General features: G+C 69.7%; 190 protein-coding genes, 7 tRNA genes, 1 other RNA gene and 4 pseudogenes (1 of these 202 only partly in view). 101 read left to right on the forward strand and 101 right to left on the reverse strand.

What is annotated here, in order from left to right; translation table 11 throughout:
- Window positions 1-77: 77 nt before the first annotated feature.
- A complete protein-coding gene (locus tag G6N19_RS10385; RefSeq protein ID WP_193464867.1) occupies window positions 78-473 on the reverse strand; it encodes a PIN domain-containing protein in 396 nt (131 codons plus the stop codon).
- Window positions 470-697 (reverse strand): type II toxin-antitoxin system VapB family antitoxin, encoded by a 228-nt coding sequence (locus G6N19_RS10390; RefSeq protein ID WP_029248879.1) that lies wholly within the window; start codon window positions 695-697, stop codon window positions 470-472. Before G6N19_RS10390 ends, G6N19_RS10385 begins: the two co-directional genes overlap by 4 nt.
- Window positions 698-1,735: 1,038 nt before the next feature.
- Here G6N19_RS10390 and G6N19_RS10395 point away from each other — a divergent pair.
- The 3 genes from G6N19_RS10395 to G6N19_RS21585 all read left to right on the forward strand — a co-directional run bounded on the left by G6N19_RS10395 (window position 1,736) and on the right by G6N19_RS21585 (window position 28,455).
- The gene (locus tag G6N19_RS10395; protein ID WP_193464868.1) at window positions 1,736-6,769 is read left to right on the forward strand and encodes a beta strand repeat-containing protein; all 5,034 of its coding nucleotides are present in this window, start codon (window positions 1,736-1,738) and stop codon (window positions 6,767-6,769) included.
- Between the two features lie 1,093 nt (window positions 6,770-7,862).
- Entirely contained in the window at window positions 7,863-25,076 is a 17,214-nt protein-coding gene (locus G6N19_RS10400) for a beta strand repeat-containing protein (protein WP_193464869.1), read from the forward strand.
- A gap of 526 nt (window positions 25,077-25,602) precedes the next feature.
- Entirely contained in the window at window positions 25,603-28,455 is a 2,853-nt protein-coding gene (locus G6N19_RS21585) for a hypothetical protein (RefSeq protein WP_193464870.1), read from the forward strand.
- Window positions 28,456-28,697: 242 nt separating this feature from the next.
- On the opposite strand, the gene G6N19_RS10410 is transcribed toward G6N19_RS21585, so the two are convergent.
- The 3 genes from G6N19_RS10410 to G6N19_RS10420 all read right to left on the reverse strand — a co-directional run bounded on the left by G6N19_RS10410 (window position 28,698) and on the right by G6N19_RS10420 (window position 29,849).
- Window positions 28,698-29,102, reverse strand: coding sequence for a type II toxin-antitoxin system VapC family toxin (locus tag G6N19_RS10410; protein WP_193464871.1), 405 nt, complete (start codon window positions 29,100-29,102; stop codon window positions 28,698-28,700).
- Window positions 29,087-29,332 carry an antitoxin VapB family protein gene (locus tag G6N19_RS10415; RefSeq protein ID WP_193464872.1) on the reverse strand — a complete coding sequence of 82 codons (246 nt, stop codon included), beginning with the start codon at window positions 29,330-29,332 and terminating at the stop codon, window positions 29,087-29,089. The genes G6N19_RS10410 and G6N19_RS10415 overlap by 16 nt, the downstream gene beginning before the upstream one ends.
- Before the next feature lie 103 nt (window positions 29,333-29,435).
- On the reverse strand, window positions 29,436-29,849 hold the full coding sequence (locus tag G6N19_RS10420; protein WP_013831008.1) for a GtrA family protein: 414 nt from the start codon (window positions 29,847-29,849) through the stop codon (window positions 29,436-29,438).
- A gap of 33 nt (window positions 29,850-29,882) precedes the next feature.
- Here G6N19_RS10420 and G6N19_RS10425 point away from each other — a divergent pair, with 33 nt between their 5' ends.
- Complete coding sequence (locus tag G6N19_RS10425) at window positions 29,883-30,989, forward strand: mandelate racemase/muconate lactonizing enzyme family protein (protein WP_193464873.1); 1,107 nt, start codon at window positions 29,883-29,885, stop codon at window positions 30,987-30,989.
- A 29-nt stretch (window positions 30,990-31,018) separates the two neighbouring features.
- Here G6N19_RS10425 and G6N19_RS10430 read toward each other — a convergent pair whose 3' ends face one another.
- The 7 genes from G6N19_RS10430 to G6N19_RS10460 are packed head-to-tail and all read right to left on the reverse strand — an operon-like array spanning window position 31,019 to window position 36,659.
- Window positions 31,019-31,366, reverse strand: a complete 348-nt coding sequence (locus tag G6N19_RS10430) for a type II toxin-antitoxin system PemK/MazF family toxin (RefSeq protein WP_013831006.1) — start codon at window positions 31,364-31,366, stop codon at window positions 31,019-31,021.
- The gene (locus G6N19_RS10435) at window positions 31,353-31,583 is read right to left on the reverse strand and encodes a ribbon-helix-helix domain-containing protein (RefSeq protein ID WP_193464874.1); all 231 of its coding nucleotides are present in this window, start codon (window positions 31,581-31,583) and stop codon (window positions 31,353-31,355) included. Before G6N19_RS10435 ends, G6N19_RS10430 begins: the two co-directional genes overlap by 14 nt.
- A 30-nt stretch (window positions 31,584-31,613) precedes the next feature.
- Window positions 31,614-32,444 (reverse strand): galactan export ABC transporter permease subunit Wzm/RfbD, encoded by an 831-nt coding sequence (gene wzm, locus G6N19_RS10440; RefSeq protein WP_162112958.1) that lies wholly within the window; start codon window positions 32,442-32,444, stop codon window positions 31,614-31,616.
- Entirely contained in the window at window positions 32,441-33,358 is a 918-nt protein-coding gene (gene glfT1 / locus G6N19_RS10445; RefSeq protein ID WP_193464875.1) for a galactofuranosyltransferase GlfT1, read from the reverse strand. Before glfT1 ends, wzm begins: the two co-directional genes overlap by 4 nt.
- Window positions 33,355-34,158 (reverse strand): galactan export ABC transporter ATP-binding subunit Wzt/RfbE, encoded by an 804-nt coding sequence (gene wzt, locus G6N19_RS10450; RefSeq protein WP_083038002.1) that lies wholly within the window; start codon window positions 34,156-34,158, stop codon window positions 33,355-33,357. Before wzt ends, glfT1 begins: the two co-directional genes overlap by 4 nt.
- Before the next feature lie 6 nt (window positions 34,159-34,164).
- Complete coding sequence (locus G6N19_RS10455; RefSeq protein ID WP_193464876.1) at window positions 34,165-34,734, reverse strand: bacterial proteasome activator family protein; 570 nt, start codon at window positions 34,732-34,734, stop codon at window positions 34,165-34,167.
- The gene (locus G6N19_RS10460; RefSeq protein ID WP_408632497.1) at window positions 34,713-36,659 is read right to left on the reverse strand and encodes a DUF6541 family protein; all 1,947 of its coding nucleotides are present in this window, start codon (window positions 36,657-36,659) and stop codon (window positions 34,713-34,715) included. Before G6N19_RS10460 ends, G6N19_RS10455 begins: the two co-directional genes overlap by 22 nt.
- A gap of 128 nt (window positions 36,660-36,787) precedes the next feature.
- Between G6N19_RS10460 and G6N19_RS10465 the strand changes: the two genes are divergently transcribed.
- The 5 genes from G6N19_RS10465 (at window position 36,788) to G6N19_RS10485 (ending at window position 54,357) form a co-directional block, all read left to right on the forward strand.
- On the forward strand, window positions 36,788-37,984 hold the full coding sequence (locus tag G6N19_RS10465) for a cysteine desulfurase-like protein (protein WP_193464878.1): 1,197 nt from the start codon (window positions 36,788-36,790) through the stop codon (window positions 37,982-37,984).
- Window positions 37,985-38,058: 74 nt separating this feature from the next.
- On the forward strand, window positions 38,059-39,939 hold the full coding sequence (locus G6N19_RS10470) for a fatty acyl-AMP ligase (protein ID WP_232062365.1): 1,881 nt from the start codon (window positions 38,059-38,061) through the stop codon (window positions 39,937-39,939).
- An 853-nt stretch (window positions 39,940-40,792) separates the two neighbouring features.
- Window positions 40,793-43,096, forward strand: a complete 2,304-nt coding sequence (locus G6N19_RS10475; protein WP_193464879.1) for a hypothetical protein — start codon at window positions 40,793-40,795, stop codon at window positions 43,094-43,096.
- Window positions 43,097-43,136: 40 nt separating this feature from the next.
- Complete coding sequence (locus G6N19_RS10480; protein ID WP_193464880.1) at window positions 43,137-45,545, forward strand: hypothetical protein; 2,409 nt, start codon at window positions 43,137-43,139, stop codon at window positions 45,543-45,545.
- An 85-nt stretch (window positions 45,546-45,630) separates the two neighbouring features.
- Entirely contained in the window at window positions 45,631-54,357 is an 8,727-nt protein-coding gene (locus tag G6N19_RS10485; RefSeq protein WP_193464881.1) for a PE family protein, read from the forward strand.
- Between the two features lie 26 nt (window positions 54,358-54,383).
- Here the strand turns inward: G6N19_RS10485 and G6N19_RS10490 are convergent, their stop codons facing one another.
- Window positions 54,384-55,013, reverse strand: a complete 630-nt coding sequence (locus G6N19_RS10490) for a GNAT family N-acetyltransferase (protein WP_193464882.1) — start codon at window positions 55,011-55,013, stop codon at window positions 54,384-54,386.
- 268 nt (window positions 55,014-55,281) lie between these two features.
- On the opposite strand from G6N19_RS10490, the gene G6N19_RS10495 reads away from it, so the two are divergent.
- Complete coding sequence (locus G6N19_RS10495) at window positions 55,282-64,338, forward strand: hypothetical protein (protein ID WP_193464883.1); 9,057 nt, start codon at window positions 55,282-55,284, stop codon at window positions 64,336-64,338.
- A 192-nt stretch (window positions 64,339-64,530) separates the two neighbouring features.
- On the opposite strand, the gene G6N19_RS10500 is transcribed toward G6N19_RS10495, so the two are convergent.
- The 4 genes and pseudogenes from G6N19_RS10500 to G6N19_RS10510 form a co-directional block, all read right to left on the reverse strand.
- On the reverse strand, window positions 64,531-65,151 hold the full coding sequence (locus tag G6N19_RS10500; protein WP_041319097.1) for a GNAT family N-acetyltransferase: 621 nt from the start codon (window positions 65,149-65,151) through the stop codon (window positions 64,531-64,533).
- A gap of 366 nt (window positions 65,152-65,517) precedes the next feature.
- Window positions 65,518-65,883, reverse strand: a complete 366-nt coding sequence (locus G6N19_RS21285; RefSeq protein ID WP_232062366.1) for a nucleotidyl transferase AbiEii/AbiGii toxin family protein — start codon at window positions 65,881-65,883, stop codon at window positions 65,518-65,520.
- A gap of 335 nt (window positions 65,884-66,218) precedes the next feature.
- Window positions 66,219-66,383: pseudogene (locus G6N19_RS21785) on the reverse strand (helix-turn-helix domain-containing protein); the annotation flags it as partial.
- Window positions 66,384-66,421: 38 nt separating this feature from the next.
- Window positions 66,422-67,390 carry an NAD(P)H-quinone oxidoreductase gene (locus tag G6N19_RS10510; RefSeq protein ID WP_193464885.1) on the reverse strand — a complete coding sequence of 323 codons (969 nt, stop codon included), beginning with the start codon at window positions 67,388-67,390 and terminating at the stop codon, window positions 66,422-66,424.
- A gap of 122 nt (window positions 67,391-67,512) precedes the next feature.
- Between G6N19_RS10510 and G6N19_RS10515 the strand changes: the two genes are divergently transcribed.
- Window positions 67,513-67,758, forward strand: coding sequence for a hypothetical protein (locus G6N19_RS10515; protein WP_193464886.1), 246 nt, complete (start codon window positions 67,513-67,515; stop codon window positions 67,756-67,758).
- A 70-nt stretch (window positions 67,759-67,828) separates the two neighbouring features.
- On the opposite strand, the pseudogene G6N19_RS21290 reads toward G6N19_RS10515, so the two are convergent.
- Window positions 67,829-67,936 (reverse strand): annotated as a pseudogene (locus tag G6N19_RS21290) (hypothetical protein); the annotation flags it as partial.
- Between G6N19_RS21290 and G6N19_RS10520 the strand changes: the two are divergent.
- The 10 genes and pseudogenes from G6N19_RS10520 (at window position 67,887) to G6N19_RS10560 (ending at window position 73,871) form a co-directional block, all read left to right on the forward strand.
- Entirely contained in the window at window positions 67,887-68,072 is a 186-nt protein-coding gene (locus G6N19_RS10520) for a DUF433 domain-containing protein (RefSeq protein ID WP_232062683.1), read from the forward strand. The pseudogene G6N19_RS21290 and the gene G6N19_RS10520 sit on opposite strands and share 50 nt — an antisense overlap.
- The gene (locus G6N19_RS10525; protein WP_193464887.1) at window positions 68,069-68,281 is read left to right on the forward strand and encodes a DUF5615 family PIN-like protein; all 213 of its coding nucleotides are present in this window, start codon (window positions 68,069-68,071) and stop codon (window positions 68,279-68,281) included. The genes G6N19_RS10520 and G6N19_RS10525 overlap by 4 nt, the downstream gene beginning before the upstream one ends.
- An 80-nt stretch (window positions 68,282-68,361) precedes the next feature.
- Window positions 68,362-68,601, forward strand: coding sequence for a type II toxin-antitoxin system Phd/YefM family antitoxin (locus G6N19_RS10530; RefSeq protein ID WP_085085406.1), 240 nt, complete (start codon window positions 68,362-68,364; stop codon window positions 68,599-68,601).
- Entirely contained in the window at window positions 68,598-68,969 is a 372-nt protein-coding gene (locus G6N19_RS10535) for a type II toxin-antitoxin system VapC family toxin (protein WP_193464888.1), read from the forward strand. The genes G6N19_RS10530 and G6N19_RS10535 overlap by 4 nt, the downstream gene beginning before the upstream one ends.
- Window positions 68,970-69,005: 36 nt before the next feature.
- Window positions 69,006-69,092: transfer RNA gene (locus G6N19_RS10540), tRNA-Ser, on the forward strand.
- Window positions 69,093-69,407: 315 nt separating this feature from the next.
- Window positions 69,408-71,093, forward strand: coding sequence for a hypothetical protein (locus G6N19_RS21590; protein ID WP_193464889.1), 1,686 nt, complete (start codon window positions 69,408-69,410; stop codon window positions 71,091-71,093).
- Between the two features lie 169 nt (window positions 71,094-71,262).
- Window positions 71,263-71,418, forward strand: a complete 156-nt coding sequence (locus G6N19_RS10550) for a hypothetical protein (RefSeq protein ID WP_193464890.1) — start codon at window positions 71,263-71,265, stop codon at window positions 71,416-71,418.
- 512 nt (window positions 71,419-71,930) lie between these two features.
- Window positions 71,931-72,085 (forward strand): annotated as a pseudogene (locus tag G6N19_RS21685) (alpha-isopropylmalate synthase regulatory domain-containing protein); the annotation flags it as partial.
- A 372-nt stretch (window positions 72,086-72,457) separates the two neighbouring features.
- Entirely contained in the window at window positions 72,458-72,628 is a 171-nt protein-coding gene (locus G6N19_RS10555) for a hypothetical protein (RefSeq protein ID WP_193464891.1), read from the forward strand.
- Between the two features lie 538 nt (window positions 72,629-73,166).
- Window positions 73,167-73,871, forward strand: a complete 705-nt coding sequence (locus G6N19_RS10560; RefSeq protein WP_193464892.1) for a hypothetical protein — start codon at window positions 73,167-73,169, stop codon at window positions 73,869-73,871.
- Window positions 73,872-74,216: 345 nt separating this feature from the next.
- On the opposite strand, the gene G6N19_RS10565 is transcribed toward G6N19_RS10560, so the two are convergent.
- The gene (locus G6N19_RS10565; RefSeq protein ID WP_193464894.1) at window positions 74,217-74,507 is read right to left on the reverse strand and encodes a hypothetical protein; all 291 of its coding nucleotides are present in this window, start codon (window positions 74,505-74,507) and stop codon (window positions 74,217-74,219) included.
- A 309-nt stretch (window positions 74,508-74,816) separates the two neighbouring features.
- Between G6N19_RS10565 and G6N19_RS10570 the strand changes: the two genes are divergently transcribed.
- A complete protein-coding gene (locus tag G6N19_RS10570; protein ID WP_193464895.1) occupies window positions 74,817-75,017 on the forward strand; it encodes a hypothetical protein in 201 nt (66 codons plus the stop codon).
- Between the two features lie 74 nt (window positions 75,018-75,091).
- Window positions 75,092-75,310 (forward strand): GIY-YIG nuclease family protein, encoded by a 219-nt coding sequence (locus G6N19_RS10575; RefSeq protein WP_232062367.1) that lies wholly within the window; start codon window positions 75,092-75,094, stop codon window positions 75,308-75,310.
- Between the two features lie 30 nt (window positions 75,311-75,340).
- Here G6N19_RS10575 and G6N19_RS10580 read toward each other — a convergent pair whose 3' ends face one another.
- Window positions 75,341-75,769 carry a hypothetical protein gene (locus tag G6N19_RS10580; RefSeq protein WP_013830983.1) on the reverse strand — a complete coding sequence of 143 codons (429 nt, stop codon included), beginning with the start codon at window positions 75,767-75,769 and terminating at the stop codon, window positions 75,341-75,343.
- Window positions 75,770-75,893: 124 nt separating this feature from the next.
- Entirely contained in the window at window positions 75,894-76,811 is a 918-nt protein-coding gene (cynR, locus tag G6N19_RS10585) for a transcriptional regulator CynR (RefSeq protein WP_083038927.1), read from the reverse strand.
- Between the two features lie 74 nt (window positions 76,812-76,885).
- On the opposite strand from cynR, the gene G6N19_RS10590 reads away from it, so the two are divergent.
- Window positions 76,886-77,749, forward strand: coding sequence for an alpha/beta fold hydrolase (locus G6N19_RS10590; RefSeq protein WP_083038925.1), 864 nt, complete (start codon window positions 76,886-76,888; stop codon window positions 77,747-77,749).
- Between the two features lie 81 nt (window positions 77,750-77,830).
- On the opposite strand, the gene lipE is transcribed toward G6N19_RS10590, so the two are convergent.
- Genes lipE through G6N19_RS10610 form a run of 4 tightly spaced genes read right to left on the reverse strand, consistent with a single transcriptional unit; the run spans window position 77,831 to window position 81,145 of the window.
- A complete protein-coding gene (gene lipE / locus G6N19_RS10595; protein ID WP_013830980.1) occupies window positions 77,831-79,069 on the reverse strand; it encodes a lipase LipE in 1,239 nt (412 codons plus the stop codon).
- 53 nt (window positions 79,070-79,122) lie between these two features.
- Entirely contained in the window at window positions 79,123-80,001 is an 879-nt protein-coding gene (locus G6N19_RS10600) for an acyl-CoA thioesterase (RefSeq protein ID WP_013830979.1), read from the reverse strand.
- Window positions 79,998-80,321: a DMT family transporter gene (locus G6N19_RS10605; protein WP_013830978.1), complete on the reverse strand. Its 324-nt coding sequence runs from the start codon at window positions 80,319-80,321 to the stop codon at window positions 79,998-80,000. Before G6N19_RS10605 ends, G6N19_RS10600 begins: the two co-directional genes overlap by 4 nt.
- Window positions 80,321-81,145 (reverse strand): crotonase/enoyl-CoA hydratase family protein, encoded by an 825-nt coding sequence (locus tag G6N19_RS10610; protein ID WP_013830977.1) that lies wholly within the window; start codon window positions 81,143-81,145, stop codon window positions 80,321-80,323. The genes G6N19_RS10605 and G6N19_RS10610 overlap by 1 nt, the downstream gene beginning before the upstream one ends.
- A gap of 22 nt (window positions 81,146-81,167) precedes the next feature.
- Here G6N19_RS10610 and G6N19_RS10615 point away from each other — a divergent pair, with 22 nt between their 5' ends.
- Window positions 81,168-81,743: a TIGR03086 family metal-binding protein gene (locus tag G6N19_RS10615; RefSeq protein ID WP_041319090.1), complete on the forward strand. Its 576-nt coding sequence runs from the start codon at window positions 81,168-81,170 to the stop codon at window positions 81,741-81,743.
- Between the two features lie 56 nt (window positions 81,744-81,799).
- The gene (locus G6N19_RS10620) at window positions 81,800-82,783 is read left to right on the forward strand and encodes a TerC family protein (protein WP_193464898.1); all 984 of its coding nucleotides are present in this window, start codon (window positions 81,800-81,802) and stop codon (window positions 82,781-82,783) included.
- A gap of 24 nt (window positions 82,784-82,807) precedes the next feature.
- Here the strand turns inward: G6N19_RS10620 and G6N19_RS10625 are convergent, their stop codons facing one another.
- Genes G6N19_RS10625 through hisC form a run of 4 tightly spaced genes read right to left on the reverse strand, consistent with a single transcriptional unit; the run spans window position 82,808 to window position 84,989 of the window.
- The gene (locus G6N19_RS10625) at window positions 82,808-82,996 is read right to left on the reverse strand and encodes a hypothetical protein (RefSeq protein ID WP_083038914.1); all 189 of its coding nucleotides are present in this window, start codon (window positions 82,994-82,996) and stop codon (window positions 82,808-82,810) included.
- A 42-nt stretch (window positions 82,997-83,038) separates the two neighbouring features.
- The gene (locus tag G6N19_RS10630; RefSeq protein WP_013830973.1) at window positions 83,039-83,506 is read right to left on the reverse strand and encodes a DUF4334 domain-containing protein; all 468 of its coding nucleotides are present in this window, start codon (window positions 83,504-83,506) and stop codon (window positions 83,039-83,041) included.
- A gap of 11 nt (window positions 83,507-83,517) precedes the next feature.
- The gene (locus tag G6N19_RS10635) at window positions 83,518-83,931 is read right to left on the reverse strand and encodes an SRPBCC family protein (protein ID WP_083038912.1); all 414 of its coding nucleotides are present in this window, start codon (window positions 83,929-83,931) and stop codon (window positions 83,518-83,520) included.
- An 11-nt stretch (window positions 83,932-83,942) separates the two neighbouring features.
- Complete coding sequence (gene hisC, locus G6N19_RS10640) at window positions 83,943-84,989, reverse strand: histidinol-phosphate transaminase (protein WP_083038951.1); 1,047 nt, start codon at window positions 84,987-84,989, stop codon at window positions 83,943-83,945.
- A gap of 77 nt (window positions 84,990-85,066) precedes the next feature.
- Here hisC and G6N19_RS10645 point away from each other — a divergent pair.
- Both G6N19_RS10645 and G6N19_RS10650 read left to right on the forward strand, forming a co-directional pair.
- Window positions 85,067-85,158: transfer RNA gene (locus G6N19_RS10645), tRNA-Ser, on the forward strand.
- 34 nt (window positions 85,159-85,192) lie between these two features.
- Window positions 85,193-85,265, forward strand: a tRNA-Arg gene (locus tag G6N19_RS10650).
- A gap of 92 nt (window positions 85,266-85,357) precedes the next feature.
- On the opposite strand, the gene G6N19_RS10655 is transcribed toward G6N19_RS10650, so the two are convergent.
- From G6N19_RS10655 to G6N19_RS10685, 7 genes are all read right to left on the reverse strand, one after another.
- Window positions 85,358-86,086, reverse strand: a complete 729-nt coding sequence (locus G6N19_RS10655) for a hypothetical protein (protein WP_193464900.1) — start codon at window positions 86,084-86,086, stop codon at window positions 85,358-85,360.
- Entirely contained in the window at window positions 86,083-86,823 is a 741-nt protein-coding gene (locus G6N19_RS10660; RefSeq protein WP_013830969.1) for a hypothetical protein, read from the reverse strand. Before G6N19_RS10660 ends, G6N19_RS10655 begins: the two co-directional genes overlap by 4 nt.
- Window positions 86,824-86,829: 6 nt before the next feature.
- Window positions 86,830-87,585, reverse strand: a complete 756-nt coding sequence (locus tag G6N19_RS10665) for a hypothetical protein (protein WP_193464901.1) — start codon at window positions 87,583-87,585, stop codon at window positions 86,830-86,832.
- 28 nt (window positions 87,586-87,613) lie between these two features.
- A complete protein-coding gene (locus tag G6N19_RS10670) occupies window positions 87,614-87,922 on the reverse strand; it encodes a hypothetical protein (RefSeq protein WP_013830967.1) in 309 nt (102 codons plus the stop codon).
- Window positions 87,923-87,999: 77 nt separating this feature from the next.
- On the reverse strand, window positions 88,000-89,238 hold the full coding sequence (locus tag G6N19_RS10675; protein WP_193464902.1) for an amidohydrolase: 1,239 nt from the start codon (window positions 89,236-89,238) through the stop codon (window positions 88,000-88,002).
- Window positions 89,235-90,260, reverse strand: a complete 1,026-nt coding sequence (locus G6N19_RS10680) for a phosphotransferase family protein (RefSeq protein ID WP_041319083.1) — start codon at window positions 90,258-90,260, stop codon at window positions 89,235-89,237. Before G6N19_RS10680 ends, G6N19_RS10675 begins: the two co-directional genes overlap by 4 nt.
- A gap of 7 nt (window positions 90,261-90,267) precedes the next feature.
- Window positions 90,268-90,612 (reverse strand): nuclear transport factor 2 family protein, encoded by a 345-nt coding sequence (locus tag G6N19_RS10685; RefSeq protein ID WP_013830964.1) that lies wholly within the window; start codon window positions 90,610-90,612, stop codon window positions 90,268-90,270.
- A gap of 115 nt (window positions 90,613-90,727) precedes the next feature.
- On the opposite strand from G6N19_RS10685, the gene G6N19_RS10690 reads away from it, so the two are divergent.
- The 5 genes from G6N19_RS10690 (at window position 90,728) to G6N19_RS10705 (ending at window position 94,049) form a co-directional block, all read left to right on the forward strand.
- Window positions 90,728-91,432, forward strand: a complete 705-nt coding sequence (locus tag G6N19_RS10690) for a response regulator transcription factor (RefSeq protein WP_041319080.1) — start codon at window positions 90,728-90,730, stop codon at window positions 91,430-91,432.
- Window positions 91,410-92,930 (forward strand): sensor histidine kinase, encoded by a 1,521-nt coding sequence (locus G6N19_RS10695; RefSeq protein WP_013830962.1) that lies wholly within the window; start codon window positions 91,410-91,412, stop codon window positions 92,928-92,930. Before G6N19_RS10690 ends, G6N19_RS10695 begins: the two co-directional genes overlap by 23 nt.
- A 111-nt stretch (window positions 92,931-93,041) precedes the next feature.
- Window positions 93,042-93,206, forward strand: a complete 165-nt coding sequence (locus G6N19_RS10700) for a hypothetical protein (protein WP_013830961.1) — start codon at window positions 93,042-93,044, stop codon at window positions 93,204-93,206.
- Between the two features lie 5 nt (window positions 93,207-93,211).
- Window positions 93,212-93,346 carry a hypothetical protein gene (locus G6N19_RS21595; RefSeq protein ID WP_269473672.1) on the forward strand — a complete coding sequence of 45 codons (135 nt, stop codon included), beginning with the start codon at window positions 93,212-93,214 and terminating at the stop codon, window positions 93,344-93,346.
- Window positions 93,347-93,407: 61 nt separating this feature from the next.
- Complete coding sequence (locus tag G6N19_RS10705) at window positions 93,408-94,049, forward strand: histidine phosphatase family protein (RefSeq protein WP_013830959.1); 642 nt, start codon at window positions 93,408-93,410, stop codon at window positions 94,047-94,049.
- Between the two features lie 7 nt (window positions 94,050-94,056).
- Here G6N19_RS10705 and G6N19_RS10710 read toward each other — a convergent pair whose 3' ends face one another.
- The gene (locus tag G6N19_RS10710; RefSeq protein ID WP_193464903.1) at window positions 94,057-94,386 is read right to left on the reverse strand and encodes a LapA family protein; all 330 of its coding nucleotides are present in this window, start codon (window positions 94,384-94,386) and stop codon (window positions 94,057-94,059) included.
- Window positions 94,387-94,491: 105 nt separating this feature from the next.
- Between G6N19_RS10710 and G6N19_RS10715 the strand changes: the two genes are divergently transcribed.
- Window positions 94,492-95,082 (forward strand): putative glycolipid-binding domain-containing protein, encoded by a 591-nt coding sequence (locus tag G6N19_RS10715; protein WP_013830957.1) that lies wholly within the window; start codon window positions 94,492-94,494, stop codon window positions 95,080-95,082.
- Here the strand turns inward: G6N19_RS10715 and G6N19_RS10720 are convergent.
- Window positions 95,048-95,989 carry a prephenate dehydrogenase gene (locus G6N19_RS10720; RefSeq protein ID WP_232062685.1) on the reverse strand — a complete coding sequence of 314 codons (942 nt, stop codon included), beginning with the start codon at window positions 95,987-95,989 and terminating at the stop codon, window positions 95,048-95,050. The two genes, G6N19_RS10715 and G6N19_RS10720, sit on opposite strands and share 35 nt — an antisense overlap.
- Window positions 95,990-96,073: 84 nt before the next feature.
- On the opposite strand from G6N19_RS10720, the gene G6N19_RS10725 reads away from it, so the two are divergent.
- From G6N19_RS10725 to G6N19_RS10735, 3 genes are all read left to right on the forward strand, one after another.
- Window positions 96,074-96,595, forward strand: coding sequence for a tRNA adenosine deaminase-associated protein (locus tag G6N19_RS10725; RefSeq protein WP_041319077.1), 522 nt, complete (start codon window positions 96,074-96,076; stop codon window positions 96,593-96,595).
- Window positions 96,592-97,059: a nucleoside deaminase gene (locus tag G6N19_RS10730; protein WP_013830954.1), complete on the forward strand. Its 468-nt coding sequence runs from the start codon at window positions 96,592-96,594 to the stop codon at window positions 97,057-97,059. The genes G6N19_RS10725 and G6N19_RS10730 overlap by 4 nt, the downstream gene beginning before the upstream one ends.
- Before the next feature lie 29 nt (window positions 97,060-97,088).
- Window positions 97,089-97,179, forward strand: a tRNA-Ser gene (locus G6N19_RS10735).
- 92 nt (window positions 97,180-97,271) lie between these two features.
- Here the strand turns inward: G6N19_RS10735 and G6N19_RS10740 are convergent.
- The 4 genes from G6N19_RS10740 to G6N19_RS10755 are packed head-to-tail and all read right to left on the reverse strand — an operon-like array spanning window position 97,272 to window position 100,627.
- Window positions 97,272-97,730, reverse strand: a complete 459-nt coding sequence (locus tag G6N19_RS10740; RefSeq protein ID WP_232062368.1) for a nucleoside deaminase — start codon at window positions 97,728-97,730, stop codon at window positions 97,272-97,274.
- A gap of 47 nt (window positions 97,731-97,777) precedes the next feature.
- Window positions 97,778-98,422, reverse strand: a complete 645-nt coding sequence (locus tag G6N19_RS21300) for a DUF4333 domain-containing protein (RefSeq protein ID WP_232062369.1) — start codon at window positions 98,420-98,422, stop codon at window positions 97,778-97,780.
- Between the two features lie 10 nt (window positions 98,423-98,432).
- Window positions 98,433-99,896 carry a neutral zinc metallopeptidase gene (locus G6N19_RS10750; protein ID WP_408632431.1) on the reverse strand — a complete coding sequence of 488 codons (1,464 nt, stop codon included), beginning with the start codon at window positions 99,894-99,896 and terminating at the stop codon, window positions 98,433-98,435.
- Entirely contained in the window at window positions 99,896-100,627 is a 732-nt protein-coding gene (locus G6N19_RS10755) for an Rv3717 family N-acetylmuramoyl-L-alanine amidase (protein ID WP_193464906.1), read from the reverse strand. The genes G6N19_RS10750 and G6N19_RS10755 overlap by 1 nt, the downstream gene beginning before the upstream one ends.
- A gap of 53 nt (window positions 100,628-100,680) precedes the next feature.
- Between G6N19_RS10755 and G6N19_RS10760 the strand changes: the two genes are divergently transcribed.
- Window positions 100,681-102,039: a WS/DGAT/MGAT family O-acyltransferase gene (locus G6N19_RS10760; RefSeq protein ID WP_083038888.1), complete on the forward strand. Its 1,359-nt coding sequence runs from the start codon at window positions 100,681-100,683 to the stop codon at window positions 102,037-102,039.
- Between the two features lie 3 nt (window positions 102,040-102,042).
- Window positions 102,043-102,513, forward strand: a complete 471-nt coding sequence (locus G6N19_RS10765; RefSeq protein WP_013830949.1) for an NUDIX domain-containing protein — start codon at window positions 102,043-102,045, stop codon at window positions 102,511-102,513.
- Here the strand turns inward: G6N19_RS10765 and G6N19_RS10770 are convergent.
- The 3 genes from G6N19_RS10770 to G6N19_RS10780 are packed head-to-tail and all read right to left on the reverse strand — an operon-like array spanning window position 102,510 to window position 104,970.
- The gene (locus G6N19_RS10770) at window positions 102,510-104,363 is read right to left on the reverse strand and encodes a fatty acyl-AMP ligase (protein WP_232062370.1); all 1,854 of its coding nucleotides are present in this window, start codon (window positions 104,361-104,363) and stop codon (window positions 102,510-102,512) included. The two genes, G6N19_RS10765 and G6N19_RS10770, sit on opposite strands and share 4 nt — an antisense overlap.
- Before the next feature lie 22 nt (window positions 104,364-104,385).
- On the reverse strand, window positions 104,386-104,541 hold the full coding sequence (locus G6N19_RS10775) for a hypothetical protein (protein WP_013830947.1): 156 nt from the start codon (window positions 104,539-104,541) through the stop codon (window positions 104,386-104,388).
- A gap of 12 nt (window positions 104,542-104,553) precedes the next feature.
- Window positions 104,554-104,970, reverse strand: a complete 417-nt coding sequence (locus tag G6N19_RS10780; RefSeq protein WP_013830946.1) for a DUF302 domain-containing protein — start codon at window positions 104,968-104,970, stop codon at window positions 104,554-104,556.
- Between the two features lie 76 nt (window positions 104,971-105,046).
- On the opposite strand from G6N19_RS10780, the gene G6N19_RS10785 reads away from it, so the two are divergent.
- The 3 genes from G6N19_RS10785 (at window position 105,047) to G6N19_RS10795 (ending at window position 108,135) form a co-directional block, all read left to right on the forward strand.
- Window positions 105,047-105,952 carry a haloalkane dehalogenase gene (locus G6N19_RS10785; protein WP_013830945.1) on the forward strand — a complete coding sequence of 302 codons (906 nt, stop codon included), beginning with the start codon at window positions 105,047-105,049 and terminating at the stop codon, window positions 105,950-105,952.
- A 91-nt stretch (window positions 105,953-106,043) separates the two neighbouring features.
- Complete coding sequence (locus tag G6N19_RS10790; RefSeq protein WP_193466375.1) at window positions 106,044-107,078, forward strand: ATP-dependent DNA ligase; 1,035 nt, start codon at window positions 106,044-106,046, stop codon at window positions 107,076-107,078.
- Window position 107,079: 1 nt separating this feature from the next.
- On the forward strand, window positions 107,080-108,135 hold the full coding sequence (locus tag G6N19_RS10795; RefSeq protein ID WP_013830943.1) for a DNA polymerase domain-containing protein: 1,056 nt from the start codon (window positions 107,080-107,082) through the stop codon (window positions 108,133-108,135).
- A 20-nt stretch (window positions 108,136-108,155) separates the two neighbouring features.
- On the opposite strand, the gene G6N19_RS10800 is transcribed toward G6N19_RS10795, so the two are convergent.
- The 3 genes from G6N19_RS10800 to G6N19_RS10810 all read right to left on the reverse strand — a co-directional run bounded on the left by G6N19_RS10800 (window position 108,156) and on the right by G6N19_RS10810 (window position 110,349).
- Window positions 108,156-109,088, reverse strand: a complete 933-nt coding sequence (locus G6N19_RS10800; RefSeq protein ID WP_193464907.1) for a M56 family metallopeptidase — start codon at window positions 109,086-109,088, stop codon at window positions 108,156-108,158.
- Window positions 109,085-109,459: a BlaI/MecI/CopY family transcriptional regulator gene (locus G6N19_RS10805; protein WP_193464908.1), complete on the reverse strand. Its 375-nt coding sequence runs from the start codon at window positions 109,457-109,459 to the stop codon at window positions 109,085-109,087. The genes G6N19_RS10800 and G6N19_RS10805 overlap by 4 nt, the downstream gene beginning before the upstream one ends.
- A 209-nt stretch (window positions 109,460-109,668) precedes the next feature.
- Entirely contained in the window at window positions 109,669-110,349 is a 681-nt protein-coding gene (locus G6N19_RS10810; RefSeq protein ID WP_193464909.1) for a TetR family transcriptional regulator, read from the reverse strand.
- Window positions 110,350-110,458: 109 nt separating this feature from the next.
- On the opposite strand from G6N19_RS10810, the gene G6N19_RS10815 reads away from it, so the two are divergent.
- The 4 genes from G6N19_RS10815 to G6N19_RS10830 all read left to right on the forward strand — a co-directional run bounded on the left by G6N19_RS10815 (window position 110,459) and on the right by G6N19_RS10830 (window position 115,045).
- Window positions 110,459-110,881, forward strand: a complete 423-nt coding sequence (locus tag G6N19_RS10815) for an MmpS family protein (protein WP_041319066.1) — start codon at window positions 110,459-110,461, stop codon at window positions 110,879-110,881.
- The gene (locus G6N19_RS10820) at window positions 110,878-113,787 is read left to right on the forward strand and encodes an MMPL/RND family transporter (protein ID WP_193464910.1); all 2,910 of its coding nucleotides are present in this window, start codon (window positions 110,878-110,880) and stop codon (window positions 113,785-113,787) included. Before G6N19_RS10815 ends, G6N19_RS10820 begins: the two co-directional genes overlap by 4 nt.
- Window positions 113,788-114,013: 226 nt before the next feature.
- Window positions 114,014-114,472 carry a DUF5078 domain-containing protein gene (locus G6N19_RS10825; RefSeq protein WP_041320345.1) on the forward strand — a complete coding sequence of 153 codons (459 nt, stop codon included), beginning with the start codon at window positions 114,014-114,016 and terminating at the stop codon, window positions 114,470-114,472.
- 12 nt (window positions 114,473-114,484) lie between these two features.
- Window positions 114,485-115,045 carry a hypothetical protein gene (locus tag G6N19_RS10830; protein ID WP_013830936.1) on the forward strand — a complete coding sequence of 187 codons (561 nt, stop codon included), beginning with the start codon at window positions 114,485-114,487 and terminating at the stop codon, window positions 115,043-115,045.
- A gap of 22 nt (window positions 115,046-115,067) precedes the next feature.
- Here G6N19_RS10830 and G6N19_RS10835 read toward each other — a convergent pair whose 3' ends face one another.
- The 3 genes from G6N19_RS10835 to G6N19_RS10845 form a co-directional block, all read right to left on the reverse strand.
- Window positions 115,068-116,387 carry a DUF4226 domain-containing protein gene (locus tag G6N19_RS10835; RefSeq protein WP_193464911.1) on the reverse strand — a complete coding sequence of 440 codons (1,320 nt, stop codon included), beginning with the start codon at window positions 116,385-116,387 and terminating at the stop codon, window positions 115,068-115,070.
- A 30-nt stretch (window positions 116,388-116,417) separates the two neighbouring features.
- Window positions 116,418-117,164 carry a hypothetical protein gene (locus tag G6N19_RS10840; RefSeq protein ID WP_193464912.1) on the reverse strand — a complete coding sequence of 249 codons (747 nt, stop codon included), beginning with the start codon at window positions 117,162-117,164 and terminating at the stop codon, window positions 116,418-116,420.
- 78 nt (window positions 117,165-117,242) lie between these two features.
- Window positions 117,243-117,328 (reverse strand) — tRNA-Ser (locus G6N19_RS10845).
- 70 nt (window positions 117,329-117,398) lie between these two features.
- Here G6N19_RS10845 and ffs point away from each other — a divergent pair.
- From ffs to G6N19_RS10865, 4 genes are all read left to right on the forward strand, one after another.
- An RNA gene (gene ffs, locus G6N19_RS10850) (signal recognition particle sRNA small type) lies at window positions 117,399-117,493 on the forward strand.
- Window positions 117,494-117,525: 32 nt separating this feature from the next.
- Window positions 117,526-118,800 carry an aminotransferase class I/II-fold pyridoxal phosphate-dependent enzyme gene (locus tag G6N19_RS10855; protein WP_193464913.1) on the forward strand — a complete coding sequence of 425 codons (1,275 nt, stop codon included), beginning with the start codon at window positions 117,526-117,528 and terminating at the stop codon, window positions 118,798-118,800.
- A 95-nt stretch (window positions 118,801-118,895) separates the two neighbouring features.
- Complete coding sequence (locus G6N19_RS10860) at window positions 118,896-119,525, forward strand: CHAP domain-containing protein (protein ID WP_193464914.1); 630 nt, start codon at window positions 118,896-118,898, stop codon at window positions 119,523-119,525.
- 56 nt (window positions 119,526-119,581) lie between these two features.
- Window positions 119,582-121,483, forward strand: coding sequence for a DNA polymerase III subunits gamma/tau (locus G6N19_RS10865; RefSeq protein ID WP_193464915.1), 1,902 nt, complete (start codon window positions 119,582-119,584; stop codon window positions 121,481-121,483).
- Between the two features lie 4 nt (window positions 121,484-121,487).
- Here G6N19_RS10865 and G6N19_RS10870 read toward each other — a convergent pair whose 3' ends face one another.
- Complete coding sequence (locus tag G6N19_RS10870) at window positions 121,488-122,798, reverse strand: class I SAM-dependent methyltransferase (protein WP_193464916.1); 1,311 nt, start codon at window positions 122,796-122,798, stop codon at window positions 121,488-121,490.
- A 100-nt stretch (window positions 122,799-122,898) separates the two neighbouring features.
- Here G6N19_RS10870 and G6N19_RS10875 point away from each other — a divergent pair, with 100 nt between their 5' ends.
- Window positions 122,899-124,113: an FAD-dependent oxidoreductase gene (locus tag G6N19_RS10875; protein WP_081465685.1), complete on the forward strand. Its 1,215-nt coding sequence runs from the start codon at window positions 122,899-122,901 to the stop codon at window positions 124,111-124,113.
- A 22-nt stretch (window positions 124,114-124,135) separates the two neighbouring features.
- Here the strand turns inward: G6N19_RS10875 and G6N19_RS10880 are convergent, their stop codons facing one another.
- The 3 genes from G6N19_RS10880 to G6N19_RS10890 are packed head-to-tail and all read right to left on the reverse strand — an operon-like array spanning window position 124,136 to window position 127,660.
- A complete protein-coding gene (locus G6N19_RS10880; protein ID WP_013830928.1) occupies window positions 124,136-125,443 on the reverse strand; it encodes a class I SAM-dependent methyltransferase in 1,308 nt (435 codons plus the stop codon).
- Window positions 125,440-126,834 carry an FAD-binding oxidoreductase gene (locus G6N19_RS10885; protein WP_193464917.1) on the reverse strand — a complete coding sequence of 465 codons (1,395 nt, stop codon included), beginning with the start codon at window positions 126,832-126,834 and terminating at the stop codon, window positions 125,440-125,442. The genes G6N19_RS10880 and G6N19_RS10885 overlap by 4 nt, the downstream gene beginning before the upstream one ends.
- A gap of 52 nt (window positions 126,835-126,886) precedes the next feature.
- Window positions 126,887-127,660: an Rv3717 family N-acetylmuramoyl-L-alanine amidase gene (locus tag G6N19_RS10890; protein ID WP_013830926.1), complete on the reverse strand. Its 774-nt coding sequence runs from the start codon at window positions 127,658-127,660 to the stop codon at window positions 126,887-126,889.
- Between the two features lie 116 nt (window positions 127,661-127,776).
- Between G6N19_RS10890 and G6N19_RS10895 the strand changes: the two genes are divergently transcribed.
- From G6N19_RS10895 to G6N19_RS10905, 3 genes are all read left to right on the forward strand, one after another.
- Window positions 127,777-128,112 (forward strand): YbaB/EbfC family nucleoid-associated protein, encoded by a 336-nt coding sequence (locus tag G6N19_RS10895; RefSeq protein ID WP_041319060.1) that lies wholly within the window; start codon window positions 127,777-127,779, stop codon window positions 128,110-128,112.
- Window positions 128,113-128,724 carry a recombination mediator RecR gene (recR, locus tag G6N19_RS10900; RefSeq protein WP_013830924.1) on the forward strand — a complete coding sequence of 204 codons (612 nt, stop codon included), beginning with the start codon at window positions 128,113-128,115 and terminating at the stop codon, window positions 128,722-128,724.
- A 163-nt stretch (window positions 128,725-128,887) separates the two neighbouring features.
- The gene (locus G6N19_RS10905; RefSeq protein WP_193464918.1) at window positions 128,888-129,745 is read left to right on the forward strand and encodes a hypothetical protein; all 858 of its coding nucleotides are present in this window, start codon (window positions 128,888-128,890) and stop codon (window positions 129,743-129,745) included.
- On the opposite strand, the gene G6N19_RS10910 is transcribed toward G6N19_RS10905, so the two are convergent.
- The 7 genes from G6N19_RS10910 to G6N19_RS10940 form a co-directional block, all read right to left on the reverse strand.
- Window positions 129,742-130,899, reverse strand: coding sequence for an NAD(P)/FAD-dependent oxidoreductase (locus G6N19_RS10910; protein WP_193464919.1), 1,158 nt, complete (start codon window positions 130,897-130,899; stop codon window positions 129,742-129,744). The two genes, G6N19_RS10905 and G6N19_RS10910, sit on opposite strands and share 4 nt — an antisense overlap.
- On the reverse strand, window positions 130,896-131,078 hold the full coding sequence (locus G6N19_RS10915) for a rubredoxin (RefSeq protein ID WP_013830921.1): 183 nt from the start codon (window positions 131,076-131,078) through the stop codon (window positions 130,896-130,898). Before G6N19_RS10915 ends, G6N19_RS10910 begins: the two co-directional genes overlap by 4 nt.
- Window positions 131,075-131,248 carry a rubredoxin gene (locus G6N19_RS10920; RefSeq protein WP_013830920.1) on the reverse strand — a complete coding sequence of 58 codons (174 nt, stop codon included), beginning with the start codon at window positions 131,246-131,248 and terminating at the stop codon, window positions 131,075-131,077. Before G6N19_RS10920 ends, G6N19_RS10915 begins: the two co-directional genes overlap by 4 nt.
- Window positions 131,248-132,480 carry an alkane 1-monooxygenase gene (locus G6N19_RS10925; RefSeq protein ID WP_013830919.1) on the reverse strand — a complete coding sequence of 411 codons (1,233 nt, stop codon included), beginning with the start codon at window positions 132,478-132,480 and terminating at the stop codon, window positions 131,248-131,250. Before G6N19_RS10925 ends, G6N19_RS10920 begins: the two co-directional genes overlap by 1 nt.
- Window positions 132,481-132,543: 63 nt before the next feature.
- Complete coding sequence (locus G6N19_RS10930) at window positions 132,544-133,815, reverse strand: PucR family transcriptional regulator (protein ID WP_193464920.1); 1,272 nt, start codon at window positions 133,813-133,815, stop codon at window positions 132,544-132,546.
- A 14-nt stretch (window positions 133,816-133,829) separates the two neighbouring features.
- Complete coding sequence (locus G6N19_RS10935) at window positions 133,830-134,501, reverse strand: type 1 glutamine amidotransferase (RefSeq protein ID WP_232062687.1); 672 nt, start codon at window positions 134,499-134,501, stop codon at window positions 133,830-133,832.
- 118 nt (window positions 134,502-134,619) lie between these two features.
- Window positions 134,620-135,846 (reverse strand): Mur ligase family protein, encoded by a 1,227-nt coding sequence (locus G6N19_RS10940; RefSeq protein ID WP_193464922.1) that lies wholly within the window; start codon window positions 135,844-135,846, stop codon window positions 134,620-134,622.
- 75 nt (window positions 135,847-135,921) lie between these two features.
- On the opposite strand from G6N19_RS10940, the gene G6N19_RS10945 reads away from it, so the two are divergent.
- Window positions 135,922-136,911, forward strand: coding sequence for a DEDDh family exonuclease (locus G6N19_RS10945; protein ID WP_013830915.1), 990 nt, complete (start codon window positions 135,922-135,924; stop codon window positions 136,909-136,911).
- A gap of 10 nt (window positions 136,912-136,921) precedes the next feature.
- Here G6N19_RS10945 and leuA read toward each other — a convergent pair whose 3' ends face one another.
- Window positions 136,922-138,736 (reverse strand): 2-isopropylmalate synthase, encoded by a 1,815-nt coding sequence (gene leuA / locus G6N19_RS10950; RefSeq protein ID WP_013830914.1) that lies wholly within the window; start codon window positions 138,734-138,736, stop codon window positions 136,922-136,924.
- 236 nt (window positions 138,737-138,972) lie between these two features.
- On the opposite strand from leuA, the gene G6N19_RS10955 reads away from it, so the two are divergent.
- The 14 genes from G6N19_RS10955 to G6N19_RS11020 all read left to right on the forward strand — a co-directional run bounded on the left by G6N19_RS10955 (window position 138,973) and on the right by G6N19_RS11020 (window position 152,911).
- The gene (locus G6N19_RS10955; RefSeq protein WP_013830912.1) at window positions 138,973-140,238 is read left to right on the forward strand and encodes an aspartate kinase; all 1,266 of its coding nucleotides are present in this window, start codon (window positions 138,973-138,975) and stop codon (window positions 140,236-140,238) included.
- 3 nt (window positions 140,239-140,241) lie between these two features.
- Window positions 140,242-141,291 carry an aspartate-semialdehyde dehydrogenase gene (locus G6N19_RS10960; RefSeq protein WP_013830911.1) on the forward strand — a complete coding sequence of 350 codons (1,050 nt, stop codon included), beginning with the start codon at window positions 140,242-140,244 and terminating at the stop codon, window positions 141,289-141,291.
- A gap of 83 nt (window positions 141,292-141,374) precedes the next feature.
- Window positions 141,375-142,502, forward strand: coding sequence for a DUF4185 domain-containing protein (locus G6N19_RS10965; RefSeq protein WP_232062688.1), 1,128 nt, complete (start codon window positions 141,375-141,377; stop codon window positions 142,500-142,502).
- Window positions 142,503-142,555: 53 nt separating this feature from the next.
- Window positions 142,556-142,939 (forward strand): hypothetical protein, encoded by a 384-nt coding sequence (locus G6N19_RS10970; protein ID WP_083038834.1) that lies wholly within the window; start codon window positions 142,556-142,558, stop codon window positions 142,937-142,939.
- Window positions 142,940-143,017: 78 nt separating this feature from the next.
- A complete protein-coding gene (locus G6N19_RS10975) occupies window positions 143,018-143,380 on the forward strand; it encodes a hypothetical protein (protein WP_041319055.1) in 363 nt (120 codons plus the stop codon).
- Window positions 143,381-143,500: 120 nt separating this feature from the next.
- Window positions 143,501-144,949, forward strand: coding sequence for a catalase (locus G6N19_RS10980; protein WP_193464924.1), 1,449 nt, complete (start codon window positions 143,501-143,503; stop codon window positions 144,947-144,949).
- Between the two features lie 32 nt (window positions 144,950-144,981).
- Window positions 144,982-145,413: an organic hydroperoxide resistance protein gene (locus G6N19_RS10985; protein WP_013830907.1), complete on the forward strand. Its 432-nt coding sequence runs from the start codon at window positions 144,982-144,984 to the stop codon at window positions 145,411-145,413.
- A gap of 1 nt (window position 145,414) precedes the next feature.
- A complete protein-coding gene (locus G6N19_RS10990; protein WP_013830906.1) occupies window positions 145,415-146,068 on the forward strand; it encodes a sensor domain-containing protein in 654 nt (217 codons plus the stop codon).
- Window positions 146,069-146,134: 66 nt separating this feature from the next.
- Window positions 146,135-147,421 carry an ergothioneine biosynthesis glutamate--cysteine ligase EgtA gene (gene egtA / locus G6N19_RS10995; protein ID WP_193464925.1) on the forward strand — a complete coding sequence of 429 codons (1,287 nt, stop codon included), beginning with the start codon at window positions 146,135-146,137 and terminating at the stop codon, window positions 147,419-147,421.
- Window positions 147,418-148,722: an ergothioneine biosynthesis protein EgtB gene (gene egtB / locus G6N19_RS11000; RefSeq protein ID WP_013830904.1), complete on the forward strand. Its 1,305-nt coding sequence runs from the start codon at window positions 147,418-147,420 to the stop codon at window positions 148,720-148,722. The genes egtA and egtB overlap by 4 nt, the downstream gene beginning before the upstream one ends.
- Window positions 148,722-149,423, forward strand: coding sequence for an ergothioneine biosynthesis protein EgtC (gene egtC / locus G6N19_RS11005; protein ID WP_193464926.1), 702 nt, complete (start codon window positions 148,722-148,724; stop codon window positions 149,421-149,423). The genes egtB and egtC overlap by 1 nt, the downstream gene beginning before the upstream one ends.
- Window positions 149,420-150,400 carry an L-histidine N(alpha)-methyltransferase gene (egtD, locus tag G6N19_RS11010; RefSeq protein ID WP_193464927.1) on the forward strand — a complete coding sequence of 327 codons (981 nt, stop codon included), beginning with the start codon at window positions 149,420-149,422 and terminating at the stop codon, window positions 150,398-150,400. Before egtC ends, egtD begins: the two co-directional genes overlap by 4 nt.
- A complete protein-coding gene (gene egtE, locus G6N19_RS11015) occupies window positions 150,349-151,488 on the forward strand; it encodes an ergothioneine biosynthesis PLP-dependent enzyme EgtE (RefSeq protein WP_408632432.1) in 1,140 nt (379 codons plus the stop codon). The genes egtD and egtE overlap by 52 nt, the downstream gene beginning before the upstream one ends.
- 112 nt (window positions 151,489-151,600) lie before the next feature.
- On the forward strand, window positions 151,601-152,911 hold the full coding sequence (locus G6N19_RS11020; RefSeq protein WP_193464929.1) for a class I SAM-dependent methyltransferase: 1,311 nt from the start codon (window positions 151,601-151,603) through the stop codon (window positions 152,909-152,911).
- A gap of 47 nt (window positions 152,912-152,958) precedes the next feature.
- On the opposite strand, the gene G6N19_RS11025 is transcribed toward G6N19_RS11020, so the two are convergent.
- The gene (locus G6N19_RS11025; RefSeq protein ID WP_193464930.1) at window positions 152,959-155,307 is read right to left on the reverse strand and encodes a hypothetical protein; all 2,349 of its coding nucleotides are present in this window, start codon (window positions 155,305-155,307) and stop codon (window positions 152,959-152,961) included.
- Between the two features lie 247 nt (window positions 155,308-155,554).
- Here G6N19_RS11025 and glpK point away from each other — a divergent pair, with 247 nt between their 5' ends.
- Both glpK and G6N19_RS11035 read left to right on the forward strand, forming a co-directional pair.
- A complete protein-coding gene (gene glpK / locus G6N19_RS11030) occupies window positions 155,555-157,114 on the forward strand; it encodes a glycerol kinase GlpK (protein ID WP_193464931.1) in 1,560 nt (519 codons plus the stop codon).
- Window positions 157,115-157,116: 2 nt separating this feature from the next.
- Window positions 157,117-157,842, forward strand: coding sequence for an HNH endonuclease family protein (locus tag G6N19_RS11035; protein ID WP_193464932.1), 726 nt, complete (start codon window positions 157,117-157,119; stop codon window positions 157,840-157,842).
- A gap of 109 nt (window positions 157,843-157,951) precedes the next feature.
- On the opposite strand, the gene G6N19_RS11040 is transcribed toward G6N19_RS11035, so the two are convergent.
- Entirely contained in the window at window positions 157,952-158,743 is a 792-nt protein-coding gene (locus tag G6N19_RS11040) for a PadR family transcriptional regulator (protein ID WP_013830896.1), read from the reverse strand.
- Between the two features lie 184 nt (window positions 158,744-158,927).
- Complete coding sequence (locus G6N19_RS11045; RefSeq protein ID WP_013830895.1) at window positions 158,928-159,749, reverse strand: RDD family protein; 822 nt, start codon at window positions 159,747-159,749, stop codon at window positions 158,928-158,930.
- An 86-nt stretch (window positions 159,750-159,835) separates the two neighbouring features.
- Here G6N19_RS11045 and G6N19_RS11050 point away from each other — a divergent pair, with 86 nt between their 5' ends.
- Window positions 159,836-160,828 carry a stage II sporulation protein M gene (locus G6N19_RS11050; protein WP_193464933.1) on the forward strand — a complete coding sequence of 331 codons (993 nt, stop codon included), beginning with the start codon at window positions 159,836-159,838 and terminating at the stop codon, window positions 160,826-160,828.
- Window positions 160,829-160,909: 81 nt separating this feature from the next.
- Here G6N19_RS11050 and G6N19_RS11055 read toward each other — a convergent pair whose 3' ends face one another.
- From G6N19_RS11055 to G6N19_RS11075, 5 genes are read right to left on the reverse strand one after another with little or no spacing between them, the layout of a single operon-like run.
- The gene (locus tag G6N19_RS11055) at window positions 160,910-162,229 is read right to left on the reverse strand and encodes a DUF58 domain-containing protein (protein WP_193464934.1); all 1,320 of its coding nucleotides are present in this window, start codon (window positions 162,227-162,229) and stop codon (window positions 160,910-160,912) included.
- Window positions 162,226-163,194, reverse strand: coding sequence for an AAA family ATPase (locus G6N19_RS11060; RefSeq protein ID WP_408632498.1), 969 nt, complete (start codon window positions 163,192-163,194; stop codon window positions 162,226-162,228). Before G6N19_RS11060 ends, G6N19_RS11055 begins: the two co-directional genes overlap by 4 nt.
- A complete protein-coding gene (locus G6N19_RS11065; RefSeq protein ID WP_041319043.1) occupies window positions 163,188-164,297 on the reverse strand; it encodes a DUF4350 domain-containing protein in 1,110 nt (369 codons plus the stop codon). The genes G6N19_RS11060 and G6N19_RS11065 overlap by 7 nt, the downstream gene beginning before the upstream one ends.
- On the reverse strand, window positions 164,294-164,902 hold the full coding sequence (locus G6N19_RS11070; RefSeq protein WP_013830890.1) for a DUF4129 domain-containing protein: 609 nt from the start codon (window positions 164,900-164,902) through the stop codon (window positions 164,294-164,296). Before G6N19_RS11070 ends, G6N19_RS11065 begins: the two co-directional genes overlap by 4 nt.
- A gap of 10 nt (window positions 164,903-164,912) precedes the next feature.
- Window positions 164,913-166,079 carry a hypothetical protein gene (locus G6N19_RS11075; RefSeq protein WP_193466376.1) on the reverse strand — a complete coding sequence of 389 codons (1,167 nt, stop codon included), beginning with the start codon at window positions 166,077-166,079 and terminating at the stop codon, window positions 164,913-164,915.
- Window positions 166,080-166,107: 28 nt separating this feature from the next.
- Here G6N19_RS11075 and G6N19_RS11080 point away from each other — a divergent pair, with 28 nt between their 5' ends.
- The 3 genes from G6N19_RS11080 (at window position 166,108) to G6N19_RS11090 (ending at window position 169,096) form a co-directional block, all read left to right on the forward strand.
- Window positions 166,108-166,572 (forward strand): GatB/YqeY domain-containing protein, encoded by a 465-nt coding sequence (locus G6N19_RS11080; protein ID WP_013830888.1) that lies wholly within the window; start codon window positions 166,108-166,110, stop codon window positions 166,570-166,572.
- Window positions 166,573-166,578: 6 nt separating this feature from the next.
- A complete protein-coding gene (locus G6N19_RS11085) occupies window positions 166,579-168,378 on the forward strand; it encodes a glycoside hydrolase family 15 protein (RefSeq protein ID WP_013830886.1) in 1,800 nt (599 codons plus the stop codon).
- Window positions 168,379-168,466: 88 nt separating this feature from the next.
- Window positions 168,467-169,096 carry a S1 family peptidase gene (locus G6N19_RS11090; RefSeq protein ID WP_013830885.1) on the forward strand — a complete coding sequence of 210 codons (630 nt, stop codon included), beginning with the start codon at window positions 168,467-168,469 and terminating at the stop codon, window positions 169,094-169,096.
- Between the two features lie 284 nt (window positions 169,097-169,380).
- On the opposite strand, the gene G6N19_RS11095 is transcribed toward G6N19_RS11090, so the two are convergent.
- The 4 genes from G6N19_RS11095 to ponA2 form a co-directional block, all read right to left on the reverse strand.
- Window positions 169,381-169,454: transfer RNA gene (locus tag G6N19_RS11095), tRNA-Pro, on the reverse strand.
- Between the two features lie 287 nt (window positions 169,455-169,741).
- Complete coding sequence (gene cds1, locus G6N19_RS11100; protein ID WP_013830884.1) at window positions 169,742-170,857, reverse strand: L-cysteine desulfhydrase Cds1; 1,116 nt, start codon at window positions 170,855-170,857, stop codon at window positions 169,742-169,744.
- Window positions 170,854-171,819, reverse strand: a complete 966-nt coding sequence (locus G6N19_RS11105) for a metallophosphoesterase (RefSeq protein WP_013830883.1) — start codon at window positions 171,817-171,819, stop codon at window positions 170,854-170,856. The genes cds1 and G6N19_RS11105 overlap by 4 nt, the downstream gene beginning before the upstream one ends.
- Before the next feature lie 38 nt (window positions 171,820-171,857).
- Window positions 171,858-174,290: a transglycosylase/D,D-transpeptidase PonA2 gene (ponA2, locus tag G6N19_RS11110; RefSeq protein ID WP_193464936.1), complete on the reverse strand. Its 2,433-nt coding sequence runs from the start codon at window positions 174,288-174,290 to the stop codon at window positions 171,858-171,860.
- Between the two features lie 354 nt (window positions 174,291-174,644).
- Here ponA2 and G6N19_RS11115 point away from each other — a divergent pair, with 354 nt between their 5' ends.
- Entirely contained in the window at window positions 174,645-175,007 is a 363-nt protein-coding gene (locus G6N19_RS11115; protein WP_041319030.1) for a WhiB family transcriptional regulator, read from the forward strand.
- A gap of 38 nt (window positions 175,008-175,045) precedes the next feature.
- On the opposite strand, the gene G6N19_RS11120 is transcribed toward G6N19_RS11115, so the two are convergent.
- Together G6N19_RS11120 and G6N19_RS11125 are read right to left on the reverse strand one after the other, a co-directional pair.
- Window positions 175,046-176,197, reverse strand: coding sequence for an ArsA family ATPase (locus G6N19_RS11120; RefSeq protein WP_013830880.1), 1,152 nt, complete (start codon window positions 176,195-176,197; stop codon window positions 175,046-175,048).
- Window positions 176,194-177,237, reverse strand: a complete 1,044-nt coding sequence (locus G6N19_RS11125; protein ID WP_193464937.1) for an ArsA family ATPase — start codon at window positions 177,235-177,237, stop codon at window positions 176,194-176,196. Before G6N19_RS11125 ends, G6N19_RS11120 begins: the two co-directional genes overlap by 4 nt.
- A gap of 50 nt (window positions 177,238-177,287) precedes the next feature.
- On the opposite strand from G6N19_RS11125, the gene G6N19_RS11130 reads away from it, so the two are divergent.
- Genes G6N19_RS11130 through G6N19_RS11140 form a run of 3 tightly spaced genes read left to right on the forward strand, consistent with a single transcriptional unit; the run spans window position 177,288 to window position 178,683 of the window.
- Window positions 177,288-177,449 (forward strand): hypothetical protein, encoded by a 162-nt coding sequence (locus G6N19_RS11130; RefSeq protein ID WP_013830878.1) that lies wholly within the window; start codon window positions 177,288-177,290, stop codon window positions 177,447-177,449.
- The gene (locus G6N19_RS11135; protein WP_013830877.1) at window positions 177,446-177,901 is read left to right on the forward strand and encodes a RidA family protein; all 456 of its coding nucleotides are present in this window, start codon (window positions 177,446-177,448) and stop codon (window positions 177,899-177,901) included. The genes G6N19_RS11130 and G6N19_RS11135 overlap by 4 nt, the downstream gene beginning before the upstream one ends.
- A 2-nt stretch (window positions 177,902-177,903) precedes the next feature.
- On the forward strand, window positions 177,904-178,683 hold the full coding sequence (locus G6N19_RS11140) for an MBL fold metallo-hydrolase (RefSeq protein ID WP_193464938.1): 780 nt from the start codon (window positions 177,904-177,906) through the stop codon (window positions 178,681-178,683).
- 70 nt (window positions 178,684-178,753) lie between these two features.
- Here G6N19_RS11140 and crp read toward each other — a convergent pair whose 3' ends face one another.
- Complete coding sequence (gene crp, locus G6N19_RS11145) at window positions 178,754-179,428, reverse strand: cAMP-activated global transcriptional regulator CRP (RefSeq protein ID WP_013830875.1); 675 nt, start codon at window positions 179,426-179,428, stop codon at window positions 178,754-178,756.
- Between the two features lie 106 nt (window positions 179,429-179,534).
- Window positions 179,535-179,675, reverse strand: coding sequence for a hypothetical protein (locus tag G6N19_RS11150; RefSeq protein ID WP_013830874.1), 141 nt, complete (start codon window positions 179,673-179,675; stop codon window positions 179,535-179,537).
- A 132-nt stretch (window positions 179,676-179,807) separates the two neighbouring features.
- On the opposite strand from G6N19_RS11150, the gene nth reads away from it, so the two are divergent.
- The 4 genes from nth to marP all read left to right on the forward strand — a co-directional run bounded on the left by nth (window position 179,808) and on the right by marP (window position 183,106).
- Window positions 179,808-180,488, forward strand: coding sequence for an endonuclease III (gene nth, locus G6N19_RS11155; protein WP_193466377.1), 681 nt, complete (start codon window positions 179,808-179,810; stop codon window positions 180,486-180,488).
- 22 nt (window positions 180,489-180,510) lie between these two features.
- The gene (locus G6N19_RS11160; protein WP_041320327.1) at window positions 180,511-181,128 is read left to right on the forward strand and encodes a TlpA family protein disulfide reductase; all 618 of its coding nucleotides are present in this window, start codon (window positions 180,511-180,513) and stop codon (window positions 181,126-181,128) included.
- A 104-nt stretch (window positions 181,129-181,232) separates the two neighbouring features.
- Window positions 181,233-181,916, forward strand: coding sequence for an NUDIX hydrolase (locus G6N19_RS11165; protein ID WP_081465682.1), 684 nt, complete (start codon window positions 181,233-181,235; stop codon window positions 181,914-181,916).
- Window positions 181,913-183,106: an acid resistance serine protease MarP gene (gene marP, locus G6N19_RS11170; protein ID WP_013830870.1), complete on the forward strand. Its 1,194-nt coding sequence runs from the start codon at window positions 181,913-181,915 to the stop codon at window positions 183,104-183,106. The genes G6N19_RS11165 and marP overlap by 4 nt, the downstream gene beginning before the upstream one ends.
- Before the next feature lie 26 nt (window positions 183,107-183,132).
- Here marP and G6N19_RS11175 read toward each other — a convergent pair whose 3' ends face one another.
- Window positions 183,133-184,086 carry an alpha/beta fold hydrolase gene (locus G6N19_RS11175; protein ID WP_193464939.1) on the reverse strand — a complete coding sequence of 318 codons (954 nt, stop codon included), beginning with the start codon at window positions 184,084-184,086 and terminating at the stop codon, window positions 183,133-183,135.
- Entirely contained in the window at window positions 184,086-184,652 is a 567-nt protein-coding gene (locus G6N19_RS11180; RefSeq protein WP_193464940.1) for a phage holin family protein, read from the reverse strand. The genes G6N19_RS11175 and G6N19_RS11180 overlap by 1 nt, the downstream gene beginning before the upstream one ends.
- Window positions 184,653-184,806: 154 nt before the next feature.
- Between G6N19_RS11180 and G6N19_RS11185 the strand changes: the two genes are divergently transcribed.
- Window positions 184,807-185,523 carry a chymotrypsin family serine protease gene (locus G6N19_RS11185; RefSeq protein WP_193464941.1) on the forward strand — a complete coding sequence of 239 codons (717 nt, stop codon included), beginning with the start codon at window positions 184,807-184,809 and terminating at the stop codon, window positions 185,521-185,523.
- Between the two features lie 41 nt (window positions 185,524-185,564).
- Here the strand turns inward: G6N19_RS11185 and acs are convergent, their stop codons facing one another.
- Entirely contained in the window at window positions 185,565-187,538 is a 1,974-nt protein-coding gene (gene acs / locus G6N19_RS11190) for an acetate--CoA ligase (RefSeq protein ID WP_193464942.1), read from the reverse strand.
- A 198-nt stretch (window positions 187,539-187,736) separates the two neighbouring features.
- On the opposite strand from acs, the gene G6N19_RS11195 reads away from it, so the two are divergent.
- On the forward strand, window positions 187,737-188,483 hold the full coding sequence (locus G6N19_RS11195; protein WP_013830865.1) for a Fic family protein: 747 nt from the start codon (window positions 187,737-187,739) through the stop codon (window positions 188,481-188,483).
- A 418-nt stretch (window positions 188,484-188,901) separates the two neighbouring features.
- On the opposite strand, the gene G6N19_RS11200 is transcribed toward G6N19_RS11195, so the two are convergent.
- Window positions 188,902-189,672, reverse strand: a complete 771-nt coding sequence (locus tag G6N19_RS11200; protein ID WP_232062690.1) for an HAD-IB family hydrolase — start codon at window positions 189,670-189,672, stop codon at window positions 188,902-188,904.
- A 550-nt stretch (window positions 189,673-190,222) separates the two neighbouring features.
- On the opposite strand from G6N19_RS11200, the gene ssd reads away from it, so the two are divergent.
- From ssd to G6N19_RS11235, 7 genes are all read left to right on the forward strand, one after another.
- On the forward strand, window positions 190,223-191,254 hold the full coding sequence (gene ssd, locus G6N19_RS11205; RefSeq protein ID WP_081465681.1) for a septum site-determining protein Ssd: 1,032 nt from the start codon (window positions 190,223-190,225) through the stop codon (window positions 191,252-191,254).
- Window positions 191,251-192,426, forward strand: a complete 1,176-nt coding sequence (locus G6N19_RS11210; protein WP_013830862.1) for a TadA family conjugal transfer-associated ATPase — start codon at window positions 191,251-191,253, stop codon at window positions 192,424-192,426. The genes ssd and G6N19_RS11210 overlap by 4 nt, the downstream gene beginning before the upstream one ends.
- Complete coding sequence (locus G6N19_RS11215; RefSeq protein ID WP_193464944.1) at window positions 192,423-193,223, forward strand: type II secretion system F family protein; 801 nt, start codon at window positions 192,423-192,425, stop codon at window positions 193,221-193,223. Before G6N19_RS11210 ends, G6N19_RS11215 begins: the two co-directional genes overlap by 4 nt.
- On the forward strand, window positions 193,220-193,804 hold the full coding sequence (locus G6N19_RS11220) for a type II secretion system F family protein (protein ID WP_085975736.1): 585 nt from the start codon (window positions 193,220-193,222) through the stop codon (window positions 193,802-193,804). Before G6N19_RS11215 ends, G6N19_RS11220 begins: the two co-directional genes overlap by 4 nt.
- Before the next feature lie 119 nt (window positions 193,805-193,923).
- A complete protein-coding gene (locus G6N19_RS11225) occupies window positions 193,924-194,088 on the forward strand; it encodes a DUF4244 domain-containing protein (RefSeq protein WP_081465680.1) in 165 nt (54 codons plus the stop codon).
- A gap of 6 nt (window positions 194,089-194,094) precedes the next feature.
- A complete protein-coding gene (locus tag G6N19_RS11230) occupies window positions 194,095-194,442 on the forward strand; it encodes a TadE family type IV pilus minor pilin (RefSeq protein WP_013830858.1) in 348 nt (115 codons plus the stop codon).
- Window positions 194,443-194,458: 16 nt separating this feature from the next.
- Window positions 194,459-194,791, forward strand: a complete 333-nt coding sequence (locus tag G6N19_RS11235) for an Rv3654c family TadE-like protein (protein WP_232062374.1) — start codon at window positions 194,459-194,461, stop codon at window positions 194,789-194,791.
- On the opposite strand, the gene G6N19_RS11240 is transcribed toward G6N19_RS11235, so the two are convergent.
- Both G6N19_RS11240 and G6N19_RS11245 read right to left on the reverse strand, forming a co-directional pair.
- The gene (locus tag G6N19_RS11240; protein WP_013830856.1) at window positions 194,788-195,819 is read right to left on the reverse strand and encodes a PAS domain-containing protein; all 1,032 of its coding nucleotides are present in this window, start codon (window positions 195,817-195,819) and stop codon (window positions 194,788-194,790) included. The two genes, G6N19_RS11235 and G6N19_RS11240, sit on opposite strands and share 4 nt — an antisense overlap.
- 300 nt (window positions 195,820-196,119) lie before the next feature.
- The gene (locus G6N19_RS11245) at window positions 196,120-198,474 is read right to left on the reverse strand and encodes a DEAD/DEAH box helicase (protein ID WP_193464945.1); all 2,355 of its coding nucleotides are present in this window, start codon (window positions 198,472-198,474) and stop codon (window positions 196,120-196,122) included.
- A 311-nt stretch (window positions 198,475-198,785) separates the two neighbouring features.
- Between G6N19_RS11245 and G6N19_RS11250 the strand changes: the two genes are divergently transcribed.
- The 3 genes from G6N19_RS11250 (at window position 198,786) to topA (ending at window position 202,641) form a co-directional block, all read left to right on the forward strand.
- Complete coding sequence (locus tag G6N19_RS11250) at window positions 198,786-198,989, forward strand: cold-shock protein (protein ID WP_005138711.1); 204 nt, start codon at window positions 198,786-198,788, stop codon at window positions 198,987-198,989.
- 138 nt (window positions 198,990-199,127) lie between these two features.
- Window positions 199,128-199,739: a hypothetical protein gene (locus G6N19_RS11255; protein ID WP_041320315.1), complete on the forward strand. Its 612-nt coding sequence runs from the start codon at window positions 199,128-199,130 to the stop codon at window positions 199,737-199,739.
- A 115-nt stretch (window positions 199,740-199,854) separates the two neighbouring features.
- Window positions 199,855-202,641, forward strand: a complete 2,787-nt coding sequence (topA, locus tag G6N19_RS11260; RefSeq protein WP_049792954.1) for a type I DNA topoisomerase — start codon at window positions 199,855-199,857, stop codon at window positions 202,639-202,641.
- Window position 202,642: 1 nt separating this feature from the next.
- Here the strand turns inward: topA and G6N19_RS11265 are convergent, their stop codons facing one another.
- A complete protein-coding gene (locus G6N19_RS11265) occupies window positions 202,643-204,331 on the reverse strand; it encodes an adenylate/guanylate cyclase domain-containing protein (RefSeq protein WP_193374491.1) in 1,689 nt (562 codons plus the stop codon).
- A 1-nt stretch (window position 204,332) separates the two neighbouring features.
- Here G6N19_RS11265 and G6N19_RS11270 point away from each other — a divergent pair, with 1 nt between their 5' ends.
- Complete coding sequence (locus tag G6N19_RS11270) at window positions 204,333-205,559, forward strand: DNA polymerase III subunit delta' (RefSeq protein WP_013830851.1); 1,227 nt, start codon at window positions 204,333-204,335, stop codon at window positions 205,557-205,559.
- Window positions 205,560-205,590: 31 nt separating this feature from the next.
- Window positions 205,591-205,666: transfer RNA gene (locus tag G6N19_RS11275), tRNA-Thr, on the forward strand.
- Window positions 205,667-205,768: 102 nt separating this feature from the next.
- Here G6N19_RS11275 and G6N19_RS11280 read toward each other — a convergent pair.
- The 10 genes from G6N19_RS11280 to G6N19_RS11325 all read right to left on the reverse strand — a co-directional run bounded on the left by G6N19_RS11280 (window position 205,769) and on the right by G6N19_RS11325 (window position 220,165).
- Window positions 205,769-206,617 carry a hypothetical protein gene (locus tag G6N19_RS11280; protein ID WP_193464946.1) on the reverse strand — a complete coding sequence of 283 codons (849 nt, stop codon included), beginning with the start codon at window positions 206,615-206,617 and terminating at the stop codon, window positions 205,769-205,771.
- A complete protein-coding gene (locus G6N19_RS11285; protein WP_193464947.1) occupies window positions 206,614-207,663 on the reverse strand; it encodes a hypothetical protein in 1,050 nt (349 codons plus the stop codon). The genes G6N19_RS11280 and G6N19_RS11285 overlap by 4 nt, the downstream gene beginning before the upstream one ends.
- 131 nt (window positions 207,664-207,794) lie before the next feature.
- Window positions 207,795-209,357: a sensor histidine kinase gene (locus G6N19_RS11290; RefSeq protein WP_232062375.1), complete on the reverse strand. Its 1,563-nt coding sequence runs from the start codon at window positions 209,355-209,357 to the stop codon at window positions 207,795-207,797.
- The gene (locus G6N19_RS11295) at window positions 209,354-210,115 is read right to left on the reverse strand and encodes a response regulator transcription factor (RefSeq protein ID WP_013830849.1); all 762 of its coding nucleotides are present in this window, start codon (window positions 210,113-210,115) and stop codon (window positions 209,354-209,356) included. The genes G6N19_RS11290 and G6N19_RS11295 overlap by 4 nt, the downstream gene beginning before the upstream one ends.
- A 30-nt stretch (window positions 210,116-210,145) precedes the next feature.
- Window positions 210,146-211,339 carry a PPE family protein, SVP subgroup gene (locus tag G6N19_RS11300; RefSeq protein WP_193464948.1) on the reverse strand — a complete coding sequence of 398 codons (1,194 nt, stop codon included), beginning with the start codon at window positions 211,337-211,339 and terminating at the stop codon, window positions 210,146-210,148.
- Between the two features lie 17 nt (window positions 211,340-211,356).
- Window positions 211,357-211,656: a PE family protein gene (locus G6N19_RS11305; protein WP_013830847.1), complete on the reverse strand. Its 300-nt coding sequence runs from the start codon at window positions 211,654-211,656 to the stop codon at window positions 211,357-211,359.
- A gap of 23 nt (window positions 211,657-211,679) precedes the next feature.
- Window positions 211,680-212,945, reverse strand: coding sequence for a PPE family protein, SVP subgroup (locus G6N19_RS11310; protein ID WP_193464949.1), 1,266 nt, complete (start codon window positions 212,943-212,945; stop codon window positions 211,680-211,682).
- Between the two features lie 113 nt (window positions 212,946-213,058).
- Window positions 213,059-214,414 carry a M1 family metallopeptidase gene (locus G6N19_RS11315; protein ID WP_013830845.1) on the reverse strand — a complete coding sequence of 452 codons (1,356 nt, stop codon included), beginning with the start codon at window positions 214,412-214,414 and terminating at the stop codon, window positions 213,059-213,061.
- Window positions 214,411-218,319: a Pls/PosA family non-ribosomal peptide synthetase gene (locus G6N19_RS11320; protein ID WP_193466379.1), complete on the reverse strand. Its 3,909-nt coding sequence runs from the start codon at window positions 218,317-218,319 to the stop codon at window positions 214,411-214,413. The genes G6N19_RS11315 and G6N19_RS11320 overlap by 4 nt, the downstream gene beginning before the upstream one ends.
- A gap of 58 nt (window positions 218,320-218,377) precedes the next feature.
- Entirely contained in the window at window positions 218,378-220,165 is a 1,788-nt protein-coding gene (locus G6N19_RS11325; RefSeq protein WP_193464950.1) for a hypothetical protein, read from the reverse strand.
- Window positions 220,166-220,197: 32 nt separating this feature from the next.
- Here G6N19_RS11325 and G6N19_RS11330 point away from each other — a divergent pair, with 32 nt between their 5' ends.
- Window positions 220,198-221,142 (forward strand): NAD-dependent epimerase/dehydratase family protein, encoded by a 945-nt coding sequence (locus G6N19_RS11330; RefSeq protein ID WP_193464951.1) that lies wholly within the window; start codon window positions 220,198-220,200, stop codon window positions 221,140-221,142.
- 145 nt (window positions 221,143-221,287) lie between these two features.
- Window positions 221,288-225,805 (forward strand): cation-translocating P-type ATPase, encoded by a 4,518-nt coding sequence (locus G6N19_RS11335; protein ID WP_193464952.1) that lies wholly within the window; start codon window positions 221,288-221,290, stop codon window positions 225,803-225,805.
- 12 nt (window positions 225,806-225,817) lie between these two features.
- Here the strand turns inward: G6N19_RS11335 and G6N19_RS11340 are convergent, their stop codons facing one another.
- The 4 genes and pseudogenes from G6N19_RS11340 to G6N19_RS11355 form a co-directional block, all read right to left on the reverse strand.
- Window positions 225,818-225,988 (reverse strand): Rv1535 domain-containing protein, encoded by a 171-nt coding sequence (locus G6N19_RS11340; protein ID WP_013830840.1) that lies wholly within the window; start codon window positions 225,986-225,988, stop codon window positions 225,818-225,820.
- Between the two features lie 252 nt (window positions 225,989-226,240).
- Window positions 226,241-226,573: pseudogene (locus tag G6N19_RS11345) on the reverse strand (DUF2304 domain-containing protein); the annotation flags it as partial.
- 13 nt (window positions 226,574-226,586) lie between these two features.
- On the reverse strand, window positions 226,587-227,276 hold the full coding sequence (locus tag G6N19_RS11350; protein WP_013830838.1) for a glycosyltransferase family 2 protein: 690 nt from the start codon (window positions 227,274-227,276) through the stop codon (window positions 226,587-226,589).
- Window positions 227,277-227,410: 134 nt separating this feature from the next.
- On the reverse strand, window positions 227,411-228,688 hold the full coding sequence (locus G6N19_RS11355; protein WP_193464954.1) for a polysaccharide biosynthesis protein: 1,278 nt from the start codon (window positions 228,686-228,688) through the stop codon (window positions 227,411-227,413).
- Between the two features lie 80 nt (window positions 228,689-228,768).
- Here G6N19_RS11355 and G6N19_RS11360 point away from each other — a divergent pair, with 80 nt between their 5' ends.
- Window positions 228,769-229,764, forward strand: coding sequence for a TerC/Alx family metal homeostasis membrane protein (locus G6N19_RS11360; protein WP_193464955.1), 996 nt, complete (start codon window positions 228,769-228,771; stop codon window positions 229,762-229,764).
- Here the strand turns inward: G6N19_RS11360 and G6N19_RS11365 are convergent.
- Window positions 229,753-230,190, reverse strand: a complete 438-nt coding sequence (locus G6N19_RS11365; RefSeq protein WP_013830835.1) for a PNPOx family protein — start codon at window positions 230,188-230,190, stop codon at window positions 229,753-229,755. The two genes, G6N19_RS11360 and G6N19_RS11365, sit on opposite strands and share 12 nt — an antisense overlap.
- 108 nt (window positions 230,191-230,298) lie before the next feature.
- Here G6N19_RS11365 and G6N19_RS11370 point away from each other — a divergent pair, with 108 nt between their 5' ends.
- Window positions 230,299-230,686: the 5' portion of a TetR/AcrR family transcriptional regulator gene (locus G6N19_RS11370; RefSeq protein ID WP_193464956.1), read on the forward strand. It continues 299 nt past the right edge of the window; 388 of the gene's 687 nt are visible here — the first part of the coding sequence; its start codon is at window positions 230,299-230,301; the stop codon falls past the right edge of the window.

Consider the following 230,686-nt stretch of genomic DNA (forward strand, 5'->3'; position numbering starts at 1 on the left):
ACCGGTTGCGCCAGCCGCGCAGCCGGTGCTGAGTCGTTTCCGGGGCAGCACGGGTGGTCTTGCCGGCGATGGAAAGCTCAGCGGAGTTCGCGGACCGGAAAGTCGCTCCGCACCTTGCTGATCCGCTGGTAATCGCGGTCGCGATGCAAGACGCCGGCCCCGTGGTACAGCGCTGTCTCCGCGATGAACAAGTCGGGTAACGGCGTTCGATGCCACATCCCGCGATGGTGGGCCAGGTCACGCTGAAGGCGGCGAACCCGGTCGAAGATGTCGGCCGGTGCGGACAGCACCGGGTAGGCGTCACGAACCGCGGCGGACTGGCTGTCGTAGTCGGCGCCGGACCGCGCCGAGTACAGCCACTCGAGTTCGCTCATCTCACAGAGAGCCACGTCGGCCAGGTCGATATCGTCCGGCAACGCCGCACCGCCCACAAGCCGCACGTGCGCGCTCTTGTCGAGCAGCCAGCGGGTCATCGCCACGCCTGGTCAGACAACAGCGCATCGGTGTCGACCTGCTTGCCCGCGCTCGCCAGGTGCTCGGTGATCCGTCGCCGCCGCTCGTCGTCCTCGCCCTGCGCCTCGGCTATCAGCCGGCGCAACGCTGATTCCACCGTGGATCGCAGCGTGCTGCCGGTCACCGACTGGGCCTTGCGCACCAGCTCCTCGTCGAGCTCGATTGTTGTCCGCTTCACTGCCATGCATACATATTAACAATATATGAGTACATAATATCGCTACCGCCCCGGGATGGGCAGTCCGTGGCGGTAGCCGGGAACGGCGACAGCATCTGCTCGACGACGTCGTCAGAAACTTTGCCGTGTCCCAGCGGCAGTGGTGACCAAGGCGACAGCCCGGACGCCCAGGAAGACGCCCGCGGAGGCGCCCGTGATGGTGGATCTCTCGTGTACGTGAGTCCGTCAGCGTCTACCAGCACGAGCTCAGGCTGGACCCCCGCCCCCCGTCGTTTTCTATGACGAGACTGAGTTTGTGTCGCCTACGTAAGCGCGATGGAGGACGTGGGATCGAACGGCCTGGAGCGGGACCGCAGCAACCGTGCCGTCCACGGCGCGGCGGCCCGCGGGGTCGAGCATCAAGGCCGGCGCATGCGTTCGAGCTGCGCTTTCCCGGCTGAAAGCAGTGACACCGTCGAACATGCATCCTGATTGCCGAAAAGAATCATTACCGCAGCTAAGTGAATGGCGAGCTTAGTTTCATGGCGCCGCCTGTCAAGCTGTGGCGTCAGAAAGCCTTTAGTGGGCTGTGCGTCTCGCGCTGTTCGGCTCGACGGAGCTGCAGAGATTTAGTCCACCTGACGTGTACTAAATTGTCGAACACGTCAATTAATTGGGATTGAGGTTGAGGCGGTGTTCAGCATCCGGGGCCGGCCGCCTGGGGCGGCAACGGACAGTGGGGCAGGCGAGTGTCGAAGTGCTAAAAAGCCGTTGACCTGCAGCATCAGCTCGCCAGAAGGTGCATCTGACACCCAGCGGACAAGGGATCTTTTTCTGAGAATTAGGAAAGTTTCTAAGAAAGTTTGGCCGGCACGACAGTGCGGATTCAGGCCTATAAGGCCATGTTAACGCCCATTACCGGCGGGTAACTCGCGCCATTCCGGCTTTGTGCACCGGGGTTGACGCGACGAGAATTAGCGTTAACGTAGCCCCACACAGCGTTTGTTGTGCCGCCGCTATGTGCAAGCTAAGGGGAATCAGGTCATGTCTCGTCAACGTCAAAGTGTGTCCAAAGGTCGTCGTCGTAGCCGGGTGGTTGGTGCCGGCAGCGCCGTCGGTGCGTTCCTCGCGTTCGGGATGGCCCCGACCGCGGTCGCGCCGGCGCACGCCGACTTCGACGACGTGCTCATCGACCTGCTCGGTCAGGATCTGGGCGACGCCGTCGCCGGCTTGGGCGCCAACCTCGGGGATCAGGGCGCCTGGGAGGTGGTGTTGGACCCGGCCAGTTGGTCGGCCTTCTTCGACGGCCTCGGCAGTCAGAGCACCTGGGACGCGGTGCTGGCCGATCTCGACCTGAACGCCGCCGGCTCGGCCGTGGCCGATCTGCCGGGTTCGGCCGCCGCCTTCAACTGGGGCGACATCAACTGGTTGATGCCGTTCGGCAACGGCCAGGACGGCACCGAAGCCCACCCGGATGGCTACGCCGGTGGCTGGATCTGGGGCAATGGTGGCGACGGTTGGACCGCTGACGGGACTGGTGACAGCGACGACGGTGGCGATGGTGGCCAGGCCGGCCTGTTCGGCGGCGACGGCGGTAACGGCGGTAACGGCTTCGAAGCAGGTGACGGCGGTGACGGCGGTGCCGCCGGACCGTTCTCCTGGTTCAGTTCCGGTGGTGACGGTGGCAATGGCGGTGACGCCGGCGGTAACGGTGGCAATGGCGGTGACGCCGCTACGTGGGGCTTCTTCAGCACCGCGGGTAACGGTGGTGACGGTGGCGCTGGTGCTATCGGTGCTGCAGGCCTGGCGGGCAGCACCCCCGGCGCGGACGGCACCAACGGTGGTACCGGTGGCAAGGGCGGCAACGGTGGTGCCGGTGGTAAGGGCTCGACGTTCTTCGGCGCCGGTGGTAAGGGCGGCGCGGCCGGTATCGGTGGTACCGGCGGCGAAGGTGGCGACGGCGCGGCCGGCACCGCCGGTGACGCGGACGACCCGGACGGCACGGCCGCTGGTGACGGTGGCGAAGGTGGTGCCGGTGGTGCCGCTGGTACCGCCGGTGTGGGCGGCGCGGGCGGTTGGTTCGCCAGCAACGGTGCTAGCGGTGCGACCGCTGTTCAGGGCGTCGGTGGTAACGGTGGTGAAGGCGGTGTTGGTGGTGCCGGTTATGACGCCGCCTCCGACGAGGACGCTTTGCCGGGCACCGATGGTGGCAATGGTGGTGCCGGCGGTGCTGGTGGTGCTGGCGGTGAGGGCTCCACGGACGGGGCGCATGGCGTTGGCGGTATCGGTGGTGCTGGTGGTAGCGGCAGTGACGGCGCCAACGGCGACGTGGGCAAGGCGGGCACGGCGACGAGCACGACCGGTGGTGCCGGCGGCAATGGTGGCGATGGCGGCGACGCGGGCAAGGGTGGCGCCGGTGGTGACTCCGGTGGCGGCAACCACGCCGCCGACGGCGCCAACGGCAGTGCCGGTAAGGGCGGCAACGGTGGTACCGGTGGGCAGGGTTACGACGCCGCGACAGACCCCGATGCGGTGGCCGGTGCCAACGGTGGCGACGGCGGTGTCGGTGGCAACGCTGGCAAGGGCGGCCTAGAGGTTGGCGGCGGCCGTGCGGCTGCTGGTGCGGCCGGGGTCGGCGGTAACGGTGGTGACGGCGCGACCGGCAAGGCCGGTGACGTTGGCTCGTTGGCTTCCACCAACGGCTCGGCCGGCGGTACCGGCGGTAACGGCGGTAACGGCGGCCAGGGTGGTCTCGAGGCCGATGGCACCACGCACGGCCAGCAGGGTGACGGCGGTAACGGCGGCACCGGTGGTGTCGGCGGCAACGCGTACAAGGACGTTAACGGCGACTTCGTCGGCAACGGTAAGAGCCCCGCACACGCTGATGCAACGGGTGTGGGGGGTAGCGGTGGCACCGGTGGTAACGGTGGGACTGGTTTCCACGCCGGTACCGGTGGTGACGGTGGTGTCGGTGGCAAGGGCGTCTACGGCGGCACCGGTGGTAACGGCGGTACCGGTGGTGCGGTCGGCGGTGACCACGTCGGTGGTAACGGTGGTACCGGTGGTGCCGGCGGTGAGGGCTCCGGCCACGGCGGCTACGGCGGCCAGGGTGGTGCCGGTGCTGACGCGACGGGAACGGACACCGCCGGTAACGGTGGCGACGGCGGCGTCGGCGGTGACACCACCGGCGAGGGCAACACCGGTCTATACGGCACGCTGGCCGGTGGCCACGGCGGTAACGGTGGCGTCGGCGGTAGCTCCGAGGACGGCCAGGCCGGCGCCGGTGGTGACGGCGGCGACGGTGGGACCGGCGCGCCGGCTGACACCACTAATCTCGGTACCCTCCTCGCCACGTCGAGCACAGGCGGCTCCGGCGGCACCGGTGGTAACGGTGGGGCAACCACCGACGGCACCGCCGGTAACGGTGGTACCGGTGGTGACGGTGGCGCCGGTGCCCTCACCGGTGGTCATGGTGGCGCCGGCGGTAACGGCGGCGCGGTGGCTACCGATGGTGAAGGCACCGCCGGCAACGGCGGCAACGGTGGCGCCGGCGCACAGGGTGGCGCCATCGGCGACGGTGCGACCGGCGGTAACGGCGGCGCCGGTGGTGCCGGCGCGGCTGCTGACGGCACGACCGCAGGACAGGGCGGTGGCGGCGGTGGCGGCGGTGGCGGCGCCGTCATCTACGGCACCAACGGTGGCACCGTGATCGACAACATCGCAACCGGTGGGGACGGCAGCGCTGGTGCTGCCGGTAGCACCAGCGGGGTCGGCAGCAACGGCTCCACCGGCGGCGGCGCGGGCATCGTGGCGAGCGGCACGGGCAGCAGCATCGCCCACAGCAGCGCAACCGGAGGTAACGCCGGGGCCGGTGACGCCAATGGCGGAATCGGCGGTGACGGCGGTGGTGCGTTGATCCTGGCCAACAATGCTGGTGCCGTCGGTTACGCGGACGCCGTCGGTAATACCGGTGGCAGCGGCACCGATGGCGGAACCGGCGGAATCGGCGGTGCCGGCGTGATCCTCGCCGACAATGGCACGGTCACCAGTGACACCGACACGGGTATGAACAGCACCGCCACCGGCGGAGTCGGCGGTGCCGGTATCGATGGCGGCCAGGGTGGTGCCGGTGGTGCAGGCAGCCTTACCGCCGGCGCTGGAGGTGTCTCCTACGGCCAGGCCACCGGTGGTGCCGGCGGCAGCGGCACGGGCATGAATAGCACAGGCGGCGCCGGCGGTACCGGCGACATCATCAGTGACTACACCAACTACGGCTACGGCGGCAGCGGTGGAGGCATCGCCCATGGCGTCGCAACCGGGGGCAACGGCGGCGCTGCCACCAATGCGGGCACCGGCGGTGTCGGTGGTTCCGGCGGTGTTATCGCCGGCGGATCCGGAGCTAACGCTTTCGGGACCGGCACCGGTGGACTCGGTGGAAACGGTGACGGAGGCGCTGGCGGCGGCGGCGGTACTGGGCAAGTTTCGGCGCTGAACGATGGCGCGACTGCCACCGGCGCCGGTAACGGCGGTAATGCCGGTACGGGCTCCGATGGCGGCCAAGGTGGTAACGGCGGCTCCGGCTGGGTCCGGGCCATGGGCGTCAATAGCAGCGCCGACGGCACCGCCAACGCCGGCAACGGCGGCTCGGGTGACGACGCCACCGGTGGGGCTGGCGGTCAGGCGCGGGTCGAGGCCAACTCGACCGACGGCTTGATCATCAACGGCACGGCCAACAGCGGTAACGGCGGTGACGGGGCCGATGGCGTCAACGGGGCGACCGGTGGCCGGGCCAGTGTCGAGACCGGCAATGAAGGCCAGCAGGCCATCAACGTCGGTGGCACCGTGAAGGACAGCACCGCGACCGCCGGCAACAGCGTGGGCGACCAGGCCGGCGGCCTGGCCAAGGTGACCGCCGCCGGCAAGGCCGGTGATGACCCCACCACAGTCACCGGTAGTTCCGCGACCGGCGGCAACGCCGGCGACGGTGGGGCCGGTGGATTCGGCCTGTTGCAGGCCGAGCGTGGCGGCACGATTTCCGATAGCTCCGCGACCGGCGTGGCCGGCAGCGACTCCGCGGCGGGCGGCGCGGCGACGGTCAACGCGACTGGCAGCGACAGCACGATCACCGACACGCACGCGACCGGCGGTGCGGCGGGAACCGGCGACGGCACCGCTGGCGCAGCGGGCGGCAACGGTGGCGCGGCCAGTGCTTTGGCAACCGGCGGCGGTGCCGTTGACAACTCGACTGTGACAGGAGGCGAGGGCGGCGGCGGCACGAATGGCGGCACCGGCGGGACCGGCGGCAACGCCAATGTGGTGGCCACGACTGGCGGCCATGTGACCGCTGACGCCGACAACGGCGGCGCCGCAAGCACAGTGACCGGCGGAGCCGGCGGTAACGGTAGCGTCGGCGGTGCCGGCGGCACCGGCGGCAACGGCCTGATTGAGGCCAACCGTGATGCGACAGCCTACGGCGAGGCAACTGGTGGAGCCGGAGGTAACGCCGGAGGGGCCGGTAGCCAGGGCGGTACGGCCGGTAACGGCAACATCTGGGCTGGCCGCCAGTACGTCGCCTACGACGGTGGCCTGGCACACGGGACCTCGCTGGGCGGTGCCGGTGGTGCCGCGACGGGGGCGGGCTCGAGCGGTGGTAACGGCACGGTCGGGAGCATCGGTGCCACCGGTCCGAATGCCGAGGCCAGCGGATCTGCCACTGGCGGTAGCGGTGGTGCCGGCGTAGACGGTGGTACGGGCGGCAATATTAGCTACAACGCGCCTGCTCAGATCACCGCGTTGGGACCGGATGCCAAGGCCACCGACGTCACTGCTGTCGGCGGCACCGGCGGCAAGGGCATCGGTGCCGGCGGGGTCGGCGGCGACGGCGGGTACGTCCACGTCGGCGCGGACAACAGTGCCAATGACCCTGACGGCAGTTCGTGGACCAACGGGTCCGCGACGGCCGGCAACGGCGGCAGTGGCGACGGCGTCGACAACAGTGGGGGGCCGGGTCGCGGCGGATCCAGCGATCTCATCAGTGGCCCGGGGGTGCACACCAGCGATCAGGACATCACCCTGCCGAGCGGTCAGAACGCGCCGTAATCGCCTCGTCACCGCTACCGCCTCTACCGGTGGTAGCGGTGACGGCGTCGGTAAACCGGGCGGGGCTAGGCGATTCGGGCTTCCCATAGTAGTTGCGCCGTCGATCGATACAACTCTGCGGCTGGGTCGAAAGACCCAGCCGCAGTTGTTGTTTGGCATGCCATGGGTTTGGGTGCTTGAATACGAATCGGAGACCCGAAACACGATGGTGTACAAGCACTTCGCGCCAAGACGCCATCCTGTTGTGCTTGATGCGGAAGGCTAGCGGCTAGCCGACGGTCCTTCCAGTTATGGCCGACTGAAGGCGTCCCTGCGGTGGGTGACCAACAACGGAGCCCTGCGAGGAGCTGACGCAACGACACCTCATGGGCGCGGAAATGCGCATTGAAGGTGTGGCAGCACCGTCGGCACCAACAGCCTAGGCAACCGGCAAGTTCGATGCCCCCACCCAGGCCGCCACGGCGGAACTTCCGGCCGAGCCAGATCGGCTGTCGCTGAGCCGAGCACGAGTTCCCCGATGAAACGGTGCCTTGCGTCTGGCGCACACCGTCCGACGGCCCACCGAGCCAGGTCCTCCCGGAACGCTCCATGAAGACCGGCTCGGCACAGCATCACCAAGATGGGCGACAGCAACTGAGGCTGTGGTGTCGCGATCAGCAACCCGGCGGGCAGCACTCACACGGATCCCGCAGGTGCGGGGCGATTAACGGGGACGACCACGGGCCTCGCGCCGGTCTTGGCGGCAACGACGGCTAACCCAGTTCGAGGGTCACCATCGGCTAAATCCGAAGAGGACGGTTACTGAGAAACATTCATCATCTCATTAATCGACGTAGATTCCCTACCGTGCCCACCAGGCCTTAAAACCGCTGTTCGTGGCCTGATTGCGGGCGATGCGTCCGTACCGGTGAACAACAGTTGACTGTCTCGGAATCGGTGTTAACCTCCTTCCTGAAGATATTGCTATGCCGTCAATACGTGTAGTTAAGGGGATATCGCCGTGTCTCGTCATCGTCAAAGTGGTTCCAAGGGGCGGCGCAGCAGCCGGGTGTTCGGCGCGGGGACGGCGATTGGAGCCTTCCTAGCCTTCGGCATGTCCCCGCTGGGGGCACAACCAGCGCACGCCGACTTCGACGACGTGCTCATCGAGCTGTTCGGCGAAGGCCTGGGTGATGCCCTGACCACCCTGAGCGCCGACTGGGCTGATCAGGATGCTTGGCAGTTGGTGTTGGACCCGGACAGTTGGTCGCCGTTCTTCGACAACATGGGTGACCCGGCCGTCTGGGATCTGATCCTGTCTGATCTGGATCTGAGCGGTGTGGGGGCGACGGGCTTCGACCTGCCCGGTTCTGCGGCGTTCAGCTGGAACGAGATCAACTGGTGGATGCCGTTCGGCAACGGTGCCGATGGCACCGCGGAGAACCCAGACGGCGCGGCCGGCGGGTGGATCTTCGGTACCGGTGGTGCCGGTTGGGACGCCGACGGTACGGGTGGCGTAATCGACGGTGGCGCCGGCGGCCAGGGTGGCCTGTTCGGCGGTAACGGTGGTGCCGGCGGTGACGGCTTCGACGGCGGCGACGGTGGAGCCGGTGGTGCGGCGGGGCTGTTCGCGTGGTTCAGCCACGGCGGCGCGGGCGGCGACGGCGGGGAAGCTGTCACCTTGGGCACCGCGGGCGGTGCCGGTGGTATCGGTGGTGACGCCGCCCTGTGGGGTCTGTTCAGCACCGCTGGCGCCGGCGGCCAAGGCGGTGATGGTTTGGCCGGTGCCGCCGGTCTGGCCGGCACGTTCGCCCTTGGCGGCGACGGCAATGGCGGTACCGGTGAGAACGGTGGCGCCGGCGGTAACGGCGGCGCGGGCGGTAGGGGCTCGTACCTGTTCGGCGCCGGCGGCAAGGGCGGCGCGGCCGGTAACGGTGGTGCGGGCGGTGTCGGCGGTGCCGGCGCCGACGGTGGTGACGGCACATCCGCTGATATCCACGGCACCAGCGGCGGCAACGGTGGTGCCGGTGGTGACGGTGGCGAGGCCGGCAAGGCCGGCGCCGGTGGTGCGGGCGGCTGGTTCGCCAAGGCGGGTGCCACCGGTGCAACCGGTACCCAAGGCGCCGGCGGGGTCGGCGGCAACGGCGGTGAGGGTGGCGACGGCCTCGACGGCACCGATGGCGCCGACGGCACTGCCGCGGACCCCGACGGCACCGCCGGTACCGCCGGTGGAGACGGCGGCAACGCGGGTCAGGCCGGTGCGGGTGGTCAGGGCGCCGGCGGTCAAGCTGACAGCGGTACGGCCGGTGCGGCCGGCAAGGGCGGCAGCGGTGGTGTCGGCGGCAAGGGTTATGACGCGGCCTCCGACGTTGACGCCGCTGCGGGTACGGCGGGCGGCAACGGTGGCGCCGGTGGCGACGCGGGCCGCGGTGGTCTGGAGGCTGATGGCACGACGCGCGGGGCCGCCGGTGAGGCGGGCGTCGGCGGTGCCGGCGGTGATGGGAAGGACGGTGCTGCCGGGGCCGCGGGCACCGCAGCCGACCCGCACGGCACGGACGGCAGTGCCGGCGGCGCCGGCGGCAACGGCGGCCAAGGTGGCTTGCAGGCCAACGGGTCTCGGGCGGCGCAGGGTGTCGGCGGCGATGGCGGTGCCGGCGGTCAGGGCGGCGCCGGCTATGACGCGTTGGCGGCCGGCGCCGGGGCAGGTGTCTCGGGCGGCAACGGTGGTGTCGGCGGCGCCGGTGGTGTCGGTGGCACCGGGTCCACGGCGGGCCAGCATGGCGCTGGTGGTGTCGGCGGCCAGGGCGGTAGCGGCACCGACGGCGCCCACGGTGGCGCCGGTACGGCCGGCACGGCCGCCAACCCCGACGGCGGGGCCGGTCACGCCGGCGGCAACGGCGGCAACGCCGGGGTGGGCGGCGCCGGCGGTGACTCCGGCAACGGCCAGTACGCCGCCAGCGGTGCCAGTGGTGTCGCGGGTAAGGGCGGTAACGGTGGTGTCGGCGGCGCCGGGTATGACGCCGCCTCCGATGCCGGTGCGGTGGCGGGCACGGCCGGCGGCAACGGTGGTGTCGGTGGTGACGCCGGCGTGGGCGGTGTGGAGGCCGACGGCAGCCGGGCGGCGGCCGGTACGGCTGGTGTCGGCGGTAACGGTGGCGACGGTGCCGATGGCGCCGACGGCGACAACGGCACGCAAGCCAACCCGGACGGTCAGGCCGGTCAGGCCGGTGGCGCCGGCGGCAACGGTGGCCTGGGCGGCCTGAACGCCGACAACACCCGTGCGGCCGCTGGTGATGGCGGTGACGGTGGCGCCGGCGGTAAGGGTGGCGCCGGATATGACGGGTTGGCCGGAGTCGACCCCGGCGAGGCTGGCGAGCACGGCGGCAACGGTGGTGCTGGTGGCGCCGGTGGTGTCGGCGGCACGGGCGCCAATGCGGGTAGCCACGGCGCTGGTGGCGAAGGCGGTAACGGTGGCTCGGGTGGTGCCGGCGCTGCGGGTGCCGACGGTGTTGCCGGCACCGCGGCTCACGTGGATGGCACGGCGGGTCAGGCCGGCGGTGCCGGCGGTAACGCCGGTAAGGGTGGTGTCGGTGGCGACAACGGTGACGGCACCACCGCCGCGGCTGGCACCGACGGCTCGGCCGGTGTCGGTGGCAAGGGTGGTGCCGGTGGTCAGGGCTTCGACGGTGTAGACGGCTCCAACAGTGGCGTTGGGCGCATCGACGGCACCAACGGCGGCGCCGGCGGCGCCGGTGGCGATGGTGGCCTGGGCGGCCTGGAGACCGATGGCACCCGCGCGCTTCAGGGCGATGGTGGTGCCGGTGGCGCCGGCGGTAAGGGCGGCAACGGCGGCAACGGTGTCACCGGAGCTACCGCGGGCGCTGCCGGCACCAACGGTGGTGTCGGTGGCGACGGCGGTGTCGGTGGCGTCGGCGGCCAGGGCGCCAACGAGGGCGCAGACGGTTTCGGTGGTGTCGGTGGCAATGGCGGTAACGGTGGCGCCGGTGCGGCAGGCGCTGCCGGTGTTGACGGCACCGCCTCGCATGTGGATGGCACCGCCGGCGGCCACGGTGGCGCCGGTGGTAACGCCGGCAAGGCCGGTACCGGTGGCGCCAACGGCGATGGCCTCGGGAAAGCTGCCGACGGAACCGACGGCTCGGCCGGTGTCGGTGGTGCCGGTGGCCAGGGCGGCAAGGGCTTCCAGGGCGCCGACTCCACCACCGCGGGTGTGGCCGGCGGCAACGGTGGTGCCGGTGGTGCCGGTGGTGACGGTGGCCAGGGCGGCCTAGAGGTCGACAACACGCGTGCTGCTGATGGTGCGGGCGGCAATGGTGGTGCTGGTGGTTCTGGTGGTGACGGTTACGACGGCCAGGACGGTGTCGACGCGGTCGAAGGCGCTGGTGTCGGTGCGGCTGGTGGTGCTGGTGAGTCGGGCACTAATGGTGGTAACGGTGGTGCCGGCGGTGCCGGTGGTTCGGGTTCGACGCAGGGCCAGCAGGGTGCTGGTGGAGCGGGTGGTAACGGTGGCTCCGGTGGTGACGGTGGTGACGGTGCTGATGGTGCTGAGGGCACACAAAGCCATGTCGATGGTTATGACGGTGGTGCTGGTGGTGCCGGTGGTAACGCCGGTAAGGGTGGTGTCGGTGGCCTCGGTGCGGGCGGCCAGGCTGCCAGCGGTGATGACGGCGCGGCTGGTGTCGGTGGTGACGGTGGTGTCGGTGGCGACGGCTTCGAAGGTGCCGACTCCACCACCGCGGGTGTGGCCGGCGGCAACGGCGGCAACGGTGGTACCGGTGGTGACGGCGGCCAGGGCGGCCTGGAGGCCGACAACACGCGTGCCGATGATGGTGTGGGCGGCAATGGTGGTGCCGGTGGTTCCGGTGGTGACGGTTACGACGGCCAGGACGGTGTCGACGCGGTCGAAGGCGCTGGTGTCGGTGCGGCTGGTGGTGCTGGTGAGTCGGGCACTAATGGTGGTAACGGTGGTGCCGGCGGTGCCGGTGGTTCGGGTTCGACGCAGGGCCAGCAGGGTGCTGGTGGAGCGGGTGGTAACGGTGGCTCCGGTGGCGCTGGTGGTGACGGTGCTGATGGTGCTGAGGGCACGGCGTCCCATGTCGATGGTTATGACGGTGGTGCTGGTGGTGCCGGTGGTAACGCCGGTAAGGGTGGTGTCGGTGGCCTCGGTGCGGGCGGCCAGGCTGCCAGCGGTGATGACGGCACGGCCGGTATCGGTGGCGACGGTGGTGTCGGTGGCGACGGCTTCGAAGGTGCTGCCGGTGCGTTGGGTGTCGACGGCGGTAACGGCGGCAACGGCGGTACCGGTGGTGACGGCGGTAAGGGCGGCCTAGAGGTCGACAACACGCGTGCCACCGATGGCGTCGGTGGTAACGGTGGCACCGGTGGTGCCGGTGGTGCGGGCTATGAGGGTCAGTCGGGCACCAACGCTGCCGAAGGTGCCGGTGACGGTGCTGTTGGTGGTGCTGGTGAGTCGGGCACCAATGGTGGTAACGGTGGTTCCGGTGGTGCCGGTGGCTCGGGTTCGACGGCTGGTGAGCAGGGCCTGGGCGGTGTCGGTGGTGCTGGTGGTTCCGGTGGCGCCGGTGGTCGGGGTGCTGATGGTGCTGATGGCACCGACACCCACCTCGACGGCTATGCCGGTGGCGCTGGTGGTGTCGGTGGTGATGCCGGCAAGGGCGGTGCCGGTGGTCTCGGCAAGGGCGGCGCGGCTGCCAGTGGTGATGACGGCACGGCCGGTATCGGTGGCGACGGTGGTGTCGGTGGCGACGGCTTCGAAGGTGCTGCCGGTGCGTTGGGTGTCGACGGCGGTAACGGCGGCAACGGCGGTACCGGTGGTGACGGCGGTAAGGGCGGTCTAGAGGTCGACAACACGCGTGCCACCGATGGCGTCGGTGGTAATGGTGGCACCGGTGGTGCCGGTGGTGCGGGCTATGAGGGTCAGTCGGGCACCGACGCGGTCGAAGGTGCTGGTGACGGTGCTGTTGGTGGTGCTGGTGAGTCGGGCACCAATGGTGGTGCTGGTGGTGCCGGTGGTGCTGGCGGCTCGGGTTCCACGGCTGGTGAGCTGGGCCTGGGCGGTGTCGGTGGTGCTGGTGGTTCCGGTGGTGCTGGTGGTCGGGGTGCTGATGGTGCTGATGGCACCGACACCCACCTCGATGGCTATGCCGGTGGCGCTGGTGGTGCCGGTGGGGATGCCGGCAAGGGCGGTGCCGGTGGGCTCGGTAAGGGCGGTACGGCTGACAGTGGTGATGACGGCACCGCCGGTATCGGTGGCGACGGCGGCCACGGTGGAACCGGCCACATCGGTGAGGCCGGTTCGTTGGGTGTCGACGGCGGTACCGGTGGTGACGGTGGCACCGGTGGTGATGGCGGTAAGGGCGGCCTAGAGATCGATGGGACCACGCGTGCCACCGATGGCGACGGTGGTGACGGTGGCACCGGTGGTGCCGGTGGTGCCGGCTACAACGGCCAAAACGGTGTCAATCCCGGCGATGCCGGTGAAGACGGCAGCGCTGGTGGCACCGGCGGCACCGGTGGTAACGGTGGTAGCAGCGGCACCGGCACCGGTGGTAACGCCGGTGATGGTGGCGCTGGTGGCGCGGCCGGCAATGGTGGCGACGGCGCGAATGGCGATGCCATCAACACAGAAGGCGGCAAGGGCGGCGACGGCGGCAACGTCGGTACCGGCGGCGAGGCCGGCCAGGTCGGCACCGGCGCGACCGCGGGTCAAACAGGTACGGATGGTGCCACGCCGACCACCGGCGGCAACGGCGGCAAGGGCGGCGACGGCTACAACGCAGCCACCGATCCAGGTGCTGTGCCGGGGACCGCGGGCGGTCACGGTGGCGCCGGTGGTAAGGGTGGCGACCACGGTAACGGCGGGGCCGGCGGCCACGGTGGTGACGGCGCCACCGGTCTGGCCGGCGATGCCGGTACCGACAGCAACACCGACGGCACTGAGGGTGGCGTAGGCGGCACCGGTGGTAACGGTGGTGCCGGTGGTGCCGGTGGCTCGATTGCAGGTGCCGGTGGCCACGGCGGTAATGCCGGTAGCGGTGGCACAGGCGGCGACGGTGGTCACGGCTACACCGCCCCGGCTGGCAGTGGTGAATCCGGCAGTGACGGCGGTAACGCTGGTGCCGGCGGCCTGGGAGGCAACGGTGGCGCGGGCGGCGCCAGCGCCAACGGCAACGCCGGTGATGGCGGCAACGCTGGCAACGGCGGCAGCGCGGGCACGGCCGGTGATGGCGGTGACGGCGCCGGTGGCGGCGGCACGAACACCGGTGGTGACGGCGGTGACGGTGGTAACGGCGCCGAAGGCGGTGCGGCCGGCAACGTCGGTCTGGCCGGCGCGGGTGCAGGTGGCAGTGATGGCGACGACGGCACTGCGGGCACCGGTAGCGGCGGCGGTAACGGCGGTCAAGGCGGCGACGGCGAGGGCTTCTACCTGGTCGGTCCTATCCCGGTCGGCCAGGCCGGCGGCAATGGTGGAGATGGCGGTACTGCCAGCTCGGTCGGTGATGGCGGCCGCGGCGGTGATGGCGGTGCGGGTGCTGCCTTTGAACCTGCTGTTGGTGGTGCGGGCGGCAATGGTGGCCGTGGTGGTGACGCCACCACCGGTAACGGTGGTGCCGGTGGTAACGGTGGTGAGGGTGCTGGTGGTTCGGACTCCCAGGCTCTTTTCCCCGCTGGTCCCGGTGGTCTCGGCGGCAATGGTGGTGCCGGCGGTGATGTGTCCGTGGAGGGCACCGGCGGTGCTGGTGGTGTTGGCGGTGCTGGTGGTGACGGCGGCGATGGGTCGGCGGTTGCGGCCGGTAACGCCGGTATCGAGGGTGCTCAAGCTGGTGATGGCGGCCATGGTGGCGCCGGCGGTCAGGGCGCGGGAACCGGCCACGGTGGTGCCGGCGGCCAAGGTGGTGCCGCCGGTAATGGTGGTCACGGTTCGGCCGGCGTGTCGGATGCCGACGGTGTCGGCCAGGACGGTGGCGACGGTGGTCGCGGTGGCAACGGCGGCTTGGGTGGTGGCGGCGGTGACGCGCTCGGCTCCGGTGATGGTGGTGCCGGCGGTGCCGGTGGTGCCGGCGGTAACGCTGGAAACGGCGGTGCGGGTTCGGATTCGACCGCGGCCGACGGTGATGGCGGCAAGGGTGGCAACGGTTCGTCGGGCGGAAACGGTGCCGGCGGTGGCGCCGGTGGCACCGCGTTCGGGACGGGCACCGGTGGCGCAGGTGGCGCCGGCGGCCACGCGGGGCAGAGCGGTTCCGGTGGCAACGGTGGTGACGGCACCGGAACCGGCGACGGTGGTCTCGGCGGCAACGCCGGTGGTACGAACAACCTCGGCGGCGGATCGGGCGGTGCCGGTGGTGATTCAGTCGATGGTGACGGTGGTGTCGGCGGTGCCGGTGGCAATGGCGGTGCCGCGGGTGCGGTGGCCGGCAACGGTGGGGATGCGACCGGTACCGGTAATGGCGGCCACGGTGGCTGGGGCGGCGTAGGCGGCTGGGGTGGTGTCGGCGGTGCCGGCGGTGATGCGTTGGGTGCCACGGGCAATGGTGGTGCCGGCGGTAGCGGCGGTGATGGTGGCAACACCACCGCCGTTGGCGGCAACGGCGGCAACGGCGGCCTGAGCGGCAACGGCGGCCAGGGCGGCGTCGGCGGCTGGGGCGGCGTGGGCCGCGAAGGCGGCGCCGGTGGCAGCGCGGCCGGCTCGGGCAACGGTGGTCAAGGCGGTGACGGTGGTGACGGCGGCACGAACAGTGACGGCGGCCAGGGCGGCAACGGTGGCGATGCGCTGCCGGGTCAGGCCGCGGGTAACGGCGGCGCCGGCGGGCAGGGCTCCGGTGGTGAGCCCGTCACGTGGGCGCCGGGGGGCTACCAGTACGGCCAAGGTGGTGACGGCGGCGCCGGCGGTAGCTCGGCCACCGGCACCGACGGTGTCAGCGGCGATGGTGGCCAGGGCGCTACCGGCAGCAACGGCGGTAACGGCGGTAACGGCGGTACGGGCTGGACCGCCCCGGCCGGCAGCGGCCAGTCCGGCACTGATGGCGGTAACGCCGGTGCCGGTGGCGCCGGTGGTGACGGCGCTGTGGGCGGTGCCAGCGCCACCGGTACCGCGGGCGACGGCGGTGACGCCGGTAACGGTGGTAACGCCGGTACCGCGGGCGACGGTGGTGACGGTGCCGGCGGCGGCGGCGGTGACGTCGCGGGCGATGGCGGTAACGGCGGTAACGGCGCCGAGGGCGGTGCGGCTGGTGCCGTTGGCCTGGCCGGTACGGGTACCGGTGGCAGCGACGGCAACGCCGGCAGCGCGGGCACGTCCAGTGACGGCGGTACCGGCGGCCAGGGTGGTGACGGCGACGGCATTGGCAGCGGCGCGCTGATCGCCCAGTCCGGTGGCACCGGTGGTACCGGCGGCACCGGTGGCGCGGCGGCCGATGGTGGTGCGGCCGGCAACGGCGGTGCCGGCGGTGCCGGCGGTATGGGCGCCGGCATCGGCACCGGCGCGACCGGTGGATCCGGTGGAGCGGGCGGCGGCGGTGCCGTGAGCGACGCCACCGGCCCGGGTTACGGCGGTGGCGGCGGTGGCGGTGGTGGCGGCGCGGCCGTCATCTCCAGCAACGGTGGGGCAGCCAGCGGTATCGCGACCGGTGGCGCCGGCGGCAGCGGCGGCGACGGCTCCACCACCGCTGCGGGCGGTGACGGCGGGACCGGCGGGCAGGGGCTGATCGCCGCTGACGGCGCGGCCAGTACCGCCAACGGCACCGCCACCGGCGGTGCGGGCGGAGATGCTGTCGGCACCGGCACCGGCGGCGACGGTGGCGACGGCGAAATCGACGCCCACGGCGCGGGCGCCCACGCCAGCGGTGAGGGCATCGGCGGTAAGGGCGGCACCGGAACTGACGGTGGCGTCGGCGGCGCTGGTGGCATTGGCTCGGTCAACGCGGCTGCGAGCGGCACCGCGAGCGGTACGGCCACCGGCGGTAATGGCGGCAACGCCACCGGTGACGACAGCATCGGCGGTAGCGGTTCCGACGGCTGGGTCCAGGCCGGCTATCAAGGTGCCTCCGGCGGTGTTTCGGCCGGTACCGCGACCGGTGGTCACGGCGGTAACGCCTCCAATGGAGGTATCGGTGGTGACGGTGATTACGGACTCCTGCTGTCCAGCGGAACGGGTGTGGTCTCTGACAGCCACGCCAGTGGCGGCAACGGTGGCGATGCCAACGTTGCTGGTGCTATGGGCGGCAAGGGCGGCAGCGCCAACATCGCCGGCCTGAACGGCGGACAAATCACGGGCTCCAACGCCACTGCCGGCGACGGCGGTGACGGCCTCGGCGGTGACGGCGGCGACGGTGGGCGTGCCTGGCTCAACGCCAGTGACACAGGCAGCACCATCACGAACGGCACCGTGACCGGCGGAACCGGCGGCAACGGTGGTCTCGACGGTACGGACGGTGCCGAAGGCGGCGACGGCGGCGGCGGCTACTGGGCCAACATCTTTGTTTCCAATGGTGTGACCTCCACCGGCGCCAGCTCTACCGGCGGTAACGGTGGTACCGGCGGTGACGGTGGCGACGGCGTCGGCAGCGACGGTGGCGACGGCGGCCGCGGCGGCATGGGTGGCAACGGAAACGGTGACGGCACCACGGGCTTCGGCGGTAACGGTGGCAACGGTGGTGCCGGCGGCACCAACGGCGGCGCCGGCGGTGCGGGAGCCAACGGCGGCCAGGCGCTAGCCGATCCCGACACTGGTACCGCCACCGGCGGCGATGGCGGCAACGGCGGCGCGGGCGGCGACGGCTTCGACGGCGGCGCGGGTGCCGGTGGTGGCAATGCGACCATCACCACCCTCAACGGTGGTTCCGTCAGCTCCGACAGCACCGCGACCGGCGGCAGCGGTGGTAACGGCGGGGACGGCAACGCCGTGGCCGACGGCGGCAAGGGCGGCAGCGGCGGCAGCGCAACGATGACCGCCGACGGTGGCACCATCACCGACGGTCACGTCAACGGCGGCGATGGCACCGACGGCGAAGCCAACGGCGTCAACGGCGCCAACGGTGCCAACAACTCGATGACGGTCACCGACGGCAGCGTCTCCAACGTCACGGTCGAAAGCGGCCAGAACAGCGACAACGCCGCAGGTGGCCAGGCCTCGCTGGTGATCAACAGCGGTGGCAGTGTCGCCGACAGCACCGTGACCGGCGGCAAAGCCGGTGATGGATTCGACGGCGGCGCGGCGACCCTGACGTCTGTGGGTGCGGACAGCTCGGTTAGCAATGCCACCGTCACCGGTGGTGACGGCGGCTCGGGCGGTGTCGGTGGGAGCGCCGATGTGTCGGCCACTGACGGTGGCGTGATCGACACGGTCTCAGCGACCGGCGGCAACGCCAGTGACAGTGCTGCCGGCGGTGCGGCCACGGTGAGCGCCGATGGCGCAAACAGCGAAGTCACCAACAGCATTGCCAGTGCTGGTAACGGTGGGGTCGGTGACGCTAACGGCGGCACCGGTGGCCAGGGTGGTGACGCGGAGGTCGCGGCGGCCAATGGCGGCAGTATCACCGACGCCACCGCGAGCGGCGGTGAGGGCGGCGCAGGCGTCGCCGGCGGTACCGGTGGCGCGGGCGGTACCGGCCAGGTGGCCACGAGCTTGGGTGACATCGGCGGTTCGGGTGGCAGTGCCACTGGTGAGGCCACCGGTGGTGCCGGTGGTACGGGCACTGGCGACGGCAGCACCGGTGGTGCTGGAGGTATGGGCCAGATTGGTGGCGGTTTCCACGACAGCTACAAGGATGTCGGCGGTGACGGTGGCGCGGCCAGTGGCATTGCGACCGGTGGTATCGGAGGTGATGCCACCGGTGGCGGCACCGGTGGTGCCGGCGGTCTGGGCAGTGTCTTGGCCGGTGGTAACAACGCCACCGCTGACGGCACCGGAGCGGGCGGCGCCGGTGGTAGCGCCGACGGCACGGGCAGTGTGGGCGGTAACGGGGCTACCGGTCAGGTGTCGGCGCTCAACGACGGGGCGACGGCCAGCGGCAGCGGTACTGGTGGTACTGGCGGCAATGCCTCCAACGGTGGTACCGGCGGCAACGGTGGTACCGGGTGGGCGCGTGCCCTGGGAGAGAACAGCCACGTCACCGATGCCACCGCTCACGGTGGTGACGGTGGTGCCGGCACTGACGGCATGAAGGGCGGCAACGGCGGTACCGGCAATCTGCAGGCATATGCCGACGGCAGCACGATTGACGGCAGCCAAGCCCAGGGCGGGCAGGGTGGCGCCGGCGGTAACGGTGTCAACGGTGCCGGTGGCGGCAACGCCAGCATGTCGACGGGCAGTGACAGTGGTCCGACAGCTGGCGGTGACCAGATCACCGACAGTTCGGTGCACGGCGGCGACAGTGTCGGTAACTACGGTGGCAGCGCCGCAACGATGACTGCGACTGGTGGGTCGACCATCGACGACAGCCATGTCGTCGGTGGCGACGCAGCCGTCGGCGGCGGGGCCAGCCCGTATGCGCAGATGACCGCCAGCAATGGTGGTGCCATCAGCGGCAGCACCGTCACCGGTGGTGACGGTGGTGCCGGGGGTGCGCAGTTCGCCACCATGACCGCTGACGGTCCGGGCAGCTCGATCACGGACAGTTCGGTGAAGACCGGTGACGCCGGAAGCAATGACGGTACGGCTGAGGCGGGTCGTGGCGGTGCGGGCAACATGACCGCCACCAACGGGGCGACCATCGAGGACGCGCACGCGATCGGTGGCACCGGCGGTAACGGTGCCGATGGTGGCAAGGGCGGTATCGGTGGTGCGGCCACGGTGACCGCCGATGGTGAACACAGCACCTTGAGCGGCACGGCCAGCGGTGGTGTCGGCGGTAACGGCGGCGACGGACACAACGGCGGGCAGGGTGGTTCGGTCACCCTGAGCGCGACCAACGACAGCACCGCGAACGCTCTGGGCGACGGTGTGGTCGGCGGTGACGGCGGGAACGGTGGTGTCGGCGGTGTCGGCGGCACCGGTGGTGCGGCCTCCCTGTCGGCCGACAGCGGCAGCGCGGCCAGTGGTTCGGCCTCCGGTGGTGACGGCGGTAGCGGCGACTCGGGTGCCGGCAAGGCGGGCAGCACCGGCACGGTGACCGCCACCGACGGTGGCGTGATCACGAACAGCACCGCCACCGCTGCCGACAGTGTCAACGGTGTGGCCGGTGGTGCGGCCAGTGTCAGTGCTGACGGTACAAACAGCTCTGTCACCGACAGTTCCGCTGTTGGTGGTAAGGCCGGTGCCGGTGATGCCAACGGTGGCAAGGGCGGTGCTGGTGGTGCCGCCAGTGTCTGGGCGCAGGAGGGTGGCGCGGTCACCGATGGTCACGCGATCGGTGGTGCTGGTAACACCGGTAGCACTGGTGGTTCCGGTGGTGCTGGTGGTGCGGCTCGGGTGGGGGCTTATGGGGCTGACACCACTGCTGAGGGCACGGCCCAGGGCGGTGACGGTGGTGCTGGTGAGCTCGATGGGCAGGCGGGTGCCGGTGGTGACGCCTTCGTTGATGCCGGTATCACCAATGAGGGTGTGATCGTCGGTAACGGCGAGCACACCTCGGGTAACGCCACCGGCGGCACCGGTGGTGCTGCGGACGGCTCCGGTGCGACCGGTGGTAACGGTGGTGTGGCGATCGTGCGGGCTTCTGATGGCACGATCGGTGTCGCTGGTGACTCGAGTCTGGCTCAGGCCGCCGGCGGTGACGGTGGTGCAGGCCAGAACGGCGGTCAGGGTGGTGCCGGTGGTGCCGGTTACACCTTTGTCACCAACGGTGGCACGGTGACCGACGACGACGGGGCGGCCACTATTGCCCAGGGTGGCACTGGTGGTGCTGGTGTCGATGGCGGCAAGGGTGGTAACGGTAGCTTCGCGCAGGTGACTGCGGGCCAGGACGGGACTGCCTACGGTCAGTCCACAGCTGGTGACGGTGGTGTGGGTACCGGCGTGGGCAGTACGGGCGGCAACGGTGGTAGCGCCAATGTCCAAGGGGCCTGGTCTGGTCCCGGTGGTACTGCGCACGGTGTTGCCACCGGTGGTCACGGCGGCAACGGTGGTGATGCGACCGGTGCGGGTACGGGCGGCAACGGTGGTGGCGGCAGTGTGGTCGCTCGCGGTGCCGGTGCCGAGGCCAGCGGTGCCGGGCACGGCGGCAAGGGTGGTAACGGATACGACGGTGGCAAGGGCGGCAACGGCTTCAGCGGTGCGGTCCAGGCGTTGAGCGACCATGCCACCGCGAATGGCATCGCGACTGCCGGTACTGGTGGTGACGCCACCGGTGCTGGGGCTGTGGGTGGTAATGGTGGCTACACCTACATCCAGGCCAATGGGGAAAATTCGACCATCTCGGGCAGCACCGCTACCGGCGGTGACGGTGGTGCCGGGGTTCCCGGGGCTAACGGCAGGGTGGCCTCGGACACGGTGATCAACGCCAAGGGTGACGGTGACACCATCACCAACAGCCACGTCACGGGTGGTGACAGTGCCGGTACCAAGCAGGGTCCGGGGGCGCGGATCACCACCGATGGTGGTCATGTCGCTGACAGTTCGGTGACGGCGGGGCAGAGCACCGACACCACGCTGGGTGGTTCGGGCAGCCTGACCGTGACCGGCGGCGGCAATGTCACCGATGCTCACCTCACCGGTGGTAACGCCGGTACGGGTACCGGGGCCGGTGGTGGGGCTAACATGACCGTCACCGGCGGCACCGTCAACGGTCTCGAGGTTGATGGTGGCCACGGCGGTGTCAACGGGGCCGGCGGTAGCGCCACCGCGACCGTCGGGACGGACAGCTCCGTGGCCACCAGCTCGGTCACCGGTGGTGACGGCGGTGCCGGCGCTGCCGGTGGTGCGGCCTCACTGACCGCCACCGACGGCTCCCACATCGAGGACACCCACGTGACTGGTGGTGAAGGCTCCGACACGGCCACCGGTGGTGCGGCCAGTGTCAGCGCTAGTGTCGACAGCAGCATCACCGACGTCACGGTGAACGCCGGTGGTGCCGGCGGGACCGATGGCAACGGCGGCGCCGGCGGCGCTGGCGGTGCCGCGTCCGCCACGGCCGCGAGCGGTGGTGTCATCGACGGCGGCATCGTGACCGGTGGTGAGGGCGGCCAGGCTATCAACGGCGGTACCGGCGGCAGCGGCGCTGCGGCCGGAATCGAGGCGACCACCGGCGGCACCGTCACCGGCAGCGACACCGTTGCCACCGGCGGTTCGGGTGGCATGGGCGATGCCGGCATCGGCGGCGGCGGGCAAACGGGTGTCGTTCAGGCCGGCGGTGGTGGCACCGTTACTGATGGCATCGCCAAGGGCGGTGACGGCGGCGCGGGCATCAACACCGGTACGGGAGGCAGCGGTTCTGCGGCCAGCGTCTCCTCGCACGGCATCGGAAGCACCGCCACCGGTACGGCTATCGGAGGTACCGGCGGCAAGGGCATCGACGGCGGCGTCGGCGGTGGCAGCACTGGCTTGGTGAACTACGCCACCATCAACGGCGGCTTCTCCAGCTGGCCTGCCGGCAACGCCCACGCTGCGGGTACGGCCATTGCAGGTAACGGCGGCGACGGTTATGACGGCGCCCGCGGTGGCGATGGTGGCATGGCTTCCATCGGGGCCTTCACCACCGACGGCGGCACTTCACAAGGTACGGCGACCGGCGGTGTCGGCGGCGACAGTGGCAAGGGTGTCGACGCTGGTGACGGCGGCCAGGGCGGCGTCGGCGCTATCTCCAACGCGGTGGGTAACACGATCACCGGAGCGACGGGCACCGGCGGCGCCGGCGGCACCGGCGGCGACGGCGGCATCGACGGCGCCCAGGGTGGCCAGGGCGGTGCCGGCGGTGTTGGTGCGGTCCGAGACGGCGTCGGCAGCACGGCGACCGGTGGCGACGGTGGTGACGGTGGTGCCGGTGGCACCTATGTCGACGCCGCCAACACCGGTAACGGCGGCGCGGGCGGTGCTGGTGCCTCCGGTCAGGTCGGTCTGGGCGGCGAGCTCGGTTCGGTCAGCGGAACCGCGACTGGTGGTGCCGGCGGTGATGGCGGCGACGGTGACGTCAACGGCAACGCCGGCGGTGCGGGTGGCGCTGGTGGCATGGGCACGATCTCTGCCGACACCGCGGACAGCAGCGCCAGCGGCACCGCGACCGGTGGTGCCGGTGGCAAGGCGATCGGCACCGGTATCGGTGGTGTCGGCGGTGTGGGCGAGGTCAGCGCCACGGCGGGTGGCGTGGCTACCGGCACCGGTGACGGTGCGACCGGCGGCGCTGGCGGGGACGGTATCGACGGCGGCCAGGGCGGTGCTGGCGGTATCGGTTCGGTGAACGCCAACGGTGGCAGTGCCACGGGTGACGCGACGGGCGGCGAAGGCGGTAGCGGCACTGGTGCCGACAGCACCGGTGGCGCCGGTGGTGCAGCCTGGGTGCAGTCGAACTACAACGACCTGGGCGGCGGGACTGCTGAAGGCACCGGTATCGGTGGTGCCGGTGGCGACGCGACCAATGGTGGTGACGGCGGCAAGGGTGGCATCGGGATCGTGCTGGCCAACAGTGGGGCCAAGGCCGACGGTGTTGGCACCGGTGGTGACGGCGGTGATGCCACGGCGGCGGGTGCTACCGGCGGTACCGGCGGGATGGGCCAGGTGGTTGCTGGTGGAGACGCCACCAGCACGGCCAGTGGTGCGGCTACGGGCGGTAACGGCGGCGATGCCCACGGCGGCAACGGCGGTAACGGCGAGCGCGCCTTTGTCCAAGGTGTTCGCGGTTCTGCCAGCGGTACGGCGACCGCCGGTAACGGCGGTGACGGCAGTGTTGAGGGTGGCGACGGCGGCGACGGCGGATACGCCAAGGTCGAGGCCATCAACGGCAATGCCGCGGCGACCGCCAGCAGCGCCACCGGCGGCAACGGCGGTGCCGGCGGTGCTGACGGCACGACCGGCGGCAACGGCGGCTACGGCTGGCTCAAAGCCGAGAACGGCGGCTCCGTCACCGGCAGCGACGCGATCGGGACCAACGCCGTCGGAGGTGCTGACGGCGGTAATGCGTCGATCATCGTCGACGGCACGGACAGCTCGGTCACCCATAGCGCTGCTCACGCCGGTGCGGCCGGCGTCGGCGACGCCAACGGCGGCACCGGCGGCGACGGCGGTGATGCGCAGATCGCGGCTGCCTACGGCGGTGCGGTCATAGACAGCACCGCTACCGGCGGAACCGGCGGCAGCGGAGCCGACGGCGGTGCCGGCGGCCACGGTGGCCTGGGTATCGTCCACGCGGCCGGCGCCAACACCTCGCTGTCCGGGGGCACCGCGACCGGCGGCAACGGCGGAAACGGCAGCGATCAGGGCGTCGGCGGTGATGGTGGCCTCGGTGCGGTGACAGCCGGGGTCGATGACAACAACGTTCAACTGCCCGACAACACCGTCAGCAATAGCGCGGCCACCGGTGGTCTTGGTGGAGATGGCACGGGGCCGGGCAGCGAGGCCGGCGACGGTGGTGACGCCGTGATCCAGGGTGGCAACGGTTTCGAGCTCACCGACAGCACCGCTAAAGGTGGGATCGGCGGCGCGGCCACCGACGGCGGCACCGGCGGTAAGGGCGGTGTCGGCCAGATCCTCACCTTGACCCAGGGTGATGTCGAAAACGGTCACGGTACCGGTGGCAACGGCGGTTTGGGCACCGCGGGCGCTACAGGCGGCAACGGCGGTGTCGGCCAGGTCGTCTCGTGGAACCACGCCGACGGCACCGGTGTCGGTACCGGCGGCAACGGCGGTGCCGGCCTCGGCGGTGACGGCGGCAACGGCGGTGTCGGGTCGGTGTATGGCCAGTCCAGTGCCGGGCCCGGTAACAGCGTGGACGGGACCGCCCTAGGTGGCCACGGCGGTGACGGCGGCGAGAACGGCACCGATGGTGCCGTCGGCGGCAAGGGCGGTGACGGTGGCCGTGGCAGCGTCGAGGCAACAGCGTCGACGGGGCCGCATGTCAATGCCGACGCCACCGGCGGCAACGGCGGCAACGGCGGTGCCGGCGGCGCCGGCGCCGACGGTGGCGACGGCGGCAAGGGTGGCATCGGCAACGCGATCGGCACTGACGACGGTGTCGGCGGCGCCGGCGGCCAAGGTGGCGCTGGCGGCACCGATGGCCCGAGCGGGGACGGACACGGAGGTACCGGCGGCAACGGCGGCACCGGCACCGGCGCTACCGGCGGCGACGGCCAAAATGGCGGCGACGGCCAGGCCGACGGCACATCCGGCGACGACGGCGGCCACGGGGCGAACAACCCCTAGACTGCTCGCCGCACCGGCTGCGCGAATTGATACGTGTCCGAGGAGAAGGACCGTATCAATCCGCGCAGCCGGCCGAACAATTCGACTGGCCCGCAGCCTATTTCGTACTTCCATGGCCAATCGCTGTCATATAGAGCACTCGACGCGTGGCTCCGTCGTTCGGCACCTGGTACCGCGGAGGGGCCACCTCGATCTTCGGGAGAATTTTTCGGGCCGCCCGCGGCGGGCGGGCCCCACCGGTATCCCGACGGTGATTCGCGCCGCTCGTGCCGCCTGATCCGGAGGGCACCCACGTGACTCAGTGTGTCGGGCCGTGGGCAAAACCGTTCCATAGCTCGTCGTAGCAACCAGGTGACCGGCGTCCTCGCGTTCGGCCTGGCCCGACTGGACCCCGTTGCCCCGGCGACCTAACCGACGACTTCCTGCGCGACTTCGACGCGTTCCGCACCGGCGCCGGCGGTAACGGCGGCCACCAGTCCTGATCCCGAGAACTTCAACTACGTCACTATCTGAGGGGAAACACACCATGTCAGCTCGTAAGTCGCGGCATTCGCGCAGCCAGAAGTCCCGCCGGGTGTTCGGCGCAACCAGTGCCGCGGCGGCGTTCCTGGCGTTCGGCATGACTCCGGTGGTCGCCGCACCGGCCGCATACGCCGACCTCGACGACCTGTTCGACATCCTCAACACCGACCTGTTCGGGACCGCGACCGGCGACATCAGTTTCCTCAACGGCGACGACGCGATGACCGTCTTCACCAACCTGCATGCCGACCTCGAGGGCTGGCTGGCCGATACCGACAACACTGCGCTGATCGCGCAGATCAACGATCCGTGGATCGACCTGTTCGGCCGCGGCTTGATCGGTAACGGCGATGCCGCCTGGGATGGCACCAACGACTCGATGTTCGGGTGGCTGGGCTTGGGCAACCTGAACGACGGCGGCTTCCTGTTCGGCGACGGGGCCACCGGCGGTATCGACACCGATGGCAACGGGCTGGTCGGCGGAGACGCCGGATTCTTCGGCTTCGGTGGTGCCGCCGGCGCGGGCATCGACGGCGGTGACGGCGGCAGCGGTGGCGTCGGTGGTGACGGCGGCTTCCTGTTCGGCGCGGGTGGCACCGGCGGTGCGGGCGGCGCGGGCAAGATCGGCGCCGACGGCGTCAACCCATCCACCACCGGGCCGGCCGACGCCGGTGACCCGGGCGAAAGCCAGACCGACACCGACCCCGGCGGCGACGCCACCGGCGGCAACGGCGGTGACGGTGCCGACGGTGTGGGCGGGCAGGACGGTGGCGACGGCGGGACCGGTGGTGACGCCACCGCCGACCAGGATGCGATCGCCGGCAATGGCGGTAACGGCGGCACCGGCGGTAACGGCGCCGACGGCCAGACCGGGGGCAACGGCGGTACCGGTGGCGCCGGTGGCCGCGGCGGGCTGTTTGCCGGTGACGGTGGTGCCGGCGGGGCTGGTGGCGCGGGAGCCGACGGTGGAAGCGGCAGTGCCGCGGGCAATGGCGGCAACGGCTCCGACGGCGGTCACGCCGTCAGCGGAATGCACAACCTCACCGGGCCTTCATCCGGATTGATGGTCACCAACGGTGCGGCCGACGGCGGCGGGGCCGGCGGCAACGGTGGCACTGGCGGCAGCGGCGGCGATGGCGGTACCGGCGGCGCGGGCGGTGTCGGTGGCGCCGCGCAGGCATTTGGAGCCCACGCCGGTGCGCACGGCGTCGGCGGCGCTGGCGGCGATGGCGGCAACAGCGGGGCCGGCGGCGACGGCGGCCAAGGTGGCAACGGCGGGCTGGGCGGGGTCCCCACGTCCGGGGCGTTCGCCAGCGTCGGCCAAGGCGGTGACGGCGGCGCCGGCGGGAACGGCGGGGATGCCGGTGCGGTCGGCAAGGGTGGTGCCGGTGGCGACAGCGGAGGCGGCAACCACGGCGCCGACGGCGTCAATGGCCAGTTGCCCGCGGCCAGCGGCAACGGCGGCCAGGGCGGCAACGGCGGTGGGTCGACCGGCAACGCGGCCGATTCCACGGTGGGTGGCGTGACCGGCAGCAAGGGCGGTGACGGCGGCGATGGCGGCAACATCGGCAACGGCGGCGACGGTGGCCAGGGCGGCTACGGTGGCTACGGCGGCTCCGGCCTCAAGGCCGACAGCGGCGACGACGGCGGTAATGGCGGCAACGGCGGCGACGGCGGGGCCGGCGGTAATGGCGGCAACGGCGGATCGATCTCCGGTAATGCCGGTAACGGTGGCAATGGCGGCAACGCCGGTGGTGGCGGTGCCGGCGGTACCTCGTTGGGCAAGGCCGCCGACGGCGACTTCAGCACCGGCGACGGCGACGGCGCCCACGGCGGCAACGGCGGGAACGGTGGTGACGGCGGTACGGGCGGCGACGGCGGCGCGGCCGGCCAGGTGCTGGGCACCGGTGACGCCGGCACCGCCGGTGATGGTGGCCGCGGCGGTTACGGCGGAACCAACGGTGGTGCCGGCGCTGGTGGCACCGGTGCGGCCGGAACAGCCGACCACATCAACGGCGGCAACGGTGGCGACGCCGGCGACGCCGGCGAGGTGGGCCAGGGCGGGGCCGGCGGCAGCGGCGCCCACGAAGGCGCTCCCGGCGCCGATGGCGCGCCTCGCACCGCCAACAACGGCGGCGGCGGTTCCGGCGGGCGCGGCTTTGACGCCACCGCCCCGGGCGCCAACGGCGGTAACGGCGGCAACGGCGGTAACGGCGGGACGTACAACAGCAACGGCGGCAGCGGTGGCGCCGGCGGCAACGGCGGACCGGGTACCGCGGGTGATCCCAACACCGGCGACCCCGGCACGCCCGGCGGTGCCGGCGGCCAGGGCGGCGACGGCGGCAGCGGCGGCACCGTCTCCGGCAACGGTGGCTTGGGCGGTCGGGGTGGCAACGGCGGTGTCGGCGGTGCCGGCGGCACCGGGGTGCCGGGCGAGGACGGCGACGCCACCACCCCGCCGACTCCGGGCGGTACCGGCGGCGCCGGCGCCAACGGCGGAAACGCCGGCGATGGCGGCCAGGGTGGCTCGGCGCTGGGCACCGGCAAGGGCGGCGCCGGCGGTGTCGGCGGTGAGGGCGGCTCCAACTCCGCCGGTCCCGGCGCCAAGGGCGGAGCCGGCGGGCCGAGCGGTATCGGCGGTGACGGCGGTGACGGCGGCGACGGCGGAACCGGTGCGGGCGGCGGCGCGGACGGCGCCGGTGGCGCGGCGGGGACCGGTGGCTCGCGTGCCGGCAGCGTCTCCGGCGGGCAGGGAGGCACCGGAACGCCCAACGGGTCCAAGGGCGCGTCCGGTGATCCCGGCGCTGCCGGCCCCAATGGCGAACCCGGTACCACCGGCGGCGCGACCAACCCCTAGCCCCGGTTCACCGACGGGCCTCGTGGGCTGACGTCAACGGTCCCCTGCGCGGGGGGTGCAGGGGACCGTTGACGTTTCAGCCCACCCCGGCACGAACGCCCCGTAGCAAATCCCGCTCCACCAATCCCTCGGCCCGGTCTCATGACCGGGCCGAGGTGTTTTCAGCGCCGGAAGGATCAGGGTCGAGCGGCAACATGGTGCCGTCGTGGCTCCGACCGACGGCGCAACGGCTGCAACCAGTCCTAGCGATAGGAGATGACGCCGAGTCCGTCGATGCGGCGGAAATCCGCGGGCTTGGCCGTCAGGACCGGGATTCCGAGTTGCAGGCTGGTGCAGCCGATCCACAGGTCGTTGCTGCCGACCAGTTCTCCGCGGCGGCGTAGCTCCCGGGTGACCCTCGCGTACGTCAAAGCGATCTCAGCATCGACCGGGACGAGGGTGTGGCGTTCACGCATGCTGACAACGATCGGATCGTCGGTGCGGTCGAATCCTGCAGCGAATTCACCGAGTACGACAGTCGAGAGAAACAATTCGGTATCGGGCGATTGACTCAGAAATCGGTGGGCGGGCCCGTTGTGCTTGCCGGCGGCCCGTTCGCGCTGCAGGTCGATGAGAAACGTCGTGTCGACGCTTACGCGGGGTGCCACGGATCATCCGGCGGGAGGTCCATGTGCTGTGCCTCATCGAGGCGGTCGAGTGCATCCGCAGTTGCGGTCGGCAGGTCGGCGAGGGCTGCCAGCAACGCGCCCGCGGTGCGGGCTTCGTTGCGCCAGTGTGCCCGCTTGATGACGCGTGAGAACGATTCGCCCGGCGAACTACGCGCCGCCCGGAGTCGCTCGTATGCCTCGATGTCAATCGAGATCGTCTTGGTGGCCATGTATCCATGTATACATGCATGGATACATGTTGCCTAGTCATCGTGCCCGCGTAAGGGCCGACGCTGCCCCCGGCCTGGAACCGCCGTTCGCGCTCGCCTGAGCTCAGCGCACCCGGAAGATCACCGTCCGCTGCACGATGAAGTTGATGACGGTTGCGGTGCCCTGCGCGATCACGAACGCCACCGGCAGCGCCCAATGCTGGTAGTCCAGCAGCCTCAGCACCAGGTGGTTGAGGCCCACCTGCACCCCGAATGTCAACGCGTACAACACCATCACCGCGACGAACCGCCCGGTGTGCGCCGAGGACTGAAACGTCCAGCGTCGGTTGATCAGATACGCGGTGACGGTGCCGGCCACGAAGCTGATCGCTTTGGCCGCATCGACGCCGAGCCCGGCGCCCAGATACAGCAGCAGATAGAGCCCGAAGTCCACCACCGCCGACAGCGCCCCGGTGACCAGGAAGCGCCACACCTGGGTGGACAGGTGCAGATGACTGGGCTGCGTCGTCTCGGCCACCCGGGCAGCTTAATCAGTCCTACCCTGGAAACCATGTCCGCCGTCCTCGCCGACATCGAGGTCATCCCGCTGCGCATCCAGCTCAAACCGGAGCTGCCCGGCGCCGCGCTGTGGGGCGGGGAGCTGACGGCCGCGGACTCGCTGCTGGTCAAAGTCACCACCGACGACGGCATCATCGGCTGGGGTGAGGCGTTCGGGCTCTACGGCACCGCGCTGGCGGCCCGCGCGCTCGATGAGCTCGTCGCTCCGCTGTGCCTGGGCCGCGACGCCGCCGACATCGCGGCGCTGATGGATCATGTGCAGCGCAAGCTGCACGTGTTCGGCCGCGGCGGGGCGATCACCTATGCGCTGTCCGCGGTCGACATCGCGCTGTGGGACATCGCCGGCAAGCGCGCCGGGCTGCCGATCTCGACGCTGCTCGGCGGCGGCGACGTCCGGGCCATGCCCTGCTACGCCAGCCTGGCGTGCTACACCGAGCCGCAGCGGGTCCGCGCTGCGGTGCGCCGCGTCGTCGATGACGGGTTCACCGCGATCAAGCTGCACGAATCCCAGCTGCCGGCGATACAGGCGGCCCGCGACGAGGCCGGGCCGGCCATAGCGCTGATCGTCGACGCCGGCTGTGCTTGGACGCTTGACCACGCCCAGGGGCTGGCCGCCGACCTGCACGCGGTGGACATGTTGTTCCTCGAGGAGCCGCTGTGGCCGCCGGAGAACTTCGACGGGCTGGCCGAACTGCGCCGCAGCACCGGACTGCCGATCGCCTCCGGCGAGAACATAGGCACCACAATGGAATTCGAGCGGCTCCTGGACGCCGGTGCGGTGGACTTCGCACAGCCCAGCCCGGCCAAGCTGGGCGGAATCACCGAGCTGCGCAAGGTCTTTGCGCTCGCCGCGGCCCGCGATGTGGCGGTGATGACGCACTCGTTCTACGACGGCCCCGGCCTGCTCGCCGCGATCCACACCACCGCCGCGCTGGGCGGCGCCGGCGCGATGATCGAGTGGCGCTGGTTCGACCTGGAGGCCTCGATCTACGGCGACGCGCTGACGACGACGGCTGGCCGGGTCACCCTCCCGGACGGGTCCGGGCTGGGCCTCGATCCGGATCCTGACGTCATCGAGACCTACCGGTTCGGAGTGTGAGTAGCAGCTGATTACGCCGGCCGCAGTTATCACAAGTCGAGGTGCAGTCGCAGCGCCTCGTCGAGTTGGGTGAGTTCGATCGCCGGGAGGCGGCCGATTCGCCGTTGCAGACGTTCGACGGCAACCGACCTGATCTGTTCGGCTTGTGCTTTCGAATCGACGGCCAGGCCGGTGGAGGTGGCCGGCAACAGCACCTGGAACGGGTAGACAGTAGCGGTGTTGCTGGTCACCGGGACGACGGTCACCACGCCGCGACCGAGTCGGCCGGCCGTTGCATTGGCCCGGTCGTTGCTGACGACGACGGCCGGGCGGTACTTGTTCGCTTCGCTTCCCCGGGTCGGGTCGAAGTCGACCTGCCAGATGTCACCGCGGCGCATCGCCGGCCCCGTCGTCGGTGGCCCGGTCCCAAACCTGATCCTCACCGTCGGCCGACCACTGCGCCCAAGCGTCGGCGTAGTCGTCTTCGAGGGTGGGGTAGCGCAGCATCCGAATCGCATGCTGGACGGCCGCCGAACGTGACGGCAAACCCGTGCGTTGCGCGTAGGCGTCCAGAGCCTCGACATCCTCGGCGGAAAGACTGATACTCAACTTCATACCACGATGCTACTCCGGTATGACCGCCCGCTACACCCAGTACGCCACCCGCGCCCGGAACTGGCGCAGCACCAGCGCGGCCACCGCCCAGCCGAGCGCCGTCAGCGCCAGCACGATCGCCCAGTGCCGCAGCGGCTGGGCTGCCCCCAGCAGCGGGGCGCGCACGATTTCGAGGTAATGCATCAGCGGGTTGAACTCGATCACCGTCATCCAGCGCGACGCCCCCTGGGCGCGCAGCGTGTCGTAGTTCCAGATGATCGGGGTCATCAGGAACAGCAGCTGCACCACGCTGAACAGCAGCGGGGAGATGTCGCGGTAGCGGGTGGCCAGAATCCCGAAGCACAGCGACACCCACACGCAGTTCAGCGCGATCACTGCCAGCGCCGGGATCACCGAGAGATCCGCCCACGACCAGGGTTTGGGGAAGATCAGTGCGATCGGGATATAGATGACGATGTTGTGGGCGAACAGGATCATCTGCCGCCACACCAGCCGATAGACGTGCACGCTCAACGGCGTCGGCAGCTGTTTGATCAGTCCCTCGTTGGCGACGAACACATCGGCGCCCTCCAGGATGGCGGCGTTGAGCAGGTTCCACACGATCAGCCCCAGCGTCACGTACGGCAGGTGCACCGCCAGGTCGAGATGGAACAGCTTGGAGTACAACCCGCCCATCGCCACCGCGGTGGTGGCGGTGCCGATGGTGATCCAGAACGGGCCCAGCACACTGCGCCGGTAGCGCTGCTTGATGTCCTGCCAGCCCAGGTGCAGCCACAGCTCGTGGCGACGGAATCCGTCGGTCAGATCGGCCCGCGCCCGCGCGAAGGTGCGCGACTCGCCCGCTATATCGGTGAAACTCATTGCTGCCCCTCGGGTTTGGCGAACTGCTCCCGGCGCCCCAGCCGGCGCAGCCGGATCCACTCGGCCAGGCCTGCCGTGTCCCAGCGGCGTGACACCAGGAAGAACCAGCCGAACCGCAGCCACTCCTGGACCAGCAGTCGGCGCATGCCGGGCTGGGCCATCAGGTAGCCGCGGTTGCGGTAGGTGAAATAGCGCTTCACCGCGTTGTCCGGGTACTGGGTGTGCATCCGGCCGCCCAGGATCGGCTTGAACTCTGCCGACCCGCACGGATGCAGGTAGGCCGCGGTCAGGCACGTCCCGAACGCCAGACCGGAGCGCACCAACCGGCGGTGCACCTCCACCTCGTCGCCGCGCATGAACAACCGCAGGTCGGGCACCCCCACCGCGTCCAGCGCATCGGCGGTGAACAACGCCCCGTTGAACAGCGAGGCGATCCCCGGCAGCAGATCGCCGCCGCCACTGCGCAATTCGCTGACCTCGCGTCGCCACACCAGCCCGCGCCGCAGCGGAAACGCCAGCCGGGAGGGGTCATCGATGTTGCACACCATCGGCGACACCTCCGCCAGTCGGTGCTGTGAAGCGCACGCCAGCAGCGCGGCCAGCACACCGGAATCGGCCGGCCGGCCGTCATCGTCGGCCAGCCACACCCAATCCGCGCCGGCCGCCAGCGCGTGCAGGATGCCCAACGCGAAACCGCCTGCGCCCCCGAGGTTTCGCCGTGACCCGAGATATGTGCACGGCACCGGCTGCCGGGCCACCAGGTCGCGCACCGCGGTGTCACCGGAGGCGAAGTCGTTGTCGACGACGATCACGTGGTCCGGTGCCCGGGTCTGGGCCACCAGCGCTTTGAGGGATTCGGCCAGCTGCTCGACGCGGCGGTGGGTGACCACCACGGCGTAGACGGTCTGACTCACGCCTGATCCCGCGTTTCGGCCAACACCTCACGTACGTGCCGGGCCGCGTCGGGGCCCTCGTAGGCGCCGACCACTTCCTCGATTCCGCCGGTCATCTTCACGGTGCCGTGGTCGATCCACATCGCGGTCTTGCACAGCCGGGCCAGGAACTCGTTGGAATGGCTGGCGAACACCAGGATTCCGGAGCGCTCCACCAGCTTCTGCAGCCGGGTCTGGGCCTTCTTCAAGAATTCGGCGTCCACCGCCCCGATGCCCTCATCCAGCAGCAGGATCTCCGGGTCGATGCTGGTGACCACGCCCATCGCCAGCCGCACCCGCATCCCGGTGGAGTAGGTGCGCAGCGGCATCGCCAGATAGTCGCCCAGCTCGGTGAATTCGGCGATCTCGTCGACCTTGGCGGCCATCTGCTTGCGGGTCTGGCCCAAGAACAGGCCGCGGATGATGATGTTCTCGTAGCCGGAGATCTCCGGGTCCATGCCCACGCCCAGGTCGAACACCGGAGCCACCCGGCCGACCACGGTCGCCGAGCCCCGGGTGGGCTCATAGATACCCGAAAGCAGGCGCAGCAGTGTGGATTTGCCGGCGCCGTTGTGTCCGACCAGGCCCACCCGGTCCCCGAGCGACAGCGACATGGTGATGTCGCGCAACGCCTCGACCACCACCACATTGGAGTTGTTGCGCCCGATCGCCCCGCCGGCCTTGCCCAAAAACGCCTTCTTCAACGACCGCGATTTGGCGTCGAAGATGGGGAACTCCACCCACGCGTCACGGGTCTCGATATGAGGGTCGGTGGCAGACAAGGTGCGCTACAGGTACTGGCCGGAACCGGTGTGGCCGTGCCCGCTGTGTCCGCCCGCGGTGGGCCCGGGCGGCAGCGCGCCGTGGCGCATCTGCTCCAGTTGCGCCCGGGCGGCCATCTGCTGGGCGAACAGCGCGGTCTGGATCCCGTGGAACAGCCCCTCCAGCCAGCCCACCAGCTGCGCCTGGGCGATCCGCAGCTCGGCGTCGGACGGCGTGGCGTCCTCGCGCAGCGGCAGTGTCAGCCGGTCCAGCTCCTCCCGCAACTCCGGGGCCAGGCCGTCCTCCAACTCGCGGATGCTGGCCGAGTGGATCTCCCGCAGCCGGGCGCGGCTGGCGTCGTCGAGCGGGGCGGCCCGCACCTCCTCGAGCAACTGTTTGATCATCGTGCCGATCCGCATCACCTTGGCGGGTTGCTCGATCAGGTCGGTCAGCGACGGCTCGTCGTCGTCATCGGCGCCCTCGGCGGGTGCACCGCCGGCGGCCAGCAGCCGCGGGTCGGCGCCGCTGATGACCTCGATGTCGTCTGAGCCGTCTGCCCTGCTACTACCGGTGCTCAACGCGCGCCTCCCTGCCATTCATAGATGCTGGCACCGCCATTGTCGTAGATCTTGGCCCACGACCGCGATTTCTCCAGAGACACTAGTCCGTCGGGCAGCGAGAACCCGCGCACCGTCGGGCTGCTGATCAGCACGTAGCGGATGTTCAGGGCGCGCACGGCGGCCGCCACCCGCGGGTCGGTGTCGGCGTCGTCGGCGTAGGCCCAGAAGACGAACCGGTGCGGGCCGGGGCCCTGCTGCTGCGGGTAGTCGTAGTGCGTCCACAGCGGGTGCAGGTCGGCGACGGCGTACATCCAGGCGCTGCCGTCGACGTTGGCGTTGCCGATCAGGCTGTCGTGGGCCCCGGGCAGCTCCGCCAGGTGGGCGAACGCCGCCAGGTCGCGGGAGTCGACCATCACCGAGTCGTACTTGTCGCCGAACAGAAACGCGTGCCGTGGCAGGTAGTGCCAGGCCAGCCCGACCGTCGCTACACCTACCGCCGAGCAGACGCAAAAGCCCCCAAATCGGGGCCATTTAGCGGGCTTTGGCGTCTGCTCGGCCAAGAAGGTGACCAGCCACGCCAGACCCGCCCCGGCCATCGGGATCAGCAGCAGCGTCATCGCCGCCATGATCCGGCGCGGGTCGCTGTAGAACAGGTCGGTGAAACGGCCGATCACGGCGCCGGCCGGGCCGCCCAGCGGAGCCGAGGACTGCACCACCCCCACCACCAGCACCGCCCACAGCGCCAGCGGCCACCACACCTTCTTATAGAGCAGCAGCCCCGTCCCGACCGCGGTCAGCCCGACCAGTGTGTACTGCACCGGGAAGTCGTTGAGGTGGCGGGTGTGCAACAACAGCGCGTCGCGCAACCCCGACTTGCGGCCCTCATGGGTGAGGAAGGAATGCCCGGCGATGATGTCGGCCTGCTCGCGCACGCTCAGCAGCTGCGGCAACAACAGCAGCCCGGTCGGCACCAGGACAGCGGCCAGCGCCAGGGTGTCGCGCCGCTTGCCCCGCAACGGATTCCACAGCGCCCCGTCGAAGGGGCCAAGCCACCAGGCCGCCAGCAGCAACACCGTCACCACGCCCCCGGTCAGGTGCACCGAGAACACCCCAACCAGCGCCAGCACCGCCACGCCGATCCGATCGCGATGGGTGCGAACCCCTGTGACCAGCGCAAAAGCCGGCACCACCAGCCCGTAGGCCACCAGGTTGGGCATGGCCGCGGTGCCGAACTCGACATAGGGCAGCGCCGTGAACGACGCCGACAACGCGCCGGCGGTAGCCGCCGAAAGCGCAAGCCGGCGCGTGCTCAACACGCGCTGCAGCAGGTTCCAGGTGAGCAGTGCGGCGCTGATCGGGAACAGCCACACCGAGGCGGCCAGCCCGGCCAGCGTGTAGCCGGTGGTGGGTGCCGCGCCGGTCAGTTGGCACAGCACCGCGGTCAGCGCGTGGAACGCTGACGGGTAGTAGAGCGGAGCGTGGGTCTCGACGTTGCGCAGTTCGCCCATGTGGGTGGGCGAGGCCTGCCCGGTGTCGAGGATGAAACGGACGGTGTTGGCGTGCCAGACCGCATCCCAGGTGCTGGGAATGCTCTGCCAATCCGGCAGGCCGCGTACCGCCGCCCAGCCGATCAGCAGCATGCCCAGCAACACCCCGGCGGCCACGGTGAGCATCGGCCCCACGGCGGTCCCCGGCGCTGCCACATGAATGCCGGGCCGGCGGTCCAGCAACCCCCGGACCCCGCGGGCCAGGCCGGCCACCAACGCCCCGACCACCACCAGCGCGGCCAGCGCGGTGCCGGCGTTCCATGGGATCCCGAGCGCACCGAACGGCACGATGGCCAGCCCGACCACCCCGTAGGTCAGCGCCGGGCCGACCGTCACCGCCAGCGGCCACGTCAGTCGCGACCCGGCGGCGATGAGTGCTCCCGGTGCGACCAGCAGCAGTAGCGCGGCAACCATTCCGAACCCCAGAAGCACTGCACTAGTATGGCTGTCAAGGTGACACGGTTCAGCGCTGCGGGGGAGCTATCCCGTTACCCGATACTTTCGCCGATCACCCGATCTTGAGAAGTCTTAAGGTGGCTGACATGGCCTATGACGTCGCCCGGGTGCGTGGACTGCACCCGACGCTCGGTGACGGATGGGTGCATTTCGACGCGCCGACGGGCATGTTGATCCCGGACTCGGTGGCGACCACGGTGTCGACCGCCTTCCGGGGATCGCTGGCCACGTCGACGGGTCCGCATCCGGCCGCCCGACGCAGTGCCGCGGTGCTGGTCGCCGCGCGCCAGGCCGTCGCCGACCTGGTGGGCGCCGATCCCGCCGGGGTGGTGCTGGGGCCGGATCGCGCGGTGCTGCTGAGCGCGCTGGCCGATGCGGCGTCGTCGCGGGTGAGCCTGGGCTACGAGACGCTGGTCAGCCGGCTCGATGACGAGGCCAACATCGCCCCGTGGGTGCGCGCCGCCAACCGCTACGGCGCCAAACTCAAATGGGCCGAGGTGGACATCGAGACCGGGGAGCTGCCGGGCTGGCAGTGGGAGAACCTGATCACCCCGTCGACCCGGCTGGTGGCGGTCAGCTCGGCGTCGGGGGTGCTGGGCACGGTCACCGATCTACGGCCCGTCACCAAGTTGATCCACGACGTCGGCGGGGTCGCCGTGGTCGACCATTGCGCGGCGGCGCCGTACCAGTTGCTCGACATCAACGACGTCGAGGCCGACGTGGTGGCCCTCAACGCGGCCCGCTGGGGCGGCCCGCCCGTGGGGGCGCTGGTCTTCCGCGACCCGGCGCTGATCGACACGTTCGGGTCGGTGTCGTTGAACCCGTACGCCGTCGGCGCGGCGCGGCTGGAGGTCGGGCTGCATCAGTTCGGGCTGCTGGCGGGCCTGGTGGCCAGTGTCGAATACCTGGCCTCGCTCGACGAGTCCGCCCGGGGCAGCCGGCCCGAGCGGCTGGCGGTCTCGATGCAGTCGGCCGGGGCGTATCTGCATCGGCTGTTCGACTATCTGGTCGGCTCGCTGCGGTCGCTGCCACTGGTGATGATGATCGGCCAGCCCGAGGTCCGGATTCCGGTGGTCAGCTTCGCGGTGCGCAACGTGACCGCCGAGCGGGTGGTGCAGCGGTTGGCCGACAACGGCGTGCTGGCGATCGCCAACGCCGGGGCGCGGGTGCTGGACGTGATCGGGGTCAACGACATCGGCGGAGCGGTCACCGTGGGGCTGAGCCACTACTCGACGACCTCGGAAGTCGACCAGTTGGTGCGCGCGCTGGCATCGTTGGGCTGACCGAGGCTCCGGTCCCCTTCGCCCCGCTACGCTGTGGGCCGATACCCCACGCACTTCCTAAGGCAGATCAGACGATGGCAGAACCGACGACTTCCCTGGCCCCCTTGGCGCTGGACACGCTGGTCGACCTGTTGCAGCAGCAGGCTGCGCGTTTGCAGGACACGCCCGCATTCATCTTCTGCCCGGAAGGCGACACCGAAGAAGCCCGCATCACCTACCGGGAACTGGACAGCCGGGCCCGCTCCATCGCGGTGGACCTACAACGCCAGGGTGCCGCCGGCGAGCGGGTGCTGGTGCTCTGCCGGCCAGGGGTGGACAGCGTGGCCGGGCTGTTCGGCTGTTTCTACGCCGGCGCCGTGGCGGTCCCGGTCGACGAGCACTGGCCGATCCGGCGGATCGAGACCGTCGTCCCCGAGGCGGATGCGCGGTTCGCGCTGGCCACGGCCAAGACCCAGGCCAAGATGAAGGCCGCCGTGGACGGCCTCAGCGCCGGGCCGAAGCTGAGCTGGCTGGCCATGGACGAGGTCGAGGACGACGGCCCGGACTGGGAACTGCAGGGCATTGGTGCCGACAGTCTGGCCATGATCCAGTACACGTCGGGCTCCACCGGGATACCGAAGGGTTGCGTGCTGACTCATCGCAACTACGTGAGCAACCTCGAGATCATGCGCTGGGCGCTGAACCCTCCCGACGATGCTCCGGTGCTCAACAGCCCGATCAGCGGGGTGTCCTGGTTGCCGCAGTACCACGACATGGGATTCGTCGGGGGCATCCTCGGCACCATCTACGGCGGCCGCACCACGGTGTTGATGTCGCCGAGTGCGTTCCTGATGCGCCCCATCCGGTGGCTGCAGGCGATCTCGCGCTTCCAGGCCACGATCACGGCCGCACCCAACTTCGCCTACGAGGCCTGCGTCAAACGCAGCACCCCCGAACAGCGCGCCGCACTGGATCTGTCGAGCCTGTCGATCGCGGTGGTCGGCGCCGGGCCGATCAGTTCCGAGACGCTGCGGTCCTTCACCGAGATGTTCGCGCCGGCCGGTTTCCGCTCCGAGGCCTTCATTCCGGCCTACGGTCTGGCCGAGGCGACGCTGGGTGTGACCGGGATGTCCGATTCGCCGGTGCCGGTGATCCGGCACTTCGACCGGACCTCGCTCGGTGAGGACCGGGTCGTGGCGGTGCCCGACGATGCCGCCGGGGCGCTGTCCCTGGTGGCCTGCGGCGCCAAGGCCGAGACGCAGGAAGTGCTGATCGTCGACCCCGAGACGCGCTTGCGCCGCGGCGACGACGAAGTGGGCGAGATCTGGGTCGCCGGACCCAGCGTCGGGGTGGGCTACTGGGGACGCCCCGAGGAGACCGAGTACGCGTTCGACGCGCACCTGGCCGACACCGGGGAAGGCCCCTACCTGCGCAGCGGCGACTTGGGATTCTTCCGGGACGGTGAGCTGTATGTCACCGGGCGGTGCAAGGACCTGATGACGATCGGCGGCTACAGCCACTATCCCAACGACATCGAGCTGACCGTGCAGGATTGCCACCCGGCACTGATGCCCGGCCGCGGTGCGGTGTTCCAGCTACCGACGGAGCGCTACGCCCCCGAGTACCTGGTCGTGGTGCAGGAGGTCCACCACCACGAGGCCGCCGGGGTCGATCTGGACGGCCTGATCGAATCGATCCGCGCCGCGATCCGCGCCCACCACGGGGTCGACGCGCAGGCGGTGGTGCTGCTCAAGCCGATGCGGATCCCGACGACCACCAGCGGCAAGATTCAGCGCGGCGCCTGCCGCGATCAGTACGTTGCCGGTGAGTTGGTGGCGCTGGCCCAGTGGGCCGAGCCCCGGCCGGAGAACAAGGCCCAGGGGGTCAAGGGTGCGCTGATGGCCGGCCTGGGGCGGCTCGTCGCCGCTAATCTGGGGCAGCGGGGCGGGGGCTCGGACCAGCCGGGCCGGTCCTGACGGTCAGTCCTACTGCGGCCGCGACGACGCCCTGCGATTGCTCGTCGATGTTCCCGACGGTGTCCTCGATACCGTTGCGTAATAGTCGGTGTCGCGGAGCGCTACCAGGTGTTCCAGCTGGCTGCCACGAAAAGCTCTCCGGCGCAGCGGAACCCGAGATCGCCGGTGCGCAGGAAGATCGACCGTCACCGATGTTGGCCGCCGCCGCTTTGACGGTGCGTTCGATCTTCTGCGGCTGCATCCAATAGTGCTGCGCGACACCGGAAACCGATGCCCGGATCGCACAGCCTGATCGGCCCGCACGCCAGGCGAGTCTCTGGGCGCCTGCGGAAGACCGCGCTGTCGTGCCAGGGGATTCGGCGGCAGGCCATGACACGTTTGTGGACTTTGCTCGGCCCTGACATGTATCCGATGAGCGCGGTGTCATCCGGGTTGATATCCGGCGCAACCCATTCGGCGGCCTGCGAGTCGGTGACCTGATCGAGGCTGGACGACTGCAGTGACGGGCCTCACCAGCCTGGCGCAGGCGGAAACCGACTTCGTCGTCGGCGTAACGGTGCGCCGGTTGCTTGCGCCGGCCTCAGGTTTGCTGCGCTCAACCCTGGGCCCCGCCTCGGCGGGCTGACGCATCTCCGAATCAGCATTAACTAAACCTAAGAACTCCATTTTCGGCTGGTCGGCTGTATCGTCGCCTCAGACGTACAGGCGTCCCCGCTGACGGACGGTCTATCGCGATACGTGCGATACGGGGCGTTTTTCGGATGATTTTCATTAGAAAACTTCCGCGTCGACAAACCCAAAAACTCATGTAAAGTTCAGCAACGTCCATGATCAGTTCCTGTAGGAGAGCATGATGCAGCTGGCGCTACGCCCGTACGTCACCCCCGGCGTCGCCATTGCGGGTGCCGCCTTGATCGCCGTCAATACGGCGGTCCCCATGGCTGCGATGCAGTCGGCTCCCGCGCCGCGGCAGCAGCTCAACAACGTCGTGCACCATCCCGTGCAGCTCACGGCGGACTTCTTCGGCCCTTATGTCGACCTCTTCAACAACACCGCCGCCAACCTGGTGGCGATGGGGACCGACAACGGCTGGGGCAACCTGCTCGAGCAGATCTTCAGTGACCCCAGCTCGCTGTCGCGGCTGCCCGAGGTGTTCGACTTCCTGACCAGCCTGATGCCTCAGATCAGCGGCGAAGACCCGCTGATGATCCTGCTCTCGCCGATCCTGACCATCGGGATGGGCATCATCGGCCCGCTGGTCACGGTCAACGACGCCTGGCAGGACATCCTCAACCAGATCTTCAACCCGAGCGACCCGCTGGACCCGTTCGCGGCGATCTTCACCGCGGCGCCGCGACTGCTCGACGCCTTCCTCAACGGCACCAGCACCATTGGTGCGCTCGGTATCGACGTCCCGGCCTTCAACGGGATCCTGGTCGCCGGCCAGAACCTGGTCATCGACATGACCGCGGGCGATCTGGTCGACGAGCTGAACATCGGTGATGAGACCATCGCCGGCCTGCTCGACCAGATCGGGATCGGCACCATGCCGGTGGCGGGCATGTTGACCGGCCTGTTGGACAGCCTGGGCATGGGTGACCAGACCCCCGTCGATGTGCTCGACTCGCTCGGTTTGGCTGACCTCGAGGTCGCCGGCGTGTTGACGACCCTCCTCGACGCGGTGGGCATCGGTAACCCGACGATTGCCGAGCTCATGGACCAGTTCGGCATCGGGGACGTGCAGGTCGCTGACCTCGTGATCGACTTGACCCACGCGCTGGGATTCGAGAACCCGACGGTCGTCGACATCGCCGACAGCGTCGGTGTGGCCGACCTCAAGCTGGCCGACCTCGGCATGACCGTGTTCAACGCGCTGGGTATCGGTGACCCGACCGTCAACGAGTTGCTCGGCGACCTCGGCGCCGACGACCTGACGTTGAACGGACTGCTGCACACCGCGGTCGACGCGCTCGGCCTGGGCGGCACCACGACAGGGGGCCTGCTCGACGCCATCGGCATCGGTACTCAGAGCACCCACGAGTTCTTCGGCTCGCTGCTCGACGGCCTGGGCCTGGGCAACCAGACCATCATGGACCTGCTGAGCCAGGCCGGCCTCGCCGACGCCGACGTGGCCCAGTTGGCCGTTGCCGTGCTGGGCGAATCGGGCAACGTAACGGTTGCCGACGTCATGGGCTTCGCGGGCTTCGGCACCGTCACGGTCGGGGACATCACCGACCTGATGGGCATCACCAACATGTCGGTGGGCGACATCGTCGGAAACCTGGAGCCCTACACCGGCGTTCTCACGATCAACGACATGCTCGCCGCCACCGGCATGACCCCGCTGGACAAGGGTGGTGACGCCCTGCTGACCGATTCCCTGGCGAGCATGACCATCGCCTCCGTCATGGGCGACCAGTTGAACGATCCGCTCATTTCGATGCTCGGCGACATGGGCACCGCCACGCTGGCCGACATGATCCAAGAGAACTTCTCGATGACCCTCGGTCAGATGCTCGCCGACTCGGGCATGGCCGACCAGACCCTGCTCGAGCTGTTGCTGGCGGGAATGCCCGACCAGCCACTCTCGGAGCTGCTCGGTCCGCTGGGCGCCACCACGCTTTCCGACCTGATCGACCAGATGGTCCCGGCCGACCAGACCATCGCCGACATGCTCGACCAGGCGGGCATCGGCAACCAGCACATCAGCGAACTCCTCAACCAGTTCCTCGGTGACCAGACCGTGGCCGGCGCGCTCGACGACGGCGGCCTGGGCAGCATGCACCTCGACGACATCATCAGCCAGGCGCTGGGTCCGCAGAGCCTCAACGAGATGCTCAACGAATTCGGCCTCGGCGGGCAGTCGCTGGGCGACCTGTTCGACCAGTTCTTGGGCAGCATGACCATCGGTGACGCGCTCATCGACGCCGGCCTGGGAACGCAGACCCTCAACGAGCTGATCGACTCGATGCTCGGCGATTCGACGGTGAGCTCGCTGCTCGGCGACTTCGGCACTCAGACCGTCGATGAACTACTCGCTTCGATCGGCCTGGGTGACCTCACCCTCATCAATGCGCAGATCGGCGAGTTCTTCGGCTCGATGTCCTACTGGCTCGACGGCCTAGGGGACCAGATCGCGGAGATCCTCGGTGCTTAAGCGACCCCAAGACTCTGGAACTTCCGTCCGGGAGGGCATCATGCAGCAAACACTTCGTCCCTACGTCACCACCGGCTTGGCGATTGTCGGGGTGGGCCTCGTCGCCGCACCGCCGGTGACGTCACAGCTGCCGCAACTGCAGCGTGAGATCGCCGCCGTGCAGCAGCGGTCCGTCGCCCTGACCGCCGACGGCGACTTCTTCTCGCCGTGGACGGACCTGTTCAACAACACCGCGGCCAACCTGCAGGCGTTGAACCAGAACTCGGTCGACATGTGGGGGCTGCTGGTCCACGTCTTCACCAACCCGACGCAGGCGATTTCCGGCATCCCGGATGTCATCAACATCTTCACCAATCCGCTGCCCGGCATCGACGTGCAGGCGTTCCCCTTCCCGGTCGATATCGACCTGCAGCTGCCGCTGTGGTTGAACTCGCTGCTCACCAGCATGGGGCCGATGATGGCCGTCTTCGCCGCGATGCAGCAGCTGATGCAGCAGATCCTCGACTTCACCGACCCGATGGGGGCGCTGTCGGCGCTGGTCGGCGCGCCGGCGACGCTGCTTGACGCGTTCTTGAACGGCCACGAGAGCCTGGACATCGCGGGCTTCAGCCTCCCGTTGTTCAACGGCCTCCTCACCCCGGCGCAGCCCGGACTGAGCCTCGATGTCGGCGGTGTCGTCGACCTGACCGGCCTCGGCGACACCACCATCACCGACCTGCTGAGCCAGGCCGGCATCGGCGACACGCCGCTGGAAACCCTGATCATCGACCTGCTCGACCAGGTCGGTTACGGCCACATGACGCCGGTGGATCTGCTCGACGAGTTCGGGATCGGCACCGAGAAGCTGTCCGACCTGCTGATCGGCCTGTTCAACGAGGCCGGCATCGGCAACCCCACCATCGCCGAACTGCTGACCGACCTCGGCGGCATCAGCCCGGATGACTCGATCGCCAGCCTGCTGATCGCCCTGCTCAACTCCCCGGAAATCGGGATCGGCAACCCCACCCTCTCCGAGTTCATCCTGGACCTCGTCGGCGGCGACAACGCAACCGTGGGCGGCCTGATCAAGGACCTGCTCGGCGCCCAGGGCAGCGAATCCCTCGCCAGCCTGGTCGACCCGTCGTGGACCGTCGGCGGTTTGTTGACCGACTCGCTGGGTGACCCCCCGCTGACCGAGCTCTTCGAGCAGCTGGGCCTCGGCGGCATCACGGTCGGCGAGCTGACCGGCATGTTCGGCGAATACGGCGAGCAAACATTGATCGACCTGCTCAACGACGGTTTCATGCCGGGAATGACGGGCGACTCGGAGCTGATGGACGTGCTGCTCTCGATGTTCCCGCCCGGTGCTACTTTGGCCGATCTGATGGGGGATTACGGCTTCACAACCCTCGGCCAAATGCTGGAGGAAATGCCGATCGGCGAGAACGACATGGGTTACGACCCCACCACTCCGGTGACCGACGTCGGGCTCGTGGACTTGATGTACACACTTCCTAGCCCACAACCGGGCTACCCGAACCTGGCCGAAACGCCGCTGGGCGTCCTCGCCCCCGATCAGGCCTCCCTTCTCGAGAAGGCCGGCAACCCGACCCTGGGAGCGGTGATGGGTCCCAACACCGTCGGCGAAGTCGTGCAGAACATGGGCCTCTACGACGTCAACGTGTTCACTCTGCTCGGCGCCATGAACCTCGACGACTACGAGCTGGCGACGCTGTTCGAGGGCCTGGGCGACCTGACCGGCAATGTCACCGTGGAGGAGTTCTTAACCGCCTGGGATTTCAACCCGACGTTGACCGAGCTCATGACGAACGTCTTCGGCGGCCTCGGCTTGACCGACACCACACTGCTGTCGCTGTTCTCGGACTGGGGGATGGACAGCGTCAGCCTGGGCGGCCTTATCGACAGCCTCGGCTTGAACGATCTCTACATCCAGGCGATGCTCAACAACCTCGGCCTGAACAACATCGACCTGGATATGTTCATCGACCGACTCGGGTTGAGCGACATCTATATCGCCAACCTGCTCAACGGCCTGGGTATGGGCGACCAGCACCTCGACGACTTCATCAACGAACTGCTCGGCACTACGTCGATCGGCAGCATGCTGGGCGGCCTGGGCCTCGACGAGGTCTATCTGGACGACTTCATCACCGACGTGATGACCAGCCTGCTCGGCGACCCGACGCTGAGCACGTTCCTGGGCTGGTTGGGCCTGGACAACTATGACCTGGACACCATCGTCGCCAACCTCGGCCTCGGTGATGTAACGATCAACTCGCTGCTCACCGACCTCGGCTTCGGCGACCTCGACATCAACGGCCTGATCGATGGCATGGGTCTTTCCGACCTGGGCATCCTCAACTTCGACAGCGACTTCTTCGGGATGTTGCCGCTGTGGCTGAACGATATTCCGCAACAGATAGCCGAAGCGTTGGGCTTCTACGGCTGACCCGCGACAACCAATCCCGATGTTCCAGAACCGATAGACAACCAGAGCCAGGACAACTGTGGGCCGCACAGATAGGAAATCCCAAATGACTGACAAGCAGCACCGTGAAGAGCGTCGTGGTTTGACCGGCGCGGTCGGCCGACGGAGCCGCCGGGTGGCGGCCGCCGGTAGTGCGGTGGGGGCGTTTTTGGCGTTTGGGATGGCGCCGTTGGCGGCTGCGCCGGTGGCCAAGGCTGATGAGCTGGATTGGGTTGTTGACCTGTTCGGTGCGGATTTGGCTGGGGCGCTGGAGGATTTGGGTCAGGCGTCGTCGTGGGAGACGTTGTTTGATGCGGATTCGTGGGAGCCGTTGCTGTCCAATGTGGGGTTGAGTTTTGATGCCTCGGTGGCCGGTGTGCCGGGTTCGGCGGCTGCTGATGACTGGTTCGGTTCGTTGTTCTATGCCCCGTTGCATGACTGGGGGCAGGACTTCATTTTGAGTCCGTTTGGGTCTGAAGTTGCGTCGTTTATCAACTTGTTCGGGTTCGGGACGATGTTGATCGGCAATGGTGCCGACGGTGAGGATGGCGGCACGCTGGCTGAGGCTGCTGGTGGTGCTGGTGGGTTGTGGTTCGGTGATGGTGGTGCCGGTGGTACCGCTGCTGATGGCACCGGTGGTGTCGGTGGCGCTGCGGGGATGTTCGGCGATGGTGGTGCCGGTGGTGCGGGCCTGGCCGGTGGTTCTGGTGGCGCCGGCGGTGCTGGTGGCTGGTGGATGGGTGTTGGTGGTGACGGCGGCGCCGGTGGTGAGTTGGGTGGCCATGGTGGTGCCGGTGGTGCCGGGGCCGGGTTCATGTATGGCGTCGGCGGTAATGGTGGTGATGGTGGTGATGGCCTGGCCGGCCTGGCTGGGGCGGCTGGCGCGGCGGGCCTGAATGGTCTGGCTGGTGGCAATGGTGGCGCTGGTGGCAATGGTGGTGCCGGCGGTAAGGGTTCGTGGTTCATCGGTTCGGGTGGCGCTGGTGGCAATGGTGGTGCCGGCGGCAATGGTGGTGCCGGTGGTGATGGTGGCGATGGTGTGGATGCCACCGAGGCCGGTGCTGATGGTGGTGATGCTGGTCATGGTGGCGATGGTGGTGCTGCTGGTGCGGCCGGTAAGGCGGGTGCTGGGGGCTCGGGTGGCTTGATCGGCAGCTCTGGGGCTTCCGGTGTTGGCGGTGCTGCTGGTGTGGGTGGTAATGCCGGTGCTGGTGGCAATGGTGGTGCTGGTGCTGATGGTGACGCCACGACTATTGATGGTGGTGCTGGTGGGCGTGGTGGTGACGCGGGTACCGCTGGTGCCGGTGGTGCGGCGGCGACCAGTGGCGGTAATGGTGGTGCTGGTGGTGACGGGTTCAGTGCGACGACTGCTGGCGCGTCCGGTGGTGCTGGTGGTGCTGGTGGTGATGCCGGGAACCTGGGTAATGGTGGTGCCGGCGGCAACGGCGGTGACGGTGCGGTTGGCCTGGCCGGCACCACGGATGTCGATGGTGAGGGCACCACGGGTCTGGCCGGTGGTAACGGTGGCGCCGGTGGCGCTGGTGGCGCCGGTGGTTCGGATGCCGGTGATGGCGGTGCCGGTGGCGCCGGTGGTAACGCGGGTGCCGGTGGTGTCGGCGGTGCCGGAGCGGATGGGGCGGCGGGTGCCGATGCTGTTGCCGGTAGTGGTGACGACGGTGGCAATGGTGGTGACGCGACCAGCAATGGTGGTGCCGGTGGTGCCGGTGGTATCGGTGGCGATGGTGGTGCCGGTGGCGCTTCGGTGCACGGCAACGCCGGTGCGCACGGTGTCGGCGGCCTCGGTGGTGACGGCGGCGCCGGCGGTGCGGCGGGCAACGGTGGCGATGGTGGTGCCGGTGCCGGTGGTGGCACCGCGGCCGCGGCCGGTGCCGGCGGCAAGGGCGGTACCTCTGATGGCGTGGGCGGTACCGGTGGTGCCGGCGGTGCCGGTGGCTCCAGTGGTGGTGGGGCGCAGGCGGATTCGGGTGCTACCGGTGCTGATGGCGCCGCTGGCAACGGTGGCAACGGCGGTACCGGTGGGCACGGCGAGGTGCTCGGTGACGGCACGGTGCAGGCCGGTGGTGTCGGCGGTGACGGCGGTGACGCCGGCGAGGCCGGTAACGGCGGCAACGGCGGCACCGGCGGCCAGGGTGCGACCGGGGTGGACGGTCTCACCGATATCAGCGGTAACGGCGAGGCAGGCGGCACCGGTGGCGCCGGTGGCGCCGGTGGTACCGGTGGTGCCGGTGGCACCACCTCGGGCAACGGCGGCGCCGGCGGCGCCGGCGGCGTAGGCGGCACCGGCGGTAACGGCGGCGCGGCGGATGACGCGGTGGTGGCCGGTGGCACCGGTGGCATCGGTGGCAACGCCGGTGTTGGTGGTATCGGTGGTGACGGCGGTGCTGGTGGTACGTCGGCAACCGGCGTCGGTGGTGTCGGCGGTGTCGCGGGCAACGGTGGCGACGCGGGCCAGGCTGCGGCCGGTGGCCGGGGCCTCGGTGGCGGCGGCTTCGATGCGGCCGGCAGCGGCGGCCGGGGCGGTGACGGCGCCGATGGCGGCGCGGCAGGTAACGCGGGGGCCGGTGGAGTCGGGGTTGAGAACGGTAGCGCGGGCGCCGAGGGCCAGGTAGGCGCCGGAAGCGACGGCGCGGTCGGCGGCGTCGGCGGTGACGGCGTCGGTCTGGCCGGCGACGGCCTGACCGGTCAGGCCGGCGGTAACGGTGGCGCCGGCGGTGATGCGGCGTCGGTCGGCACCGGTGGCGCCGGTGGGGCCGGCGGTAAGGGTGCTGACGGCACGGACGGAAGCACCGACAGCGGCGGCCATGGCACCACCGGTGGTGTGGCGGGTGCCGGTGGCGACGGTGGTGTCGGCGGCGCGGGCGGCTCGAACTCCGGTGACGGCGGCGCCGGTGGTGCCGGTGGCCAGGGCGGCGTCGGCGGTGACGGTGGCGCGGCGGCCGACGCGGTGGGAGCCGGTGACGCGGGTGGTAACGGCGGTAGCGCCGGTGCCGGTGGCGCGGGCGGTAATGGTGGCGCCGGTGGTACCGCGACCGATGGCGCCGGTGGCGCGGGCGGTGACGCCGGTGACGGTGGCGCCGCGGGTCAGGCCGCCGCGGGCGGCGACGGCCTCGGTGGCGGCGGTGTCGACGTGGCCGGTAGTGGTGGTAGCGGTGGCAACGGCGCCGACGCCGGCGCAGCGGGTAACGCCGGTACCGGTGGTGCGGGCACCAGCCAGGGTGCCGACGGTGGCGCCGGCCAGGCCGGCCTCAGCAGTGACGGTGCCGCGGGCGGTAAGGGCGGCGACGGTGCCGGACTGGCCGGCGACGGCGTGACCGGTCAGGCCGGCGGTAACGGCGGTGCCGGCGGTAACGCCGCAGCGATCGGCAACGGCGGCGCTGGCGGTGCAGGTGGTGTCGGCGCGACGGTGGACGGCAGCACCGGCAGCGACGGTCACGGCACCGATGGCGCGGTCGGCGGTGCCGGCGGCAACGGCGGTAACGGTGGCGCCGGCGGCACCACGTCCGGCAACGGCGGCAACGGCGGTAACGCCGGTAAGGGCGGCAACGGCGGCGCCGGTGGCGCCGGCCAGGACGCCAATGTCGCCGACACCGACGGTGGCAACGGCGGAAATGCCGGGGCCGGCGGTCAAGGTGGTACCGGTGGCCAAGGTGGTGCGGCCAACGACGGCACCGGTGGCAACGGCGGTAACGCCGGCGACGGTGGCGATGCCGGTACCGCGGGCGCGGGCGGAATGGGCCTCGGCGGCGGTGGTGCTGAAAACGCGGGCGCCGGCGGCGCGGGCGGCGCCGGCGCTGACGGCGGTGCGGCCGGCGCCGTGGGCACCGGCGGGAGCGGTGCCGAGACCGGCGGCGATGGCGCAACCGGCGTCGATGGTGCCGGTAGCGACGGCGGTGCCGGCGGTAACGGTGGTGCCGGTGCCGGGCTCATCGCTGGTGTCAACACCGGCCAGGGCGGTGGCGCCGGCGGCGCCGGCGGCGACGCGGCATCGGTGGGCAATGGTGGTGCCGGCGGCCACGGTGGTGCCGGCGCGACGGTCGACGGCATTACCGGCGGTGACGGCAACGGCACCGACGGCGCCGACGGTGGCCTCGGTGGTAACGGCGGCGCGGGCGGTGCCGGTGGTTCGGTCTCCGGCGACGGTGGCGCGGGCGGCAACGGTGGCGCGGCCGGCCACGGTGGAAACGGTGGCCACGGCGCCGACGGAACGGCCGGCATTGACGCGGCCGCCGGCAGCGGCGGCGACGGCACCAACGGCGGCAACGCCGGCAACGGTGGAGCCGGCGGCAACGGCGGCCAGGGCGGCAACGGCGGTGCGGGCGGTTCCGTCACCGACGGTGTGGCCGGTGTCGAAGGGCTCGGTGGAGTCGGCGGCAACGCAGGTGACGCGGGCAACGCCGGCAACGGCGGTCAGGGCGGTCAGGGGGCCGGCGGCGGCGCCGGCGCCAAGGCCGGTCAGGGCGGCGACGGCGGGCAGGGCGGTGTGCGCGGCGAAGCCGGCGGCAACGCCGGTGCGGGCGGCTGGAACGCCAGCGGCACCGAGCAGGCTGCGGGCGGCGCCGCTGGCGCGGCGGCCACCGGCGGCAACGGCGGTGCGGGTGGTGCCGGCGGCATCGGTCTGGTGCAGGGCGACGGCACGCCCCAGGCCGGTGGTGACGGCGGCAACGGTGGCGCGGCCGGTCCGGTCGGTAACGGCGGCGCCGGTGGTAACGGCGGCGTGGGATCGACCGGCTTGCAGGGCATCGACGGCATCGTCGATGGAAACGGCGATGGCACCGACGGCACCGATGGCGGCTTCGGCGGCCTGGGCGGTAACGGCGGTAACGGCGGCGCCGGCGGCAGCGAATCCGGCGACGCCGGAAACGGCGGCGCGGGCGGCGCGGGTGGCGCGGGCGGCCGCGGCGGTCACGGCGCAACCGGCGCCACTGGCGTCAACGCGGCATTCGGCAGCGGCCTGGCCGGCGTCGACGGCGGCGACGGCGGTAGCGGCGGCAGCGGCGGACTGGGCGGTAACGGCGGAACCGGCGGCCAGGGCGGCACTGCCACCGCTGGCCTCGACGGCGCGGTCGGCGCCGGTGGCGCCGGTGGTCAGGGTGGCGCCGCGGGCAACGCGGGCAACGGCGGTAACGGCGCCAACGGCGCAGGCGGCGGCGCGAACGCGATCGCCGGCGCGGGCGGTGACGGCGGTCACGGCGGCGACCGCGGCGAAATCGGCCTCGGCGGTCAGGGCGGCCTGAGCGGCGACGGACAGCAGGCTGTCAACGGCGGCAACGGCGGTGCCGGTACCGGCGGTAACGGCGGCGCCGGTGGCCGCGGTGGTAACGGTCAGGTGCTGGCCGGCGGTAACCCGCAGAGCGGTGGCGCCGGTGGTGCGGGCGGCGACGCCGGAACCTACGGCAACGGTGGCGCCGGTGGTGCGGGCGGTTCCGGCAGCATCGGCGGCAACGGTGCCAACGGCACGACGCTGGGGCAGGTCAACGGTCAGGACGGTCAGTCCGGCGGCTCGGGCGGCGACGGCGGCGCGGGCGGCGCGGGCGGCTCGATCGCCGGTAACGGCGGCGCGGGCGGCGGTGCCGGCGCGGCGGGCACCGGTGGTAACGGTGGCAACGGAGCCCTGGGTAAGGCCGGCCTCGATGCAATGGCCGGCACTGGAGGCGTCGGCAGCAACGGTGGTGCCGGCGGTAATGGCGGTAATGGCGGTAACGGCGGTAACGGCGGTAACGGCGGCGCCGGTGGAACCGCGACCAACGGCAACGCCGGTGCCGACGGTCTGGGCACGGCCGGTGGCAGGGGCGGAAACGCCGGAACCGGTGCCGATGGTGGCCGGGGTGGCCACGGCGCCGGCGGTGGCGTCAACCCCATCGCCGGCTCCGGCGGCAACGGTGGTGCCGGCGGCAACATCGGCCATGCCGGAACCGGTGGCACCGGCGGCTTCAACGGTGACGGCACCCAGCGGGCCGACGGTGTGGACGGCCTCGACGCCGCCCACGGCGGCAACGGCGGTAACGGCGGCAACGGCGGTAACGCGATAGGCGCACAGGCCGGCGGTAACGCCGGCCACGGTGGTGCCGGCGGCGACGTCGGCAACGGTGGTAACGGCGGCAACGGCGGCCACGGTGCCGTCGGCGCCAACGGTGTGACCGGTGGCGACGGCAACGGGACCAACGGCGGTGCGGGCACGGTCGCCGGCAAGGGCGGCAACGGTGGTGCCGGCGGCACCGTCTCCGGTGACGCTGGCAACGGCGGTGACGGCGGCAACGGCGGCAATGCCGGCAACGGCGGCAACGGCGCCGCGGGCGTCAACGGAGCGGCCGGCGGTAGCGGCGGCGACGGTGGCCATGCCGGGGCCGGCGCGGCCGGCGGCCAGGGCGGCAGCGCTGTCAACGGCGCCGCGGGCGCCGGCGGCAACGGCGGCAACGCGGGCAATGCCGGCAACGGCGGTACCGGCGCCAACGGTTCGGGCGGTGGCACGAACGCCATCGCCGGCGCGGGCGGCAACGGCGGAGCCGGCGGCGACCAGGCCGCCGCGGGTGTCGGCGGCGCCGGCGGCACCGGACTGGACGGCCCGGGGGCGGCCGGCACCGACGGTGTCATCGGCACCGGCGGTAACGGCGGTAACGCCGGCCACGGCGGCACCGGCCAGGTGCTCGCCGACGGCTCCTCGCAGTCCGGCGGCAACGGCGGTATCGGCGGCGCTGCCGGAACGATCGGCAACGGCGGTAACGGCGGTCACGGCGGCACCGGTGCGCTCGGCGCGAACGGCGGCATCGATGTCGACGGCAACGGCACCGACGGTGCCGACGGCGGTATGGGTGGCAACGGTGGCGCCGGTGGTGCCGGCGGCAGCATCTCCGGCAACGGCGGCGCCGGCGGCTACGGCGGAACGGGCGGCCAAGGTGGCGTCGGTGGCGTCGCCCAGGGCGTCGACGGGCAGCATGCGGTCGCCGGCAGCGGCGACGACGGCCAGGCCGGCGGTAACGCCGGCGTGAGCGGCAACGGCGGCCTCGGTGGCCACGGTGGCGCGGGTGCGCTCGGCGGTACCGCCACCAACGGAGTCGCGGGTGCCGCAGGCGCCGGTGGCCAGGGCGGTAACGGTGGCGCCGGTGGCGACGCCGGACGCGGCGGTAACGGTGGCGACGGCGCCGGCGGCGGTGCTGACCACGTCGCGGGTACCGGCGGCGACGGCGGTGCCGGCGGTTACGCCGGCCTCGGTGCGGAAGGCGGCCACGGCGGCGTCGGCGGTAACGGGCTGATCGCGGCCAACGGCGGGTCCGGTGCAGACGGCAACGCTGCCACCGGTCACGGCGGTAACGGTGGCAAGGGCGGCGACGGCGTGATGCTCGGTGACGGCTTCGCCCAGCATGGCGGCAACGGCGGTAACGCCGGCGACGCTGGAGCGATCGGCCTCGGTGGCGCGGGCGGCGACGGCGGTGCGGGCGCAGCCGGCGCCCACGGAACCACGCTGGGATCCGGCGACGGCAGCAACGGCGTCCAGGGCGGCAACGGCGGCACCGGCGGGGCCGGCGGCGCCGGTGGCAGCGACGGCGGCAACGGCGGCGCGGGCGGCCGGGGCGGCGCGGCCGGCCACGGCGGTAACGGCGGCGACGCGGCCGACGGCGCGGCGGGCATCGACGCGGCCGCGGGCAGCGGAGGCGACGGCACCGACGGTGGCGACGCCACTGGCACGGCCGGTGATGGCGCGAACGGTGGCATCGGCGGTAACGGCGGTGCGGGCGGCGACTCCGCCCACGGCACCGCTGGTGCCGACGGGGTCGGCGGCACGGGCGGTAACGGTGGCTCCGCGGGTAACGCCGGTGACGGCGGCCGCGGCGGCCACGGCGCCGCCGGTGGCGGCGGTGCCAAGGCCGGGTCCGGCGGTGACGGCGGCGACAGCTCCAGCGTCGCGGGTAACGCCGGCGCCGGCGGGGCCGGCGGCTGGAACGCCGACAACTCCGCGCAGGCCGCCGGCGGAAACGCGGGCGCAGCCGGCGCCACCGGCAACGGCGGCGCGGGCGGTAACGGCGCCACGGGCAGCAATGCCACCAGTGGATCGGCCGCCCAGGCCGGTGGCGACGGTGGCGCCGGCGGCTCGGCCGCGCTCAACGGCAACGGCGGTGCGGGAGGCAAGGGCGGCGCCGGCGGCAACGGTTTGATCGGTACCGCAGGCAACACCGGTGCCACCGGTGGCTCGAAGGCTACCGGCGGCACGGGCACCAACGGCGGTGACGGGACGGCCGGCGCGGCCGGCGGCCAGGGCGGCGCGGGCGGTGCCAGCGGCACCGAGTCCGGCAACTCCGGCGTCGGCGGCACCGGCGGTGCGGGCGGCACCGGCGGCAACGGCGGCAACGGTGGCACCGGCGGTACGGGCGGTGCCGGCTCGAAGGGCAACGCCGCCGGGAACGGCGGGCTCGGCGGTAACGGCGGCACCGGCGGTACCGGTGGCGTCGCCGGCAGCGGCGGGGCCGGCGGCGATCTCCGCAACGGCACCGGCGTGGCCGGTGGCAACGGGGCCGACGGTGCGGACGGTGCCGGCGGCAAGGGTGGCACCGGCGGTAAGGGTGGCATCGGCGGCAACGGCAGCACCGGCAAGAACGGCTGGTCGGCAGGTGCCGGCGGCACCGGCGGCACCGGTGGCACCGGCGGGGCCAGCGGTACGGGTGAGTCCGGTCTGTCCGGTTCTGGCGGTGCGGCGGGCGGCAAGGCCAGCGGTACCGACAGCGCTACCCCCGGTCAGGGCGGTGCTGGCGGTGCCGGCGGCAAGGGCGGCGGATCATGATGATCCGCCGCCCCCGGCGACCGGCGTCAGGCCTCTGCGCTGTAGATCGGAATGTCCTCGGGTGTTCTCGGCCAGGCGAACAGCGCGATTCGCTGGTTCCACTTCGGCACGAAGTGTTCGCCCAGGAACGCCCCGTTGCGCCGCTCCCAGGCGCGGCGCCCGAGGGAGTTCACGTCGGCGTGGGTGTCTCCGATGATCCGTCGGCACTGCGGTTCGACATCGAACACGCCGTCGACGAGCGCTTTGAACAGGATGATCCCGTGTCCGCGCTTGAGCATGTCGAACTCCCCGAAGGCGATATGCAGTCCCACATCGTAGGGATGGGCGTCATAAAGGGTGGCGACGTCATCCTGGGCGGCCCGGAACAGCTCCATGTAGGCCATCGGCCGGCCGTCGATGCTGATGATGTACGGCCGGGAGTAGTTGCCCCGGAACTGGATACCCAGGTGTTGGCGCCACTGATCGGCCGGGTAGTCGTAGTGCCACGTCTCGGCCAGATGCGGGCGGTTCATCCAGTCGGAGATCAGCTCCGCGTCGGCGTCCGGGTCTGCGAAACGCACGCTGTACGGGTCCGGGAATACCGGCAGCGGCGGCGCCGGAACCGCGCGAACCTCGGCGGACACGTCAGCCAGCTGCCGCGCCATCAGCGCACTCATAACGCACCTGAACGCGTTGTCACTGAAGCGGTTTCGATAAACATGAGAAGTGCCTCCTGGAGTTCCGTTGACGGCAGCGCCGTCGTCAATGGGCTCGCCAATGATGCCACGTGCAATTGCGGGTGTCAGCGTCTGAATGGCTATCGGCGTCGACACGACGGACCGCAGCCATTCTCCAGCGATGCTGACACCTCGGCGTCGCCAACAGCCAAACTTGAACCAACGCAACACCACTGACATGGGTTCGTCGCAGAATAGGGAGTCCCACATGACTGACAAGCAGCACGGCACGAAGCGTCGTGGCCTCGCGAGCGCGGCCGGCCGCCGACGTGGCGGGCGTTTGCTGGGCGCCGGTAGTGCGGTGGGGGCGTTTTTGGCGTTTGGGATGGCGCCGTTGGCGGCTGCGCCGGTGGCCAAGGCTGATGAGCTGGATTGGGTTGTTGACCTGTTCGGTGCGGATTTGGCTGGGGCGCTGGAGGATTTGGGTCAGGCGTCGTCGTGGGAGACGTTGTTTGATGCGGATTCGTGGGAGCCGTTGCTGTCCAATGTGGGGTTGAGTTTTGATGCGTCGGTGGCCGGTGTGCCGGGTTCGGCGGCTGCTGATGACTGGTTCGGTTCGTTGTTCTATGCCCCGTTGCATGACTGGGGGCAGGACTTCATTTTGAGTCCGTTTGGGTCTGAAGTCGCGTCGTTTATCAACTTGTTCGGGTTCGGGACGATGTTGATCGGCAATGGTGCCGACGGTGAGGATGGCGGCACGCTGGCTGAGGCTGCTGGTGGTGCTGGTGGGTTGTGGTTCGGTGATGGTGGTGCCGGTGGTACCGCTGCTGATGGCACCGGTGGTGTCGGTGGCGCTGCGGGGATGTTCGGTGATGGTGGCGCCGGTGGTGCGGGCTTGGCCGGTGGTTCTGGTGGTGCCGGCGGTGCTGGTGGCTGGTGGATGGGTGTTGGTGGTGACGGCGGCGCCGGTGGTGAGTTGGGTGGCCATGGTGGTGCCGGTGGTGCCGGGGCCGGGTTTATGTATGGCGTCGGCGGTAATGGTGGTGATGGTGGTGATGGTCTGGCCGGCCTGGCTGGGGCGGCTGGCGCGGCGGGCCTGAATGGTCTGGCTGGTGGCAATGGTGGCGCTGGTGGCAATGGTGGTGCCGGCGGTAAGGGTTCGTGGTTCATCGGTTCGGGTGGCGCTGGTGGCAATGGTGGGGCTGGCGGCAATGGTGGTGCCGGTGGTGATGGTGGCGATGGTGTGGATGCCACCGAGGCCGGTGCTGATGGTGGTGATGCTGGTCATGGTGGCGATGGTGGTGCTGCTGGTGCGGCCGGTAAGGCGGGTGCTGGGGGCTCGGGTGGCTTGATCGGCAGCTCCGGTGCCGCCGGTGTTGGCGGTGCTGCTGGTGTTGGTGGTGATGCCGGTGCTGGTGGCAATGGTGGTGCCGGTGCTGATGGTGACGCCACGACTATTGATGGTGGTGCTGGTGGGCGTGGTGGTGACGCGGGTACCGCTGGTGCCGGTGGTGCGGCGGCGACCAGTGGCGGTAATGGTGGTGCTGGTGGTGACGGGTTCAGTGCTACGACTGCTGGCGCCTCTGGTGGTGCTGGTGGGCGTGGTGGTGATGCTGGAAACCTGGGTAATGGTGGCGCCGGCGGCAACGGCGGTGACGGCGCAGCGGGTACGGATGGCTCGACCGATGCGATCACCGGTGATGGCATCGCAGGCTTGGCCGGCGGCGCGGGTGGTGTCGGTGGCGCCGGTGGCGCGGGTGGCTCGGACGCCGGCAATGGCGGTAATGGCGGTAACGGTGGCGCTGGTGCCGCCGGTGGTGCTGGCGGAGTTGGCGCTGATGGTGCGGCGGGTGCCGATGCTGTTGCCGGTAGTGGTGACGACGGTGGCAATGGTGGTGACGCGACCAGCAATGGTGGTGCCGGTGGTGCCGGTGGTGTCGGTGGCGATGGTGGTGCCGGTGGCGCTTCGGTGCACGGCAACGCCGGTGCGCACGGTATTGGTGGTCTCGGTGGTGACGGTGGCGCCGGCGGTGCGGCGGGCAACGGTGGCGATGGTGGTGCCGGTGCCGGTGGTGGCACCGCGGCCGCGGCCGGTGCCGGCGGCAAGGGCGGTACCTCTGATGGCGTGGGCGGTACCGGTGGTGCCGGTGGTGCCGGTGGCTCCAGTGGTGGTGGGGCGCAGGCGGATTCGGGTGCTACCGGTGCTGATGGCGCCGCTGGCAACGGTGGCAACGGCGGTACCGGTGGGCACGGCGAGGTGCTCGGTGACGGCACGGTGCAGGCCGGTGGTGTCGGCGGTGACGGCGGTGACGCCGGCGAGGCCGGTAACGGCGGCAACGGCGGCACCGGCGGGCAGGGTGCGACCGGTGTCGGCGGCACGACAAACATCAGTGGTGACGGGACGACGGGCGGCACCGGTGGCGCCGGAGGCGCCGGTGGTACCGGTGGTGCCGGTGGCACCACCTCGGGCAACGGCGGCAACGGTGGCGCCGGCGGCGTAGGCGGCACCGGCGGCACCGGTGGAACAGGCTTTGACGGTCAGGCGGGACTCGACGCCGTCGCGGGCAGCGGCGGCAGCGGCACCACCGGTATCGATGGTGGTGACGGCGGTGACGGTGGCGCCGGTGGCGTCGGTGGCCAGGGCGGTGCCGGTGGTACCGCCACCGCGGGTGAGGCCGGGGCGCAAGGCGAGGGCGGCCAGGGCGGCACCGGCGGTGCGGCCGGCAGTGCCGGCAACGGTGGCCGCGGCGGTCATGGCGCGGGCGGCGGCAACAACGCCACCGCCGGATCCGGCGGCCAGGGCGGCAACGGTGGTAACCGCGGCACGGCCGGCGCCGGTGGTGCCGGTGGCTGGAACGCAGACAACACCACGCAGGCTGACCAGGGCGCGACCGGAGCCGAGGGGGGCGGTGGCCACGGCGGCGCGGGTGGCCGCGGCGGCGACGGTGAGTTGCTTGCCGGCGACATCGCTCAGGCCGGCGGAACCGGTGGTAACGGTGGCGCGGCGGGCAGCGACGGCGACGGTGGCGTCGGTGGTGCCGGCGGTAGCGGCGCTTCGGGTGTCGACGGGACCACCGTCGGTATCGACGGCACCACCGGTGGGTCCGGTGCGGCCGGCGGTGACGGCGGCCAGGGCGGTGCCGGCGGCACGAACTCCGGTAACGGTGGCGACGGTGGTGCCGGCGGCCAGGGCGGTGCCGGTGGTGACGGCGGCGCGGCAGACGACGCACCCTTCCTTGACAGCGCAGGCGGCAACGGTGGCGGTGCGGGCGCCGGCGGCGCGGGCGGCAATGGCGGGTCCGGCGGCTCGGCAGCCGTTGGGAACGGTGGCACCGGTGGTGCCGCGGGCAACGGCGGCGACGCCGGCACCGCGGCAGTAGGCGGCCAGGGCGGTGGTGGCGGCGGCGGCACCAACGCCGGTAATGGCGGCAACGGTGGCGACGGCGCCGTCGGTGGCGCGGCCGGCAACGCCGGGGCCGGTGGACTCGGCGTCGAAGCGGCCGCCAACGGTGCTGATGGTGCCGAGGGCACAGCGGGCACCCACGCCGACGGCGCGGACGGCGGTCGCGCCGGTGACGGATACGGTTTGATCGCCGGGACCAACACCGGCCAGGGCGGCGGCACCGGTGGTAACGGCGGCAATGCCGGCGCGGTCGGAAACGGCGGCTTCGGCGGCACCGGCGGCGCCGGTGCGACGGTGGATGGCATCACCGGCGGCGACGGTAACGGCACCCATGGTGCCGAAGGCGGCCTCGGCGGCGACGGCGGCCAGGGTGGTGCCGGCGGCACCATCTCCGGCGACGGCGGCCACGGCGGCTTCGGTGGTATCGGCGGCCAGGGTGGTGCCGGCGGAGCGGGTGCGGACGCCACGATCGCAGACACCGACGGTGGTCACGGCGGCAACGCCGGTGCCGGTGGTAACGGTGGTAACGGCGGCCAGGGCGGTACGGCCACCAATGGCACCGGTGGTGTCGGCGGCACTGCCGGGTGGGGCGGCAACGGCGGGGTCGCCGGCAAGGGCGGCCAGGGCCTCGGCGGCGGCTCCGGCGCCACCGCCGGCAACGGCGGTAACGGTGGTAACGGCGCCGATGGCGGCCTGATGGGCAACGTCGGGGCCGGTGGCACCGGCACCACCGACGGCGCCGACGGCAGCCTCGGTCTCGACGGAATCGCCAGCGACGGTGGCGCCGGAGGCAATGGTGGCGCGGGTGAGGGCCTGATCACCGGAACCGAGGTCGGCCAGGGTGGCGGTAACGGTGGCATCGGTGGCAACGCGGCAACCTTCGGCAACGGTGGTGCCGGTGGCACCGGTGGTATCGGCGCGACGGTGGACGGCATTACCGGCGGTGATGGCAACGGCACAAACGGTGCGCTCGGTGGTATCGGTGGCAACGGCGGTGCCGGCGGCGTCGGCGGCTCGACCGCCGGTAACGGTGGCGTCGGTGGCAACGGTGGTGCCGGCGGTAAGGGCGGTAGCGGCGGCGCGGGCGCCGACGCGACGGTCGCCGACACCGATGGCGGCAACGGCGGTAACGCCGGAGCCGGCGGCGCGGGCGGTAACGGCGGTGAGGGCGGTGCAGCCAACGACGGCACGGGTGGCGACGGTGGTAACGCCGGGGCCGGCGGCGATGCCGGCACGGCGGGCGCCGGCGGTACCGGTCTCGGCGGCGGCGGAGCTGCCAACGCGGGCGCAGGCGGTACCGGTGGCAATGGTGCCGACGGTGGCCTGGCGGGCCTCGTCGGTCTTGCCGGATCCGGCACTGCGGAAGGCGCGACCGGCAGCGCCGGTGTTGACGGTGTCGGCAGCGACGGTGGTGCCGGCGGAAATGGTGGTGTCGGCGCAGGGCTGATCGCCGGCACCGACACCGCCCAGGCGGGCGGTGCCGGCGGCAGCGGCGGTAACGCCGCATCGGTCGGCACCGGCGGTGCCGGCGGTAACGGCGGCGCGGGTGCGGCCGGCGATGACGGGATCACCGACATCGACGGTCACGGCACCAATGGCACCAACGGCGGCGCGGGCGGCGTCGGCGGCGTGGGCGGCGAGGGCGGCTCGATCTCCGGCGACGGCGGCGCGGGCGGTCTGGGCGGTGCGGGCGGCGCCGGCGGTAACGCCGGCCACGGCGCCAACGGCATCAATGGCGCCCCGGTCACATCGGGCAGCGGCGCATCCGGTGCCAACGGAACGGATGGCGGTAACGGCGGCGTCGGCGGTAACGGCGGCGTCGGCGGTAACGGCGGCGTCGGCGGCGGTGCCGTCAACGGAAACGTCGGCGCGGAAGGAGCCGGTGGCCTCGGTGGCAACGCCGGTAACGCCGGTAACGCCGGCAACGGCGGGCGCGGCGCCGATGGCAGCGGTGGCGGCACCAACGCCGTCGCGGGCTCCGGTGGTGACGGTGGTCACGGTGGTGAGCGCGGCACTGCGGGCACGGCCGGCGAAGGCGGCTGGAATGCGGGCAACACCACCCAGGCGGCTAGCGGGGCTGCCGGAACCGCGGCCATCGGCGGCAACGGCGGCGCGGGCGGCAAGGGCGGCACCGGTGTGCTCCTCGCCGATGGCACAGCGCAGATCGGCGGCGCCGGCGGTGACGGCGGCGACGCCGGGTCGGTCGGCCACGGTGGCGCCGGTGGTAACGGTGGTGCCGGTGCCCACGGGGCAACCGGATCGACGGCCACCGCCAACGGCGGGACCGGTGGAGACGGTGCGGCCGGTGGTAACGCGGGCAGCGGCGGCAAGGGCGGTTCGATCTCCGGCAACGGCGGCCTGGGCGGCGTCGGCGGCGCGGGTGGTAACGGCGGCACCGGCGGTGCCGGTGTGGCCGGTATTGCGGGCGCCGACGCGGCAGCCGGTAGTGGCGGCAATGGTGGCGACGGCACCGACGGTGGTAACGCCGGCGCCGGTGGTAACGGTGGTAACGGTGGTAACGGCGGCCAGGGCGGCAGCGCGACCAACGGCACCGCGGGCCTCGACGGCGCCGGCGGCATCGGTGGCAACGGTGGTGCGGCCGGCGCTGCGGGTGACGGCGGCCGCGGTGGTCACGGCGCCGGTGGCGGCACCGCGGACACCGCCGGGCACGGCGGCAATGGTGGCGCCGGTGGCGATCGCTCCACCGGGGGCGCTGCCGGCCAGGGCGGCTTGAACGGTGACGGTGTCACCTACCGGGCCGACGGTGTGGCCGGCGGCGACGGTGGCGGCGGCGATGGTGGCGCCGGCGGCAACGGTGGCAGCGGTGGGCTGCTGGCCGACGGTGTGACCGGCCAGGCCGGCGGCTATGGCGGCAACGGCGGTGCGGCCGGCGCGATCGGTACCGGTGGCGCTGGTGGTGCCGGCGGCGACGGTGGTAGCGGCGTGGCCGGTATCACCGACATCGACGGCAACGGCACCGCCGGCGGCAATGGTGGAATCGGTGGCCACGGCGGCAACGGTGGTAGCGGCGGCACCATCTCGGGCGCTGGTGGTGTCGGCGGTGCCGGTGGCACCGGCGGTAGCGGCGGTAACGGTGGCGACGGCGTCTTGGGTGCCGCGGGAAGCACTGGTGGTAACGGCGGCCTGGGAGGCAACGCGGCCGCTGGTGGCGCCGGCGGTCTCGGTGGCGATGCCGCCAACGATGTCGGCGGCGTCGGTGGCGCGGGCGGTAACGCCGGCGCTGCCGGTAACGGTGGCGCGGGCGGCCACGGCGGCGACGGCGGCCTTGGGGCCGCTGCCGGTAACGGTGGTACCGGTGGCGACGGCGGTAACCGTGACCTCGGTGGTGCCGGTGGCGCCGGCGGTGTTGGCCAAGACGGTCAGGCCGCTACCGGTCAGGGCGGTACTGACGGTTCCGGTGGCGACGGTGGCGCCGGCGGTAACGGTGGCGCCGGACAGACCTTGTTGGATGGTTCCGCGCAAGACGGCGGTTCCGGCGGCAAGGGCGGCAACGCGGGCGTGATCGGTACCGGTGGTGCTGGTGGCAACGGCGGCGTCGGCTCGACCGGTGTCGACGGCAGCACTGACAGCAATGGCGACGGCACGGCCGGTACGGCCGGCGGCAACGGCGGTAGCGGCGGCCAGGGTGGTACCGGTGGCACCGAGGCGGGCGACGGCGGCGTCGGCGGAGCAGGCGGAGTCGGCGGAGCGGGCGGCGTCGGCGGTGCCGGCGTAAACGGTGCGACCGGAGCTGATGCGGCAGCGGGCAGCGGCGACAACGGTGGCAACGGTGGCGACGCGACCAGCCGCAACGGTGACGGCGGTGCCGGCGGTAACGGCGGTGCTGGCGGTGCCGGCGGTGAGGCCTACAACGGCAGCGTCGGTGCAACCGGGGCCGGTGGACAAGGCGGTGCCGGTGGTAACACCGGCGACGGCGCCAACGGCGGTAACGGCGGCGCCGGTGCGGGCGGTGGCAGCGAGACGATCGCCGGTGCCGGCGGCAACGGTGGTCAGGGCGGTATCGCGGGCACCGCGGGCCAGGGCGGCACCGGCGGCACCGGCGGCGACGGCACTGCCGCCGCTGATGGTCAGGACGGCCTGATCCTCGGTGGCAACGGCGGCGACGGCGGAGCGGGCGGTAATGCCGCGCTCGGTCAGGCCGGTGGTAATGGCGGTGCCGGTGGTGCGGCCGGAACCGTTGGACGCGGCGGCGACGGCGGTGACGGTGGTGCCGGCGCGAACGGTTTGGCCGGAACCACCGTCGGTGTCGATGGCACCGACGGCGGAGCGGGCACGGCCGGCGGCAACGGTGGCCAGGGCGGCGCCGGCGGCAGCATCTCCGGCGACGGCGGCGCCGGCGGCCACGGTGGTATCGGTGGTGACGGTGGTGCCGGCGGCAACGCGGCCGACGGCACCGCGGGAGCCCACGCCGCGGCCGGCAGCGGAGCCAACGGCGGTACCGGTGGCGACGCCACCGGCGCGGCCGGGGCCGGTGGCGCCGGTGGTGCCGGCGGTAACGGTGGTGCCGGCGGTGTCGCGAACGACGGAACCAACGGTGCCGACGGTGACGGCGCTGTGGGTGGCGACGGCGGCGCGGGCGGCAACGCCGGCGTGGGCGGCACCGGTGGTAACGGCGCGGGCGGCGGAACCAACGCCGTTGCCGGCACCGGCGGCGCGGGCGGCAACAGCAGCAGCACCGCCGGTGCGGGCGGTGCGGCGGGCGCCGGTGGTCTCGGCGGCGACGGCGAGACCCAGGCCGATAGTGGCGCCGACGGCGAAGGCGGCGCGGTCGCCGTCGGTGGTACCGGCGGCAACGGCGGCAACGGCGTGACGTTGGGCAGCGGCCTGGCGCAGGCCGGCGGCCACGGCGGCACCGGCGGTAACGCCACCGGCGAGTTCGGCAACGGCGGTACCGGCGGTCACGGCGGCACCGGTGCCAACGGCACCAACGGAACCAGCGCTGCAAACGGCGCCGGCGCGGCCGGCGGCAACGGCGGCAACGGTGGTTCGGCCGGCCAGCACGGCACCGGCGGCACCGGCGGCACCGCCGGTAACGGCGGGAACGCGGGCAACAACACCTCGGTGGCCGCGAACGGCGCTACGGGCAACATGCCCAAGGACCCGAACGGCAACGCCATGGCCGGTGGGACCGGCGGCGACGGCGCCAAGGGCGCCACCGGATTCACCGGTGGAGCGGGCGGTTTCGGTGGCACCGGCGGTGCCGGCGGCACCATCTCCGGTGACGGCGGTGAGGGCGGCCTCGGCGGCAACGGCGGCATCGGCGGCGGTGGCGGCACCGGCGGCAACGGTGGTACCGGCGGCGCCGGTGGTGCCGGCGGCCTCGGCTTGCCCGGGCGTACCGGTGGTACCGGCGGCGAAGGCGGCCAGGGCGGCGACGGCGGTACCGGCGGCGCCGCCGGTCTGGGCGGCGCCGGCGGTGTCGCGCTGGGCGACGGTCAGGCCGGTGCACACGGTGACGCCGGTGAAGGCGGCCAGGGTGGTACGGGCGGTAAGGCAGGTACCGGTGGCCAAGGTGGTGCCGGCGGTGCCGGCTACAACGGCCTCGTCGGTCAGGGCACCGGGGGCGGCGGCAGGGGCGGCAGCGGCGGCAACGGCGGTGTCGGTGGCACCGGCGGCCAGGGCGGTGCCAACGCCGATGGCACCACCGCGCAGGGCGGTGCTGGTGGCCAGGGCGGCGATGGCGGCAAGGGCGTCAACGGTGCCTCCCGACCTAGTAAGTCCAACTGGGCTGGCGGCGGCGGCAACGGCGGCGACGGCGGCCAGGGCGGTGCGAATGGCGACGGCACCGCCGGTTCATCGGGTCAGTCCGGTGTCGCCGGGACCCCAGCCGGCGCTGGTAAAGGCCCCGCTGGTGTCGGCGGCGCCGGTGGTAAGGGCGGTACGGGCGCCCCGGCCCCGTAGGGACCCGCGCACGCACGCTCGCGCGAGCGACCCCTTGGCTCGCGCGAGCGTGTGCGTCTCGTTCTCTCGCGCGAGAGTGCGTGTCCCCGGTCGACACGCCGGGGCGATTCCCGGTTCTGCGCACGCTCGGTGACGGCACTAAACGAAAGGGGCGGTGACGGATGGTCCGTCACCGCCCTCGCCGCGTTGCGGCTAACTTCGCGCTGTCGGAATGTCCTCCGGGGTTCTCGGCCAGGCGAACAGTGCGATCCGTTGATCCCACTTGGCTATGTAGTGCTCCCCGAGGAACACCCCGCCTCGTCGTTCCCAGAACCGCCGCCCATGCGAGCCGGCGGCATGGGCATCCCCGATGATCCGTCGGCACTGCGGTTCGGCCTCGAAAATGCTGGAGACCAACGGGCCGAAGATATTCTTCCCGTGCCCCTTTTCGACCATGTCGGGGTCGGCCATGGCGCCGTGCAAGCCCACATCGTAGGGAAGGGCGTTGTAAACGGTGGCGAGGTCGTCCTGTGCGACCCGGAACAGCTCCATGTAACCGAGCGGCTCGCCATGGACGTTGTAGACGTAGGGGCGCGAGTAGCCGCCCGAGAACTGGGTATCCAGGTGGCGCTGCCACTGATCGGCCGGATACGCGTAGTCCCAGGTTGCTGCGAGGTGCGGCCGGTTCATCCACTCGGAGATCATTGCGGCGTCGCCGGGCTGGTCCGCGAAACGAATGCTGTACGGCTCGGCCAGTATCGGCAGCGGCGGCGGCGGAACAGCGAGAATCTCGTCCGGCAGATCAACCCGTTGCCGCGGCATGCGTGTACTCATGGCGCACCCGAATCCGTTGTAGCCGACGTGGTTTCGGTCGCCATTACACTTGCCTCCTGGAATTCCGTTGACGGCGGCGCCGTCGCTATTGGGTTCGCAAATGATGCTACGTCGGCCCGCGAGCGTGCGGGTCTGTACGCCGACACGCCGCACAAACTGACATTCCCCGCACGCTCGCCGCCGCCCTGCGTCCCGAGCACGACCAACCGGTCGTCGTTGTCCAGCGCGTCGATACTGCGACCGCGAGGCGCTGAGGCGCCTACCGGCGCAGCCGCTTGATGCGGTCCCACAGGACGGCCTTGGGAGTGTCGTACATCTGCAGCGCGAGCATGCAGTCATCGAGGCGGTGCGGGTGGTCCCTATCGACTACCTGCGACCCGGCGGCTGCAGGCTGATTCGGCCCTCGAAAATGATCTCGAACCTGATCGGTTGGCCGTCAACGTCGAGCAAAGTTCGGATGCCGTACTGATTAGTCACGACCGGCCGGAGCACAGCGATCGGCCGACTGGTCAGCGCGTTGAATCCTTCTGGCCGGCGGACGCTCTCCCGGATGGAGCTGTATCCGGAACTATCGGAGACAAGAAAACCGACGCCCACCGATTCGCGGTACTCGCCGTAGCGCAGCGCGATCGCGGTGCCGCCGCCGAAGTAACAATTCGACGCCGCCAGGAGTTCGGCTTCGAGCGCGTCGAGGACGCAGGCAACCCGAACATGATGTGCGCGTTCAAACAAGAAGTACCCCTGCGCTGTGGGTGTCCGCCAGTTGCTGGACGAAGACGCGTTCTTCGTCGCTCATCGCGGCTTGGTCCACATGGGCGCCAATTGCGTTCGTACAGTTGCAGCGCCTCGATGCCGGTGAGTTCGGTCTCGGGGCGTAGTTGCCAGGCGATCGCGCGTAGTTGCGCGAAGTCCCCCACCCGAACCGTCGTCTGCGCCGTTACGTGCGCAGGCCCTGCTTGCTGCACCGGTTGCCGGCCCGGGCCGTGCGACTCATCGAGTCTCAGCCGCAGGCCCAGGGCCGCGGCCACGTTCAGATAGCCGCCGATCGTCACTGCGGGCGCTCCGGCCTCGATGCGGTGCAACGTAACTCGCGATATCCCGACTGCATCGGAGGTGGTCACGGCGCTGACGCCGAGGGCGAGCCGCCGGCTGCGAAGCTCGTGACCGAGCTCGGCCAGCACATCTTCGGTGTGTTTCGCAACGGCCGGGTTCCGCGCCAGCATGTATCTCATTCCATACACGCTGGGTGGCGCTCCGCCTCGTTGGGCACCTAGACCGTCAGCACGATCTTGCCGGCCACCTCACCCGAGGCCAGCAACCGATGTGCTTCGGCGGCCTGCTCGATCGGCAACCGCGCGCCGATCACCGGCTTGATGCGGCCGTCGGCCAGCATCGGCCAGACCTTCTCGGTCACGGCTGCGACAACGGCGCCCTTGCCGTGCGGGCCCTCCACCGGCCGGCCGCGCAGCGCGGTGCCGATCACCCCGGCGCGTTTGCCGATCAGCTTGCCGATGTTGAGCTCGCCCTTGACCCCACCCTGCATCCCGATGATGATCAGCCGTCCGTCGTTGGCCAGCGCGTCGATATTGCGGTCCAGATAGGCCGCTCCCATGATGTCCAGGATCACATCAGCCCCGCCGGCCTCCCGGATTCGGACGACGAAGTCCTCGTCGTGATAGTTGATGGTGACCTCGGCGCCCAGCTCACGGCAGAGCGCCAGCTTGGCCGCCGAGCCGGCGGTGACGGCCACCCACGCCCCGAGCTGTCGGGCCACCTGAATGGCGTGGCTGCCCACCCCGCTGGCGCCGCCGTGCACCAGCAGCTGCTGGCCCTCGGATAGACCCGCGGTCTGCACCAGGTTCGACCAGACCGTGCAGGCCACCTCCGGCAGGCCGGCAGCGTCCAGCAGGTCCACGCCCGCGGGAACGGGCAGCACCTGTGGTGCCGGCACCGCGACGTACTCGGCGTAGCCGCCGCCGGAAAGCAACGCACAAACGTCTTGCCCGACAGACCAATCGGCGACGTCATCACCCAGCGCGGCAATCACACCGGACACCTCCAGTCCGATGGTGTCGCTGGCGCCCGGCGGAGGCGGATACACGCCCTTGGCCTGCAGCAGGTCGGCCCGGTTCACACCCGCCGCGGCGACCCGGATCAGCACCTCACCGGCGGCGGGGTCGACGTCGGGGACTTCCTGCCAGGACAGTTGCTCGGCGGACTCGGCGACAACGGCACGCATGACGCACACGCTACTACCGGTCGGATAACACCGAGCAACGCTGAGAAGTCCTCAGCTACATCGCCCAACATAACGGCGTGCAGCGCCGCGGTGGTCGGCGGACGGGGAGTGACTTACCGGGGTTGGAGCTCGCCGAACGTCAAGCATGGCAACACTACTTGGATGCCGTGCTGCGCTTCGACGCGGCGATGAACCAGCTGCTCAACGACGAGCACCAGCTGTCGGTGATCGGCCATCGGGTGCTCAACGGCGGCGGCGACGGCCGTATCCAGCTCACGTATCAAGACCCGGACATCCAGGGCGATCGCGGCGCACCTGCAACACCAGGGGCGACCGGCGGCGTTAGCCGTCGGGCGGCGGGCTGGTGAGCAGCGGTCACCCATATGGGTGGGGCCACGAGCCCGCTGAAACCTGGCGACATGGCGAGCCGCGAGCGTCTAACCTTATGGGCATGCGATTCAGCCGCGTAACCATCGATCCGGACGTGATGGGGGGCATGCCGTGTATCCGGGGCTTGCGTATCCCGGTGGCGACCGTGGTCGCGATGGTTGCTGATCAGATGACGCCGCCTGAGATTCTTGCCGAGCTTCCCGATCTTGAGGAAGAAGATGTTGCCGAGGCTCTGCGCTACGCGGCCGAGGCAGTGCGGGAGCGTGAGCTGCCGCTACGTCCGACTGCATGAGGCTGTTACCGGACGAGAATCTTTCGCCGGTGCTATCCAGTTTTCTCACCGAGGCCGGCCACGACGTTGTCCATGTCCGTGATCGTGGGTTGGCAAGTGCGGCCGACGAAGTGGTCCTCACGTTGGCTGCAGACGAAAATCGCGTGTTGATCAGTGCTGATACGGACTTTGGTGGTTTTCTGATCGACGTCGAGAACCGGTTTGGATGAGCCCGCAGAGTGACGTTGCGCCGGTCAGCACCGCACCGACATTTCTGGTCAGGTCTGACCAGACCAGATAACCTGTTGACATGAGTGCCGAAACCGTCAACATCTATGACGCCAAGACGCGCCTGTCCCGGCTGCTGGCCCAGGTGGAGGGCGGCGCGGAGATCGTGATCAGCAGGCACGGTCGGCCTATCGCGCGGCTGGTCCCCTACCGGCCGGATCGGCCGGTGCGCCGGCCCGGTCTCTGGAAGGACCGGGTCGCCATATCGGCTGATTTCGATCAGTTCTCGGACGCGGACGACCGTGACTGGTACGGCGCGTGAGGGGCCTGCTCGATACCCATGTCCTGCTCTGGTGGCTGGCCGACGACAAGAACCTCTCGCTTGCCCATCGTGCGGTGATCGCGGACCCCGACAATGAACTTTTCGTCTCCGCGATCGTCGTCGCGGAAGTGGCGATCAAGGCATCGCTCGGCAAGCTGCAGGCGCCTGCCGGACTTGACGAGGCGGTACGTCAGTCGGGGTTTGGTGAGTTGCCGTTCACCGCGGCACATGCCGAAGTGCTACGCGAGCTGCCTTGGCACCACCGTGACCCGTTCGACCGGATGCTGGTGGCGCAAGCGATCGCTGAGCGTCTGGATCTGCTCACCGCCGACGGGCGGCTGCACGCCTATCCCGTCACGTGCGTGTGAGCGAGCGCGCCGGGGCACCGGGGTACGATTTCCCGCGGTGGCGTGGCAGAGCGGCCTAATGCACTCGCCTTGAAAGCGAGAGACGGCTAACACCGTCCGGGGGTTCAAATCCCTCCGCCACCGCAGTTCAGGGCATGTTTCCGGATCAGAAGTAGCGGCTCGAAAGCCGCTCCAAGGCTCCAGAATGACCCAGGACCCGCAATCCGGGGAATTGACCCACAGCTGGGTCAGCGTGTCGCAGCCTGCGGCTGGTCAGCACCGCGCCAGCACCGGCGACGTCGAGGGTGACGGACGGATCGTCCATCTTCGGTGCTAGGCCCCATGGCAATCCCGGGCAATCCCGCCGCGATGAGCACCAAGGTTAGTGGGCCGAATACTACGCTCACTTCTTGCTAAGGTTCCGATCAGATTAATTCGGGCCGAATGAGGGGGAACGGCATGGGTCGTTGGTTGGGTGCGCGCAAGATGGGCCAGGCGGCCGCTGCGGCCAGCGCGGCGGGGATGTTTACTGCGTTCGGACTGCTGACGCCGGCTGCGCCGGCAGCGCACGCCGACTTCGACGACTTCCTCGACATGTTCAGCCTGGCCGCAGTGGATCCTGGTGCCGCCCTAGGTGCCGTCCCTGATGCGGCGGAGACCTTCGACCTCTTCTGGGTCGGCGCAAACGGGATGGGCGGCCTGCACGCCCATCTGGAGGATTACATCAACGACAACCTGTGGTGGCTCAACCCGATCAACGCGTGGTTCGCGGTCGACAATCACTGCGGTCTGATCTGCGACGGTGCCGACTCCACGCTGATCACCGACGAGATCGGCAACGTCATCGGCGGCACCGTCGCGCAGAACGGAGGTTGGTTCTTCGGCGACGGCGGCGACGGCGTCGCCGGCATGGACGGTGGGTCAGCCGGGATGATGGGCAACGGCGGGGCTGGCGGTGCCGGCTACCTGCAGGTGGTTGACGTTGAAGGCACGACTACGTGGGTAGCGGCCACTGCTGGTGGTGCCGGCGGCGATGGCGGCTGGCTGTTCGGTCACGGCGGCGGCGGCGGCAACGGGGCCGGCGTGGCCTACGCCGTCAGCGCTGGCGGAAGCACCGCGGTGGGTTCCGGCATCGCGGATTTCCCGTTGGAACCGTGGCCATGGCCGCAGCAGGTGGTTGTCGGCGACGGCGGTGCCGGCGGCGCAGGTGGTAGCGCAGGGCTCTTCGGTAACGGCGGCAGTGGTGGCATCGGTGGGGGCGGTGGCCTGCTGGGCGCCGGTCCCGACGTCGACTCCTACGGCGCAAGCGGCGGCCACGGCGGCGACGGCGGAACGATGGCCGGCGACAGCGGCGCCGGCGGCAACGGCGGCAGCGGCGGCAGCGGGCACAGCGGCAACGGGAACACCAGCGGCGGATCGCCCATCCCTGCACCCCCGCCGTGGCCGGCCGGTGACGGTCAAGACGGAGGCAACGGAGGCAGCGGCGGCAACGGCGGCAACGCCGGAACGGCCGACGGACTGCTGGGTGGCGCCGAAGGGCGCCCCGGCGACGGCGGCACGGGCGGCTGGGGCGGCTCGGGCGGCGGCGGCACCACACCCGGAGCCGTCGGAGGCACCGGAGGAAACGGCGGCGCCGGAGGAAACGGCGGCGTCGGCGCCCACGCGGGCGGACGAGGCGGAGACGGCGGCGGCGCGGGCGGTGGCGGCGGAGGCTCGCAGGGAGCTGACGGCGGCGCAGGCGGAACCGGCGGCCGCGGCGGCGATGCTTCGGCCGGCGGGGACGCTGGAAACGGAGGAACCGGCGGCCAGGGTGGGGGGAGCCTCGACGGAGCTGACGCCGGACTCGGTGGGACCGGCGGTGACGGCGGCGACGCCGCGGCAGGCGGGGCCGGAGGAAACGGTGGCAGCGGTGGCAACGGCGGCGGCGTCTACCGGAGCGGTTTCAACCCGTACCCCCCGGACAACAGCGGCACGGAACTCGGCACGCCCGGCGACGGCGGAGCCGGCGGCGACGGCGGCAGTTCTGGCGAACATGCAGGTGAAGCCGGAACCGAAGGCGGCCAGCACAGCGACCCCGCCGACGACGACCAAGGCAACGGCGGCCGCGGCATCGGCGGCGCCGGAGGTGCCGGCGCGCAGCCGTGAATCAGACTGAGGCGGTAGCCAGGCACCGCGGGTCGGCGCCGACTGCTGGTAACCGGTCGGCGCCGGTCCCGGCTCGGCCATCATGAGACTCGCATTGGCGCTCGCCGTCCCTTTCGTCGCCGCCTTGGCGTGCAGTTCTCCCAGCGAACCAGCGAAAGCAGATCCCAGCGTGAACGAGCAACAGGTCATCAACCGTTTGTCCAACGACATCTGGCCGGCCTTGAGTTTGTACGATCTGCAGCCCTCCCAATCGAGCCCCGGCGCCGAGCAAGTCAACGCCGTCATCGACCCCAATCTCCGATCCGGGGATGCCAGCTCTGCCTAGAAGCAACCGTCGGCCTGGTCAGCGTCGACGACGACTGGTACCTCCACAGCTTCACCGACGACCACGTTGTGCCGGGCTGCGGAGGCGTCAACAGCTGAGTGGGGAGGGGAGCGGCTCCTGGTGCTTGACGATCCAGGCGGTGGTGTGGGCATGCGCGTCACGTAGAGATCAGCCGCGTCGTTCGGCCCGCTCGGCGAAGGCGTCGAGTGCGTAGAGGATTTCCGGTGCACGCCAGATCCGGTCGCGTGTGCGCCCGGAGGATTCCACGACAATCCCGGCTTCGGCGAGTGGATCGAGATAGCGGCCGGGATGATCAGTGCGCAACCCGAGTTCGTCGCGCAGCAGAGCACTGTTGACGACCGGCCGGCGAGTCAGAAGATCGGCGACTTTCCACGCCGCCGAGTCGGATCGTGCGTTGATCCGCTCCTTCCAACCGGACCATATCTCGCGCAGCTCGGCGATCAGTTATCGTCCGTTGACGACGGAATGGATGCTCGCCTGGGCGAACTTCTCACGCGATGAGCGCCGGCGAGGAGGCCCACGCCGCGGAATACGTGGAGGCGCAGATCGGCGACCGGACCGTCTGGGGGTCGGGATCGCACCGTCGATCACCACGGCATCGCTGCGAGCGGTGGTCTCCGCGGTGAACCGGGCGGCGGGGCGGTGAGGGGCAGATGCCGTCTAACCGGCACGGGGAAGGAACGGAGACGCTACCGGCGCAGCTTCCGGCGTGGGCCGAGGCCTACTCCCAGTCGGAGCGGAGCGGGTGGCGGGCTGCTGCGATAGACCGGCGAAGTCAGCGATGCCGATGCAGCCGCGGAGCCGCGAACGTGGCTGGGCGGGTAGGGGCGGTGGGACGGTCAAAGCTGAGGTGGGTCGCACGCGAGGTCAGCGGCGCGTATGGCAGAGAACCTGTCGGCGGCTAGCTCTCATACCTGAATCAGGGAGCGGACGTGAATTTGAGCGGCCTCTCGCTTTGGAGGACCTACAGTCGCCCCACCCTCCGATCAATCCGGGGCCATAGAGATGGAGAAAAGAAATGTCCAACAATGCAGTCACCCACGACGGCGCTGAGCTCTACGACTTGGACTTCCTGACCTCGGGCGAGAATCTCGCCGGGTGCAGCGTCTGTCACCAGTCCGTGTGGCTCGATGATCCGGAGCAGTTCGGCTCTGCGTTCGCGCGGATCCACCGGCTGGTGTGCGGCTGACAGAAGCAGCCGATCGTCGAAGCCTCGCGGTGCAGGTTCGCCCTGTGCCGCGGGGCCTCGGGGAGGTGGGTCGTGTGTCGTCAGCCAGTATCGGCTTCGTCGCCGAGGAGCACGACAGGAATCACTGCCAGCTCGACACGGCGTTCGTCGTCTGCTGCGCTGAAGACATAGTCGGCACGCGGTTCTGCATCGGTCGCATTGCCTGTGAGTAGGGTCAGCCAGCTGCGGCCCGCAGATGAAACCAGTCATCTGTAGAGCTCCTTCGTGCCGCGCGTTAGTGGCGAGCAGGGCATATTTTGGACAGATGCCGCTCCGGCTGGATGAACAAGGCGCGGTGACGCCCGTCCGGGTGATCGAATCGGTCCCAACCGAGCGACGCCCAGAATTCGTCCGCGCCTTCGCTATATGCCAGCAGGCGGCGGTCCGGATTCCGTACTGAGAGGGCCTGAACCACTTGAGTGCCGATCTTGCGGCGACGCGCAGCGGTACCTCGATGAACCTGGCGTAGCGGCATGAGCGATCGCCCCACTCGGGGGAGGTGGCCGATCGTAGTTACCGCCCGTCGGCACCCACGCAGGGCGCAGCTAGTCAAACCTGCAAGGATCACGACAGGCTTGCTGCAACGTACGTAGTTAGTGAAGGGCGGGTGCTTTTGCAAGAAACTGTCGAAACATTTCTAGAGACTGTTATAGATGTGCTGACTCCCGTGAATTGGACAGCGGTCACTGCATTCGCCACCATTATCGCGGCTGGCGTGGCTGTTCGCGCGCTCATGGCGCAGATGCGTGGTTTGAAACAAAGTCTAGGTAGTTCAACATATCAGAATTTAGTCCAGCAATTTAACGAGTATCAAAATCTCCTAATGGAGCATCCCGAACTCTACTGGTATATCTACAAGAGTTCGCTGTCCGGTGAAAGGGCTGTTCCGAAAAAGGCTAGGGCTCGATGTTTGCGGAAATTCTGGTGCTACTATGCAGGTTCTAGCGGCATCGCCGATCGAGGGCTGGCGGGATCATATGCCCAAGAAGTCAATTGGCTGCTAGGAATACTTTTCAACTGGTACGAAAACGCTGCTATCCAGACGGATCGGTATGCAGTAATCCCGCAGGATGTTGCCCAGCACTGGCAAAATATGTTGTGCCATGAGTTACGTTCTCCGGTCATTCGTAATTACTGGTCGACTCACGGCGATCATTTCCATCCCCTGTTAGGTGAGTGGGTTCGACGGGCACTCGACAAGTAACCGCCGGAGACGCGCCATAGTGTGGGCTGTTGACTGGCGCTAATCCGAAATGTGCATCGGGCAGCCGCTACTGGACTCTGGGTAGGAATCTGCCTACCGGCCTATCGACGCCCATGACCTTGTGCTCTGTCACCTACCCCCACTCGCCAACCCGCCCACACCACCCGCAGCCTGACCCAGGCGCTGCTGGGCGTGGGTTCTGCCGCGGCGTCGGTGCCGGCCAAGGCGGCGAACTACCGGGCCAGGACCGCGGCGGTGTCGGCTCCGGCGACACGGTGGTGCTGTGTGTCTTGACCGTGCTCAGTTTTGGTACCTGGTGTCCGAGCGGTTACCTGGCGACTGCGATCATTCGTGCGATTTGATGAACGCGCCACCGATCAGCACTGCCGCGCCGAGGCCGGCGACCGCGTAACCGACGAACTCCCAGGTTCTAGCCTTCTCGTAGCAAGCGTCCACTAGGGCTTCATTTTGATAGATCGTGCGCGAGTGGTCTTGGCGAATCTCGTTTGGCTTCTTGGCGAACCCATTGCCGCAGTAGCTGCTAGCTCCCGCGGCCGTCGCGTGAAGTGGGAATGTGCCCGCTGCGATCCCGATTGCGACGATTGCTGCGCCCAGGATCAACACGAACCGTTTCATGGTCATGTGTATACCACAAGGGGCGCGCGTAAATAGCCTATTTCGCTGTTGGAGGTTGATAGGCCGCGTGAATGGCTGCCTTGATTGGTCTTTCACCGGAACATAAGCGCTCTCGGTGCGAATATCACGGGCACCAAGGCTGACCTGCGCCAATGTAGTGTCGCGGGCGCTTCGGCCGCTTCATCTGCTCAAAATGGATGGCGAGAAATCAACGCTTCCTCGGTGTCGCAGCGTGGGTTTGGTTATCACCGGCGGCGACGATGAAGGGACGGCGGCACTATGTAGTCGTTCAACACTGAGGGAAATCACATGAAACAGCTGGACAACAAGTTGCCGAGTGTGTTCGTCGCGGACTTTGCGGGCCTCGTTGCCCCGCGTGAGTTCCGCCAGGCGGCCGCCAATGCCTATCGCACGCTTGACCCCGGGGTGTGCACTTTCGATGAGTTCCTGGATCGGCTCACGGAGAAAGTGCAGGCACGGCGACAATCCTTGGGAATGGAGCCCATCTGATCACCACCGCCGCGGGTCGGTGCCGGCGAGGAGACCAAAGCCCCGAAGTATGTGGAGGCGCAGAACCGGACTGTGTGGGGCGTCGGGATCGGACCGTCGGTGGCAACCGCGCGCTACGCGAACTGGCTGCAGCCAGTATCGGCGCCGGCGGCGCGAAGACCGAGCATGCGCGCAACTTCGTGTTCAGCCTGCTGCGTGTGTTCGGACCCGGCACCCCGGTCTCGGAGATCAACGAGGCCGAGGCCCACTACAAGGCAGCGTTGGTGACCCGTTTCGGGTTGAACCGAAACTGACGGACAGCGGGCTGGCCGGCGGTGCTTCGCTCAGCCCACCAGGCCGGGCTCCGCTTCACCGCTGCGCCGCCGCTGCAGCAGGACCGCCGACCAGCCCGGGTCTATCCGGACGTGTCGTACCGCTTGGACGCCGTACTGGCGCAGCGCCGCGAGAAGCCACTCCCAGCGCAGATCGGTGCCCGGCTGTCCGGGTTCGCAGTAGACCAGCCACGCGGTGCGGCCGGAGCCGGCCGCGTTGTAGGCGGCACGCAGAAACGCCAGTTCCACCCGCCGGGTCGCGAACGCGATCACCGCGTCGGCGTGGCCGGGATTCGCCCGACTGTTCGGCAGCAGCCGCAGCGCGGAGTCGGCCGGTGCGTTGATCACCGCCACTCGGTGGTGGCGTTCGATCTCCAATAGCGGCTCGAGTTGCGACAACCCCGGCGCGCTGGTCGTGTCGTCGTACAGGGCGCTCGTCATCAAGTGGTGACCCTGCCTTTCTCGTACTGAAGAAGTTTTCCGGCTGTTTGAGAATCGTTTACTCAGCCGACATTCAGCATGGGAGGCGGCGAGCGTGCTGTCCAATACGCAAACCCACGCCGAGCTATTGGTTCGACCAATACCTGCCGGTCGACTCCTGCCGCGCGGCCACCACGGTGTCGAGCGTCTCGGTGAACGCCCGAGCCGCCGCGGACCGGTAGACACCGGCCCGCTGCAGCAGTTGCACGGTGCGCGCCGGCAGCGGTGGCTGCAGCGGCACTGGGTGCAGATCAGTGCGTTCGCGGGCGATCGCATCGGGCAACACGGTAGCCACGACATTGCGGCGCACCAGCTCCAGCAACGCGCTGATCGAGTTCGATTCGATCGCGATGTGCTGCTGCACTTGGCATTCGGCGAAATACCCGTCGATGTGCTTGCGGGTGGCGAAGTCCGAACTGAGCAGGCCGAGCGGCTCGTCGGCCAGCGCCGAGATCGGTACCGCCGCGGTCGCAGTCCCCAACGGATGATCCGTGCCAACCACCAGGCACAGCGTCTCGGTGAACAGCGTGCGGGCCTCGATCCCGGCAGCGTGCTGGCCGTCGAAGCCGATTCCGAGGTCGAGCCGATCCGCCAGCAGATCGGCCTCGATCTGATCCTGGTTGGTCTCCAGAACCGTCACCCTGATGCCGGGGTGGGCCACCCGGAAATTGTGGACGAGCACGCCGACCAGATACGCGGTGAAGGTCGGCGTGACCGCGATCCGCAGGTGGCCGCGGGACAGATCCCGGACGTCGTGCACGGCCCGTTCGCCGGCCTGCAGGTCCCGCATGGCCAGCCGGGCATGGTGCACGTAGGCCGCTCCGGCGTCGGTGAGCCGGACGGTGCGCCCCGATCGGTCGAACAACTCCACGCCCAAAGAGTGCTCGAGTTGTTTGATCTGCTGGGACAGCGTCGGCTGGGAGACGTGCAGTGCCTCGGCGGCCCGGGTGAAATTCTGATGGTCGGCCACCGCCAGCAGGTATTTGAGGTGCCGCAGCTCCATCGATCAACTATAGGAAGCACGGCAAATGCCACGCCGTAACTAGGATTGCGAGCCAGGACCGAAAGGATGGCGACATGCCCAGGCTGAGCACCTTTGAGCGGAACGGACTGGTGTTCGACGTTACCGATGCCGGTCCGCAGGATGGGGTTCCGGTCGTGTTGCTGCACGGCTTCCCGCAGACCTCGACGTCGTGGGTGCCGGTGGCCGAATTGCTGAACAGTCAAGGGTTTCGCACGTTGGCGCCGGATCAGCGCGGCTATTCACCCGGTGCCCTGCCATCGCGGCGCCGCGACTACCGGCTCTCGGAGTTGGTCGCCGACGCCGTCGCCTTGATCGACGCCGCCGGCGCGGGTCCGGTGCACCTGGTCGGGCACGACTGGGGGGCTGCAGTCGCCTGGGGTGTGGCGGCTGCGCGCCCCGATCTGGTGCGGACGCTGACCGCGGTCTCGGTGCCGCATCCGCTGGCGTTCGTGATGGCGATGGCGACCAGCTCCCAGGCGCTCAAGTCCTGGTACATGCTGGCCTTCCAGCTCCCTGTGATCCCAGAACTGTTGGTGCGCAACAACACCGGCGTGGCCTATCGCGGCCTGTTGAGCTCGGGTCAGACTCCGGCGAACGCCACCAGGGATCTGGATCAGCTTCATCGGCTCGGCGGCGCCAAGGCCGCGCTGAACTGGTACCGTGGCATGCCGTTTATCCGCCCGGCCGTGCTGCGGCGAAGGATCCCGGTTCCCACCCTGCAGGTGTGGAGTGACGGCGATACCGCCGTCGGCAGGAGGGGCCATGAACTGTCCCGACGATTCGTCACGGGCCCGTGGGAATTGCGGACGCTCGAAGGGGTCAGCCACTGGATTCCAGACGAGGCGCCGACCGAGCTGACCGAACTGCTCACCGAGCATTTCGCCAAGCATGCAACGGACGCGCCCCGCTCGAGTTGACATAACACGACTTGTCGCTCGTAGGCGGGCAACGCACCACATGGTGGAGCGCGGAGGCGGGTGTGACGCCCCGGGCTGCTGTTACGTCTGGGGGATCTCCGCAGCGATCCGGTCCATCAGTGCCCCGTAGCGCTTGGCCTCCGGATCGCGGCCGGGCTTGCCGCTGGAGATCAGCCCGGCGGCCAGGCCGCGGGCCGGGTCCGCCCAGATCGCCACGTTGACCAGACCCAGATGCCCGAACGCCGACGGCGCCCCCCGGCCGAACGGGCCGAACCGCTCCGAGCCGAGCATGTAGCCGGTTCCCCAGCGCAACGGCACCAGCCCGGTCGCCACATCGGGCCGCAGCCGGCGGCACTGAGCCGTCGCCGCGGCCATGGTCGCCGGCGAGACCACCCGCACCCCGTCGAGTTCCCCGCCCCGGCGCCAGATCTCGGCGAACCGGGACAGTTCGAAGGCCGTCGAGATGGTGTTGGACGACGGGATGACGCTGGTCAGATACAGCGGGGTGTTGGTGAACGGGATGATCTCGTGCATGGTGCCGCCGATGGCCCGGCGAAACACCGCGGCCACCGGTCCGGGAAGCGGGCGACCGGTGGCGTGACTCGGCGCCACCAACGGAACATCCTCTTGCGTCACACCGAAATTCGTCCACCGGAATCCCAGCGGGTCGAGGATCTCCTCGGCCAGGATGTCGCGGATGTGCCGCCCGGTGGCCGCCGAGACGATCTCGCGCATCAGCGGACCCCAGGTCAGCGCGTGATACATGTGCGCCCATCCCGGCGGGTAGATGGCCCGCAGCCCAGCCAGTTGCTCGCGGGTGTACTCGCTGTCGTCGACGCGATGCACATCCGGCCGCGGGCCGGTCGCAAACGGCACCCCGGCGCTGTGCGTCAGTACTTGGCGGATCGTGGTGCGGCCCTTGCCATGCCGGCCGTAGCCGGGCAGATAGTCGGCAACCCGATCGTCGAGCGAAAAGCCGCCCCGCTCCACGAGCATGTGCACCACGGTCGACGTGATCGCCTTGGCCGCCGAATACGCGCAGAACGGGGTGTCGATCCCCACCGGCACCTTGTCGGCGTCCGCGGCGTCGGTGGGGGCGTTGCCCCATGCGTGTCCGATCGCCCGATTGAGCACCACCCGGCCGTTGTGACGCAGGCACAGCTGGATCGCCGGGTGCATACCGGCCGCGTACCAGTGCCGCGCCGCCTGCCAGATCCGTTCCACCGCCGCGCGGTCGATACCGGAGTGGTCCTCGTCGCCGATCACCGTGACCGCCTCGAGGTCGGCCGGCATCCGGATCCGGCCGTCGGGGGTGGTCATCGCCGGAATCCGGGGCGTCCCTGGAGTGCCGGAGGTGCCGGAAGTCTCAGAAGTCACCGCCGCTGCTCCTTGCCCCGGCCGAAGTACAGCTCCTGCGTCGCAACGCAGACCAGCTGTCCCGCCCGGTTGTACATGGTCGAGGTTGCCAGCCCGCGTCCGGCGACGCCGCTGGGGGAGAACTGGTCGGACAGCACCCAATCGGACAGCTCCACGGGCCGCTGAAACCACAGTGCGTGATCGATCAGCGCGTTGAACGCGCTGGCTACCGTGGCCCGCCGCATCGTCACCGCCGTCTCGACCATCTTGGTGCCCGACAAGTAGGTCAGCAGTGCGCTGTGCAGTGCTGGGTCGGCCGAAACCGGCTCGGAAGGCTTCCACCACAACCGGATTCGCGGTGACGGCTCGGGAAGTTCCAGGGCCAGCCGCGGCGGTGGGTCGATGTAGCGCTGGTCGAAAGGGTGCGGCTGGACCCAGTAGCCGCCCAGCTCGCCGGCGTAGTCGGACAGCTGTTGCTGCGACGGCGCCAGCGACTCCGGATCGGGAACGTCCGGCATCGACTGCTGATACGAGGGCGCGTCGACGTCGGCGCTGAACGAGGACAGCACCTCCAGCAGGATCTGGCCGTCCTGGCGGGCGGTCACCTGGCGGGTCGACAGCGTGCCTCCGTCGCGGGCCACCTCCACGTGCAGGTCGACCGGGCGGCGGGCGTCCCCTGCCCGCACGTAGTAGGCGTGCATGCTGTGCGGCACACGTCCCGGGGCGGTGCGGGCCGCCGCCATCAGCGCCTGGCCGGCGATGTGCCCGCCGACGATGTGATGCTGGGGATTGTCGAGTTGGGTGGCCAGGAAGTGCTCGTCGTCGATGCGCTCGACGTCGAGCGTGGCGACGATCTCGGCCAGCGCGGGCTGGCGGTGGGTCAGCTCGGAGGTCATGCGTGCGCCCCGTATTCCAGCAGGAACACCCCGGCCCCGATCAGCACCACCCCGCCGGCCATCACCGCGGTGAACGGGTCATCGAACAGAAACCGAGCCAGGACCGCCGTGGCCGCCACCCCGACACCCGACCAGACTCCGTAGGCCACGCCGACCGGGATGCCCCGCTTCAACACCATGGCCAGCAGCGCAAACGACAGCAGGTAGCCGACCGCCACCGGAACGGCCCACCCGAGCCGGCTGAACCCCTCCGAAGCCCGCAACGACAGCGTCCCGGCGACCTCGAATCCGATCGCTCCGAACAGCAGCAGCCAGGCCATCACTCGCCGGTGAACTCGGGCTTGCGTTTGCCCATAATGGCGCCGATGCCCTCCATCAGGTCCTTGGACGCCAAGAACGCCGAGTTCCACGCCGCCACGTAACGCAGGCTGGCGGCCACCCGGTCGGTGCGCTGCTCGTCGAGCACGTCTTTGACACCGGCCACCGTCAGCGGCGGGTTGGCGGCGATCTCGGCCGCGGTGGCATGCGCGGCGGCCAGGCACGCCTCGGCATCCGCATAGACGTCGTTGACCAGGCCGATCTTCTCCGCCCGGGCCGCGTCGATGTCCTTGCCGGTCAGCGCCAGCTCCCGCAGGTGCCCGTCGGACAGGATCAGCGGCAGCCGGGCCAGGCTCCCGACGTCGGCGACGATCGCCAGCTTGACCTCGCGCACGCTGAACTTGGCGTCGGCCGACGCGTAGCGGACGTCGACCGCCGAGATCAGGTCGACTCCACCGCCGATGCACCAGCCCTGCACCGCGGCGATCGTCGGAGTGCGGCAGTCGGCGACCGCGGTGATCGCGCCCTGCATGCGCTGCAGTTCACGGTGGAAATCCGCCCGCGGCCGGGCCAGCGCCCCCTCGGCCAGCATCGGGGTCATGGTGCCGCCCATCGCGGCCAGATCCAGCCCGTAGCTGAAGTTCTTGCCCGACCCGGTCAACACGATCGCCCGCACGTCGCGGTCCTCGTCCAGCCGGCTGAACACCACCGGCAGCTCCGACCAGAACGCCGGACCCATCGCGTTGCCCTTGCCCGGCCCGATCAGCGTGACCTGGGCGACATGGTCCTTGATCTCGAAGGTGACGGATTCATACGACTCGGTCATACCCAGACCGTAACCTGGCCGCATGCCTTCCGATCTGCGACCCGGTCCCGACGCGCCGCCTACCGATGAGCTGGCCGGCGCTGAAGGCGCCCTTGCGGTGCTGGTGCAGGTGCTGCACCACATCAGCAGCGACGAATTGTCCAACCAGACGCCGTGTTCGGAATTCGACGTCGCGCAGTTGACCGAGCACCTGCTGGGCTCCATTTCGATGCTCGGGGCCGCGGCGGGCGCGGAGTTTCCGGACCGCGACGCCACCGAGTCGCCCGAACGGCAGGTCATCGCCGCGGCCCGGCCCGCCCTGGACGCCTGGCATGGCCGTGGCCTGGACGGCACCGTCGCGATCGGCCCCAACCAGCTGCCGGCGACGATGGTGGCAGGCATTCTGGCGGTCGAATTCCTGGTGCACGCGTGGGACTACGCGACGGCGATCGGCCGCACGGTGCAGGTGGCCGAGCCGCTGGCCGAGTACGTGCTGGGCCTGGCGCAGGCGATCATCACGCCGGAGGGCCGGGTCAGGGCTGGATTCGACCAGCCCGTCGAGGTCGCCGGCACCGCACCGGCCCTGCAGCGGCTGATCGCGTTCACCGGGCGGTCATAACCCCGCAACCTGCACGCCCACCCGACTTCGCCCAGGCCGCCTAGGGTGGCTGACACATGGACATTCCCGGTTGGGTATGGGGGCTGACGATCGTCGGCCTCGCCGGATTGCTCACGTTCGACTACGTGTTCCACGTCCGCCGGGCCCATATCCCGACGCTCAGAGAAGCCGCCGGCTGGTCCGCCGGCTACGTCGGCGTGGCGGTGCTGTTCGGGTTCGGCATGCTGATCTTCGGCGGAGTGGACGCGGGTTCGGAGTACTTCGCCGGCTACGTGACCGAGAAGGCGCTGTCGGTCGACAACCTGTTCGTCTTCTTGATCATCATGACGAGCTTCCGGGTGCCCCGCGAGTACCAGCAGAAGGTGCTGCTGTTCGGGATCGCCTTCGCGCTGGCCGCCCGGACCGGCTTCATCTTTCTCGGCGCCGCGCTGATCGACACCTTCGCCTGGGTCTTCTACTTCTTCGGCTTCGCGCTGTTGCTGACGGCCCGCAATATGTTCAGGACGGCCCGCGGCGGCGAGCCCCACCGTGCCCATGACGGTGTCATCCGGCTGGCGAAGAAAATGATTCACACCAGCGAGCACTACGACGGCGACAAGCTGGTCACGACGGTGGGCGGCCGGCGGGCGATGACCCCGATGCTGTTGGTGATGATCGCCATCGCCGGTACCGACGTGCTCTTCGCCGTGGACTCGATCCCGGCGATCTTCGGACTCACGCAGAACACCTACATCGTGTTCACCGCGACGGCGTTTTCCCTGCTGGGCCTGCGGCAGCTTTATTTCCTCATCGACGGCCTGCTCGATCGGCTCGTCTACCTGTCCTACGGACTCTCGGCGATCCTCGGGTTCATCGGCGTGAAGCTGATACTGCACGCCCTGCACCAAGATGGCGTCGGCGTCGCCGAGATCGGTACCGGAATGTCGCTGCTGGTGATTGTCGGCGTGCTCGCGCTCACCGTCGTGGCGTCTTTGCTCAGCCGCCGCAGCGAACCCCAGACCGCGGCGAAAGACGATCGCGAACTGGCGCTACACCGCTGACGGCCTGCTCGGCGCAGGCGGTGCTTACGGGCGGTCGCCTTCGGTGCTGTCGAAGAACCGCCACTGGCCGTCGAGGTCGACCTCCATCCGCCACCCCAGTTCGGTGTTGTCGGCCTTGACGTCGACGAACCAGGCGTGCGCGTCGTCGGCGCTGGCGATGTCCTTGGTGCCCACGACCTCGCCGTGCGGGTTCAGTACTCGGTAGGTAGACATGCCTCGGAGGGTTCCCGCCCGCCGGGGCGACCAATCGTGGCCTTAGACCCGCTCGAGGTAGAAGTAGAAGTAGCGGCCGTCATCGAGCACGCCCTTGCCGTTCATGATGCCGAACACGGTGTCGTCGTCGACGCGCTTGAAGTGGTCGTGGGTGGGCTGGCCGTCATAGACCATGGTGGCCACCACCTCGCCGCGGAACTCCTCGGCCCACAGGCTTGCCTCGCCCTTGCCGAGCTTGGTGTTGGAGAACTTGTTGCCGTCCTCATCCAGGCAGACCAGCGGCTGCACGTCGGTGATCGAGTTGAACGTCTTGCCGAACCAGCGGGCCTTCTCCAGCAACCCGTTCATCTTGTGGCCGGTGACGAACTCGCCGCCGCGCCACTCGCCGATCAGCTGATCGAGGGTGGCCGGGGGCAGTGCCGCCCAGAACTCATCCAGCTCGGCATCCGCGATGGTGTCGGTGCGCTCCTTGAACGCGGTGAACGTCTTCCGGGCCAGGTCGTCATTCATCGTCTAACTCCTCATCCGGCCTTTTTCACGGCCCGCTTGAGACCGAACAGCAAAACGTTGGCCAACACCGAGGCCACCCCGGGCAGCCGGTTATCGGCGCTGACGGTGTAGCTGATCTGGGTGCCCGAACCCGCCGGCGCCAGCACCACGTCGCCGACGTAGTTGCGGAACGGGATGCCCGACACACCCCGGTAGCTCAGCCGGTGGTCGGGATCGAACACGGTGATCTCCTCCACCAGGGGCGCCATCCCGGGCACCGCCTGGATGCGCCGCTGGGCGCCGACTCCGTTGGGCTCGGGGGCCCCGGGCCGGACCACGGTGATCTTCAGACCGGGAGCCCAGGAGGACATGCCCTCGTAGTCGGAGAGCACCTCCCACACCCGGGATGCGGGCGCGGCGACGGTGGCGGTTGCGGTGGCGTGCATAGAACTCCTCGTCAGATCCAGTCCTGAGCGAACCGTAACAGCGCGTCGTTCTCCTCCGGCGCGCCGATGGTCACCCGGACCCCGTCCTGCCCGTAGGGGCGTACCACGATGCGGGCGTCCGCGGCGGCGGCCACGAAGTCCGCGGTGCGCGCCGCCAGCGGCAGCCACACGAAGTTGGCCTGCGAATCCGGCAGCTCGAACCCGGCGTCACGCAGCGCCGCGGCGACTCGGGCCCGCTCGGCGACCACCGCGTCGGTACGGGCCAGCAGTTCGTCACCGGCGTCCATCGACGCGATCCCGGCGACCTGCGCCACGCTGGACACGGTGAACGGCACATAGACCTTGCCCAGTGCGGTGATGATCTCCGGATCGCCGACCGCGTAGCCCAGCCGCAGGCCCGCCAGCCCGTAGGCTTTGGAAAAGGTTCGCAGCACAACCACATTCGGGTAGCGGCGCGCCAACCCCAGACTGTCGGGGGTCATGGGCTCGCGGATGTACTCCACGTACGCCTCGTCGATGGCGACCAGGACGTGCGGCGGCACCGCGGCCACGAACCGCTCCAGCGCGTCGGGGTCGACCACGGTGGAGGTGGGGTTGTTCGGGTTGCAGATGAAGATCAGCCGGGTGCGCTCGGTGACGGCGGCCAGCATCGCGTCCAGGTCGTAGGCGTGATCACGCAGCGGCACCTGCACCGGCACGGCACCGGCGGTGCGCACCTGCAGCGGGTAGATCTCGAAGCTGCGCCAGCCGAACATCACCTCGTCACCGGCGCCGCAGCTGATCTGGATGAGTTGCTGGCACAGGCTCACCGACCCGCAGCCGGCCGCCACCTGCTCGGGGGCGAACCCGACATGGCTGGCCAGCCGGGCCCGCAGCGTCGCGTAGCCGTTGTCCGGGTAGCGGTTGATGCCGGCCAGCGCGGCCTCGACGGCCTTGACCACGCTGGGCAGCGGCTCCAGCACCGTCTCGTTGCTGGCCAGCTTGATCGATCCCGGTACCGTCTTGCCCTCGACGTATGCCGGCAGTGCGGCGATCTCGGGGCGCAGGCGGACGGTCACGGACCACAGCATATGTGGGCGGTATGAACCGCGGTTTCGAAGCTCGGGCATCGATCCGGTACCCTCGACAAGTTCGAGGAGGCGTGCCAGAGCGGCCGAATGGGACTCACTGCTAATGAGTTGTCCCCTTAACGGGGGACCGGAGGTTCAAATCCTCTCGCCTCCGCCACGGCCGGGCTTGCTCGACCGACAATTGAAGACAGGCGCCCGTAGCTCAACGGATAGAGCATCTGACTACGGATCAGAAGGTTGGGGGTTCGAATCCCTTCGGGCGCACTCATTTTCTACCGTTGGCACTGCGGCTACGGCGAGAAAGTGCGGGTAGCCGCCGCCCTGAGCGCAGACTCAACCAAGCGAGCACCACCCGATCACCCTGCTGCGGAGGCGCCCGGCGAGAACCAGGCGGTCTTGGCCTGCCAGGATCGCGCCAGCCCGTAGGCGAAGATCATCACCGACAGGCAGATGCAGCCCCAGATCGCCGGCCCGGCATAGCCGCCGGCCCAGATCGAGACGATCGCGACCAGGCATGCCAGCACCGTGAACGACATCGATGCCAGGTACAGGTTGACCGTGGTCCTCGCGCGGGGATCGTGCCGTAGCGCCAGCATCAGCCGGCCGACGTAGCCGCTCAAGTAGAGCACGATCCAGCACGCGGCCACCTCGTAGGCGGTCAGCCACCAGCCGTTGCCGGTCAGGTTGGCGAACATGTCGGGCTCGTGGCCCCGCTCGAGCTTGACGAAGGTGACCAGCAGCACCGCGACACCCAGCCCCAGCGGCAGCTGCAGGTGTTTGCGCATGAGCGGTCGCACCTGGTCGGGATCGGCGAGTCGCACCATCATGTGGTAAATGTTCGCGATCACCGCCACGATCAGGACAAGGCTGCCGAGCAGGTGCTGGACGTTCCACAACCCCAGCCAGTGGTACAGCCGCGGCCCTAGTTCGGTGCCGGCCCACGGCGACAGCAACACCAGTGCGCACCCCTCCGTCGCGATGGCGAAGGTGGCGGCGGCCTCCCACCGAGACCACCAGGTGTCGCGTCGAACCCACAGGCTGTACAGGATCACCGCCAGTGTGGCGGCGATGAACACCGACGTCATTGCGCGCCGATCGCTGTGCCGCCCCCCGAGGTGAACCATGCGCTTTTGGCCTGCCACGACCGCGCCGACCCGAACGCGAAGGTTCCCACCGACAAGCAGATGCAGGCCCAGATCGCCGGACCGGCATCGGCACGGCCGCCCCATGCCGCACCGACCACGATCAGACAGGCCGCGGTGGCGAAGGTCATCGACACCAGGTAGAGGTCGATGGTGGACTTGGCCCGCGGATCCTTCCGCAGCAACAGCATCAGCCGGCTGACGTAGCCACTGAGGTAGATCACCAGGGCGCAGCCCACCAGTTTGTAGACGGTCAGCCAGGGATCACGGCTTGCGGCGGCGAACATGTCCGGGTGGTACTCCTGGTCGGCCAGTAGGTATGAAGGCGCCATCAACCCGATGCCGAGCAGTACCGGCGGCATCAGGTGGCGGCGCATGATCGAGCGCACCTGATCGGGATCGGCGAGTCGTACCAGCATGTGATACACGTTCGCACTGACGGCCACGATCAAGCAGAAGTGGCCGAGCATCTGCTGGACGTTCCACGCCCCCAGAACGCGGTACAGCAGCGGTCCGAACACGGGGGCGCCCCACGGCGACATCAACAGCAGTGCAGCACCTTCCAGCACCAGCGCGAGCGAGGCGGCAACCTCCCACCGCGACCACCAGGTATCGCGGCGTATCCAAGAGCTGTAAGCGATGAGCGCCAACGTGGCGGCGATGAATCCCGACGTCATCACACGCTCTCACGAAAGCGCTGGCGGCGGGTTGGGCTCCTTGACCGGTCGAGTGCGGGCGGCGAACCACGCCGCCTTCGCCTGCCACGAGCGGGCAGAGCCGTAGGCGAAGATGACCACGGAGATGCATGCGCACGGCCAGACCAGTTGGCTGGCATCGGCGTTGGTCCAGGTGGTGCTCAACTGTGCCACCAGGCCGGCCAGCGCAAACGCCGCCGAGGTGGTGTAGAGCTCCACGGTCTCCCGGGCCCGGGGATCGGATCGCACCAGCAGCAGCAGCCGTGTCGCGTAGCCGGAGAGGTAGATCAGCATTCCGCAGAACAGCAGCCAGTAGATCTCGGCCCAGGCGCCGGTGTCGTTGCCGGTCGACAGACCGTCCGGGCGGTAATCGGCGTCGGCGGTGATGAAAACCGCCACCAACGCCACCAGACCGAGCCGCACGGGCCATTGCACGTGTCGGCGGAACAGCGGCCGGACCCGGCCGAAATCCGCCAGCCGGGGCAGGACGTGATAGATGTTGGCCGCGATCGCCACGATGAAGCAGATGTGACCGACCAACTGCTGGACGTTCCATATCCGGGTGACGCTGTGCATCGTAGGCCCCAGCACTGCGGACGCCCACGGTGACATCAGCACCAATGCGCAGACCTCCAGCGCGATCGCCAGCGTGATGCCGATCTCCCAGCGCGACCACCAGGTTTCGCGGCGCACCCACAGGCTGTAGAGCGCCACCAGCACGGTGGCACCGATGAAGGCCGACGTCATGCGTCGACGGTACTTCCCGTGAGTCCGCTTAGACCGGCGGTTTGTCCAGATCCGCTTTGAGATCACCGAGGCGCAGCGGCCGCGACGACGATTCCAGATATTCGGTGACGGCATCATGCTCGATCAATCCGAACCGGACCTGCAGGTCAACGGGGTTCAACCCGAAGTACCTGGCAACCCGGATCAGATTGTCGGCACTGATAAGCCGGCCCTCATGCGCCGCCTTGTAATAGGCCGACTTGCGATAACCGAATGCCTCGTAGACCTCGGTCGCTCCAAGCGGCCTGCCGACAAGGTAGGGCAGCACCACGGTTGGGTCTTTGTGACGATCGTCCACAGCAATAAACCTTAGCTCGGATTCGTAGACTGCACAACCATTTGATCATAACGGAAGTATGGAAACAGTCTCGTAACCTAACTGGTCGCCAGTAGCTCGAGCATCGCTCGGCTTGCGATCCGGGCGCCCAACGGGATCGCGGCGAGGTCGACGACGTAGTCGGGCGAGTGCGGGGTGTAGGGGAACAGCTGACCGCGGGCGGCTGCCTCGGCGTACACCTGCGGATCGGCGACACCCACCATCAAATAGGCCAGCGGCACGTCGCGGTGCGGCCCCTTGAGCAGGTGGCAGTCTTCGGATGCCGAGACCGCGGGCAGCTCGGTGATGACGTTGTGCTCCCCGAGCGCATCGCGCAGGGTGGCGGCCAGCCGCCCGGTCAGATCCGCGTCGTTGACCAGCGGGGTGGAACCGCCGCCCATGGTGATGACGGGCATCAGCGCATCGGGCAAGCCGAAGCTGTGGGCGATGCCCTCGCTGATCGCTCGGATCCCGGCGAGCAGTTGCTCGCGGACCTCCGGGTTGTACCAGCGCAGGTTGGCCAACAGCCGGGCCTGGTCCGGGATGACGTTATAGGTGGTGCCGGCCTGTACCGAGCCCACGGTGAGCACGGCGCCCTCGCTCGGGGCGATGCTGCGGCTGATGATGCCCTGGAACTGCACGACGGCCTGGGCGGCCATCAGCACTGGGTCCTTGGCCAGTTGCGGCAGCGACCCGTGTCCGCCGACGCCGTGGAACACGATCTCGAGCTGGTCGGTGCCGGCCATCCGCTCACCGCCCGCGGCGGCCACCATGCCCACCGGGACCGGCACGGTGTGCATGGCGATGAAGGAGTCCGGGGGCGGGGCCACGTCATAGAGGCCGTCGTCGACCATGGCCCGGGCACCGGCGATCAGCTCTTCGGCCGGCTGACCGATCAGCACCGCGGTTCCCGACCAGGAGTCGGTGGTCTCGGCGAGCACCTTGGCCATCCCCAGCATCCAGGTCACATGCGCGTCGTGGCCGCACATGTGCCCCAGCGAGGGGTCGCTGCTGGCGTAGTCGAGGCCAGTGGCCTCCGGCACCCGCAGCGCGTCCATGTCCGCGCGATACATCACCACCGGGCCCGGGCCGTTGGCCAACACGGCCACCACACCGGTGCGGCCGATGCCGGTGGTCACCGTGAATCCGAGGTTGCCCAGCGCCTGCGCGACGATCCGCGCGGTGCGCACCTCTTCGAAGCCCAACTCGGGGTTGCGGTGCAGATCCTTGAAGATGTCGACCAGTCGGAAGGTGTCGGCCGCGACGATCCGGTCGATCTCGTCGAGGTGACCGGTCATGTCTTGCTCGCTATCAGGGTCTGCGCCCGCTCGAACAGCCACACCGCGGCCTCGTGCAGTTGGTCACCGACGTCCTGCTGGGCCATGCCCGCCGACGCCCGCGCCAGTGTTCCCTCGATCACGATGGCCAGCTTGAAGCTGGCCATCACCTCATACCAGCCGATGTGCGACAGGTCGCGGGAGCTGCCGTTGGCGTACCGCTGCACCAGATCATCGGTGGAGGCCAGGCCGTCCATCCCGGTCAGGGTGTGGCTGAACACGCTGGACCCGTCGTCCTGGCGCCAGGTGGCCAGCAGCCAGCCCAGGTCCAGCAGCGGATCCCCGATGGTCGACATCTCCCAGTCCACGATCGCCGCGACCTGCGGCCCGGTGGGGGAGAACAGCACGTTGGCCGCGTGGTAGTCGCCGTGCAGGATGCCGGGCTGCCACGACGCCGGCACGTTGCGCTGCAACCAGCCGGCGACCTCGTCCAGGCCGGGCAGCTCGGGCCCGGGGTAGTTCTCGAACTGCCGGTAGGAGTCCAGCTCGGAAAGCCACCGCGGCACTTGGCGTTCCAGGAAGCCGTCCGGCTTTCCGTAGTCGGCCAGCCCCACCGCGACATGGTCGACCGCACCGAGCTTGGCCAGCGCGTCGGCCATCGACAGCCCCATCTCGTAGCGCACCGCGGGATCGTTGGCATGCAACTCGGGCAGCTCACCGCTGGCGTTGAACCCGTCGATCGGCTCCATCAGGTAGAACACCGCGTCTCCGAGCACCGCAGGGTCATCGCAGACCGCGATCAATCCCGGGTGGGGTACGTCGGTGTCGGCCAGCGCGGCCAGCACCCGGGTCTCCCGCAGCATCACGTCATTGCTGCGCGGGCGCAGATGCAGCGGCCCGCGTCGCAGCACATAGCTGCGGCCCGAGCGGGTGAAACGCAGCATCACGTTCTGGGTGCCGCCGGACAGTTCCGTGACGTCGGACAGCGGGCCTTCGCCGAGCTGCCGGTCGGACATCCACTGCGCTACCGGTTCCAGATCCATGCGGTGTTCAGCCCTTGGGGCGTACCAGCTGGGAGATGGTCTGCACCCGGATCGAGTCCTCGCCGAACACGAAGGTGTCCACGCCGTCGACCTGGAACCCCGGCGAGTCCAGCGTCCACTCCAGCAGCAGGATCTCGTCGTGGTAGGTCTTCGACTTGATGTCGAACACCGCGGCGGCCAGCGCATCCGAGAGCTGGCTGAACGCCGCCCTGATGCCGTCGAGGCCTGTTGCGACGCCGGCCGCGGTGATCAGCACCGAGTCGTCGGTGTAGTCGACCAGCAAGTCGTCGACGTCGCGGGCGATCAGTGCGTGGAGGTGGTGGTCGAAGATCTCCTGCGGGGTGCGGGCCATGCACCGACGATATCGGTTCACAGCGCCGCCATAGTGTCGATACAGGGAAGACCCATCGCCGGCGACATACTGGAACGCGATGACTGCGCCACGGGGATCGGTGGAACGTGTCGTGATGGCGCGCGCCGACGGCAAGCCCATCACCGTGCTGGTGGTGGACGACGAGACGGTGCTGGCCGAGATGGTGTCGATGGCACTGCGCTACGAGGGCTGGACCACCGCGACCGCGGGCGACGGCGCCTCGGCGATCGCCGCGGCCAAAGCCGAACGCCCCGACGTGGTGGTGCTCGACGTGATGCTGCCGGACATGAGCGGGCTGGACGTACTGCGCAAACTGCGGGAGATCAACCCGCGGTTGCCGGTGCTGTTCCTGACCGCCAAGGACGCGCTGGAGGACCGCATCGCCGGGCTGACCGCCGGCGGCGACGACTACGTCACCAAGCCGTTCAGCATCGAAGAGGTGGTGTTGCGGTTGCGGGCGCTGCTGCGGCGCACCGGGGTCAGCACCGCCGAGGCCGGGGCGCAGATCGTGGTCGGCGACCTGGTTCTCGACGAGGACTCCCACGAGGTGACGCGCGGCGGGGACCCGATCACCTTGACGTCCACCGAATTCGAGCTGCTGCGCTACCTGATGCACAACGCCAGGCGGGTGCTGTCCAAGGCGCAGATCCTCGATCGGGTGTGGGACTACGATTTCGGCGGCCGGGCCAACATCGTCGAGCTCTACATCTCCTATCTGCGCAAGAAGATCGACAACGGTCGAGAGCCGATGATCCACACGCTGCGCGGCGCCGGGTATGTCCTCAAGCCGGCCGTCTGAATCGCTGCGCGCCGGCACCCGCCGCAGTTGGTCGCTGCGGGCGCGACTGCTCGCCGGCCAGGTCGCGCTGCTCACCGTGGCCTGCCTCGGCATCGGCGCCGTGACCGAGTTGGCGCTTTATCAGTACCTGGTCAGCCAACTCGACCATCAACTGTCTGACGCCGCGCGCCGGTCGGCGCGGCTGCACGGTCAGCCGCCGGCACCGCCCGGGCACCGACCCCGCCATCGGCCGCGGCCGGGACCGGGGCCGGACTTCCTCGACGCTCCCGGCCAGCCGGTCGGCATGGTCGGCGCGGTGGTCGACTCGGTGGACGGTGAGGACCGGATCGCCGACGCCGGCTGTCTGAGCACCTCCGGTTTGCGTGAGGAGCTGAGTGCTTCGGCAACAACGCAATTGGCCGGTATCGTCGCTGAGCCGGCGCCGGTCACCCGGCGGCTCGACGGTGTCGGCCGCTACCGGTTGGTGGCGACGAACGCCCGGCACGGTGGGGAGACGATCATCATCGGGCTGCCGCTGGCGGCCGTGAACGCCACCATGGTGCGCGTGCTGCTGATCTTCGGGTTGGTCACCCTGGTCGCGGTGGCCGCCGCGGCCACGGCCGGCAGTGTCGTCACCCGGCGGGCGCTGGCCCCGCTGCGCCGCGTCGCGCAGACCGCCGGCGAAGTCGCCGACCTGCCGTTGGACCGCGGCGAGGCGACGCTGCCGGTACGGGTCGCCGAGTCCGACACCAACCCGCGCACCGAGGTCGGCCAACTGGGTGCCGCGGTCAACCGGATGCTCGACCACATCGCCGCCGCGTTGGCGAACCGGCAGGCCAGCGAGACCAGGGTGCGCCAGTTCGTCGCGGATGCCAGCCATGAGCTGCGCACCCCGCTGACCGCGATCCGCGGTTACACCGAGTTGGCGCAACGGATCCCGGTGGCCGACGGCGTCGACTCCGAATCGTTGGCGCACGCCCTGAGCCGGGTGCAATCCGAGACCCAGCGGATGACGCAGCTGGTCGAGGATCTGCTGCTGCTGGCCCGACTGGATTCCGGGCGGCCGCTCGAGCATGAGCCGGTGGACCTGTCGCGGCTGGCGGTCGACGCGGTCAGCGACGCCCACGTCGGCGGCCCGGATCACCAGTGGGAACTCGACCTGCCCGACGAGCCGGTGACGGTGCCCGGCGACGCCGCCCGGCTGCACCAGGTGCTGACCAACCTGCTCACCAACGCCCGGGTGCACACCGGCGCCGGGACCGTGGTGACCACCCGACTCGGTGTCGACGGCGCCGAGGCGGTGCTGTGCGTGACCGACGACGGCCCGGGCATTCCGGCGGAATTCCAGCCGGAGATCTTTGAACGGTTCGCCCGGGGTGACACCTCCCGGTCCCGCAAGGGCGGCAGCACCGGGCTCGGGCTGGCGATCGCCTCGGCGGTGGTCCGCGCGCATCGCGGGACCATCGCGGTGACCAGCAGACCCGGCCACACCGAGTTCACCGTCCGCCTCCCGCTGTAGCCCCTTCTGGCGCGAGCGTGCGTGTCCCCGGCCCGACACTCCGTGCCGAGGCCGGAACCACGCACGCTCGCCGGGGGTTTGTCTCCCGGCAACGGCGGGTAGGCGACGCAGATGAATCCCGAGCTGCCCCCCGAACCGGGAACGCCGAAAGAGCCACCGCACCGGCGGGTGCCCGAGGACCCGCCGGAACGGCTGGTGCCCGCGGACCCGCCCGAACGCCTGGCCCCCGAAGAAACACCGGAGCGGCTGGTGCCCGAAGACCCACCGGAGGAGTGAGACCCGTGCGCGCGGAAGAAGGCGACGAATCCATTCAGGATTACGCCCAGGAGGCGCAGGAAACCCAGGATCGTGTCGCCCCTCGCTCCTGGTGGGGCCGGTTGCTTGACGCGCTGAACCCGTTCAAACGGCACCTCTAGACGCATCCGGACGCCCCCACGACGCCGGCGACTCGCGAGCGGCGCCGCCTAGGATGGCAGCGTGCAATTGCTGCTTATCCGTCACGCGCTCCCGCTGCGCAGCGAATACGGCCAGGGGTCGGACCCCGAGCTGTCCGAGACCGGACTCGAGCAGGCGCTGCGCCTGCCCGATGCGCTGCAGCGCTACCCGATCACCAGGCTGGTCAGCAGCCCGCAGCGCAGGGCCGTGCAGACCGCCGAACCGCTGGCCCGTCGGCGCGCCATGGCCGTCGACATCGACGAGCGGTTCGCCGAGTACGACCGGGACATGGCCGGCTATCTGCCCATCGAGCAGTTGCGCACCGAGCGCCCGCAGGACTGGGCCCGGATGTCGCAGGGGCACCTACCCGGCGACGTCGACGAGAGCGCGTTCTGTGCCCGGGTGGCCGCCGCAGTCACCGACGTGGTGGCCGCCGCCGACGCCGACGACACCGTGGCGGTGTTCAGCCACGGCGGCGTGATCAACGTGGTGTTGCACCAGATCCTGGGCACCGCGCGGCTACTGTCGTTCCCGATCGACTACGTGTCGGTGACCCGGCTGTTGTATTCGCGGTCCGGGCAGGCCGCGGTGGCATCGACCAACGGCACCGAGCATGTTTGGGACCTGCTGCCGCGCAACCAATCCCGGCTGCCCGGCAACGACGCCGCCGAAGCAACTGGTTAGTTTCCGGCTACCGTCGGGCGGCGAGCGTCTTCTTGGCGGCGCGCCGCAGCTGGAAGATGCGTGCGGTGCCGGCCAGCGCGGTGACCAGTCCGCCGCAGACCGCCGCCAGCAGGATCGCCACCCCCAGCGGCAGACTCCACTGCCACGCCAGGAATCGCAGGTCGACCGGATCGGTGTTCTGGGTGACGAACACCAACAGCACGATCAGAACCAGGAAGCCGGCGATCAGGGCGCTCCACAGCGCACCGGCGCGGGTGAACGGCATCGCAGACGGTGGCGGCGGTGCACCGGGTTCGCCCTGAGATGGGTCGACTGGCACGGTGTGGTCGCTGCTCATGGTTTCCATCTTGCCGGTTCTGAAACGGTTATGACCGTGTTCTGGGCAGTTTCGGTATCGGGGCATGAAGCTGCGGATCGCCGACCGGTCGCTTACGGTGGTCCGGTGAGCGCAGCCCCGTCCGGCTCGTGGCCGGCGATCCTGACCTGGCGGGCGCCCGACGCCCCGCGGATGGAATCGGTGCGGGTGCAGCTGTCCGGTAACCGCATCAAGGCCAACGGCCGGATCGTGGCCGGCGCCACCGACGCCCACCCGGCGTTCAGCGCCTACTACGACCTGGCGACCGACGAGTCCGGAGCCACCAAACGGCTGGGACTCACCGTCACGGTGGCCGAACGTGACCGCCAGCTGGTGATCGCCCGCGATGAAGAGAACATGTGGCTGATCACCGACTCCCGCGGGCAGTCACGCGCCGCCTACGACGGGGCGTTGGACATCGACGTGGTGTTCAGCCCGTTCTTCAACACCTTGCCGATCCGGCGGGCCCGGCTGCATGAGCGGGCGGCCGCCGTGGCGCTCCCGACGGTCTATCTGTGGCTTCCGGAGATGTCGGTGGTCGCGGCCGAGGCCAGTTACCGCAGCACCGAGGCCGGTATCACGGTCCTGACCCCGGGCACCGACCGCGACGGCACCACCGTCACCGTCGACGATGACGGGTTTGTCATCGACTATCCAGGGTTGGCAGCGCGGATCTGATCATCCCGCCGGCCCGGCCCGCCGCGGCCAGCTCCCGGCGCCAGTCGTTCGCTCCGACGACGACGGTGACGATCTCGTGGCGCGGGAAGTTGTCGTAGCGGGTCCGGGCGGCATGGCCGTGGTTGACCAGCTCGGCCACCGAGTCCGCGGCGGACAGCGAATCCCGCGCGTCCCCCAGCAGTTCGATGACCCGGTCCAGCGCCGGCAGCAGGTGCAGCCAGTTCGCCTCGCACATCGCCCGCACCAGCTCCGGGGCCGTCCCGGCGACCCGGGTGCCGTCCCGGAACGATCCCGCCGCCAGCGCGAACGCCAGCGGCACGTCGGCGGCGGTGACCGCCAGCGCCTCGGCCAGCAGGTGCGGCAGGTGTGAGATCGCTGCCGCCGCCGCGTCGTGCTCTTCGGAGCGGGCCGGCACCGCGATCGAGCCGCAGTCCAGGATCAGGTCGAGCACCGTCGAGAACACCGCCGGGTCGACGTGGTCGTCGACACTGATCACCCACGGCGCGCCCTCGAACAACCCGGCGTGCCCGGCCGGCCAGCCCGAGTGGGCGGTGCCTGCCATCGGGTGTCCGCCGACGAAGCGGTCGGCCAGCCCGGCGGCGGTGACAGCGTCGAGCACCGACGCCTTGACGCTGGTGACGTCGGTCAGCGGGCACTCAGGTGCGAGCCGACGGATGTGGTCGAGCAGCGCCGGCAGCGCCGGCACCGGGACGGCGAGCACGATCAGCGCGCCGGATTCCGCCGCCCGCCTCAGCGCCGTCTCCAGCTCGGTGGTGGCGTCGAAGCCGTCGGCGATCGCGGCGTTCATCCCATCGGCCGACCGGTTGTAACCGAACGCCTCCCGGCCGGCGGCCGCGGCGGCGCGCAGCACCGAGCCGCCGATCAGGCCCAGCCCCAATACGCACACCGGTGTTTTCACTGCACTTGCCACCACCACTCCAGGTTGGCACACGCTGGTCAAGGGCGTGAACGGCGACTACCGTTGGCGGCCATGGGAGCACAGGGCGCGTCCACACAGGGCCGGCCGGCGGACACGCTGGACGGCTTCGGTGTCGCTGTTGTGCGCGAAGACGGCAAGTGGCGTTGCACGTCGATGCGTGCGGTGGCGTTGACCAGCCTCACCAAGGCGGAGACGGAGCTGCGTGAACTACGCAGCGCCGGAGCGGTTTTCGGACTCCTCAACGTCGACGATGAATTCTTCGTGATTATCCGGCCCGGCCCGGCGGGCACCCGGTTGCTGCTGTCGGATGCCACGGCCGCACTCGACTATGACATCGCCGACGAGGTGCTCGAGGAGCTCGACGCCGACATCGACGCCGACGACCTGGAAGATGCCGACCCGTTCGAAGAGGGCGATCTGGGCCTGCTGTCCGACATCGGGCTGCCCGCCGCGGTGCTCGGCGTCATTCTCGACGAATCCGACCTGGCCGTCGACGAGCAACTGCACCGGATCGCCAGCGAGATGGGCTTCGACGAGCAGCTCACCGCGGCGCTGCCGCGACGCGGTCGGTGACCGGCCCGGCCGCAGATGAGGACCTGATCCGCGCGGCATTGGCGGCTGCCGGACAGGCCGGTCCCCGTGACGTCCCGGTGGGCGCGGTGGTCGTCGGTCCCGACGGCATCGTGCTGGCCCGGGCGGCCAACGCCCGTGAAGCCCTCGGGGACCCGACCGCCCACGCCGAACTGCTGGCGATCCGAGAGGCCGCCGCGGTGCTGGGCGACGGCTGGCGGCTGACCGGCGCCACGCTGGCCGTCACCCTGGAGCCGTGCACCATGTGCGCGGGAGCGCTGGTGGCCGCCCGGGTGGCGCGGCTGGTGTTCGGGGCCTTCGAACCCAAGACCGGTGCGGTCGGCTCACTGTGGGACGTGGTGCGCGACCGCCGCCTCAACCACCGCCCGGAAGTGCGCGGCGGCGTGCTGGCGGCCGAGTGCGCCGCACCACTGGAGGCGTTCTTCGCCCGGCAGCGATTGGGCTGACGGGACCGTCGTTCGGTAGGCTGTCCCGCGGTGGCGTGTCCGAGCGGCCTAAGGAGCACGCCTCGAAAGCGTGTGACGGGTAACCCCCGTCCGTGGGTTCAAATCCCACCGCCACCGCCAAGCAAACCCGCGAGCGGGCGTGTCTGTCCGCGACATGCCGGGGCCGGGCGTACAAGCGCGCACGGTCGGGTGCGCATAGTTGACGGCGTCCGTCACGACGGGATTCCGATGTCTTCATTCCAGACATCTGGATGCGTGCCTATAAATTCACGCATCAGTTCAATACACTCGACGGCGTCGAGTACATTTACCTCGACGCCGTTCGCGCGTAGCAGGTCGAGTTCTCCGGGGAATGTTCTGGATTCTCCGACCACTACTCTCGGTATTTTGTACAGCAACAGGGCGCCGGTGCACATGATGCATGGTGCGAGTGTCGTGTACATGGTCAAACTCTGGTAATCGCGACGCCGTCCCGCGTTGCGCAAACATGACATTTCACCGTGTGCGATAGGGTCGCCTGTCTGGACGCGTAAATTGTGGCCACGGCCGACGATTGTGCCTGCTGAATTTACCAGGACGGCCCCGATCGGGATACCGGAATTGGCGAACGACGCTCGCGCCTCTTTGATCGCAGCTGAAAGCATGAGGGCATGGTTGGCGTGGTGGGACACGTAGCGATGGTAGTTCGGATCCGGCGAAGCACTTCGCGGGTCAAAGCTCACCGCGGCCGATCAACCTCGTAGGTCCCCGCGTCGTCGGCGAACTCCGCCAGCACCCGGCGCTGGACTCCGTTGACGATGACCGTGCAGGTGAAACTGCTGCCCTTGCGCACCCTGGGATTGACGCCGTTGTTGCAGCGGACGTCGGTCACGTCGTCGCGCCCGTAGCCGTTGATCGGATCGGTGAGCACCCGCCAGACGCCGTCTTGGGCGTGGCCGACATCGAGTTCGACCGGCCCGGAGTCGGCGACACCGCGCAGCACCAACGTCACCAGCACGGCCAGCACGAGTGTTCCGGTGACGGCCGCCGCGGTCAACAGCATCCGATTCGACGGCTGTTGCGGCTCAGCCTTTTTCGGCGAAGACCGCGGCGAAGGCGACGGCGAGGTCGACGTGGGCGGTATCGGCGGGCGCGAGCCGGGGGCGGGCTGCCGCGGCGGCCGGGCCGGCGATGGAACCCGCGGCGGCTGCGCCGGGGGACGGCGGAACTCCAGATACCAGGGCTGCTGGCCGGGCGGCTGCGCCGGCCGGCGCGGGGGTGGCGGCGCGGGGCGCTGCGGCTGCGCGGGTGGGCGCTGCGGCTGGCGGGGTACCGGCCTGGTCCGCCGCTCCGCCGGATCGCGCGGGTCCTCTCGACGGTTCATCGCGCCACCATCACCGGAACCGCTCGAAACAGCCGTCGACGTCGCCGTGCAGCCCGGAGCGAAACGCCAGGATCCGAGTGAACCCGGCCGGCACGGTGTTGTCGTCGGCGTCGCTGGCAACCACGCCGTTCATCAGCAGACCGGTGATCGCCTCATCGAGGTCGCCGCCGGCCAGCGTCAGACCCGGGCCCGACGGCAACCTCATCGGCTCGGCCATCCGGCGCTGGGCCACCCCGGTCAGGCACGCCGTCCGCAACGCCGCGGCCGCCGACTCCAAACCGACCTCGCGTTCGCGTTGCACCGCAAGCGCATACCGCGACGTGACGGCTGACAACCCGGTGTTGTCGCCCTGCGGCAGACTCAGTGTCGACTGGTCGGTGGGTGCGCTCATCTCTTGCAATCCGGCCAGATCCACGACGACGGTATTGGACTCCGGACAGTAGGCCACCGGGTCGGGCTCATGCCCGCTCGGGCATTTACCGGTCGTCGCCAGCGCGGGCGGGCGGGACAACGCGAAGATCTGGCCCAATTGCTCCATCAGGGTCGACAGCACGTGTTCGTCGATGGTCAGGTCGCTCTGCGGGTTCTCCGAATCGAACAGCGCGTGCGGCAGATTCCCGCGGCGCTTGCGGATCTCATCCATGTCGATCGCGGCGCACATCTCGGCGCCGCCGTCGAAGCCGGTCTGGAAGGCGCCGACTCGATCCAGCGCGGTGCCGTGCTCGTCGGAGATCGACACCGGATTGTCCAGCGTCGAAACCGGATCGCGGATCACGATCAGCCCGGCCAGCACGTGATTGAGGCCGTCGCCGGTGCTCAACGTCGCGCGCGACGACTTTCCGGCGGCCACCCACTGCAGGTACACCCCGGCGAAGCAGTCGGCCTGCTGTTCGCGCACCAGGGTTCGGGTCAGCGGGTTCACGATGTGGGCCATGGCCTGCAGGGCGTGACCGTATTCGTGGGCGAGCGTCCCGTTGATGGCCATGTCGCCGAAGTACTTTCGGGCGGCCGGCATGAACTTGGCCCGATCCCAGGCCATGGTGTCGGCCCGTCGGCAGTACATCGCGTTCGGCAGGTGGTAGACGTCGCCGCCGCACACCTGCGGGCTGTTCGGGTCGGTGGAGGCATACGACATCAACGTCGACACCGGCTCGAAGCGTCCGCGAAGGGAGTCGGCGTAGTGCTGCGTCCAGAACTCCTCGATGTCGTCGATCGCGAACAGCGACAGTCGGTCGATCTCGCCGCCGTCGCTGTTGCCCACCCTGGCGGTGACCGGCGGGACGTCGCCGCGCGGGCCACTGGGTCCCTCGGCGGTCGGTAATCCGCCGACCCGCCCGGGGTTGTACAGCATCGACACCGCGCGGCCGGTCACCACCGTGGGCGTGGTGTCCGCGCAGCCGGTCAATGCCAGCATCACGCAGGCCACGCCGAAAAGCGTTCTGGCGAAACGGCCGGGGCGCTGACTCGACATCATCACCCGCTGAGGAAGGCGACGATCCCGTTGGTGACGGCAGCGGCGTACCGTGCCCGCCCGTCGGCGCTGCCCAGCAGGGCCGCGTCGTCGGCGTTGCGCATGTTGCCCAGTTCGACCAGCACCGCCGGATATTCGGCCAGGTTCAGCCCGGCCAGATCGGCCCGACCGTAGAGGCCGTCGGCGCCCAAGTAGCTGGAGGTGGGGATGCCCGCGGCCGACAGCGAGTCCCGGATGTCACCGGCCAACCGCACCGCCGGGCCGGACTGGGCGTCGTTGAGCGGCGGGCTGGAGTAGTTGACGTGAAACCCGCGGCCCGAGGCCGGCCCACCGTCGGCATGGATGGACACGATGGCGTCCGGGTGTGCGGCGTTGGCCGTGGCGGCCCGCGCGTCAATGCATGGGGCGGGCGAGGCGTCGTCGGCACGCGAGAGTTCGGTGCGCACGCCCATCCCGTCGAGGGCGGCACGGATCCGGTTGGTCACATCCCAGTTCAGGCTGTGCTCGGGATAGCCGTCGTCGGCGGCCGTCCCGCTGGTCTGGCACGGCTTGGTGCCGCCGCGTCCGTTAGGGACCTGCCGGGCGATCGACGAGTCGTTGGCGCCGGCGTGCCCGGGATCCAGAAACACCGTCTTACCGGTGACATCGGGGTCCGCGGGAGCAGCGGGCGCACCGACGCCGGCCGCCACCAAGCACGCGGTGAAGCCGACGTAGACGATGGTCGGGCGACGCACCCGAAAAGACTAGCAAGCAAGCGCCCGCCGGCCGGTCGCGGTGTAATGGATCGATGCAGCTGATGTCACCGACCGATTCGGTCTTCTTGCTGGCCGAAAGCCGCGAGCATCCCATGCATGTCGGTGGCCTGATGCTCTTCGAGCCGCCGGAGGGCGCCGGCCCGGAATTCGTCGGCGAGATCTATCAGGGGCTGCTGGGCGCCCGCGATCTCCAGCCGGCCTTCCGTAAACGACCGGCGACCCTGCTCGGGGGGATCGCGAACGTCGGGTGGGCCTTCGATGACGAGGTCGACATCGAGTACCACGTGCGTCGGTCGGCGCTGCCGGTTCCCGGCCGGGTGCGTGACCTGCTGGAGTTGACGTCGCTGCTGCACGGCAGCCTGCTCGACCGGCACCGGCCGCTGTGGGAGGCGCACCTGGTGGAGGGCCTCAATGACGGCCGGTTCGCGGTGTACGTCAAGATCCACCACAGCTTGATCGACGGGGTGTCGCTGTTGCGGCTGCTGCGCCGCACGCTGTCGGCCGATCCGCGAGAGGCCGAACTGCGCACCCCGTGGTCGATGCGGCCGCCGTCGCGGCCGCGCCCCGATGCTCCGTCCCGGCTTCGTGAGCTGACCGGGATGGTCAAAGGCGTTGCGGCGCTGGGTCCGTCGACGGTGAATCTGGTGCGTGCCGCACTGTTCGAGCAGCAGCTCACGCTGCCGTTCGAAGCCCCGCGCACCATGTTCAACGTCAAGATCGGCGGCGCCCGCCGGTGCGCGGCACAGTCCTGGCCGGTGGAGCGCGTCGTTGCGATCAAACGGGCCGCCGGGGTGACCGTCAACGATGTGGTGCTGGCGATGTGCGCCGGGGCGCTGCGGGCTTACCTCGACGAACGGCAGGCACTGCCGGAGCATCCGTTGGTGGCGATGGTTCCGGTGAGCCTTCGTACCGAAGCCGACGCCGATTCCGGCGGCAACATGGTCGGCACTATTTTGTGCAATCTGGCCACCGATCTGGCCGACCCCGCGGAACGACTGGCCACCATCAGCGAATCGATGCGCCGCAACAAGAAGGTGTTCAGCGAGCTGCCGCGCACGCAGGCGCTGGCACTGTCGGCGGCCAACATGGCGCCGCTGGCGTTGGCGGCCATCCCCGGCTTCGTCTCGACGGCGCCGCCGCCGTTCAACATCGTCATCTCCAACGTGCCCGGTCCGGCCGAACCGATGTACTGGCGGGGCGCCCGCCTGGACGGCAACTATCCGCTGTCGATCGCCCTGGACGGCCAGGCGCTGAACATGACCGTGGTCAGCAACGCCGGCAACCTCGACTTCGGCCTGGTCGGCTGCCGCCGCTCGGTGCCGCACCTGCAGCGCCTGCTCGGCCACCTAGACGCCTCGCTGGAAGACCTGGAACGCGCTGTGGGTGTGTGAGGCGTGGCCAGTCGCAGCGCCGGACTGCTGCTCTACCGGTGGGGCGCCGACGGAATCGAGGTGCTGATCGCCCATCCGGGCGGGCCGTTCTGGGCGCGCAAGGACGACGGCGCGTGGTCGATCCCCAAAGGCGAGCATCCCGACGGTGCAGACCCGTGGGACACCGCGCGACGGGAATTCACCGAGGAGATCGGCCTGGCCCCGCCCGACGGCGAGCGACTGGACCTCGGTGTGGTGCGGCAGGCCGGCGGAAAAGTGGTCACGGTGTTCGCCGTGCACGGCGACCTCGACGTCACCGACGCGCGCAGCAACACCTTCGAGATGGAGTGGCCGCCGCGGTCGGGACAGCTGCGGGAGTTCCCCGAGGTCGACCGGGTCGGGTGGTTCACCGTTGCCCGAGCGCGCACCAAACTGCTGGCCGGTCAGCGGCCCATCCTGGACCGGTTGGTGGCCGGTGCGGGGACCGGGCTCTAACCGCCGGCGCGAGGCGGTATTCCGCGCTGTTGCTGTTGTTTCTGACGCTGCGCCAGACTGTTGGAGATCAGCCGGGCCAGCCCGCCGGCTCCGCCGGCGTTCGGGGTCCGATCGGCCGGCGGCGCCGGGGCATGCCATTCGGCCAGCGCCTCCAGTTCGCCGTCGAGGAACTGCCGCCGGCATTCTGCGCGCCGGATCTTGCCGCTCGAGGTGGTGGGCAACCGCATCGCCGGTACCAGCAGCACGTCGTGCGCCTCAAGGCCGTGCTGCGTGCTGACCGCTGTCCGGATGGCGTCGATGATGCCGGGGAGCTCGTCCGCGGCGACCTGCTGCTGGTGGTCCACCTCCTGCAAGACGACCAGGCGATTGTCGGCGCCCTGGGTGCCTTGCACCGCCAAGACCGCACCGCGGTCGGCGAGCAATGCCGGATGGCAGGCATGCACGGTCGGCTCGATGTTGTTCGGGTAGTAGTTGCCGTCTCGAATGGTGATCAGGTCGTTCCAGCGTCCGGTGACGAAAACCTCGCCCTTACACAGGAAGCCGAGGTCACCGGTGCGTAGGAACGGGCCTTCACCGGTGTCCGCCAGGAAGCCGGCGAAGGTGTGCGCGTTCTCCTCCGGTCGGCCCCAGTAACCCTGCGCGACGCTGGGCCCCGACACCCAGATCTCGCCGACCTCGTCGGGGCCGCGTTGCAGCCGGGTCTCCGGATCGACGATCAGCACCCGCTGGCCGTACACGGGCGGACCGCAGCTGACCACCGGGACGGCCGCGGTGTCGGGAGTGACGTCCACGGCCCGGTTCTCACTCAGTGCGGCGGCGTCGACGTAACGGACGCCGGCGACGCCGTGGCCGGGGCCGGCGGCGACCAGCAGGGTGGCCTCGGCCAGGCCATAGCACGGTAGAAACGCCTCAAGCCGGAAGCCGGCCGGGGCGAACGCGTCGGCGAACTCCTGAATGGTCGACGCGTGGATCGGCTCGGAACTGCTCGCTGCGGTGGTCCAGTGCGACAGATCCAGTGCCGCACGCTGTGCGGGGGTGCTGCTTTTGACACACAACCGGTAGGCGCTGTTGGGTGCCGCGGTCGTGTTGGCGCGAAACCGGGACATGGCTTCCAGCCACGCCATCGGCCGCTGGAAGAAGACGATCGGCGACATCAATACGGTGCTGCAACCGACGTAGATCATCTCCAGGACCCCACCGATCAGGCCCATGTCGTGCTGCTGCGGCAGGAAGTAGACGCTCGTCTCGTGTTCGTCACCGTGGTAGGCCCGCCGAATGGCTTCCAGATTGTCCATGAGGTTGCCGTGCGTCACGACCACGCCCTTGGGCGATCTGGTCGAACCGGAGGTGTATTGGATCAAGGCCGTGGTGCTCGAGTCGACGTCGGGGGTCTCCCAGTCTTCGGGGTCGGCGGTGTACTCGTCGATGGCGCACCACCGCAGCGTCGACAGGCCGGGCACGTCGGCGGCCACCGCCTGCAATTGGTTCCGGGTGCCGGCCGTCGCGACCGCGAAGGCGGCTTGCGTATCGGGGGCGACCAGTTTCAGGCGCGGGAGCGGAGTGTCCACCGGCACCGGGACCGCGCCGGCGTACAAGCAGCCGAAAATGCTGACGATGCTGTCCAGGCCGGGCCGGCAGATCACCAGTGCGCGCTCACCGGCGGCGCCCTCATGTTGCAGGGTGGTCGCGATTGCCCGCGCGTGGACGTCGAGCTCCCGATACGTCAGCCGGGCGGTGATTTGCTTCCCATCGGGGGCGAAGCTGAACGCGACCTTGTCCGCGTGCCGCTCGGCCTGCAACCGCAGCAACTCCACCAGGGTAGGCACGGTCGGCGATGTCTGCTCTGGCATCCCGACACCATAGTCGCTGGGCTCAGCGTCGCCACCAGGAACGCGGTCCGGTCTGCTGTTCGCGATGCCCCTCGCACCACTGCTCGGGCGGCACCTGCGCGCGGACGTCGGCGATGTGCTCGCCGCAGCCGTCCCAGGTGGTCTTGCCGCAGACCCGGCACGGTACGGGGTAGCACATCAGCGGTTCCTCTCAGGCGGTGCGCAATGCACCAGCCAGGGTATCGATGACGGCACGGATTTTCTCGGTCACCTCGTCGGCGATCGGCGCGAGCGCCGGATTGTCGACGACTTGGGCCATCAGCTGCGGGTTCATCGCCTCGACGAGCACCGTCTCGGGCTGTTGCGGGTCCTCGCGCACCACGACATTGCACGGCAGCAGCACCCCGATGCGTTTCTCGGCGGTCACCGCGCGATGCGCCAACGGCGGGTTGCAGGCGCCCAGGATCAGGTAGCGCTCCATGTCCTCGCCGAGCTTGGCCTTGAGCGTCGCCTGCATGTCGATCTCGGTCAACACGCCGAAACCGTTGTCCTTCAGTAGCTCCCGGGTCTTCGCGGCAACAGTGTCAAAATCGGCGCCGGTCACCGCGGTGCTCATCGCGACGGACATGAGACCTCCTTGGTCGTAGTGATCACAGTCCAGTATATACCCCCGAGGGTATATACCGTCACGGTATCGTCGGCTCATGCAGACCCTGCGCACCCCCGATGACAGGTTTGTCGATCTCCCCGATTTCGGTTACCAGCCCCAGTTCTGCGACCTCGACGACGACGACGGCGGCACGCTGCGGGTGGCCTGGGTGGAGGGCGGCCCGGACGATGGCGACCCGATCCTGATGCTGCACGGCGAGCCGTCGTGGTCGTATCTGTACCGCAAGATGATGCCGATTCTGGCCGAAGCGGGGCACCGGGTCATCTGCCCGGACCTGGTCGGGTTCGGGCGCTCGGACAAGCCGACCCAAGCGTCAGACCACACCTATGCCCGCCACGTCGAGTGGATGCGGGCGCTGGCGTTCGACCACCTCGACCTGCAGAACGTGACGCTGGTCGGCCAGGACTGGGGTGGGCTGATCGGGCTGCGGCTGGTCGCGGAGAATCCGGATCGGTTCAGCGGCGTCGTGGTGGCCAACACCGGCCTGCCCACCGGTGATATCCCGATGCCGGAGATCTGGTGGCGTTTTCGGGAGAGCATCCAGGCCGCGCCGAAGATCGACGTCGGCTGGTTCGTGCAGTCCGGCTGTCGTAAGCCGATGACCGACACCGCCCGGGCCGGCTACGACGCGCCGTTCCCCGACGACAGCTACTGCGTCGGGCCGCGGACGATGCCGTCACTGGTCCCGACCAGCCCCGAAGACCCGGCGGCGGCGGCCAACCGGTCGGCGTGGGCGACGCTGTGCGCCTCGGAGACCCCGATGCTGGTGGCTTTCAGTGATGGCGACCCGATCACCGGGGCGATGGGGCCGATCTTCCAGCGCGAGATGCGCGGCGCACGCGGACGCGCACACCCGGTGATCCACGACGCCGGCCATTTCCTGCAGGAGGACGCCGGCGAGGAGTTGGCGCGCCACATCGTGGAGTTTCTGCGCCGCTGAGCGCTTACCGTTCGTCGAGCGTGCGGTTTGTGCGCCGATTCGGCCGTTTCCCGTGCCAAACCGCTCACTCGGCACGGTTCTCATCGACATGATGGACACCATGGACCTGCCCGTAGCGCCGCCGGTGGATCCGATGCTGGCCAAGGCTGCGGTCAAGGTTCCGGCCGACGCGGGGCGCTGGTCCTACGAGCCCAAGTGGGACGGCTTTCGCGCCATCGTGTTCCGCGACGGCGACGAGGTGTTGCTGCAATCGCGCAACGGCAAACCCTTGGGCCGCTACTTCCCGGAACTGCTGGAGGCGTTGCGCGCCGAGGTGGGCCCGCGCTGCGTGCTCGACGGGGAGGTGGTGGTGCCCCGGCAGATCGACGGCCGGACCCGGCTGGACTGGGAGTCGCTGAGCCAGCGGATCCATCCCGCCGACAGCCGGGTGCGGCTGCTGGCCGAGCAGACCCCGGCGCAGTTCATCGGCTTCGACGCGCTGGCCACCGGTTCGGTGTCGCTGCTCGACGAACCGTTCCGGGTGCGACGGCAGGCGCTGGCGGACTCGATCCACGCCGGTCCCAGCTGTCATGTCACCCGCGCCACCGACGATCCCGAGCAGGCCACGGTCTGGCTCACCTCGTTCGAGGGCGCCGGGCTCGACGGGGTGGTCGCCAAGCGGACCGACGGGCCGTATCTGCCCGGCAAGCGCGAGATGGTCAAGGTCAAACACCGCCGGGACGCCGACTGTGTGGTGATGGGATACCGAATCCACAAGAGCGGCAACGGTATCGGTTCGCTGCTGCTGGGGCTGTACCGTCCCGACGGTGAGCTGGCGATGGTCGGCGGCGCGGCGTCGTTCACCGATGCCGACCGGCTGGCGCTGCTGGCCGAGCTGGAGCCGCTGCGGATCGGTGACGTCCGCGAGGGCGAGCCCAGCCGCTGGAACTCCGCGGCCGACAAGCAGTGGGTGCCGATCCGGCCCGAGCGCGTCGCCGAGGTCGCCTACGACCAGATGGAGGGCGATCGCTTCCGGCACACCGTGAAACTGCTGCGGTGGCGCCCCGACCGCGACCCAGCCAGCTGCACCTTCGACCAACTCGACGTCCCGTTGACCTACGATCTCGCCGACGTGCTGGAGACCTGACATGCCCGCTGGGGACAGCGCCGAGGAACTGGACGTCGACGGCACCGCCGTCCGGTTCACCAGCGGGGACAAGGTGTACTTTCCCCGGCTCGGCGCCGGCGGGACCAAGCGGGCACTGGCCGACTACTACCTGACGGTGGCCAATGGCCCGCTGCTGCAGGCGCTGGCCGACCGGCCCACCCACCTGCAGCGGTTCCCGGACGGCATCCAAGGCGCCGAGGTCTATCAGAAGCGGCTGCCGCGCGGGCACCCCGACTATCTGCAGTCCTGCCGGGTGACGTTCCCGTCCGGCCGTACCGCCGACGCGCTCAAGGTCACCCGGCCGGCGGACATCTTGTGGGCGGTGCAGATGAGCACCGTCACCTTCCACCCGTGGCCGGTGCGCTGCGGTGACACCGACCATCCCGACGAGCTGCGCATCGACCTGGACCCCCAGCCCGGCACCGGCTTCGCCGAGGCACGCGCGGTCGCACTGGAGGTGCTGCGCCCGCTACTCGATGAGCTCGGCCTGGTCGGCTACGTCAAGACCTCCGGTGGCCGCGGCCTGCACGTCTTCCTGCGGATCAAGACCGACTGGGACTTCATCGAGGTTCGGCGGGCCGGAATTGCGCTGGCCCGCGAGCTCGAGCGGCGCGCGCCGGAGGCGGTCACCTCGTCGTGGTGGAAAGAAGAGCGCGGTAAGCGGATCTTCATCGACTTCAACCAGAACGCCCGCGACCGCACCATGGCGTCGGCCTACTCGGTGCGTGCCACCCCGATCGCCACCGTCTCCATGCCCTTGACGTGGGATGGGTTGGCCGAGGGGGCCGACCCCGACGACTACACCATCGCCACCGTGCCCGACTTGATCGCGCGGCGCGGCGACGCGTGGGAAACCATCGATGGCCTCGAACAGTCCCTGCAGCCGCTGCTGGAGATGGTGGCCGCCGACGAAGCCCGCGGGCTGGGCGACCTGCCGTACCCGCCGAACTATCCGAAAATGCCGGGCGAGCCGCCACGGGTGCAGCCCAGCAAGCAGGTGGCCGAGCATTGGGATGACAAGGGCAACCGCCGTTAGAGTCACGCCGGCCGCGGTAATCAGAGCGTGCAGAGCCCCAGGGCCAAACCGGGAACGGCGGCGGTGGCCGCGATAACGCCGACCATTGCGAGTGAGCGCGGCTGCCACCACGATCCGCGGTCGGGATTCATCAGCCTTGTCATGCGATCGACGACCGCGGTGCCGGCGGCCGCGAGCGCCCCGTCGGGGGTGCGGTGTCCGGTGCTCAGCGTGAGCAGGCTGGTCAACAGCGGTTCGTTGCCGTGTTCGCGGGCAGCGGCGTCGTCGGCGCACATCTCCAGCAGCACGGGCACTGATTGTGCCGCCGAACGCAGCAGCGGCAGCCGTGGCAGCGCCGCTGACAAGGCGTTAAGGGACGCGATGATCCGATGGTGGCGGCCGCGCAGGTGCGCCCGCTCGTGGGCCAGCACCGCGGCCAAACCGGCCGAGCTCAGCAACTCAAGGGCGGCGGTGGTCACCACGACGGTCTGGCGCCGTCCACCCGAAACGCAGTACGCCGTAGCCTGATCGGCGCTCATGGCGACAACGCCGTCGTGCTCGGTCGGGTAGCCGACGATGCGTACCGCTTCAGCGTGCCGCAGGTTCTGGCGCCGATGACCGAGCAACGAGCTGACCACGCGGCGCACGGTGTGCAGCGCCACCGACATGGTGACCAGCAGTAGCGCCACCACCAGCGCAGTCGCGACGGACGGCGGCAACATCGCCACGGGGGTGATACCGAGTGTCTTCACGCAGAAGGTCATCGCGGTGTGGGTGATCACGCTGTGGGCCGCCCCGACGATCATGACGGCCAGCGCCGAGACCCACGCGGCCATGGTCGTTGCCACCGCGACCAGCCAGCCGGCCACGGCCAGACCCGGCGGTATGCGCGTCATGCCGGGCCGGGTGAGCATCGCCGGCGCGAAGCAGCTCAGTGCAACGGCATAGCCGAGCAGGAGCGTGACCGCATTCAACGGGCTTTGTCTTTCTTGAAGCGCTGCAGTGCTTTTCGAAAAGTCTCCGAGTCTTCATCGCCGATTCTGTCGAGGAAGAAGTTCAGAATCAACTCGCCATCGCCACCGGATTCGAACACCGTCCGCATCAACTGTGCCGAGTGCTCCTCGCGGGTCATCGTGGGCCGGTAGTGGTAAGCCAGCCCGATCTTGTCCCGGAGCAGCCAGCCCTTGCGGAACAGGTTGTCCATCGTCGACATCACCGTGGTGTAGGCAATCTGACGCTTGGCGACGAGTTCGTCGTGCACGTGGCGGACGGTGGCCGGCTCGGAGCGTGACCAGAGCAGATCCATCACGACGGCCTCGAGTTCGCCGAAGCCCTTGATCGTCATTTCGCCTACCGCCCGTTTCCGTGCTGTGCCATCTCAGTCTGTGCTCGCGCCGGACGCACTGTGCCTACGTAGCGTCATAGTAGCTTTCCCGCTCACCTGCGCGACTCCTTGGCGACGGTGTCCGCAGTGGCCGGCGTGGTGGCATCGGGACGTGATAGATCAGGTGATCCGGAGGTCGGGCTCTGGCCTGGATTGGAACTAAACCGGAACTAAACCTGCTCCAGCAGCCCCACACAGGTGGCGGTGAGCAGCCGGGTCAGGGCGGTGGTGAAGTCCAGGTTCCAATCCGGCAACAGCTCCGGTTCGTCGGAGTAGGCGTTGGTCAGCGTCTCCGGCGGGTGCGCCCGCTGCCACAGCACCGAGCCCAGTGAATAGGCGGCCAGCAGCAGATCCAGGGCGCCACGGGGCCCGAGCCCCGGCAGCGCCCGCTCGATGGCGCCGGCACTGGCCATCACCGCCGCGGTGCTGACCCGCCTCACCTCGATCACCCGCTCGGCGTCCACCTCGTGTTCCAGGTGCAGGTGCAGGTTGGACAGCAAGTCGCAGAACAGCGGGTCGGCGGCCAGCCCGCTGACCAGGATCTCGACTACCTGCTCGGGGGACATCGACCCGGGCTGGTCCAATCCGGTGCAGACGGCCGCCGACCACCGTTGCCAGCTCTCGGCCACCAGGCGCAGCAGCACTTCCTTGTAGGAGCTGAAGTAGCGGCGCACGGCCGAGTAGTGCACCCCGGCCCGGGCGGCCACCGCGGTCAGCGTCACCGATGCGACACCGGCCTCCAGGGCCACCGAACGCGCGGCTTCCATCAGGGCTGCTGCGCGTTGGCGCTTCTCTTCTGCGCTGCGAGCGCGCTGAAACGAGACCTGCCGCACGGCGCGAGGATAACGCACATGCTGTGCGTTGCGACGGTTCTGGGCGGTGCTGTAGCGTGCGTTTACGCACGTGGACTTGGGTTAGGGTACCCAAAGGTGCTAGCTGAAGGGGACTCCGATTTTCAAGGTGCTGAGCCGGGTGTGGATACCCCTGGTGATACTGGCCGTGGTCGGTGTCGCCGGGTTCACGGTGACGCGCATCCACGGGTTGTTCGGATCCGAGAAGCGCCCGTCCTACGCCGACGGCCAGATCGACGAGACCAAGCCCTTCAACCCCAAGCGAATGACCTACGAGATCTTCGGCCCGCCCGGGACCGTGGCCGATATCAGCTATTTCGATGTCAACTCCGAGCCGCAACGCGTCCAGGACGTCGCGCTGCCGTGGCAACTCGAGATCGTCACCACCCTCCCGGCGGTGGTGGGAAGCATTATGGCGCAAGGCAACAGCAACAGCATCGGTTGCCGGATCACCGTGGACGGGGAGGTGAAGGCCGAGCGCATCTCCAATGAAGTCAACGCCTACACCTTCTGCCTGCTGAAGGCGGCATGAGCCCGCCGATAACCGGTAGCGCGGGCGGGCATCCGGAGCGGACATTCATCGCGCGTACCATCCGCAGGCTGTCGGTGCCGATCATTCTGGGCTGGTTGGCGCTGATCGTGCTGCTCGGCGCCACCGTGCCGTCACTGGAGCAGATCGGCAAAGAGAACGCCGTGTCGGCCAGCCCGACGACCGCGCCGTCCATGCAGGCCATGACCGAGATGGGCCGGGTCTTTCAGGAGTCGGACTCCGACAGCACCGCGATGATCGTGCTGGAGGCCAACCACGAACTCGGCGACGCCGAGCACGAGTACTACGCCGAGATGGTCGAGCGGCTCAAAGCCGACACCGCTCACGTGCAGCACGTCCAGGACTTCTGGGGCGATCCGCTGACCGCGGTCGGTGCCCAGAGTGCCGATGGCAGAGCGACTTACGTGCAGCTGAACCTGGTCGGCAACATCGGCCAGGCCAAGGCCAATGAGTCCGTCGAGTCGGTCCGCAACATCGTGGACTCGATCGAGAAGCCACCCGGGCTGACGGTTTACGTCACCGGCACCGCGGCGCTGGCCAACGATATGAACCACGCCGGCGACAAGTCCATGCTGCGGATGATGGCCGTCACCATCGCGGTGATCCTGACCATGCTGCTGGCGGTCTATCGCTCGGTCACCACCGTGGTGCTGCTGCTGGCCACGGTCGGCATGGAGCTTTCCGCCGCCCGCGGCGTGGTGGCCTTCCTGGGCCATCATCACCTGGTCGGATTGACGACGTTCTCCGTCAACCTGCTGGTCTCGCTGGCGATCGCCGCCGGCACCGACTATGCGATCTTCCTGATCGGCCGCTATCACGAGGCCCGCCATGACGGCGAAGATCCCGAAACGGCCTACTACACGGCGTTCAACGGCGTGGCGCACGTCATCCTGGGCTCCGGCCTGACCATTGCCGGCGCCGTGTTCTGTCTGCACTTCACCCACATGCCCTACTTCGTCTCGCTCGGCATCCCGTGTGCGGTCGGCATGGTCGTCTCGGTGTTCGCCGCGTTGACGTTGGGTCCGGCGATCATCACGGTCGGCAGCCGGTTCGGACTGTTCGAACCCAAGCGCAAGATGAGCACCCGCGGCTGGCGGCAACTGGCGACCGCGATCGTGCGCTGGCCCGGGCCGATCCTGGTTGCCTCACTGGCGATTGCGGCCGTCGGCCTGCTGGCGTTGCCGGGCTATCAGCCGGCCTACGACGACCGCAAGTACATCCCCAGCGACATCCCGGCCAACGAGGGCTTCAACGCCGCCGACCGGCACTTCTCGCAGTCCCGGATGATGCCGGAGGTGCTGATGATCGAAGCCGATCACGACCTGCGCAACCCGTCGGACTTCCTGGTCATCGACAAGCTGGCCAAGGCGGTGTTCAAGGTGGTCGGGATCTCCCGGGTGCAGGCCATCACCCGGCCGCAGGGCACCCCGCTGGAACACACCTCGATCCCGTTCCAGATGAGCATGCAGAACGCCGGCCAGATGCAGACCATGCAGTTCCAGAAGAAGCGCATGGACGACATGCTCACCCAGGCCGACGCGATGGGGGAGACCATCGCCACCATGCGCGAAATGCTCGGTTACATGAGCCAATTGGCCAACACCACTCACGAGATGGTGGTCGACATGGACGAGCTACAGGCCCAGATCTACGACATCCGCGACCACATCGCCGATTTCGAGGATTTCTGGCGGCCGATCCGCAACTACTTCTACTGGGAACCGCACTGCTACGACATCCCGATCTGCTTCTCGCTGCGCTCGGCGTTCGACATGGTCGACAGTGTCGATCCGATGAGCGAGAGCATGGACAAGATGATCGCGCACATGGCCGACATGGATGCGCTCATGCCGCAGATGCTGACCACCTTCCCGCCCATGATCGACACCATGCAGACCATGCAGACCATGATGCTGACGATGCACAGCACCATGTCGGGGATCTTCGCCCAGATGGAGGAGATGGGCGACAACGCCACCGCGATGGGCAAGGCGTTCGACGAGGCCAAGAACGACGACTCGTTCTATCTGCCGCCGGAGGTCTTCGAGAACCCGGACTTCAAGCGCGCGATGAACATGTTCGTCTCGCCGGACGGCAAGGCCGTGCGGATGATCATCTCGCACCGGGGCAATCCGGCTACGGCAGAAGGCATTGCGCGCATCGACCAGATCCGCACCGCTGCCGAGGAGGCGCTCAAGGGAACGCCGCTCGAAGACGCCAAGATCTATCTGGGCGGAACCGCGGCCCTGTTCAAGGACATGCACGACGGTTCCTACTACGACCTGCTGATCGCCGGAATCGCGTCGCTGTGCCTGATTTTCGTCATCATGCTGCTGATCACCCGTGCGCTGATCGCCGCGCTGGTGATCGTCGGAACCGTCGCACTGTCGCTGGGGGCGTCGTTCGGGCTGTCGGTGCTGGTCTGGCAGTACCTGATCGGCATGCAACTGCACTGGCTGGTGATGGTGATGTCGGTGATCGTCCTGCTGGCGGTGGGATCGGACTACAACCTCATGCTGGTCTCCAGATTCAAAGAGGAGATCCATGCCGGGTTGCATACCGGCATCATCCGGGCGATGGGCGGTACCGGGAAGGTGGTGACCGCAGCCGGGCTGGTGTTCGCCTTCACCATGGCGTCGATGGCCGTCAGCGATCTGCGCATCATCGGCCAGATCGGCACCACCATCGGGCTCGGCCTGCTGTTCGACACCCTGATCGTGCGGGCGTTCATGACGCCGTCGATCGCGGCGTTGCTGGGCCGCTGGTTCTGGTGGCCCATCAACGTGCTGCCGCACGTCGGCGGTAAGGCCGCCCGGCATCGCGAGGCGGCCGCCGCCGCGCGCGGTGCCGACGCCGACGCGGCCGATGCGTTGGCCGACAGGCCCTGATCGACTGTGAGTGATCCCATGCGATCAGGGACTACAACTAATTAGGTAGCAAGGCTAAAGTTATGTAGCATTGTTTTCCGAGTTCGTCATCGCCCGCTGCCGGTTCATCGCGCATCCGGCTCATCCGGATCATCGGTCTGAACAGCGGGGATCGGGCTGAAGAAACTGACATAGGGGAAAGGACCGGGGAATGGCTACAGTGGATTCCATGCCCACGCACCGCCCGATCCGCCGCCGCGGGGCCGCGGTGGCCGCTGCGGCCGGTCTGGCCGCGCTGACCGCCGCCCTGTTGCCGGTGACCGCTTCCGCCGACGCCACCGACGACTTTCCCATCCCGCGCCGGGTAATCCGGACCGACTGCAGCGCCGAGCAGATGCTGGCCGCCAGCCGCGACCTGTCGCCGATCTACTACGAGCGCTACATGATCGACATGCACAACAAGCCGGTACAGGTGCAGCAGGCCACCATCGACAAGATGCACTGGTTCTTCTCGCTCAGCCCCGAGCAGCGCCGGGCCTACTCGGAGGAGTTGGCGACGAACTTCGCCGACCCGCTGACCGTTTCCTGGCCCAACCACGCCAAGATCTTCTTCAACAACAAGGGTGTCGTCGCCAAGTCGACCGAAGCCTGCAGCCAGTACCCGCGTGACGACATGTCGGTGTGGGACTGGTCGCCCAAGCCCTGACCGGAGCCACCGATGACCGGTTTCGTCCGTCAAATCCCGCAGGCGCTGGCCGTCGCCGGCATGGCGGCCGGTCTGCTCGCGACTGCGGGTGCACCGGCGCAGGCGCAGCCGGCGGGCTTCCCCGATCTGGATACCTTCAGCCCGGCCCCGGTCGACGACTACATCACGACCGGCCCCAAGGGACCCGGCCGCTGGGTGAATTTCTCCACGCCCTACAACATCGCCTGCCAGTTCGACGCCACCGAGCCGCCGGCGGGTTCCTCGCAGGCCATCATGTGCGACGGCGACATGCCCGGCATGGCGAACGCGCCGCTCAGTTCGGGCGCTCCGGTGGCCGACGGCTGTGTGATCGGGACGGTGCGTTCTCAGGGCGCGGCGGGTCTGCGCTTGAACCGTGAATCGGCGAGTTGCGGCCGCCAGTTCTCCCATGGAGCGTTCCTGGGGGTCGGGCAGAAGCTGTCCTACGGCAACGTCACGTGTGCGGTGGGCTCCGATCAGCTGGTCGCCTGCCTCGACACCTCGCTGGGCCACCACGGTTTCGTGCTGCGACCGTCCGGCAGTACAGCGTTCTGAGCCTCGGCCGAACCCGTCGCGACTACGGGTTGACGTTGAACGTCGTGGTGTAGGTCCGCGGGTGGTACGGCGGCGGCGGGGCACCCGGCCCGACCGGCCAGCCCTCGGGGGTCGGCCAGGTACTGACCCGCATGGTGACCTGTTCCTGCCCGTTCGGGAGCGTCTCGATGCTGACGACGCTGGGGCCGTAGGGGACGGCCGGTTGATTGCCCGGGCTGGGAATGAAGCCCGGGCCGGTGAGCTCGTGCGACGGCGCGGTGAGTAGCCCTTGTGGGCTGCCCGCGGTCACGCCGACGATCTGGCTGCCGTTGCTCGCGCTGGTCAGCAGGTAGCCGCCCTGGGGTAGCGACACGATCTGGTTCTCCCGGTCGCCGGCGCCCAGATTGTTGAAGGTGCCGACCTGGTGCAGGCTGTCCATCCACGCGTTGGGAGGGGCGCCGGCGGCCACCGGGTCGGATTGCCACATGGCGCGCTGACCGTCCTGGCCGATGTTCCCGACGATGATCATGCGTCCCGACTCCGCGTCGAAGACCCCGCTGGCCTGCGCGATGCCCACCTTGGTGTCCGAGCCGATTGTGGTGCCCATCAGCGGCCCCAGATCCGTTGCGGGATCAGCCAGGTTCTGCACCCGGGACTCCGGCGCGATGAAGTTGTCCGGCGACGTCCCGGGCCCGTAGGGGCGCACACTGTAGAACGCGTACTGCTGACCGTCGGGTCCGACCGCCGTCCCGGTCGGCAGCGCCCGGAATCCCTCGTCGACGGGAAACGGGTTGTCGATGTCGGGCTGTCCGGGGAGGTGCAGCCGCGGATGACCGGTCTCCGGATCTCCGGTGATGACGATTCCGGTCCCCGGGATGGTGGCGCCCAGGTCGTAAGGCGATCCCTCCTGGTTCTCCGGTACCGGTGGGCTGCCCGAGCCGGCGATGCTGGGATCGTGCCGAGTCGGTATTTCATTGTCCACCAAGCGGATATGCGGATCCGTGTCGCCGTCGCCGCCGAGCTTGTAGCGATTGGTCAGGGTCCGTACCAGGCCAGCCCGGTGCTCACTGTCGGCGTGGGCGTCGTTGACGATCTTGTGGATCTCGCGGGCCTTGCCGGTCAGGTACCGCTGGAACTGACGGGAGCCCGCGGGGGTGTCCAACCCGGGCCAGGTGGCCGCTGCCTGCCTGATCTCGGCGGCCATCGCGTCGAGGCGCTGACGCGAAGCCGAGTTGTTGCGGACCGCCTCCCGCAGGATCGCCTCGAAGTCGTGGTCGGCTGCCGCCGAAGCCGCCAGCCGGTTGACCAGCTTGTTCTCCCGCGCCCGCGCCGCGTCGGCGAAAGCACCGCGGTTCTCGGTCATGGGGCAAAGGTTAACCGGGCGGTGTTGGTCCTACTTGCCCTTTTTCGCCCGGCGCTTGCCGGACGGGCGCAACTTCTCCTGCGCTCCGGTCGATGCGAGTTCGGGGGCTTCTTCGCCGGCCGACTCGGTGACCTCCGTGGCCGAGTCGGCCTCGACGGTTTCGAGAGCCTCACCGGACTCGGCGTCCTCGTCGGCGTCGTGACCGTCGTGGTCTTCGTCGGCGTCCTCATCGGTGTCGTCGTCCTCAACACCGTCGGCGGCGCCCGCGTCCGGCTTCTTCGCCTTCTTGGCGCGCCAGCGCCGCAGCGTCGACTGCTTCTCCGACTTGGGCTTGATCGGTTTGGGCGGCGGCGGTGGCATTGCGGCGACAAACGACAGGTAGAACGCGCCGATGCCCAACAGTGCGATCGCGGCGGCGGCCCCGTAGATGCCGAACAGCCATACCCCGGCGGTGTCCAGCGACAGCCAGATCTCGCTGATCGCGGTGCCCGCGATCAGGGTTCCGGCCACCACGTGGCCCACGATCGAACCGGTCAGCAGCGTCAGCGTCAGCTGCGGAGTCCCGTACTCCGGTTTGCGGGCGTGCCTGAGGGTGGCCACCACCGGCAGCGCGGTCCCCGCCACCAGCAGTCCGAGGAAGATCCGCAGCACAGTTCCCAGCACATGCGGGGAGAAGCCGGTCAGCTCCCACCACCGGGGAAGTACGAACAGGAAGTACAAGATGGCGGCGAGGGTCGAGAGTGACGCGTGCCAAACCGTGGCAGCGGTGCGGCTCACGCCACCTCCCGTGTTTCGTCGGTAGTGATTCAGGTGCGACCGGGCCGCGGCGATTGCGGTCCGGTCGCACCTGCGGTGCGGAGGATGCGGGATTTGAACCCGCGAGGGCTATTAACCCAACCCGCGTTCCAGGCGAGCGCCATAGGCCACTAGGCGAATCCTCCGTCGGCAATGGTAGCGGAGACTCCCGCGGGGGCCACGCGCTCCTCGTCCGGCCCGCCGCTAGACTTGGCACTCGGACCCCGCGCGGCGTCTATCCTGTGAACTCCCCCAGGGCCGGAAGGCAGCAAGGGTCAATGGGCTCTGGCGGGTGCGCGGGGTCCCCTTATGTGTTTGGCCTTCGATTGTGAAAGGCGCACCCGTGTCGTTGCAGAACCTCAGCCGTGCCGACTTGGCCGCTCAACACGAGAGCTACCAGCGCGCTTACGCCGAACTACAGGCCAAGAAGCTGTCGCTGGACCTCACCCGCGGTAAGCCGGCGCCCGAGCAGCTCGACCTGGCCAACGGCCTGCTGGCACTGCCGGGGATCGACGACTACCGAGCCGACGACGGCACCGACACCCGCAACTACGGCGGCTTGCACGGTCTGACCGAGCTGCGGGCCGTATTCGGCGAACTCCTCGGCATCGCGGTGCCCAACCTGATCGCGGGCAACAACGCCAGCCTGGAGTTCATGCACGACGTCGTCGTCTACTCGATGCTGCACGGTGGTGTCGACTCGCCGCGTCCCTGGGGTCAGGAAGCCGCCGTCAAATTCCTGTGCCCGGTGCCCGGCTACGACCGGCACTTCGCGATCACCGAGACGCTGGGCATCGAGATGATCCCGATCCCGATGCGCGAGGACGGCCCGGACGTCGACCTCATCGAGGAACTCGTCGCCGCCGACCCTGCGATCAAAGGCATGTGGACGGTGCCGGTGTTCGGCAACCCGACCGGCATCACCTATTCCTGGGAGACGGTGCGCCGGCTGGTGCAGATGGCCACTGCCGCGCCCGACTTCCGGCTGTTCTGGGACAACGCCTACGCGGTGCACACCCTGACCACCGAGTTCCCCCACCAGATCGACGTGCTGGGGCTGGCCGCCGCCGCCGGCAACCCGAACCGGCCGTATGTGTTCGCCTCCACCTCGAAGATCACCTTCGCCGGCGCCGGCGTCAGCTTCTTCGGCGGCTCGCTGGGCAACATCGCCTGGTATCTGCAGTACGCCGGCAAGAAGTCGATCGGCCCGGACAAGGTCAACCAGCTGCGCCACCTGCGGTTCTTCGGTGACGCCGACGGGGTGCGGCTGCACATGCGCCGCCACCAGGAGATCCTGGCGCCGAAGTTCGCGCTGACCGCCGAGATCCTGGCGAACCGGCTCGGCGAGTCCAAGATCGCGTCGTGGACCGATCCCAAGGGCGGCTACTTCGTCAGCCTCGACGTGCTGCCCGGCACCGCGCGGCGCACCGTGGCGCTGGCCAAGGACGCCGGGATCGCCGTCACCGAGGCCGGCGCGTCCTTCCCCTACCGCAAGGACCCCGACGACAAGAACATCCGGATCGCCCCGTCGTTCCCGTCCACCGACGACCTGCGCAACGCTGTCGACGGCCTGGCCACCTGCGCGCTGCTGGCCGCCGCCGAGCACCTGCTGGGCTGACACAGCGTGGAATTCGGCGTAGCTGCGGGCGCCGCCGCCTAACATTTCCCGAAGTTGCGTCGGGAGCCCGTCGAAATGCCGGTGGAGGCCGAGAGATGGCGAACAAGATCGGTGTCGTGGGCTGCGCGGTGGCGGCGATAGCCGCCTTCGGGCTCGGCCAGGTTCCCGCGGCGTACGCCCCCAGCCGGGCGGATCCGGTGGTCGACCACTCGCCCGTCCACGCCGGCGATGCCGGGCCCGGTCCAGCCGAGGCGCTGCCGGCCAAGGTCAACGATGCACTCGACGTCTTCCGGGGAGCGGCCGCCGACGCCGCGCTCGGCCACCCGGTGATGTACGGCGACGGCCAGTGTTACCCGCTGATCCTGCAATACATCCGCGCGCTCGGGTACCCCTGGCGGAATCGCGACCCCAGCGGCAACGCGTTCGATCTCTACGAACACTTCCCCACCAACGGCCTGGGCGAATTCTTCGACCAGGTGCCGACGTCGCGACTCGATGGCGGCACGAACCTGCCGCAGGTCGGCGACATCGTGGTCTACGGACCGGGCGGGTACGTCAGCGAGCACGGGCACGCCGCGGTGGTCACCGCCGTGCGCGGAAACGGCCCGCTGTTCGGCTACGAGACGGCCGACCAGAACTCCGGCGGCCGGTTGTTCGTGACGTTGAACTGGCGTGACCTCAGCCCGATGTGGAACACCCTGGGGTATCTGCGGCCGAGGGTGTAGCGCCGGTGGCCGCCGGGCGGCGCACCGGCGTCGGCCCGAGGAAGTAACCTGCTGGCGTGGCGCTCTACCGCAAGTACCGGCCGGCAACCTTCGCCGAAGTGGTGGGGCAGGAGCACGTCACCGAACCGCTGTGCACCGCGTTGTCGGCGGGCCGGATCAACCACGCCTACCTGTTCTCCGGGCCGCGCGGATGCGGCAAGACATCGTCGGCGCGCATCCTGGCCCGGTCGCTGAACTGTGCGCAGGGGCCCACACCCACCCCGTGCGGAACCTGCGATTCGTGCGTGGCGCTGGCCCCCAACGGTCCGGGCAGCATCGACGTCGTCGAACTCGACGCGGCCAGCCACGGCGGGGTCGACGACACCCGGGACCTGCGCGACCGCGCGTTCTACGCTCCCGCCCAGTCGCGGTACCGGATCTTCATCATCGACGAAGCGCACATGGTGACCCCCGCGGGCTTCAACGCGCTGCTCAAGATTGTCGAGGAGCCGCCCGAGCACCTGATCTTCGTGTTCGCCACCACCGAACCGGAGAAGGTGCTGCCGACCATCCGAAGCCGCACCCACCACTATCCGTTCCGGCTGTTGGCGCCGCGGACCATGCGCGAGCTCATCGGGCGGATCTGCGAGCAGGAGAACGTTGCCGTCGACGACGCCGTCTACCCGCTGGTGATCCGCGCCGGCGGCGGCTCGCCACGCGACACCCTGTCGGTGCTCGACCAGCTGCTGGCCGGCTCGGAGAAAATGCCCGGGGACCCCAATGTCAGTCACGTGCACTACCAGCGGGCACTGGGCCTGCTGGGCGCCACCGACGTCGCCCTGATCGACGAGGCGGTCGATGCGCTGGCCGCCGGCGATGCGGCGTCGGTATTTGCGGCGGTCGAAGCCGTTGTTGATGCCGGCCACGACCCCCGCCGGTTCGCCATCGACTTGCTGGAACGATTCCGCGACCTGATCGTGCTGCAGGCCGTGCCGGACGCGGTGGCCAAAGGTGTGGTCGACGCGCCCGAAGACATCCTGGAACGCATGCATGACCAGGCCACGCGGCTCGGCTCGGCGACCCTGGCCCGCTACGCCGAGGTGGTGCACGCCGGTCTCGGCGAGATGCGTGGCGCGACGGCACCGCGGCTGCTGCTGGAGGTGGTGTGCGCCCGGCTGCTGCTGCCGTCGGCCGCCGACACCGAAGCCGCGCTGCTGCAGCGGGTCGAGCGCATCGAGAGCCGGCTGGACATGTCGATCCCGAGTGCGGCGGCCGCCCAGCCGGCAGCCGGCGCCGCCGCGGCCGCATCCAGGCAGTTCACCCGTCGCTCGCGGGCCGTCGAGCCGGCTGCCCCGCGACCGCCCGCGCCGGACCCCGCGCCCCCGTCGCCGCGTGCCGCCGCGCCGGTGCCCGAGCCGAAGACCGCTCCCGAGCCCGCTTCGCCACCCGAACCGGCACCGGCAGCACCGCCGCCCCCGGCCGCAGCGGACCCGCCGCCCGCTGCGCCGGCACCCGGCTTGGCCGCGCGGGGCGAGCCCGATGCCGCTGCCGTCCGTGCGATGTGGACCACCGTGCGAGAGAAGGTGCGCCAGCGCAGCCGCACCACCGAGGTGATGCTGGCCGGTGCGACGGTGCGTGCCGTCGACGGCGACACTCTGGTGCTGAGCCACGAGTCGGCTCCGCTGGCCAAGCGGCTCTGCGAGCAACGCAACGCCGATGTCATCGTCGAGGCGCTCAAAGACGCCCTCGGCGTGAACTGGCGGGTGCGCTGCGAAGCCGGGACGCCGCCGGCCGAACCCGCATCGGCGGCCGCGCCCGCGCCGGTGGCCGCGGACCTGGCACAGCGCGCCGACGAGGAGGCCATGCTGGCCGAGGCGGAGGCCGAACGCTCCGATCCGGCGCCGCGCCGCGATCCCGAAGAGGCGGCCCTGGAACTGCTGCAAAGCGAGCTGGGCGCCCGCCGCATCGAGGACGGTTGACGGTCTACGGGGTCCACCAGGGCCGCAGTGGCAAATCGTCCCGGCCTTCTTCGTCGACATTGCTGGCCAGCACGTGGTGCAACTGACATTGGTTGCGCTCGAAACCGAGTACTGACGCCGCCATGTACAGACCCCATACCTTGGCACGGCCCAAGCCGACCTCGGCGACGGCCTCGTCCCAGTGGTCGACCAGGTTCTGGCACCAGCCGCGCAGTGTCTTGGCGTAGTGCAGCCGGAAGTCCTCCTCGTGCAGGATCTCGAAACCGGTCTGCTGGATCTCGGCGATAATGCTTCCCACGCCGGTGAGTTCGCCGTCGGGGAAAACGTACCGGTCCGTGAAGGCGTCGCCTTTGTAGACCGAGTTGTCCGACGTCGTGATGCAGTGGTTGAGCAGCAGGCCACCGGTACGCAGCTTCGACTTGAGGAAACCGAAGTACGACGGGTAGTTCTTCACCCCGATGTGCTCGGTGAGTCCGATCGAGGACACCGCGTCGAAGCCGGTCTCGGCCACGTCGCGGTAGTCGCAGTGCCGGACTTCGGCCAGATCGGAGAGCCCCTCGTCGGCGATCGCCCGCTGCGCCCAATCGACCTGTTCGGCCGACAGGGTGGCGCCGACTGCGCGCACCCCGCGGCGGGCGGCGTAGCGCACCATGCCGCCCCAGCCGCAGCCGACGTCGAGCAGCCGGTCGCCCGGTTGTAGCCGCAGCTTGTCGAAGATCAGCCGGTACTTGTTCTCCTGGGCTTGCTCCAGCGTCGCCTCGGCGTTCGGGTAGATCGCGCAGGTGTAGGTCATCGACGGACCCAGCACCCACTCGTAGAAGGTGTTGGACACGTCGTAGTGGTGGTGGATGGCGGCGGCGTCGCGTGCCTTGGAATGCCGCAGGCCCGCCGCGGTGCGGCGCCACTTGGCCGGCGCTTCCTCCGATGGCGGGGCGATCGGCTTCAGGTGCTTCAAACCGATCGAGCGGACGATGTTGACCAACGTCTGCGGTGAGGGCTGTTTGAACTCCAGGTCCGCCAGGGCCTTGAGCATCTCGTAGGGGTTTCCCGGGTGCACGCCGCGCAGCTCCAGGTCACCGGCGATGTAGGACCGGGCGATCCCCAGTTGTCCCAGCGAGGTGGCCAGGTAGGTGGTGGCGCGCGGATTGAGCAGATCGACGGCCAGCGCGGCATCATCAGGCCCGACGCTGCTGCCATCATAGGCGGTGACCTTGACCGGTGGTTGTCCCCCGCCGGAGAGCAGCACCAGAATCTCGGCCAACCCCAGCTTGCCGTTCGTGGTGGTCTGAGTGTCTTTCGCTTGGGTTTTCAACATGGTGGTCTGCCCCCTGGCATCGTGTGCTCCCTGGCCCAGATGCGGATTACCGTGCGGCCGCCACCTCAAACACGCGTAGCCTCGCATCGCAATGGGCGACATGACCGAAACCACCTCCTGCGCGATAGTCGGCGGCGGTCCCGCCGGCATGGTGCTGGCGCTGCTGCTGGCCCGTGCCGGGGTCGACGTGACGCTGCTGGAGAAGCACGCGGACTTCCTGCGCGATTTCCGCGGTGACACCGTGCACCCGACCACGCTGCGACTGCTCGACGAGCTCGGCTTGTGGGACCGCTTCGCGGCGCTGTCACACAGTGAGATCCACCAGGTGGTCCTCGACGTGGCCGGCCGGGGCGTCACGGTGGTGGACTTCGGCCGGCTGCGGGGCCAGCCGCACCCCTACATTGCGATGGTGCCGCAGTGGGATCTGCTCAACCTGCTCGCCGAATCCGCGCAGACCGAGCCGACTTTCACGCTGCGGATGCAAACCGAGGTCACGGGACTGCTGCACGAGAACGGCCGGGTCGCCGGAGTGCGCTACCAAGGCCCCGATGGTCCGGGCGAACTGCGTGCCGGGCTGACGGTGGCCTGCGACGGGAGGTGGTCGATCGCACGGCATGAGGCCGGCCTGCGGTCCCGGGAGTTTCCGGTGAACTTCGACGTGTGGTGGTTTCGCCTGCCCAACGAGGGGGATGCGAAGCCGACCCTGCTGCCGCGGCTCGGCCCGGGCCGAGCCGCGATCATGATCCCGCGCGAGGGCTACTTCCAGGTCGCCTATCTCGGGCTCAAGGGCGGCGATGCGGTGCTGCGGGAGCGCGGCATCGAGGCGTTCCGGCGCGAGGTGGTCGACCTCATTCCAGAGGCTGCCGATGCGGTGGGTGCCCTGCGCAGCCTGGAGGACGTCAAACACCTGGACGTACGGGTGAACCGGCTGCGGCGGTGGAGCGTCGACGGTTTGCTGTGCATCGGCGACGCCGCCCACGCCATGTCCCCGGTGGGAGGGGTCGGCATCAATCTGGCCGTGCAGGACGCGGTCGCCGCCGCGACCATTCTGGCCGAGCCGCTGCGGCGCGGCCAGGTGACCGGGCGTGATCTCGCGGCGGTGCAACGGCGCCGGGTGTTTCCCACCGTCGTCACCCAGTCGGTTCAGCGGGTGCTGCACCGCGCACTCACGCCGATCCTGCGCGGTAAAAACCTCAGCCCGCCGGCGGCTTTCGGCGCCGTGATCGCCAAATTGCCCTGGCTGTCCGCGATTCCGGCGTATCTAGTGGGCGTCGGGGTGCGCCCGGAGCGGGCGCCGTCGTTCGCCCGGCGTTAGCCGATGGGCGGTGACCCGCCGGCTAGGGCTGCCACCACTGCCGTAACGGCAGGCCGTCGTCGCCGCCGCGGTCATCGAGCTTGGCCGCCAACACGTGATGCAGCTGAATCGCGTTGTGCTCGAAGCCCAGTCGCGAACCGGCCATGTACAGGCCCCATACTTTCGCGGTGGCCAGCCCGACCTCGGCGACGGCCTCGTCCCAATGCGCCACCAGATTGGCGCACCAATCCCGCAACGTCAGCTCGTAATGGTGCCGGATGTTCTCGGCGTGGACCACCTCCAGGCCGGCGTCCTGGATCTCGCTGATGATCCGCCCCGACCCGGCCAGTTCGCCGTCCGGGAACACGTAGCGGTCGATGAAGTCGCCGGCGGTCGCACTGGATTTATTGTCCGCTCGGGTGATGCAGTGGTTGAGCAGCAGGCCGCCGCGGCGCAGCTTGGACTTGAGGAATCCGAAGTACGCGGGGTAGTTCGCGACGCCGATGTGCTCGGTCATGCCGATGGAGGAGACCGCATCGAATTCGGTCTCGCGCACATCGCGGTAGTCGCAATGGCGGACCTCGGCCAGTTCGGTGAGACCGTCGTCGGCGATGGCGCGCTGCGCCCACCGGGCCTGCTCGGCCGAGAGCGTCGCACCGATGGCGCACACGCCGTGCCGCGCGGCGTAGCGGACCATGCCGCCCCAGCCGCAGCCCACGTCCAGCAGCAGGTCGCCGCGACGCAACCGCAACTTGTCGAAGATCAACCGGTACTTGTTCTCCTGGGCCTCCTCGAGCGTCGCGTCCGGGCTCGGATAGACCGCGCAGGTGTAGGTCATCGACGGCCCCAGCACGGCTTCGTAGAAGGCGTTGGACACGTCGTAGTGGTGTTGAATCGCGCTGGCGTCTCGATGCTTGCTGTGTCGCAGACCGTCGGCGACGCGCAGCCAGCGGGGGCGGGCCTCCTGCGGCGGCGGCGCGATCGGCACCAGGTGCTCGAACCCGATGGAGCGCACGATGTTGGCCAGCACCCGCGGCGACGGCCGTTTGAAGTGCAGTTCGTCGGCGAGCGCCTTGAGCAGGCGGTACGGGTCGCCGGGGTGCACGCCGTGCGCTGCCAGGTCTCCGGCGACGTAGGCGCGGGCCATGCCCAGGTCGCCCGGCGCGGTGGCCAGATAGGTGGTACCGCGCGGGGTGAGCAGTTCCAGGCCCAGGGGGGCGTCGTCGGGTCCGCTGCTGCTGCCGTCGTAGGCGGTGAACCGCAGCGGCAGGTGACCGTCGGTGGCCAGCGTCTCCAAGACCTCCGCCAGGGTCAGCCTGCCGGTGTGCGTCTGCTCCTTGTAGGTGGTCATCGTCGGCGCACCGCCTTGTCGTAGAGATCCAGCAACCGGGAGTCGGGGTCGTAGGTCCGCTTGACCTGGCGGTAGGTTTCCCCGCCGTAGAGCTCATCGAACTCCGCGGGGGTGTAGTAGGAGTCGGAGTACAGCGACTTGTGGCCGTCGAGTGCGCTCACCTTTGCCTCGATCAGCCGATTGGTGGCGCCCTCGGTGGCGCCCGCCGGGACCGAGGACCAGAAACCGATGTTGACGTAGGTGCGGTTGGGCCGCATCGGGTACAGCGGCCAGTTCTCGTCGGTGCGCAGTCGCAGCGGGCACAGCCACACCGGCTCGATCGGCACGTGCTCGAAGAACCAGTCCAAGAACTCCCGGCAGCGCCCCAACGGCACCTCGATGTCCTGCACCACCCGCTCGCGCGGCGGGGCGGTCTTCGGGCGGAGGACACTGCGTTTCTCGATCCGGTCGGCGATGGCGAACCGCCGGTCGTAGCCGATCAGCTTCGAGTAGAAACTGCTGCGCCGATAGCGCCGCGGCCAGGCGCGCCGCACCAGTGGGTGCTGCGCCCCGAACGCCCGCGAGCACCAGAACCAGTCGGTATCCCAGCGCCACAGGTAGTCGTGGATGGTCAGCCGGTCGTCTTTGATCCCGTGGCCGTGCTGGATCGAGCGGTAGTAGACCCGCTGGCCGGTGTAGTCACTGACAGCACCCGGGGTGTCGGTCTCGATCCCCAGACACAGGTAGCTCTCGGCGGGGGAGAACACCACACCGTCGAGGTAGTCCACCGCAACACCGTCGAACCCGCCGGTGTCGATGATCCGGTCCATCGTCGCGATCAGGTCGTCCAGCGCATCGAACCGGATGTGCCGTAGCGCCACGAACGGTTTGACCGCCTCCAGCTCGATCCGCAGTCGCGTCGAATAGCCCAGCGTGCCATACGAATTGGGAAACGCCCGGAACAGGTCCGCATGCCGGTCGCGGGAAACCGTCAGCAGCTCGCCGGCACCGGTGAGAACATCCATCTCCAGCACCGACTCATGCGGCAGGCCGTTGCGGAACGACGCCGACTCGATGCCCAGACCGGACACCGCCCCGCCGACTGTGATCGTCTTCAACTGCGGAACCACCAGCGGCGCGAACCCGTACGGCAGGGTCGCGGCGACCAGATCCTCGTAGGTGCACATACCGCCGACGTCGGCGGTGCGGTTCGCCACGTCGAGGCCGATGACGTTCACCAGGCCCGAGGTGTCCAGGCCCGGGGCATCGCGTTTGGCGCGCGCCCGGAACAGATTCGAGGTGGGTTTCGCCAGCCGGACCGATGCGCTCGCGGGAATCGCCCGGTAGCTGTCCAGCAGCCGTTGCACCCCCCGCGTGTGGGATGTCGGTGCGTCGGCCGGCCGGACGGACATCACCTCCCACGCTAGCGGCCGATCGTCGGCCGCGCACTCGACGCGGCCGGGCTCACTGGGATTGTTGCGGCATGTTCTGCGTGCTCAGGTAGCCGGCAATGCCACGGGCCACGGCGTCGGCGTAGCGTTGCCGTCCCCCCGGACTCTCCATCAGAGCGGCGTCCGCGGGGTTCTTCATATTGCCCAGCTCGACCAGGATCGACGGATACTCGGCCAGGTTCAGCCCGGCCAGGTCGGCGCGTCCCTTCAGCCCGTCGGTGCCGATGTAGTTGGCCGGCGGAATGCCCGCGGCCTGCAGCTGGCTGCGCATCGCCTGCGCCAACCGCACCGCCGGGCCCTCCTGGGCCGGGTTGAGCGGCGGCGCGGAGTAGTTGACGTGGAATCCGCGGCCGGTGGCCGGTCCGCCGTCGGCGTGAATGGACACGATCGCGTTGGGGTGCAGCGAGTTGGCCATCGCGGCGCGCTGGTCGACGCACGGTCCCGGCCCGTTGTCGTCGCCGCGGGACATCGCGGTGCGCACCCCCGCGGAGTTGAGGGCCTGCCGAATCCGCAGCGTGGTGTCCCAGGCGAAGCTGTGCTCGGGATAGCCGGAGTTGGTGGTGGTGCCGCTGGTCTGGCAGTTCTTGGTGCCGCCCCGGCCATTGGTCACCTGGCGGCCGATGGCCGCGGGATCGGCGGTGCCGCTGTGACCGGGGTCGAGGAACACGATCATGCCGGCGATGTTGCCGGGAGCCGCCCAAGCCGACGGGGCGCTCGGGACCGCGGCGGCCGCCACCAGGCCGGTGACGATCGCGATGCCGACACGCGAAAGAACAGGTACGCGCACGCCGCCAACGTAGGCTCGCGCCGACTACGCTGGAGTTTCAACACGCGCCGGTTCTTGGAGCTGAAACCAAGCCGCAACCAAGTCGAGACCACGCACAACAACGCAAGGGGAGTGTCATGCAACCAGGAGGCCCGCCCGATATGTCGGCGTTGCTGGCCCAGGCCCAGCAGATGCAGCAGCGACTGTTGGCCGCGCAGCAGGAGCTGGCCGCCACCGAGGTGCAAGGCGAGGCCGGCGGCGGCCTGGTCAAGGTCACCTCCAATGGCAGCGGCGAGGTGCTGGCCGTGCAGATCGACCCGAAAGTCGTCGACCCGGCCGATATCGACACGCTGCAGGACCTGATCGTCGGCGCGCTCGCGGATGCGTCGAAGAAGGCGCACACCCTGGCCCAGGAGCGGCTCTCGCCGCTGGCCGGTGGCATGGGCAACGCGCTCGGCATGCCGGGGGCCTAGGTGTTTGAAGGTCCGGTCCAGGACCTCATCGACGAGCTGGGCAAGCTGCCGGGTATCGGCCCCAAGAGTGCCCAGCGGATCGCGTTTCACCTGTTGTCGGTGGAGCCGTCCGAGATCGATCGGCTCACCGCGGTGCTCACCAAGGTCCGCGAGGGGGTCCGGTTCTGCGAGGTGTGCGGCAACGTCTCCGACGCGCAGCGCTGCCGGATCTGCGGGGACTCGCGCCGTGACTTCGCCCAGATCTGTGTGGTCGAGGAACCCAAGGACGTCGCCGCCATCGAGCGCACCCGGGAGTTCCGCGGCCGGTATCACGTTTTGGGTGGCGCGCTGGATCCCTTGTCCGGGATCGGCCCGGAGCAACTGCGGGTGCGTGAGCTGCTGAACCGGGTCGGGGAGCGGGTCGACGGCGTCGACGTCAGTGAGGTCATCATCGCCACCGACCCCAACACCGAGGGCGAGGCGACCGCCACCTACCTGGTGCGGATGCTGCGCGATATCCCCGGGCTCTCCGTGACGCGCCTGGCGTCCGGGCTGCCGATGGGCGGCGACCTGGAGTTCGCCGACGAGCTGACGCTGGGCCGGGCCTTCACCGGCCGCCGTGCCATGGCCTGACCTCTTTTGCGCCCTCCCCCGAGCCCCGCCCCCGCGAGACCCCACCACCGCGAGCCTGTAGTTACCGTGCCCGCTTCTCGCACTTTCTCTCGCCAACTACAGGCTCGCAGACCTGGGGCCCCGGGCTCGCGAGGATGTCGGTCCCCGCTGGCAGGCTCCGTGCATGCGCAACGTCTTCATCGGCAGCGAAGCCTTGGCGCAGGGCCTCCTCACCGAACACGAGCTGCGCCGCTGGTACAGAGCAATCTTCCGCGACGTCTATGTGCCGGCACCTCATCAGGTCACCCTCCGTGGCCGGATCGAGGGGGCGTGGCTGCGCTCTGGGCGTCAAGGCGTGATCGCCGGGGTAGCCGCGTCAGCGATGCACTGGGCTCACTGGGTCGACCGCGATATCCCGATCGAGATGATCTGGCCGAACACCCGCCCGCCGGAAGGCATCATCGCCCGCGACGAAACCCTCGCCGATGACGAGATCACCACGGTCGCCGGGATTCCGGTCACTACAACCGCCCGCACCGCCTACGACCTGGGCCGCCACCTGCCGCGCGACGAGGCGGTGGCCAGGATGGACGCCCTGGCCCGGGCCACCCCGTTCCATGCCGAGGACGTGATTCTGCTGGCCAAACGCCACCGCGGCGCCCGCGGTTTGCGACGGCTGCGGGTGGCCCTTCCGCTGGTGGACCCCGGCGCCGCCTCACCCCGGGAGTCCCGGCTGCGGCTAAGGCTCATCGACGCCGACCTGCCCACCCCGACGACCCAGATCCCGGTGATCGAGCGGGGGTATCGGCCGTTCGCCTGGCTGGACATGGGCTGGAGGGAGTACAAGGTGTCCGCCGAATACGATGGCGAACACCACCAGAGCCAGCGCCCGCAGTACGTCTGGGACCACCAACGTCAGCGCAGGCTGGAACGCCTGGGCTGGATCAACATCCGGGTGATCAACGAGGACGACGCCACCGAGACCGTCCACCGTGTCGCCGACGCCCTGCGCTCCCGTGGCTGGCGACCGCAAGCGGCCTAAGCCGGCTGCAGCACCTCGGTGATCGATGTCCCGGCGGCGATCTTCCCGCGAGCCGTCCGGATCTTCTCCGGGATGCCCGCCCCGACCACGCCGACGAGCACGCCATCCCGTTCGTAATAGGCGACGAACCGTCGGCCGTCATCCTCGGCCAGGTGCACCGTGTCGCCGGTCCGCGGGTGGCCCAGGCACTGGATCTTGACGTCGTACTGGTCGCTCCAGAAGTAGGGCACTCCCGCTCGGGGCACCGCCGAACCCAGCATCGCCGACACCATGGTCTTCGCCTGCTCGGCGACGTTGCTCCAATGCTCGACGCGGTTGCCGTCCCAGCACGCCACGTCGCCGATCGCCCAGACGTCCGGGGCGCTGGTACGGCCGGCCTCGTCGCAGATTATGCCGTCGGCCACCGCGATTTCGCTGCCGGTCAGCCAGTCGCAGGCGGGCCGTGATCCGACCCCGACGACCACCAGATCGGCCGGGATCACCGAACCGTCGGACAGCGTCACCGACTCCACGCCCTCGGACCCGGAGACTGAGTCCACCTTCACACCGGTGCGCACGTCGACGCCCTCGTCGCGGTGCAGCCGGGTGATCAACGCGCCCACCTGCTCGCCCAGCACGGCGGCCAGCGGGGTGGGCTGCGGCTCCACCAGCACCACCTGCACACCGGCGCCGCGCAGGCTGGCCGAGACCTCGCAGCCGATGAAGCCCGCCCCGATCACCACGGCGCGGCGCGCACTGGCCGCCCGCCGGCGCAGCGCCAGAGCGTCGTCGAGCGATCGCAGCACGAAGACGCCGTCCAGGTCGCCGACCGCGATGCGGTTGGGCACCAAGCCGGTGGCGATCACCAGCTGGTCGTAGCCCAGTACATCTCCGTCGGCCAGTGTCACGGTGTGGGCCGCCACGTCGACGGTGCGGGCCGCGCAGCCCAGCCGCAACCCGATGCGGTGCTGTTCGTAGAAACTCGCCGGTTTGAGGGCCACATCATCGACCTCGCCGCGCAGCAGCTGCTTGGACAACGGCGGGCGGTCGTACGGCAGGTGGGTCTCGGCGCCGACGACGGTGATCGGCGCGGCGTAGTCGTTGCGGCGGAGCTGTTCGGCGGTGCGGACCGCGGCCAGCCCGCCACCGATGATGAGCACCCCGTTCGCACTCATGACCGCGCCACCTCCACCATCTCGAAGTCGGCCTTCGCCGCGCCGCAGTCCGGGCAGCTCCAGTCCTCGGGGATGTCGGCCCAGCGGGTGCCGGGCTCGATGCCGTCCTCCGGCCAGCCCAGCGCCTCGTCGTACTCGAAGCCGCACTGCAGGCACCGGAACAGTTTGTAGTCGTTCATGAGTTCACTCCCATCGGTTCGAAATCGAGCTTTTCTCGGACCGCACAGTCCGGGCAGGTCCAGTCGTCGGGGATCTGCGCCCACGCCGTCCCGGCCGGGAAGCCTTCGCGCGGCGCGCCGACACCCTCGTCGTAGACGTAGCCGCAGCCCGGGCAGCCGTAGCCGGCCATCAGGCGTTCACCGCCGCTGCCCCGTAGCGGGCCAGGATCTTCTCCCGGCGGCGCGGCGAGATATTGGCCCGGGTGATGTCGCCGGCGTAGTGCGCCAGCACCCGGTGGTCCATCAGCTTGCGCCACACCGGCGGGAAGTAGGTCACCCCGATGAGCGCCCCGTAGCCGGCCGGCAGGTTCGGCGAGTCGTCGAAGCTGCGCAGCGTCTGGTAACGCCGGGTCGGGTTGGCGTGGTGATCGCTGTGGCGCTGCAGGTGGTACAGGAACAGGTTGGTGACCATGTGATCGGAGTTCCAGCTGTGCTGCGGGGTGCAGCGCTCGTAGCGGCCGCTGGGCTGCTTCTGGCGCACCAGCCCGTAGTGCTCCAGGTAGTTCACCGACTCCAGCAGCGACGAGCCGTAGAAGGCGTTGATCAGCACGTACGGGATCAGTGCGACACCGAACACCGCGATCATCACGCCCCAGAACAGCAGCGACATCGCCAGGGCATTGATCACGTCGTTGCCCGGCCAGGTCCGCGGGTTCCAGGGGTTCTTGCCGGTCCGGCGGACCCGCGCCGCCTCCAGCTCCCACGCCGAGCGGATGCCGCCCCAGGTGCTGCGCGGCAGGAACTCCCAGAACGTCTCGCCGAAGCGGGCCGACGCCGGGTCTTCGGGGGTGGCGACCCGCACGTGGTGGCCGCGGTTGTGCTCGACGTAGAAGTGCCCGTAGCAGACCTGCGCCAGGGTGATCTTGGCCAGCCAACGCTCCAGCGACTCCCGCTTGTGACCCAGTTCGTGGGCGGTGTTGATGCCCACCCCGGCTACCGTCGCCGCCGACATCGCCACACCGATCTTGCCCAGCCAGCCCAGCGACCCGTCGAAGCCGAGCCAGCCCAGGTCCGACGCGGTGAACAGGTAGGCGCCCAGGACTGCGCTGGCGTATTGAAACGGGATATAGGCGTAGGTCGCATACCGGTAGTACTTGTCGTTCTCCAGCGCGGCCATCACCTCATCGGGCGGGTTCTGCCCGTCGGCCCCGACGGCCAGGTCCAGCGCCGGCAGGATCACATAGAGCAGGATCGGCCCGATGTAGAACGGCAGCTGCGACGCGGTCTGCCAGCCGGCTTGGTTCATCGCCCACACCAGCGGCAGCATCAGGAACATCATGGTGGGCACGAACAGGCCCAGCAGCCACAGGTGTCGCTTCTTGTCGTGCCAGATCTTTGGCTTGTCACTCAGTTCGGTATTCATGTCGCCGACGTTAGGTAGCCGCGCCGCCTCGTCGCTCGTCCCGCGAAACCGGAATTCGGCGGGTTATTCGTCTCCGGGAGACAACGGGGACAACACGGCGGCGCCGTACCACTGACAGAGCAGCAGCGCGATCTCGACGTCGAGCCGGTCCTCGGCGATCGGGCGGCCCCGACGTTCGATCGCACGCTGGACGCGGTACTTCATCGTGTTGACGTGGAAGTGCAGCTGCTCGCCGGCCGCCTTGAAGCTGGAACCGGCCCGCAGGAACACCCGCAGGGTGTCGCGGAGTCGCTCGTCGCCGTCGGTGGCACGGGCCAGCGGGCCGAGCACCTCACCGACCCAGGCCCGTGCGGCGGCCACGTTGTCGCCGCCGAGCAGTGCCGCCGCCGACAGCCCCGGATCGGCTGCCGCGCTGACCCGGGTGACACCGGAGGCCACCGCCAGGGTGTGTACCGCCAGCGCCTGCTGGTGAGACCGGCGGAAACCCTCGACGCCGGGCAGCGGATCACCGATCGCCACCCAGGGCTCGCCGGACGCGGTCTGCGCGCAGCCGCGGATCTGTTCCACCGCGTCGTGCCCGGCGCTCGACGCCAACGGAATCCAGGCCCAGCCGGTGGTGCTGTCGGCCGGGATGAACAGCGGTGCGCCTTGTCCGGCAACAGATTCGGCGAGTTGCTTGATGAAACCCTCGGCGGCTGTGAGCTTGTCGCCGGCTGACTCCGGGTACCAGACGATCAGCGCGACATGGGTTCGCCGCAGCGGATAGCGGATCGCGGTGGTCATGGCGTCGACGTCCAGGCCCTCGTCGGCGAGGATCTCACGGACCCGCAACGCGCGCACCGCGTTTCGGCTCTCCAGCCAGCGTTCGCGTTCGGCCTGGTAGACGGCGGACACCTGTTGCGACATCTCGTCGATGTAGCCGAACATCAGTGTCGACATCTCCGAGAGCACGTCTAGGCGAAGGTCGGGATCCAGCTCGGCGGAACGGATCTCCTCGAGCACCACCCGCAACGCCATCGAGTGGCCCAACCGGTAGCCCCGGACCAACGCGTTCATCGGGACCCCGCGTTGCGCCAGCCGCCGTGCGTGCTCGAGCGCGACCGCCGGCGCGGCGATTTCGGCCACCGGGATGTTGTGGCGGATCGCCGAGAAGTACGTGTCGACGTTGGCCGCCACGGTTTCGTGCAACAGCTGCAGCAGCGACGAATCCGTGATGAGGTCCGGCGACTCCTTGGCGATCAGATTCTCGATCACCTGGGTGGTTTCGGTCAGGTGATCGTAGAGCCGCTGCGAGATCCCGATCGCCGCGTCGGCGACGGTGCTCGGATCGGTCATGGTCGCAAACGTAGTCAGACTCGCCGGGGCGCGCCCAGTCTTTCGGCGCGCAGCATCTCCACCTCGGGCAGCTCCAGCGGCGCCAGCTCGCCGACCACCTTCGACAGCAGCAGGTCGGCCAGTTCCGGGTTGCGGGCCAGACACGGCCCGTGCAGGTAGGTGGCCACGACGCTGCCCTGCACCGCACCGTCGAATCCGCCGCCGGCCCGGTTGCCGGCGCCCTTGGTCACCGTGCTCAACGGCGATGCGGCCGGACCCAGCACGGTGCCGCCGCGGTGGTTCTCAAAGCCGGTCAAGGGTTGTGTTAGGCCCGCCAGCAGCGGGTCCCCGACCACCTCGCCGATGGTGCGCGCCTGCTGCGGTGCGGTGGTCACATCCAGCATGCCGACGCCGTCGACGCGTTCGCCGGCCGAGGTCTCATACCAGGCCCCGAGCACCTGGACGGCTGCGCAGATCGCCAGCACCGGTGCGCCGCGTTCGGCGGCGCGCTGCAGGCCCGGATACCGGATCAGGTGCCGGGTGGCCAGCCGCTGCGCGTAGTCCTCGGCGCCGCCGAGGGTGTAGAGGTCGAGTGACTCCGGGACCGGGTCGGCCAGGGTGATCTCGACGATCTCGGCGGCGATACCGCGCAGTGCCAGCCGCTGTCGCAGCACCACCGCGTTGCCGCTGTCGCCGTAGGTGCCCATCACGTCGGGCAGCACCAACCCGATCCGCACGGTGCTAATGGCGCCGCCTCCTCCTCATCGCTGCGTCCCCCTCGCCGCTGCGCGGCTGGGGTGCCCCCACTGCATCGTCGGCGCCGGTCTAGCCACGGTCCAACCTCCGCTGCAGCTGCAGGAACGCGGTGTAGTTGGCGACCACCTCGACCGGCCCGGGCGGGCAGGAGGCGATCGCCGCGAGGGTGTCGTGCACCAGGGTGTGTTGCACACCGGCGTAGCCGAGTCGCACCGCCAGGTCGGTGCCGCGCTCGCCGGCCGCCACCACGTGGACACCTTCGAAGTGTTCGAACCGGACATCCCACAGCCAGGACAGGTCCTCGCCGTCGGGCACCTGCCCGTTGACAGCGATCACCACCCCGGCGGCGCGGTGGTCGACCATCGACAGGGCCTCCTGCCAACCGGCCGGGTTCTTGGCCAGCAGCATGCGCACCGTGTGCTGGCCGACCTGCACCGACTTGTAGCGCCCGGCCACCTCGTCGACCGAGGAGACCGCGGCCACGGCCTTGACGGGGTCGGCGCCCAAGGCGACCGCGGCGGCGACGGCCTGGGCGGCGTTGCCACGGTTGACGGTGCCGGGCAGGGCGAGCCGCATCGGCAGCACCAGTCCGTCGGGCCCGTACAGCGAGTCGTCGTCGAACCACCACTGCGGGGTGGGCCGGGCGAAGTCGCATCCGGTGGAGGACCAGTGGTCGTCGCGTCGGTCGATCACCTCGCCGCTGCGCGGGCAGCTGACCGAGTCGCCCGCCCAGCCGCCGCCGGCGGCGACCCACACCACGTCGGGACAGTCGTAGGCGGCCGAGGTCATCAGGATGTCGTCGCAGTTGGCGACCACGATCGTCTGCGGATGCCGGGCCAGGCCGGTGCGCAGGGCGCGTTCCACCGCGTTGATCTCCCCGACCCGGTCCAGCTGGTCGCGCGACAGGTTCAGCAACACCACCACCGTGGGGGACACCGCGTCGGCCACATGCGGCACATGCATCTCGTCGACCTCGAGTGCGGCCAGCTCGGCGGTGCGGTCGGCGGCCAGCGCCGCCACCAGCCCGGCGTCCATGTTGGCGCCCTCGGCGTTGGTGGCCACCGGGCCCAGGTCGCGCAGCGCGGCCGCGATCATCCGCGTGGTGGTCGACTTGCCGTTGGTGCCGGTGACGACGACGCTGCGCCGCCCGGTGCCGAGCTGACCCAGGATCGAGCGGTCCAGCGTCATCGCGACCAGGCCGCCGATCATCGCGCCGGCGCCGCGGCCGGTGATGCGAGACGCCCACCGGGCGCTCGCTCCGGCGGCCAGCGCGAGGCGTCCACGGGCGGTGATCACCCGGTGAGTCTAAATTGGGACGACACGGGCCCTCGCCGGCCGCTATCGCTCACCCCGGCGTGCCATTCTCATGGCATGAGTGCGCTGTGGGGGCGCCCGGCCCGCGAATCCGGCGACGGCTGGGTGGTCGTCGACGTCGAGACGTCGGGGTTCCGGCCCGGACAGGCCCGGGTGCTCAGCCTCGCGGCCCTGGCACTCGACGCCGACGGGCGAATCGAGAAGTCGGTGTCGCACCTGGTCAATCCGGGCACCGACCCGGGCCCCACCCATGTGCACGGGCTGACCGCCGAGATGCTGGCGGGCCAGCCGCAGTTCGCCGATGTCGTCGACGAGGTCGCCGCGCTGCTGGCCGGCCGCACCCTGGTGGCCCACAACGTGGCCTTCGACTACACGTTCCTGGCCGCCGAGGCCGAGATGGCCGGCGCGGAACTGCCCGTCGACTCGGTGATGTGCACCCTGGAGTTGACCCGGCGGCTCGACCTGGGCCTGGCCAACCTGCGGTTGCAGACACTGGCAGCGCACTGGGGTGTGGTGCAGACGAGGGCGCACGACGCGCTCGATGACGCCCGAGTGCTGGCCGGCGTATTGGAGCCGGCCCTGCAGCGCGCCCGGGAGCGTGACGTGTGGCTGCCGGTGCGGCCGGTGACCCGGCGTCGGTGGCCCAACGGCCGGATCACCCACGAGGAACTGCGGCCGCTGAAGGCGCTGGCCTCGCGGATGCCGTGCGCCTACCTCAACCCGGGACGCTACGTGCGGGGGCGCCCGCTGGTGCAGGGCATGCGGGTGGCGCTGTCGGCGGAATGCCGCCGCACCCACGAGGAACTCGTCGAACGGATCTTGTTCGCCGGGTTGGCCTACAGCGACGTCGTGGACGCCAACACCTCGCTGGTGATCTGCAACGACGACAGCCCGGAGCAGGGCAAGGGCTACCTGGCGCGGGAACTCGGCGTGCCGACGGTCTCCGACGAGCACTTCATGAACGCCGTCACCGGGGTCGTCCACGGCACCGACGTCGAGCAGTTCGCCGACACCGGCCCGGCCGGCGAGCAGATCTCGCTGTTCTGAGCGGGTCGGCTCAGCCGAGCCGGGCCGCCCGGTTCACCGCCGAGACCACCGCGCGCAGCGACGCCGTGGTGATCGACGACGCGATCCCCACACCCCACACCGTGTGGTCACCCAGGGACGCTTCCACATACGCCGCGGCCTGGGCCTCCTCGCCGGCGCTCATCGCGTGCTCGGAGTAGTCCAGCACGTTGACGTGGATCCCGACGTCGCTCAACGCGTCGACGAACGCGGCCAGCGGCCCGTTGCCGGCGCCGGCGATCTCGGTCTCCACCCCGTCGACCAACACCGTGGCCTCGATGCGGTCGGTGCCGTCGTCGGTCTCGGCGGCGATCAACCGCTGGTGCATCCGCTCCAGCGGACGGATCGGGTTCAGGTACTCCTCGGCGAACGCGTCCCACATCTCCTTGGGGGTGACCTCGCCGCCCTCGCCGTCGGTCAACTGCTGGATCACCTTGGAGAACTCGATCTGCAGCCGCCGTGGCAGTACCAGCCCGTGGTCGGTCTTCATCACGTAGGCCACCCCGCCCTTGCCCGACTGCGAGTTGACCCGGATCACCGCCTCATACGTGCGGCCCACGTCGCGCGGATCGATCGGCAGGTAGGGCACCTGCCAGAGCATGTCGTCGACATCCGAGTCGGCGGCATCGGCGTCGACCTTCATCTGGTCCAGGCCCTTGTTGATCGCGTCCTGGTGACTGCCGGAGAACGCGGTGTAGACCAGGTCGCCACCGTAGGGGTGGCGCTCGGGCACGCCCAGCTGGTTGCAGTACTCGACGGTGCGGCGGATCTCGTCGATGTTGGAGAAGTCGATCTGCGGGTCCACCCCACGCGAGAACAGGTTCAGCCCCAGCGTCACCAGGCAGACATTCCCGGTGCGCTCGCCGTTGCCGAACAGGCAGCCCTCGATGCGGTCCGCCCCGGCCTGATAGCCCAGCTCCGCTGCGGCGACAGCGGTGCCGCGGTCGTTGTGCGGGTGCAGGCTCAAGATGACCGAGTCGCGTCGCTTGAGGTTTCGGTGCATCCACTCGATCGAGTCGGCGTAGACATTGGGGGTGGCCATCTCCACGGTGGCCGGCAGGTTGAAGATGATCGGCGAGTCGGGCGATGGCTGGATCACATCGCCCACCGCATCACAGACCGCTTTGGCGTACTCCAGTTCGGTTCCGGTGTAGGACTCCGGGGAGTACTCGTAGCGCCACCGGGTGCCCGGATATTTGGCCGCCTCTTCCAGGCACTTGCGCGCCCCGGCCACCGCGATCTCCTGCACCGCGGCGCGGTCGGCACGGAAGACCACCCGGCGCTGCAGGATCGACGTCGAGTTGTAGAAGTGCACGATCACGTTCGGAGCGCCGTCGCAGGCCTCGAAGGTGCGCTCGATCAGCTCGTCGCGGCACTGCGTGAGCACCTGCAGCGTGACGTCGTCGGGGACGGCGCCGGCTTCGATGATTTCGCGGACGAAGTCGTAGTCGGTCTGGCTGGCCGAGGGGAACCCGACCTCGATCTCCTTGTAGCCCATCGCCACCAACAGGTCGAACATCCGACGCTTGCGGGCCGGGCTCATCGGGTCGATCAGCGCCTGGTTGCCGTCGCGCAGGTCGACCGCGCACCACATCGGGGCGCGCTCGATGACGCGGTCCGGCCAAGTGCGGTCGGGCAGGACGATGTTTTCCACCTCATCGGCGAAACTGCGGTACCGGCTGATCGGCATCGCCGAGCCGCGCTGGGTGTTCCAGCCGGGTTGGCCGGGGTTGGGCGGCCCGACGGGTTTGGTGATGCGGCGTCCCGACGTGAAGGCGTCTGGGGAGGCCTGCGAAAAACTGGTCACGGTGATTGCTCCGGGGTTCTCAGATGGAATTGGAGACCGGCGCATCGCGAAAGGCCCGCGACGGGAAGCCGGTCTGGATCAGACCCCGCCGCGGCGTCCGAGAAGGAGCACCCGCTGCACATCGTGGAGTTTACGCGCTCAGACGGCCGTTGCGGAAAACGGCCCCGGGCGCAGCGTCAGCGCCCAAAGCCGCTTCCCCTATTCTGGGACGAGCCCAGCCGAGGAAGGGACCAATAGTGGCGCTCGTCGTGCAGAAATACGGCGGCTCGTCGGTGGCCGACGCCGATCGGGTCCGCAGCGTCGCCGAGCGCATCGTCGAGACCAAGAACGACGGTGACGACGTCGTCGTGGTGTGCTCGGCGATGGGGGACACCACCGACGACCTGCTGGACCTGGCCCAACAGGTCTCGTCGGCGCCGCCGGCCCGGGAACTGGACATGCTGCTCACCGCAGGCGAGCGGATCTCCAACGCGCTGGTGGCGATGGCCGTCGAGGAGTTGGGCTGTCAGGCCCGCTCCTTCACCGGATCGCAGGCCGGGGTGATCACCACCGGCGTACACGGTAAGGCCAAGATCATCGACGTCACCCCGGGCCGGCTGCAGGCTGCGCTCGGCGAGAATCAGGTGGTGCTGGTCGCGGGCTTCCAGGGCGTCAGCCAGGACACCAAGGACGTCACCACGCTGGGCCGCGGCGGCTCGGACACCACCGCGGTGGCGCTGGCCGCGGCCCTGAACGCCGACGTCTGCGAGATCTACACCGACGTCGACGGCATCTACAGCTCCGACCCGCGCATCGTGCCCAACGCCAAGAAGTTGGACACCGTCACCTTCGAGGAGATGCTCGAGCTCGCCGCCTGCGGCGCCAAGGTGCTGATGCTGCGCTGCGTCGAGTACGCCCGCCGCTACCACCTGCCGATTCATGTGCGCTCGTCGTACACGGACAAGCCCGGCACCATCGTTACCGGATCGATCAAGGACATCCCCATGGAAGACGCGCTGCTGACCGGAGTCGCCCACGACAAGAGCGAAGCCAAGGTGACCGTCGTCGGCATCCCCGACCTGCCCGGCTACGCGGCCAAGATCTTCCGCGCGGTCGCCGACGCCGACATCAACATCGACATGGTGTTGCAGAACGTCTCCAAGCTCGAGGACGGCAAGACCGACATCACCTTCACCTGTCCGCGCGACAACGGCCCGGCCGCGGTGGCCAAGCTGGAATCGCTCAAGACCGAGATCGGCTTCACCGAGGTGCTCTACGACACCAACGTGGGCAAGGTGTCGCTGGTCGGGGCGGGCATGCGCAGCCACCCGGGCGTCACGGCAACCTTCTGCGAGACGCTGGCTGATAACGGCATCAACATCGACCTGATCTCCACCTCCGAGATCCGCATCTCGGTGCTGGTGGCCGAGGACGACTTGGACAAGGCCGTGGTCGCGCTGCATCAGGCATTCGACCTCGGCGGCGACGAGGAAGCCACCGTCTACGCCGGAACGGGGCGCTGACGAATGGGTCGCCAGGGGTTATCAATCGGCATAGTCGGCGCCACCGGCCAGGTCGGCCAGGTGATGCGCACCCTGCTCGAGCAGCGCAACTTCCCCGCGGACAAACTGCGGTTCTTCGCCTCGGCGCGGTCGGCCGGGCGCAAGCTGGCGTTCGGCGGCGTCGAGATCGAGGTCGAGGACGCCGAGACCGCCGACCCCGCCGGCCTGGACATCGCGCTGTTCTCGGCGGGTGGGGCGATGTCGAAGGTGCAGGCGCCGCGGTTCGCCGCCGCCGGGGTCACGGTGATCGACAACTCGTCGGCGTGGCGCAAGGACCCCGACGTTCCGCTGGTCGTCGCAGAGGTGAACTACGACCGGGACGTGCGCGGGAAGAAGTTGGCCAAGGGCATCATCGCCAACCCGAACTGCACCACCATGGCGGCGATGCCGGTGCTCAAGCCGTTGCATGAGGAGGCCGGCCTGACCCGGCTGATCGTCTCGACCTATCAGGCGGTCTCGGGCAGCGGACTGGCCGGGGTCCAGGAGCTTGCCGAGCAGGTCCGTGCGGTCGCCGACGGCGCCGAGCAGTTGGTGCACGACGGCGGCGCGGTGCAGTTCCCGCCGCCGAACACCTACGTCGCGCCGATCGCCTTCAACGTGGTGGCGCTGGCCGGTTCGCTGGTCGACGACGGCTCCGGTGAAACCGACGAGGACCAGAAGCTGCGCTACGAGAGCCGCAAGATCCTCGGCATTCCGGAGCTGCTGGTCAGCGGCACCTGTGTGCGGGTGCCGGTGTTCACCGGGCACTCGCTGTCGATCAACGCCGAGTTCGCCCGGCCGTTGTCGCCGCAGCGGGCCGCCGAGCTGCTGGACGCCGCCCCCGGGGTGACGCTGACCGATGTGCCCACCCCGCTGGCCGCCGCCGGCGCGGACGACTCGCTGGTGGGCCGGATCCGGGTGGACCCGGGCGCGCCCGACGGGCACGGCCTGGCATTGTTCGTGTCCGGTGACAACCTGCGTAAGGGCGCTGCGCTCAACACGATTCAGATCGCCGAGCTGCTCGCCGCGTCCTAGTTCGGCAGCGTTGGGCGCCGAACGTGCACCGGCTGCGAAAGATCGCAACGAATCTCGCGGTGATTGCACGCTCGGCGACGGGTATGGCCGTGGCGGCGCTGCTGACGGGCCCGCTGGTCGCCCACGCCGAACCGCCGGCGCCGAGCCCGCGTCCGGTGTTGTGGCCGCTGGCTGAAGGGCAGGTGGTCCGGATCGGCCCGAGTGCCGGAACCGGCACGCTCACCGGTGATTACGGCATCGGCGCGACCGATCTGTGCGAGTTCATGGAGTTCCCCAGCGCGGTGCTGCAGATCTGCGGGGACAGCTTCGCCGGGCAAGGCGTGGGGTTCGGCGGCTGGTACTCGCCGATCGCGCTGCGGCTCGACCCGGACTCGGTCGACGACTCCGTCGGGGTGCGCTACACCGGCGTGCTCGGGGTGGACCGGCCGCTGCTGGCCGACCCGTCGCCGGCCGGCAGCACGCAGTTGCCGGCCGGGATCGTCTCGATCAACCGAACCAACTACCTGATGGTGACCACCGCCAAGATGCTGGTGCCGCAGACGTCACGGCTGGTGAAAGCCGATCCGGCGCAACCGGGTTGGCAGACGGTGCCGGGATCGGTGCGGGCGGCCTCTTACCAGGATTTCGGTCAGTCCCAGATCAGCGGCTACTACGATCCGGTTCCGACACCGGATTCGGTCACCGGCTGGGTGTACGTCGTGGCCAACAACTTCGACCGCAGCGCGTCGGTGACGCTGTATCGGGTCACCCCGGACAAGTTCACCGACCGGTCGGCCTGGCAGGGCTGGGCCGCCGGAACGGGCTGGGGCCACAAGCCCACGCCGTTGTGGAACGACCAGATCGGCGAGCTCAGCCTGCGCCAGATCGACGGCAAGCCGGTGCTGTCCTACTTCAACGGCACCACCGGGAACATGGAGGTGCGGGTGGCCTACGACCCGACCGGTCTCGGGACGGCTCCGGTGACCACGGTGGTACAGCACGCCGAGTGGCCGGACCCGCCGGTGCCGGTCGAGACACTGCCGTCGCCGTTCGACAACCGGCTGGCCCAGCCGTACGGCGGCTACATCTCACCGGGGTCGACGCTGGACGAACTGCGGGTGTTCATCAGCCAGTGGAACAACAGCGAGCCGTGGGCCCGGGCGCCGTATCGGGTGATCCAGTTCGCGGTGAACCCGTTCAAGCCCTGGTCGGCCGGCATCGTTCATAGCTGACGCATAGCCGGCACCCAGCGGTTGGGGGTGGTTGCCCACGCACCATGTCAACCATGAGCGAAACACCCGAAACCACGACTCCGCCGGCCACACCGCCCGGCCCCGTCGAGCCGAAGCCGTACTGGGTCTATCGGCTCGCCGCCTGGGTGGCCATCGTCGCCGGCGTCGTCTTCATCGTCTCGTCGATCTTCTTCGCCGGAGTGTGGGCCAGCAAGGGCGGCCCGCGCGGGCACCACTGCCACCACGGCCCTCATCACGGCGCGATGTTCCACAAGGGGTTCCACAAGGGGTTTGACAAGGGCTTCCACGACGGTCCCCGCCAGGGTCCCGACCACGGCCCCGGCCGGATGGGGCCGCCGCCGGGACCGGAAGGCCCGGGACCCAGCGAGGTTCCGCCGTCGGTCACCCGCCCCCCGGCGCCCACGCCGGGCCGGTAAGCCCCGGCCACGAACAACCAGCCGCCGCCCCTCCCGAAGGGCGGCGGCTGGCGTCGTTGTCAGGCATGATTGGGCGATATGACCGAAACACCTGCACCGAAGCCGCCGCCACCGCCGCCACCGGCAGCACCGGCGGCCAAACCGAACAGGCTGTATCAGGCCGCAGCGTGGGTGGTGATCGTCGCCGGGACCGTATTCATCGCCGCGGTGATCTTCTGCGCCGGCAGCTACCTCAGCAACGGTGGTTGGCACGGACACCAGCACGGGCATTGCATGATGCACCACGGCCCGCCGATGGGCCCCGGCTTCGGGCCCGCCGGCCCCGGCAACGAACCGGGCTGGCCGGGGTTCCGTCCCGCCGGCCCGGGTAATCCGCCCGGCGGTCCGGTCGGTCCGCCGCCGGGGCCGCCGTCCGCACCCCCGGCACCGCCGCACCGGTAATTCCCACGAGACCCGCCGAGGGTGCGGTTTCCGACGCCTCGCATGGCGAGTCACGCAGGAAACCGCACACTCGCGGGCCCCTTTAGCCAAAACCCTTTGAGCAAAAGAGGAGATTGACCGATGGCCGAGCACCACACCACCACCGAGGCCGGTGCGCCGGCACCGAGCGACACCGACTCGTTGACGGTCGGCCCGGACGGCCCGATCCTGCTGCAGGACCATTACCTGCTCGAGCAGATGGCGATGTTCAACCGGGAGCGCACCCCGGAACGCCAGCCGCACGCCAAGGGGGGCGGGGCATTCGGGCACCTCGAGGTGACGGCCGACGTCAGCGCCTACACCCGGGCGGCGGTGTTCGCGCCGGGCGTCAAAACCGAGATGCTGGCCCGATTCTCCACCGTCGCCGGTGAACGCGGCAGCCCCGACACCTGGCGCGACGTGCGTGGATTCGCACTGAAGTTCTACACCTCCGAGGGCAACTTCGACATCGTCGGCAACAACACCCCGGTCTTCTTCTTCCGGGACCCGATGAAGTTCCAGCACTTCATTCGTTCCCAAAAACGGCTGGTGGCAAGCAATCTGCGTGACCACCACATGCAGTGGGACTTCTGGACGCTCAGTCCGGAGTCGGCCCATCAGGTGACCTACCTGATGGGCGACCGCGGCCTGCCGAGATCCTGGCGGCACATGAACGGCTACGGCAGTCACACCTACAGCTGGAGCAACGCCGCCGGCGAGATCTTCTGGGTGAAGTACCACTTCATCAGCGACCAGGGTGTCGAGAACCTCAGCCAGGAAGACGGGGAGCGGCTCGCGGGATCCGACGCCGACTACCACCAGCGCGATCTCTACGACGCGATCGAACGCGGTGACCACCCGAGCTGGGCGGTGAAGGTGCAGATCATGCCGTTCGAGGACGCCAAGACCTACCGGCTCAACCCGTTCGATCTCACCAAGGTGTGGCCGCACGCCGACTACCCGCTGATCGACGTCGGGCGTTTCACCCTGGACCGCAACGTCGCCGACTATCACAACGAGATCGAGCAGGCGGCGTTCGAACCGAGCAACACCGTGCCCGGCACCGGGCTGAGCCCCGACAAGATGTTGTTGGCCCGCGGCTTCTCCTACGCCGACGCCCACCGCGCCCGGATCGGGACCAACTACAACCAGCTACCGGTCAACGCGCCCAAGACCGACGTGCACACGTACTCCAAGGACGGCAAAATGCGGTTCCGCAACGCGTCCGACCCGGTGTACGCGCCGAACTCGGTCGGGGGCCCGGTCGCCGACTCGGCTCGCGCCGCCGAAGTGCGCTGGCATGCCGACGGTGACATGGTGCGTGCGGCGTACACGCTGCGTGACGACGATGACGATTTTGGGCAGGCCGGAACCCTGGTCCGTCACGTGTTCGACGAAGAGCAGCGGAAACGGTTGGCGGCCAACATCATCGGCCATGTCTCTGCCGGCGTTCGCGAGCCGGTGCTGTCCCGGGTGTTCGAGTACTGGCACAACGTCGATGAGGACCTGGGCCGCGATGTGGAGGCCGGGGTGCGGGCCAACCTTGCCTGACGGCCGGGCCGCCGGACTGGCATGATCGGGCCATGAGCATCAAAGTCGTTTTCGCCACCGAGTCGACCGCGACCGGCGGTGGCCGAGACGGCCACGTCCGCTCCGCGACCGGCCGCGTCGACCTGGACACCCGCCCGCCCCGCGAGTTGGGCGGGGACGGTGAGGGCACCAACCCCGAGGAGCTGTTCTCCGCGGGCTACGCGGCGTGTTTCCTGGGCGCCCTGCGACTGGTGGCGCGCCGGTCCGCGGTCGCCCTGGACGACGACACCAACGTCACCGTCCAGGTCGCGCTGGGCAAGGACGTCGCCACCGAGGAGTTCGGCCTGACCGGCACCATCATCGGGAATCTGCCTGGGCTGTCGCAGGCCATCGCCGACGACCTGATGGCCCGGGCCCACGAGGTGTGCCCATACTCGAGAGCCACCCGCGGAAACGCCGAGTTCATCGTTTCGGCGAAGGTATAGCGTGCGGGCCGCCGCGACGTTCATGGTGGCGGGCCTGGGCCTGGCCGTGACCTCCACGGCGACCGCCCCGGCCGCTGTGGCGCGGCCTTCTGAACCCGGCGTGGTGTCCTACGCGGTGTTGCCCAAGGGCTCGGTCGGCAACATCGTCGGCGCCCCGATGACCTGGGACGCGCCGTCCGGCCAGCCGTTCCAGGCGTTCTGGGTCGACGATCCGGCCTGCAACAACTGGGCCGACATCGGCCTGTCCGAGGTCTACAACGACCCCGACCTGGCGTCCTTCAACAGCGCGGTCACCCAGACCGCGGCCAACGACCAGACGCATTTCGTCAAGCAGGCGGTGGGGGTGTTCGCCACCGAGGCCGCCGCCGACCGGGCCTTCCACCGCATCACCGACCGCACCGCCGGGTGCTCGGGGCGCACCACCGCGATGCACCTGGACAACGGGGCCACCCAGGTGTGGGCGTTCGACGGCGGGCCGGCCGGGGCGACCGACGCCGCCTGGGTCAAGCAGGAAGCCGGCACCGATCGGCGCTGTTTCAACCAGACCCGGCTGCGGCTCAACGTGCTGCTGCAGGCCAAGGTCTGCCAGTCCGGTAACGCCGGGCCGGCGGTGAACGTGCTGGCAGGAGCGATGCAGAACTCGCTGGGCCAGTAAAGGGCCGTCACCGTGTCGGGTGGCTCCGGTAACGTCGACAAGATCGACGGGCGGAGGGGTTGATATATGGCGCTCGCCGCGGCGACTCAACTGTCCCGCGTCGATGAGCCTTGCCCCGCCGAGACCGAACTGTCCGGTTCCGCCGAAGCCGCCGAGTACATCGCCGACCGCTGCCTCACCGATGGGCCGCCGGGCCGGGTGGGCTTAGAGATCGAGGCCCACTGCTTCGACCCGGCCGATCCGCTTCGGCGACCCGGTTGGGCGGAGATCGGCGACGTGCTGCAGTCGCTTCCCGGGTTGCCGGGCGGCAGCAGGGTCACCGTGGAACCCGGTGGCGCGGTGGAGTTGTCCAGCCCGCCGTTGGCCGGTGCACCCGCCGCGATCGCAGCAATGGCCGCCGATCAGGCGGTGCTGCGAGCCGCGTTCGCCGAGGCCGGACTGGGGCTGGTGGCCCTCGGTGGTGACCCGTTGCGGCCGACGCAGCGCATCAACCCGGGCCCGCGTTACGCGGCGATGGAGCAGTTCTTCGCCGCCAGCCACACCGGTTCGGCCGGTGCGGCGATGATGACGTCGACGGCATCGGTCCAGCTCAACCTGGATGCCGGCCGGCGTTCCAGGTGGGCCGACCGGGTACGGCTGGCGCACGCTTTGGGCCCGACCATGGTCGCGATCGCCGCCAATTCCCCACTGTTGAGCGGGGAGTTCTCCGGCTGGCGTTCCACCCGGCAACGGGTCTGGAGCCGGCTGGACTCGATGCGGTGCGGTCCCGTCCTGGGACTGGACGGCACCGACCCGGCCTCCGATTGGGCGCGCTACGCCCTGAAGGCGCCGGTGATGCTGGTGCATGCACCCGACGCCATCCCGGTCAGCCGGTATGTGCCGTTCGCCGACTGGGCCGACGGACGGGTGCGGCTGGGTGGCCGCCGCGCCGCCATCGCCGACCTCGACTACCACCTGACCACGTTGTTCCCGCCGGTGCGCCCCCGCGGCTGGCTGGAAATCCGCTACCTCGACAGCGTCGGTGATGCGCTCTGGCCGGCGATCGTCTTCACCTTGGCGACCCTGCTCGACGACCCGGCCACGGCCGACGCCGCCGCCGAGGCCGTCGCGCCCGTCGCGACCGCCTGGGACGTCGCCGCCCGGATCGGCCTGGCCGACCCGCGGCTGCACGCGGCCGCCCGGCGATGCGTGGGGCTGGTGGCCGGCCGGGCACCGGCCTCGCTGCGTGACGGGATGGACCGGTTGGCCGAGATGGTCGAATGGGCCCGCTGCCCGGCCGACGACGTCGCCGACGAGGTGGCTCGCACCGGCGTGACCGCGACGGTGGCGAGGCTGGCGGGAGGACGGTCGTGACCGAGGGCGTCACCAAGGCCCTCACCAAGGCCGAGACGCTGGCCGGTGAGCTGTCCCGGGCACGGGAACGCACGCTGGCGCTCGTCGACTTCGACGAGGCCGAACTGCATCGCCAGTACGACCCGCTGATGAGCCCGTTGGTGTGGGACCTGGCCCATATCGGCCAGCAGGAGGAGCTGTGGCTGCTGCGCGGCGGGGACCCGGACCGGCCCGGAATGCTGCCGGCCGACGTCGAGGGCCTCTACGACGCCTTCGTCCATCCGCGGGCCAGCCGTGTCGACCTGCCGCTGCTCTCCCCGGAGCAGGCCCGGAAATATTGCGCCACGGTCAGATCCAAGGTGTTCGACGAACTGAACGCGCTGCCCGGTGATTTCGCGGACGGTTTCGTGTTCGGGATGGTGGTCAGTCACGAACACCAGCACAACGAGACCATGCTGCAGGCACTGAACCTGCGCACCGGCGCGCCGCTGCTCGACGCCGGCCGCCCCCTGTCGGCAGGCCGGCCCGGCGTGGCCGGGACCTCGGTGCTGGTGCCGGCCGGCGAGTTCGTGCTCGGCGTCGATGCCACCGCCGAACCCTTCGCGCTCGACAACGAGCGGCCGGCGCATCGCGTGCAGGTCGCGGCCTTCCGGATTGGCCGGGTGCCGGTGACCAACGCCGAATGGCGGGCGTTCATCGACGACGGCGGCTACCGGCAACCGCGGTGGTGGACCGAGCGCGGCTGGTCCCACCGGATGCAGGCCGGGCTGACCGCACCACAGTTCTGGAGTCCCGACCACACCTGTCGGACCCGCTTCGGCCACCTCGAGGACCTCCCCGACAACGAACCGGTGCAACACGTCAGCTACTTCGAGGCGCAGGCCTACGCGACCTGGGCCGGCGCCCGGCTGCCCACCGAGATCGAGTGGGAGAAGGCCTGCGCGTGGGATCCGCAGGCGGGGGCGCGACGTCGCCGCCCCTGGGGCGACGGCGAGGCGACGGCCCAACTGGCCAACCTCGGCGGTGCGGCACTGCGCCCGGCCCCAGTCGGGGCGTACCCGAACGGCGCATCGGCCTACGGGGCCGAACAGCTGCTCGGCGACGTCTGGGAGTGGACCAGCTCCCCGCTGCAACCGTGGCCGGGCTTTACACCGATGATCTACCAACGCTATTCCGAGCCGTTCTTCGGCGGCGACTACCGGGTGCTGCGCGGCGGGTCATGGGCGGTCGCGCCCGAGATCCTACGGCCCAGCTTCCGCAACTGGGATCACCCGTACCGTCGGCAGATCTTCGCCGGCGTCCGCTTGGCCTGGGACGTCTGATGTGCCGGCATCTGGGCTGGCTGGGCAGCCCGCGTTCGCTGGCCGAGTTGATGCTGGATCCGCCGTACGGTCTGCTGGTGCAGTCCTATGCGCCGCGCCGCCAACAGCACGGGCTGCTCAACGCCGACGGGTGGGGCGCCGGGTTCTTCGATGTCAGCGGCAGCGGCGAACCGCGGCGCTGGCGCAGCGCCTCGCCGCTGTGGAGTGACACCTCGTTCGCGTCGGTGGCGCCGGTGTTGTCGAGTCATTGTGTGGTGGCCGCGGTGCGCTCGGCCACCGTCGGCATGCCGATCGAGGCCAGTGCGACCGCCCCGTTCGCGGGAGGCAACTGGCTGCTGTCGCACAACGGCGTGGTGAACCGCGCGGTGCTGTCCAGCCACGCAAAGGCCGAATCCGTCTGCGACAGCGCGATACTGGCCGCGACGATCGTCGAGCACGGGGTGGACTCGTTGGCGGAGGTGATCCTCGAGACCGCCGCGGCCGATCCGCAGGCGCGGCTGAACATCTTGGCCGCCAACGGCTCCCGTCTGTTGGCCACCACCTGGGGGGATACCTTGTCGATGTTGCACGGTGCCGACGGTGTGGTGCTGGCCAGCGAACCCTACGACGACGACCCGCGCTGGATAGACATACCGGACCGGCACCTGGTCGTCGTCCATGACGGCGAGGTCAGTGTCACCGCGTTGGAAGGAAGTCGATGACGGGGTTCGATGCGGCGGTCTCGCTGTCCAATCATCTGGCCGCCGACGCCGCCCGCACCGCGCTGCGCGACGACGTCCGGTTCGGCCTGCAACAAGATCCGAAAACGTTGCCGCCCAAATGGTTCTACGATGACGTCGGCAGCGAACTGTTCGATCGGATCACCCGGTTGCCGGAGTACTATCCGACCCGCGCCGAGACGGAGATCCTCCGCGAACACTCCGCGGAGGTGGCGGCGCTGTCCGCCGCGGACACCCTGGTCGAGTTGGGCAGCGGCACCTCAGCGAAGACCCGGATGCTGCTCGATGCGCTGCAGAACACCGGAGCGCTGCGTCGTTTCGTCCCGTTCGACGTCGACGCCGGCATCTTGGAGACGGCGGGGGAGGCCATCGCCCGCGACTATCCCGGGGTGCAGGTGCACGCCGTCTGCGGCGACTTCGAGCACCATCTGGCGCAGATCCCCGACGGGGGCAGGCGGCTGTTCGTGTTTCTCGGGTCCACCATCGGCAACCTGACGGCGGGTCCACGTGCCGACTTCCTGGCTGATCTCTCCGCGGTGATGCGCGACGGCGACGGCCTGCTGCTGGGAACCGACCTGGTCAAGGACACCGCGCGGCTGGTGCGTGCCTACGACGACGCCGCCGGCATCACGGCGGCCTTCAACCGCAACGTGCTCGCCGTGGTCAACCGGGAACTCGGCGCCGACTTCGACTTGGACGCGTTCGCTCATGTGGCGCGGTGGAATTCCGGCGAGCAGCGCATCGAGATGTGGTTGCGGTCGCGCCACCGGCAGCGCGTGGTGATCGCGGCGTTGGACCTGGCCGTCGAGTTCTCGGCCGGCGAGGAGATGCTGACCGAGGTGTCCTGCAAGTTCCGGCCGGAGCAGGTCGCCGCCGAGTTGGCCGCCGCGGGGCTGCGCCGCCGGCGATGGTGGACCGACGCGGCGGGCGATTTCGGCCTGTCGCTCGCCTTCAGATGAGCCTTGCCGACGCGTGGCGGGCGGCCCGGCCCCCGGTCGCCGGACTGCACCTGGACAGCGCCGCCTGCTCGCGGCAGAGCCATGCCGCCATGGACGCCGCCGCCCGCCACGCCCGCCATGAGGCCGAGGTCGGCGGCTACGTCGCCGCCGAGGCCGCCGCACCGGTGCTTCGCACCGCCCGGGCTGCTATCGCGGCACTGACTGGCATGGTTGCCGCCGAGGTCCAGTTCAGCACCGGGTCGCGGCACGCGCTGGATCTACTGCTGTCGCGGTGGCCGGCCGCCGGCCGTACGCTGGCCTGCCTGCCGGGGGAGTACGGCCCCAACCTGGCGATCATGGCGGTGCACGGCTTCGCCCGACAGCTGCTGCCGGTCGATGCCACCGGCCGGCTGGTGCTGGACGAGGCGGCGGCCGCGCTCGCCGCGGACCCGCCGGACCTGGTGCACCTCACCCCGGTCAGCAGCCACCGTGGACTGGTGCAGCCGCTGGCCGGCATGGCCCAAATCTGCGCGGACGCGGGGGTGCCGCTGGTGGTCGACGCCGCCCAGGCGCTGGGCCAGATCGACTGCGTGGTCGGGGGCCCCGCTGACTATGCCGTCTATTCGTCGTCACGCAAGTGGCTGGCCGGTCCCCGCGGCGTGGGGGCGCTGGCGATACGGTCGCAGCTGGCCGCGCGGCTGCAGCCCGCACCGCCAGGCGGTGATGTGAATGTCGCCGCGCAGGTGGGGTTTTCCGCTGCCGTGGCTGGGCATCTGTCGGCCGGGCCGGCGGAGGTGCGGGCCCGATTGGCCGAGGTGGGGGCGCTGAGCCGGCGGGTGCTGGCAGAAGTGCCGGGCTGGCGGGTGGTCGAGCCGGTCGAGGAGTCCAGCGCGATCACCACCTTGGCGCCGGTGGCGGGCGCCGACCCGGCGGCGGTGCGCTCCGGTCTGCTCGCCCAGCACCGCATCGTCACCACCGCGGCCGGCGTCGAACGCGCACCGCTGGAACTGACCTCGCCGGTGCTGCGGATCTCACCGCACGTCGACACCACTGAGGCGGACTTGGCGACGTTCGCCCAGGCTTTGGTGGCCGTGACCGCAGCGTGCTGAACCGCTGCAGATCCAGCACCGTTTCCCCGATTGAGCCACTCGTGATGTGGGTATGGACGGAAACGCCGCCCACAAAAAGGGGGGGGAGGCCACATGGGGGGACGGTGCAGTTATGACCACATTGAAATCGGAGCGCGCTCGCTCCACCAAAGGCCGGCTGGGCCTGGCCGAGATCCTGGTGTTGCTGGCCGGCGGGGGGCAGCCGCCGATCAAGATCACCGCCTATGACGGCAGCAGCGTCGGGCCTGATGATGCCGCGCTGGCCGTCGATCTGCTCAATCCGCGCGCCACCACCTACCTGGCCACCTCGCTGGGACAACTGGGGATCGCCCGGTCCTACATCGCCGGTGACCTGGAGCTGCGCGGCGTGCACCCGGGAAACCCCTACGAGGTCCTCAACGCGCTGGCGGACCTGGAGTTCAAGCAGCCCTCGCCGCAGGCGCTGGTCAACATCATCCGGTCGATCGGTTTTCGGCACTTCAAGCCGGTCGCCCCGCCGCCGGAGGAAGCGCCGGCCAAGTGGCGCCGCACCGCGGCGGGCCTGCGGCATTCCAAGGCACGCGACGCCGATGCCATCCACCACCACTACGACGTGTCCAACACCTTCTACGAGTGGGTGCTGGGTCCGTCGATGACCTACACCTGCGCGATCTACCCGAACGCCGAGGCGACGCTGGAGCAAGCCCAGGAGAACAAGTACCGGCTGATCTTCGACAAGCTGCGGCTACAACCGGGCGACCGGTTGCTCGACGTCGGCTGCGGCTGGGGCGGCATGGTGCGCTACGCCGCCCGCCGCGGGGTGCGCGCAGTCGGCGCCACCCTGTCGGCCGAACAGGTCGATTGGGCGCAGCGGGCGATCGCCGACGAGGGGCTCTCCGATCTGGCCGAAGTCCGGCACTGCGACTACCGCGACGTGGCCGAGACCGGCTTCGACGCGGTGTCCTCGATCGGACTCACCGAGCACATCGGGGTGAAGAACTACCCGTCGTACTTCGGTTTCCTCAAGTCGAAGCTGCGTACCGGTGGCCTGCTGCTCAACCACTGCATCACCTTGCCGGACAACTCGACGTTCAAGGGTGACGCGTTCACCGACCGGTATGTCTTTCCCGACGGCGAGATCACCGGCGCGGGGCGAGTGATCACCGAGATCCAGCAAGCTGGTTTTGAGGTGGTGCACGAGGAGGACTTCCGGCATCACTACGCCAAGACGCTGCGCTGCTGGAGCCAGAACCTCGTCGACCACTGGGACGAGGCCGTCGCCGAGGTCGGCTTGGGCCGCGCCAAGGTGTGGGGTCTGTACATGGCGGCGTCAGTACTCGGTTTCGAGCGCAACCTGTTTCAGCTGCACCACGTGTTGGCCACCAAGGTCGGTGAGCGAGGCGAGGACGGGGGATTGCCGCTGCGGCCCTGGTGGCAGCCCTAACAACCGCTCGGCGCGCCGGCCCCGACCGAGGGGGCCGGCGCGATTCGCTAGCGGCCGAACAGGCCGCCGCCCCCGCCGCCGAACAGCCCGCCACCCCCGCCGCCACCGAAGATGCCGCCACCGGGTTTGCCGCCGCCGCCGAAGATGCCCCCACCGGGTTTGCCGCCGAAGATGCCGCCACCCGGGTTGCCACCGAAGATCCCGCCACCGGGCTTACCGCCGAAGATCCCACCGCCGGAGCCGCCCCCGAGCTTGGGCAGGGACGGTGCGCCAGGCGCCGGAAGCGAGGGCAGTGCCGGTGCCTTGGGTGCCGGAAGCGACGGGATTGCCGGTGCCTTGGGTGCCGGAAGCGACGGCAGCGCAGGCGAATTGGGAGCCGGCAGACCCGGCAGGCTCGGCGGGTTGAATGCCGGGATACCGGGTGATGCCGGGATGGCCGGTGCCTTGGGTGCCGGAAGCGACGGGATCACCGGCGATTGGGGCAGGCCGGCCGGCGGCGCCGATTTCGGTGGCGAGATCGGCAGACCGGGCCACTGGAACGGCGCGTCGGGGTTGGCGGCCGGTGGGTTGGGCAGCTTGATCGGAGCCTCGGGGAGCTGTACCGGCGGATTCGGTTTGATCACCGGTGGGGTCGGGAGCTGCACCGGCGGGTCGGGCAGCTGGATCGGCGGGTCGGGCAGCTGCACCGGCGGATTCGGCTTGATCACCGGGGGATCGGGTAGCTGCACCGGTGGGTTGGGCTTGATCACCGGCGGAATCGGTTTGATCACCGGGGGATCGGGCTTGACCACCGGCGGGTCGGGTAGCTGCACCGGTGGGTTGGGCTTGATCACCGGCGGGATCGGTTTGATCACCGGGGGATTCGGCTTGACTACGGGCGGGATCGGAATCTCCACCGGGGGATTGGGCTTGACGACCGGCGGTAACGGTTCGACGACGATCGGTGGCACCGGTTTGACGTCCGGTGGGTTGGGCTTGATCACCGGCGGGGCCGGGATCTCCAGCGGCGGAGCAGGCACCACGCTGGGCGGTGTGGGCGCGCTGGGCAGCTTCGCAGGCAACCCGAGCAGGAAGGACAGGTCGGGCAGCGCCGCTGCGACCGGCCGAATCGACGGCGTCGAGTGGTGCACCGGCACCGGCACCGGCACCGGCAGCGGCGCCGGGGTGAAGGTGAACGGGCTTGCGAGGGGCACCGCAGCAGGCGGCGGCTGCAACGCGGGCCCGAACACTGGAGGTGCCGCGGGCGACGGCGGCATCGGAACTGAAACCGGGGCCGCTGGTGGCATTTCCAGCGGGGGCAGCGGCAGCGCGTCCGGCTGATTCATTGCCACCGGCGGCTCGACATAGGGTTGCAAGGCCGGTTCCTGCATCTTCGGCGGGGTGAGTGGAAAGCTCAGCGCCCGGCCGATCTCCGGCCGCAATGCGACCAGATTGGGGGTGATGTCCAGCGCCATCGACACCATCAGCGCCGAGGCCGCGGCGAACGTGGCCGAAGCCAATACCGTCCCGGCGACCAGTAGCGGACGTCGGGTCGACGGGCCGACGGGGTGAATGAGTTCGGTGGCGGTCTCGTCCTCCTCGTCGGAGACCGCACTGTAGGCCAGGTCGTCGGCTTCCAGGCCAGGGATGTCGTAGTAGCCGGGCGAGATCGCACTGGAGTCGGCTTCCTGGGTGTAGGCCAGCGCCGCGGTGGGGTATTCGACAGCCCTGGTCACCTGGGTCGAGGCCAGCGCGGCGCCGCGAGCGAGTGCCGTCTGTGGTTCGGCAGGCTCGCACACCTCCCGCCCGACCGTCGCCTCCAGCCGCGGCCTGATCGCGGTCGCGTCGGCCGCGGTGCAGACCAGAAACAGGCCGTCGGGGCGGGTCTCTGGGGTGTTGAGCCGCTCGGCGACGGACTCGACGGCGGCGGTGGCGTCACCGTCGGCCAGGAACTGCCGGAAGAGCCGGGTGATGGAGCCGTCGATGCAATCGACCACGGCCAGTGTCGCGTCGGACGCCCCCACCGACAGCAGGCCCATCCGGTCACAGCCGACGGTCTGGCCCAGGTTGCGGGCCAAGCTGGCGGCGGCCAGGTCGGGCGAGATCAGCGCGATGTCTTTCAGCTCCTCGAGGTCCCCGGCTGCCAGTCGCGAACCCAATTCAGCGGCATCGAGCGGGTCGGTCACGGTCACCCCGGTCGAAACCAGGCGATACCCCGCGGTGTCGGCGGCGTTGCGTGCCCGCAGAATCGCGGCGATCAGCGCGTCGACCGCGGCGAATGCTGCGGTGTGGTCGGTCGGCAGATCGAAGCTGTGCGTCTCCAGGATGACGCCGTCCCCGTTGTCACCGCCCACCAGCACGGTGTGGATGGTGGCAGGCGGGCTTGAGGCAAGCGCCACACCGAGAACAACGTCCATTGCTCCTCCGATTCAGTTTTGACCTGCACGCGCCGGCCGTGGCGACGAGGGCGACGGACGGCTTCGCGGATGCCGACCGACACCGTTTGTTCACCAATACGACATCTACCGGTGACACATCGAAATATGCGATCGTGCGAATGAACGCTGACTGTGGCTTCGTGAAGAGTGTCTAATTTTGTGGACGGGAGTCGTCGCCGTGCCGTGGGCCCCCTAGCGCCGCCCGATCCGCGCCAGGTGGGTCATGATGGACGCACGGACCGGCAGGGCACGTGGACAGGAGTCAGACTTGGGCGATTTCGTCGCGTCGATCGACCAGGGCGCCACCAGTACCCGCTGCATCATCTTCGACCATGACGGCGCCGAGATCGGCCGTCACCAGCTCGAACACGAACAGATCCTGCCGCGCGCCGGCTGGGTCGAGCATGACCCGTTCGAGCTGTGGAACCACACCGCGGCGGTGTTGGTGTCCGCACTCAACACCACCAAGCTGCAAGCCTCCGACCTGGCGGCGATGGGTATTGCCAACCAGCGCGAGACGACGGTGGTGTGGAACAAGAACACCGGTCAGCCGTACCACAACGCGATCGTCTGGCAGGACACCCGGACCGACTACATCGCCGCCGCGCTGGAGCGGGACGGCCACGGCGAGCTGATCCGGCGCAAGGCGGGGCTGCCGCCCGCCACGTATTTCTCCGGCGGCAAGCTGCAGTGGATTCTCGACAACGTCGACGGGGTGCGCGCCGACGCCGAACGCGGCGACGCGTTGTTCGGAACCTGTGACACCTGGGTGCTGTGGAACCTGACCGGCGGCCCGCGCGGCGGGGTGCACCTGACCGACGTCACCAACGCCAGCCGGACCATGCTGATGAACCTGGAGACCCTGGACTGGGACGACGAACTGCTGGCGCTGTTCTCGATCCCGCGCGAGATGCTGCCGCGTATCACACCGTCGTCGTCGCGGCGGCGACATGCCGTCACCGTCAGTACCGGGCCGGTGCGCGGCGAGGTGCCGATCGCCGGCATCCTGGGCGACCAGCAGAGTGCGATGGTCGGGCAGGTCTGCCTGTCGGCGGGGGAGGCCAAGAACACCTACGGCACCGGAAACTTCCTGCTGCTCAACACCGGTGAGCAGATCGTCCGCTCGGACAACGGGCTGCTGACCACGGTCTGCTACCAGTTCGGCGATGCCAAGCCGGTCTACGCCCTGGAAGGTTCGATCGCGGTCACCGGCTCGGCGGTGCAGTGGCTACGCGACCAACTGGGCATCATCAGCGGCGCCACACAGGTGGAGTCGCTGGCCCGCCAGGTCACCGACAACGGCGGAATGTACTTCGTGCCGGCGTTCTCCGGGTTGTTCGCGCCGTACTGGCGTTCGGATGCCCGCGGCGCGATCGTCGGGTTGTCGCGATTCAACACCAACGCGCACCTGGCCCGGGCGACGCTGGAGGCCATCTGTTATCAGAGCCGGGACGTGGCCGAGGCGATGGAAGCCGATTCCGGTGTGCACCTGGGGGTTTTGAAGGTTGACGGCGGCATCACCGCCAACGACCTGTGCATGCAGATCCAAGCCGACGTGCTCGGCGTCGACGTGGTCAAACCGGTGGTCGCCGAGACCACTGCGCTGGGAGCGGCGTACGCGGCCGGGCTGGGCGTGGGGTTCTGGAAGAGCCCCGACGACCTGCGTGCCAACTGGCAGGAGCACAAGCGCTGGACCCCCACCTGGTCGCAGGACCAGCGCGCCGAAGGTTATGCCGGGTGGCGAAAGGCCGTGCAGCGCACGCTGGACTGGGTCGAACTTCCCTGACAATGGCCGCACGCAGGCGGGTGCTTCCCGGTGCGGTGGTCGTGCTGGTGGCGGCAGCCGTCGTCGGGTGGGCATGGTGGCAGAACAGCGACTCGTCGCGTTCTTCCGGGCCGTCGCCGACCTGGACGCCAGCCACCCCGAGCGCCACGCCGTTGAACTCCGGTTACGACGCCGCCCGCCGGATGCTCGTCGGGTTGCCGGTCAAGGGCTGGGATCGGGCGCAGGACTTCAAGCGCTACCGGTTCGGTGAGCGTTGGAGCGATGACGTCGATGTCGAATTCGGCCACAACGGCTGCAACACCCGTGACGACATCCTGCGCCGCGACCTGACCCGGGTCGAACTGCGCCGCGGCACCTGCCTGGTCCAGCGCGGCATCCTGCACGACCCGTACTCCGGGCAGACCATCGAATTCACCCGGGGCCCCGCGACATCCGAGGCCGTTCAGGTCGACCACCTGGTTTCGCTGGCGGACGCCTGGTACAAAGGTGCGCGCGGCTGGGACGACGCGCGGCGTCGCGACTTCGCCAACGACCCGCGCAATCTGCTGGCGGTGAGCGCACAGGCCAACTTCGACAAGGCATTCCGCGACGCCGCCGGCTGGCTGCCGGCGAACGCCGCGTTCGAATGTGAATTCGTGGCCCGTCAGGTCGCCGTCAAAACCGACTACCGACTCTGGGTCTCGGCCAACGAGAAGTCCGCGATGCACCGGGTCCTGCGTCGCTGTTGAGTTCGCCGGGGCGAATCAGCGTGACCCGTGGTGAGTGGGAATCCCACGACGCGACACGCCGGCTACGCGTCGTGAGACTCCGACTCGAGGGCGGGACGGCGGGGAAGCCTCAGTCGGCCTCGCCGAGGATGCCGTAGATTTCCTTGCGGGCGCTGTTGACGATGTCGACGATGCGCTGCTGCTGTTCGGGCGTGGCGGCCTGGCTGGCCTGCCCGACCGCGCCGAACAGCTGGCCGACCGCGGTGCGCAGCCGAAGCTGCCCCGGGTCGGCGCCGTCGGCGATCTCCTCCCACGGTGGGGTCTCGATCTCCTCGGCGACCGCGCGACCGTCCTCGGTCAACTCGAAAAGCCGCTTCTTGCCGTCGGTTTCGCTTCCGCTGATCAGACCCTCGTCAACCAGCATCTGCAACGTCGGATACACCGACCCCGGGCTGGGGCGCCAGAGTTGCTGGCTGCGTTCGGCGATCTGCTGGATGATCTCGTAGCCGTGCATCGGGCCCTCGGCCAGCAGTGCCAGGATGGCGAGCCGCACATCACCACGCCGGCCGCGGTGGCCACGTCGATGCCCGCGGCCCCTGGGCGGACCGAAGCCGAAACCGAAACCGGGACCCCCGGCACCGAAACCGGGACCGAAGCCCGGGCCGAAACCGTGGCGGAACTCGGGGCCGAACCCCGCGCCGAAGCCGGGGCCCTCGGGATCGTGGCCGGGGTGCAAGCCGAACGGCCCGCAGGGCTCGGCGCCGTGGTCGCGCAGTTGCCGGCGGAACTCGCGCCGGGCGTGCCGGCGCGCCGCGTGGGCGGCCCGGCGTTGCTGCGGGGTGGCGGCTCCGAACCCGAATCCACCGGACTGCTCAGGGTCGTGCGTGAAGGGTCCGTCGGGCGGACCGAAGGGGACATTCATAACTCACCTCTGGTGCGCTGGGTCGGAGGCGTTCGTCGCTTCCGATACGGTCACGATATATCGCAACCTATCGCCTCGGCAAGGCGGCGGCGCAAGAGCACGGTGTCGCGGTGGCCACCAGGGACGCTCGGGCGCGCTCCACCTACGAGGCGCTGGGCGTCACCGTCGAACAACCCTGACCGAGTCAGCGCGGTGGCGCGTACCCGCCCGGTCCTGCCGGCGGCCAGGACGGCGGCGGGTAGGGGATGGGCGGCCCGGCCTGCAGCCGGGCCAGCTCACGTTGATGGCGCTCGGCGAGCACCGCCGCCAGCACCAGTTCCGGCGGCGCGTCCGGGGGTGGGGGCGGCGAGATGTGGGCGAGCACTTCACCGGAGATCCGGTAGGCCATCATCTGCCTGGTGTGCGGATCGAGTTGTGCGGCACGGCCGAGAAATTGTCTTGCCAGCTCAGCTGATTCGGATCGCAGCCCCGAGAGTTGCAGGGTGGACGCCCACCACGCCAGCCCGGGAGGCATCTGCGGTGGCGGCGCCGCGGCCGGCCCGCGTTCACTGATCACCATCGTGCCGGCGAAGATGTCGCCCAGGCGTTTCCCGCGCGCCGACAGCAGGCTGGCGATCACCGCCGGGCTGCCGGTCAGCGCCCAGATCTCCACCACGCCGGCCAGCGCCCGAAACAGCGCCTGCCGGAAGCGTTCCGGGCCGCCGTCGTCGGAGACCACCCGCAGTCCCATCGCCATCTTTCCCAGCGACCGGCCGCGGGTGAGGGTCTCGATTGTGACCGGATAGCCGACCAGCAGCACCACCGCGAAGATGATCATGATCGCGGCGGTCAGGGCGGCGTCGAAGCGGCCGAGGGTCATCGCCCACAGCACCATCGAACACACGTAGGCCACCATGACGACGGTGATGTCGATCAGCGCGCTGACCGCGCGGACCGGCAGCTGCGCGATCGGTATGTCGAGAACGACGGCGTCGCCGGTCACCAGCTCGTGGCTGCGATTCGGCATAGCGCAGACGCTACCCGCCGATCCGGCACCAGCGGAGAACTCCTGGCCGTACCTATGGCGGGACCTGTCTCGCTACGCTCGACGCCGTGGATGTCGACGCCTTCGTGCTGACCCATCGCCCGGCCTGGGATCGGCTGGAGGCACTGGTGAAAAAGCGCCGCCGGCTCGACGGCGCCGAACTCGACGAGCTTGTGGAGCTCTACCAGCGGGTCTCCACCCACCTGTCGGTGCTGCGCTCGTCGTCGACGGATGCGGCACTCATCGGCCGGCTCTCCGGGTTGGTGGCACGCTCGCGTGCCGCCGTCACCGGTGCGCACGCCCCGCTGGCCTCGGAGTTCGCGCGCTTCTGGACGGTGTCGTTTCCGGTGGTCGCCTACCGGGCCTGGCGATGGTGGCTGGGCACCGCCGCCGCCTTCCTGGCCGTTGCGGTGGTCATCGCCTGCTGGGTGGCCGGCGACCCCGACGTGCAGGCGCTGATCGGCACGCCCGCCGAGCTCGATCAGCTGATCAACCACGACTTCGCCTCGTACTACAGCGATCACCCGGCCGGGGCCTTCGCGCTGCAGGTCTGGGTGAACAACTCCTGGGTGGCCGCGCGCGCCATCGCGTTCTCGGTGTTGCTGGGGCTGCCGATCCCGGCGCTGCTGTTGGCCAACGCCGCCAACCTCGGCGTGGCACTCGGGCTGATGTTCGGCGCCGGCCGGGGCGGCTTCATGCTCGGCCTGCTGGCGCCGCACGGCCTGCTGGAGCTGACCGCGGTGTTCCTGGCCGGTGCGGTCGGTATGCGGCTGGGCTGGATGGTGATCGCACCGGGCGACCGGCCGCGTGGACAGGTGCTCGCCGAGCAGGGCCGCGCTGTGGTCGCGGTCGCCGTGGGGCTGGTCGCGGTGCTGGCAGTGGCCGGGTTGCTGGAGGCGATGGTGACGCCGTCGCCGTTGCCGACGTGGCTGCGGGTGGGTATCGGGGTGCTGGCCGAGGCGGCGTTTCTGGCCTACGTGGTGTACTTCGGCCGCAAGGCGGTGGCCGCCGACGAGACCGGCGACATCGTCGACGCGCCCGACGTCGTTCCCACCGGCTGATTTCCTCCGCCGAGCAGACATGAAAGCCCCTTTTTCAAACACAATTCGGGGGCTTTCGCGACTGCTCGCCGACGATAAGGATCAGAGCTGTCCCGCAGCCTTCATTGCCAGATAGGCATCGGCCAGTGCCGGCGCCAGGTCATCGGGCGGCGCGTCGATGACCTGCACGCCGCTGCGGCGCAACCTGGTCGCCAGCGCCTGCCGGTCGTTGCGGGCGCGTTCGGCGGCGCCCGCGTCATACACCGCGGCCGCGTCGGTGCGTCCCCGCGCCAGCCGTTCCACCCGGGGATCGGCGACCGCGGCCAGGATCACCTGATAGTCGGCGGTCAGTTTCGGCAACACCGGCAGCAACCCCTCCTCCAGCGCGGAGGCGTTGAGGTCGGTCAACAGCACCACCAAGTCGCCCCGGCGGGCCCGCCGCGACAGCACGGAAACCATTGCCGCGGCGTCGGATTCGACCAGTGCTGGCTGCAGCGGTGCCATGGCGTCGACGAGCTGGGCGAACAGCCGGCTGCGGGCGGCTCCGAACACACCGGCGCGGGTCACCTGATCGTAGGCGAGCAGATCGACGTGGTCCCCGGCGCGCAACGCCAACGCCGCCAACAACAGTGCGCCATCCATCGACCAGTCCAGCCGGGGCCAGCCCGCCGGGTCGTTCGCGGTCGGGTCGACCCCGATCCGTCCGGCCGCGGTCCGGCCGGTGTCGAGCACGATGACGACCCGCCGGTCCCGTTCCGGCCGCCAGGTCCGCACCACCACATCGGAGCGCCGGGCGGTGGCGCGCCAGTCGATCGAACGCACATCGTCGCCGACGACATATTCGCGCAGCGAGTCGAACTCGCTGCCCTGGCCGCGGACCAACGCCGGCAGATTCCCGTCGATCTCCCGTAGCCGCGCCAATCGTGCCGGCAGGTGTTTGCGGGACAAGAACGGCGGCAATACCCGCAGCTGCCCGGGCACCCGCCGGGACCGCTGACGACCGGCCAGCCCCAGCGGGCCCACCGAGCGCACCGTGACCCGCGCGGCGTGCTGGTCACCCCGGCGAATCGGGCGCAGCTCGGTGAGCAGCCGACGCTCCTGGCCGGCGGACAGGTCGAGCAGATGGTCGCGCGGGTAGGCGCGCGCACTGGGAGACCAAGCGTCACGCAACTGCCCGCGGAACCGGTGGCCGCCGTTGACAACCGACAAAGTGGTCGCCACCGACTGGCCCAGCCGGGCTGCGCTGTCCATGGTCCGGGTGATCGCCAGCCTGGCGGGATCGGCCGCCAACACGATGTCGAGCACCACCGCGGCGCCGAGCCCGGCCAGCAGCACAGTGAACGCCGTCGCCGGCCAGGGGGCCAACGCGACGGGCAGGGCGCAGACCAGTGCGATCAGCGCGGCTCGACCGGTCAGGATCACCAGCGCGGCACCGGAACCGAGGCCAGGATGCCATCGAGCACGCCGTCCGCGCTGGCACCTTCGAGTTCGGCCTCCGGGCGCAGCATCACCCGATGCCGCAGGGTTGCCGGGGCCATCGCCTTGACGTCGTCGGGCGTCACGTAGTTGCGCCCGGACAGCCACGCCCACGATCGCGAGGCGGCCAACAATGCGGTCGCGCCGCGCGGCGAGACGCCCAGTTGCAGAGCCGGGGAGTGCCGGGTCGCGGCGACCACGTCGACGATGTAGCCCAGCACCTGGTCGGCGACCAGCACCTGGCGCACCGCAGCGCGACCGGCCGCCAGATCCGCGGCGCCGGCCACTGGAGCGACCGCGGACAGGTCGTGCGGGTCGAAACCCCGAGCGTGCCGGGACAAGATGTCGATCTCGGCCTCCCGCCCCGGCAGCGGGACGGTCAGCTTGAGCAGGAAACGGTCGAGCTGCGCCTCGGGCAACCGGTAGGTGCCCTCGTACTCGATCGGGTTGGCGGTGGCCGCCACCATGAACATTTCAGGTAGCGGTTTGGCTACCCCGTCCACACTGACCTGCCCCTCCTCCATCGCCTCCAACAATGCCGCTTGGGTTTTCGGCGGGGTGCGGTTGATCTCGTCGGCCAGCAGCAAGTTGGTGAAGATGGGGCCGGGGCGAAAGGCGAACTGTGCGGTGTGAGTGTCGTAGACCAGCGATCCGGTGATGTCACCAGGCATCAGGTCCGGGGTGAACTGGACCCGCTTGAAGTCCAGTCGCAACGCCGCGCTCAGCGTCCGGACCAGCAGCGTCTTGGCCACACCCGGAACGCCTTCGAGCAGCACGTGGCCGCGGCACAGCAGGGCGATCACCAGGCCGCTGACCACGGCGTCCTGGCCGACCACCACTTTGGCGACCTCGTTGCGCAACGACAGCAGCGCCTCGCGGGCCGGGGGAGGCGGGGGAGTCTGTGTCACGATTCGGTGACCTGCCTTTCGATGTCGTCGAGTGCGCGGGCAAGATCGACCAGCGCGTCGTCGTCTTCCGGGTGCGGGCCGAACAGCAAGTGCCACAGCCAGTCCGGAGGTGTTCCGGTGCGCTGGGCCACCGCGGCGATCACCGCCGGCGGATCCTCGGCAGGCCCCAGGCCCAGGCGCGGGGTGAGCCGGCGCAGGGTTGCGGTACGTAGCGCGGCGGCAGCCCGGTCGCGGGCCCGGCGGGACCGGTAGAGCCGACCGAGACCCTCGACGGTCTCGGATGCGCGCACCACGACCGGCAAGGTTTCAGCGACCAGCGGGCCGAGTCGGCGTCCCTTCCACGCTGCGGCCAGCGCCAGTGCGACGCACAGCTGCCAGACCAGCCAGGTCACGTTGCTCGGGATCAGCCCGAGAATCGTTGCACTACCGGCTTTTCCGCCTTCGAAATGTTGGGGTGCGTACCAGATCAGGCGGTCCCGCGCGCCGGCCAGGTTCATCGCCAACGCGGCGTTGCCTTCGCGGGCCAGGTCGGTGTTCGTCATGAAGGAAGGGCTGCCGATTACCGTGACGGTGCGATCGTCGCTTCGATAACGCACCAGCGCACCGTTGTAGCAGCTGCGTACCGAACCGTCGTGCGAGGCAACGTAGGTGGCGGTGGCGCCGAGATCGACCGTCCCGGCTCGCTCGGCCTCGCGCAGCTTACAGGCGGGCCGGCGGGTGAACGGGCGTGCCGGTCCGGACCGGATCTCAGGTGCCAGGGCTTTGCGCGCCCGGGAGTCGGGTGCCACCAGCAGCAGGTCCCCGGGAAGGCCGGCCAGCCGCTCCAGGAGTTCGTTGCCGGCGATGCGCTGGGTCTCGGCGACCAGCATCAGCGCATCCGGGCGTGCCGCGCGGGCCACGTCGTCGAGGGTGCCGGCGATCACGACCTCGACACCGCGGTCGCGCAACAGGGTCACCACGGCGTGTGCGCCCTGTGGGGTGGTGGCGGTCGGGTCCATCCGGCCGCCCGGTCGGGGACTGGTCAGATAGGTGCCGGCCACCGACACGACCACGATTACGGCCAGGGCGAACGCAACCCACAGCCCTTTGCGTCGTGTGGCCGTCACCGGTACAGCCGCCGCTGCGTCAGGGCGCACACCTGCTCGTCGATGTCGGCGACGATCCGGTAGCCGTCCGGGGTGGCCGGCAGCTCGCCGTAGCTGACATCGTTGAACGTCTCGGCGGCCCGCAGCAAGGCGTCCGCCAGGGCGGGCAGCGCGGCGCCGGCGTCGCGGGCGAGTTCGGTCGCGGTGCGCCCCGGTGCGGCATGCAGCACCCCGGTTTCCTCGAGTTCGCGTGCCACCGCTCGCAGGCCGTGCCGGATCGCCTCGCCCCAATCTCCTGCGGCCGCACAGTGTTGCGCGGTCGCGCGGTATTCGGCGGCGCTGCGCTGCGTGGTACCGAACAACCGTTGGTCGCCGCGGCCGTCGCGCAGCATGCGCCGACCGACCGTGACCGCGGCCACCACCGCCGCCGCGAGCAGGATCAACAGCACACTGATGGTGAACCACCCGCCCGGCAGCTCTGCGCCCCGGAGAATCAGCCGCTGAACCAGCGTCTCGAGGAAGTCGATGAACTGCTGCTTCGGCGATGGCCGCGGATAGATCGGTTTGGCCAGCTCGCGTTCGGCGGCCTCCCGAGCGGCTTCGCGGTCAATGTCGACGGTGGGCACCCGGCAGTCCTCACCCCGGCGGCCGGGTCAGCCACAGCTGGTCGGTAGACCCGGCGGCGTACGGCCCGCTCGTCACACCGGTGCGCAGCACCAGGTCGAACGCTTCGGCGCGGATACGGCGATCGGTGTACAGCAGCACCGCCACCCCGGCGGTGAACGGCAGCACGATGATCTGGCCGATCGTCGCGCCTATCCGGGAGAACACGTCCAGCTGCGCCGAAGTGGTCAGCGCGTCGGCGCCGTGGGTGACCGCCATCCCGATGATGTTGAACGGAAACGCGACCGCGCTACTGACCAGCGACGCGATCAGCGCGGTCAGCGCCAGGATGCCCAGCACTCGCCAGAAACTGTTGCGCACCAGCGTGAACGACCGGCGCATCGCCTCGAAGACCGGTTGGCGTTCCAGCACGATCACCGTCGGCGCGAACGCCACCACCGCATAGCCGTAACCCAGCGCCGCGATCAGCGCCAGCACCAGCGGCAGCCCCACCAGCACTGCGGCCCCGGATCCTCCGGCGCCGCCGGCCATCACGATGACGAACACGGCGAATCCGCACAGTACCGCCGCTGCCAGGCCGACCAGGACGGTCAGGCCGATCAGCGCCGCAAAGCGGGTGCGGACGATGGCCCAGGCTTCCCCGACGGTGATCGGTGAGCCGAACACCGAACGTCCGACGACGGCGGTCAGCATGCCGGTCAGCACGATGGTGCCCAGGGCTGTCACGAGTCCCGCGCCGGCGAACGCGATCAGCCACGCCACCACGTCACCGCCGGAGATCTCGCCGGCAGACGAGCCGCGATGCTCCGGCGCGACCGCCTTCAGCAGGCCGGCCAGTGCGATACCGCTGATGATCTGGGTAGCCACCACGACGATCGCGGTCAGCCCGAGCACCACGGCCGGATTGGCCCGGACGTAGCCGACCGCACCGTTGTAGATGTCGGTCAGGCTGAGCGGGCGCAGCGGGATCACACCCGGTTTGAGTTCTGGTTGCGGATAACCCGGCGGCGGGGGCGGATAACCCGGGGGCGGGCCGTAACCCGGGGGCGGATAACCCGGGGGCGGGCCGTAGCCCGGCGGTGGTGGGCCGTAACCGGGCTGCGGGCCATACCCGGGCTGCGGGCCGTAGCCGGGCGGGGGAAAGCCAGGGCCCGGATAGCCGGGCGGCGGCGGATTCACCATGTGGCTGAGCGTAGCGTTATGCGGCATGGCGGAACTCAAATCCCGGTTGCGGGCGGACCTGACCGAAGCGATGAAGGCGCAGGACAAGCTGCGTACCGCAACCCTGCGGATGCTGCTTGCCGCGATCCAGTCCGAAGAGGTCTCCGGCAAGCAAGCCCGCGAGCTGACCGACGACGATGTGCTCAAGGTGCTGACCCGCGAGGCCCGCAAGCGGGCGGAGTCCGCCGCCATCTACACCGAGAACGGGCGCGGTGAACTCGCCGCCGAAGAACATGCCGAGGCCCGGATCATCGCCGAGTACCTGCCCGAACCGCTCAATGAGGCCGAACTGGCCGACGTCGTCGACACCGCACTGGCACAGGTGGCTGAGGAGATCGGGGAGCGGCCGCACTCCAAGCACATGGGCCTGGTGATGAAGGCCGCCACTGCGATCGCGGCGGGCAAGGCCGACGGTTCCCGACTGTCGGCCGCCGTGAAGGAACGCCTCTAGTAGCCGATGGCATCAGCGCTGATCGAGGACTACGCGCTGCTCGGTGACCTGCACACCGCGGCGTTGCTGGGCCGCGACGGCAGCATCGACTGGCTGTGCCTGCCCCGGTTCGACTCCCCGGCCTGTTTCGCGGCGCTGCTGCATGACGAATCCGCCGGTTACTGGCGCATCGCCCCGGCCGGCGGTGGCCCAGCGACCCGGCGCGGTTACCGCGGCGACACGCTGATCGTCGACAGCGAATGGGACGCCCCGGGCGGCACGGTGCGGGTCACCGACTTCATGCCGCCGCGCGGGAAGAGCGCCGACGTCGTCCGGATCGTCGAAGGCGTGTCCGGACGGGTCTCGATGCGAATGGACCTGGCGATCCGGTTCGACTACGGCAATGTGGTGCCCTGGATGCGCCGCCGTGACGACGGGCTGATCGCGGTCGCCGGCCCCGACACGCTTTGTCTGTCCAGTCCGGTCGGCATGCGGGGCGAGAACATGACCACCGTCGCTGAGTTCGAGGTGGACGCCGGCGAGAAAGTGCCGTTCGTGCTGACCCACACCCCGTCGCACCTGCTGCCGGAGGCCGTGCGGTCCGAGGCGGTGCGGGCACTGGGCAAAACCGAGTCGTTCTGGCAGAACTGGATCGACCAGTGCTCCTACCGCGGCCAGTGGGCCGACGCGGTGCGCCGCGCCGTGATCACCCTCAAAGCGCTCACCTACGCCCCGACCGGCGGGATCGTCGCCGCAGCCACCACGTCGCTACCGGAATGCATTGGCGGCGTGCGCAATTGGGACTACCGATACTGCTGGCTGCGTGACGCCACCTTCACCCTGCAGGCGCTGCTGGGCACCGGCTACGTCGCCGAAGCCAAAGCGTGGCGGGAATGGCTGGTGCGCGCCGTGGCCGGTGATCCGGCCAAGCTGCAGATCATGTACGGCCTGGACGGCACTCGTCGGCTGCCCGAGCAGACCCTGGATTGGCTGTCCGGTTACGAGGGTTCGGCGCCGGTGCGGACCGGCAACGAGGCTGCGGGCCAGTTCCAGCTCGACGTCTGGGGTGAGGTGCTCGACGGCCTGAACCTGGCGCTGGACTCCGGGCTGGAATGCGAGGACACCGCCTGGGACATCCAGCGCGCCCTGCTGGACTTCCTCGAAGGCCACTGGGACTCTCCCGACGCCAGCCTGTGGGAAGTTCGCGGCCCGCAACGGCATTTCGTGCATTCGAAGGTGATGGCGTGGGCCGGGGTGGACCGCGCGGTGCACGCGGTGCGCAACCACGGTCGGGAAGGTCCCGTCGATCGGTGGCGGGCGCTGGCCGATGCCATCCATGCCGACGTCTGCGAGCACGGCTTCGATACCGAGCGTGGCACGTTCACCCAGTACTACGGTTCGGCCGGCCTGGATTCGGCGCTGCTGCTGATTCCCCGGGTGGGGTTCCTGCCGTGGGACGACCCGCGGGTGGTGGGAACCGTCGAGGCGATACAGCGGGAATTGTCCAGCGACGGCTTCCTGCGGCGCTACGACACATCCGACGGATCGGTCGATGGGCTGCCGGGGACCGAGGGGGCGTTTCTGGTGTGCACATTCTGGCTCGCGGACGCACTGCACGGCATCGGCCGGCGCGACGAGGCGCGGGCGCTGTTCGAGCGACTGTTGGGCTTGCGCAACGACGTCGGGTTGCTCGCCGAGGAGTACGACACCGCGTCCGGGCGCCAGGTCGGCAATACGCCGCAGGCGTTTTCGATGGTCGGGCTGGTCAACACCGCGCGTGGGCTCAGCGGGGAATCGACGCGGACGAAGCCCGGTGGGAGTGGTTGACCCGGGCCAGACGACGATGGCCTGCGATTCGGGTCTCGGGCGGTCAGCGCCGGGCTAACATCACCGGGTGGTCCCGGGGTTGCGTGACATGTGGAAGCCGAGCCTGCTCACTGCCGCGCTCGCAGCGAGCGGACTGGTGTTCGCCGGCGGGGCGCCGGCCAACCCGACGGCCGGCATGGAGGTCGGCACCGACGACAGTGTCTGCACCGCCGGCTTCGCCGCCCAGAACCGCTTCGGCGACTACTTCCTGTTCACCAGCGGGCACTGCGATTCCGGCGACGGCTCGGAATGGACCGACGCCGCGGCCGCGCCACTGGGCCCGATCTTCGCCAGCGAGAACAACGGCGACGACCGCGACGCGGCCATCATCCGGCTGCGCCCCGGAACACCTCCGCCCAACGGTGGCGTCGACGGCCGCTACCGGATCCGGGATGTGTTGGGTCCCGGCCAGATCCACGTCGGCATGCCGTTCTGCAAGGTAGGTTCGCGGACCGGTGAGACGTGCGGGGAAGTGACCGAGATCGCGGGCAACGTGGTGGTGACGAACCTGTACAGCAGCGAAGGCGACAGCGGCAGCCCGGGTTTCGTGACGAACCCCGACGGCACCATCAGCGCCGCGGGAATACTGACGGGCGGCCCCGAGGGCGACGACAACACCACCTATTTCGTGATGGTCGAGCCGATATTGCGGGAGTGGCGGTTGCAGATCCTGAAGTGAGCGGCGTGGCGGGTTGTCGTTGCGGTAGTGCGAACCCGGGGGCGTCGACCCGCATCCGTTCATCGGACCCGCCGGACCCGCCGGTGTCGGCGTCGGCGGACCCGTCGGGCCTGGCGGTGTTGTGGGTCCGGTCGGGCCCCGGGCCGATCGGACCCGGCCCAGGCGGCCCCGGCCGGCGTTAGGCACCCTTCGCTGCGTTTACTGCGGCATCACCGGTGGACCGAGACAGCCAAAGGCCCTGACCGGACTTGCTGGTCAGGGCCTGTGATCTGCATCAACGCCAGTCGGGGTGGCGGGATTCGAACCCACGACCTCTTCGTCCCGAACGAAGCACGCTACCAAGCTGCGCCACACCCCGTGTGAAGCCACGACAGCGTATCGCACCGCCCCGGCAGCTACCCAAACGCGCTGCCCAGAAGCCGATTGCGGGACACAGGTCACTCCTCCGGCGCAGCATGAAACGCCCCACAATCCGGCGCGGGAAGCTGCAAACGCCGCCAAAACTAGGCAGACTGGCTAATAACTAAACGCTGTGCAAGGGAGTCAGATCATGACGCTGTTGGGCGGAGCGGTGTATGCGGGTTTCTTCACGCTGGCTGCGCTGTGGCTGGTGGCCACCAACCCCGACAACGTCGAAGAACAGACTCACCCGAACGCGAAGCGGCAGGACCGCTCGAACTCGGACAGCACCGCCGCGGCCCCCGTCGGGTCCAGCCCCTGCTGTGCCAGCCAGTCGTCGCTGAAGTAGGTGTCGGCGTAGCGGTCGCCGCTGTCGGCCAGCAAGGTCACCACCGATCCGCTGCGTCCGTCGGCGACCATCTCCGACAGCAACCCGAACGCCCCCCAGATGTTGGTTCCGGTGGAGGCACCCACCCGCCGGCCCAGGACCGCGCTGACATGACGTGCCGTGGCCACCGAGGCCGCGTCGGGTACCGCGACCATCCGATCCACCACATCCGGCAGGAACGACGGCTCCACCCGCGGCCGCCCGATGCCTTCGATACGCGACGACTCCTCGATCTCCAGGTCATACCGGCACTGCTCGTAGGCCGGGTAGAACGCCGAATGCTCCGGGTCGACCACGCAGAGCCGGGTGGCGTGGCGGCGATACCGGATGTAGCGCCCGATCGTGGCACTGGTGCCACCGGTGCCGGCCCCGACCACGATCCAGTCCGGGATCGGGTGCGCCTCGTCGCGCATCTGCTGAAAGATCGACTCGGCGATGTTGTTGTTGCCGCGCCAGTCGGTGGCCCGTTCGGCGTTGGTGAACTGATCAAGGTAGTGCCCGTCGGCCTCGCGAGCGATCCGTTCCGCCTCGGCGTAGACATCGGCCGCATGGGCCACGAAGTGGCACCGTCCGCCCTGCGCCTCGATCAGTGCCACCTTGGATGCGCTGGTCGAGGCCGGCATCACCGCGACGAAGGGCAGGCCCAGCAGGGCCGCGAAGTAGGCCTCGGACACCGCCGTGGACCCCGAGGAGGCCTCCACCACCGTGGTGCCCTCGGCGATCCGGCCGTTGCACAATCCGTACAGGAACAGCGAACGCGCCAGCCGATGCTTGAGGCTGCCGGTGATGTGGGTGGTTTCGTCCTTGAGATACAGCGCCACGTCAACGTCGGCGGCCCACGCCGACGGCAGCGGGTAGCGCAGCAGGTGGGTGTCGGCGCTGCGCCGCGCGTCGGCCTCGATCAGCCGGATCGCGTTGTCGGCCCAGCGTCGTGGGCGACCATGGGTCGCAATGAGCGCCGATCGCCCGGTCAACGAGCCGACACGGACGGCTCCCAGGAGCCGCGAGTGAGCCGCGAGTCATCGCCGCCGGTCGGCGCGGGCACCAGGGTCAGCAGGGTTGCCTCCGGACGGCACGCGAAGCGCACCGGCGCGAACGGTGAGGTGCCGATGCCGGCCGAGACGTGCAGGCGCATATGGGCACCCCACTGCGACGGTCCCTTGGCCCGGGAGCGATCCAGGCCGCAGTTGGTCACCAGCGCGCCGTAGAACGGCAGGCACAGCTGCCCGCCGTGGGTGTGGCCGGCCATCACCAGTTGGTAGCCGTCGGCGGCGAAGCGGTCGAGCACCCGCGGCTCCGGGGAATGTGTCAGCCCCAGCCGCAGTGCGGCGGTCGGGTCGGCCGGGCCGGCGATGGTGTCGTAGCGGTCCCGTTCGATGTGCGGGTCATCGACACCGGCCGCGGCTATCCGCTGCCCGGCGACGTCGAACTCCCGACGGTTGTGGGTCAGGTCCAGCCAGCCCCGCTCGGTGAACGCCGCCCGCAGGTCCTGCCACGGCAGCGGCGTGCCGTAGATGCGATGCGTGGGCTTGGTCAGGTACTTCGCCGGGTTCTTGCACCGCGGCCCGAAGTAGTCGTTGCTGCCGAAGACGAACACGCCGGGCACCGAGAGCAGATCACCCAGCGCCTGCACCACCGCCGGCACGGCCTTGGGGTGGGCGAGGTTGTCACCGGTGTTGACCACCAGATCCGGTTCCAGCCGGACCAGCTCGCGCAGCCAGGCCTGCTTGCGGCGCTGGCCGGGGCGCATGTGGATGTCGCTGATGTGCAGCACCCGCAGCGGTGACGAACCCGGCGCCAGCACCGGCATCGTCGCCTGACGCACCACGAAGTTGTTGCGTTCGATGATCGCGCCGTAGCCAATGGCCAGGGCCGCCGGCCCGAGCGCCGCCGATGCGGCGACCAGGGACCGGGTCAGGGCAGGTGATGGAGCCATGCGTTTCAGAATACTGCGCCTCGGCAGCGGCTCCGCGGTTACGGCGGCAACGGCTGCCCCGGCGCCGGCGGCGGCAGCAGCGGAATGGTGATCGGCGGCAGCCCGGGGATCTCCACCACGGTCGAGCCCACCGGCCCGAGCGGCGGCCCGCCCTCCGGCGGCGGGGGCGGTGGCGGCGGGATGCCGTTGCTGACCTCGATGGTCACGATCGAGCCGGGAATGGTCTGTCCGCTCGGCGAGGTACCCACCACCGCTCCGGAGCGGGCGCTGCTGTTGACCCAGTTCGGTTGGTCGGCGACCTGGAAGCCGACTTCCTTGAGCCGCTGGCGCGCGGCGTCGACGTCCAGGCCGACGACGCTGGGCACCCGCGAGTTGGGGCCGCCGTCGACGTAACGGGGATCGGTCGGCGGCATGATGACCTCACCGAAGTCGGTGGCGATCGGCTTCATCGCTGCGAACCAGGTCCGGGCCGGCTCGTTGCCGCCGAACAGGTCGCCGTCCCCGCAGTGCCGCAGCGGGAACGAGCACAGGTCCGACGGCGAACTGGAGTCGTCGAAGATGTAGTTGGCTGCCGCGTAGCGGTTGGTGAAGCCCAGAAAGCCCGACGACCGGTGCGCCTCGGTGGTACCGGTCTTGCCGGCCATCGGCAGATCCCAGCCCACCGAACCCGCCGCCGGTGCTGCGGTGCCGCCGCCCTGGATGTCCTTGCCCAGCGCATTGGCCAGCGTGTTGGCCAGCCCTTCGGGAACCACCCGCTCACAGATTTCGGTGGTGACGGCCACCTCGTTGCCGTTGCGGTCGAAGACCTTGTCGATCGGGTTCGGCGGGCACCAGATACCGCCGGAGGCCAGCGTGGCGGCGACATTGGACAGCTCCAGCGCGTTGACCTCGATCGGGCCCAGCGTGAACGACCCCAGGTTCTGCCGCTTGACGAAGTCGGCCAGGCTCTCGTTGCTGTCCGGGTCATAGTCGCGGGCGGTACCGGGATCGGCGTAGGAGCGCAGCCCCAGTTTGATCGCCATGTCGACGGTGCGTCCCACCCCGACCTGCGAGATCAGTTTGGCGAACGCGGTGTTGGGCGAGGTGGCCAGTGCGGTGGAGACGTTCATCGGCGACCGGTAGGGCGCGACGTTCACCACGCACCAGGTCTCCTTGGGGCACCCCTTGGCGCCGCCTGAGCCCATGCCCTTGGTCTGGAATCGGCCCGGCACGTCGAGTTCGGCGCTGATGCCCATGCCCATCTCGAGTGCGGCGGCCACCGTGAACGTCTTGAAGATCGACCCGGCGCCGTCACCGACCAGCGAGAACGGTTGCGGGCGCATGGTTTCGCCGATGTCGCCGTTGAGCCCGTAGGTGCGGTTGCTGGCCATCGCCAGCACCGGGTGCGCCTCGGGGCCGGGCTTGATCACGCTCATCACGCTGGCGATGCCCTGCACGTTCGGGTTGGCGAAACTGTCGATCGCCTGCTTGACCGAGCCCTGCACGTCGGGGTCCAGCGTGGTGTGGATGACGTAACCGCCGCGGGCCACCTGTTCCTTGCTGATTCCGGCGCGCGCCAGGTACTCCTGCACGTAGTCGCAGAAGAACGCCCGGTCGCCGGCCGCGATGCAGCCCCGCGGCAGCTCGTTGGGCTGCGGCAGGATGCCCAGCGGTTCCTCCTTGGCCGCCCGCAGCGCGTCGGCCTGGTCGGGAAGATTCTCGATCATGGTGTCCAGCACCAGGTTCCGCCGCGCCAGCGCGCCCTCCGGATTGGTGTAGGGGTTCAGCGCGCTGGTCGACTGCACCATCCCGGCCAGCATTGCCGACTGCTGCCAGTTCAGCTCCGAGGCGTCGACGCCGAAGTAGGTCTGGGCGGCGTCCTGGATGCCGAAGGAATTGTTGCCGAACGACACCAGATTCAGGTAGCGGGTCAGGATCTGCGGCTTGGTGAAGGTGCGGTCCAGCGTGAGCGCCATCCGGATTTCGCGTAGCTTGCGCGCCGGGGTGGTCTCGATCGCGGCGCGCTTCTCGGCGTCGGTCTGGGCCAGCACCAGCAGTTGGTAGTTCTTGATGTACTGCTGCTCGAGGGTGGACCCGCCGCGGGTGTCGAGGTCACCGGAGGCATAGCCGGCCAACCCGGTCAGCGTGCCCTTCCAGTCCACGCCGCTGTGTTCGGCGAACCGCTTGTCCTCGATGGAGACGATCGCCAGTTTCATGGTGTCGGCGATCTTGTCGCTGGGAACCTCGAATCGGCGCTGGGAGTACAACCAGGCGATCGTGTTGCCCTTGGCGTCGACCATCGTCGTCACCGCCGGCACGTCGCCGCCGACCAACTGGGCCGAGCCGTTGGCGACCACGTCGGAGGCGCGGTTGGACATCAGGCCGATACCCCCGGCGACCGGGAACAGCAGCGCCGCGAGCAGCACGGCGGCGAGCAAACAACACCCGGCCAGTTTGAGCACGGTTGGGCCGGTCGGGGGACGCTCCGACATGGCTAACACACTAACGCCGGGAGCCGGGGGCGCTCACCGAAGTCCCCAGCAGACTCCGGCGCCGGGGGTGAGCGCTGGATCCGGGGCCGGTCCGCGCCCCCCGAAAAACGCCGAGTCCAGACCGTTCGCAGCGGCCCGCCACCGTGCAGATCATGATCGGACGGCACGGTTGTCCCAAAAAAGTGGGTATCTACCAGTTGCGCGAAAGCCACCTGACCACCTAACTCGGACATCGAGTGCGATTCAGGTAACACTGATGACACGATGTGGCGTAGATCGCAATGGCTGGGTCGACGCTGATATCGAAGGTACTGAATAGGTGGCTGCTGGGGCGGCCGGGACGGAGGATCGTCAGTGTCTCTTACACGGCCAGCGGTTCAAAAGACCAACCCACCGGCGACACCGGCCTCCCGTACCGTCCTGCGCGGCGTGCAGGACGAGAGCAGGATCGCCTGGGTCTCCAAGGCGCTGTGCCGCGGCGCCGACCCGGATGAGCTCTTCGTACGCGGTGCCGCACAGCGCAAGGCCGCGGTGATCTGCCGGCACTGCCCGGTGGTGCTGGAATGCCTGGCCGACGCCCTGGACAACCGGGTCGAGTTCGGCGTGTGGGGCGGCATGACCGAGCGGCAACGGCGGGCGCTGCTCAAGCAGCATCCCGAGGTGACCTCGTGGCGCGACTACTTCGCCGCCCAGCGCAAACAGCGTGACGCCGGGTAAGCGGCGCCGGCTGAAACGCGACTGAGTCTTCTTTGCGTCTACTTCGCCGTCAGCTGGTCGGCGATGGCGCCGAGTGCTTCCAAGTCGGAGACGTCGAACGGTAGCGACGGCACCCCGACGATGGGAACCCGGGGGTTCGCCCGGGTGAAGCGCGACAGCAGCCGGACCTCACGTTTGGCGGTGGCACCACGTTCGGCGTGAATCCGCAGTGCCGCAGTGGCCAGCGCCTTCGCCCCGTCGGACACCGACTCGCTCGGGGCCTGCTGCAGCGTCTCGATGCCGTCGATGGCGCGCTCGATGGGCAGCTCGCACAGCATCGGATGGGTCCGGTTGAGGACCAGCCCCGCCAGCGGCATGTGTTCGCCGGCGAGCCGGTCGACGAAGAACGATGCCTCGCGCAGCGCGTCGGGCTCGGCCGCTGACACCACCACGAACTGGGTACCGCGCCGCTTGAGCAGATCGTAGGTGCGGTCGGCCTTCTCCCGGAACCCACCGAACGTGGCGTCGAGGGACTGAACGAAGTTGGCCGCGTCCGAGAGCATCTGCGAGCCGAGCACGGTCGACAGCGCTTTCATCGCCAAGCCGAGCGCACCCGCCACCAGCTTGCCGATGCCGCGCCCGGGACCCAGCAACAGCTTCCACAGCCGGCTGTCCATGAAGCTGCCCAGCCGCTTCGGCGCGTCCAGGAAGTCCAGGGCGTTGCGGGACGGCGGGGTGTCGACCACCACCAGATCCCAGCGGTCCTCGGCGAGCAGCTGGCCGAGTTTCTCCATCGCCATGTACTCCTGCGTGCCCGACAGCGAGGTGGCGACGGTTTGGTAGAACTGGTTGCTCAAAATCGCCTCCGCCCGCTCCGGGCCGGAGTACTGGACCACCATCTCGTCGAAGGTGCGCCGCATGTCGAGCATCATCGCGTACAGCTCGCCGGGCACCTCCGGGGCCAACGGCACCCGCTGGGGGCTGTTGCCCAGATCGTCGATGCCCAGCGCCTGCGCCAGCCGCCGGGCCGGGTCGATGGTCAACACCACCACGGTGCGGCCGTATTCGGCGGCCCGTAGCGCCATCGCGGCGGCGGTGGTGGTCTTGCCGACGCCGCCGGCGCCGCAGCACACCACCACGCGGTTGGCGGTGTCGGCCAAGATGGCGGCCATGTCCAGCGCCGCCGGCTTGCCGGTCGTTTCGGGTGTCATCGAACCCCCTGTCGGCCGAGAATCTCGGATAGCTCATACAGACTGCCGAGGTCGACTCCGTCGGTGATCGTCGGCAGGTGCAGCCGCGGCACGTCCAGCTGCTCCAGCTGCTCGGCCGTCTCCGTCCGGGCGTTGATGCGGGTGGCGTGCTGGATGGTCTCGGTCAGCAGGCCCGCGAAGTCGTCGTCGGACAGCGTGATGCCGGCCGCGGTCAGGCCGGCGCGGACCGCGTCGGCGTCGACGACTCCTTCGGCGGCCTTGGCCAGGTCGTCGGGTTCCAGATGCGCGGGGATGTCGCGGTTGACGATCACGCTGCCGATGGGCAAGTCCAGCTCCCGCAGCTCCTCGATCGCCTCGAGGGTCTCCTGCATCGGCAACGCCTCCAGCAGCGTCACCAGATGGATGGCGGTCTGATCGGAGTGCAGCAGCTTCACCACGCCGTCGGCCTGCGAGTGCACCGGGCCGCCCTTGGCCAGCTGTGACACCGCCTTGGTGACGTCGAGGAACCGGGCGATCCGGCCGGTCGGCGGCGCGTCCACCACGATCGCGTCGTAGACCGGCTTGTTGTTCTTGTCGGTCTGGATCACGTGGTACTTGATCTTGCCGGTGAGGATGACGTCGCGCAGGCCCGGGGCGATGGTGGTGGCGAATTCGACCGCCCCGACGCGCTTCATGGCCCGGCCGGCGATGCCCAGGTTGTAGAACAGCTCGAGGTATTCCAGGAACGCGGCCTCGATGTCCATCGCCAGCGCGTCGACCTGCCCGCCGTCTTCGGCAGTCGCGACCTTGAGCGGGTCGATGGGCAGCGGTGGCACGTCGAACAGTTGCGCAATCCCTTGGCGCTCTTCGACTTCCACGAGCAGTACCCGGCGCCCGCCGGCCGCCAGCGACAACGCCAGCGCGGCGGCCACGGTCGATTTGCCGGTACCGCCCTTACCGGTCACGAAATGGAGCCGGGCCCTCGTCAATCGCGAGGGCCAGCCGATGGGACTCGTGCCTGTCGGCGCCTGCGCGCCGTCCTTCCCCGGTGAGGCTGTCACCACTGCATGCTAACCAAGCGCTTGCCCGGGCTAACGATAAGCTCGCTGCTATGAGCGAACGCACCGCGTGGGAGTACGCCAATGTCCCGCTGATCACGCACGCCACCAAGCAGATTCTCGATCAGTGGGGCGAGGACGGCTGGGAACTGGTCTCGGTGCTCCCCGGGCCCTCCGGTGAGCAGCTCATCGCCTTCCTGAAGCGCCCGAAATGAGCTGGCGGGCGCGGCTGAGCGAACTCGGGATCGAACTGCCCGAGACCGCCGCACCGTTGGCGTCCTACGTTCCGGCGGTGCGGACCGGCGACCTGGTCTACACCTCAGGTCAACTGCCGATGACCGGCGGCAAGCTGGCCCGCAGCGGCAAGGTCGGCGCCGAGGTCAGTCCCGAAGAGGGGCACGCGCTGGCCCGGATCTGTGCGCTCAACGCGCTGGCCGCCGTGGACGCCCTGGTCGGTATCGACGCGGTGACCCGGGTGGTCAAGGTGGTCGGGTTCGTGGCCTCCGTCCCGACCTTCAACGGCCAGCCCGGCGTGGTCAACGGTGCCTCCGAGTTGCTCGGCGAGGTGTTCGGGGAGGCCGGCGCGCATGCCCGCTCGGCCGTCGGAGTCTCGGCGTTGCCACTGGACGCACCCGTCGAAGTCGAGTTGATCGTGGAGATCGGATAGGTGTGTCACTGAGTCATCCCGCCTACGGTCGGCTGCGACCGGTCACCGAGACCGCGTCGGTGCTGCTGGCCGACAACCCCGGCCTGATGACCTTGGAGGGCACCAACACCTGGGTGCTGCGCGGGCCGCGCAGCGACGAGGTGGTGATCGTCGACCCCGGCCCGGACGATGACGAGCACATCGGCCGGCTCGCCGAGCTCGGCAAGGTCGCGCTGGTGCTGATCAGCCACCGCCACTTCGACCACACCGACGGCATCGACAAGCTGGCCGACTCGCTCGACGTACCGGTGTACTCGGCGGGCAGCGGATTCCAGCGCCGGCTCGGCGGCGGCCTGATCGATGGCCAGGTGATTGAGGCGGCGGACCTGCGCATCACGGTGTTGGCCACCCCGGGGCACACCGCGGACTCGCTGTCATTCGTGCTCGACGATGCGGTGCTGACCGCCGACACCGTGCTGGGCCGCGGCACCACCGTCATCGACACCGAGGACGGCGACCTGGCGCACTACCTGGACTCACTGCACCGGCTGCGCGGCCTGGGAGAGCGCACCGTGTTGCCCGGGCACGGGCCGGAGCTGCCGAACATCGATGCGGTGACCGCCGGATATCTGGCGCACCGCGAGCAGCGACTCGATCAGGTGCGCTCGGCGCTGGCTGAACTGGGCGAGGACGCCACCACACGCCAGGTCGTCGAACACGTCTACACCGACGTCGACGAGGAGTTGTGGGACGCCGCCGAATGGTCGGTGCAGGCCCAGCTGGACTATTTGCGGGCTACCTAGTCACCGCGGGCAGACGCATCGGCCCCCTTTTCTTGCCGAAATTAGGGGCTTTCGCGTCTGCTCGGCGGGATTACCGCGCCCGGCGGGCCAGCCGCTCGGAGTCGGAGATCAGCACACTCTTGCCCTCCAGCCGGATCCAGCCGCGGTGGGCGAAGTCGGCCAGCGCCTTGTTCACCGTCTCCCGCGAGGCCCCCACCAGCTGGGCGATCTCCTCCTGCGTCAGGTCGTGGGTGACCCGCAGGGCGCCGCCCTCCTGGGTGCCGAACCGCTGCGCCAGCTGCAGCAGCTGCTTGGCAACCCGGCCGGGCACGTCGGTGAAGATCAGGTCGGCGAGGTTGTTGTTGGTGCGGCGCAGCCGGCGCGCCAACACCCGCAGCAGCTGCTCGGCGATCTCGGGCCGGTCGGAGATCCACGACCGCAGCGCGTCGCGGTCCATCGAGACCGCCCGCACCTCGGTAATGGTGGTCGCGCTGGAGGTCCGCGGGCCGGGGTCGAAGATCGACAGCTCGCCGAACATGTCCGACGGTCCCATGATGGTCAGCAGGTTCTCTCGGCCGTCGGGCGACCGCCGGCCGATCTTCACTTTCCCGGAGACGATGATGTACAGCCGATCGCCGGGCTCTCCTTCGGCGAACACCGTGTGTCCGCGCGGAAAGTCCACGGGCTGAAGCTGCTTGGTCAGCGCGGCGACGGCGCTGGGCTCAACTCCCTGGAAGATTCCGGCCCTCGCCAGGATCTCGTCCACGTTGCCCCTTAGATGTTCTTGAATGAAGGTTTGAAACGCGCAAACGCCAGCCTTTACCGGGCTAGCCATCTGAGTCTAGAGCCAGGCGTCAAGCGTCGTGCCAACGCTACACACGATTGGCGCGCCGAGTCCGGGGAAACTGCGGATTCGTCGCCTCGGCCTCGCTCAACCCGGTCTCGATGCGCTCCAGCCCGACCGCTGCCAGCATCAGCAACGCGGGTATGGCGGTGATCAGCAGCCAGGACACAAAGGGACAGTAAACCTGGGCAAGGTCTCATTGCGGTCACAAATTAGTACCCTGTCGGAGGTGACAGTGGACAAAGCCGCCCGCGCGGCGCGGACGGAGACCCGGATCGGGTTGGTGCGGCGTGCCCGCCGAATGAATCGGACTCTGGCGCAGGCCTTTCCGGATGCCCACTGCGAGCTGGACTTCACCACGCCGCTGGAGCTCGCCGTCGCGACGGTGCTGTCGGCCCAATGTACCGACGTGCGGGTGAATCTCACGACGCCGGCGCTGTTCGCCCGCTACCCGGCCGCGCTGGACTACGCGCAGGCCGACCGCACCGAGTTGGAGGAGCTGATCCGGCCCACCGGCTTCTACCGCAACAAGGCCACCTCACTGATCAAGCTGGGGCAGGCGCTGGTCGAACGCTACGACGGGGAACTGCCCGACACCATGGACGAACTGGTGCGGCTGCCCGGGGTGGGCCGCAAGACCGCCAACGTCATCCTGGGCAACGCGTTCGGGGTACCGGGCATCACCGTCGACACCCACTTCGGGCGCCTGGTGCGACGGTGGGACTGGACCGCCGAGGAGGACCCGGTCAAGGTCGAGCACGCGGTCGGCGAACTGATCGAGCGCAAGGAATGGACGCTGCTGTCCCACCGGGTGATCTTCCACGGCCGTCGCGTCTGCCACTCCCGCAAACCGGCTTGCGGCGTGTGCGTGCTGGCCAGGGACTGCCCCTCGTTCGGGCTGGGACCCACCGATCGGCTGGAGGCCGCCGCGCTGGTCCGGGGTCCCGAGACCGAGCATCTGCTGGCCCTGGCCGGGCTGTAGCGGCCTGGTGCGGATGCGGCCGATGAGCAGGTCGACCTGGTGGACCCTGGCGGTACTGGCGGTGGCCACCGCGCTGGTCGCCGCGCTGGTGATCGAGCTGCGCCGCGAACCGGTCCGGCCGGACCGCGGCGCGCCTGTGCCCGCGGTGGCCCAAGACCTCACCGTCCTGCGGGAGCGAGCCGGCCTGCCGCCGTGCCGGGATGCATCCGACGGGGCCGGCCCGGCGGCGCTGCGCGGCGTCACCGTGGCATGCGCGGCCGACGGTGCGCCCGTCGACGTGGCCGCAATGTTCGCCGGCCGACGGGTGGTGCTGAATCTGTGGGCCTACTGGTGCCGACCGTGCCGCGACGAGTTGCCCGCCTTCGCCGAATACCAGCGTCGCGCCGGGCCGGACGTGACGGTGGTGACGGTGCACCAAGACGACAACCAGGCCGCCGGGTTGGCGCTGCTGGCCGAGCTGGGCGTGCGGCTGCCCACGCTGCAGGACGGCCGGCGCCAGGTGGCGGCGGCGTTGCGGGTGCCCAACGTGATGCCTGCGACCGTGGTGCTCGCCATGGACGGTAGCGTTGCCCGCATCCTGCCGCAGTCCTTCGCCACCGCCGATGAGATCGCCGCCGCCGTCGGAGGCAGTGGGCGTTGAGGTGCGGCGATGGGGAGCGGGCAGAGGGAGACGCGGTGAACGCTGGCGAGTCCCGGTCTCGGGCCCCGTCCTGGCTGCGCCCGCTGGTCGACAACGCCGACAAGATGCCCAACGCCTACCAGCGTCGGCTGCCGGCCGACATCCGCAGAATGGTCACCGCGGCCAACGCCGAAGCCGACATCACCGGACACGGGCGCGACGCGGCGGTGTTGGTGCTGTTCTCCGGTCCGCCGTCGCAGCAGGCTGGTGACATACCAGAATCTGCCGACCTGCTGGTCACGGTGCGGGCCTCGACGCTGCGCCACCACGCCGGCCAGGCCGCGTTCCCGGGCGGGGCGGTCGATCCCGACGATTCCGGGCCGGTGGCCACCGCGCTGCGGGAGGCGAACGAGGAGACCGGAATCGACCCGCACCGGGTGCACCCGCTGGCGGTGCTGCAAAAGGTCTTCATCGCACCCTCGGGGTTTCAGGTGGTACCGGTGCTGGCCTACTCGGAGGACCCCGGGCCGGTCAGCGTGGTGGATCCGGCCGAGACGGCGGTGGTGGCACGGGTTCCGCTCCGGGCATTCATCAACCCCGCGAACCGGTTGATGGTTTACCGTGATGCCCGCAGCAGGCGTTGGGCCATGCCGGCGTTTCGGCTCAACGAGATGCTGGTCTGGGGGTTCACCGCCCAGGTGATCTCGGCGATGTTGGACGTGGCCGGCTGGGCGCAACCCTGGGACGACACCGAGGTGCGCGGCCTGGACGAGGCGATGGCCCTGGTTGGAGGAGAAGGCGGTATATGACGTCGTCGCAGTGGCTGGACATCGCCGTGCTGGCGATCGCCTTCGTTGCCGCAGTGTCCGGCTGGCGCTCCGGCGCGCTCGGCTCGCTGTTGTCCTTCGTCGGCGTGGCGCTCGGTGCGATGGCCGGGGTGCTGCTGGCCCCTCACCTGATCGAGCACGTCGCCGGTGCCCGGCTCAAGCTGTTCGCCGCGCTGTTCCTCATCCTGGCCATGGTCGTCATCGGCGAGGTCGCCGGCGTGGTGCTGGGGCGGGCGGTGCGCGGAGCGATCCGCAGCCCCGGTGTCCGCGGGGTGGATTCGATCGTCGGGGTGGTGCTGCAGCTGGTCGTGGTGCTGATCGCAGCCTGGCTGCTGGCCACCCCGCTGACCGCGTCCGATCAGCCGAGCCTGGCCGCCGCGGTCAACGACTCGCGAGTGCTGCGCCAGGTCGACGATCTGGCGCCGGGCTGGCTCAAGAACGTGCCGCGACGGTTGTCGGCGGTGCTCGACGACTCCGGGCTGCCCGCCGTACTGGAACCGTTCAACCGCACCCCGATCGCCGCGGTGGACGCGCCCGACCCCGGATTGGCCGCCAGCCCGGTGGTCGAGGCCACCGCGCCGAGTGTGCTGCGGATCCGCGGCGTAGCCCCCAACTGCCAGAAAGTGTTGGAGGGCACCGGTTTCGTGATCTCGCCCAACCGGGTGATGACGAACGCGCACGTGGTGGCCGGGTCGGACAGTGTGTCGGTGGAGAGCGGCACCAAGTCCTACGACGCCACCGTGATCTCCTTTGACCCCAAGGAAGACATCTCGATTCTGGCGGTGCCGGACCTGCCGTTGCCGCCGCTCCCGTTCGCGCCCTCGCCGGCCGAGCCCGACACCGACGCGCTGGTGCTGGGCTATCCCGGCGGTGGGGTCTTTGAGGCCACCCCGGCCCGGGTTCGCGACACGATCAACCTCGAGGGGCCCGACATCTACCGCACCACCACCGTCACCCGCCGGGTCTACACGATCAGAGGCACTGTGCAGCAAGGCAATTCCGGTGGGCCCATGATCGACATGGAGGGTCGGGTGCTCGGCGTGGTGTTCGGTGCGGCGGTTGACGACGCCGACACCGGGTTCGTGATGACCGCCGAGGAGGTGTCGAACCAGCTCGCCCGGATCGGCGACACCGCGCCCGTGTCGACCCAGACCTGCGTCGGCGGTGAGTGAGTCGGGTCGGATCGCCGCCCGGCTCGCTAGCTCGACGACAGGAACCGCATCAGCTGCTCGTTGACCTGATCCGGCGCCTCCTCATGGGCGAAGTGCCCTACGCCGGGCAGGGATACGTACCGGCCATGGGGTGCGTAACGCCGGGTCTTGGCCACGGGATCCGCCAGCACGTAGGGGTCGTCGTCGCCGCGCAGGTGCAGCAGCGGGATGTGCAGTGTCCGGAGATCGAGCGCCTTCATGAATCGCCGGCCCTCGGAACGGAGTTGGCTGCGCACCGCCCAGCGCTGGTACTCCAGCGCGGAATGTGCTGCCGCCGGGATCTGGATCGCGGTACGCAGGTGACCGATGGTTTCCGAGAAGTCCTCGCCCGCCTGCCAATTCGCGCCGGCCCTGCTGCGCACCAGGCGTTCGATCTCGGCGCCGTCGCGGCGGGTCAGGCTGCGCTCCGGCCAGAACGGCAGCTGGTAGCGCAGCAACCACGGCAGCAGTGCCCGGCCCTGATCGGTGCGGGTCAGCGCCGAGTTGCGCAGTGCCGCCGGATGCGGCGAGCTGACCAGGGCGATGGCGCGGACCAATCGCGGGTGCAGCAGCGCGGTCGCCCAGCACACCAGTCCGCCGTCGGCGTGACCGACCAGGGTCGCCGACGAGTGCCCCAGGGCGCGGATGAGTCCGGCGGTGTCCCCGGCCAGGGTCCAGCCGTCATAGCCGCGGGGTGGTTTGTCGCTGCCCCCGTAGCCGCGCAGGTCGACCGCGACGACCCGGACGCCGGTGAGCCCGCGCAGCTGGTGACGCCAGGTCCACCAGAACGAGCCGAAACCGTGCAGCAGCATCACCAGTGGCCGTGCCATCGGCGGGCCGTCGGCGGCGTCTTCGCCGGCCGGGATCGCCTCGACGACATGAAAGCGGATGCCGTTGGCGTGGATGTCTTGATGCCGCCACGGCCCGTCGATGCGGGTGATCGACGGATCCGGTGGCGGCACTACCAGCCCGAGGGGTCGGTGGCCGGTTTGCCGTCGTGCGCCTTCAGCGACTGCGGACCCGACGAGTGCAGCCGGTCCGGATCGGGGCGCAGTGCCTCGCGCGTCTCCCGCACCGATTCGATGGTTTGACGCGGTCCCCGGATGCGCCGGACCCGCAGGAAGCCGAACAACGCCAAGCCCGAGGCGACGGTCAGCATGACCCCGAACACGATCAGGTAGGCGGCCCAGTCCTGGAGCCAGATGTTGAGCACCTCGGCCAGGAAGAAGAAGAAAAAGAAGGTGGAGTAGAACAGCACGACCAAGGCCGCGATGAAGAACACGCTGCCGGTCAGGCCCTTCTTGACATCCCGGGTGATCTCGGCGCGGGCGAGCTCGACCTCGGCGCGCACCAGTGTCGACATCTGCGCCGTCGCGTCTTTGACCAGCTCGCCCAGCGACGGGTCGGCCGGCAGCGCGTGGGGATCCGTCAACGGGATGGTCGCCAAGGTGTTGGGCACCCCGTTGCGGTCCGCCCTGGCGGATCTGGTCGAGGCGCGTGACGCCTTCCTGCGATCGGCCTTGCTCACTGGCTGTCCTCCCGTTCGCTGTCGTCGCGGCTTAATGTTGCCATGCGGTAGCAGCCCCGACGACCCCGGCAAAGCAGCGGCCGAAATGGGCAGGCCCCACGTTAAGCTGTTTTTATACCCACCGGGGGTGGAGCTGATCGACGGGAGAACCGCTGTGCAGATCGCACACCACTGGTTGCTGCGCACCATCGCGACGGTGCTGACGTTGGCGTCATGCGTTGCAATGGCCGGCATTGCCGCGCCGGCCGCACGGGTCGCCGCCGACAACAAGGTGGTGATGGGCGGCGGCGCCGGGCTCGTCGTCGACGGCGACACGATGTGCACGCTGACCTCGATCGGACATGACAACACCGGTGCGCTGATCGGCTTCACCTCCGCACACTGCGGTGGCCCGGGCGCCGAGGTCGCCGCCGAGGGGTCGGAGTCCAACGGCACGATCGGGCTGATGGTGGCCGGAAACGACAACCTGGACTACGCGGTGATCGAGTTCGACCCGGAGAAGGTGACGCCGGTGTCCAACTTCGGGGGCTTCATCATCGGCGGCATCGGGCCGGACCCGTCCTTCGGTCAGATCGCCTGCAAACAGGGCCGCACCACCGGGAACTCCTGCGGCGTCACCTGGGGTCCGGGCCAGGACCCGGGAACCATCGTCATGCAGGTGTGCGGTCGGCCTGGCGATTCCGGCGGCCCCGTCGTGGTGAACAACATGCTGGTCGGCATGATTCACGGCGCGTTCAGCGAGGCGCTGCCCACCTGCGTGGTCAAGTACATCCCGCTGCACACGCCCGCAGTCGTGGTGTCGATCAATGCGGTGCTGGGCGATATCAACGCCAACAACCGGCCCGGCGCGGGCTTCGTCCCGATCGGCTGAGCGGACCGTCAGACGATCGCAGCTCCGGCAGGTCGCCGCCTTCAGTCGGCCGCCCGGATCGCGTCGAACACGCTGGGGTCCACCAGGGTTGAGGTATCACCGAGTTCGCGGCCGTCGGCGACGTCGCGCAGCAGTCGCCGCATGATCTTGCCGCTGCGGGTCTTCGGCAATTCCGGGACAACGTGGACCTTGTGCGGGCGGGCGATCGGCGAGATCTCCACCGTGACCCGCTCGCGCAGCTCGTCGACGATCGCGCCACCGGCCGCGCTGTGCGAGGCCGCCAGCACCACGAACGCGCAGATCCGTTGCCCGGTCTGCTCGTCGAGGGCGCCGACCACGGCGGCTTCGGCCACCGCGGCGTGACCGACCAGCGCGGACTCCACCTCGGCGGTGGAGATGCGGTGTCCGGACACGTTCATCACGTCGTCGATACGGCCGAGCACCCAGATGTCACCGTCGGCGTCATAGCGAGCGCCGTCACCGGCGAAGTACCAGCCCTGCTCGGCGAACCGCGACCAGTAAGTCTCGATGAACCGCTGCTCGTCCCCCCAGATTCCGCGGGCCATCGCCGGCCACGGCGCATCGATCACCAGGTATCCCGACACCGGTTCGCCGCCGGTGTCGTTCGGGGACACCAGATCACCGTGGTCGTCCACGATGCGCGCTGAAATCCCGGGCAGCGGGGCCATCGCGGCACCCGGTTTGGTCGCGGCAACGCCGGGCAGCGGGCAGATCATCGTCGCTCCGGTCTCGGTCTGCCACCAGGTGTCGACCACCGGCACCGCGTCCGCGCCGATCACCCGGCGATACCAGCGCCAGGCCTCCGGGTTGATCGGCTCACCGACCGACCCCAGCAGCCGCAGACTCGACAGGTCGTGGGCGTCGGGGATGTCGCGTCCCCACTTCATGAATGTGCGGATCAGCGTCGGCGCGGTGTAATAGATTGTCACGCCATATTTTTCGATGATCTGGAAGTGGCGGTGTTGGTCCGGGAAGTCCGGCGTGCCCTCGTAGATCACCTCGGTGGCGCCGTTGGCCAGCGGCCCGTACACCGCATACGTGTGGCCGGTGACCCACCCGATGTCTGCGGTGCACCAGAACACGTCGGTGGCCGACTTCAGGTCGAAAACGCAGTAGTGGGTGTAGGCCGCCTGGGTCAGGTAACCGCCGCTGGTGTGCACGATGCCCTTCGGCTTGCCCGTCGTCCCCGAGGTGTAGAGCAGGAACAGCGGCTGCTCGGCCTCGAACGCCTCGGGGGAGTGCTCGGGTGATGCGGCGTCGACGATGTCGTGCCACCACAGGTCGCGGTCGGGAGTCCAGGCAACCTGGGCGCCGGTGCGGCGCACCACCAGCACATGCTCGACGGTGCTTGTCGCTTCGGCTGCGCTCAACGCCTCGTCGACCGCGGGCTTGAGCGGGGCGGGCCGGCCGCGGCGGAACTGACCGTCGGAGGTGATCACCAGTTTCGCCTGCGCGTCGTCGATGCGGGAACGCAGCGCGTGCGCGGAGTAGCCGGCGAACACCACGGTGTGCAACACCCCCAGCCGGGCGCAGGCCAGCATCGCGATGATCGCCTCGGGGATCATCGGCAGATAGATGGCCACCCGGTCACCGGCGACCAGGCCAAGGTCCGTCAGCGCATTGGCCGCCCGGCTCACCTCGGCGAGCAACTCCGCATAGGTGATGGTGCGGGCGTCGTTGGCCGGCTCGCCCGCCCAGTGGATCGCCACCCGGTCGCCGTGACCGGCCGCCACGTGGCGGTCCACGCAGTTGTAGGCGACGTTGAGCCTGCCGTCGGCGAACCAGCGGGCGAACGGCGCCCGCGAGTAGTCGAGCACCTCGGTGAACGGCGTCGCCCAGTGCAGCCGGTTGGCCTGCTCGGCCCAGAACGCGAGCCGGTCGTGTTCGGCCGCACGGTAGGCCTCGGCGCCGGTGTTGGCGTGAGCGGTGAACTCGGGGGACGGTGGGTACGACGACGGCGAGTCTGCGGGGGCGGTGTCAGGGTTCCGGCTCACGGTCAGCAGCCTAACCACCCCGGTTCCTGCGGCGGTCCCGGCTTCGCCTCACCTCCACCGGCCCGGGGGCCGGCTCCAGTGAGCCTCGCCGAACCGCCCCGGTTCCTGCGTCGGTCCCGGCTTCGCCTCACCTCCACCGGCCCGGGGGCCGGCTCCAGTGAGCCTCGCCGAACCGCCGCGCCGGTAGTGTCACAGCCCGTGATCACCGACCCATTGGCCCCGCTGCTCGAATTGCCAGGCGTCGCCGACGCCAGCGAGAAGGTTCGCGATGAGCTGGCGCGGGCCCACCGGCACAAGACCAATGTGCGGGGGTGGGCGGTCAGTGCCGCCGAGGCCTCGTTGCGGGCGGCCCGGGCGTCGTCGGTGCTCGACGGTGGCCCCACCACGGTCGACGCGCGCTCGACCGGTGACCCGGTGTTCGCCGGTGCGCTGCGGGTGGCCCAGGCCCTGGAAGGCGGGGAGAACTCGCTGGTCGAGGTATGGCGGCGGGCCCCACTGCAGGCGCTGGCCCGGTTGCATGTGTTGGCCGCCGCCGATCTGGTCGACGAAGACCACCTCGGCCGCCCGGCGGGCGGCGGCGAGGTCGGGCGCCGGCTGGAGCTGCTGGCCGACCTGGCCGCCGGCGGCACCAGGGCGCCGGCGCCGGTGTTCGCCGCGGTGGTGCACGGCGAGCTGTTGACGCTCGCGCCGTTCGGCAGCGCCGACGGCGTGGTCGCTCGGGGTGCGGCCCGGCTGGTGACGATCGCCAGCGGGCTGGACCGGCACGGACTCGGCGTGCCCGAGGTGCACTGGATGCGCAAGGCCGGCGCCTATCGCCGCGCCGCGCAGGCTTTCGCCGGCGGTTCCACCGAGGGTGTGACGGAATGGCTGCTGCTGTGCTGCGGTGCGCTGCACGCCGGCGCGCTGGATGCACTGGGGATAGCTGAAGCGGGCGCCAAGCGCTGAATCCCGGGCCGTCGGAGCGAAACGAAGCGGGCGGCGCTCCGATGAAATCGGCTCGCCGCCCGCTAGTACGGTACACGGTTACCAAGCGTCCAACGTGGGTTGCGTGGGTGGCCTCGGCGCTCGTGCGGTGCTCCTCGGCTGCAGCCCCACCCAAAGGGCTGTCGGGACCGATTACGTTCCGCAATTACGCAGGCCCGCAACACTTCTGCCATCTTCGCGGCTGTGGCTCCGCGTGGGTACCGCTATCCGTACTGGGAAGTGCGGCTCGGGAGATCGATCCTTCTCTTCCGGGTCGACCCTGGCCTTACCGGCTTCCGTGCCTCCTTTGTACTACGTGACGCACGACACAGCAAGGCCTAATCGCAAACGTCGTCGACGGCGTCACCGGATTGTGACCGCACGCGTTTGCTGGTGTGGGTCAGAACACCCGGCGGCGCAGCAGCGAGTAAGTCAGCGCCCCGGCGACGACAGCGCTGATGCCGACCGCGGCGGTGGTGGCCACCGCGGCGCCGGACGGGGCCGGCAGGCGATCACGCAGCGACACCGGCCGCGAGAAGGTCAGCACCGGCCAGCCGTTGGCGACCGCCTCCTTGCGCAGCGCGCGGTCGGGGTTGACCGCCGAGGGGTGACCGACGGCCTGCAGCATCGGTAGGTCGGTGATCGAATCCGAATAGGCGTAGCAGTGCTCCAGCGGGTAGCCCTCCCGGGCGGCCAGCTCCCGGATGGCCTGCACCTTGCCCTCGCCGTAGCAGTAGAACGCGATCTCGCCGGTGTACTTGCCGTCGGCGACGACCATGCGGGTCGCCATGGCGTGGGTGGCGCCCAGGGCCCGGGCGATCGGCGCGACGATCTCCTCGCCGGAGGCCGAGACCACCACCACGTCGCGACCGCAGAGCTTGTGATCGGCGATCAACTCGGCCGCCTCGGCGAACACCAGCGGGCTGACGATGTCGTGCATCGTCTCGTTGACGATCGCCTTGACCTGTTCGACGTTCCAGCCGGTGCACATGTTGGTCAGATGGGTCCGCATCCGCTCCATCTGATCGTGGTCGGCCCCGGACAGCAGCATCAGGAACTGGGCGTAACTCGACTTGAGCACGGTGCGACGGTTGATCAGTCCCTGGTCCATAAAAGGTTTGCTGAAGGCCAGCGCGCTGGACTTGGCGATGATGGTGTGGTCGAGGTCCAGGAAGGCGGCGGTGCGGGTCCGGCTGTCGGTGTCCCTCGGCGATCCCTGCGACTGCGGCTGCCGGGTGTCCGGGTCGGAGGCGGTCACCGCTCCAGCATAGGTGCGAGGGCCGTCTGAACCGTGGCTATGCCGGAAAGAGCACTTCAGCGGCCGTGCGCTCCCGAGTGTCGCCATTTGGTGACAACACTTGCGCCGGACCGGCATGTCGTGTGTATAGTGTCATCACTCGGCTTATGCTGAGGGTGTATCGGCCCGACCCCCCGGGGTTGATACACGACGACCTCCGCCTCCTCCCCCCCTGGCGGGGGTCGTCTTTTTTAACCGGTCATTCTTCGCTGGAATGAGCTCCAGATCTTCCTGGAAGTATTGAAAAACCGGAATTATGATCCGATTGGTATTGATATTGGGCGGCCGCATGTCGGGCAGTTCTGCACAGTCGCGGTAGCGCTCCACAACGGGCGCGTAGGGCCTGGCGCGGCAGCGGTCGCACCGCCACGGTGAGGGCGTGAGCACAACCGCCGGCCTGTTGACCCTCGTCGCCCAACCCGCGATGCGCGACGAACTGGCCCGGGTGGCTGCGGCCGTCGGCGTGCGGGTCATCCAGCTCGATGCCACGTCGGTGCCCAGCCGCAAGGCCTGGACCGCAGCCGCGGCCATCGTGGTCGATGAGGCGGCCGCCGCCCGGTGTTCGGCGGCCCGGCTGCCGCGCCGCGCTCACGTCATCGTCGTCACCGGGGCCCAACCCGGCCCGGCCAGCTGGCAAGGAGCCGTCGCGGTCGGCGCACAGCGCGTCCTGACACTGCCCATCGACGGCGACGAGTTGGTGGCCGAGCTGGCTGAGGCGGCAGCGGCGGTACGTGACGGCGGGCGCCGCGGCGAGGTCATCGCGGTGATCGGCGCGCGCGGCGGAGCCGGCGCGTCGCTGCTGGCGACGGCGCTGGCACAGCGCGCCGGTGAGGCGCTGCTGGTCGACCTGGACCCCTGGGGCGGTGGCATCGACCTGCTGGCCGGCACCGAGAACGCCACCGGCCTGCGCTGGTGCGATCTGACCGCGCAGACCGGGCGGCTGACCTGGCCGGCGCTGCGTGACGCGCTGCCGCGCCAGCGCGGCGTCAGTGTGCTGTCGGGCGCCCGGCGCGGCCAGCAGCCCGGCGATGTCGAAGCCGGAACCGTTGACGCTGTGGTCGAGGCCGGCCGCCGCGGCGGGATCACGGTCGTCTGTGATCTGCCCCGGGCCCTGACCGATCCGGTCGAGACCGTCTTGGCCGCTGCCGATCTGGTGGTCGTGGTCAGCCCGTGTGATGTGCGTTCGTGTGCGGCCGGCGCCGCGATCGCACCGCGGCTGCGGGCGGCCAATCCCAACGTCGGGCTGGTGGTGCGCGGGCCGGCCCCCGGCGGGCTTCGCGCCGTCGAGGTGGCCGAGATCACCGGGTTGCCGCTGCTGGCGACGCTGCGGGCCGAGCCGCGGCTGGCCGAGCGGCTCGAACACGCGGCGTTGCGCCTGCACCGCCGGTCTGCGCTGGCGGCCGCTGCCGGCCGGGTACTCGATGTGTTGCCCGCCCGAACGGCCCTGGCGGCATGAGGGATTCGCTGATCGACCGGGTCAGGGAAAGGCTGGCCTCGGAGTCGTCGGCATTCTCGGATCTGCGCCCGGAGGCGGTGGCCGCGGCGATCCGGGCGGAATCCGGCGGGGTCCTCGGGGACACCGAGATGCTGTCCAACCTGCGGACGCTCCAAACCGAGTTGACCGGTGCCGGGATCCTGGAGCCGCTGTTGTGCGCGGCGGACACCACCGACGTGCTGGTCACCGCCCCGGACGCGGTATGGGTCGATGACGGAGCCGGCTTGCGGCGCACCGACATCCGGTTCGCCGACGAAGCCGCCGTACGCCGGTTGGCGCAGCGGCTGGCGGCGGCCGCCGGGCGTCGGCTCGACGACGCCCAGCCATGGGTCGACGGCCGGCTCGGTGGGATCGGCACCGGCGAGTTCACCGTGCGCCTGCACGCGATGCTGCCGCCGGTCGCCGCGGACGGGACCTGTTTGTCACTGCGGGTGTTGCGGCCGGCGACCCAGGACATCGCCGCATTGGCCGCGGCGGGCGGTATCGCACGCGCGGCGGTGGCGCTACTGGCCGACATCGTCGACGCGCGACTGGCGTTTCTGGTCTCCGGTGGCACCGGCGCCGGAAAGACCACACTGCTGTCGGCGATGCTGGGCGCAGTGCACCCTCGGGAGCGGCTGGTCTGCGTCGAGGACGCCCCGGAGTTGCAGCCGCGCCACCCTCATCTGGTCCGGCTGGTCGCCCGGGCGGCCAACGTCGAGGGAGCCGGTGAGGTGGGATTACGCGATCTCGTCCGGCAGGCGCTTCGGATGCGGCCGGATCGGCTGGTGGTCGGCGAGGTCAGGGGCGCCGAGGTGGTCGATCTGCTGGCCGCGCTGAACACCGGACACGACGGCGGCGCGGGCACCGTGCACGCCAACAGCCCCGCCGAGGTCCCGGCCCGCCTGGAAGCGCTGGCCGCACTCGGCGGCCTGGACCGCGCCGGGCTGCACAGCCAACTGGCCGCCGCCGTCCAAGTGTTGTTGCACGTCGGACGCGAGCGCGGTGGCAAGCGCCGGCTCACCGACATCTCCGTGCTGCGCCGCACCGACACCGGCCTGGTGCAGGCCGCACCGGTGTGGCAAGTCGATCGGGGCCTGAGTGAGCATGTCGCCGAATTCCGGGCACTGCTGCGCGAGCGGACGCCGGCGTGACCGGCCCGGGGATCGCGGCACTTGCGCTCGCTGCGGCCGCACTGCTCGGCGGTTCCCCGCGTGGGCGGCTCCGGCCGGTCGATCGCCGCGGCCAGCGGGGCACCCGGTGGGCCGTGCTGGGGTTGCCGGCCGGCTGCGCCGCCCTGCTGGCCGTGGTCGCGCTGCCAGCCAGTGGCTGCCTGGCCGGGGCGCTGGCTGTCGGCACCGCTGCGCTGCGCCATCACCGGCGCCGCCGCGGTCGCCGCGCCGCGGCGGAGTCACGGGCGCTGGAAGCCGCCCTCGATGTGCTGGTCGGTGAGCTGCGTATCGGAGCGCATCCGGTGCGGGCGTTCGCCGCTGCCGCCGCCGAGACCGGCCACGACTCGGTGGCCGCCGGCTTGCGCAGCGTGGTCGCCCGCGCCCGACTGGGCGCCGACGTCGTCACCGGGCTACGTGATGCGGCCGGGTCTTCGGCGATGCCCTCGCATTGGGAGCGGCTCGCGGCCTACTGGCAGCTCGGCGGCGAACAGGGCCTGGCGGTAGCCGCCCTGATGCAGGCCGCCCACAGTGACATCACCGCCCGACAGCGGTTCTCGGCTCAAGCCGAGGCCGGGATGGCCGGCGCGCGGGCGTCGGCGACGATCCTGGGCTGCCTGCCGGTGCTCGGTGTGCTGCTGGGCCAAGTGATCGGGGCCCGTCCGGTCGCCTTTCTGCTCGGTGGTCCGGGCGGGGTGCTGTCGGTGGTCGGAGTGAGCCTGATCTGCGCCGGGCTGCTGTGGTCGGATCGGATCACCGGACGTGTGGGCGCCGCCTTATGAGTGCCGCCGCCGTGTTGCTCGCGATGGCCGTGCTGGCCGCCCCGTCGACGGTGCGGGCGCGGGCGGGGATGCCGCGGCCGCAACAACCCGTGCGCCACCGGCTGACGCCGGGCGGAGACGCGCTGGCGTTGGCCGCCGGCCTCGAGGTGTTCGCCCTGTGCCTGACCGCCGGAATGCCGGTCTCCGGTGCGGCCGCGGCCACCGCCCGATACGCGCCGCCGCAGTTGGCGGAAGTGCTGCGCCGCGGTGCGGACCTGTTGGCCCTGGGCGCCGAACCGGGCGTCGCGTGGTCGGCGTCGCCGGATCGATCAGCCGGTGCGCTCGACCCCTCGACTACCGCGGTGCTCCGGCTGGCCCGGCGATCGGGTGCCTCCGGCGCGGCGCTGGCCACCGGGCTGGTCGCACTGGCCGCCCAATGCCGAGCGGAGGCGGCCCACCAGGCCACGGCCGCCGCGGAGCGGGCCGGGGTGCTGATCGCCGGGCCGCTCGGGCTGTGCTTCCTACCGGCCTTCGTGTGCCTGGGCATCGTGCCGGTGGTGGCCGGGCTGGCCGGTGACGTACTGCGGTCGGGCCTGCTGTGAGCGGGCGATGCGTCGCGGAGGTCCCGCGGAAACCCGCCGGAGAAAATGATGGAGGATATCTGGTGAAAACACCGATACTGCAGGTGCGCAACGCGTTTCGAAGCGTCCAGCTCAAGTTGATGTTGCTGGCGGCAGACGAGTCGGGGATGTCCACGGTCGAGTACGCGATCGGGACGATCGCGGCCGCCGCCTTCGGGGCGATCCTTTACACCGTCGTCACCGGGGATTCGATCGTGGCCGCGCTGAATCGGGTCATCGGGCGCGCACTGAACACCAAGGTCTGACGGGCGTTGGCCGGCCGTGGCCGACTCACCGACGATGCCGGCGCCAGCACGGTCGAGGCGGCGTTCGCGTTGGCGGCCCTGGTCGCGGTGCTGGTGCTGTGCCTGGCGGGGATCAGCGCGGTGTCCGCACAGCTCCGCTGCCTCGACGCCGCCCGGGAGGCGGCCAGGTTGGCGGCGCGCGGCGATACGCCGGCGGCGACGGCGGTGGTCCGGCGGATCGCTCCCGCCGGTGCGGCGGTCCGGCTGCACCCCGACGGCGGCTTCGTGGTCGCGACGGTCACTGTCCGGCCGGCGTTGCTGCCGGGCCTGGTGGTCAGCGCTGAGGCGGTGTCGGCCGCCGAGCCGTCCCGGTGAGGCCGGCGCGGCCACCGTGGCCGCCGCCGCGATGGTGGCCGTGTTGCTGACGGTCACCGGCGGGGGTTTCCTGTTGGGCGCGGCGGTCATCGCTCGGCACCGGGCGCAGTCGGTCGCCGACTTGGCCGCCCTGGCCGGCGCGGCCCGCATCCCACTCGGGCCGGATGCGGCGTGCGAGGCGGCGCAACGACTGGCCCGAAAGATGGCAGTCCGCGAAATCGCTTGTGCGGTCGATGGGCTCGACCTGACGGTCACCGTCGCGGTCGCAGTGCCCGGCTGGCGGATCGGTCCGGCCAGGGCGAGCGCTCGCGCCGGTCCCGTCGGCGAGGCGGCGCGAGCGATTGGCTAAGAGGCGTCGGCCGGCGGGTCCAGCCCGGCCTCGGCCAGTTCGCCGTCGGTGGGCAGCCGCAGCGCGATCAGGCCGGCGTAGGTGCCCGCTTCGAGCTCGATCCGGTTCACCGTCACATGCACCGGCGCCCAGCCTCCGTCCGACTGGCGCAGTCGCAACACTCCGGTCGCCGGCCCGGCGGTGAAATCGGTCGTCATGCGGGCGACCCGGGCCTCGTCGTCGGGATGCACCCGGGGGGCGTCGACCGTGCCGCGCCAGTCGTAGAACGGGCACGGGTCGTCCAGCCACTTCAGCAGCCGCCAGTCGATCAGGTCGACCATGGCCCGGTGCACACCGGGCTGCGCCAGCCCGTGCAGGATCTGCTGCGCCAGGAAGTCGGGGCGGTGCACGGTGCCGTCGAGTTGGCCGCGCCAATTCATGCCCCGCGCGACCAGATGCTCACGCCTGCCGAGACCGGACTCCCAGCCGGTGCGCGCCACGAAACCCACCCGGATGGTGTCGCCGCGAAAATCGGTGACATCCCAACTGCTGCAGATGGTCTTGTCGGGTTCGGCCCGAATCGCCAGTGCCAGCACCTTGTTCTCGTTGGGGTTGAAGTCGCGGGTGGGCAGTTCCTCGGCGAAGGCCCGGCCGTGGGTGGCCTCCACTGTGGGGTCCTTGCCGCTGTTGGCCAGGGATTCCTCGGTGTCGGTGGCGACGCCGAGGGTCAGGTCCCACTTCAGCGGGCCAGGGGTGGGACGCTCCGGTGGTTCGACATCGGCGGGGCCACTCCAGACATGCACGCCGTGCACGCGGCCGTCGGACATCACCACCGGTTCGGTCCGGATCACCCGATCATGCTTGGGGGTGATGCTGACCAGGCTCTGCCCGGTGCGCATCGTCTCGGCGATCGCGGTCCGGATCGCGGCCAGATGGGGGCTGCGACGCAGGAACTGGGTGATCGGCACCAGATTCTTCACCTGGCGTCCCTGGGCGACGACTGCCGGTTCACCGCCGAGCGTCTCCACCAGCAACCAGTCGTGTGCCATAACCGGGAATTTTACGGCCAACGGTTCGCTACCAGCACCGACAGCGGCCGTTTCCCAGTTTTGTCCGGCGACTGGAGGTAGCCTGGTTGGTTTTCGAGTTGCGTTGGTCCCGTACAGCCGGTAACTTACGGCCGCGTCCGGCTCTGTACCGGGTCTTGGGGAACGGTTCGTTCTCGACCGTTCGTCTCGCTGCTCCGTCGGCGTCTCCGGTGGCACGTTTGCCACGGGAGTCCGCGGGGTATCGGTTCGGGGAGTCGGCCGTTCGGGGGGTCGGCCGACTCCCGCAACCGTGCTTCCCGGCTAGTGTCGGCCCGTGCCGTTGAGCCTGTCGAGCACCAATCGCAGCACCCGCACCGCACCATCCTTGTCCAATGGGTCGTTGCCGTTGCCGCACTTGGGCGACTGCACGCATGACGGGCAGCCGTGCGGGCATTCACAGCCTTCGATCGTCTCGACGGTGGCGGCCAGCCAGGTGGCCGCCGAGCGGAACCCCCGCTGGGCGAACCCCGCGCCGCCCGGGTAGCCGTCGTAGACGAACACGCTGGGCAGCGCGCCCAGTGAGCCCGGGCCCAGCGCCATCGACAGTCCGCCGATGTCGCCGCGGTCGCAGCTGGCCACCAGCGGTAGCAACCCGATCGCCGCGTGCTCGGCGGCGTGCAACGCCCCCGGTATCCGCGCTTCGGTGATGCCACAGTCGGCCAACGCCTCGGCGGTTACGGTGTAGACCACCGCGGTGGTCGGCAGCGTCGCCGGTGGCAGCTCCAGCTCGACGAAGTCCAGCACCTCTCCGGTCGGTAGCCGCCGCAGGTAGCCGACGATCTGCCGGGTCACCGTGACCGGCATCAGTCCGAGGCTGACCGGCCCGAACCACGCGCGTTCGCCGTCACCGGTCACCGCTATGTCGGTGATCTCCCGGGCGAACGTTGCGTAACCGGGATCCTCGGCGTGCACGAAGGCGATCCGGCGTTCGGGGTCCAGCGAATCGACCAGGTAACTCTCGCCCTGATGCAGATACACCGCCCCGGTGTGCACGGTGGCTGGCGCCCGCCCGGCATCGACGTTGCCCAGTAACCGGCCGGTGTCGGCTTCCACGATCACCACCTGCCCGCCGGCAGCGCCCCGGATGTCGACCTCGTGATGCGGGTCGAGCCCGGGCGCGGGGAAATACTTCTCGGAGCGCCGGCGCAGCAGGCCGTCGTCGACCAGGTTCTCGGCGACCCGCTCGGCGCCCAGTTGCGCCACCTCGGCCACCGTCAGCGGCAGCTCAGTGGCCGCGCACAGCAGCTGCGGCCCCAGCACATACGGGTTGGCTGGGTCGATCACGACCTGTTCGATCGGTTTGTCGAGCAGCGCCGCGGGATGATGCACCAGGTAACTGTCCAGCGGGTCGTCGCGGGCGATCAGCACGATCAACGCGGTCTGACCGCGCCGGCCGGATCGGCCGGCCTGCTGCCAGAACGACGTCACGGTGCCGGGAAAACCGGCGATCACCACCGCGTCCAGCCCGGCGATGTCCACCCCGAGCTCCAGCGCGTTGGTGGTGGCCAGCCCGTACAGCTCGCCGTCGGCCAGCGCACGTTCCAGCCCCCGGCGGTCCTCGGCCAGATAGCCCGCCCGGTAGGAGGCGACCTTGTCGGCCAGCGCCGGGGCGACCGATTCCAGCCGGGTGCGGGCAGCCAGCGCGGTCAGTTCGGCGCCGCGGCGCGAGCGGACGAAGGTCAGCGTGCGCGCGCCCTCGGCGATCAGGTCGGCCATCACCCGGGCCGCCTCGGTGCCCGCAGCACGGCGCACCGGCGCGCCGTTCTCCCCGGTCATGTCGCCGCGCAGGGCGGGTTCCCACAGCGCCACCGTGCGGGCGCCGTGCGGCGAGCCGTCCTGGGTGACCTCGGCGACGGGCTGCCCGATCAGAGCCGCCGCGCTGGCCCCCGGTGCCGCCGTGGTGGCGCTGGCGAAAATCACCGTCGGCCCCGGCGCACCGGGCGCTGTGTAGCGGGCGCACAACCGCAGCAGCCGCCGCAGCACCATCGCCACATGTGAGCCGAAGACGCCCCGGTAGTAGTGGCATTCGTCGACGATCACGAAGCGCAGCCCGCGCAGGAACACCGCCCAGCGGGCATGGTTGCGCAGCAGTGACAGATGGATCATGTCCGGGTTGGAGAACACCCAGCGGGACCGTTCCCGGGCGAACCGGCGCAGCTCGGCGGAGCTGTCGCCGTCGTAGGCGATCGGCGCCACGGCAGCGGCTGCCTCGCTCAACCGCGGCACCGCCGCGGTCAGCGTGTGCGCGGTGCGCAGCTGGTCATGGCCCAGCGCCTTGGTCGGCGACAGGTACAGCGCCCGGGCACGCGGGTCGGCCGCCAGGGCCGCCATGACCGGAAGTTGATAGGCCAGCGACTTTCCCGACGCCGTACCGGTCCCGATCACCACATGACGCCCGGTGTGTGCCAGTTCGGCGGCGGCCAGCTGATGCGACCACGGCCTCTCGATCCCGCGCCCGGTGAAGGCGCCGACGACGTCGTCGCCGGCCCAGTCCGGCCAGGCGCCCGCTTGCCCCGGCGACGCCGGCAGGTCGGCTACGTGGCGCAGCGGATCCTCGCCCGGTTCGATGCCGGCGAGCGCGGCGGCCAGCAATTCACCGCCGAAATTCACCGTCATTCATCCTGTCCTCAGTCCTGCACAGAAAGTCCGCCGCCGTATTGTTCACCCTCCGACCGGCATTTTGGGCACCGCAGTCTGTCCTCGGCGCGACGAACGTGGTTGACTGATGGGCGGTCGTAGCTTCTGTGTTCGTGTCAAGCCTTCGCAGGATCTGTGGTTGCGGCCGCAGTGCCCGCGGGGGATGGGTCGGTGGCAGCATCGACCGACCGCCAGGGTACGGCGGCCGGAACAGGCCCGGGGCAGCGAAAGGCGGTGCCCCGAACAACGGTGCTATGCACCGGGCAAGAAGAGTAAGGAAAGATCGACAGATGCCACAGGGAACTGTGAAGTGGTTCAACGCGGAGAAGGGCTTCGGCTTTATCGCGCCTGAAGACGGGTCAGCGGACGTGTTTGTCCACTACACGGAGATCCAAGGGTCCGGCTTTCGCACCCTCGAGGAGAATCAGCGAGTGGAGTTCGAGGTCGGGCAGAGCCCCAAGGGCCCGCAGGCCACCGGCGTCCGCGCCGTCTAAGCAACGGGATTCGGCGACACCCCCCGGGCAGCTCCCACCAACGGAGCAAAGCCGGGGGGTTTCGTTAACGGGCGGGTCGGGCAGGATGAGCCGACCCGGACGCCGCTGGGGATGCTGGACCGGCTTACTGTCGGTTACGTGAGCCAGCTTTCCTTCTTTTCGGCAGACTCGGTGCCGCCCAGCGTCGCCGACCTCGCCGGGGTGCTGGCCGGCCCGGGACAGATCGTCGTCATGGGCGCCGAGGCGCGGCTGTCGGTCGTGGTCGATGCGCAGTGGCGGGCGGTGGCGCTGGCCGAGCTGATCACCGAGGCCGGGTTGCTGCCGGAGATCACCCGCACCGAGGAGGACACCCCGCTGGTGCGGACGGCAGTGGATTCGCGGCTGCGCGCGCTGGCGCAGGCCTGGACGCGAGGAGCGGTGAAGACCGTGCCGCCGCAATGGGTTCCGGGCCCGCGGGAACTGCGGGCGTGGACGCTGGCGGCCGGCGCCGCAGAAGCCGACCGGTATCTGCTCGGTCTGGATCCGCACGCGCCCGACACCTTCGCGCCGCTGGCCTCGGCCCTGATGCGGGTCGGGATAGCGCCCACCTTGATCGGCATCCGCGGCAGCCACCCGGCGTTGCGGATCACCGGCCGCCGCAGGCTTGCACGCCTGGTGGAAAATGTCGGGGAATCACCGCCCGTTCCCGAGGCGTTGACCCAATGGCCGCGTGTCGAGGCACCGATCCCGGGCCATCGAGGCCACCTTTGAGAGAATTCCGTGCTGGACGTCGGTTTGCGTCGGCACGGCTGTGAGTGTGAGATTGTCAGTTGTCCACCGGCGGCGCGGCGTGCAGGTGCGGACAAGAAGTGGAGCGTAAGCGCAGTTGGCTGACTCTAAGACGGTGAGCGCCCGCAACGGCGATAAAACACCCGTGCGGCGACTCGTCATAGTCGAGTCGCCCACCAAGGCGCGGAAAATCGCCGGTTACCTGGGCAGTGGCTACGTCGTCGAGTCCTCCCGAGGTCATATCCGGGACCTGCCGCGCAACGCCGGCGACGTGCCGGCGAAGTACAAGACCGAGCCGTGGGCGCGCCTCGGGGTGAACGTCGACGCCGAGTTCGAGCCGCTCTACATCGTCAGCCCCGACAAGAAGAGCACCGTCACCGAACTCAAGGGCCTGCTCAAAGACGTCGACGAGCTCTATCTGGCCACCGATGGTGACCGGGAGGGCGAGGCGATCGCCTGGCACCTGCTGGAGACCCTCAAGCCGCGCGTGCCGGTCAAGCGGATGGTGTTCCACGAGATCACCGAACCGGCGATCCGCAACGCCGCCGAGAACCCCCGCGACCTGGACATCGACCTGGTCGACGCGCAAGAGACCCGGCGCGTCCTGGACCGGCTCTACGGCTACGAGGTCAGCCCCGTGCTGTGGAAGAAGGTCGCACCGAAGCTGTCGGCGGGCCGTGTCCAGTCGGTGGCCACCCGCATCATCGTGCAGCGCGAACGCGAGCGGATGGCGTTCCGCAGTGCCTCCTACTGGGATGTGGTGGCCCAGCTGGACGCCAGCGTCTCCGACCCGGGCGCCGCCCCGCCCACCTTCACCGCCCGACTGGTCGCCGTCGACGAGCTGCGGGTGGCCAGCGGACGCGACTTCGACTCGCTGGGCACGCTGCGCAAACCCGACGAGGTGCGGGTGCTCGACGAGGCGGCGGCCACCGCGCTGGCGGCCGGGCTGGCGGGCGCGTCGCTGTCGGTGACCTCGGTGGAGGAGAAGCCCTACACCCGGCGGCCCTACGCGCCGTTCATGACCTCGACGTTGCAGCAGGAAGCGGGCCGCAAGCTGCGGTTCTCCGCCGAACGGACGATGAGCATCGCCCAGCGGCTCTACGAGAACGGCTACATCACCTACATGCGTACCGACTCGACGACGCTGTCGGCCAGCGCCATCGATGCCGCGCGCACCCAGGCGCGCCAGCTCTACGGCGAGGAATACGTCTCGCCGACGCCGCGGCAGTACACCCGCAAGGTCAAGAACGCCCAGGAGGCCCACGAGGCGATCCGGCCGGCCGGCGAGACGTTCGCCACCCCCGACGCGGTGCGCAACGAGCTGGGCAGCGACGAGTTCCGGCTCTACGAGTTGATCTGGCAGCGCACGGTGGCCTCGCAGATGGCCGACGCCCGCGGCACCACGCTGAGCCTGCGTATCGGTGGCCGCTCGGGTTCGCAGCAGGTCACCTTCGCCGCCAGCGGGCGCACCATCACCTTCGCCGGGTTCCTCAAGGCCTACGTCGAGACCGTCGACGAGTTGGCCGGCGGTGAAGCCGACGACGCCGAGCGCCGGCTGCCGCAGCTGACCCAGGGCCAGCGGGTGGATGCCGCCGAGGCCACCCCGGACGGGCACTCCACCAACCCGCCGGCCCGTTACACCGAGGCCTCGCTGGTCAAGTCGCTCGAGGAGTTGGGCATCGGACGGCCCTCGACCTACTCGTCGATCATCAAGACCATCCAGGACCGCGGCTACGTCTACAAGAAGGGCAGCGCGCTGGTCCCGACCTGGGTGGCGTTCGCCGTCATCGGTCTGCTCGAACAGCACTTCGGCCGGCTGGTCGACTACGACTTCACCGCGGCGATGGAGGACGAACTCGACGGCATCGCCGCCGGGCGGCAGCGCCGCACCGACTGGCTGCACAACTTCTACTTCGGCGGCGACTACGGCGTGGAGGGTTCGATAGCCCGGGCCGGGGGCCTCAAGAAGCTGGTCGGGGTCAACCTGGAGGGCATCGACGCCCGCGAGATCAACTCGATCAAGTTGTTCGACGACGAGCAGGGCCGGCCGGTGTATGTCCGGGTCGGCAAGAACGGCCCGTACCTGGAGCGCATGGTCGCCGGCGACGACGGCGAGCCGACGCCGCAGCGCGCCAATCTCGACGATTCGCTGCCGCCCGATGAACTGACCCTGGCGCTGGCCGAGGAACGCTTCGCCACTCCGCAGGAGGGCCGGCCGCTGGGCATCGACCCGGAGACCGGGCACGAGATCGTCGCCAAGGACGGCCGCTACGGCCCCTACGTCACCGAGATCCTGCCGCCGCCGGACGACGAGTCGGGCACCACCGCCAAGAAGGGCAAGAAGCCGACCGGACCCAAGCCGCGCACCGGATCATTGCTGCGCAGCATGGATCTGCAGACGGTGACCCTCGAGGACGCACTCAAGCTGCTGTCGTTGCCGCGGGTGGTCGGCGTCGACCCGGGCTCCGGCGACGAGATCACCGCCCAGAACGGCCGCTACGGCCCGTATCTGAAGCGCGGCACCGATTCTCGGTCACTGTCCAGCGAGGAGCAGATCTTCGAGATCACCCTCGAAGAGGCGCTCAAGATCTACGCCGAGCCGAAACGCCGTGGCCGCCAAGCGGCTGCCGCGCCGCCGCTGCGTGAACTGGGCGCCGACCCGGCGACCGGCAAGCCGATGGTGATCAAGGACGGCCGCTTCGGGCCGTACGTCACCGACGGCGAGACCAACGCCAGCCTGCGCAAGGGCGACGAGGTGGCGTCGATCACCGACGAGCGGGCCGCGGAACTGCTCGCCGATCGGCGGGCCAAGGGGCCGGTGAAAAAAAAGGCTGCCAAGAAGACCACCCGCAAGGCACCGGCCAAGAAAGCCACCAAGCGCTGACTCAGTCCGCCGCGGCCGGGGTCCCGGCGTTCTCGGACGAGACCGCGTCGGTGCCCGCAATCTTCAACGGCCGCGCCAACTGAGTGGAGCCGGCGCGCCCGCGCAACTCGACGATCTCGCCGACCTCCCAGCACAACGCCTCCGAGTCGACCGCGCCGCTGACCGCTACTGCCGAAGCCAGCACGTGGCCCTCCTCCAGCTTGGCCAGCTCGGTCAGCCGGGCGGCCTCGTTAACCGGGTCGCCGATCACGGTGTACTCGAAGCGGGCGCGGGCGCCGATGTGGCCGGCGATTGCCCGCCCGGCGGAGACGCCGATGCCGAACTCCTCCGAACCCAGCACCGGCAGCAGCCCGTCGTGCAGTTCGCGGGCCGCCGCCAACGCGGCGCTGCAGGCATCGGGGTGCTCGATCGGGGCGCCGAAGATCGCCAGCGCCGCGTCACCCTGGAACTTGTTGACGAAACCACCGTGCCGTCCGACGGCCTCGACCACCACCCGGAAGAACTCGTTGAGCAGGTTGACGACTTCACTGGGCGGCCGGGTCGATGCGAGCTCGGTCGATCCCACCAGGTCGACGAAGAGCACCGCGACGTCGCGCTCCTGGCCCCCCAGTTCGGTGCCGCGTTCCAGGGCGCGGCGCGCCACGTCCTCACCGACGTAGCGCCCGAACAGGTCCCGCAGCCGTTGCCGCTCAGCCAGATCGCGCACCATGTCGTTGAAGCCGGCCTGCAGCAGCCCGAGCTCGCTGGCGTCGTAGATCTGCATGTGGGCGTTGTAGTTACCGCGCTGCACCTCCCCGAGCGCCCAGCGCAGCTGGCGCAGCGGATCGGCGATCGACATCGACACCAGCGCGGTGCCGGCCAGCCCGATCACCAGGGCTGCCAGCGCCATGAACAGGATCGGGGTGAACAGTTTGTCGGCCGAGGCGTCGAGCAACGACGTCTTGGCGGCCACCACCGACAGCACGATCGCCAGCAGCGGCACGCCGGTCGACAGCAACCAGGTCAGCAGCTGACGCAGCAGCACCCCGGGGGCCCGCAGGTTCTCCGGCACCCCACCGCGCAGCGCCGCGACCGCAACCGGCCGCAGCACCCGCTCGGACTGCAGGTAGCCGATGATCGCGGTGGCGGCAGCACCCAGCGCGGTGGCGGTGACCACCACCGGCAACACGTCGTAGGTCACCGGCCAGCTGGCGGCGACGAACACCACCCCGCCCACCGTCCAGTAGCTGATGCTGATCAGCGAGCGGTAGAACGGCATCCGCAGCGCCCGGGACCGGGCCAGTTCGGTGTCGGCGGGGTCGGCCTCGGTGTCGGGCTCGGCCAGCATCGCCTCGCGGCGTTGCCAGCGGAACACCGGCATCAGCAACGAGGTGCTGATCGTGAAGCCGAGGACGAACAGGCACCACAAGGTGACGGCGAAGACCACCAGGTTGACGCGCGGTAGATCCTGCAGGTTGATCCGGTCCTCGATCGGCAGACCGAACCGCAGGAAGCCGAACACGAACAGCGAGCCGATGATGTCGGCCTGCAACATGCTCAGCGTGAACACCGGCCACGGCGTGCGCACCACCCAGCGGACGAATCGGCTGATCCGCCCGCCCAAGCTCGTGGTACTCACCAGGACACCGTATCCGGCGGGATGAGCAAAGCCAGAGTCCCAATGTCTTGCCCGACCGCTACTGTGACCGATGATGTCCGGGGTTTTCGCACGTTTGGTGGGCCAACAGCCGGTGGAGGCCGAGTTGCTGGCGGCGGCGCGCGCAGCGCGCTATGACGCTGCTCACAGCGTGCGTACCGCCGGAGGTATGTCACACGCCTGGCTGATCACCGGGCCGCCGGGATCGGGCCGCTCGATCGCGGCGGTGTGCTTCGCTGCGGCGCTGCAGTGCAGCGCCGACGAGGCCGACGGCGGGCCCGGTTGCGGTACCTGCCGGGCCTGCACCACCACGATGGCCGGCACGCATGCCGACGTCCGGCGGGTGGTGCCCGAGGGATTGTCCATCGGTGTCGAGGAGATGCGGTCCATCGTGCAGGTCGCCTCCCGGCGTCCCGGAACCGGCCGGTGGCAGATCGTGGTGATCGAGGACGCCGACCGGCTGGGCGAGCGGGCCGGCAATGCCCTGCTCAAAGCCATCGAGGAGCCGCCGCCGTCGACGGTGTTCCTGCTGTGCGCCCCATCGGTCGACCCGGAGGACATCTCGATCACGCTGCGGTCCCGCTGCCGGCACGTGGCGCTGGTGACGCCGGCGCCCGCGGCGATCGCCCAGGTGCTGATCGACACCGACGGGCTCGACCACGAGACGGCCGGCTGGGCGGCGGCGGTCAGCGGCGGCCACGTCGGCCGGGCCCGGCGGCTGGCCACCGACCCGGAGGCCCGGCAGCGCAGGCAGCGGGCGTTGGCGCTGGCCCGCGACTCGGCCACCCCGTCCCGGGCGTTCAGTGCGGTCGACGAACTGGTGGCCGCGGCCGAGTCCGAGGCCCGTGACCTGACCGCCGATCGGGCCGAGGCCGAGACGGAGGAACTGCGCACCGCGCTGGGGGCCGGCGGCACCGGTAAGGGCACCGCCGGGACACTGCGGGGCACCGCCGGGATGATCAAAGACTTGGAGCGCCGGCAGAATTCCCGTCACAAGCGGGCCTCGCTCGACGCGCTGGACCGGGCCCTGATCGACCTGGCCAGCTACTTCCGCGACGCCCTGCTGGTCGCCACCGCGTCGGCCGGCGCCGCACGGCCCAACCATCCCGACATGGTCGATGCCGCCGCGGCGATGGCCGCGCACGCGTCGGGGGATGCGCTGTTGCGCTGCATCGAAGCGGTGCTGGAATGCCGCGACGCGCTGGCGGCCAACGTCAAGCCCCGGTTCGCCGTCGGCGCGATGGTCGCCACCATCGGTCAGGCGCTGCGGGCCGACCTGTAAACTCGGCTGGTCCCGGTCTCGGTCGGGGCACGCCGCCTTAGCTCAGTCGGTAGAGCGATTCACTCGTAATGAATAGGTCAGGAGTTCGATTCTCCTAGGCGGCTCCATTTTCGTAGGTCCCTCCACCCGCGAAGGTGCATGTTTGTACGGCGACACGCCGTATTTGGTGTCAGTGGGTGCACGCTCGCCGGGCGCCTGTCACGCCCCTTCTAGAAACCTGCTGCCGCGAGGAATGCGCGCACGACGGCGACAGCTTCCTGGCGTAGTCGGGCAGGCTCGTCGCGATCGCTACCTTCGGCGAGGAAATTGGCGTAGGCGTGTGGGCCATCGTTTTCGGCTGCGGCGAATCGCTGCGCAAGTAGATGCGTTGCTTCGTGAACTTGAGCCGCGCCGTAGATCGCACTGTTGGCAGCTGTGCGGCCGGCGTCCTCTGGGCCGTCGCCGAAGTTGAGCAAGCAATAGATGAGGTCATAGGCGTCCTTGTTCTCATGGCGGTCTTGAAACGCAAGGATCTTTAGAACGGTGTACGACAAGATATTTGCCACGCGGACCGTTACGCGAGACCGGCCGCCGTCGTCGAGCCGATCCGCTTCCAACGAGTGTTCGGTGAAGTCCTTCGCGATCAGCTGCGCTCCACGGACGTTGAACGCGCCGAGTTTTGTGCCCAGGCCTTGTTTCGGCCTGAAGATTCTTCCAGGTTCGACCTGATCGGTGTCGCACATGAACTCCACGAGGATCGTTACGCCGTCGACCTGTCTTTTCCATCGGAACGAGTTCTCCGGCTCGAAGCCCGACTTCCTCAAGTTGTTCTCGAGCGTCCGGTACGTCTCGTCGCTGTCGGCATCGACGGTCAGCCCGATCACGAGGTCGACATCGGTCGTGCCGACATGCGGTCGTGCACCCTCGGGCAGGCTGCCAACGATGTAGCGAGGCGCCAGACCCCCGGCCAGGTAGATACGGTTACCCCACGGGCCAACATCGCCGAGCAGCGTGACGAGCGCACGTTCGCAACGGGCGGTCGTGTCTTCGTCGTAGTCGCTGTAGTGGTTCTTGCTCAAAATCTGATCACCTCCTGGCGAAGCCGGTCGGCCTGTTCTTTCCCGCGACGAGGATCTCGTCGCAGGTCGCAGTACAGTCGGAACGGATTGACGGTCCAGACGCCTTCGACATTCAAACGAAAGGCAAGCGGCGTGTCCCCTGGCTCTTGTTTGAGCAGAATGTTGTGCCCCTCAACAACAGGCTCGGCGCCTGCCGCTTGAACGGCCAAGTCGAGATCGGCGGCCTCGGTGATCCAAATGTCCACAACCGGAATCGATGTCACGAATGGCGCGAGCCGTGCCGCGCCGGCAGGGCCGGTGACGGCGTGATCACAGCCTGCATCGGTGAGTTGGTCGCTCAAGATTCGCGCGTGAGCGCGTGCGTCGCGCGCAAGGCGGAATGCGCGCACCTGTTTCACACGACGGTCTTGTAGCTCCTCGGCCAACAGATCGAGCAGGGCAGTGGCGTCGGAGACACGACGGACTCGCTTCGGGCCGGCGCCGTCAACGGTGATCAGGCCGTCGCGCTCCAGCCGCGAAAAGACGCGATGCGCCAGGGCGGGCGATACCTCAGCGGTAGTCGCTAAATCGGCCACGCGCCACCAGCGCTGGGGTTCTCGCAGGAGGGCTTGGGCCGCCACACCTGCCTTGCCGGTGAGCTTGACCGGCGGATCGACGTTGTCCCCATGGCGTTCGGGCCTGGCGAGCCGCCCCTCGGTCCAAATGAAGATCCCGGGTAGGTCAATGCGGATGTTGCCCTGAGCATCGATCAGCCCGATACCAGCTTCCTGGAGAAGTCGACGCGCTTCCTCGGTCGAAGTTCGGGCGACCGCCAGTAAGTGGGTTTCTGGGGGGAGTGCCTTGGCAGACTTGATCAGCTGATGCGCCTTCGCAGTGTTGATCGCGGCCTGCGCTTTGATTTCTACGACGTGGCGGATACTGCCTGCGCAGACGATGACGTTGGGGTGATTGCCCAATACGACCTCTGTCGTCACCCCGGGAACATCTCGAAGGATGGTGAGGGAGGCTTGGTCGACAGGGCCTTTGATATTTACAATCGGATGCATCTTCACAGTGACTGTAAATATACATTAAATGGTAAATAATCGTCAACGGTGTGATCCACGACTGGGCGGGCCGTGGGGACCACCTCGCCACCCCCCACCGCGAGCGCATGTTTGCCCAGCGACACGCCGTTTCAGCCGGCGTTCTGTGCACGTTCGCCCGTGCTGTCACCGGCGGCTGGGTCCGGATCCACCATCGGTAGCCGAACCCGGAACACCGTCGCGCCGTCGCTGGATTCCGCGTCCACCGAGCCCCGGTGGGCGCCGACGATCGAGGCGACGATCGCCAAGCCCAGCCCGGTGCTGCCCGACTCCCCGGAGCGGGCCTTGTCGGCACGGACGAACCGCTCGAACAGGTGCGGCACCATGTCGGCCTCGATCGCCGGCCCGTCATTGGCCACCGTCAACTCCGCGACCGGACCGCCCACCCGGGCGCGGTCGGCGGCGATGGCCGTGGTGACCGTCACCCCCGCCGGCGTGTGCACCCAGGCGTTCTTCAACAGGTTGGTGACGACCTGGTGCAGCCGGGCCCGGTCGCCGCGGACCCACACCGGAGACTCGGGCAGCTCCTTGACCCAGTGGTGGCTCGCTGCGGCGGCCGCCGCGTCGTTGACCGCATCGGCCACCAGATCGGCCAGGTCGACGTCTTCGATGTTGAGATCCTGGCCTTCGCCCAGCCGCGACAGCAGCAACAGCTCCTCGACCAGCGACGCCATCCGCTGCGCCTCGGATTCGATACGCGCCAGCGCGTATTCGGTGGTCGGCGGCAGCGTGGCGGAGTCCTGCCGGGTCAGTTCGGCGTAGCCCTGGATCGCCGCCAGCGGGGTGCGCAGCTCGTGGCTGGCATCGGTGATGAACTGCCGCATCCGCCGGTCGGCTTCGCTGCGGTAGGCCAACGCGCTGTCGACGTTGTCCAGCAGGCGATTGAGGGCTCCGGCGACGATGCCCACCTCATTGTCCGGATCGACGTCATCCTCGGACACCCGGACGGTGATGCGTTCATCGCCGTCGGTCAGCGGCATGGCGGCCACCGCGCCGGCGGTGGCCGCGACGCGGCGCAGCGGGCGCAACGCGTAGTTGACCACGGTGATCGTCAGGCCCGCGGTTATCAGCAGTGCCAACGTGTACAGCGTTGCGGCAGCGGCCATTCGGCGCACCACGGTGCGGTTCGCCAGGTTCAGTGACCCGCCGATGAACAGCAGGTCGTCCTGGTCGACGACACGGGTCTCCACCCGATAGGTGCCCAGGCTGCCCAGGTCCATCGTCTGCGGGGGGCCGTTGTGCCAGTGGTGTGCGTCGATCGCGGCGACCACGTCGGCAGGTGCGGGATAGGGGTCCGCCACGGTGAACACCGCCGACCCGATCACCTTGCCGTTGCGCAGCACCGCCAGCACGTTGCCGGGCGTCTGGTCGCTGAAACCGAGCATGGCCGGCCCGATGGTCGACGCCTCGTCGGCGCCGGCGACATTCTGGGCGCGGCGATACTTGGCGAAGGAATGACTGAAGGCGTTCAGCGACTCGGACAGATCGGCATCGCTCGTCGCGGTGACGTAGTTGCGCAGGCTCAGCACCGACACCACGCCGACCGCCACGAACACCACGGTCACCACGGCCGACACCCCGAGCACCAGTTGGCGGCGCAGCGCCCGCGGACGCCACCAGGGTGTCTTTCGGGGCGCGCTAGGGGCGTCGGTCACGGCTGCGGCTTCAGCATGTAGCCCACGCCGCGCACGGTGTGGATCATCGGCGGATCGGCGTCGATCTTCTTGCGCAGGTAGGAGATATAGAGATCCACGATGCTGGTGCGGCCGGCGAAGTCGTAGTTCCAGACCCGGTCGAGGATCTCGGCGCGGGCCAGCGCCCGTCCCGGGTTGCGCATCAAGAACCGCAGCAGCTCGAACTCGGTCGTGGACAGCGACACCGGGGTGCGCCCGAACGTCACCTGCCGGCTCGCGCCGTCGAGCGTCAAATCACCCACGGTGAGCACCTCGTCCACCGGTGGCGTCAGCTGGGCGGACCGGCGCAGCAGACCGCGCAGCCGGGCGACCAACTCCTCGAGGCTGAACGGCTTGGTCATGTAGTCGTCGGCGCCGGAGGTCAGGCCGGTGACCCGGTCGGTCACCGAATCGCGGGCGGTGAGAAACAGCGTCGGGATATAGGCGTCGGATTCGCGGACCCGCTGCAGGATCTGCAGCCCGTCGACGTCGGGCAGCATGATGTCGAGAACCAGCAGATCGGGCTCGCCGCTGTGAAACTTGGCGACGGCGTCGCGGCCGTTGTGGGCGACGTCGACGACCCACCCCTCGTAGTGCAGTGCCATCGTCACCAGGCTGGTCAGCGCCGGTTCGTCGTCGACCAGCAGCACCCGGATCGGTGATCCGTCGGGCCGGTTGATCCGCGGCAGCTGGCCGAGGATCGCCTTGCGCGGGCTCCGGTGATCCGTGTTATCCGACATCGATCACCATTGTCCACCCTGGATACCGGATCATTCGCCGAGAAGGCGTTCCTTGCGCTCGATGAATTTCTGCTGGCTCAGAACTCCGGAGTCGCGGAGCTCGACGAGGGCACGCAATTCGGCGACGACGCCGATCGACTTCGGCCGCACCGGCTGGTCTGGGTCGTCGGATTCGTCGGCCGGCTTGGGCGAGGCGGGTGCGATGGTGGGATTCGGCGGGGCGGCCGCCGACCGGCGTCCCGGGACGACCGTGCAGGTCATGTTACGGCCGGCCATGCCGGCCAAACCCATTTCGGCGAACGGTATTTCGGCGCCGGCTGTGGCCGCCGCCGCAGCGGAGGTGCCGGATTGTGCTGTAACCAGGGTGGTTTCGCGTAGCTCCGCCGGTGTGGCGGCGGCCCAGGTCCGCGGTACCGACAGTGCTCCCACCGGTACGGACTTGCCCATCCCGGCCCAGGTCGCCCCGCGTCCGCTGGGCGCGGTCCGGCCGATCAGGTCCAGGCCGCCCAGCGCGCCCAGCCCCAGCGCGCCTTCTTCCGGCAAGGCCAGCTCCCCCAGGGTGATCGCCATCCCGCCGAATGCACCGCCCAAACCGATGCTGCCGAACGGCACGACGCTGCCCACCTCCAGAACCGCGGCGGCTAGGTCGAAGGCCAGCCCGGGTGTTATCGCGGCGCCCGGTGTGGCCGGCGCGGCGCCGGTGGTGGTGGGTCCGGGTGCGGTGTAGGCGGGTAGTTGGGTGGCGGTGGCGGCATTGCCGGCGTAGCCGTACATGGCGGTGGCGTCTTGGGCCCACATCGCGGAGTAGTGGGCTTCGTTGGCGGCGATGGCGGCGGTGTTCTGGCCGAGCAGGTTGGTGGCGATCAGGGTGGCCAGCTGGGTGCGGTTGGCGGTGATGACCGGTGGGGGCACGGTCATGGCGAAGGCGGTTTCGTAGGCGGCAGCGGCGGTGGCGGCTTGGCTGCCGGTGGTGGCGGCTTGGGTTGCGGTGCTGTTCATCCAGGCGAGGTAGGGGGTCGCGGCGGTGGCCATGGCGGTCGCGGCTGGTCCTTGCCAGGTTTGGTCGGTCAGTGTGGCGATGACGGTGCGGTAGGCGTTGGCTGCGGTTTCCAGTTCGGCGGCCATGGTTTTCCAGGCGGTGGCCGCGGCGCGGATCGGGCCGGATCCCGGGCCGGCGTACATCAGCGCGGAATTGACCTCCGGCGGTAACGCGGCAAAATTCATCGGCTGCCTCCCGGTGGTCAGCCGGCAGCGATCGCGTTGGCGGCTTCGGTGCTCGCATACGCCATACCGCCACCATTCAGGGTGCTGACGAACATCTGGTGGACCGCGGCGGCTTGGGCCGCCACATCCTGGAACAGCGCACCGTTGGCGTTGAACAGCGCGGCGATCGACATCGAGACCGCATCGGATGCCGGGGCCGCCATGGCGGTGGTCGGTGCGGCCACGGCCGCGCTCTGCGCATGTACCGCCGAACCGATCCCCTGCAGATCACCGGCGGCCCCGGACAACGACTCCGGCTGGGTGACAACGAAAGACATCCGTCAACCTTTCTGTTTGAAATTCACTCGTCGATGAAATCGTCGATAACGCGTTCCCGTTGCCGGGTGAACTCGTCTTCGGTCAGCACCCCGGCATCCCGCAGCTCCGCCAGACCCCGCAGTTCGGCGAGAATCTCAACTCCGGTCACCGGCTCCGGTGCTACCCGGGACACGTCGGCCGACTCCGCCGGCTTGGCCGGGGTGATGGGGTTCGGTGCGGTGACCGGTGTCCGGCGTCCCAGGCCGACGGTGCCGGCCATGGCACGGCCGGCCATGCCGGCCAAACCCATTTCGGCGAACGGTATTTCGGCGCCGGCCGCGGCAGCGGCGGTGCTCACGCCGGATTGCGCTGCTACCGAAGTGGTTTCCCGCAGCACTGACGGTGTGGCGGCCGCCCAGGCCTGTGGCACCGACAGCCCGCCCAGAGGTACGGCCCTGCCCATACCGGCGCAGGCCGCCGGAACCCGGCCGGGTGCCGCCGCTGCCGAGGCCAAGGAGGCCGGCGGGAAACCGCCGCCGGCGGACACGGTGCCACCGATGAGGCCCAGTCCGCCGATCGAACCGAAGTCACCGCCGAAGCCCAGGCCGGCGAACGGCGCGAGGCTGGCCGCTTCGATGGCCAGCGCACCGAATTCCAGGCCGGCGCCGCCGCCCTCGAAGGGCGCGATGCTGTCCACCTCGAGCAGCGCAACCAAGATGTCGAGTACCAGCCCGGGCGCGCCGGCACCTTGGTAATCGCCGGACGTATCCGCGGCGGGGGCGGCGTCGGTGGTGGTGTGGGGTGCGGTGAAGGTGGGCAGTTGGGTGGCGGTGGCGGCGTTGCCGGCGTAGCCGTACATGGCGGTGGCGTCTTGGGCCCACATCTGGGCGTAGTGGGCTTCGTTGGCGGCGATGGCGGCGGTGTTCTGGCCGAGGATGTTGGTGGCGATCAGGGTGGCCAGTTGGGTGCGGTTGGCGGTGATGACCGGTGGGGGCACGGTCATGGCGAACGCGGTCTCGTAGGCGGCTGCGGCGGCGCTGGCTTGGGTGCCGGCGTGGGCGGCTTGGGTTGCGGTGGTGGACATCCAGGCGGCGTAGGGGGCTGCAGCAGTGGCCATGGCGGTGGCGGCGGGGCCTTGCCAGGTTTGGTCGGTCAGGCCGGTGATGATGCTGCGGTAGGAGGTTGCTGCGGTTTCCAGTTCGGCGGCCATGGCTTTCCAGGCCGTTGCGGCGGCCCGGATGGGGCCTGATCCCGCCCCGGAGTACATCAGCGCAGAGTTGACCTCCGGTGGCAACGCTGCAAAATTCATCGGCACTCCTCGAATCGGCCGATATCCGACGGTATTTTCGGCCGCGCCGGCCGGGCAACCCGGCGGCCGGGACTCATACGAAACGCATATGTGCCCCGGCCGCGGACCGGATGCTACAGCGCCGGAAGCTCGGCGGAGTACAGCCAGGCCTGCCACAGTGCCTCCAGCGGCTCCACCGACGCCGCGGCTGCGTACTCGGCGGCCAGCCCGGTGAAGTCCTCGGTGGCGGCGTTGCCGTGGCGATAGCGCGTCGTCCACTCGCGCAGCAGCGCGAAGAAGTCGTCGTCGCCCAGCTTGCCGCGCAGCAGATGCAGGGTCAGCGCGCCGCGCTTGTACACCCGGTCGTCGAACATGTCGGCCGGCCCCGGATCGGCCAGCAGCAGATCCTGCGGCAGCGAGGACAGCTGCCGGTGGTAGCGCCGCGCCAGTTCGTCGGTGCTCGGCCCGCCGGAATGCTCCGACCACAGCCATTCGGCGTAGCAGGCGAACCCCTCGTGCAGCCAGATATCGCGCCAGTGCCGCACGGTGACACTGTTGCCGAACCACTGGTGGGCCAGCTCGTGGGCGATCAGCCGCTCCGATCCCCGCCGGCCGTCGCAATGGTTGGCGCCGAAAACCGAGATCCCCTGGGCCTCAAGGGGGATCTCCAACTCATCGTCGGTGACCAGCACGGTGTAGCCGGCGGTCAGCGGGTAGGGGCCGAACAACCGCACGAACAGGTCCATCATCTGCGACTGGCGGGCGAAATCCCGGTCGAACTGCCGGGTCAGCCGGGCCGGCAGCACGGCGTGGATGGGCACGTCCGCATCGGGCAGTCGGCGGGTCACATACCGGCCGATCTGCAGGGTGACCAGGTAGGTCGGTGTCGGCTCGGGTTGCTCGTAGGTCCAGGTGGTGCGGGCCGATCGGACCCGCTGCGACACCAGTTCGCCGTTGGCGACCGCACGGTACGAACTGTCGGTGCTGATCTGGATCAGATAGCTGGCCTTCGCCGCGGGCTGATCGTCACACGGGAACCACGTCGGCGCGCCATTGGGCTGCCCCGAGACCAGTGCGCCATCGGAGAGCTCCTCGAAACCCACTTCGCCCCACAGGGTTTCGCTGGGTCTGGGCGAACCCGAATACCGCACCGTGATCACCAGCGCCGCCCCGGCGGGCAACTCGGCCGCCAGGGTGATCCGCAGCTTGGCGGCTGCGGTGCCGAACCGGGCGGGGTGGCGGCCGTTGACCCACACCTTGGCGACCGACAGCGTATCGGCGAGGTCCAGGGTGAGCTCGCGTAACGCGGTGAGCGTGACCGCGGTGATAGTCGCGGTGCCCGACAACCGGTTACTGCTGAGCTTGTACTCCAGGTCCAGCTCGTAGCGCGACACCCGGTAGCCGGTGTTGCCGCTGCCGGGCAGGTACGGGTCCGCTACGGGCGCAACACTGTCGGTCGCCTCGGTGAGGGGCTTGACCGGTTTGCTCACGCCGCGGACTCCTCGGTCGGGGCGGGCGAAGAGCCGCGCTTCTTGCGGGGTACCGGCCACGGCGCGATCGGGTTGCCCTGCCAGCGGGTCGCCGGCGGCACCCCGTCGCCGCGCATCACCAGGGATGCCGGTCCGATGGTGGTGCCGGCGCCCACCCGGGCGGCCGGCAGCGCCACGCAGTGCGGGCCCAGGGTGGCGCCGGCTTCCAGTGTGACGGTGTCCAGCTGCATGATCCGGTCGTGGAACAGGTGGGTCTGCACCACACAGCCGCGGTTGACCGTCGCCCCGGGCCCCAGCGTCACCAGGTCGGCTTCGGGCAGCCAGTACGTCTCGCACCACACCCCGCGGCCGATGGTGGCGCCCAACGCCCGCAACCACAGGTTCATCACCGGCGTGCCGGTGGCGGCCCGGGCGAACCACGGCGCGGCCACCGTCTCGACGAAGGTGTCCGACACCTCATTGCGCCACACGAACGGCGACCACAATGGGTGCTCGGTGGCCCGGATCCGGCCCACGGTCACCCATTTGGCCACCACCGCGATGCCGCCGGCCGCCGCACCTGCGGCCAGCAACGCCACCCCGCTGCCCAGGGCGGTCCAGCCGTAGCCGAACCGTGTTGCCGCCCACTGCAACACACCGAGCATCGTGACTCCGATCGCAACGGTCACCATGACCGGGATCAGCCGGAACGTCTCCATGACGGCGCGCATCAGCTTCAGCCGCAACGGCGGTTCGAAGGTCCGCTCGGCATCGAGGTCGGCCATCTTGCGGCGTAATCGGACCGGCGGGCTGCCCAGCCACGACGAACCGGCCTTGGCTTTGTGCGGCGCCGTCGACAGCACCGCCACCAATGCTTTGTCGGGTACGCGCCGGCCCGGCTGGGTGATCCCGGAGTTGCCCAGGAAGGCGCGTTTGCCGATGGTGGTCGGGGCGACGTGGATCCAGCCGCCGCCCAGTTCGTAGGAGGCGACCATGGTGTCGTCGGCGAGAAAGGCGCCGTCGGCGATCGTGGTGAACTTCGGGATCACCAGGGCCGTGGAGATCTCGGTGCCGTCGCCGACCTTCGCCCCCAACAACCGCAGCCACCAGGGCGTGATCAGGCTGGCATACACCGGAAACAGGTAGTCGCGCGCGGCGTCCATCAGCCGCTCGGTGGCCCACAGCTGCCAGCCCTGGCGGCTGCGCACCGGGTGATAACCCTCGGTCAGCCCGATCGACAGCAGTCGCACCGCGGCGATGGTCACGGCGGCGTAGCCGGCCAGCGCGGTCAGCGCCGCCGCCGGCGTCCACAACGCCGCCGGCCCGATCGCCGCCCCCAACGTGGCGGCCTCACCGACAGCCCGGCCCACCACGGCCAGCCCGGCGCCCAGTGCCAGCAACGGCAGCCCGCCCAGCAGTATCGACGTCAGCCCGTAGACCGCCACCCAGATCGGCCGGGGCGGTGGCCGCTGATCCGGCCACGGATGGCGTGCCTTACCGGATTTCACCGCCGGCGAGCCGGTCCAGTACTGGCCCTTCTTGACCTCGCCGATCACCCCGGAGCCCGGGGCGACGTCGGCGTCCTTACCGACCGATGCGCCCGGCAGCAGCGTGGTGCGGGCACCGACGGTGGCATCGTTGCCGATGGTGATCGGGCCGACGTGGAACACCTCGCCGTCGATCCAGTACCCGCTCAGGTCGACCTCCGGTTCGATGGAGCACCGGTGCCCCAGCGTCAACATCCCGGTCACCGGCGGGGCGGAGTGCAGATCGACGCCCTTGCCGATCTTGTTGCCCAGTGCCCGTGCGTAATACACCAACCACGGCGCCCCGGCCAGATTTTCGGCGCCGCTGGCCGCCGCGAGGCGTTCGGCGAACCAGACCCGCAGGTGTTCGGCACCGCCACGCCGATAGCTGCCCGGCCGCAGCCCGGCCAGCAGCGCACGCGCCCCGAGCGCCGCGATGCCCATCCGGCCCAGCGGGGTGACGAACAGCACGAACGCGGCGATCACCCACCCCCAGTCCAGGCGCACCAGCCAGGGCAGCGGATGCCACGCGGCAGCCGTGTTGTTGAGCAGCGCCAGCCAGGTCACCCACTGCAACCCGGTCAGCGTGGCCAGCGGCACCGACAACAGCAGCTGGGCGGCCTGGGTCAGCCGCGGCATGGGCTGCACCGGGCGCGGCGCGGCCGCCGCGGCGGGATCGCTGCGGCCCGTGTCGTCGAGGAACCCGGCCAGTGAGCCGAGCCGCGGCCGGTCGTAGAGCTGGGCGACCGTGGTCTGCGGGTAACGCTGCCGCAACGCGACCACCAGCTGGGCGGCCTGCAGCGATCCGCCTCCCAGGGCGAAGAAGTCGGCCTGCTCGTCGTCGACCGCGGTGCCCAACACCTCACGCCACAGCCCGGCCAGCCAGCCCAGCGTGCTGTCCGGGTCGTCGGCGTCCCACCGGCCGCCCGGTTCCGGGCCCACCGGCCACGGCAGCGCGTCGCGATCCACCTTGCCCGACGTCCGGGTGGGCAACTCGTCGACCAGCACCAGCCGGGGAACGAGCGCGGCCGGCAGCCGCCGCTCGAGCATCGCGCGCGCTGCGGCCACGTCGAAGTCCGGGTCGCTGCTGACCAGATACCCGACCAGCAGCGGTGTTCCGCCGGCACTGCTGCGGACCGCGGCCGCGGCCCCGCTGACTCCGGGCAGTCCCACCAGCGCACTGTCGACCTCGCCCAACTCGATGCGCCGCCCGCCGACCTTGACCTGATCGTCGGCGCGCCCGCAGAAGACCAACCCGTCCGGTTCCAGGCGCACCAGATCGCCGCTGCGGTAGGCCCGCGGCCACTCCAGGGCGGGCAGCGGTGCGAACTTCTCGGTGTCCCGGTCGGCGTCGAGGTAGCGGCCCAGCCCGGCGCCGCCGATCACCAACTCGCCGACCTCGCCGGTGGCCACCGGTTCGCCGTCGGCGCCGATCACGGCCAGATCCCAGCCGGCCAGCGGCAGCCCGATCCGGACCGGCCCGGACTCGCCCAGCTGCGCCGCGCAGGCCACCACGGTGGTCTCGGTGGGACCGTAGGTGTTCCACACCTCGCGGCCGTCGGCCGCCAGCCGGGCCGCCAATTCCGGTGGGCACGCCTCGCCGCCGAAGATCAGCAGCCGCACCGCTTCCAGCGCCTCGGCCGGCCACAGCGCGGCCAGCGAGGGCACGGTCGACACCACGGTCACGTCCCGAGACACCAGCCACGGCCCCAGGTCCATGCCGCTGCGCACCAGCGACCGTGGCGCGGGAACCAGGCATGCACCGTATCGCCACGCCAGCCACATCTCCTCGCAGGAGGCGTCGAACGCGACCGACAGTCCGGCCAGCACCCGATCCCCGGGCCCGATCGGGTTGTCCTGCAAGAACAGTTGAGCTTCGGCGTCGACGAAGGCCGCCGCGTTGCGATGGGTGATCGCCACCCCCTTGGGGGTGCCGGTGGATCCCGAGGTGAAGATGATCCAGGCGTCGTCGCGGAGCGACGGCGCCGAGGCCCGCCAGCCGCGCGACTCCCCGGGGCCGCGGAGCAAGCCCTGTTCGGTGAGTATCGCCGCCACCTGCGCCTCGGTGAACACCAGTTCGGCCCGCTCGGCGGGATCGTCGGCGTCGACCGGGACGTAGGCGGCGCCGGCGGCCAGCACGGCCAGGATCGCCACGTAGAGCGCGTAGCTTCCCGACGGCATCCGGATGCCGATGCGGTCGCCGCGGCCGAGACCGCGGGCGGCCAGCCACGCGACGCTCTCCTCGATGTCGGCGATCAGCTCGCCATAGGTCAACACCACCTCGCCGTCGTCGATCGCGGCAGCGTCGGGGTGGCGGGCCGCGGTCTCCTGCAGCACGTCGATCAGGGTGCGCGGTTCCGGCGCCGACGAAGCGCGCAGGTACTGCGTCGGGACTTGCACCGTGGGCACGTCTGTAGAACGTACCCAGCGCCCGGTCGGCGTGCAGCGCGCCGCGCGGTCACGTCGGCGCGACGTAGCCGAGCGGCCCCGACGCGATGCACACCGACAGCGCCGCGGTGTCGGCGCGGGCGGTGACGTTGTGACCGCCGCCGGGGAGCCGCACGTAGACGCGATTGAGTCCCGGGCGCACCCGGACCCGGACGTCGGGCCCGTCCGACAGCGACAGCGTCATGGCGCCGTCGACGTTGGCCAGGTAGTTGATCTCGGCGGTCCAGTCGGCCGGCAGCAGCGGGCCGTCCAGGCCGAGCGTGACCGGCAGGTCGGGTTGCACCAGATAGCCGCACTGCGGCACCGGCCCGGCCACGATGGACCGCACCCAGGTCACCTGGGCGTCGGTCAACGTTCCCGCACTGGTCAGCATCCGCAAACGCGGTGTCGCCGAGGCGAACTCAGGCCGGTCGCGAACCAGGGCGAACAGGTGGCTGGCCAGGTTCTCCGGATAGACCACCCGCTGCAACACCAGCGGATCCACCTCCTGGTCGAGCAGTGGCGCGTCGGACTCGGCGCGGGCGGCGGCCAGCGCGGGCAGGGCGTTGTGCAGATACGGCCGGGCCGGGTCGTCGCGCCAGCGGGCCAGGAACGTCGCCGTCGAATACAGGCTGCTGGCGGTGAAGGTCACCGCCAGGCAGCTCACCATCGCGGTGCGCCACGGCGAGGCGTCCAGCCACCGCGACGTGTCGCGGTTGGGGGCGCACATCCCGACCGCGCCCAGGATCGCCAGCACCACGACCAGGTCGGCCAGGTACCGCAGGGTCTGGGCGAGTTCCAGCGCGGTGAACGCCGACGAGCGCATGAGATAGATCGGCACCTGGCAGGCCGCCGCGTACCCGGCCGCGGCCAGCCACACCGGCACCAGTCGGTGTTTGCGCGCCGACGACACCGCCAGCAGACCCGCCAATACCAACCAGCCCAGCGCCATCACTGCCGGACCCGGCAACGCCCACGGCGAGGCCGGAGCCCACCGGGCCCACGTCCAGGGGCCGCCGGCCAGGCTCGGGACGATGCCGTGGGTGACCGAGCGCCACAACAGGTCGCGGGTCATGTCCAGGTCCAGGCTCCAGCGCCGCTGGTTGACCACCGCCAGATAGACCGCGATCCACCCACCGGTCACCGCCAGCGTCGCCGCCCACAACCGGGCCCCGGCCCGCCAGGTAGCGGCCACCGCCCCGCGGCCCCCGGCCACATGATGCAGCAGCGCGCAGACCGTGAACGCGACGAACGGGATCACCGCGGCCTTCTCGAAGAACAACAGACCGCCCGCGTATACCACCGTGCCGGTGAGCGCGTAGCGCCGATTCCCGGTGCGCGCCAACAGGATCGCGTCGGCGCACACCCAGGCCAGCGCCGCGCACATCGGCAGCGAGTTCAGCGCCGCCGCCCACCACGCGAACGCCGGCAGGCCCAGCGGACAGAACAGCGCGAAAACCAGCGGCACCAGCAGCACCGGCCGCCAGCCCAGGATCACCCGCAGCGCCCGCAGCAGCGCCAACGACGCCAGCAGCTGCAGCACCACCAGGCTGGCCGCCGGGGCGGCCCACTGCAACGGCCACAGCCGGCTCAGCACGCCGGCGAGCAGGAACGCGCCGGGCATCACGTGGCCGTCGTGGTCGTCGAACAGATACGACGGCGAGAGCAGCTCGTGGGTGCCGGCCCGGCCGATCAGGATCAGGTCGTCCCAGTAGAAGTAGCCCCCGAACGCCACCACCGCCCGGACCCCCAGCTGCGCGGCGATCAGGGCCAGCGCCGCCCAACCGACCCAGGGCAGGCTCGCCAGTCGGGTGCGCATGCGTCTTTCTTACCGGTCGGTATGGTGGGCCGGTGCGAGCACTGGTCACCGGAGCAGCCGGATTCATCGGATCGTCGCTGGTCGACCGCCTGCGGGCGGACGGGCACCCGGTGGTCGGGCTGGACAATTTCGCGACCGGACGGGCCACCAACATCGAGCATCTGGCCGGTGACGCCGACTTCAGCTTCGTCGAGGCCGACATCGTCACCGCCGACCTGGCCGACGTGCTGGCGCAGTACCGCCCGGAGGTCATCTTCCACCTGGCCGCCCAGATCGACGTGCGGCACTCGGTCGCCGACCCGGCCTTTGACGCCTCGGTCAACGTCGTCGGGACGATCCGGCTCGCCGAGGCGGCGCGTGCCGCCGGCGTCCGCAAGATCGTGCACACCTCGTCGGGCGGGTCGATCTACGGCACCCCGCCGCGCTATCCGACCACCGAGGACGACCCCACCGACCCGGCGTCGCCCTATGCCGCCGGCAAGGTGGCCGGTGAGATCTACCTCAACACCTACCGGCACCTCTACGGGCTGCAGTGTTCGCACATCGCGCCGGCCAACGTCTACGGCCCGCGGCAGGACCCGCACGGCGAGGCCGGCGTGGTGGCGATCTTCGCCCAGGCGCTGCTACAGGGCGCCCCCACCAAGGTGTTCGGCGACGGATCCAACACGCGCGACTATGTGTTCGTCGACGACGTGGTCGACGCCTTCGTGCGGGCGTCGGGCCCGGCGGGTGACGGCCAGCGGTTCAATGTGGGCACCGGCGTGGAAACCTCGGACCGCCAACTGCATTCGGCGGTCGCCGCCGCGGTCGGGGCACCCGACGACCCGGAGTTCCACCCCCCTCGGCTGGGTGATCTGAAACGGTCCTGCCTGGACGTCGCCCGGGCGCGGGAGGTGCTGGGCTGGCAGCCGCGAGTCGCGCTGGCCGACGGCGTGGCCCGCACCGTGTCGTATTTCCGGCAGGTGAAATCGGCCTGAACGATGTGGCATACTGGCCCGTCGGAGGGGAGTATTCCTTCGTCGCAGTGTCGTCATCTCGTCGCCCGTCATCGGACGACCGGTGCTGTGGGCCGGTTACCGGCGGAAGAGACCTCCAGCGCATCAAAGACGCTGGAGGCAATCCATGGACGTGTTCTCGATCGGCCGCTTCGGTCTGGAGACAGTCGGCGCGGCGGCAACGTCGGTTCTGGGGGCCAGCCTGGACTTGGCCGCCATCCCACTGCGCGAAGGCGCCAAAATCCTTGCCGGTGAGCGCTCCGATCTGACCAGCCGGCGCAGCTGGCGCGGTGCCGGACGGGCCTGGATCGAGATCCGCGGGCTCGACGAGGACGGTGGGGCCGATATCGGCGCCGAGGTGCTCGACGCGCTGCGGGCCCGCCCGGACGTGACCTCGGTGCGGCTGAACCGCCCGCTGTCGCGGGTGATCGTCGAGATCGACGACGACGCGTCGCTGGCCGACCTGTGCGCCACGGTGGCCGCGGTCGAAAAGTCCGCAGCGCTCAGCGTCACCGAGACCGCCGCACTGCCCGGCGACGGGCTGTTGTTGGCCGCCAAGGGTGCGATGGTGGGCGCCAACGCGGTGGGGTTGGCGATCGCGACAGCGGGCAGCGTGCTGCGCTGGCCGGCAGCGCCCAAGATCTTCGACGCCGCGGCGTCGGTGGCGCGCTACCAGCCGCTGGTCCGGAACGCGCTGGAAAGCCGGATCGGGCCCGCCCGCACCGACGCGGTGCTGTCGCTGGCCTCGCTCGGCTCGCACATCATCACCATGTCGCCGGCGATCCTGGCGGTGGACCTGATGGTGGAGGGCCTGAAGGCGTCCGAGGCCCGTGCCGGGGCGCTGGCCTGGAATCGCTACGAGCCGGAGCTGGCCCGCTGGGCCGAGCACCCGGAGGTGCACCGCGCGCCGCGTCCGGTGCCACGGCCGCACGGGCCGGCCGAACGGTATCTGAGACGAACCGCGGTCGCCCAGGTGCTCGCCACCGGGGTGGTGGGCGCCATCACCCGCAACGTGGACATGACCTCGAGTGCGATCCTGGCGACCTCGCCGAAAGCGGTACGCACCAGCTGCGAGTCGTTCGCCGCGACCCTGGGGCAGGGACTGGCGGACTCCCACGAGGTGCTGCCGCTGCGGCCGGACAGCCTGCGCCGGCTCGACAAGATCGACACCGTGGTCATCGATCCGCGGGTGCTCACCGGCGAACAGCGCCGCGTGGTGCAGATCCACGGCGCCACCGAGCACGAGCTGCCACAGGCCTGGAACAACGCGCAGCGGCTGCTCGACAAGCCCGGGCTGCGTCCCGGCTGGCACCGGGTCCGCATGACGGCACGCGACCGCGCCGAAGCGGTGGAGGCGTTGATCCTGCCCACCCACCACGCACTGGCCTCTGCGGTGGTGCTCGAGGGTCGGGCCTCCGGCGCGCAACTGGTCACCGTGGACACCGACATCCTCGGTGAGCTGCGCCCCGGTTTCGACGACATCCGCCCGGCGCCCGGCGCCGGTGACATCGACGGGATGGACGCCGCACTGGCTGCCGCCGTGACCGAGCTGCAGCAGGCGGGCCGCACCGTCGCCGTGCTGTCGAGCTCTGCGGCGCAGGCGCTGGCGGCGGCCGATCTGGCGCTCGGGGTCATGCCGGCAAGCGAAAATGACTCCCTGCCTCCTCCTTTCTATGCCGACCTGCTGCTGGCCGATCTGGGTGCGGCATGGCAGTTGCTGCGCGCGCTGCCGGCCGCCCGCGACGCCACCGAGCGCGGTGTGGCGATCTCGATCGGCGCGTCGACCATCGCCGGGCTGCTGTTGGTGCGCGGTGTCCGGGCGACCATTCCCGGTCTCGGGGCGGCACCGGGCCGCGGCCCCGGCCCGGTGACGGTCGGTGCGGGCGCCGGGATGCTGTCGGGGTATCTGCTCGCCCGCCGGGTGCTGCGTGCCCGCGCTCCGCAGCCGGCACCGGCCTACGAGTGGCACGCCATGTCGGTCGAGCAGGTGCGTGAGTTGTTGGGGCCGGATGCGGTGACGCCGCTGGCCGAGCGCGCCCCGGTCGACACGGGCCCGCAGGGCATGTTCTGGCCGTACTTCCACGCCGTGCGCGCCGAATTGTCCGACCCGATGACCCCGATCCTGGCGCTGTGCTCGGCGGCGACCGCCATGCTGGGTTCGCCGATCGATGCCGTGATGGTGGGCACCGTGCTCACCGGCAACGCCATGCTGGCCGCCTACCAGCGGCTGCGTGCCGAGAGCCGGCTGAACACCCTGCTGGCGCAGCAGGCCCCGCCGGCGCGGGTCGCCTTGACCGGGGCGGACGGTTCGCGGACTTACCACGAGATCGTGGCCGAACAGCTGCTGCCCGGCGACGTGATCGAGGTGCGCAGCAACGAGGTGGTGCCGGCCGATGCCCGGCTGATCGAGCAGTGCGACGTCGAGGTCGACGAGTCGTCGTTGACCGGTGAATCGTTGTCGGTCGGCAAGCAGCTGGACCCGACGCCCGGCGCCGAACTGGCCGAGCGCAGTTCCATGCTCTACGCGGGCACCACGGTGATCGCCGGGACGGCGCTGGCCATCGTAACCGCGGTGGGCGCCGACACCCAGTCCCGTCGGGCCTCCGAACTGGCCTCCGGAGAGCTGCCCGAAGTCGGCCTGCAACACCACTTGTCGCAGCTGATGCATCGGACGTTCCCCTACAGCGCTGCCGGCGGTGTGGCCGTCGGTGCGCTCGGCCTGCTGCGGCAGGGCGGCCTGCGGGTGGCACTGGGCAACGCGATCGCGGTCGCGATCGCGGCGGTTCCGGAGGGGATGCCGCTGATGGCGACCCTGGCCCAGCACGCGTCGTCGCAGCGGTTGAGCAAATCCGGTGCGCTGGTGCGGATCCCACGATCGGTGGAGGCACTGGGCCGGGTCGACGTGGTCTGCTTCGACAAGACCGGAACGCTGTCCGAGAACCGGTTGCGGGTCACCACGGTGCACCCGGTCGGGGGATACTCCGACGACGACGTGCTCGGCACTGCGGCGCAGGCGGCGCCGGCTCCCGGCGGTGCGGCGTACGCGCACGCCACCGACCAGGCGATTGTCGAGGGGGCGGCCGCCGCAGCCGGCGCGCGGCCGTGGACCGAACCGGACGCGCACCTGCCGTTCCGCTCCGGGCGCGCGTTCTCGGCCTCGGCGCTGGGATCGGAGCTCGTGGTCAAGGGCGCACCCGAAGTGGTGCTCGAGGCCTGCAAGAACGCCGGTGCCGAGGAGGAACGACAGGTTGCCGAGATGGCTGCCCGCGGGCTGCGGGTCATCGCCGTGGCGCAGCGCAAGCTGACCGCGGCGCAGCTGCGAGCGGTTCGCGACGACCCGGAAGGCACCGAGCGGATCACCGAGGTGGCCGGTTCCGGATTGACGCTGATCGGGTTCCTCGGCCTGGCGGACACGCCCCGTGCCGACGCCCCGCAGTTGCTGTCCGATCTGGCGGCCCGTGGCATCGACATCCGGATGATCACCGGCGACCACCCCATCACAGCCTCCGCGATCGCGGCCGAGATGGGCGTCACCGTCGCCGCCGAGCAGGTCATCACCGGCTCGGAGTGGAACGCGTTGAACCGCAAGGAACAAGAGCGAGTGGTCTGCGAGCGGGTGATCTTCGCGCGAATGTCGCCGGAGAACAAGGTGCAGATCGTGCAGACCCTGGAGCGCGCCGGCCGGGTGTCGGCGATGGTCGGTGACGGCGCCAACGACGCCGCCGCCATCCGGGCCGCCACGGTGGGGCTGGGGGTGGTGGCGCACGGCAGCGACTCCGCGCACGCCACCGCCGACGTGGTGCTGACCGACGGGAAGATCGGGGCACTGGTCGACGCGATCGACGAGGGCAGGCGGCTGTGGCGGGGTGTTCAACTGGCCATCTCCGGGCTGCTGGGCGGCAATGCCGGCGAGGTGATGTTCTCCGTCATCGGGACCGCGGTCACCGGCGATTCGCCGCTGAACACCCGGCAGTTGCTGCTGATGAACACCCTGACCGACGCACTGCCGGCCACCGCGGTGGCGGTCAGCACCCCGGCGGGCCCCATCGGCGACGCCGTGCCCGGCCTCGACGAGAAGAAACTGTGGCGCGCGGTGGCATTCCGCGGCGGGGTCACCGCGGCGGCGGGCACGGCCGCCTGGGCCATGGGGCGGGTGAGCGGCACGCCGCAGCGGGCCTCGACGGTGGCGCTGATCTCGCTGGTGACCACCGAACTCGGTCAGACCGTGGTCGACTCGCGGGCGCCGCTGGTGCTGGCGACCGCGGCCGGATCCTTCGTGTTGTTCGCCGCGATGGTCTCCACGCCCGGAGTCAGTCAGTTGCTGGGCTGCACTCCGGTCGGCCCGATCGGTTGGGCGCAGGGGGTCGGCACCGCGGCGGTGGCCACCGCCGCGGTGGCCGTGGCGGGCCGGCGCTCCGACGTCGTTAAGGAGATCGCTGCGGCCGTGCCCGAGGCGCCGACGGTGGCGGCGGCTCCGGCGGACAAAGCGGTGGCGGCCAAGAAGGTTCCGGCGAAGAAAGGTCCGGCGGCCAAGAAACCTCCAGCCAAGAAGGCTCCGGCGGCCAAGAAAGCCGCGGCCAAGAACGCCTCGGCGAAGAAGGCCGCCGCGAAGAAGCCGACCCGGAAACTCGAAGTGGTGCGCTGAGGCGGAGCTTCATCACGCCGACCTGAGGACCGGCGCGGCGGCTGCCGGGCGGGTTGAGCGGCGTTGCTCGACGTCGAGCACGCCGGCCCGCCAGAGCACCGCGTACAACTCGACGATAGGCACCGTCAGGGCCGTGGCCGTGACTTCGGCCAGTGGCTCCGCGAGGACTTCGGTCGCCTTCATAGGCCTCAGGGTGTCCGCCGCAACCAGACGAATGGGAAACCGACTGTTACGAGTCGGCCAACTGTCGCCGAACTACTGTGTTTTTTGCGGCGGTTACAGCTTCGGCTCTCCTTCGTCGGGCCTCGCTGAACCGCGGTGTTGATGCGGCGGTTACAGCTTCGGCTCTCCTTCGTCGAGCCTCGCTGAACCGCGGTGTTGATGCGGCGGTCCCAGCTTCGGCTCTCCTTCGTCGAGCCTCGCTGAACCGCCGGGTTCAGGCGATTGGGCCTGGGCGAGCGCGACCACTCGCGCCAGCCGTGCATAACGCAACTCCAGGTCGCGGAACCGCATGTAGGTGCTCAGCGTGGTGAACGCGAACACCATGATCAGCACATACAGCATCAGGTCGGTGCCGCGGCGCACCCCGAGCCAGTTGGCCACCACCGTGGTGTCATCGGGGCGCAGCACCGCATAGATGCCGGCCACCACGAACCCCAGGTAGCCGATCTTGACCCAGGCCCGGGACTGGGCGGACCCCCGCGACAGCAGTAGATAGATCAACAGTGCCAGCACCGCCGCGATCAGCAGCACTTTGATCCAGTTCACGAGGCGATCCTTGTCATCGCGACATCCTTTTGCGCAGTAACCCGTCGAACAGGATGTTGACGCCGTTGAGCAGCGGCTGACCCTTCGACTTGGAGTAGTCGGTGTAGAGCACCTCGACCGGCTCTTCGCCTACCCGCCAACGGTTTTCGGCGATCAGAGCGATGATCTCCCCGGCGTGGCTCATCCCGGTCATGGTGAGATCCAGCCGGTCGGCGACCCGCCGGTTGAACACCCGCAGGCCGTTGTGGGCATCAGAGAGCCCAAGTCGGCGGATCCGCGGGTTCAGCCACACCGCGGCGCGCAACACCAGCCGTTTGAGTGGCGGTACGGCGGCTGCCGCCTCAGCAGCGGCGAACCGCGTGCCGATCACGATGTCGAGGTGGTCGTCATCGAGGCGCTCGATCATGCGCAGCACGTCGGCCACCCGGTGCTGACCGTCGGCGTCGAAGGTGGCGAACAGCCGGGCGCCGGGTCGGCTGCGGGCGAACTCGACCCCGGTCTGGATCGCCGCGCCCTGGCCGAGGTTGACCGGATGCCGCACGACATGGGCGCCGGCGCGCCGGGCGATCGCGGCGGTGTCGTCGGCGCTGCCGTCGTCCACACAGACCACCGCATCGAAAACGGAGCGGATTCCGGCGATCACGTCGCCGATGACGGCCGCCTCGCCGAACGCCGGAACGATGATCCAGACGTCGGGGTACATGCGGCGGTTCCAGCTTCGGCTCTCCTGCGCCGAGCCTTGCTGAACTGCCGGGCAACGGGTCTTTGACCTGGTATCGATGCCTAAAAAATACACGTGGGCGAGCCGCCGTCGGCGCCGCCGGGCCGGTCGGCGGGTCAGGGAGCCGCGCGCAGCGCGGTCAGGTGAGCCGCGATTCCGACCAGCGGTCCGCACAGCAGTGCCACGACGGTTCGGGTCGGCAGTTCCAGCGGCAGCATCAGCAGCAACGTGGAGACCACGGTCGCCCCCACCCAGCCCAGCGCGTAGGCGCGGTGCAGTGCCGCGGCCACCGTCGCCGCGCCGGTGAGTGTCAGCAGTGCGATCGCGGTCGCCCCCGCCGTCAGTCCGGCCAGCAGCGGCCCGCTGGCATGGTAGTCCGGGCCGAACACGGTGCGCAGCAGCCACGGGCCGACCAGGCCGGCGGCCACCGCCCCGGCCGCGCCCACCGCGGCGACGGATGCAGCCGGGATGCTCAGCGCTCGCAGTCGTCGGCCGCGCTGGTCGACGAAGTGCGCGATCAGGTTGCCCTGCAGCGCGGTCAGCGGCACCAGCAGCGGCGCGCGGGTCACGGTGACCGCCAGGATCACCACGCCACCTTGGGCGCCCAGCTCGCCGTAGGTGGCCTGCAGCAGCACCGGGAAACCCATCACCAGGATGGCGCTGGCACCGGCCGCGGTGATCGAATGCGCGGCGCCGCGCAGGAAGTCGGTGGTGCCCACCGGGGTCAGCAGCCGGGCCGCCGATCGGGCCGCGGGGGAGGCGGCCAGCAGCAGCAGCCAGGCCATCGCGCCGGCGACGGTGGCCCACAGGAATCCGACCAGCCCCCAGCCGACGGCGAATGTCGCGGTGGCCACCGCCACCCGGATGCCGGCGTCGGTCACCATCAACGCCCCGTACTGGGTCCACCTGTTGGTGCCGGCCAGCATGCCTAGCAGCGTGGCGTGCACCGCGAAGTTGGCCAGCCCGAAGCACAGCAGCCCCACCGACAACCAGCGGGCCTCGACGAACACGTGGCCGCTCCACAGCGGCGAGGTCCCCGCCACCAGGCCGGCTGCCACCACCCCGGCCAGCCCGGCCACCCACAGCGGGCGGGTGTGTCGAGTCGACGGGCGGCCCGTACCGACCTCCCTGGCGAACCGGACCTCCCGGGTGGTTTCCTGCAGCAAGCCGTTGGTGGCCCCGGCGACCAGGCCGAATGCCCCCCAGAACACGCTGAAAACCGAGAAACCGGCCGGATCGAGGTCACGTGCCGCCAGGTAGAGCACCGCATAGCCGCACAATGCGCTGAGCAGGGTTGCGGTGCCGACCCGGGCCACACTGGCCCGGGTGACGGGACCGGCGGGCAACCCGCCGGTGGATCGGCGGGGTCCGGTACCACCGATTTCGGTCACCACGGCGAAAATACTAAGCGGGTCGCACGGTAGGTTCGGGCGGCCCGCTCAACACCGCAGACTCGCCGACCGGAGGCCCACCCTTGGACCCGTCGCTGTTGGAATGGCTGGTGACGGTCGCGGGGCTGTCCGCGGTCCTCGGATTCGACCTGTTCCTGGTCGCCCGCCGGCTGCATGAGCCGACGATCCGCGAGGTCGCGACGCGGTTGACGTTCTACATCGGTCTGGCGGTGGCGTTCGGCGTCTGGGTGTGGGTGCATCACGGTTCGAAGTACGGCATGCAGTTCTTCGCAGGCTGGCTCACCGAGTACAGCCTGTCGGTGGACAACCTGTTCGTCTTCGTGATCATCATGAACAGCTTCAACGTGCCCAAGAAGTACCGGCAGGAGGCACTGTTCGTCGGGATCGTGCTGGCGTTGTCGTTCCGGTCGGTGTTCATCGCGTTGGGTGGGGTCGCCGCGCAACGGCTCTCGTGGACGTTCTACCTGTTCGGGGCGTTCATGGCCTACACCGCGATCAAACTGCTGCGCCACGGTGACCACGTCGGCGACGGCGGCGAGGGCAACAACTTCGTGGTGCGGTTCGCCCGCAACCACTTCAACGTCACCGACCGCTGGGCCGGCGTGCGGTTCTTCGTCCGGGACGACGCCGGGGCCTGGGCCGTCACCCCGATGTTCCTGGTGGCGCTGGCGCTGGGCACCACCGACCTGGTGTTCGCCATGGATTCCATACCCGCCATCTACGGCCTGACCCGCCAGCCCTACCTGGTGTTCGCCGCCACCGTGTTCGCCCTGATGGGTCTGCGTCAGCTCTACTTCATCCTCGGCAAACTGCTGAACCGGTTCGTGTATCTGTCCCGCGGTCTGGCCCTGATCCTGGGTTTCATCGGGGTGCGGATGGTGTTGCACGCGTTGCGCACCAATGAGGTGTGGTTCATCAACTCCGGCCGTAATTTCAATGTCCCTGAGATCCCCACGCCGGCGAGTCTGGCGGTCGTCGCCGGGGTGCTGGTGCTGACGACGGTGGCCAGCCTGTACCGGACCCGCGGTGGGGCCAAGGCCGGCGGGTTACCCGAGTGAGAAGACCGGGATCGAGGGCGCCGCGGACCGCAGTTCGTCGTCGTCGGAGTCTGGTGTCACCCCCGCCATGAACCCCTTGACCTGCCAGTGCCACCGCCGAAGATACTGGCGCAGCACCACCGGTTTGTCGTCGTCGAAGACTTCGGTGACCCGGGTCGGGGCCCGCCGCCACCGCGGCCCGAGCAGCACCTCGCCGGCAGCTCGCGCATTGCGTACCCACTCGGTTTCGCCGCGGGGCGCCACCAGGTAGTCCACCCCGTCGACGGACAGCAGATTGATCACGACACCGCGGAGTTCGCCGCTCTTGCGGCCTCGCACGGTGAGCGCGCGGGTGCCGGCGACGCTGATGCCCGCCTCGGCGAGCCGGCGGATCAGCGCATTGCCGAATCGGGCCGTCGCGCTCGGTCGGTCGTATCGGGTGGTCATGCTCCGCCCCTTCCGCTATGAGAGCACTGCTCTCGCTTGAAGATGATCCTGGCACGACGAGCCGGCAAATACAAGAGCGGTGCTCTCGAATCTGTCAGACTCAACCCCATGGGTAAACGGCAGGAGGCGCGGGAACGCATCGAGGCGAAGATCATCGAGGTCGGCCGGCGTCAGCTGCTGGCGCACGGGGCCGCGGGGCTGTCACTGCGTGCCGTCGCCCGAGACCTCGGCATGGTCTCGTCGGCGGTCTACCGCTATGTGGCCGGCCGCGACGAGTTGCTCACCCTGCTGGTGGTCGACGCCTATTCCGACCTGGCCGACACGGTGGACCGGGCCCGCAGCCCGGGGGATCGGTGGCGCGACGAGATACGGGTCATCGGCCACGCGGTGCGGGACTGGGCGCTGGCGCATCCGGCCCGGTGGGCATTGCTGTACGGCAGCCCGGTTCCGGGTTATCACGCGCCGGCCGAACGGACCGTCGCCCCCGGCACCCGGG

The sequence above is a fragment of the Mycobacterium novum genome, from assembly GCF_010726505.1.
In the GTDB taxonomy this organism is placed as follows: domain Bacteria; phylum Actinomycetota; class Actinomycetes; order Mycobacteriales; family Mycobacteriaceae; genus Mycobacterium; species Mycobacterium algericum.

Excerpts from the sequence above, each read along its gene's own strand:
- G6N19_RS10425 (WP_193464873.1), top strand. The coding sequence starts at position 29,883 with ATGTCCGCCGTCCTCGCCGACATCGAGGTCATCCCGCTGCGCATCCAG.
- glpK (WP_193464931.1), top strand. The coding sequence starts at position 155,555 with ATGGACGCACGGACCGGCAGGGCACGTGGACAGGAGTCAGACTTGGGC.
- G6N19_RS10475 (WP_193464879.1), top strand. The coding sequence starts at position 40,793 with ATGCAGCTGGCGCTACGCCCGTACGTCACCCCCGGCGTCGCCATTGCG.
- G6N19_RS10910 (WP_193464919.1), bottom strand. The coding sequence starts at position 130,899 with ATGAGTGCGAACGGGGTGCTCATCATCGGTGGCGGGCTGGCCGCGGTC.
- G6N19_RS10495 (WP_193464883.1), top strand. The coding sequence starts at position 55,282 with ATGACTGACAAGCAGCACGGCACGAAGCGTCGTGGCCTCGCGAGCGCG.
- ponA2 (WP_193464936.1), bottom strand. The coding sequence starts at position 174,290 with ATGTCGGAGCGTCCCCCGACCGGCCCAACCGTGCTCAAACTGGCCGGG.
- G6N19_RS10605 (WP_013830978.1), bottom strand. The coding sequence starts at position 80,321 with ATGGCCTGGCTGCTGCTGTTCGGAGCGATCGGATTCGAGGTCGCCGGG.
- egtC (WP_193464926.1), top strand. The coding sequence starts at position 148,722 with ATGTGCCGGCATCTGGGCTGGCTGGGCAGCCCGCGTTCGCTGGCCGAG.
- G6N19_RS10870 (WP_193464916.1), bottom strand. The coding sequence starts at position 122,798 with ATGTTGAAAACCCAAGCGAAAGACACTCAGACCACCACGAACGGCAAG.
- G6N19_RS10500 (WP_041319097.1), bottom strand. The coding sequence starts at position 65,151 with ATGAGTACACGCATGCCGCGGCAACGGGTTGATCTGCCGGACGAGATT.
- G6N19_RS10945 (WP_013830915.1), top strand. The coding sequence starts at position 135,922 with ATGAGTGCGCTGTGGGGGCGCCCGGCCCGCGAATCCGGCGACGGCTGG.
- G6N19_RS10770 (WP_232062370.1), bottom strand. The coding sequence starts at position 104,363 with ATGCCAGAGCAGACATCGCCGACCGTGCCTACCCTGGTGGAGTTGCTG.
- G6N19_RS10465 (WP_193464878.1), top strand. The coding sequence starts at position 36,788 with ATGGCCTATGACGTCGCCCGGGTGCGTGGACTGCACCCGACGCTCGGT.
- G6N19_RS10805 (WP_193464908.1), bottom strand. The coding sequence starts at position 109,459 with ATGACGATCAAGGGCTTCGGCGAACTCGAGGCCGTCGTGATGGATCTG.
- G6N19_RS11305 (WP_013830847.1), bottom strand. The coding sequence starts at position 211,656 with ATGTCTTTCGTTGTCACCCAGCCGGAGTCGTTGTCCGGGGCCGCCGGT.
- G6N19_RS11135 (WP_013830877.1), top strand. The coding sequence starts at position 177,446 with ATGAGCTGGCGGGCGCGGCTGAGCGAACTCGGGATCGAACTGCCCGAG.
- marP (WP_013830870.1), top strand. The coding sequence starts at position 181,913 with ATGACGTCGTCGCAGTGGCTGGACATCGCCGTGCTGGCGATCGCCTTC.
- G6N19_RS10675 (WP_193464902.1), bottom strand. The coding sequence starts at position 89,238 with ATGACCGGTCACCTCGACGAGATCGACCGGATCGTCGCGGCCGACACC.
- G6N19_RS10570 (WP_193464895.1), top strand. The coding sequence starts at position 74,817 with ATGAAACAGCTGGACAACAAGTTGCCGAGTGTGTTCGTCGCGGACTTT.
- G6N19_RS10680 (WP_041319083.1), bottom strand. The coding sequence starts at position 90,260 with ATGGATCTGGAACCGGTAGCGCAGTGGATGTCCGACCGGCAGCTCGGC.
- G6N19_RS10895 (WP_041319060.1), top strand. The coding sequence starts at position 127,777 with ATGCAACCAGGAGGCCCGCCCGATATGTCGGCGTTGCTGGCCCAGGCC.
- G6N19_RS10525 (WP_193464887.1), top strand. The coding sequence starts at position 68,069 with ATGAGGCTGTTACCGGACGAGAATCTTTCGCCGGTGCTATCCAGTTTT.
- G6N19_RS10985 (WP_013830907.1), top strand. The coding sequence starts at position 144,982 with ATGAGCATCAAAGTCGTTTTCGCCACCGAGTCGACCGCGACCGGCGGT.
- G6N19_RS11105 (WP_013830883.1), bottom strand. The coding sequence starts at position 171,819 with ATGGCTCCATCACCTGCCCTGACCCGGTCCCTGGTCGCCGCATCGGCG.
- G6N19_RS10385 (WP_193464867.1), bottom strand. The coding sequence starts at position 473 with ATGACCCGCTGGCTGCTCGACAAGAGCGCGCACGTGCGGCTTGTGGGC.
- G6N19_RS11335 (WP_193464952.1), top strand. The coding sequence starts at position 221,288 with ATGGACGTGTTCTCGATCGGCCGCTTCGGTCTGGAGACAGTCGGCGCG.
- ssd (WP_081465681.1), top strand. The coding sequence starts at position 190,223 with ATGCGCGACGAACTGGCCCGGGTGGCTGCGGCCGTCGGCGTGCGGGTC.
- G6N19_RS10965 (WP_232062688.1), top strand. The coding sequence starts at position 141,375 with ATGGCCGTGGCGGCGCTGCTGACGGGCCCGCTGGTCGCCCACGCCGAA.
- G6N19_RS10635 (WP_083038912.1), bottom strand. The coding sequence starts at position 83,931 with ATGCACGCCACCGCAACCGCCACCGTCGCCGCGCCCGCATCCCGGGTG.
- G6N19_RS10975 (WP_041319055.1), top strand. The coding sequence starts at position 143,018 with ATGACCGAAACACCTGCACCGAAGCCGCCGCCACCGCCGCCACCGGCA.
- G6N19_RS11270 (WP_013830851.1), top strand. The coding sequence starts at position 204,333 with ATGTCCGGGGTTTTCGCACGTTTGGTGGGCCAACAGCCGGTGGAGGCC.
- G6N19_RS10435 (WP_193464874.1), bottom strand. The coding sequence starts at position 31,583 with ATGAAGTTGAGTATCAGTCTTTCCGCCGAGGATGTCGAGGCTCTGGAC.
- G6N19_RS10820 (WP_193464910.1), top strand. The coding sequence starts at position 110,878 with ATGAGCCCGCCGATAACCGGTAGCGCGGGCGGGCATCCGGAGCGGACA.
- G6N19_RS10930 (WP_193464920.1), bottom strand. The coding sequence starts at position 133,815 with ATGACCGATCCGAGCACCGTCGCCGACGCGGCGATCGGGATCTCGCAG.
- G6N19_RS11250 (WP_005138711.1), top strand. The coding sequence starts at position 198,786 with ATGCCACAGGGAACTGTGAAGTGGTTCAACGCGGAGAAGGGCTTCGGC.
- G6N19_RS10665 (WP_193464901.1), bottom strand. The coding sequence starts at position 87,585 with ATGACGTCGGCCTTCATCGGTGCCACCGTGCTGGTGGCGCTCTACAGC.
- G6N19_RS11160 (WP_041320327.1), top strand. The coding sequence starts at position 180,511 with ATGAGCAGGTCGACCTGGTGGACCCTGGCGGTACTGGCGGTGGCCACC.
- G6N19_RS10905 (WP_193464918.1), top strand. The coding sequence starts at position 128,888 with ATGCGCAACGTCTTCATCGGCAGCGAAGCCTTGGCGCAGGGCCTCCTC.
- G6N19_RS10630 (WP_013830973.1), bottom strand. The coding sequence starts at position 83,506 with ATGAATGACGACCTGGCCCGGAAGACGTTCACCGCGTTCAAGGAGCGC.
- egtA (WP_193464925.1), top strand. The coding sequence starts at position 146,135 with ATGGCGCTCGCCGCGGCGACTCAACTGTCCCGCGTCGATGAGCCTTGC.
- G6N19_RS10615 (WP_041319090.1), top strand. The coding sequence starts at position 81,168 with ATGCCTTCCGATCTGCGACCCGGTCCCGACGCGCCGCCTACCGATGAG.
- G6N19_RS10785 (WP_013830945.1), top strand. The coding sequence starts at position 105,047 with ATGCAGACCCTGCGCACCCCCGATGACAGGTTTGTCGATCTCCCCGAT.
- G6N19_RS11130 (WP_013830878.1), top strand. The coding sequence starts at position 177,288 with ATGAGCGAACGCACCGCGTGGGAGTACGCCAATGTCCCGCTGATCACG.
- G6N19_RS11350 (WP_013830838.1), bottom strand. The coding sequence starts at position 227,276 with ATGTACCCCGACGTCTGGATCATCGTTCCGGCGTTCGGCGAGGCGGCC.
- G6N19_RS10555 (WP_193464891.1), top strand. The coding sequence starts at position 72,458 with ATGTCCAACAATGCAGTCACCCACGACGGCGCTGAGCTCTACGACTTG.
- G6N19_RS10700 (WP_013830961.1), top strand. The coding sequence starts at position 93,042 with ATGAATCCCGAGCTGCCCCCCGAACCGGGAACGCCGAAAGAGCCACCG.
- G6N19_RS10415 (WP_193464872.1), bottom strand. The coding sequence starts at position 29,332 with ATGGCCACCAAGACGATCTCGATTGACATCGAGGCATACGAGCGACTC.
- G6N19_RS10915 (WP_013830921.1), bottom strand. The coding sequence starts at position 131,078 with ATGAACGACTACAAACTGTTCCGGTGCCTGCAGTGCGGCTTCGAGTAC.
- G6N19_RS21585 (WP_193464870.1), top strand. The coding sequence starts at position 25,603 with ATGTCAGCTCGTAAGTCGCGGCATTCGCGCAGCCAGAAGTCCCGCCGG.
- G6N19_RS10610 (WP_013830977.1), bottom strand. The coding sequence starts at position 81,145 with ATGACCGAGTCGTATGAATCCGTCACCTTCGAGATCAAGGACCATGTC.
- G6N19_RS10775 (WP_013830947.1), bottom strand. The coding sequence starts at position 104,541 with ATGTGCTACCCCGTACCGTGCCGGGTCTGCGGCAAGACCACCTGGGAC.
- G6N19_RS10590 (WP_083038925.1), top strand. The coding sequence starts at position 76,886 with ATGCCCAGGCTGAGCACCTTTGAGCGGAACGGACTGGTGTTCGACGTT.
- egtD (WP_193464927.1), top strand. The coding sequence starts at position 149,420 with ATGACGGGGTTCGATGCGGCGGTCTCGCTGTCCAATCATCTGGCCGCC.
- G6N19_RS10830 (WP_013830936.1), top strand. The coding sequence starts at position 114,485 with ATGACCGGTTTCGTCCGTCAAATCCCGCAGGCGCTGGCCGTCGCCGGC.
- G6N19_RS10780 (WP_013830946.1), bottom strand. The coding sequence starts at position 104,970 with ATGTCCGTCGCGATGAGCACCGCGGTGACCGGCGCCGATTTTGACACT.
- G6N19_RS10970 (WP_083038834.1), top strand. The coding sequence starts at position 142,556 with ATGAGCGAAACACCCGAAACCACGACTCCGCCGGCCACACCGCCCGGC.
- G6N19_RS10600 (WP_013830979.1), bottom strand. The coding sequence starts at position 80,001 with ATGACCTCCGAGCTGACCCACCGCCAGCCCGCGCTGGCCGAGATCGTC.
- cynR (WP_083038927.1), bottom strand. The coding sequence starts at position 76,811 with ATGGAGCTGCGGCACCTCAAATACCTGCTGGCGGTGGCCGACCATCAG.
- G6N19_RS10485 (WP_193464881.1), top strand. The coding sequence starts at position 45,631 with ATGACTGACAAGCAGCACCGTGAAGAGCGTCGTGGTTTGACCGGCGCG.
- G6N19_RS10690 (WP_041319080.1), top strand. The coding sequence starts at position 90,728 with ATGGCGCGCGCCGACGGCAAGCCCATCACCGTGCTGGTGGTGGACGAC.
- G6N19_RS11310 (WP_193464949.1), bottom strand. The coding sequence starts at position 212,945 with ATGAATTTTGCAGCGTTGCCACCGGAGGTCAACTCTGCGCTGATGTAC.
- lipE (WP_013830980.1), bottom strand. The coding sequence starts at position 79,069 with ATGACCACCCCCGACGGCCGGATCCGGATGCCGGCCGACCTCGAGGCG.
- G6N19_RS11325 (WP_193464950.1), bottom strand. The coding sequence starts at position 220,165 with ATGCGCACCCGACTGGCGAGCCTGCCCTGGGTCGGTTGGGCGGCGCTG.
- G6N19_RS10880 (WP_013830928.1), bottom strand. The coding sequence starts at position 125,443 with ATGACCACCTACAAGGAGCAGACGCACACCGGCAGGCTGACCCTGGCG.
- G6N19_RS10760 (WP_083038888.1), top strand. The coding sequence starts at position 100,681 with ATGCAGCTGATGTCACCGACCGATTCGGTCTTCTTGCTGGCCGAAAGC.
- G6N19_RS10565 (WP_193464894.1), bottom strand. The coding sequence starts at position 74,507 with ATGAAACGGTTCGTGTTGATCCTGGGCGCAGCAATCGTCGCAATCGGG.
- G6N19_RS10795 (WP_013830943.1), top strand. The coding sequence starts at position 107,080 with ATGCCCGCTGGGGACAGCGCCGAGGAACTGGACGTCGACGGCACCGCC.
- G6N19_RS21300 (WP_232062369.1), bottom strand. The coding sequence starts at position 98,422 with ATGAACCGTCGAGAGGACCCGCGCGATCCGGCGGAGCGGCGGACCAGG.
- G6N19_RS11120 (WP_013830880.1), bottom strand. The coding sequence starts at position 176,197 with ATGACACCCGAAACGACCGGCAAGCCGGCGGCGCTGGACATGGCCGCC.
- G6N19_RS10980 (WP_193464924.1), top strand. The coding sequence starts at position 143,501 with ATGGCCGAGCACCACACCACCACCGAGGCCGGTGCGCCGGCACCGAGC.
- egtE (WP_408632432.1), top strand. The coding sequence starts at position 150,349 with ATGGTGGACCGACGCGGCGGGCGATTTCGGCCTGTCGCTCGCCTTCAG.
- G6N19_RS10920 (WP_013830920.1), bottom strand. The coding sequence starts at position 131,248 with ATGGCCGGCTACGGCTGCCCGGGCTGCGGCTACGTCTACGACGAGGGT.
- G6N19_RS11085 (WP_013830886.1), top strand. The coding sequence starts at position 166,579 with ATGGCATCAGCGCTGATCGAGGACTACGCGCTGCTCGGTGACCTGCAC.
- G6N19_RS11340 (WP_013830840.1), bottom strand. The coding sequence starts at position 225,988 with ATGAAGGCGACCGAAGTCCTCGCGGAGCCACTGGCCGAAGTCACGGCC.
- G6N19_RS10860 (WP_193464914.1), top strand. The coding sequence starts at position 118,896 with ATGGCGAACAAGATCGGTGTCGTGGGCTGCGCGGTGGCGGCGATAGCC.
- G6N19_RS11035 (WP_193464932.1), top strand. The coding sequence starts at position 157,117 with ATGGCCGCACGCAGGCGGGTGCTTCCCGGTGCGGTGGTCGTGCTGGTG.
- G6N19_RS11300 (WP_193464948.1), bottom strand. The coding sequence starts at position 211,339 with ATGAATTTTGCCGCGTTACCGCCGGAGGTCAATTCCGCGCTGATGTAC.
- G6N19_RS10480 (WP_193464880.1), top strand. The coding sequence starts at position 43,137 with ATGCAGCAAACACTTCGTCCCTACGTCACCACCGGCTTGGCGATTGTC.
- G6N19_RS10695 (WP_013830962.1), top strand. The coding sequence starts at position 91,410 with ATGTCCTCAAGCCGGCCGTCTGAATCGCTGCGCGCCGGCACCCGCCGC.
- G6N19_RS10835 (WP_193464911.1), bottom strand. The coding sequence starts at position 116,387 with ATGACCGAGAACCGCGGTGCTTTCGCCGACGCGGCGCGGGCGCGGGAG.
- G6N19_RS11090 (WP_013830885.1), top strand. The coding sequence starts at position 168,467 with ATGTGGAAGCCGAGCCTGCTCACTGCCGCGCTCGCAGCGAGCGGACTG.
- G6N19_RS11240 (WP_013830856.1), bottom strand. The coding sequence starts at position 195,819 with ATGGCACACGACTGGTTGCTGGTGGAGACGCTCGGCGGTGAACCGGCA.
- G6N19_RS11020 (WP_193464929.1), top strand. The coding sequence starts at position 151,601 with ATGACCACATTGAAATCGGAGCGCGCTCGCTCCACCAAAGGCCGGCTG.
- G6N19_RS11080 (WP_013830888.1), top strand. The coding sequence starts at position 166,108 with ATGGCGGAACTCAAATCCCGGTTGCGGGCGGACCTGACCGAAGCGATG.
- G6N19_RS10470 (WP_232062365.1), top strand. The coding sequence starts at position 38,059 with ATGGCAGAACCGACGACTTCCCTGGCCCCCTTGGCGCTGGACACGCTG.
- G6N19_RS11025 (WP_193464930.1), bottom strand. The coding sequence starts at position 155,307 with ATGGACGTTGTTCTCGGTGTGGCGCTTGCCTCAAGCCCGCCTGCCACC.
- G6N19_RS10520 (WP_232062683.1), top strand. The coding sequence starts at position 67,887 with ATGCCGTGTATCCGGGGCTTGCGTATCCCGGTGGCGACCGTGGTCGCG.
- G6N19_RS10685 (WP_013830964.1), bottom strand. The coding sequence starts at position 90,612 with ATGGCCCGCACCCCGCAGGAGATCTTCGACCACCACCTCCACGCACTG.
- G6N19_RS10400 (WP_193464869.1), top strand. The coding sequence starts at position 7,863 with ATGTCCCCGCTGGGGGCACAACCAGCGCACGCCGACTTCGACGACGTG.
- wzm (WP_162112958.1), bottom strand. The coding sequence starts at position 32,444 with ATGAGTTTCACCGATATAGCGGGCGAGTCGCGCACCTTCGCGCGGGCG.
- G6N19_RS10455 (WP_193464876.1), bottom strand. The coding sequence starts at position 34,734 with ATGGCAGGGAGGCGCGCGTTGAGCACCGGTAGTAGCAGGGCAGACGGC.
- G6N19_RS10510 (WP_193464885.1), bottom strand. The coding sequence starts at position 67,390 with ATGCGTGCCGTTGTCGCCGAGTCCGCCGAGCAACTGTCCTGGCAGGAA.
- G6N19_RS10790 (WP_193466375.1), top strand. The coding sequence starts at position 106,044 with ATGGACACCATGGACCTGCCCGTAGCGCCGCCGGTGGATCCGATGCTG.
- G6N19_RS10725 (WP_041319077.1), top strand. The coding sequence starts at position 96,074 with ATGGGAGCACAGGGCGCGTCCACACAGGGCCGGCCGGCGGACACGCTG.
- G6N19_RS11040 (WP_013830896.1), bottom strand. The coding sequence starts at position 158,743 with ATGAATGTCCCCTTCGGTCCGCCCGACGGACCCTTCACGCACGACCCT.
- G6N19_RS10960 (WP_013830911.1), top strand. The coding sequence starts at position 140,242 with ATGGGTCGCCAGGGGTTATCAATCGGCATAGTCGGCGCCACCGGCCAG.
- nth (WP_193466377.1), top strand. The coding sequence starts at position 179,808 with ATGAATCGGACTCTGGCGCAGGCCTTTCCGGATGCCCACTGCGAGCTG.
- G6N19_RS10935 (WP_232062687.1), bottom strand. The coding sequence starts at position 134,501 with ATGGGCACCTACGGCGACAGCGGCAACGCGGTGGTGCTGCGACAGCGG.
- G6N19_RS11245 (WP_193464945.1), bottom strand. The coding sequence starts at position 198,474 with ATGACGGTGAATTTCGGCGGTGAATTGCTGGCCGCCGCGCTCGCCGGC.
- G6N19_RS10530 (WP_085085406.1), top strand. The coding sequence starts at position 68,362 with ATGAGTGCCGAAACCGTCAACATCTATGACGCCAAGACGCGCCTGTCC.
- G6N19_RS11225 (WP_081465680.1), top strand. The coding sequence starts at position 193,924 with ATGTTGCTGGCGGCAGACGAGTCGGGGATGTCCACGGTCGAGTACGCG.
- G6N19_RS11285 (WP_193464947.1), bottom strand. The coding sequence starts at position 207,663 with ATGCATCCGATTGTAAATATCAAAGGCCCTGTCGACCAAGCCTCCCTC.
- G6N19_RS21590 (WP_193464889.1), top strand. The coding sequence starts at position 69,408 with ATGGGTCGTTGGTTGGGTGCGCGCAAGATGGGCCAGGCGGCCGCTGCG.
- G6N19_RS10620 (WP_193464898.1), top strand. The coding sequence starts at position 81,800 with ATGGACATTCCCGGTTGGGTATGGGGGCTGACGATCGTCGGCCTCGCC.
- G6N19_RS11165 (WP_081465682.1), top strand. The coding sequence starts at position 181,233 with ATGCCCAACGCCTACCAGCGTCGGCTGCCGGCCGACATCCGCAGAATG.
- G6N19_RS10925 (WP_013830919.1), bottom strand. The coding sequence starts at position 132,480 with ATGAATACCGAACTGAGTGACAAGCCAAAGATCTGGCACGACAAGAAG.
- G6N19_RS10390 (WP_029248879.1), bottom strand. The coding sequence starts at position 697 with ATGGCAGTGAAGCGGACAACAATCGAGCTCGACGAGGAGCTGGTGCGC.
- G6N19_RS11210 (WP_013830862.1), top strand. The coding sequence starts at position 191,251 with ATGAGGGATTCGCTGATCGACCGGGTCAGGGAAAGGCTGGCCTCGGAG.
- G6N19_RS10580 (WP_013830983.1), bottom strand. The coding sequence starts at position 75,769 with ATGACGAGCGCCCTGTACGACGACACGACCAGCGCGCCGGGGTTGTCG.
- G6N19_RS10430 (WP_013831006.1), bottom strand. The coding sequence starts at position 31,366 with ATGCGCCGCGGTGACATCTGGCAGGTCGACTTCGACCCGACCCGGGGA.
- G6N19_RS11365 (WP_013830835.1), bottom strand. The coding sequence starts at position 230,190 with ATGACCACCCGATACGACCGACCGAGCGCGACGGCCCGATTCGGCAAT.
- G6N19_RS10490 (WP_193464882.1), bottom strand. The coding sequence starts at position 55,013 with ATGAGTGCGCTGATGGCGCGGCAGCTGGCTGACGTGTCCGCCGAGGTT.
- G6N19_RS11220 (WP_085975736.1), top strand. The coding sequence starts at position 193,220 with ATGAGTGCCGCCGCCGTGTTGCTCGCGATGGCCGTGCTGGCCGCCCCG.
- G6N19_RS11045 (WP_013830895.1), bottom strand. The coding sequence starts at position 159,749 with ATGCCGAATCGCAGCCACGAGCTGGTGACCGGCGACGCCGTCGTTCTC.
- G6N19_RS10625 (WP_083038914.1), bottom strand. The coding sequence starts at position 82,996 with ATGTCTACCTACCGAGTACTGAACCCGCACGGCGAGGTCGTGGGCACC.
- G6N19_RS10885 (WP_193464917.1), bottom strand. The coding sequence starts at position 126,834 with ATGTCCGTCCGGCCGGCCGACGCACCGACATCCCACACGCGGGGGGTG.
- G6N19_RS10460 (WP_408632497.1), bottom strand. The coding sequence starts at position 36,659 with ATGGTTGCCGCGCTACTGCTGCTGGTCGCACCGGGAGCACTCATCGCC.
- G6N19_RS10875 (WP_081465685.1), top strand. The coding sequence starts at position 122,899 with ATGACCGAAACCACCTCCTGCGCGATAGTCGGCGGCGGTCCCGCCGGC.
- G6N19_RS11295 (WP_013830849.1), bottom strand. The coding sequence starts at position 210,115 with ATGTCGGATAACACGGATCACCGGAGCCCGCGCAAGGCGATCCTCGGC.
- G6N19_RS10750 (WP_408632431.1), bottom strand. The coding sequence starts at position 99,896 with ATGATGTCGAGTCAGCGCCCCGGCCGTTTCGCCAGAACGCTTTTCGGC.
- G6N19_RS10655 (WP_193464900.1), bottom strand. The coding sequence starts at position 86,086 with ATGACGTCGGTGTTCATCGCCGCCACACTGGCGGTGATCCTGTACAGC.
- G6N19_RS10710 (WP_193464903.1), bottom strand. The coding sequence starts at position 94,386 with ATGAGCAGCGACCACACCGTGCCAGTCGACCCATCTCAGGGCGAACCC.